The sequence below is a fragment of the Vespertiliibacter pulmonis genome (genome assembly GCF_013377275.1).
GTDB classification, from domain to species: domain Bacteria; phylum Pseudomonadota; class Gammaproteobacteria; order Enterobacterales; family Pasteurellaceae; genus Vespertiliibacter; species Vespertiliibacter pulmonis.
In genome coordinates this window covers 692,059-922,744 of sequence record NZ_CP016615.1, presented here as the reverse complement: position 1 = coordinate 922,744, position 230,686 = coordinate 692,059, and the positions used below count along the sequence as shown (strand labels likewise).

The 230,686-nt window shown below is 38.5% G+C and carries 221 protein-coding genes, 13 tRNA genes, 7 rRNA genes and 2 pseudogenes (2 of these 243 running past the window's edge); 167 read left to right on the top strand and 76 right to left on the bottom strand.

Annotated elements, in window-relative coordinates; all coding sequences use genetic code 11:
- On the top strand, window positions 1–281 hold the end of the coding sequence (gene trpS / locus A6B43_RS04590; protein WP_124211354.1) for a tryptophan--tRNA ligase. 748 nt of this gene lie to the left of the window's left edge; the window shows 281 of its 1,029 coding nt (coding positions 749–1,029); the start codon falls outside the window, past its left edge; it ends in the stop codon at window positions 279–281.
- Window positions 282–368: 87 nt separating this feature from the next.
- Here trpS and A6B43_RS04585 read toward each other — a convergent pair whose 3' ends face one another.
- Window positions 369–1,574: a ribosomal protein uL16 3-hydroxylase gene (locus A6B43_RS04585; RefSeq protein WP_124211353.1), complete on the bottom strand. Its 1,206-nt coding sequence runs from the start codon at window positions 1,572–1,574 to the stop codon at window positions 369–371.
- Between the two features lie 189 nt (window positions 1,575–1,763).
- On the opposite strand from A6B43_RS04585, the gene glyQ reads away from it, so the two are divergent.
- The 5 genes from glyQ (at window position 1,764) to xerC (ending at window position 7,671) form a co-directional block, all read left to right on the top strand.
- Complete coding sequence (glyQ, locus tag A6B43_RS04580; RefSeq protein ID WP_124211352.1) at window positions 1,764–2,672, top strand: glycine--tRNA ligase subunit alpha; 909 nt, start codon at window positions 1,764–1,766, stop codon at window positions 2,670–2,672.
- 122 nt (window positions 2,673–2,794) lie between these two features.
- On the top strand, window positions 2,795–3,046 hold the full coding sequence (locus A6B43_RS04575) for a hypothetical protein (RefSeq protein ID WP_124211351.1): 252 nt from the start codon (window positions 2,795–2,797) through the stop codon (window positions 3,044–3,046).
- Window positions 3,047–3,171: 125 nt separating this feature from the next.
- Window positions 3,172–5,244 (top strand): glycine--tRNA ligase subunit beta, encoded by a 2,073-nt coding sequence (gene glyS / locus A6B43_RS04570; protein WP_124211350.1) that lies wholly within the window; start codon window positions 3,172–3,174, stop codon window positions 5,242–5,244.
- Between the two features lie 65 nt (window positions 5,245–5,309).
- The gene (locus A6B43_RS04565; RefSeq protein ID WP_124211349.1) at window positions 5,310–6,659 is read left to right on the top strand and encodes an MFS transporter; all 1,350 of its coding nucleotides are present in this window, start codon (window positions 5,310–5,312) and stop codon (window positions 6,657–6,659) included.
- A gap of 103 nt (window positions 6,660–6,762) precedes the next feature.
- Entirely contained in the window at window positions 6,763–7,671 is a 909-nt protein-coding gene (xerC, locus tag A6B43_RS04560; protein WP_124211348.1) for a tyrosine recombinase XerC, read from the top strand.
- A 55-nt stretch (window positions 7,672–7,726) separates the two neighbouring features.
- On the opposite strand, the gene A6B43_RS08855 is transcribed toward xerC, so the two are convergent.
- Both A6B43_RS08855 and ilvC read right to left on the bottom strand, forming a co-directional pair.
- Window positions 7,727–10,318, bottom strand: coding sequence for an autotransporter outer membrane beta-barrel domain-containing protein (locus A6B43_RS08855; RefSeq protein ID WP_124211347.1), 2,592 nt, complete (start codon window positions 10,316–10,318; stop codon window positions 7,727–7,729).
- Window positions 10,319–10,452: 134 nt separating this feature from the next.
- Window positions 10,453–11,925: a ketol-acid reductoisomerase gene (ilvC, locus tag A6B43_RS04550; RefSeq protein WP_124211346.1), complete on the bottom strand. Its 1,473-nt coding sequence runs from the start codon at window positions 11,923–11,925 to the stop codon at window positions 10,453–10,455.
- A 244-nt stretch (window positions 11,926–12,169) separates the two neighbouring features.
- On the opposite strand from ilvC, the gene ppa reads away from it, so the two are divergent.
- The 4 genes from ppa (at window position 12,170) to A6B43_RS04530 (ending at window position 14,681) form a co-directional block, all read left to right on the top strand.
- Entirely contained in the window at window positions 12,170–12,697 is a 528-nt protein-coding gene (gene ppa, locus A6B43_RS04545; protein WP_124211345.1) for an inorganic diphosphatase, read from the top strand.
- A gap of 70 nt (window positions 12,698–12,767) precedes the next feature.
- Complete coding sequence (locus tag A6B43_RS04540) at window positions 12,768–13,544, top strand: M48 family metallopeptidase (protein WP_124211344.1); 777 nt, start codon at window positions 12,768–12,770, stop codon at window positions 13,542–13,544.
- 115 nt (window positions 13,545–13,659) lie between these two features.
- A complete protein-coding gene (locus tag A6B43_RS04535) occupies window positions 13,660–14,355 on the top strand; it encodes an AzlC family ABC transporter permease (protein WP_124211343.1) in 696 nt (231 codons plus the stop codon).
- Window positions 14,355–14,681 carry an AzlD domain-containing protein gene (locus A6B43_RS04530; RefSeq protein WP_124211342.1) on the top strand — a complete coding sequence of 109 codons (327 nt, stop codon included), beginning with the start codon at window positions 14,355–14,357 and terminating at the stop codon, window positions 14,679–14,681. The genes A6B43_RS04535 and A6B43_RS04530 overlap by 1 nt, the downstream gene beginning before the upstream one ends.
- Window positions 14,682–14,778: 97 nt before the next feature.
- Here A6B43_RS04530 and rpoC read toward each other — a convergent pair whose 3' ends face one another.
- The 10 genes from rpoC to A6B43_RS04480 form a co-directional block, all read right to left on the bottom strand.
- Window positions 14,779–19,059, bottom strand: coding sequence for a DNA-directed RNA polymerase subunit beta' (rpoC, locus tag A6B43_RS04525; protein WP_124211341.1), 4,281 nt, complete (start codon window positions 19,057–19,059; stop codon window positions 14,779–14,781).
- Between the two features lie 149 nt (window positions 19,060–19,208).
- Window positions 19,209–23,237: a DNA-directed RNA polymerase subunit beta gene (gene rpoB, locus A6B43_RS04520; protein ID WP_124211340.1), complete on the bottom strand. Its 4,029-nt coding sequence runs from the start codon at window positions 23,235–23,237 to the stop codon at window positions 19,209–19,211.
- A gap of 315 nt (window positions 23,238–23,552) precedes the next feature.
- Window positions 23,553–23,921, bottom strand: a complete 369-nt coding sequence (gene rplL / locus A6B43_RS04515; RefSeq protein ID WP_124211339.1) for a 50S ribosomal protein L7/L12 — start codon at window positions 23,919–23,921, stop codon at window positions 23,553–23,555.
- Between the two features lie 57 nt (window positions 23,922–23,978).
- Entirely contained in the window at window positions 23,979–24,470 is a 492-nt protein-coding gene (gene rplJ / locus A6B43_RS04510) for a 50S ribosomal protein L10 (RefSeq protein WP_124211338.1), read from the bottom strand.
- 298 nt (window positions 24,471–24,768) lie between these two features.
- Window positions 24,769–25,458, bottom strand: a complete 690-nt coding sequence (rplA, locus tag A6B43_RS04505) for a 50S ribosomal protein L1 (RefSeq protein ID WP_124211337.1) — start codon at window positions 25,456–25,458, stop codon at window positions 24,769–24,771.
- A 4-nt stretch (window positions 25,459–25,462) separates the two neighbouring features.
- On the bottom strand, window positions 25,463–25,891 hold the full coding sequence (gene rplK, locus A6B43_RS04500; RefSeq protein ID WP_124211336.1) for a 50S ribosomal protein L11: 429 nt from the start codon (window positions 25,889–25,891) through the stop codon (window positions 25,463–25,465).
- 167 nt (window positions 25,892–26,058) lie between these two features.
- A complete protein-coding gene (gene nusG, locus A6B43_RS04495; RefSeq protein ID WP_124211335.1) occupies window positions 26,059–26,637 on the bottom strand; it encodes a transcription termination/antitermination protein NusG in 579 nt (192 codons plus the stop codon).
- A 1-nt stretch (window position 26,638) separates the two neighbouring features.
- Window positions 26,639–27,061 carry a preprotein translocase subunit SecE gene (secE, locus tag A6B43_RS04490; protein WP_124211334.1) on the bottom strand — a complete coding sequence of 141 codons (423 nt, stop codon included), beginning with the start codon at window positions 27,059–27,061 and terminating at the stop codon, window positions 26,639–26,641.
- A 171-nt stretch (window positions 27,062–27,232) separates the two neighbouring features.
- Window positions 27,233–28,684, bottom strand: a complete 1,452-nt coding sequence (gene modF, locus A6B43_RS04485) for a molybdate ABC transporter ATP-binding protein ModF (protein WP_124211333.1) — start codon at window positions 28,682–28,684, stop codon at window positions 27,233–27,235.
- A 99-nt stretch (window positions 28,685–28,783) separates the two neighbouring features.
- Window positions 28,784–30,406, bottom strand: coding sequence for an ABC transporter substrate-binding protein (locus A6B43_RS04480; RefSeq protein ID WP_124211332.1), 1,623 nt, complete (start codon window positions 30,404–30,406; stop codon window positions 28,784–28,786).
- Window positions 30,407–30,484: 78 nt separating this feature from the next.
- Between A6B43_RS04480 and pcp the strand changes: the two genes are divergently transcribed.
- A complete protein-coding gene (gene pcp / locus A6B43_RS04475) occupies window positions 30,485–31,087 on the top strand; it encodes a pyroglutamyl-peptidase I (protein ID WP_124211331.1) in 603 nt (200 codons plus the stop codon).
- 2 nt (window positions 31,088–31,089) lie between these two features.
- On the opposite strand, the gene selB is transcribed toward pcp, so the two are convergent.
- A complete protein-coding gene (gene selB / locus A6B43_RS04470; RefSeq protein ID WP_124211330.1) occupies window positions 31,090–32,934 on the bottom strand; it encodes a selenocysteine-specific translation elongation factor in 1,845 nt (614 codons plus the stop codon).
- Entirely contained in the window at window positions 32,931–34,319 is a 1,389-nt protein-coding gene (selA, locus tag A6B43_RS04465) for an L-seryl-tRNA(Sec) selenium transferase (protein WP_124211329.1), read from the bottom strand. The genes selB and selA overlap by 4 nt, the downstream gene beginning before the upstream one ends.
- A 64-nt stretch (window positions 34,320–34,383) precedes the next feature.
- Here selA and A6B43_RS04460 point away from each other — a divergent pair.
- Window positions 34,384–34,478, top strand: a tRNA-Sec gene (locus A6B43_RS04460).
- Between the two features lie 65 nt (window positions 34,479–34,543).
- Here the strand turns inward: A6B43_RS04460 and glpC are convergent.
- The 3 genes from glpC to glpA are packed head-to-tail and all read right to left on the bottom strand — an operon-like array spanning window position 34,544 to window position 38,784.
- Complete coding sequence (glpC, locus tag A6B43_RS04455) at window positions 34,544–35,818, bottom strand: anaerobic glycerol-3-phosphate dehydrogenase subunit GlpC (RefSeq protein WP_124211328.1); 1,275 nt, start codon at window positions 35,816–35,818, stop codon at window positions 34,544–34,546.
- Window positions 35,811–37,103, bottom strand: coding sequence for a glycerol-3-phosphate dehydrogenase subunit GlpB (gene glpB, locus A6B43_RS04450; protein WP_124211327.1), 1,293 nt, complete (start codon window positions 37,101–37,103; stop codon window positions 35,811–35,813). Before glpB ends, glpC begins: the two co-directional genes overlap by 8 nt.
- Window positions 37,093–38,784 carry an anaerobic glycerol-3-phosphate dehydrogenase subunit A gene (gene glpA, locus A6B43_RS04445; protein ID WP_124211326.1) on the bottom strand — a complete coding sequence of 564 codons (1,692 nt, stop codon included), beginning with the start codon at window positions 38,782–38,784 and terminating at the stop codon, window positions 37,093–37,095. The genes glpB and glpA overlap by 11 nt, the downstream gene beginning before the upstream one ends.
- Window positions 38,785–39,061: 277 nt before the next feature.
- Between glpA and glpT the strand changes: the two genes are divergently transcribed.
- The 5 genes from glpT to glpK all read left to right on the top strand — a co-directional run bounded on the left by glpT (window position 39,062) and on the right by glpK (window position 45,192).
- Window positions 39,062–40,507 carry a glycerol-3-phosphate transporter gene (glpT, locus tag A6B43_RS04440; RefSeq protein ID WP_124211325.1) on the top strand — a complete coding sequence of 482 codons (1,446 nt, stop codon included), beginning with the start codon at window positions 39,062–39,064 and terminating at the stop codon, window positions 40,505–40,507.
- Window positions 40,508–40,562: 55 nt separating this feature from the next.
- Entirely contained in the window at window positions 40,563–41,474 is a 912-nt protein-coding gene (locus tag A6B43_RS04435) for a hypothetical protein (RefSeq protein ID WP_124211324.1), read from the top strand.
- 16 nt (window positions 41,475–41,490) lie between these two features.
- Window positions 41,491–42,573 carry a glycerophosphodiester phosphodiesterase gene (gene glpQ / locus A6B43_RS04430; protein ID WP_124211323.1) on the top strand — a complete coding sequence of 361 codons (1,083 nt, stop codon included), beginning with the start codon at window positions 41,491–41,493 and terminating at the stop codon, window positions 42,571–42,573.
- Between the two features lie 300 nt (window positions 42,574–42,873).
- Window positions 42,874–43,656, top strand: coding sequence for an MIP/aquaporin family protein (locus A6B43_RS04425; RefSeq protein WP_124211322.1), 783 nt, complete (start codon window positions 42,874–42,876; stop codon window positions 43,654–43,656).
- An 18-nt stretch (window positions 43,657–43,674) separates the two neighbouring features.
- Window positions 43,675–45,192, top strand: a complete 1,518-nt coding sequence (glpK, locus tag A6B43_RS04420) for a glycerol kinase GlpK (protein ID WP_124211321.1) — start codon at window positions 43,675–43,677, stop codon at window positions 45,190–45,192.
- Between the two features lie 62 nt (window positions 45,193–45,254).
- Here the strand turns inward: glpK and mioC are convergent, their stop codons facing one another.
- Window positions 45,255–45,698: an FMN-binding protein MioC gene (gene mioC, locus A6B43_RS04415; protein WP_124211320.1), complete on the bottom strand. Its 444-nt coding sequence runs from the start codon at window positions 45,696–45,698 to the stop codon at window positions 45,255–45,257.
- A gap of 117 nt (window positions 45,699–45,815) precedes the next feature.
- Between mioC and ffh the strand changes: the two genes are divergently transcribed.
- On the top strand, window positions 45,816–47,207 hold the full coding sequence (gene ffh, locus A6B43_RS04410; protein WP_124211319.1) for a signal recognition particle protein: 1,392 nt from the start codon (window positions 45,816–45,818) through the stop codon (window positions 47,205–47,207).
- Window positions 47,208–47,376: 169 nt separating this feature from the next.
- Window positions 47,377–48,420, top strand: a complete 1,044-nt coding sequence (locus A6B43_RS04405; RefSeq protein ID WP_170152435.1) for a 2,3-butanediol dehydrogenase — start codon at window positions 47,377–47,379, stop codon at window positions 48,418–48,420.
- Window positions 48,421–48,517: 97 nt separating this feature from the next.
- On the opposite strand, the gene mutS is transcribed toward A6B43_RS04405, so the two are convergent.
- Window positions 48,518–51,109, bottom strand: coding sequence for a DNA mismatch repair protein MutS (gene mutS / locus A6B43_RS04400; RefSeq protein ID WP_124211318.1), 2,592 nt, complete (start codon window positions 51,107–51,109; stop codon window positions 48,518–48,520).
- 382 nt (window positions 51,110–51,491) lie between these two features.
- Here mutS and A6B43_RS08850 point away from each other — a divergent pair.
- The 14 genes and pseudogenes from A6B43_RS08850 to A6B43_RS04335 all read left to right on the top strand — a co-directional run.
- Window positions 51,492–51,802, top strand: a pseudogene (locus tag A6B43_RS08850) (GntT/GntP/DsdX family permease); the annotation flags it as partial.
- 137 nt (window positions 51,803–51,939) lie between these two features.
- Window positions 51,940–53,133, top strand: coding sequence for an ornithine--oxo-acid transaminase (locus A6B43_RS04395; RefSeq protein ID WP_124211317.1), 1,194 nt, complete (start codon window positions 51,940–51,942; stop codon window positions 53,131–53,133).
- A 98-nt stretch (window positions 53,134–53,231) separates the two neighbouring features.
- On the top strand, window positions 53,232–54,749 hold the full coding sequence (gene nhaC, locus A6B43_RS04390) for a Na+/H+ antiporter NhaC (protein WP_124211316.1): 1,518 nt from the start codon (window positions 53,232–53,234) through the stop codon (window positions 54,747–54,749).
- 225 nt (window positions 54,750–54,974) lie between these two features.
- The gene (locus tag A6B43_RS04385; RefSeq protein WP_124211315.1) at window positions 54,975–55,520 is read left to right on the top strand and encodes a carboxymuconolactone decarboxylase family protein; all 546 of its coding nucleotides are present in this window, start codon (window positions 54,975–54,977) and stop codon (window positions 55,518–55,520) included.
- A 190-nt stretch (window positions 55,521–55,710) separates the two neighbouring features.
- Window positions 55,711–56,025: a ribosome silencing factor gene (gene rsfS, locus A6B43_RS04380; protein WP_124211314.1), complete on the top strand. Its 315-nt coding sequence runs from the start codon at window positions 55,711–55,713 to the stop codon at window positions 56,023–56,025.
- Entirely contained in the window at window positions 56,025–56,492 is a 468-nt protein-coding gene (gene rlmH, locus A6B43_RS04375; protein ID WP_124211313.1) for a 23S rRNA (pseudouridine(1915)-N(3))-methyltransferase RlmH, read from the top strand. Before rsfS ends, rlmH begins: the two co-directional genes overlap by 1 nt.
- A gap of 7 nt (window positions 56,493–56,499) precedes the next feature.
- Entirely contained in the window at window positions 56,500–58,476 is a 1,977-nt protein-coding gene (gene mrdA / locus A6B43_RS04370; protein ID WP_124211312.1) for a penicillin-binding protein 2, read from the top strand.
- The gene (rodA, locus tag A6B43_RS04365; RefSeq protein WP_124211311.1) at window positions 58,469–59,590 is read left to right on the top strand and encodes a rod shape-determining protein RodA; all 1,122 of its coding nucleotides are present in this window, start codon (window positions 58,469–58,471) and stop codon (window positions 59,588–59,590) included. The genes mrdA and rodA overlap by 8 nt, the downstream gene beginning before the upstream one ends.
- A gap of 91 nt (window positions 59,591–59,681) precedes the next feature.
- Entirely contained in the window at window positions 59,682–60,599 is a 918-nt protein-coding gene (locus tag A6B43_RS08890; protein ID WP_124211310.1) for a septal ring lytic transglycosylase RlpA family protein, read from the top strand.
- A 93-nt stretch (window positions 60,600–60,692) separates the two neighbouring features.
- A complete protein-coding gene (locus tag A6B43_RS04355; protein WP_418902981.1) occupies window positions 60,693–61,814 on the top strand; it encodes a serine hydrolase in 1,122 nt (373 codons plus the stop codon).
- A gap of 104 nt (window positions 61,815–61,918) precedes the next feature.
- Window positions 61,919–62,221: a DUF493 family protein YbeD gene (gene ybeD, locus A6B43_RS04350; RefSeq protein WP_124211308.1), complete on the top strand. Its 303-nt coding sequence runs from the start codon at window positions 61,919–61,921 to the stop codon at window positions 62,219–62,221.
- 42 nt (window positions 62,222–62,263) lie between these two features.
- Window positions 62,264–62,923, top strand: a complete 660-nt coding sequence (gene lipB / locus A6B43_RS04345; RefSeq protein ID WP_176672529.1) for a lipoyl(octanoyl) transferase LipB — start codon at window positions 62,264–62,266, stop codon at window positions 62,921–62,923.
- An 11-nt stretch (window positions 62,924–62,934) separates the two neighbouring features.
- Window positions 62,935–63,897 carry a lipoyl synthase gene (lipA, locus tag A6B43_RS04340; protein WP_124211307.1) on the top strand — a complete coding sequence of 321 codons (963 nt, stop codon included), beginning with the start codon at window positions 62,935–62,937 and terminating at the stop codon, window positions 63,895–63,897.
- Between the two features lie 160 nt (window positions 63,898–64,057).
- Window positions 64,058–64,894: a MurR/RpiR family transcriptional regulator gene (locus A6B43_RS04335; RefSeq protein WP_124211306.1), complete on the top strand. Its 837-nt coding sequence runs from the start codon at window positions 64,058–64,060 to the stop codon at window positions 64,892–64,894.
- A gap of 49 nt (window positions 64,895–64,943) precedes the next feature.
- On the opposite strand, the gene A6B43_RS04330 is transcribed toward A6B43_RS04335, so the two are convergent.
- From A6B43_RS04330 to A6B43_RS04315, 4 genes are all read right to left on the bottom strand, one after another.
- Complete coding sequence (locus tag A6B43_RS04330) at window positions 64,944–65,972, bottom strand: ABC transporter permease (protein ID WP_124211305.1); 1,029 nt, start codon at window positions 65,970–65,972, stop codon at window positions 64,944–64,946.
- A gap of 18 nt (window positions 65,973–65,990) precedes the next feature.
- Window positions 65,991–67,535, bottom strand: coding sequence for a sugar ABC transporter ATP-binding protein (locus A6B43_RS04325; protein ID WP_124211304.1), 1,545 nt, complete (start codon window positions 67,533–67,535; stop codon window positions 65,991–65,993).
- 63 nt (window positions 67,536–67,598) lie between these two features.
- Entirely contained in the window at window positions 67,599–68,537 is a 939-nt protein-coding gene (locus tag A6B43_RS04320) for a sugar ABC transporter substrate-binding protein (RefSeq protein ID WP_124211303.1), read from the bottom strand.
- A gap of 265 nt (window positions 68,538–68,802) precedes the next feature.
- Entirely contained in the window at window positions 68,803–70,314 is a 1,512-nt protein-coding gene (locus A6B43_RS04315) for a CoA-acylating methylmalonate-semialdehyde dehydrogenase (protein ID WP_124211302.1), read from the bottom strand.
- Window positions 70,315–70,511: 197 nt separating this feature from the next.
- On the opposite strand from A6B43_RS04315, the gene iolB reads away from it, so the two are divergent.
- On the top strand, window positions 70,512–71,333 hold the full coding sequence (iolB, locus tag A6B43_RS04310) for a 5-deoxy-glucuronate isomerase (protein ID WP_124211301.1): 822 nt from the start codon (window positions 70,512–70,514) through the stop codon (window positions 71,331–71,333).
- Between the two features lie 39 nt (window positions 71,334–71,372).
- Here the strand turns inward: iolB and A6B43_RS04305 are convergent, their stop codons facing one another.
- Both A6B43_RS04305 and A6B43_RS04300 read right to left on the bottom strand, forming a co-directional pair.
- A complete protein-coding gene (locus tag A6B43_RS04305) occupies window positions 71,373–72,275 on the bottom strand; it encodes an urea transporter (protein WP_124211300.1) in 903 nt (300 codons plus the stop codon).
- 57 nt (window positions 72,276–72,332) lie between these two features.
- Window positions 72,333–72,620: an IclR family transcriptional regulator C-terminal domain-containing protein gene (locus A6B43_RS04300; protein WP_257792863.1), complete on the bottom strand. Its 288-nt coding sequence runs from the start codon at window positions 72,618–72,620 to the stop codon at window positions 72,333–72,335.
- A gap of 29 nt (window positions 72,621–72,649) precedes the next feature.
- Here A6B43_RS04300 and A6B43_RS04295 point away from each other — a divergent pair, with 29 nt between their 5' ends.
- Window positions 72,650–72,937, top strand: coding sequence for a hypothetical protein (locus tag A6B43_RS04295; protein WP_124211298.1), 288 nt, complete (start codon window positions 72,650–72,652; stop codon window positions 72,935–72,937).
- Window positions 72,938–73,015: 78 nt separating this feature from the next.
- On the opposite strand, the gene A6B43_RS04290 is transcribed toward A6B43_RS04295, so the two are convergent.
- The 4 genes from A6B43_RS04290 to iolD all read right to left on the bottom strand — a co-directional run bounded on the left by A6B43_RS04290 (window position 73,016) and on the right by iolD (window position 78,151).
- Entirely contained in the window at window positions 73,016–74,149 is a 1,134-nt protein-coding gene (locus A6B43_RS04290) for a Gfo/Idh/MocA family protein (RefSeq protein WP_124211297.1), read from the bottom strand.
- A 78-nt stretch (window positions 74,150–74,227) separates the two neighbouring features.
- The gene (iolG, locus tag A6B43_RS04285) at window positions 74,228–75,238 is read right to left on the bottom strand and encodes an inositol 2-dehydrogenase (RefSeq protein ID WP_124211296.1); all 1,011 of its coding nucleotides are present in this window, start codon (window positions 75,236–75,238) and stop codon (window positions 74,228–74,230) included.
- A 1-nt stretch (window position 75,239) separates the two neighbouring features.
- Window positions 75,240–76,136, bottom strand: a complete 897-nt coding sequence (gene iolE, locus A6B43_RS04280) for a myo-inosose-2 dehydratase (protein WP_124211295.1) — start codon at window positions 76,134–76,136, stop codon at window positions 75,240–75,242.
- A gap of 80 nt (window positions 76,137–76,216) precedes the next feature.
- Complete coding sequence (gene iolD, locus A6B43_RS04275; RefSeq protein ID WP_124211294.1) at window positions 76,217–78,151, bottom strand: 3D-(3,5/4)-trihydroxycyclohexane-1,2-dione acylhydrolase (decyclizing); 1,935 nt, start codon at window positions 78,149–78,151, stop codon at window positions 76,217–76,219.
- 261 nt (window positions 78,152–78,412) lie between these two features.
- Here iolD and A6B43_RS04270 point away from each other — a divergent pair, with 261 nt between their 5' ends.
- From A6B43_RS04270 to rrf (A6B43_RS04160), 23 genes are all read left to right on the top strand, one after another.
- Entirely contained in the window at window positions 78,413–80,329 is a 1,917-nt protein-coding gene (locus tag A6B43_RS04270; RefSeq protein WP_124211293.1) for a bifunctional 5-dehydro-2-deoxygluconokinase/5-dehydro-2-deoxyphosphogluconate aldolase, read from the top strand.
- Between the two features lie 440 nt (window positions 80,330–80,769).
- On the top strand, window positions 80,770–82,662 hold the full coding sequence (mnmG, locus tag A6B43_RS04265) for a tRNA uridine-5-carboxymethylaminomethyl(34) synthesis enzyme MnmG (RefSeq protein ID WP_124211292.1): 1,893 nt from the start codon (window positions 80,770–80,772) through the stop codon (window positions 82,660–82,662).
- 1 nt (window position 82,663) lies between these two features.
- A complete protein-coding gene (gene rsmG, locus A6B43_RS04260) occupies window positions 82,664–83,275 on the top strand; it encodes a 16S rRNA (guanine(527)-N(7))-methyltransferase RsmG (RefSeq protein ID WP_124211291.1) in 612 nt (203 codons plus the stop codon).
- A gap of 335 nt (window positions 83,276–83,610) precedes the next feature.
- Window positions 83,611–83,943, top strand: a complete 333-nt coding sequence (locus A6B43_RS04255; RefSeq protein ID WP_170152434.1) for an ATP synthase subunit I — start codon at window positions 83,611–83,613, stop codon at window positions 83,941–83,943.
- Between the two features lie 34 nt (window positions 83,944–83,977).
- Entirely contained in the window at window positions 83,978–84,769 is a 792-nt protein-coding gene (gene atpB, locus A6B43_RS04250) for a F0F1 ATP synthase subunit A (RefSeq protein ID WP_124211289.1), read from the top strand.
- A gap of 133 nt (window positions 84,770–84,902) precedes the next feature.
- Window positions 84,903–85,157, top strand: a complete 255-nt coding sequence (gene atpE, locus A6B43_RS04245) for a F0F1 ATP synthase subunit C (protein ID WP_124211288.1) — start codon at window positions 84,903–84,905, stop codon at window positions 85,155–85,157.
- Window positions 85,158–85,218: 61 nt separating this feature from the next.
- Window positions 85,219–85,689, top strand: coding sequence for a F0F1 ATP synthase subunit B (gene atpF, locus A6B43_RS04240; protein WP_124211287.1), 471 nt, complete (start codon window positions 85,219–85,221; stop codon window positions 85,687–85,689).
- Window positions 85,690–85,702: 13 nt separating this feature from the next.
- Window positions 85,703–86,236 carry a F0F1 ATP synthase subunit delta gene (atpH, locus tag A6B43_RS04235; protein ID WP_124211286.1) on the top strand — a complete coding sequence of 178 codons (534 nt, stop codon included), beginning with the start codon at window positions 85,703–85,705 and terminating at the stop codon, window positions 86,234–86,236.
- Between the two features lie 12 nt (window positions 86,237–86,248).
- Complete coding sequence (atpA, locus tag A6B43_RS04230) at window positions 86,249–87,790, top strand: F0F1 ATP synthase subunit alpha (RefSeq protein ID WP_124211285.1); 1,542 nt, start codon at window positions 86,249–86,251, stop codon at window positions 87,788–87,790.
- A 22-nt stretch (window positions 87,791–87,812) separates the two neighbouring features.
- On the top strand, window positions 87,813–88,679 hold the full coding sequence (gene atpG / locus A6B43_RS04225; RefSeq protein ID WP_124211284.1) for a F0F1 ATP synthase subunit gamma: 867 nt from the start codon (window positions 87,813–87,815) through the stop codon (window positions 88,677–88,679).
- A gap of 22 nt (window positions 88,680–88,701) precedes the next feature.
- Window positions 88,702–90,075: a F0F1 ATP synthase subunit beta gene (atpD, locus tag A6B43_RS04220; RefSeq protein ID WP_124211283.1), complete on the top strand. Its 1,374-nt coding sequence runs from the start codon at window positions 88,702–88,704 to the stop codon at window positions 90,073–90,075.
- Between the two features lie 38 nt (window positions 90,076–90,113).
- Entirely contained in the window at window positions 90,114–90,533 is a 420-nt protein-coding gene (locus tag A6B43_RS04215; RefSeq protein ID WP_124211282.1) for a F0F1 ATP synthase subunit epsilon, read from the top strand.
- 122 nt (window positions 90,534–90,655) lie between these two features.
- The gene (locus A6B43_RS04210) at window positions 90,656–91,645 is read left to right on the top strand and encodes a substrate-binding domain-containing protein (RefSeq protein ID WP_124211281.1); all 990 of its coding nucleotides are present in this window, start codon (window positions 90,656–90,658) and stop codon (window positions 91,643–91,645) included.
- 156 nt (window positions 91,646–91,801) lie between these two features.
- On the top strand, window positions 91,802–92,221 hold the full coding sequence (rbsD, locus tag A6B43_RS04205; RefSeq protein WP_124211280.1) for a D-ribose pyranase: 420 nt from the start codon (window positions 91,802–91,804) through the stop codon (window positions 92,219–92,221).
- An 8-nt stretch (window positions 92,222–92,229) separates the two neighbouring features.
- A complete protein-coding gene (gene rbsA / locus A6B43_RS04200) occupies window positions 92,230–93,750 on the top strand; it encodes a ribose ABC transporter ATP-binding protein RbsA (protein WP_124211279.1) in 1,521 nt (506 codons plus the stop codon).
- A complete protein-coding gene (rbsC, locus tag A6B43_RS04195) occupies window positions 93,731–94,693 on the top strand; it encodes a ribose ABC transporter permease (RefSeq protein ID WP_418902974.1) in 963 nt (320 codons plus the stop codon). Before rbsA ends, rbsC begins: the two co-directional genes overlap by 20 nt.
- A gap of 96 nt (window positions 94,694–94,789) precedes the next feature.
- Entirely contained in the window at window positions 94,790–95,662 is an 873-nt protein-coding gene (gene rbsB, locus A6B43_RS04190; RefSeq protein ID WP_124211278.1) for a ribose ABC transporter substrate-binding protein RbsB, read from the top strand.
- A 72-nt stretch (window positions 95,663–95,734) separates the two neighbouring features.
- Window positions 95,735–96,670 (top strand): ribokinase, encoded by a 936-nt coding sequence (rbsK, locus tag A6B43_RS04185; RefSeq protein WP_124211277.1) that lies wholly within the window; start codon window positions 95,735–95,737, stop codon window positions 96,668–96,670.
- A gap of 346 nt (window positions 96,671–97,016) precedes the next feature.
- Window positions 97,017–98,557: ribosomal RNA gene (locus A6B43_RS04180) — 16S ribosomal RNA — on the top strand.
- A 70-nt stretch (window positions 98,558–98,627) separates the two neighbouring features.
- A tRNA-Ile gene (locus tag A6B43_RS04175) sits at window positions 98,628–98,704 on the top strand.
- A 32-nt stretch (window positions 98,705–98,736) separates the two neighbouring features.
- Window positions 98,737–98,812 (top strand) — tRNA-Ala (locus tag A6B43_RS04170).
- A gap of 304 nt (window positions 98,813–99,116) precedes the next feature.
- A 23S ribosomal RNA gene (locus A6B43_RS04165) occupies window positions 99,117–102,015 on the top strand.
- Between the two features lie 185 nt (window positions 102,016–102,200).
- Window positions 102,201–102,316, top strand: a 5S ribosomal RNA gene (rrf, locus tag A6B43_RS04160).
- Together the 16S, 23S and 5S rRNA genes with 2 tRNA genes alongside form the textbook arrangement of a ribosomal RNA operon.
- Window positions 102,317–102,580: 264 nt before the next feature.
- On the opposite strand, the gene A6B43_RS04155 is transcribed toward rrf (A6B43_RS04160), so the two are convergent.
- From A6B43_RS04155 to fkpA, 5 genes are read right to left on the bottom strand one after another with little or no spacing between them, the layout of a single operon-like run.
- On the bottom strand, window positions 102,581–102,847 hold the full coding sequence (locus tag A6B43_RS04155) for a DsrH/TusB family sulfur relay protein (RefSeq protein ID WP_176672528.1): 267 nt from the start codon (window positions 102,845–102,847) through the stop codon (window positions 102,581–102,583).
- An 8-nt stretch (window positions 102,848–102,855) separates the two neighbouring features.
- Complete coding sequence (gene tusC, locus A6B43_RS04150) at window positions 102,856–103,227, bottom strand: sulfurtransferase complex subunit TusC (RefSeq protein WP_124211716.1); 372 nt, start codon at window positions 103,225–103,227, stop codon at window positions 102,856–102,858.
- On the bottom strand, window positions 103,227–103,580 hold the full coding sequence (tusD, locus tag A6B43_RS04145; protein ID WP_124211715.1) for a sulfurtransferase complex subunit TusD: 354 nt from the start codon (window positions 103,578–103,580) through the stop codon (window positions 103,227–103,229). The genes tusC and tusD overlap by 1 nt, the downstream gene beginning before the upstream one ends.
- Entirely contained in the window at window positions 103,580–104,236 is a 657-nt protein-coding gene (locus A6B43_RS04140) for a helix-turn-helix transcriptional regulator (protein ID WP_124211714.1), read from the bottom strand. The genes tusD and A6B43_RS04140 overlap by 1 nt, the downstream gene beginning before the upstream one ends.
- A 58-nt stretch (window positions 104,237–104,294) precedes the next feature.
- Entirely contained in the window at window positions 104,295–105,011 is a 717-nt protein-coding gene (fkpA, locus tag A6B43_RS04135) for an FKBP-type peptidyl-prolyl cis-trans isomerase (protein WP_124211713.1), read from the bottom strand.
- Window positions 105,012–105,093: 82 nt separating this feature from the next.
- Between fkpA and A6B43_RS04130 the strand changes: the two genes are divergently transcribed.
- From A6B43_RS04130 to A6B43_RS04070, 13 genes are all read left to right on the top strand, one after another.
- A complete protein-coding gene (locus A6B43_RS04130) occupies window positions 105,094–105,318 on the top strand; it encodes a SlyX family protein (protein ID WP_124211712.1) in 225 nt (74 codons plus the stop codon).
- Between the two features lie 38 nt (window positions 105,319–105,356).
- Window positions 105,357–106,043, top strand: a complete 687-nt coding sequence (locus tag A6B43_RS04125) for a thioredoxin domain-containing protein (RefSeq protein ID WP_124211711.1) — start codon at window positions 105,357–105,359, stop codon at window positions 106,041–106,043.
- 2 nt (window positions 106,044–106,045) lie between these two features.
- Window positions 106,046–106,738: a 5'-methylthioadenosine/S-adenosylhomocysteine nucleosidase gene (gene mtnN / locus A6B43_RS04120; RefSeq protein WP_176672527.1), complete on the top strand. Its 693-nt coding sequence runs from the start codon at window positions 106,046–106,048 to the stop codon at window positions 106,736–106,738.
- Window positions 106,739–106,991: 253 nt separating this feature from the next.
- Complete coding sequence (rimO, locus tag A6B43_RS04115) at window positions 106,992–108,323, top strand: 30S ribosomal protein S12 methylthiotransferase RimO (protein WP_124211709.1); 1,332 nt, start codon at window positions 106,992–106,994, stop codon at window positions 108,321–108,323.
- A gap of 33 nt (window positions 108,324–108,356) precedes the next feature.
- Window positions 108,357–110,414 (top strand): UDP-glucose:protein N-beta-glucosyltransferase, encoded by a 2,058-nt coding sequence (locus tag A6B43_RS04110; protein ID WP_170152443.1) that lies wholly within the window; start codon window positions 108,357–108,359, stop codon window positions 110,412–110,414.
- A gap of 221 nt (window positions 110,415–110,635) precedes the next feature.
- Entirely contained in the window at window positions 110,636–110,749 is a 114-nt protein-coding gene (lptM, locus tag A6B43_RS04105; RefSeq protein WP_124211707.1) for an LPS translocon maturation chaperone LptM, read from the top strand.
- A 62-nt stretch (window positions 110,750–110,811) separates the two neighbouring features.
- Window positions 110,812–112,062 carry a diaminopimelate decarboxylase gene (gene lysA / locus A6B43_RS04100; protein ID WP_124211706.1) on the top strand — a complete coding sequence of 417 codons (1,251 nt, stop codon included), beginning with the start codon at window positions 110,812–110,814 and terminating at the stop codon, window positions 112,060–112,062.
- A gap of 310 nt (window positions 112,063–112,372) precedes the next feature.
- The gene (locus tag A6B43_RS04095) at window positions 112,373–113,203 is read left to right on the top strand and encodes a ChaN family lipoprotein (protein WP_124211705.1); all 831 of its coding nucleotides are present in this window, start codon (window positions 112,373–112,375) and stop codon (window positions 113,201–113,203) included.
- Between the two features lie 45 nt (window positions 113,204–113,248).
- Window positions 113,249–115,537, top strand: a complete 2,289-nt coding sequence (locus tag A6B43_RS04090; RefSeq protein ID WP_170152442.1) for a TonB-dependent receptor domain-containing protein — start codon at window positions 113,249–113,251, stop codon at window positions 115,535–115,537.
- Window positions 115,538–115,560: 23 nt separating this feature from the next.
- Window positions 115,561–116,868 (top strand): cell envelope integrity TolA family protein, encoded by a 1,308-nt coding sequence (locus A6B43_RS04085; RefSeq protein ID WP_124211703.1) that lies wholly within the window; start codon window positions 115,561–115,563, stop codon window positions 116,866–116,868.
- Between the two features lie 90 nt (window positions 116,869–116,958).
- A complete protein-coding gene (exbB, locus tag A6B43_RS04080; RefSeq protein ID WP_124211702.1) occupies window positions 116,959–117,750 on the top strand; it encodes a tonB-system energizer ExbB in 792 nt (263 codons plus the stop codon).
- Window positions 117,747–118,169 carry a TonB system transport protein ExbD gene (gene exbD / locus A6B43_RS04075; RefSeq protein ID WP_124211701.1) on the top strand — a complete coding sequence of 141 codons (423 nt, stop codon included), beginning with the start codon at window positions 117,747–117,749 and terminating at the stop codon, window positions 118,167–118,169. Before exbB ends, exbD begins: the two co-directional genes overlap by 4 nt.
- The gene (locus A6B43_RS04070; RefSeq protein ID WP_124211700.1) at window positions 118,166–119,059 is read left to right on the top strand and encodes an energy transducer TonB family protein; all 894 of its coding nucleotides are present in this window, start codon (window positions 118,166–118,168) and stop codon (window positions 119,057–119,059) included. The genes exbD and A6B43_RS04070 overlap by 4 nt, the downstream gene beginning before the upstream one ends.
- A 23-nt stretch (window positions 119,060–119,082) precedes the next feature.
- On the opposite strand, the gene A6B43_RS08840 is transcribed toward A6B43_RS04070, so the two are convergent.
- A complete protein-coding gene (locus tag A6B43_RS08840) occupies window positions 119,083–121,179 on the bottom strand; it encodes a tetratricopeptide repeat protein (RefSeq protein ID WP_237306942.1) in 2,097 nt (698 codons plus the stop codon).
- A gap of 179 nt (window positions 121,180–121,358) precedes the next feature.
- Between A6B43_RS08840 and tldD the strand changes: the two genes are divergently transcribed.
- Both tldD and prmA read left to right on the top strand, forming a co-directional pair.
- Window positions 121,359–122,804 carry a metalloprotease TldD gene (gene tldD, locus A6B43_RS04060; protein WP_124211698.1) on the top strand — a complete coding sequence of 482 codons (1,446 nt, stop codon included), beginning with the start codon at window positions 121,359–121,361 and terminating at the stop codon, window positions 122,802–122,804.
- Between the two features lie 63 nt (window positions 122,805–122,867).
- A complete protein-coding gene (gene prmA / locus A6B43_RS04055) occupies window positions 122,868–123,749 on the top strand; it encodes a 50S ribosomal protein L11 methyltransferase (RefSeq protein WP_124211697.1) in 882 nt (293 codons plus the stop codon).
- A gap of 74 nt (window positions 123,750–123,823) precedes the next feature.
- Here prmA and rfaD read toward each other — a convergent pair whose 3' ends face one another.
- From rfaD to def, 3 genes are all read right to left on the bottom strand, one after another.
- Window positions 123,824–124,750, bottom strand: a complete 927-nt coding sequence (gene rfaD, locus A6B43_RS04050) for an ADP-glyceromanno-heptose 6-epimerase (protein WP_124211696.1) — start codon at window positions 124,748–124,750, stop codon at window positions 123,824–123,826.
- 108 nt (window positions 124,751–124,858) lie between these two features.
- Complete coding sequence (locus A6B43_RS04045; protein WP_124211695.1) at window positions 124,859–125,521, bottom strand: glutathione S-transferase; 663 nt, start codon at window positions 125,519–125,521, stop codon at window positions 124,859–124,861.
- Window positions 125,518–126,033, bottom strand: coding sequence for a peptide deformylase (gene def, locus A6B43_RS04040; protein ID WP_124211694.1), 516 nt, complete (start codon window positions 126,031–126,033; stop codon window positions 125,518–125,520). Before def ends, A6B43_RS04045 begins: the two co-directional genes overlap by 4 nt.
- An 87-nt stretch (window positions 126,034–126,120) precedes the next feature.
- Here def and dprA point away from each other — a divergent pair, with 87 nt between their 5' ends.
- Entirely contained in the window at window positions 126,121–127,278 is a 1,158-nt protein-coding gene (gene dprA, locus A6B43_RS04035; protein WP_124211693.1) for a DNA-processing protein DprA, read from the top strand.
- Window positions 127,279–127,337: 59 nt separating this feature from the next.
- Here the strand turns inward: dprA and fumC are convergent, their stop codons facing one another.
- Complete coding sequence (gene fumC, locus A6B43_RS04030; RefSeq protein WP_124211692.1) at window positions 127,338–128,732, bottom strand: class II fumarate hydratase; 1,395 nt, start codon at window positions 128,730–128,732, stop codon at window positions 127,338–127,340.
- Between the two features lie 354 nt (window positions 128,733–129,086).
- Here fumC and apaH point away from each other — a divergent pair, with 354 nt between their 5' ends.
- From apaH to A6B43_RS04015, 3 genes are all read left to right on the top strand, one after another.
- Window positions 129,087–129,908, top strand: a complete 822-nt coding sequence (gene apaH, locus A6B43_RS04025) for a bis(5'-nucleosyl)-tetraphosphatase (symmetrical) ApaH (protein ID WP_124211691.1) — start codon at window positions 129,087–129,089, stop codon at window positions 129,906–129,908.
- 82 nt (window positions 129,909–129,990) lie between these two features.
- Window positions 129,991–130,067 (top strand) — tRNA-Val (locus A6B43_RS04020).
- 163 nt (window positions 130,068–130,230) lie between these two features.
- Window positions 130,231–131,190 (top strand): hypothetical protein, encoded by a 960-nt coding sequence (locus A6B43_RS04015; protein ID WP_124211690.1) that lies wholly within the window; start codon window positions 130,231–130,233, stop codon window positions 131,188–131,190.
- A gap of 377 nt (window positions 131,191–131,567) precedes the next feature.
- On the opposite strand, the gene A6B43_RS04010 is transcribed toward A6B43_RS04015, so the two are convergent.
- The 6 genes from A6B43_RS04010 to mutY form a co-directional block, all read right to left on the bottom strand.
- Window positions 131,568–131,942 carry a hypothetical protein gene (locus A6B43_RS04010; RefSeq protein ID WP_124211689.1) on the bottom strand — a complete coding sequence of 125 codons (375 nt, stop codon included), beginning with the start codon at window positions 131,940–131,942 and terminating at the stop codon, window positions 131,568–131,570.
- Window positions 131,943–132,369: 427 nt separating this feature from the next.
- Window positions 132,370–132,445 (bottom strand) — tRNA-Asn (locus A6B43_RS04005).
- An 18-nt stretch (window positions 132,446–132,463) separates the two neighbouring features.
- Window positions 132,464–132,539, bottom strand: a tRNA-Phe gene (locus tag A6B43_RS04000).
- A gap of 125 nt (window positions 132,540–132,664) precedes the next feature.
- On the bottom strand, window positions 132,665–133,756 hold the full coding sequence (gene mltC / locus A6B43_RS03995; RefSeq protein WP_124211718.1) for a membrane-bound lytic murein transglycosylase MltC: 1,092 nt from the start codon (window positions 133,754–133,756) through the stop codon (window positions 132,665–132,667).
- A gap of 7 nt (window positions 133,757–133,763) precedes the next feature.
- Window positions 133,764–134,039: an oxidative damage protection protein gene (locus A6B43_RS03990; protein WP_124211688.1), complete on the bottom strand. Its 276-nt coding sequence runs from the start codon at window positions 134,037–134,039 to the stop codon at window positions 133,764–133,766.
- Complete coding sequence (gene mutY / locus A6B43_RS03985; RefSeq protein WP_124211687.1) at window positions 134,017–135,153, bottom strand: A/G-specific adenine glycosylase; 1,137 nt, start codon at window positions 135,151–135,153, stop codon at window positions 134,017–134,019. The genes A6B43_RS03990 and mutY overlap by 23 nt, the downstream gene beginning before the upstream one ends.
- A gap of 102 nt (window positions 135,154–135,255) precedes the next feature.
- Here mutY and gloA2 point away from each other — a divergent pair, with 102 nt between their 5' ends.
- The 5 genes from gloA2 (at window position 135,256) to A6B43_RS03960 (ending at window position 139,291) form a co-directional block, all read left to right on the top strand.
- The gene (gene gloA2 / locus A6B43_RS03980; RefSeq protein ID WP_124211686.1) at window positions 135,256–135,645 is read left to right on the top strand and encodes an SMU1112c/YaeR family gloxylase I-like metalloprotein; all 390 of its coding nucleotides are present in this window, start codon (window positions 135,256–135,258) and stop codon (window positions 135,643–135,645) included.
- A 9-nt stretch (window positions 135,646–135,654) separates the two neighbouring features.
- Window positions 135,655–136,374, top strand: coding sequence for a DNA/RNA nuclease SfsA (gene sfsA / locus A6B43_RS03975; protein ID WP_124211685.1), 720 nt, complete (start codon window positions 135,655–135,657; stop codon window positions 136,372–136,374).
- Between the two features lie 140 nt (window positions 136,375–136,514).
- Entirely contained in the window at window positions 136,515–137,036 is a 522-nt protein-coding gene (hslV, locus tag A6B43_RS03970; RefSeq protein WP_124211684.1) for an ATP-dependent protease subunit HslV, read from the top strand.
- 83 nt (window positions 137,037–137,119) lie between these two features.
- Window positions 137,120–138,445, top strand: a complete 1,326-nt coding sequence (gene hslU / locus A6B43_RS03965; RefSeq protein ID WP_124211683.1) for an HslU--HslV peptidase ATPase subunit — start codon at window positions 137,120–137,122, stop codon at window positions 138,443–138,445.
- A 132-nt stretch (window positions 138,446–138,577) separates the two neighbouring features.
- Window positions 138,578–139,291 (top strand): DUF4198 domain-containing protein, encoded by a 714-nt coding sequence (locus tag A6B43_RS03960; protein WP_124211682.1) that lies wholly within the window; start codon window positions 138,578–138,580, stop codon window positions 139,289–139,291.
- Between the two features lie 73 nt (window positions 139,292–139,364).
- On the opposite strand, the gene dapF is transcribed toward A6B43_RS03960, so the two are convergent.
- Window positions 139,365–140,189, bottom strand: a complete 825-nt coding sequence (dapF, locus tag A6B43_RS03955; protein WP_124211681.1) for a diaminopimelate epimerase — start codon at window positions 140,187–140,189, stop codon at window positions 139,365–139,367.
- 135 nt (window positions 140,190–140,324) lie between these two features.
- On the opposite strand from dapF, the gene A6B43_RS03950 reads away from it, so the two are divergent.
- A complete protein-coding gene (locus A6B43_RS03950) occupies window positions 140,325–141,647 on the top strand; it encodes an anaerobic C4-dicarboxylate transporter (RefSeq protein ID WP_124211680.1) in 1,323 nt (440 codons plus the stop codon).
- Window positions 141,648–141,905: 258 nt separating this feature from the next.
- Here the strand turns inward: A6B43_RS03950 and A6B43_RS03945 are convergent, their stop codons facing one another.
- On the bottom strand, window positions 141,906–142,547 hold the full coding sequence (locus A6B43_RS03945) for a TfoX/Sxy family protein (RefSeq protein ID WP_124211679.1): 642 nt from the start codon (window positions 142,545–142,547) through the stop codon (window positions 141,906–141,908).
- A 478-nt stretch (window positions 142,548–143,025) separates the two neighbouring features.
- Between A6B43_RS03945 and rpsJ the strand changes: the two genes are divergently transcribed.
- From rpsJ to hfq, 36 genes are all read left to right on the top strand, one after another.
- Window positions 143,026–143,337 carry a 30S ribosomal protein S10 gene (rpsJ, locus tag A6B43_RS03940; RefSeq protein WP_009639175.1) on the top strand — a complete coding sequence of 104 codons (312 nt, stop codon included), beginning with the start codon at window positions 143,026–143,028 and terminating at the stop codon, window positions 143,335–143,337.
- 16 nt (window positions 143,338–143,353) lie between these two features.
- Window positions 143,354–143,980: a 50S ribosomal protein L3 gene (gene rplC / locus A6B43_RS03935; RefSeq protein ID WP_124211678.1), complete on the top strand. Its 627-nt coding sequence runs from the start codon at window positions 143,354–143,356 to the stop codon at window positions 143,978–143,980.
- Between the two features lie 15 nt (window positions 143,981–143,995).
- Window positions 143,996–144,598: a 50S ribosomal protein L4 gene (gene rplD, locus A6B43_RS03930; RefSeq protein WP_124211677.1), complete on the top strand. Its 603-nt coding sequence runs from the start codon at window positions 143,996–143,998 to the stop codon at window positions 144,596–144,598.
- On the top strand, window positions 144,595–144,900 hold the full coding sequence (gene rplW / locus A6B43_RS03925; protein ID WP_124211676.1) for a 50S ribosomal protein L23: 306 nt from the start codon (window positions 144,595–144,597) through the stop codon (window positions 144,898–144,900). The genes rplD and rplW overlap by 4 nt, the downstream gene beginning before the upstream one ends.
- A gap of 19 nt (window positions 144,901–144,919) precedes the next feature.
- Window positions 144,920–145,741, top strand: coding sequence for a 50S ribosomal protein L2 (rplB, locus tag A6B43_RS03920; protein ID WP_124211675.1), 822 nt, complete (start codon window positions 144,920–144,922; stop codon window positions 145,739–145,741).
- A gap of 26 nt (window positions 145,742–145,767) precedes the next feature.
- Window positions 145,768–146,043 (top strand): 30S ribosomal protein S19, encoded by a 276-nt coding sequence (gene rpsS, locus A6B43_RS03915; protein WP_077559287.1) that lies wholly within the window; start codon window positions 145,768–145,770, stop codon window positions 146,041–146,043.
- Window positions 146,044–146,053: 10 nt separating this feature from the next.
- Window positions 146,054–146,386, top strand: coding sequence for a 50S ribosomal protein L22 (rplV, locus tag A6B43_RS03910; RefSeq protein ID WP_005706427.1), 333 nt, complete (start codon window positions 146,054–146,056; stop codon window positions 146,384–146,386).
- 17 nt (window positions 146,387–146,403) lie between these two features.
- The gene (rpsC, locus tag A6B43_RS03905) at window positions 146,404–147,108 is read left to right on the top strand and encodes a 30S ribosomal protein S3 (protein ID WP_124211674.1); all 705 of its coding nucleotides are present in this window, start codon (window positions 146,404–146,406) and stop codon (window positions 147,106–147,108) included.
- A gap of 13 nt (window positions 147,109–147,121) precedes the next feature.
- Window positions 147,122–147,532: a 50S ribosomal protein L16 gene (gene rplP / locus A6B43_RS03900; RefSeq protein WP_124211673.1), complete on the top strand. Its 411-nt coding sequence runs from the start codon at window positions 147,122–147,124 to the stop codon at window positions 147,530–147,532.
- Complete coding sequence (gene rpmC, locus A6B43_RS03895) at window positions 147,532–147,723, top strand: 50S ribosomal protein L29 (RefSeq protein WP_124211672.1); 192 nt, start codon at window positions 147,532–147,534, stop codon at window positions 147,721–147,723. Before rplP ends, rpmC begins: the two co-directional genes overlap by 1 nt.
- Window positions 147,723–147,977, top strand: coding sequence for a 30S ribosomal protein S17 (gene rpsQ / locus A6B43_RS03890; protein WP_124211671.1), 255 nt, complete (start codon window positions 147,723–147,725; stop codon window positions 147,975–147,977). The genes rpmC and rpsQ overlap by 1 nt, the downstream gene beginning before the upstream one ends.
- 261 nt (window positions 147,978–148,238) lie before the next feature.
- Window positions 148,239–148,610 (top strand): 50S ribosomal protein L14, encoded by a 372-nt coding sequence (gene rplN / locus A6B43_RS03885; protein ID WP_005711998.1) that lies wholly within the window; start codon window positions 148,239–148,241, stop codon window positions 148,608–148,610.
- Between the two features lie 10 nt (window positions 148,611–148,620).
- A complete protein-coding gene (gene rplX, locus A6B43_RS03880) occupies window positions 148,621–148,932 on the top strand; it encodes a 50S ribosomal protein L24 (RefSeq protein WP_124211670.1) in 312 nt (103 codons plus the stop codon).
- 17 nt (window positions 148,933–148,949) lie between these two features.
- Entirely contained in the window at window positions 148,950–149,489 is a 540-nt protein-coding gene (gene rplE, locus A6B43_RS03875) for a 50S ribosomal protein L5 (protein ID WP_124211669.1), read from the top strand.
- An 11-nt stretch (window positions 149,490–149,500) separates the two neighbouring features.
- On the top strand, window positions 149,501–149,806 hold the full coding sequence (gene rpsN, locus A6B43_RS03870; RefSeq protein ID WP_124211668.1) for a 30S ribosomal protein S14: 306 nt from the start codon (window positions 149,501–149,503) through the stop codon (window positions 149,804–149,806).
- Window positions 149,807–149,842: 36 nt separating this feature from the next.
- Complete coding sequence (gene rpsH, locus A6B43_RS03865; RefSeq protein WP_124211667.1) at window positions 149,843–150,235, top strand: 30S ribosomal protein S8; 393 nt, start codon at window positions 149,843–149,845, stop codon at window positions 150,233–150,235.
- Window positions 150,236–150,251: 16 nt separating this feature from the next.
- Window positions 150,252–150,785 (top strand): 50S ribosomal protein L6, encoded by a 534-nt coding sequence (gene rplF, locus A6B43_RS03860; protein ID WP_124211666.1) that lies wholly within the window; start codon window positions 150,252–150,254, stop codon window positions 150,783–150,785.
- A 14-nt stretch (window positions 150,786–150,799) separates the two neighbouring features.
- Window positions 150,800–151,153, top strand: coding sequence for a 50S ribosomal protein L18 (gene rplR, locus A6B43_RS03855; protein WP_124211665.1), 354 nt, complete (start codon window positions 150,800–150,802; stop codon window positions 151,151–151,153).
- Window positions 151,154–151,167: 14 nt separating this feature from the next.
- Window positions 151,168–151,668: a 30S ribosomal protein S5 gene (gene rpsE, locus A6B43_RS03850; RefSeq protein WP_005711985.1), complete on the top strand. Its 501-nt coding sequence runs from the start codon at window positions 151,168–151,170 to the stop codon at window positions 151,666–151,668.
- Between the two features lie 6 nt (window positions 151,669–151,674).
- On the top strand, window positions 151,675–151,854 hold the full coding sequence (gene rpmD / locus A6B43_RS03845; RefSeq protein WP_124211664.1) for a 50S ribosomal protein L30: 180 nt from the start codon (window positions 151,675–151,677) through the stop codon (window positions 151,852–151,854).
- A 4-nt stretch (window positions 151,855–151,858) separates the two neighbouring features.
- A complete protein-coding gene (gene rplO / locus A6B43_RS03840) occupies window positions 151,859–152,293 on the top strand; it encodes a 50S ribosomal protein L15 (protein WP_124211663.1) in 435 nt (144 codons plus the stop codon).
- 3 nt (window positions 152,294–152,296) lie between these two features.
- Window positions 152,297–153,619, top strand: coding sequence for a preprotein translocase subunit SecY (gene secY, locus A6B43_RS03835; RefSeq protein ID WP_124211662.1), 1,323 nt, complete (start codon window positions 152,297–152,299; stop codon window positions 153,617–153,619).
- Between the two features lie 23 nt (window positions 153,620–153,642).
- A complete protein-coding gene (gene rpmJ, locus A6B43_RS03830) occupies window positions 153,643–153,756 on the top strand; it encodes a 50S ribosomal protein L36 (RefSeq protein WP_123957323.1) in 114 nt (37 codons plus the stop codon).
- A 137-nt stretch (window positions 153,757–153,893) separates the two neighbouring features.
- Window positions 153,894–154,250: a 30S ribosomal protein S13 gene (gene rpsM / locus A6B43_RS03825; protein ID WP_124211661.1), complete on the top strand. Its 357-nt coding sequence runs from the start codon at window positions 153,894–153,896 to the stop codon at window positions 154,248–154,250.
- An 18-nt stretch (window positions 154,251–154,268) separates the two neighbouring features.
- Window positions 154,269–154,658: a 30S ribosomal protein S11 gene (gene rpsK / locus A6B43_RS03820; protein WP_005705959.1), complete on the top strand. Its 390-nt coding sequence runs from the start codon at window positions 154,269–154,271 to the stop codon at window positions 154,656–154,658.
- 28 nt (window positions 154,659–154,686) lie between these two features.
- Entirely contained in the window at window positions 154,687–155,307 is a 621-nt protein-coding gene (gene rpsD, locus A6B43_RS03815) for a 30S ribosomal protein S4 (protein WP_124211660.1), read from the top strand.
- A gap of 63 nt (window positions 155,308–155,370) precedes the next feature.
- On the top strand, window positions 155,371–156,360 hold the full coding sequence (locus tag A6B43_RS03810) for a DNA-directed RNA polymerase subunit alpha (RefSeq protein WP_124211659.1): 990 nt from the start codon (window positions 155,371–155,373) through the stop codon (window positions 156,358–156,360).
- 35 nt (window positions 156,361–156,395) lie between these two features.
- Complete coding sequence (rplQ, locus tag A6B43_RS03805) at window positions 156,396–156,782, top strand: 50S ribosomal protein L17 (RefSeq protein ID WP_124211658.1); 387 nt, start codon at window positions 156,396–156,398, stop codon at window positions 156,780–156,782.
- Window positions 156,783–156,923: 141 nt separating this feature from the next.
- Window positions 156,924–158,258 carry an MFS transporter gene (locus tag A6B43_RS03800; protein ID WP_124211657.1) on the top strand — a complete coding sequence of 445 codons (1,335 nt, stop codon included), beginning with the start codon at window positions 156,924–156,926 and terminating at the stop codon, window positions 158,256–158,258.
- A gap of 127 nt (window positions 158,259–158,385) precedes the next feature.
- On the top strand, window positions 158,386–158,973 hold the full coding sequence (locus A6B43_RS03795; RefSeq protein WP_124211656.1) for an FMN-dependent NADH-azoreductase: 588 nt from the start codon (window positions 158,386–158,388) through the stop codon (window positions 158,971–158,973).
- Between the two features lie 236 nt (window positions 158,974–159,209).
- A complete protein-coding gene (gene rpsP / locus A6B43_RS03790) occupies window positions 159,210–159,458 on the top strand; it encodes a 30S ribosomal protein S16 (RefSeq protein WP_124211655.1) in 249 nt (82 codons plus the stop codon).
- 22 nt (window positions 159,459–159,480) lie between these two features.
- Window positions 159,481–160,008, top strand: coding sequence for a ribosome maturation factor RimM (gene rimM / locus A6B43_RS03785; RefSeq protein WP_124211654.1), 528 nt, complete (start codon window positions 159,481–159,483; stop codon window positions 160,006–160,008).
- 45 nt (window positions 160,009–160,053) lie between these two features.
- The gene (gene trmD, locus A6B43_RS03780; RefSeq protein WP_124211653.1) at window positions 160,054–160,806 is read left to right on the top strand and encodes a tRNA (guanosine(37)-N1)-methyltransferase TrmD; all 753 of its coding nucleotides are present in this window, start codon (window positions 160,054–160,056) and stop codon (window positions 160,804–160,806) included.
- A gap of 24 nt (window positions 160,807–160,830) precedes the next feature.
- Window positions 160,831–161,181: a 50S ribosomal protein L19 gene (gene rplS, locus A6B43_RS03775; protein ID WP_017805170.1), complete on the top strand. Its 351-nt coding sequence runs from the start codon at window positions 160,831–160,833 to the stop codon at window positions 161,179–161,181.
- Between the two features lie 129 nt (window positions 161,182–161,310).
- The gene (miaA, locus tag A6B43_RS03770; RefSeq protein WP_124211652.1) at window positions 161,311–162,252 is read left to right on the top strand and encodes a tRNA (adenosine(37)-N6)-dimethylallyltransferase MiaA; all 942 of its coding nucleotides are present in this window, start codon (window positions 161,311–161,313) and stop codon (window positions 162,250–162,252) included.
- Between the two features lie 58 nt (window positions 162,253–162,310).
- Window positions 162,311–162,583, top strand: coding sequence for an RNA chaperone Hfq (gene hfq / locus A6B43_RS03765; RefSeq protein ID WP_124211651.1), 273 nt, complete (start codon window positions 162,311–162,313; stop codon window positions 162,581–162,583).
- A gap of 277 nt (window positions 162,584–162,860) precedes the next feature.
- Here the strand turns inward: hfq and lldD are convergent, their stop codons facing one another.
- The 10 genes from lldD to truD all read right to left on the bottom strand — a co-directional run bounded on the left by lldD (window position 162,861) and on the right by truD (window position 170,821).
- Window positions 162,861–164,006 carry an FMN-dependent L-lactate dehydrogenase LldD gene (gene lldD / locus A6B43_RS03760; RefSeq protein WP_124211650.1) on the bottom strand — a complete coding sequence of 382 codons (1,146 nt, stop codon included), beginning with the start codon at window positions 164,004–164,006 and terminating at the stop codon, window positions 162,861–162,863.
- Window positions 164,007–164,189: 183 nt separating this feature from the next.
- A complete protein-coding gene (nudF, locus tag A6B43_RS03755; protein WP_124211649.1) occupies window positions 164,190–164,813 on the bottom strand; it encodes an ADP-ribose diphosphatase in 624 nt (207 codons plus the stop codon).
- 15 nt (window positions 164,814–164,828) lie between these two features.
- Window positions 164,829–165,248 (bottom strand): phosphate-starvation-inducible protein PsiE, encoded by a 420-nt coding sequence (psiE, locus tag A6B43_RS03750; protein ID WP_124211648.1) that lies wholly within the window; start codon window positions 165,246–165,248, stop codon window positions 164,829–164,831.
- Window positions 165,241–166,014, bottom strand: a complete 774-nt coding sequence (locus tag A6B43_RS03745; protein ID WP_124211647.1) for a 4'-phosphopantetheinyl transferase family protein — start codon at window positions 166,012–166,014, stop codon at window positions 165,241–165,243. The genes psiE and A6B43_RS03745 overlap by 8 nt, the downstream gene beginning before the upstream one ends.
- Window positions 166,014–166,571, bottom strand: coding sequence for a DNA-3-methyladenine glycosylase I (locus A6B43_RS03740; RefSeq protein WP_124211646.1), 558 nt, complete (start codon window positions 166,569–166,571; stop codon window positions 166,014–166,016). Before A6B43_RS03740 ends, A6B43_RS03745 begins: the two co-directional genes overlap by 1 nt.
- A 66-nt stretch (window positions 166,572–166,637) precedes the next feature.
- Window positions 166,638–167,876, bottom strand: a complete 1,239-nt coding sequence (gene nlpD, locus A6B43_RS03735) for a murein hydrolase activator NlpD (RefSeq protein ID WP_124211645.1) — start codon at window positions 167,874–167,876, stop codon at window positions 166,638–166,640.
- A 13-nt stretch (window positions 167,877–167,889) separates the two neighbouring features.
- On the bottom strand, window positions 167,890–168,387 hold the full coding sequence (locus A6B43_RS03730; RefSeq protein WP_124211644.1) for a LysM peptidoglycan-binding domain-containing protein: 498 nt from the start codon (window positions 168,385–168,387) through the stop codon (window positions 167,890–167,892).
- A 9-nt stretch (window positions 168,388–168,396) separates the two neighbouring features.
- Window positions 168,397–168,981, bottom strand: a complete 585-nt coding sequence (locus tag A6B43_RS03725) for a YqaA family protein (RefSeq protein WP_124211643.1) — start codon at window positions 168,979–168,981, stop codon at window positions 168,397–168,399.
- Window positions 168,982–169,746 carry a 5'/3'-nucleotidase SurE gene (gene surE, locus A6B43_RS03720; protein ID WP_124211642.1) on the bottom strand — a complete coding sequence of 255 codons (765 nt, stop codon included), beginning with the start codon at window positions 169,744–169,746 and terminating at the stop codon, window positions 168,982–168,984.
- 31 nt (window positions 169,747–169,777) lie between these two features.
- Entirely contained in the window at window positions 169,778–170,821 is a 1,044-nt protein-coding gene (gene truD, locus A6B43_RS03715) for a tRNA pseudouridine(13) synthase TruD (RefSeq protein WP_257792862.1), read from the bottom strand.
- Window positions 170,822–170,946: 125 nt separating this feature from the next.
- On the opposite strand from truD, the gene tpiA reads away from it, so the two are divergent.
- The 7 genes from tpiA (at window position 170,947) to A6B43_RS03680 (ending at window position 174,911) form a co-directional block, all read left to right on the top strand.
- Window positions 170,947–171,717, top strand: a complete 771-nt coding sequence (gene tpiA, locus A6B43_RS03710; protein ID WP_124211640.1) for a triose-phosphate isomerase — start codon at window positions 170,947–170,949, stop codon at window positions 171,715–171,717.
- A gap of 154 nt (window positions 171,718–171,871) precedes the next feature.
- Window positions 171,872–171,947: transfer RNA gene (locus A6B43_RS03705), tRNA-Lys, on the top strand.
- Window positions 171,948–171,969: 22 nt separating this feature from the next.
- Window positions 171,970–172,045, top strand: a tRNA-Lys gene (locus A6B43_RS03700).
- An 18-nt stretch (window positions 172,046–172,063) separates the two neighbouring features.
- A tRNA-Lys gene (locus A6B43_RS03695) sits at window positions 172,064–172,139 on the top strand.
- Window positions 172,140–172,270: 131 nt separating this feature from the next.
- Entirely contained in the window at window positions 172,271–173,305 is a 1,035-nt protein-coding gene (gene mltG, locus A6B43_RS03690) for an endolytic transglycosylase MltG (RefSeq protein ID WP_124211639.1), read from the top strand.
- Window positions 173,305–173,931, top strand: a complete 627-nt coding sequence (tmk, locus tag A6B43_RS03685) for a dTMP kinase (protein ID WP_124211638.1) — start codon at window positions 173,305–173,307, stop codon at window positions 173,929–173,931. Before mltG ends, tmk begins: the two co-directional genes overlap by 1 nt.
- Entirely contained in the window at window positions 173,928–174,911 is a 984-nt protein-coding gene (locus A6B43_RS03680; protein ID WP_237306939.1) for a DNA polymerase III subunit delta', read from the top strand. The genes tmk and A6B43_RS03680 overlap by 4 nt, the downstream gene beginning before the upstream one ends.
- Before the next feature lie 21 nt (window positions 174,912–174,932).
- On the opposite strand, the gene A6B43_RS03675 is transcribed toward A6B43_RS03680, so the two are convergent.
- A complete protein-coding gene (locus tag A6B43_RS03675; protein WP_124211637.1) occupies window positions 174,933–176,459 on the bottom strand; it encodes a YifB family Mg chelatase-like AAA ATPase in 1,527 nt (508 codons plus the stop codon).
- A gap of 155 nt (window positions 176,460–176,614) precedes the next feature.
- On the opposite strand from A6B43_RS03675, the gene A6B43_RS03670 reads away from it, so the two are divergent.
- Window positions 176,615–177,793 (top strand): FAD-dependent oxidoreductase, encoded by a 1,179-nt coding sequence (locus A6B43_RS03670; protein WP_124211636.1) that lies wholly within the window; start codon window positions 176,615–176,617, stop codon window positions 177,791–177,793.
- Between the two features lie 56 nt (window positions 177,794–177,849).
- Here A6B43_RS03670 and hutZ read toward each other — a convergent pair whose 3' ends face one another.
- The 4 genes from hutZ to asnC all read right to left on the bottom strand — a co-directional run bounded on the left by hutZ (window position 177,850) and on the right by asnC (window position 180,487).
- Complete coding sequence (hutZ, locus tag A6B43_RS03665; protein WP_124211635.1) at window positions 177,850–178,386, bottom strand: heme utilization protein HutZ; 537 nt, start codon at window positions 178,384–178,386, stop codon at window positions 177,850–177,852.
- A gap of 18 nt (window positions 178,387–178,404) precedes the next feature.
- Window positions 178,405–178,899 (bottom strand): heme utilization cystosolic carrier protein HutX, encoded by a 495-nt coding sequence (gene hutX, locus A6B43_RS03660; protein ID WP_124211634.1) that lies wholly within the window; start codon window positions 178,897–178,899, stop codon window positions 178,405–178,407.
- A gap of 190 nt (window positions 178,900–179,089) precedes the next feature.
- A complete protein-coding gene (gene udp, locus A6B43_RS03655) occupies window positions 179,090–179,854 on the bottom strand; it encodes a uridine phosphorylase (protein WP_124211633.1) in 765 nt (254 codons plus the stop codon).
- A 159-nt stretch (window positions 179,855–180,013) separates the two neighbouring features.
- Window positions 180,014–180,487 carry a transcriptional regulator AsnC gene (asnC, locus tag A6B43_RS03650; protein ID WP_124211632.1) on the bottom strand — a complete coding sequence of 158 codons (474 nt, stop codon included), beginning with the start codon at window positions 180,485–180,487 and terminating at the stop codon, window positions 180,014–180,016.
- Window positions 180,488–180,658: 171 nt separating this feature from the next.
- Here asnC and asnA point away from each other — a divergent pair, with 171 nt between their 5' ends.
- On the top strand, window positions 180,659–181,651 hold the full coding sequence (gene asnA, locus A6B43_RS03645; protein ID WP_124211631.1) for an aspartate--ammonia ligase: 993 nt from the start codon (window positions 180,659–180,661) through the stop codon (window positions 181,649–181,651).
- 92 nt (window positions 181,652–181,743) lie between these two features.
- Here the strand turns inward: asnA and A6B43_RS03640 are convergent, their stop codons facing one another.
- Window positions 181,744–182,103: a YgiW/YdeI family stress tolerance OB fold protein gene (locus A6B43_RS03640; protein WP_124211630.1), complete on the bottom strand. Its 360-nt coding sequence runs from the start codon at window positions 182,101–182,103 to the stop codon at window positions 181,744–181,746.
- 213 nt (window positions 182,104–182,316) lie between these two features.
- On the opposite strand from A6B43_RS03640, the gene rpoZ reads away from it, so the two are divergent.
- The 15 genes from rpoZ to A6B43_RS03565 all read left to right on the top strand — a co-directional run bounded on the left by rpoZ (window position 182,317) and on the right by A6B43_RS03565 (window position 195,628).
- Window positions 182,317–182,598, top strand: coding sequence for a DNA-directed RNA polymerase subunit omega (gene rpoZ / locus A6B43_RS03635; RefSeq protein WP_124211629.1), 282 nt, complete (start codon window positions 182,317–182,319; stop codon window positions 182,596–182,598).
- Window positions 182,599–182,667: 69 nt separating this feature from the next.
- Window positions 182,668–184,776 (top strand): bifunctional GTP diphosphokinase/guanosine-3',5'-bis pyrophosphate 3'-pyrophosphohydrolase, encoded by a 2,109-nt coding sequence (spoT, locus tag A6B43_RS03630; RefSeq protein ID WP_124211628.1) that lies wholly within the window; start codon window positions 182,668–182,670, stop codon window positions 184,774–184,776.
- 77 nt (window positions 184,777–184,853) lie between these two features.
- Window positions 184,854–186,935 (top strand): ATP-dependent DNA helicase RecG, encoded by a 2,082-nt coding sequence (recG, locus tag A6B43_RS03625; RefSeq protein WP_124211627.1) that lies wholly within the window; start codon window positions 184,854–184,856, stop codon window positions 186,933–186,935.
- 16 nt (window positions 186,936–186,951) lie between these two features.
- Entirely contained in the window at window positions 186,952–187,479 is a 528-nt protein-coding gene (locus tag A6B43_RS03620; RefSeq protein ID WP_124211626.1) for a chorismate--pyruvate lyase family protein, read from the top strand.
- A 29-nt stretch (window positions 187,480–187,508) separates the two neighbouring features.
- Window positions 187,509–188,336: a glutamate racemase gene (gene murI / locus A6B43_RS03615; RefSeq protein WP_124211625.1), complete on the top strand. Its 828-nt coding sequence runs from the start codon at window positions 187,509–187,511 to the stop codon at window positions 188,334–188,336.
- A 320-nt stretch (window positions 188,337–188,656) separates the two neighbouring features.
- Window positions 188,657–190,197: ribosomal RNA gene (locus A6B43_RS03610) — 16S ribosomal RNA — on the top strand.
- Between the two features lie 70 nt (window positions 190,198–190,267).
- A tRNA-Ile gene (locus A6B43_RS03605) sits at window positions 190,268–190,344 on the top strand.
- 32 nt (window positions 190,345–190,376) lie between these two features.
- Window positions 190,377–190,452: transfer RNA gene (locus A6B43_RS03600), tRNA-Ala, on the top strand.
- 304 nt (window positions 190,453–190,756) lie between these two features.
- A 23S ribosomal RNA gene (locus tag A6B43_RS03595) occupies window positions 190,757–193,654 on the top strand.
- 185 nt (window positions 193,655–193,839) lie between these two features.
- A 5S ribosomal RNA gene (gene rrf, locus A6B43_RS03590) occupies window positions 193,840–193,955 on the top strand.
- A 53-nt stretch (window positions 193,956–194,008) separates the two neighbouring features.
- A 5S ribosomal RNA gene (rrf, locus tag A6B43_RS03585) occupies window positions 194,009–194,124 on the top strand.
- Window positions 194,125–194,135: 11 nt separating this feature from the next.
- Window positions 194,136–194,212: transfer RNA gene (locus A6B43_RS03580), tRNA-Asp, on the top strand.
- Window positions 194,213–194,256: 44 nt separating this feature from the next.
- Window positions 194,257–194,332 (top strand) — tRNA-Trp (locus A6B43_RS03575).
- 93 nt (window positions 194,333–194,425) lie between these two features.
- Window positions 194,426–195,319, top strand: a complete 894-nt coding sequence (gene xerD / locus A6B43_RS03570; RefSeq protein ID WP_124211615.1) for a site-specific tyrosine recombinase XerD — start codon at window positions 194,426–194,428, stop codon at window positions 195,317–195,319.
- 3 nt (window positions 195,320–195,322) lie between these two features.
- Window positions 195,323–195,628, top strand: a complete 306-nt coding sequence (locus A6B43_RS03565) for a DUF5389 family protein (RefSeq protein WP_124211614.1) — start codon at window positions 195,323–195,325, stop codon at window positions 195,626–195,628.
- On the opposite strand, the gene tilS is transcribed toward A6B43_RS03565, so the two are convergent.
- From tilS to A6B43_RS03550, 3 genes are read right to left on the bottom strand one after another with little or no spacing between them, the layout of a single operon-like run.
- The gene (gene tilS / locus A6B43_RS03560) at window positions 195,599–196,894 is read right to left on the bottom strand and encodes a tRNA lysidine(34) synthetase TilS (RefSeq protein ID WP_124211613.1); all 1,296 of its coding nucleotides are present in this window, start codon (window positions 196,892–196,894) and stop codon (window positions 195,599–195,601) included. The genes A6B43_RS03565 and tilS overlap by 30 nt on opposite strands.
- Window position 196,895: 1 nt before the next feature.
- Complete coding sequence (gene dtd, locus A6B43_RS03555; protein WP_124211612.1) at window positions 196,896–197,330, bottom strand: D-aminoacyl-tRNA deacylase; 435 nt, start codon at window positions 197,328–197,330, stop codon at window positions 196,896–196,898.
- Window positions 197,327–198,181: a virulence factor BrkB family protein gene (locus tag A6B43_RS03550; protein WP_124211611.1), complete on the bottom strand. Its 855-nt coding sequence runs from the start codon at window positions 198,179–198,181 to the stop codon at window positions 197,327–197,329. Before A6B43_RS03550 ends, dtd begins: the two co-directional genes overlap by 4 nt.
- 225 nt (window positions 198,182–198,406) lie before the next feature.
- Between A6B43_RS03550 and tatA the strand changes: the two genes are divergently transcribed.
- The 6 genes from tatA (at window position 198,407) to mutL (ending at window position 204,264) form a co-directional block, all read left to right on the top strand.
- A complete protein-coding gene (gene tatA, locus A6B43_RS03545; protein WP_124211610.1) occupies window positions 198,407–198,631 on the top strand; it encodes a Sec-independent protein translocase subunit TatA in 225 nt (74 codons plus the stop codon).
- Window positions 198,632–198,634: 3 nt separating this feature from the next.
- Entirely contained in the window at window positions 198,635–199,180 is a 546-nt protein-coding gene (gene tatB / locus A6B43_RS03540) for a Sec-independent protein translocase protein TatB (RefSeq protein ID WP_124211609.1), read from the top strand.
- Complete coding sequence (gene tatC / locus A6B43_RS03535; protein ID WP_124211608.1) at window positions 199,170–199,919, top strand: twin-arginine translocase subunit TatC; 750 nt, start codon at window positions 199,170–199,172, stop codon at window positions 199,917–199,919. The genes tatB and tatC overlap by 11 nt, the downstream gene beginning before the upstream one ends.
- Before the next feature lie 57 nt (window positions 199,920–199,976).
- Entirely contained in the window at window positions 199,977–201,002 is a 1,026-nt protein-coding gene (hemB, locus tag A6B43_RS03530) for a porphobilinogen synthase (protein WP_124211607.1), read from the top strand.
- A 320-nt stretch (window positions 201,003–201,322) separates the two neighbouring features.
- Window positions 201,323–202,294, top strand: a complete 972-nt coding sequence (corA, locus tag A6B43_RS03525) for a magnesium/cobalt transporter CorA (RefSeq protein ID WP_124211606.1) — start codon at window positions 201,323–201,325, stop codon at window positions 202,292–202,294.
- A 110-nt stretch (window positions 202,295–202,404) separates the two neighbouring features.
- Window positions 202,405–204,264 (top strand): DNA mismatch repair endonuclease MutL, encoded by a 1,860-nt coding sequence (mutL, locus tag A6B43_RS03520; protein WP_124211605.1) that lies wholly within the window; start codon window positions 202,405–202,407, stop codon window positions 204,262–204,264.
- Here mutL and yccS read toward each other — a convergent pair.
- From yccS to A6B43_RS03500, 4 genes are all read right to left on the bottom strand, one after another.
- Window positions 204,261–206,453 (bottom strand): YccS family putative transporter, encoded by a 2,193-nt coding sequence (gene yccS, locus A6B43_RS03515; RefSeq protein WP_124211604.1) that lies wholly within the window; start codon window positions 206,451–206,453, stop codon window positions 204,261–204,263. The two genes, mutL and yccS, sit on opposite strands and share 4 nt — an antisense overlap.
- A gap of 85 nt (window positions 206,454–206,538) precedes the next feature.
- Complete coding sequence (locus A6B43_RS03510; protein ID WP_124211603.1) at window positions 206,539–206,814, bottom strand: deoxyribose-phosphate aldolase; 276 nt, start codon at window positions 206,812–206,814, stop codon at window positions 206,539–206,541.
- Between the two features lie 37 nt (window positions 206,815–206,851).
- Window positions 206,852–207,316, bottom strand: a complete 465-nt coding sequence (locus A6B43_RS03505) for an outer membrane lipoprotein (protein ID WP_124211602.1) — start codon at window positions 207,314–207,316, stop codon at window positions 206,852–206,854.
- A gap of 20 nt (window positions 207,317–207,336) precedes the next feature.
- Window positions 207,337–207,954, bottom strand: a complete 618-nt coding sequence (locus A6B43_RS03500) for a VOC family protein (RefSeq protein WP_124211601.1) — start codon at window positions 207,952–207,954, stop codon at window positions 207,337–207,339.
- A 38-nt stretch (window positions 207,955–207,992) separates the two neighbouring features.
- Here A6B43_RS03500 and argS point away from each other — a divergent pair, with 38 nt between their 5' ends.
- On the top strand, window positions 207,993–209,720 hold the full coding sequence (gene argS / locus A6B43_RS03495) for an arginine--tRNA ligase (protein WP_124211600.1): 1,728 nt from the start codon (window positions 207,993–207,995) through the stop codon (window positions 209,718–209,720).
- A 102-nt stretch (window positions 209,721–209,822) separates the two neighbouring features.
- Here the strand turns inward: argS and A6B43_RS03490 are convergent, their stop codons facing one another.
- On the bottom strand, window positions 209,823–210,764 hold the full coding sequence (locus tag A6B43_RS03490; RefSeq protein ID WP_124211599.1) for a cation diffusion facilitator family transporter: 942 nt from the start codon (window positions 210,762–210,764) through the stop codon (window positions 209,823–209,825).
- A 186-nt stretch (window positions 210,765–210,950) separates the two neighbouring features.
- Between A6B43_RS03490 and A6B43_RS03485 the strand changes: the two genes are divergently transcribed.
- The 17 genes and pseudogenes from A6B43_RS03485 (at window position 210,951) to A6B43_RS03440 (ending at window position 227,875) form a co-directional block, all read left to right on the top strand.
- Window positions 210,951–211,712, top strand: coding sequence for a DeoR/GlpR family DNA-binding transcription regulator (locus A6B43_RS03485; protein ID WP_124211598.1), 762 nt, complete (start codon window positions 210,951–210,953; stop codon window positions 211,710–211,712).
- Window positions 211,713–211,799: 87 nt separating this feature from the next.
- Window positions 211,800–213,632, top strand: a complete 1,833-nt coding sequence (gene glmS, locus A6B43_RS03480; protein ID WP_124211597.1) for a glutamine--fructose-6-phosphate transaminase (isomerizing) — start codon at window positions 211,800–211,802, stop codon at window positions 213,630–213,632.
- 137 nt (window positions 213,633–213,769) lie between these two features.
- Window positions 213,770–214,582 (top strand): TnsA endonuclease N-terminal domain-containing protein, encoded by an 813-nt coding sequence (locus A6B43_RS03475; RefSeq protein WP_124211596.1) that lies wholly within the window; start codon window positions 213,770–213,772, stop codon window positions 214,580–214,582.
- Window positions 214,569–215,441, top strand: coding sequence for a hypothetical protein (locus tag A6B43_RS08940; RefSeq protein ID WP_428843385.1), 873 nt, complete (start codon window positions 214,569–214,571; stop codon window positions 215,439–215,441). The genes A6B43_RS03475 and A6B43_RS08940 overlap by 14 nt, the downstream gene beginning before the upstream one ends.
- Window positions 215,442–215,461: 20 nt before the next feature.
- On the top strand, window positions 215,462–216,673 hold the full coding sequence (locus A6B43_RS08935) for a hypothetical protein (RefSeq protein ID WP_428843384.1): 1,212 nt from the start codon (window positions 215,462–215,464) through the stop codon (window positions 216,671–216,673).
- On the top strand, window positions 216,670–216,975 hold the full coding sequence (locus A6B43_RS08930) for a hypothetical protein (RefSeq protein ID WP_428843383.1): 306 nt from the start codon (window positions 216,670–216,672) through the stop codon (window positions 216,973–216,975). Before A6B43_RS08935 ends, A6B43_RS08930 begins: the two co-directional genes overlap by 4 nt.
- A gap of 6 nt (window positions 216,976–216,981) precedes the next feature.
- Window positions 216,982–217,200 (top strand): AAA family ATPase, encoded by a 219-nt coding sequence (locus tag A6B43_RS08925; RefSeq protein ID WP_428843382.1) that lies wholly within the window; start codon window positions 216,982–216,984, stop codon window positions 217,198–217,200.
- A 22-nt stretch (window positions 217,201–217,222) separates the two neighbouring features.
- Window positions 217,223–217,522 (top strand): ATP-binding protein, encoded by a 300-nt coding sequence (locus A6B43_RS08920; RefSeq protein ID WP_428843381.1) that lies wholly within the window; start codon window positions 217,223–217,225, stop codon window positions 217,520–217,522.
- A gap of 122 nt (window positions 217,523–217,644) precedes the next feature.
- The gene (locus A6B43_RS03460; RefSeq protein ID WP_124211595.1) at window positions 217,645–219,759 is read left to right on the top strand and encodes a RecQ family ATP-dependent DNA helicase; all 2,115 of its coding nucleotides are present in this window, start codon (window positions 217,645–217,647) and stop codon (window positions 219,757–219,759) included.
- Window positions 219,759–221,111 (top strand): DNA-processing protein DprA, encoded by a 1,353-nt coding sequence (locus A6B43_RS03455; RefSeq protein ID WP_124211594.1) that lies wholly within the window; start codon window positions 219,759–219,761, stop codon window positions 221,109–221,111. Before A6B43_RS03460 ends, A6B43_RS03455 begins: the two co-directional genes overlap by 1 nt.
- Before the next feature lie 12 nt (window positions 221,112–221,123).
- Window positions 221,124–222,635 carry a type I restriction endonuclease subunit R gene (locus tag A6B43_RS08805; protein ID WP_211329692.1) on the top strand — a complete coding sequence of 504 codons (1,512 nt, stop codon included), beginning with the start codon at window positions 221,124–221,126 and terminating at the stop codon, window positions 222,633–222,635.
- A gap of 14 nt (window positions 222,636–222,649) precedes the next feature.
- A complete protein-coding gene (locus A6B43_RS08800) occupies window positions 222,650–223,117 on the top strand; it encodes a hypothetical protein (protein WP_211329691.1) in 468 nt (155 codons plus the stop codon).
- Between the two features lie 12 nt (window positions 223,118–223,129).
- A pseudogene (locus A6B43_RS08795) lies at window positions 223,130–223,699 on the top strand (type I restriction enzyme subunit R domain-containing protein); the annotation flags it as partial.
- Window positions 223,696–224,163: a type I restriction enzyme endonuclease domain-containing protein gene (locus A6B43_RS08790; RefSeq protein WP_211329689.1), complete on the top strand. Its 468-nt coding sequence runs from the start codon at window positions 223,696–223,698 to the stop codon at window positions 224,161–224,163. The pseudogene A6B43_RS08795 and the gene A6B43_RS08790, both read left to right, overlap by 4 nt.
- Window positions 224,164–224,523: 360 nt before the next feature.
- A complete protein-coding gene (locus tag A6B43_RS08785; protein ID WP_211329688.1) occupies window positions 224,524–224,742 on the top strand; it encodes an AAA family ATPase in 219 nt (72 codons plus the stop codon).
- Between the two features lie 20 nt (window positions 224,743–224,762).
- Window positions 224,763–226,814 (top strand): AAA family ATPase, encoded by a 2,052-nt coding sequence (locus A6B43_RS03445; RefSeq protein WP_211329687.1) that lies wholly within the window; start codon window positions 224,763–224,765, stop codon window positions 226,812–226,814.
- 533 nt (window positions 226,815–227,347) lie between these two features.
- Window positions 227,348–227,875, top strand: a complete 528-nt coding sequence (locus A6B43_RS03440) for a PepSY domain-containing protein (RefSeq protein ID WP_124211593.1) — start codon at window positions 227,348–227,350, stop codon at window positions 227,873–227,875.
- A 110-nt stretch (window positions 227,876–227,985) separates the two neighbouring features.
- Here the strand turns inward: A6B43_RS03440 and ccmI are convergent, their stop codons facing one another.
- The 4 genes from ccmI to asd form a co-directional block, all read right to left on the bottom strand.
- Window positions 227,986–228,909: a c-type cytochrome biogenesis protein CcmI gene (gene ccmI, locus A6B43_RS03435; RefSeq protein WP_124211592.1), complete on the bottom strand. Its 924-nt coding sequence runs from the start codon at window positions 228,907–228,909 to the stop codon at window positions 227,986–227,988.
- Window positions 228,909–229,376: a cytochrome c-type biogenesis protein gene (locus A6B43_RS03430; protein ID WP_124211591.1), complete on the bottom strand. Its 468-nt coding sequence runs from the start codon at window positions 229,374–229,376 to the stop codon at window positions 228,909–228,911. The genes ccmI and A6B43_RS03430 overlap by 1 nt, the downstream gene beginning before the upstream one ends.
- Complete coding sequence (locus A6B43_RS03425; protein ID WP_124211624.1) at window positions 229,377–229,919, bottom strand: DsbE family thiol:disulfide interchange protein; 543 nt, start codon at window positions 229,917–229,919, stop codon at window positions 229,377–229,379.
- 85 nt (window positions 229,920–230,004) lie between these two features.
- Window positions 230,005–230,686, bottom strand: the 3' portion of a protein-coding gene (gene asd, locus A6B43_RS03420) for an archaetidylserine decarboxylase (RefSeq protein ID WP_124211590.1). 209 nt of this gene lie beyond the right edge of the window; only the last 682 of its 891 coding nucleotides appear in the window; its start codon lies off the right edge, out of view — the gene reads right to left on this strand; its stop codon occupies window positions 230,005–230,007.

The following is a 230,686-nucleotide window of genomic DNA, read 5'->3' as shown; positions in this document are numbered from 1 at the left end:
AGCCAGGTGTATCCAATTTACTCGATATTTTAGCAGCGATTACAGGCAAAACGATTGCAGAGTTAGAAGTTGAATTTGAAGGAAAAATGTACGGGCATTTAAAAACGGCCGTTGCTGAAGAAGTTTCCACAATGCTTACAGAGCTACAAGATCGTTATCATCATTTCCGCAATGACGAGGCTTTACTGGAAAAAATCTATCGTGAGGGAGCAGCAAAAGCACGAGAAAAAGCACAAGCAACATTAAAACAAGTCTATCAAGCGGTAGGATTTGTTGCTTAATTTGCAAACTATCCGTTAAAAAAGAAAGCGGTGAGATCAACAAATAATTTGCTAATCTCACCGCTTATTCACTAAGTTTTAAAAGACTTATTCACTCTCTTCCAAGACCACCCAACCACTATCTAACCAATCACAAAGGGTATCGAGTAATAATTCAAGCTGATCTTGATGTTCTACTTTAGACGCTAATTTATTCCACGAAATCGCATCACCATTGGCAATACGGATTAACAAGTTTGCCTCTGCATCAGAAAGCTCATCAATCCATTCTCCGTTTACATATACTCGTTGTGGATTTTCAGTATAGAGTATTTTGACATTCGCATCTTGCTGAATCCAACCACCAGCCTCTAACACTTCCTGCACTTCATCAGGGTAAAATTCATTTTCTTCGGTTAATTGTTCATAACGGCGTGTACTTACTGCAGTTGCAACACTATGGGTAAATAACGCATCAAATTGAGGCGAATGCTTTAACAATTCAAGCAATTCTGCTTTTAAATCTGCCACCATTTTCGGATCAAGTAATGCGTTCGGCTGTAATGTTGGCGACAGACGAAACGGAATAGAAAATTGTGAAGTCGGTAAATTTTCAGCTTGATGTTCTAATGTTTTGCAAATATTCTCAAGCAAATCAGTGGCATTCGGGAAACGTAAGCCAAAAGAAAAGGTTAAACAATCATCTTCTGCCACGCCATAATGGGAAAGGCGTGATGGCACATATAACACATCACCCGGCGCTAATACTTCATCAAAAATGATTTCGCCCATATCATCAAAAATACGGATCGGCTGGTTTGCTTTAAATTCAGTGCTTGGATCACACCATTTACCTAACTGCCAACGGCGATGCCCATAACCTTGAACTAAAAAAACATCGTATTCATCATAATGACGACCGACAGAGCCACCTGCTGGTGCATAAGACACCATAATATCATCACGTTGCCACTGTGGAATATAGCCAAAAGCTTGCCATAATGTACCAAGTTCAGGTGACCATTGTTCCAAATTCTGAACCAATACCGACCACTGTTCAGGTAAATTTTCAAAATCTTCTGGCGATAACGGACTACGTTTGAGCGACCATTTTTCACCTTCTGCTGTTTGATGCGTTTTGAGTAAACGAGAGGTTACCTCTTGCTCCTGTGCTAGCTCAATAATATCATCAGGTTCAAATAATCCCACAATTTGTGGCAATCCATTACGGATCACAAGCGGTCGTTTTTGCCAATAATTTTGCAAAAAATCTTCTGGGGTAATATTTTCAGGTAAGCAGAATGGAATATTCATAGGTCGCTCCTTTATAGCTGAATAGAACGCTAGTGTAACGTATTTTTAAAAGTAAGTGTAAAAATCTCCACACACATCGGCTCACTTAACCTGATAAAACGCAAATAAATTGCAAAAAATTCCGCCAAAACAACCGCTTGCAAGCTATAATACTATCCATTTTTGAATTGCTTTTCAGAGAACCTCACAATGAGTACAAAATTTAATGTAAAAACCTTTCAAGGTATGATTTTAGCCCTACAAGATTATTGGGCAGAACAAGGTTGCACCATTGTTCAACCTTTAGATATGGAAGTGGGTGCAGGTACTTCACACCCAATGACAGCGTTACGTGCTTTAGGCCCAGAGCCAATGGCATCGGCTTATGTTCAACCTTCACGCCGTCCAACAGACGGTCGCTACGGCGAAAATCCGAACCGTTTACAACATTACTACCAATTCCAAGTTGTGATTAAGCCTTCGCCCGATAATATTCAAGAACTTTATCTCAACAGCCTAAAAATGCTTGGCTTTGATCCAACTCAAAACGATATTCGCTTTGTGGAAGATAACTGGGAAAACCCAACGCTTGGTGCGTGGGGATTAGGCTGGGAAGTGTGGCTTAACGGAATGGAAGTTACCCAATTTACCTATTTCCAACAAGTTGGCGGCTTAGAATGTAAGCCCGTTACAGGCGAAATCACCTACGGTTTAGAACGCTTAGCAATGTATATTCAAGGTGTCGATAGCGTGTATGATCTCGTATGGTCTGATGGACCATTAGGTAAAACAACCTACGGCGATGTTTTCCACCAAAATGAAGTGGAACAATCTACCTATAACTTTGAATATGCAAATACCGACTTCCTCTTCTACTGTTTTGAACAGTACGAAAAAGAAGCTCAAGAATTATTAGCCTTAGAAAAACCACTTCCATTACCTGCTTACGAACGTATTTTAAAAGCAGCGCATAGCTTTAACTTATTAGATGCACGCAAAGCGATTTCTGTTACCGAACGCCAACGTTATATTTTACGCATTCGAGCCTTAACTAAAGGCGTTGCAGAGGCCTACTACGCAAGCCGTGAAGCATTAGGGTTTCCAGGTTGTAAAAAATAATAATGGTAATATGGGGGGTAAGATTTCTATCTTGCCTATCCTCCTCTCAATAACATAAAAGGAATTGGGTAAATGGAAGCAACAAAAAGTTAAGCCAACTAACCGCTTATAAGGAGTGAAAAATGACAAAACCAGTACTTTTCTTCGCCCAGCTTTGTCCAGATACACAGCCATTTATTGAAAAATTAAAGGCGTTAAACATTGAATATGAAGCCGTAGAAATTATGTCTTCACTGGCAAATTTAAAACGGTTCTTAGCCTTGCGAGATCACCACGCTGGATTTGAACACGCAAAACAACAGGGGTTTATCGGTATTCCTGCGTTATTATTAGAAAATGAGAAAATCATTTTAGATTTGGCAAATTTAAAGTGAAATAAGCTCAACAACTTCCAAAATAATTCTCAAAATTGTTATAGAAAATAAAAAGAAGATTAAAACCACTTAAAATCTTTTTAAAAGATATGATAAATGCTTAAGATAATGAATAAGAGAACAAAATGACTACACAAAACTTCCTCGCCGAGATCGGTACTGAAGAGTTGCCACCGAAGGCACTCAAAAAATTAGCGACTGCATTTGCAGAGAATATGGAACAAGAGCTAACACAAGCAGGGTTAGCCTTTGAGAACGTAAAATGGTTTGCCAGTCCACGCCGTTTAGCGGTAAAAGTGCTTGGATTAGCCACTTCTCAACCAAGTAAAGAAATTGAAAAACGAGGGCCTGCGGTATCACAAGCTTTTGATACAGAAGGTAAACCAACTAAAGCCGCCGAAGGCTGGGCAAGAGGTAATGGTATTACTGTTGAGCAAGCTGAACGTTTGGTTACCGATAAAGGCGAGTGGTTGGTTCATCGTGCAGTTATTGAAGGACAGCCAACTAAAAATCTGTTAAAAGATCTTGTTGCAAATGCTCTTGCAAAATTGCCTATTCCAAAACCAATGCGTTGGGCAGACAAAACTGTGCAATTTATTCGTCCTGTTCACACGGTAACAATGTTACTGGGCGATGAACTGATTGGCGGTGAAATTTTAGGTATCGAAAGTGGGCGGACTATTCGTGGGCATCGTTTCTTAGGTGAAGCTGAATTTGAAATTTCGCACGCTGATGAGTATCCACAACTTTTGGCAGAGAAAGGAATGGTGATTGCCGATTTCAACCAACGCCGTGAAATTATTCTTGCAAAATCTCAAGAGAAAGCAACCGCTTTAGGTGGTGTGGCTGATATTGAAGACGATTTATTAGATGAAGTAACCGCTTTAGTGGAATATCCAAATGTTCTCTCAGCGACCTTTGAAGATCGTTTTCTTGCTGTACCTGCGGAAGCCTTAGTGTATACAATGAAAGGCGACCAAAAATATTTCCCAATTTACGATACAAACGGCAAATTACTTCCCCATTTTATTTTTGTTTCAAATATCAATCCTGATGATCCAAGTAAAATTATTGAAGGGAATGAAAAAGTGGTTCGTCCACGCTTAACCGATGCAGAATTTTTCTTCAAAACTGACTTAAAGCAACGTTTAGAAGATCAATTACCTCGTTTAGAAACGGTATTATTTCAACAACAGCTTGGTACATTAAAAGATAAAACAGATCGTATTGAACAACTTGCTGGCGAAATTGCGCAACAAATTGGAGCCGACGTTACCAAGGCTAAACGAGCAGGTTTACTTTCAAAATGCGATCTAATGACTAATATGGTCTTTGAATTTACCGATACCCAAGGGGTTATGGGAATGCACTACGCTCGCCACGATGGTGAAGACGAAGAAGTTGCTGTTGCCTTAAATGAACAGTATATGCCTCGTTTTGCAGGTGATGATTTACCAAAATCTTTGGTTGCAAGTGCTGTGGCGCTTGCCGATAAATTTGATACTCTCACAGGAATTTTTGGTATTGGGCAACAACCTAAAGGCAGTGCAGACCCATTTGCCCTACGCCGTGCCGCACTCGGTGCACTACGGATTATTGTTGAGAAGAACTTACCGCTTGATCTCACTGAAACAGTACAAAAATCAGCTGCATTATTTGGGGACAAACTCACTAATCCAAATGTAGTAGAAGAAGTTGTTGATTTTATGCTCGGACGTTTCCGTGCTTGGTACTTAGACGAAGGTATTTCGGTAGACGTTATTCAAGCCGTTCTTGCCCGCCGACCAACTCGTCCTGCGGACTTTGACGCTCGTGTACGTGCTGTTTCTCACTTCCGCACACTAGAATCTGCTGAATCACTGGCAGCAGCGAATAAACGAGTCAGCAATATTTTAGCAAAAGCAGAAATTGCAGTAGGTGCTATCGATCTTACCGCTTGTGTTGAACCTGCGGAAAAGGCACTAGCCGAAAATGTTCTTACCCTTCAAAATGAAATTCAGCCACTTATTGCACAAGGTGACTATACGACTGTTTTGGATAGATTAGCTAGCCTCCGCCAACCTATAGATGATTTCTTTGATAATGTGATGGTTAATGCTGATGATCCAATCCTCCGTCAAAATCGCTTAGCCATATTAAATACGTTGCAAAGCTTATTTTTACATATTGCAGATATCTCCTTACTGCAACAAAATTAATTAACCGTTCGCCTTAATTTGATAAAAATTAAGGCGATTTTTTTATTATCTTTTGGAGAAAAAGTATGCTTTCATTCTTACAATCAAAAGCAGGAAAACCTGTACCTGATGCAGAAATACTTGCCACCTATAACCGTCTAAGATGGCACGCACTATTTGGTATTTTTATCGGCTACGCCGCCTATTATATTTTGCGAAATAACCTACTACTCTCATCACCAGAGTTAATTAGTGAATATGGTTTTACCAAAAAAGATATTGGTTTTATCTCAGGCACAATGTTGATTGTTTATGGTTTAAGTAAGGGGGTAATGTCTGCATTAGCGGATAAATCTAATCCAAAATATTTTATGATTTTTGGCTTAGTAATGTCGGCGCTCGTTAATTTAATGATGGGATTTAGTGCTTCTTTCTGGGCTTTTTTATTCCTTTGTATGCTTAATGGGATTTTCCAAGGAATGGGGGCTGGTCCTGCCTATGTCGTGCTAGCCAGTTGGTTTCCTCGCAAATCTCGGGGCGTAACTACCGCTATATTTAATATTTCTCACAATGTCGGCGGCGGCTTAGTAGCCCCTATTGCAGGAGCAAGCCTTGCTTGGTTAGGGACAGAACATTGGCAAGCCGCTCACTTTATCGTGCCAACTGCGATTGCTGCGATTACCGCACTTATCTTTTACATTTTTGGTGCAGGGCGAACCTACAATGAAGGCTTACCGCCAATGAACCAAATCTTAAATAATGAAAAAGAAGAATTAGTCATTACTAAAGATGAAAATGTTAATCTTTCAACGTGGCAAATCTTCTCTCAATATATTTTAAAAGATAAAAATGTTTGGTTTGTCTCTTTTATTGATGTCTTTACTTATATGATCCGCTTTGGGGTACTGACGTGGTTACCGCTCTATTTATTAGAAACCAAAGGCTTTACAAAAGGGCAGATGTCTGCGGCATTCGCTATTTTTGAATGGGCAGCCATTCCTTCAACTTTATTCGCAGGTTGGATAACCGACACCTATTTCAAAGGAAAACGTATGCCATTAGCAATGATTGCACTTGTTGGCGTTGGTATTGCCTTATTTGCCTATTGGGGCGGAACTGATCTCGTTACAGTTACTATCGGAGCAGGGATTATTGGTTGCTTGATTTATGTACCAATGTTTCTCTCATCACTCCAAACTATCGAACTAGTGCCTTCATTTGCAGCAGGTTCAGCAACAGGCTTACGAGGACTACTCAGCTATATTTTAGGCAGTTTTTCAGGTACTGCATTATTTGGCATTTTAGCTCAAAAATTTGGTTGGGACGCTGGTTTCTATCTCTTATTATTTGCGGTAGTCGGCTGTATTTTCTGCTGTTATATGACCCATCTCGGCGTATTACAACTTGAAAAGAAAAAGTTAGCCAATACGCAGTAATCACTCAATAATAGCAAACCGCACCTTAAATGTGCGGTTTTTTTCTGCCTATGCTACACTCTTAGCCTACCTTATTTCCCTATTTTGCTAAGAGCCAGCCACAATGTTAGATCACTCACCACTTTATAACGACACACAAGCCTATTGGGATTTTCTGCGTATTGAAAAGCAAGTCAGCCCTCACACTTTGAGCAACTACCAACGGCAACTACAAGCGGTCTGTACACTACTTACTCAAGCTGAAATTACTACTTGGCAACAAATTGATCCGCCTATCGTCCGTTGGGTACTCACACAAAGTCATAAACAAGGGCTAAGTGCCAAAAGTATTGGGGTTCGATTAGTGGTTCTTCGTCAATTTCTGATGTTTCTCGTTAGACGTGGACAGCTACAAAATAACCCTGCGGTAGGAATAAAAGCCCCAAAAGTAGCAAAACATTTACCTAAAAATATTGAGGCTGAACAGCTGACTCAACTGCTAAATTCTGATCGAAACGAACCGCTTGATCTGCGTGATCTTGCAATGATGGAATTAATGTACAGCTCAGGATTACGACTATCAGAGCTACAAGGGCTAGATTTAGGCAATCTTGATTTACGTTCAGGAGAAGTAAAAGTATTAGGTAAACGAAATAAAGAACGCATTGTACCCATTGGTACAAAAGCGATTGAAGCAATACAGCGTTGGCTAAATGTGAGAGAACAGTTTAATCCGCAAGATAACGCACTCTTTTTAAATAAAAAAGGTGGACGCTTAACCCACCGTTCTATCCAATTAGTGATGGCAAAATGGGGAAAACAGCAAGGGCTAACAACCCACCTACACCCCCACAAACTTCGCCACTCTTTCGCAACGCATCTACTCGAAGCAAGCCAAGATTTACGAGCCGTGCAGGATCTACTCGGGCATAGCAATCTTGCAACCACGCAAATTTATACCCATTTAGATTTCCAACATCTTGCCAAAATTTATGATTCCGCCCACCCAAGAGCCAAACGGAAAACCAAATAACAAGCGGTTACTTTATGCAAAGTTTTGACTTAATCTTACCGCTTGTTCCTTTATCCTACCACTGGTAACGGTAATTGGCTTGAATGGCAAAAGGTTGATCCACTCGTTTACCGTTACTATTTTGAACTTCAAGCCCAAAGCGGTGTTTACCTGTTACTGCATTTAATCCTAAAGCCGTAGCAATTCTACCTTTGCTTGATGCAACATCAAAGCGGTACTGGTTTACATTCGCTTTGCTATGGTTATTATGGGTTGAAATGCCGTTAAGTTCCGCATATGGTTGTAATGACCAATCACCAAGCGCCATTGTTTTCCCTACTCTTGCTCCAACACGGCTATATAGTGAAGATAAGCGTTCTTCATCATTTTTGCCTGAGATCGTACTCCATGCAATTTGAGCATTTGGTGTAATCGACCACTGGTTCGCTAGCTGATAAATTTTTCCAATCTCACTTGAAAGGGTATAGGCATTATAATGACGGCTACCTGTTGCATTTGAGATCGATTTTAGACGGCTAAACTTCGCAATATTATCTAAATACAGACCGCTTGCATTATGGTAAGTCGCATAAAGCCCAACAGATTTTCCTGTTAATTTACCCGAACCATACTCGCCGTTGAAATCGACTGTTGAACGTTCTGTACCAACAAAACCACCTAAACGGACATTATCGCTCACTAATTTATCTGCCCCAAGTTGCACACCGTGATAACGCTGTTCAAACCCTGCTGTACGGCTATTTGAGGCAGTATCTGTTGCACTAAATTTGTTGTCTGAATTGATATTTCTAATCCAAACATTACCGTTAGCCCCTTGTTTTAATTCCCCTAAGCGTTGATGAATACCCACCAGCCCTTGTTCTAGCTGTAATAACTGCGCTTGACGTAAAGACACTAACGCATTTGATTTTTCGCTTAACACCACTCGTTCATTAAGATTTGTTGATGGCTGAGCAGGTTTAATTGGTTCAACAGGTGTGATTGGTGCAACTGGTTTCGCTGATTCAACTGGTTTTGCTGGCTCAACGGGTTTTGCTGGCTCAACGGGTTTTGCTGGCTCAACGGGTTTTGCTGGCTCAACTGGTTTTGCTGGCTCAACTGGTTTTGCTGGCTCAACGGGTTTTACTGGCTCAATGGGTTTTACTGGCTCAATGGTTTTTGCTGGCTCAACGGGTTTTACTGGCTCAACGGGTTTTGCTGGCTCAACTGGTTTTACTGGCTCAACGGGTTTTACTGGCTCAACGGGTTTTACTGGCTCAACGGGTTTTACTGGCTCAGCAGGTTTTACTGGTTCTTCTTTCTTGGTTAATTCCGCTTCTCTATTTGAGAGTACCCAATCGTTACTCTCTTTATTTAAACGGTAGCGATATGCCCCCGCATCTACATAATCCTTATCTTTTAAACGGAAAGTCGCATCACCATTGCCTGCTGTTTTTACTAAGGTTACTTTACCATTAGCTGATTGTGGCTCGTTGCCTGTATCATTTACGGCTAAAGTGTAAGCACCGTCCGCTTTCCCTGTAATAAGAATCTGATCAGATTTTTGATTGGCTAAATCAGTATTTAATGCAAAATTCCCGTTGCCTGATAAATTACCGATGGTGAATGTATAAAAATCAGCCGCCTTAATTAAATTAACATTACTATTTGTTAATGCTAAATTAGATATGCTTGGCAATATATCTGATTTTTTCCCATCGTCATCCTCTACATCTTTGAACATTGAAAAAGACCATTCAGAGTTATTTAGGGTAACATTCATAGCAGAGTGATTAGAATTTACATTATCTACGACTGGAGTACCGCCTAAAATACCATTATTTGCAATAACATCTATATGTTCTTCTAAATAACCAGCGCTATCTACAAATGCGAGTACTTCTCCTTTAACAATACTATTATTTAAAGTTAATTTTAAATTATAGTTTTTAGCTAAATGCTTCCACCAACTCTCAATAATAATAGTACTAGTAATCAGCTCTGAATTATTAACCAAAATAGTATTTAGCGAACTTTCATCTTTTGATGACATTCCTGCAAATATCCTTGATGTTCGTTGAATGCCTAATGTTACATTATCTAAAGAAATGGTAGAGTTTTCTAAATTTAGAACTTCCAAACTATCTTGACCATCACCTAATAACGTCAAATCTTTAATTGATAATGTAGAATTGTTTAACCTAAATAAACTAGACCATCTATCTTGATTATTTACTTTAAAATTACCACCCGCTAAAACTGCGGTAGAATTACTCATATTTAATGCAGAAATATAACCACCAAAATTATTTATTTCTACGTTGGTATTTTTAATTTGTGCTGTGGAATTTTCTAGGTTAATACCATAAATATTACTATAACGTTCAGATCCATCACCTTGCCCAGAAAAAGAAAAATTATTATTTTCTAAAGTAATATTCTGACTATTAATAATATCAACTATTGAATTTGATTTAATTTCTGGATTTGATTTAATTTCTGGATTAGCCATATTACAATTAGTCAATATACTATTTTGTTGTCCATCAATTCTTATTGTTTCTTTATTATTACACTCTACCGCTACGGCGGAATTTGCCGCAGCCATCGCTAACGCCACCAAACTTAATTTAGGTAAATAATTATTTTTAGCTACTGATTTACGCATTTTGTTATCCTATTTCTATCAATAAATACTCTTATACTGGCAGATTGAAAAGTTTTGCCTTAATCTCACCGCTTATAAAAATAAAGCCAGCATTTCGCTGGCTTGATTTTATCCTAAAAAGGTAAATTTCTCTATTAAGAAAGGCGTTTCATATCCGTCATATAGCCCCGTAATTCTTGGCCGATTAGCTCGATTGGATGATTACGGATTGCATCATTAACATCACGCAACGTTACATTATCAATTTCTACGGTTGGCGTTGGCTCACCAATATCGCCTTTTTGTAAGGTTGGGATTAACTTTTCACGCAGAATTGGGGTTGCCACGTTTGCAAATAAATAGTTACCATATTCAGCCGTATCTGAAATAACCACATTCATCTCATATAAACGCTTACGAGCGATAGTATTCGCAATTAACGGTAACTCGTGTAGCGATTCATAATAGGCAGATTCTTCATAAATACCACTTGCAACCATTGTATCAAAGGCAAGTTCAACCCCTGCTTTTACCATTGCAACCATTAAAATGCCATTATCAAAATAGTCTTGTTCGCTGATTCGGATATCATCGCCTTTTGGTGCATTTTCAAAAGCGGTTTGACCTGTTTCTTCACGCCATTTAAGTAAATTTGCATCGCCATTTGCCCAGTCCGCCATCATTGTTGCTGAAAACTCACCACTAATGATATCGTCCATATGTTTAACAAATAAGAAAGCTAAATCGGCTTTAATTTGCTCTGCTAACTCAAACGCACGCAATTTTGCAGAATTTGAAAGACGATCCATCATCAACGTAATACCACCTTGTTTTAAGGCCTCTGTAATTGTTTCCCAACCATATTGAATCAGTTTACCTGCGTAAGCAGGATCTTTTCCTTCAGCAATAAGTTTTTCATAACAAACGATAGAACCTGCTTGCAACATTCCACACAAAATAGTTTGTTCGCCCATTAAATCTGATTTTACTTCCGCTACAAATGAAGATTCCAATACGCCTGCACGATGGCCGCCTGTTGCAGCTGCCCACGCTTTGGCAATAGCGAGCCCCTCGCCTTGTGGATCATTCTCAGGGTGAACGGCGATAAGTGTTGGCACACCAAAACCACGTTTATACTCTTCACGAACTTCTGTCCCTGGGCATTTTGGTGCAACCATTACCACCGTAATATCGGAGCGGATCTGCTCACCAACTTCAACAATATTTAAGCCGTGAGAATAGCCTAATGCTGCATCTTTTTTGATTAATGGCATAACATCTGCAACAACTTTTGAGTGCTGTTTATCTGGCGTTAAATTGATGACTAAATCAGCCGTTGGAATTAGCTCATCGTAAGTACCTACTTTAAAACCATTTTCTGTAGCACGTTGAAAAGACGCACGTTTTTCTGCAATCGCTTCAGGACGTAAGGCATAACTAATATCTAACCCTGAATCACGCATATTTAATCCTTGGTTTAGCCCCTGTGCACCGCAACCGATAATGACAATTTTCTTACCTTTTAAGAAATTTGCTTCATCGGCAAATTCAGAGCGATCCATAAAACGGCAACGCCCAAGCTGATCTAATTGCTGACGTAAATTAAGTGTATTGAAATAGTTAGCCATTGTTGTGTCCTTATCTTATGATGAAATGTTTACTTAATGTATTAGCAGTATAACGATTTTTTAACATTGCAAAAAGTGATATTTTTGCTATTTATAATTGCAATAAATGCAACAATATAAACTTAGTTTTATGGCTGATATGGCAAATTTCTAGCTAAATCTTACCGCTTGCTTTTAGTTCTATTTTGGATCAGCTATAATTGCCTCGCTTTTTACACTAATTTTTAACAAGAAGGAAACCAAAATGGGCTTAGAAAATGTACCAGCAGGTAAAGAGTTACCTGATGATATCTACGTTGTAATCGAAATTCCAGCGAACTCAGATCCAATCAAATATGAAGTGGATAAAGAAAGTGGTGCATTGTTTGTCGATCGCTTTATGGCAACTGCAATGTTTTATCCTGCAAATTATGGCTATGTAAACCATACCTTATCATCTGATGGCGATCCTGTGGACGTTTTAGTTCCAACGCCTTACCCACTACAACCGGGTTCAGTTATTCGTTGCCGCCCAGTTGGTGTATTAAAAATGACTGATGAAGCAGGTGGAGATGCTAAAGTTGTTGCAGTACCGCACACTAAATTAAGTAAAGAATACGATCACATTAAAGATGTTGGTGATTTACCTGCATTACTAAAAGCACAAATCCAACACTTCTTTGAAAGCTATAAAGCATTAGAAGCGGGTAAATGGGTAAAAGTAGAAGGCTGGGAAGGTGTTGATGCTGCCCGCCAAGAAATTTTAGACTCATTTGAACGTGCTAAAAAATAGCAGCTAATTTACTGATGAAATGCCAAAGCATACTTTGGCATTTTTTATAAGCAAGAGATAAGAAAAGATTATGAAAACGTTCCAAAAACTGATTGTTACTGCATTTTTTTCTGTCGGTCTAACCGCTTGTGTAAGTACCTCAAGTATCAACCAAGAAGCCGCTAATAGCTATATGCAACTAAAGCAAAAAGCAAATGCAGAACACGCCATTGATACTACATCACCAACAGCAAAACGAATTCAAACAGTTTTTAATCACATCAAACCTTATGCTCAGCAGGCAAATACAACGGGCATACCTTTTCAATGGGAAATCGTGGTGTTAAAAAGCAATGAGCTAAATGCTTGGGCAATGCCGGGCGGCAAAATGGCGTTTTACACAGGGTTAGTTGATAAATTAAATTTAACCGATGATGAAATTGCAGTGGTAATGGGACACGAAATGGCTCACGCACTCAAAGAACACGGTAAATCTGACCGCAATTTAAGTGCGATTACAGGCATTGTTACTCAAATCGGAAAAATTGCCTTACAGACACAAGGTATTTCAACGGATTTAGGGGGATTTGATGCGATTGATGTACTTACAGAATATGGGTTGAATAAGCCTTTTTCTCGTAGCCAAGAAACCGAAGCTGATGAAGAAGGGTTAATGCTAATGGCAAAATCTGGCTATAACCCTGAAGCCGCACCAAATGTATGGCGAAAAATGGCACAAGTAACAGGTTCTTCTGGTGGGCTATTAGAATCAATCGCCTCAACTCATCCAACTAATGCAGCTCGCCAAGAAAATTTACAACGTTTAGTGCCGAAAGCAAAAGAATTATACCTAGCAAGTAAAAGATAAGATTAAATAGACGCATATTGTGTTTATTTTATTCAATACAAGCTAAAATCTCTATACAACAAGCGGTAACTTACTCATAAATATTGCAATTTTATTACTTTTCACAGAGGAAAATATGGCGTTTAGCACCGAAAATAGCTGGCAAAATGCTGCTAAATTAACCGCCCCTATTTTTATGGGCTACCTTGCTGCTGGTATAGCTTATGGTATTCTTGCAACCAGCGCAGGAATGCCAATGTGGTTCACCATTGCGATGTCTTTTACCGTATTTTCTGGCACAGCTCAATATGCAGCTATTCCCTTTTTTATTTCAGGGACAGGGCTTGTTTCTGTTTTTCTTAGCACACTATTGATTAGCTTACGTTTTATTTTTTATACCTTAAACATACGCCAAGATCTTCCTAAAGAAAAACTTAAGCGAACTCTTAGTGTCGCCTATATGACCGATGAGAACTTTGCACTACTCAGCACACTTTCACCCAATACTCGCCGAGCATTACTCCTCAAAACAAGCCTATTAGGGGTGCTTTACTGGACACTTGCCACCATTATAGGCATTGTATTAGGAGATTCTGCCTCACAATATATTCAACATTTAGATTTTGCTCTGCCTTGTTTATTCGCTATTCTTACCTATGAACAGTATAAAACTCAGAAGCAATGGAAATCTATTTTTATCGCACTTATTGCATTTTTATTGGCACATCAAATCAGTAATCAGTATATTCTGCTCATTGCTATTTTGCTTTCAATTATTGCCGTTGCCTTTCTGCCTCAATCTTTTCATCGCCCTAAACAGGAAAATCCATAATGGAAAATATCAATCTTATTTTAATGTTGATTGCACTCACGCTCGGCACACAGCTCTGTCGTTTTATTCCGTTAATTATCCCAAACTCACTACTTACACACCCCATCTTGCAAAAATTAAACAAAATATTACCGCTTGTAATTATGTTATTACTTGTATTAACAAGCCTAAATATACCTAAAACAACGGGTGAATATACGATGCTAATTGCACAAATTATTGCGTTAATCGGCGTATTACTCAGCTATAAATGGTTCAATAATATTTTACTTAGCGTTGGTCTTGGAATTTTGAATATCAATTTATTGCTATGGCTATTAGGCTGATATACAAGCGGTAAGTTATTCATACTTTTTATCAATTAAGTTAATAAAAAGCCCCAAGCATTTTCATGCTTGGGGCTTTTTAATCGATTAGTAATGATTATTCATTATCATCAAAATCCATTCCTGCATTTAATAATGCAGCCAGATTTTGGGTTGCTTCATCTGCAATAGATGTTTGTGTTTCAGCTTCAATCTCCTCAGCCGTTGCAAAACTTGAGGCAATAAGTGAAGATTCTGCATCAATCACTTCATTTTCAATACGGCGTTTTGAACGGTTTTGGTGATAAGCAAAACCTGTACCCGCTGGAATTAAACGACCCACAATCACGTTCTCTTTCAAGCCACGTAATTCATCACGTTTGCCTGCAACTGCAGCTTCCGTTAATACTCGTGTCGTTTCTTGGAACGATGCCGCAGAAATAAATGATTCTGTTGCAAGTGAGGCTTTAGTAATACCAAGCAATTCACGTTCAAACTCTACCAACGGTTTACCTTCTTCAGCACGCTTACGATTGACAATCTTCACTCGAGCAACTTCAACTTGCTCACCTGCTAAGAATTCTGAGTCATACGCATTAGTGATCACCGCTTTACGCAGCATTTGGCGAACGATTACTTCGATGTGCTTATCGTTAATTTTTACCCCTTGTAAGCGGTAAACTTCTTGCACTTCATTCACAATATAATCAGTTACTGCGTGAACGCCACGTAAACGTAAAATATCGTGTGGTGTTTCTGCACCATCAGAAATAATGTCACCACGTTGAACCATCTCACCTTCAAATACGTTGAGCTGACGCCATTTCGGGATCATTTCTTCGTACACTTCGCCTTCGGCTGGAGTAATTAACAAGCGGCGTTTTCCTTTGGTTTCTTTACCAAACGAAACGATACCTGAGATTTCAGCCAAAATAGCTGGCTCTTTTGGTTTACGTGCTTCAAATAAATCCGCCACTCGTGGAAGACCACCCGTAATATCTTTTGTTGCAGTCGATTCTTGTGGAATACGTGCTAATGCTTCACCTGCAAAAATTTCTGCCCCATCGGCTAAGGTTACAATTGCTTTACCTGGTAAGAAGTATTGTGCTGGAGTATCAGAACCTGAAAGTAAAATTTCATTGCCTTGTGCATCAACTAATTTTAATGCTGGACGTAAATCTTTACCCGCAGTTGCACGTTCACCCACATCTTGTACTACAACAGAAGATAAACCAGTCAATTCATCCGTTTGACGAGTTACAGTTAAGCCATCAACAATATCGCTGAACTTAATGTAACCACTTACTTCCGAGATGATCGGCATTGTATGTGGATCCCAATTCGCAACAACATCACCTACGTTCACTTCTTCGCCATCACGTTTTGAAAGCACTGCACCGTAAGGTACTTTATAGTTCTCTTTAGTACGTCCAAACGCATCAACTACCGTTAATTCAGTATTACGAGACGTTAAAACAATTTTATTGTCTTTATTGGTAACAAATTTTGCATTTGCTAATTTGAGTGTACCCGTATTTTTCACTTGGATACTTGATTCTTTTGCTGCCGCAGATGCTGCACCACCGATATGGAACGTACGCATCGTTAACTGTGTACCTGGTTCACCGATTGATTGTGCTGCAATAACTCCAACCGCTTCCCCTTGGTTAATTAAATGTCCACGTGCAAGATCACGTCCATAACATTTCGCACATACGCCGAAGTCAGTATTACAGGTTACAACTGAACGAACCTTGATTACATCAACGGATTCTGCATCAATTACATCACACCATTTTTCATCAATTAGGGTGTTACGAGGAATCAAGACTTCTTCTGTACCTGGTTTAAGTACATCTTCAGCAACCACACGACCAAGAACACGATCACGTAAGGCCTCTTTAACATCACCACCTTCAATAAGCGGTGTCATTACCACGCCTTCGTGAGTACCACAATCATCTTCTACGATAACTAAATCTTGTGCAACATCAACTAAACGACGGGTTAGATAACCTGAGTTTGCTGTTTTTAATGCCGTATCTGCAAGACCTTTACGTGCACCGTGAGTTGAAATAAAGTACTGAAGAACGTTTAAGCCTTCACGGAAGTTTGCTGTAATTGGCGTTTCAATGATCGAACCATCTGGACGTGCCATCAATCCACGCATACCTGCTAGCTGACGAATCTGTGCTGCCGAACCACGAGCACCCGAATCTGCCATCATAAAGATGCTATTAAATGAGGCTTGTTTTTCTGGATTACCTTCACGGTTAATTACTTCTTCCGTTGATAAATTTTCCATCATCGCTTTAGCTACACGTTCGTTTGCTGCCGCCCAAATATCGATTACTTTATTATAACGCTCACCTGCAGTAACAAGACCTGAAGTAAATTGATCTTGGATCTCAGCCACTTCGTCTTCTGCTGCCGAAATAATGCTATATTTCTGTTCTGGGATAACCATATCATCAATACCTACTGATGCACCAGAACGAGCAGCATAAGCAAAGCCTGTATACATAATTTGGTCAGCAAACAAGACAGATTCTTTTAATCCTAAACGGCGGTAGCTTTCGTTAATTAATTTTGAGATTGCTTTTTTGCCTAACGTTTGGTTAAACAGTTGGAATGGCATTCCTTTTGGTGCAATCATCCACAAAATCGCACGACCGACTGTGGTTTCTACTAATTGTGTTTTTGACTCAAACTCACCATTTGCTAATTTTTCAAACTCCGTTATACGCACTTTCACACGTGAATGAAGTTCTACTTGTCCCGTACGATATGCTTTCTCAGCTTCACGTGGGTCAAGGAAATACATTCCTTCACCTTTACCGTTTACTTTTTCACGGGTCATATAGTAAAGACCCAACACAACGTCTTGTGATGGAACAATAATCGGATCACCATTTGCTGGTGAAAGAACGTTATTAGTAGACATCATCAATGCACGAGCTTCTAGCTGTGCTTCAAGAGTTAATGGCACGTGTACCGCCATTTGGTCTCCATCGAAGTCCGCATTGAATGCCGCACAAACAAGTGGGTGTAACTGGATTGCTTTTCCTTCAATCAATAGGGGTTCAAATGCTTGAATACCTAAACGGTGAAGTGTTGGTGCACGGTTAAGTAAAATTGGGTGCTCACGAATAACGTCAGCAAGAATATCCCAAACAATCGGCTCTTCACGCTCTACCATTTTCTTCGCCGCTTTAATAGTTGATGCAATACCACGGCTTTCTAATTTTGAGTAGATAAATGGACGGAATAATTCCAATGCCATTTTTTTCGGTAAACCACACTGATGTAAACGTAAGTATGGGCCTACAGTGATTACTGAACGGCCAGAATAGTCCACACGTTTACCAAGTAAGTTCTGACGGAAACGACCTTGTTTACCTTTGATCATATCTGCCAAAGATTTTAATGGGCGTTTGTTTGAACCTGTAATCGCACGACCACGGCGACCATTATCTAATAATGCATCGACCGACTCTTGTAACATACGTTTTTCATTACGCACGATGATATCTGGTGCAATCAAGTCTAATAAACGTTTTAAACGGTTATTACGGTTAATCACACGACGATAAAGATCGTTTAAATCAGACGTTGCAAAACGTCCACCATCAAGTGGTACTAATGGACGTAAATCTGGTGGAAGCACAGGCAATACGGTCAGTACCATCCATTCAGGTTTATTGCCTGATTGCTGGAACGCTTCAAGTAATTTCAAGCGTTTTGTGATTTTTTTGCGTTTAGTTTCTGAATTGGTTTCTTGTAATTCTTCACGCAATACTTCGCATTGATGCTCTAAATCTAAATCTTTTAGCAAGGCTTGGATCGCTTCCGCACCCATTTTCGCTTCAAATTCATCGCCCCAACGCTCTTCTGCTTCTAAATATTGTTCTTCGGTAAGTAACTGATTTTTCTCTAAATCAGTCATACCTGGCTCGATCACGACATAAGATTCAAAATAAAGCACACGCTCAATATCACGCAACGGCATATCTAAAATTAAGCCGATACGGGACGGTAATGATTTTAAGAACCAAATATGTGCCACAGGACACGCAAGCTCAATGTGTCCCATACGATCACGACGAACTTTAGTTTGCGTAACTTCTACACCACATTTTTCACAAATCACACCACGGTGTTTTAAGCGTTTATATTTTCCACATAAACATTCGTAATCTTTTACTGGGCCGAAAATACGGGCGCAGAAAAGACCGTCACGTTCAGGTTTGAATGTACGGTAGTTAATCGTTTCTGGTTTTTTAACTTCCCCAAAAGACCAAGAACGGATCTTATCTGGTGAAGCTAAACCGATTTTAATCACATCAAAATCATCGTTAGATTTAGATTGTGCTTTCAAAAACTTGACTAAGTCTTTCACTTTTTTACCCCTAGTGATGTAGGTTTTATCAATGTCGTAACGGCTTTCCATTACGATATAAATGTTGTGCAAGCGGTTATTTTGCAAAAAACTTTGTCAATCTAACCGCTTGTTTGCCCGCTTTTGGACTTTACTTACTGAAATATAGACTAAGCTTCGTCTAACTCCATATCAATACCTAATGCACGGATCTCTTTCGTAATTACATTAAAGGATTCAGGCATTCCCGGTTCCATATAGTGCGTACCATCTACGATATTTTTATACATCTTCGTACGACCATTTACATCGTCCGATTTCACTGTAAGCATTTCTTGTAAGGTATAAGCCGCACCGTATGCTTCTAACGCCCAAACTTCCATCTCACCGAAACGCTGACCACCGAACTGAGCTTTACCGCCCAATGGTTGTTGAGTAACAAGACTATAAGAACCTGTTGAACGAGCGTGCATTTTATCATCAACTAAGTGGTTCAATTTAAGCATATACATATAACCTACGGTTACTGGACGCTCAAATTTCTCACCCGTACGTCCATCATACAACGTAATCTGACCGCTTGTTGGTAAACCACCTAATTCAAGTAAGCCTTTAATTTCACTTTCGTGCGCACCATCAAATACTGGGGTTGCAAGCGGTAAGCCTTTACGTAAATTTTGCGCTAAGGTCATCACTTCTTCATCTGTGAATTTGCTTAAATCAACCACTTGCGAGCCGTGCCCTAAATCGTAGGCCTTTTGCATATATTCACGCAATTTCGCAATAGATTGTTGTTGCTTAATCATCGCATTGATTTGATCACCAATACCACGAGCAGCAAGTCCTAAATGGGTTTCAAGGATCTGACCGATATTCATACGAGAAGGTACACCCAGTGGGTTTAATACAATTTCAACTGGCTGACCATTTTCGTCATATGGCATATCTTCCACAGGGTTAATTTTAGAGATAACCCCTTTATTACCATGACGACCCGCCATTTTATCCCCTGGCTGAATTTGGCGTTTTACCGCAAGGTAAACTTTAACTACTTTTAATACACCTGGTGCTAAATCATCACCTTGGATAATTTTATTACGTTTAATTTCAAGTTTACGTTCAAATTCTTTGCGTAATTCTTCGTGCTGTTCAGCAAGCTGTTCAAGCTGATTTTGCTTAGCTTCATCTTCTAAAGTTTGCTCTAACCATTTTTCACGAGCCATTTTATCTAACGTTGCTTCAGCAATTCCGCCTTCAACTAACACATTATGTACACGAGTGAATAAACCAGCTTCTAAGATTTCAAGTTCTTCAACTAAATCTTTTTTCGCTTCACGCAACTGCATTTCTTCAATGTCTTTTGCACGTTTATCTTTCTCTACACCATCACGAGTAAAGACTTGAACGTCAATAATTGTCCCTGATGTTCCATTTGGTACACGAAGTGAAGAGTCTTTTACATCAGAAGCTTTTTCACCGAAAATTGCACGCAATAATTTTTCTTCCGGTGTTAATTGAGTTTCACCTTTAGGGGTAACTTTACCCACTAAAATATCACCACCCTTAACTTCTGCACCAATGTAAACAATACCTGATTCATCAAGTTTACTTAATGCTGATTCGCCGACATTTGGAATGTCCGCAGTAATCTCTTCAGATCCTAATTTTGTATCACGAGCTACACAAGATAATTCTTGAATATGAATGGTAGTAAAGCGATCTTCTTGTACAACACGCTCAGACACTAACATTGAGTCTTCAAAGTTATAACCGTTCCAAGGCATAAATGCGACACGGATATTTTGACCTAATGCTAATTCACCTAAATCAGTTGATGGACCATCAGCTAAGATTTCACCACGCTCTACTGGCTCACCCAATTTCACACAAGGAATTTGGTTAATACAGGTATTTTGATTTGAACGGGTATATTTAATTAAGTTATAAATATCAATACCAGCTTCGCCTGCAATGGTTTCATCTTCATTGACTTTTACAACGATACGAGAGGCATCAACATATTGAACCATACCACCACGTTTAGCCACAACGGCAACGCCCGAGTCTAATGCCACTGCTTTTTCGATACCTGTACCAACTAATGGTTTATCTGCACGTAATGTTGGAACAGCTTGACGTTGCATGTTTGCACCCATTAAAGCACGGTTCGCATCGTCATGCTCAAGGAACGGAATCAATGCTGCTGCAACAGACACAACTTGTTGTGTTGAAACGTCCATATATTGAACATCTTCAGGGCGATATAAGCCAGATTCTCCGTGTTCACCACGACAAGTTACATAAGTATCTGTAAAACGGAAGTCATCATCTAAATTTGAGTTTGCCTGTGCAATAACGTAGTTGCCTTCTTCAATTGCAGAAAGGTATTCAATTTCTTCCGTAACTTGACCATCAACCACTTTACGGTATGGTGTTTCTAAGAAACCATAATCATTAGTACGAGCATACACAGAAAGTGAGTTGATCAAACCGATATTCGGACCTTCAGGCGTTTCGATTGGACAAACACGACCATAGTGAGTTGCGTGAACATCTCGCACCTCAAAACCTGCACGCTCACGGGTTAAACCACCCGGTCCTAATGCAGAAATACGGCGTTTATGGGTAACCTCTGAAAGCGGGTTGTTTTGATCCATAAATTGCGAAAGCTGAGACGAGCCAAAAAACTCTTTCACTGCAGCTGAAATTGGTTTAGCGTTAATTAAATCTTGTGGAGAAACGCCATCTAAATCACCTAATGAAAGACGTTCACGAACAGCACGCTCAACACGTACTAAACCGATACGGAATTGGTTTTCTGCCATTTCGCCCACAGAGCGAATACGGCGGTTGCCTAAGTGATCGATGTCGTCCACTTCACCATTACCATTACGGATATCGATCAATTTCTTCATTACATCAATAATGTCGCTTTTACTTAAAATTCCCGTACCGACACCTTCTGGAATGCCTAATGAACGGTTGAATTTCATACGACCTACCGCAGAAAGATCATAGCGGTCTGTTGAGAAGAACATATTGTCAAATAAGGCTTCTGCCGCTTCTTTCGTTGGTGGTTCACCTGGACGCATCATACGGTAAATTTCAACTAATGCACTTAAACGGTCATAAGTTGGATCAACACGCAATGTTTCTGAAATATAAGCACCGTGATCTAAATCATTGGTAAACAATACTTCAATTTGGTGATAACCTGCTTGAACCAATTTTGCTAATAGCTCAAGGGAAATTTCAGTATTTGATGGGCAAATAATTTCGCCAGTATCTAAATCAATATAATCTCTTGCAGTTACTTTACCGACAATATATTCAGTTGGTACTTCAATTTGCGAAATATTATCTTTTTCTAATGCTTTGATATGGCGGGCAGTAATACGACGACCACTTTCCACATAAACTTTACCATTGGCTTCAATATCAAATGCAGCCATTTCACCACGCAAACGTTCTGGCACAAGTTCCATTAATAATTTATTATCTTTTACATCAAAGATAATTTTATCGAAGAACATATTCAGAATTTCTTCCGTTGTATAGCCTAACGCACGCAAAATAATAGTTGCGGGTAATTTACGGCGACGGTCGATACGTGCATATAAATTATCTTTCGGGTCAAATTCAAAATCTAACCAAGAACCACGATAAGGAATAATGCGTGCGTTATATAACACTTTACCTGATGCATGGGTTTTACCTTTGTCTGAATCAAAGAATACGCCCGGGCTACGGTGTAATTGTGAAACGATAACACGTTCAGTACCATTGATTACAAAAGTACCGTTATCGGTCATCAATGGGATTTCACCCATATAAACATTTTGTTCTTTAATATCTTTTACCGTGCCTGCCGCAGCTTCACGATCAAAAGTAACTAAACGTAATTTAACACGGAGAGGGGCTGCATAAGTTGTGCCACGAATTTGACATTCACGCACATCGAACGCTGGCTCACCTAGTTCATAAGAAACGTATTGTAATTCAGTCGAACCGTTGTTGCTGACAATCGGAAAAACTGAACGGAATGCCGCTTCTAAACCTTGTTGTCCTTCAGGATCTCTTTTGATAAATTTATCAAAAGAATCAAGCTGAATGGTTAATAGATAAGGTACGTTAAGAACCTGTGGACGTTTACCAAAGCTCTTACGAATACGCTTTTTCTCGGAGAATGAGTATGCCATTTTTAGATAGCCTCTGATTTTTTTATTGGTTATTGAATTCACAATCCGCCTGTAAGACTGGCTGGAAGTGGCATTTAAAATAGGGTACGAGATGTTATTTTCTAATCAGGGAACAGGGGTCAAAAATCACTACCTCACTGGCGTTTGATTAGGTCAGGATATGCAAAATACAGTCTAATCTGACCGCTTGCAAAATCAAATAATTAGATAAATTAAAACAACAGGACAAATTTATCCAAAATATTTAAGCACAAAATGGCTGATGGAAAACCACCAGCCATAACAGCTTTAAAAGGCTGACAAATTTAATCAAAATTATTTGATTTCTACTTGTGCACCAGCTTCTTCTAATTCTTTCTTAAGCGCTTCAGCTTCAGCTTTAGAGATACCCTCTTTTAATGCTGCTGGAGCAGACTCAACTAAGTCTTTCGCTTCTTTTAAGCCTAAGCCAGTTGCACCACGTACTGCTTTGATTACAGCAACTTTGTTTGCACCTGCGTTAGCAAGAATTACATCAAATTCAGTTTTCTCTTCTGCTGCTTCTGCTGGACCTGCTGCTACTGCAACTGCTGCTGCCGCTGCTGACACACCAAATTTTTCTTCCATCGCTGCGATTAATTCAACGATTTCTGATACTGATTTAGAAGCAATCGCTTCAATAAGTTGTTCGTTAGTTAAAGACATAACAATCAATTCCTAAAGTAAATAAGTTAAACGAGTTAAGAATACGGCGAATAAAAATTATGCCGCTTCTTGTAATTTGTCGCGTAATGCTGCAAGAGTGCGAACAAGTTTGCCTGCCGCAGCTTCTTTCATTGTGCCCATTAAACGTGCAATTGCTTCTTCGTAAGTTGGTAATGTTGCTAAGAAATCAACATCTTGTACTTTACCTTCAAAGGCTGCACCTTTAATTTCAAACTCTTTGTTTGTTTTTGCAAAATCTTTGAACAAACGTGCTGCAGCACCAGGGTGTTCAGTTGAGAATGCAATAAGAGTTGGACCAGTAAACGTATCAGTTAAACACTCAAATTCAGTTCCTTCAACCGCACGACGTAATAATGTATTACGCACAACACGCATTGAAACACCTGATTCACGTGCTAATTTACGTAACTCAGTCATTTTTTCTACAGTAACGCCACGAGAGTCCGCAACCACCGCAGAAAGGGCACCTTTGGCAGCTTCGTTTACTTCAGCAACAATCGCTTGTTTGTCTTGAAGATTTAATGCCATTGGTTTTAGCTCCTGATACACTCCACAAAATGCGTGGAATTTACAAAAAATCTCAAAAATGTAACCGCTTACACTACTGATAGTGCAAACAATGCTTTTGAGCCTAAGGTGTCCAGAAGCAGAAAATTCTGTCTGTTCACCATCTATGTAGGATAAAAATTAAGTGTTCACACACTCCTACAGTCTTAGACGGGGCTTGAGTTTGGCCAAGCACCATCAATAATGACCATCTATGGTCAAAATAAGTCAAAGATTATAAGGATAATCCTTGACTTTGTAAAGATTAATTTATCAACAATTAAAGTGAAGATTGATCCACTTGTACGCCTGCACCCATAGTGGTTGAAAGGCTTACTTTTTTAAGGAATACACCTTTAGCTGTTGTTGGTTTTGCTTTTGCAATAGCCGCTAACAATGCTTGAAGGTTTTCTTTTAATTGCTCTGGAGAGAAATCTGCTTTACCGATAGTTGTATGGATAATACCATTTTTATCATTACGGTAACGAACCTGTCCTGATTTTGCATTTTTAACTGCTTCAGCAACGTTAGGCGTTACAGTACCTACTTTCGGATTTGGCATTAAACCACGTGGACCAAGGATTTGACCTAATTGACCTACAACACGCATTGCATCTGGTGATGCAATAACAACGTCAAAGTCCATTTCGCCTTTTTTCACTTGTTCCGCTAAATCTTCCATACCTACTAAGTCTGCACCCGCAGCTTTTGCTGCTTCTGCATTTGCACCTTGAGTAAATACAGCAACACGAGCAGTACGACCTGTACCGTGTGGTAATACAGTTGCACCACGTACGTTTTGATCTGATTTACGAGGGTCAATTCCTAAATTTACTGCAACATCAACGCTTTCAACAAATTTTGCAGTTGCAAATTGTTTTAATACTGCGATTGCATCAGAGATTTCATAGGCTTTAGTAGAATCTACGCCAGCTTTGATTGCTTTCATTTTTTTAGTCAATTTAGCCATCGTATTAGTCCTCCACCACTAAGCCCATTGAACGTGCTGTGCCTTCAATAGATTTCATCTTAGTTTCAATCGTTGCACCAGTCATATCTGCTGATTTAGTTTCAGCGATTTGACGGATCTGTTCTTTAGTTACTTTACCTACTTTGTCTTTATTTGGTTTCGCAGAACCAGATTTAAGACCTGCCGCTTTTTTCAATAATACTGCTGCTGGTGGAGTTTTAGTAACGAAAGTGAAAGAACGGTCTGCATATACAGTGATTACAACTGGAATTGGTAAACCTTTTTCTAAGCTCTCAGTACGAGCATTGAACGCTTTACAGAATTCCATAATATTTACACCTTGTTGACCTAATGCAGGACCAACTGGTGGCGATGGGTTAGCCATACCTGCTGCAACTTGCAACTTAACGTAGGCTTGTACTTTCTTTGCCATTTTAGCTTCCTCTGAAATGGGTATTAACGCTAGTTGAACTAGCTCCCCTGTTACACAAAAATACGAGCTAGATGCACTAGCTCGTAGATAGACTGGTAATTCTACTTAAGACTAGATTGTTTTTCAAGCATTTTTATTATAACAACCTAGCTTAAATCAGAATTAAATTAACCGTTATTTTTTTCTACCTGATTAAACTCAAGCTCAACTGGCGTTGCTCGCCCAAAGATCGATACAGACACTTTCAAGCGACCTTTTTCGTAATCCACTTCTTCCACTGTACCATTGAAATCAGCGAATGGACCTTCCGTAACACGAACTTCTTCACCCGGTTGAAACTCTTTTCTATGACGAGGTTTATCTGCCGTTTCTTGTACACGGTTTAAAATACGATCTGCTTCTTTTTGCGAAATAGGTGCAGGCTTATCTGCTGTTCCACCAATAAAGCCCATTACACGAGGTACACTTTTTACCAAATGCCACGTATCATCATTCATTTCCATCTGTACTAATACATAACCAGGAAAAAATTTACGCTCTGTTTTACGACGGCGACCACCAACATTTTCAACGACTTCTTCGGTTGGTACTAATACTTCACCAAACTGCTCTTCCATATTATGTAGCTTGATATATTCACGCAATGTAATCGCTACACGTGATTCAAAACCTGAAAACGCTTGTAAAACATACCAACGCATTCTTGTAGGCTCTTTTACTTCATATTCTTGTTCAATCTCACTCATTTTAGAACCTCAAGTTTGTTAAAAATGTAATAACAGAAACAATAATTGAGTCAATTCCCCATAATGCTAACGCTACTACTACACAGATAGCCGCAACAATCAAGGTAGTTTGTGTTGTTTCTGGGCGTGTTGGCCACACAATTTTACGCAATTCTTGACGAGATGATTTAACAAAACCAATCGCTTTTTGACCTTGATTGGTAATAGCCGCAATACCAACGCCACCGACTAATAGCACAACGAGCAATAAAATACGTACGATAAATGAAAAATGGCTTGCAAAATAAGTATTACCAACAGCAGCAACTATAATTAACGCAATAGATAGCACCCATAAAATGCGATTAACGCCCTTACTTTTACCTTCTTGACCCTTCGCTTTATCCGCTACATCTGGGTGTTTTGTTTGAATTTCTTTAGACATAGACAACCTAAAATTTTTAATTAAAAAACTTATACTTTTCAAAGCGTGCAATTCTAGCATTTTCTGCTTTGCTTGCCACGATCTTTTCTCACTTTTGTGTAAATTCCTTTGTGCTTTCGCAAAACTTTAGTCAGAACTCACCGCTTGTTGAGATATTATCTGCAAAAAATTCTAGCCATTTACTCTTCGTTTAACATATTGATAACCTTGTTCTTTAGGAACGAATTCAAATAAATGCGTAATACAATCCGGCGCATCTTGGTCTTGATGTGAAACAAACAATAATTGTGTTTGACTATTTTGAACAAGCTGATCAATAAACTGCTTGACTAATTTGCGATTAATACCATCTAACCCCTGCAATGGTTCATCTAAAATTAAAATTGGTGGGTGTTTAACCATTGCTCGTGTAATAATTAATAGCCGTTGTTGTCCCCAAGAGAGAGAACGAAATGGCTTATTTGCTAATGTAGTAAAATTTAACCGAGCTAGCCATTCATCAGCTTTTAATCGCAAAGCTTCTGATACTTTTTGATATACGCCAATTGAGTCAAAAAAACCCGATAATATCACATCTCGTACACTGCAATTTACCCGATAATCCATATGTAATTGACTGCTAACATAGCCAATATGCTTTTTGATATCCCAAATTGTTTCACCTGAACCTCGTTGTTTACCAAACAAAATAACATGATTAGCAAAAGATTGTGGGTGTTCACCTGATAAAACAGCCAATAACGTTGATTTTCCTGCTCCATTAGGGCCTTTTATCCACCAATGCTCTTTAGAACTTACCGTCCACGACAATTTATCTAAAATAAGTTTATCTCCATATTGAATAGTAACCTCTTTTAGATCAAAAGGCGGAATGTTCACAGGAAGCTGTTCAGTAGGTGCTACGCTCGCTGGTAATTGTGCTACTACCGCTTGCTCTGCATAAACTAACTGCTGAAAAACCGAATCCTGCTCAATATCAGCACGCTCTCCTTGTAAAATCACACTCAAATTATCAAGTAACGCTAAATGAGTTGCACAATCTGGAATATCGTTTAACCGATTGACAATCAATACCAATGCCATTTGTGGTTGCAATTCAGCAAGTAAAGCTAACCACTCTTGTACCGATTGTTGATCTAATCCCTCAAAAGGTTCATCTAAAATCAACAAATCGGGTTCACTGACTAATAATTGGCAAAGTAGGACTTTTCGGCTTTCGCCCGTAGAAAGCTGAATAAAAGGGCGATCGAGTAATTGAGTTATCTTTAATTTATCTATATAAAAATCGCACAATGCTCTATTTTTATTATCACTTAAAATAATTTCACGGGCAGTTAGACCAAAATCATCAGGGCTAACTGCATCATTATTGCGAGCGTTGAATATTGCCTCAATAATTTTTTGCTGACTTTCAAATGAAGACAATGCAACTTTTGCAAAATTAGTCGTAAACTGACCGCTTACAAGCGGTAAGTTACCTGCTAAACTTTGTGAAAATAGTGTTTTACCACTCCCATTCCCGCCAGCTACTGCCCAAAAATCACCCATTTGAATAGCTAACTGTTCAATAGATAAAATCTGTTTTTGCCGTTGAAATTGTGCCTGTTGAAGCTGAAGTGCCATATTCTCTCTTTACCTTATATATTACTCTTACTTATTCTCTAAAAAATAACCGCTGATTATATATCAACGGTTATATTTTCTTAAAAAACAAAGATTATGCTACTCATCTACTAAATAAAAGTTTTTAATATAAAAATAATCTTGCGGATCTGTAGTTGTAAAACCTTTTACATAAGGCTTAACTAAACGTATGTTCACACTATTATAAACTGGTACAATAGGGTATTGAGACATTAACAATGATTCCGCTTTCGCATAAATTTGACTACGTTCATCACTTGTTTTTGCGTAATACGACTGATCAATTAAGGCATCAAATTCAGCGTTTGAGAATTTTGCATCATTGTAAGAACTATTTGTCAAAAAATTATTTTGGAATGCCGTTGGATTATTATACTCTCCTTGCCATCCAGACCGAGCCACTTCAAAATTCCCTTGATTTAACTCAGATAAAAAAGTTTTCCACTCTTGGTTTTTTAAAGTAGCTTGTACAATATTATTTGTGTTTAATTTCCATAATGATGTTGCTGCAATTGCCACTTTTTTATGATTTTCTGACGTATTGTACAACAACGTAAATTTCAAAGGGTGTGTTGGGTCAAAACCAGCTTCTTTCAATAAAGCGACTGCTTGCTGATTACGTTCCTCTTGCGAAAGCATCGCATATTCTGGTGTAACAATTTTTTCTCCTCCGCTAATATAATTAGGCGTATAAGTATAAGTGGGCGTTTGTCCCATTCCTAAAACTTTGTCTGTAATAACATTGCGTTGCAAGGCTAAATTTAATGCTTTCCTTACACGAATATCCGTAAAAGGAGCTTTTTGATTGTTTAAAGCGTAATAATAAGTTGAAATAACTCGTGTGCTATATAACTCATTTGGTAATTCTGCTTTCAATTTTGCGTAAAGTTCAATTGGGACAGAACTTGCAGTCATATCTAGCCCACCTGCACGATAACGAGCAACATCTGCATTAGCTGAGCTTAAGGATAATAAAGTAGCTTTGTTAATGACTGTTTCTTTATCATTCCAATAATAAGAATTACGATTCAACACTAATTTTTCATTTAATACACGCTCTGCCAAACGATAAGCCCCATTACCAACAAAATTGTTCACTTTCGTCCATTCATCACCAAATTTATCAATCGCTGCTTTATGTACTGGAACTAATGAATGTGAAACTAACATTGCAGGCAGATACGGTACTGGGGAACTTAAATTAAGCTGTAACATAAATTTATCAAGCGCTTTAACACCAAGCTCTTTTAGCATTTTCTTGCCTGCAATAATATCTGTCGCGTTTACTAATTTTAATTTTTCAAGATAGCTTGCATAAGGCGAAGCTGTTTTAGGATTTGCTAAACGTTGCCAAGCATAAACAAAATCTTCGGCAGTCAAAGGATCTCCATTCGACCAATTCGTTTCACGCAATCTGAACGTCCATTGAGTAAAATCATCATTACTTGTCCAACTTACGGCTATTCCTGGTTGAATATTACCTTTTTGATCACGCACCACTAAGCCTTCAAATAATTGGCGAATAATCACTGCTTCGGGAATCCCCTCTACTTTATGTGGGTCAAGAGAAACTGGCTCTGTGCCGTTATTAATTGTAATTTCTTGCTGGGCACGTAACTTTGTTCCCATAGGAACAATCGCAGAATAAGCAAACTGCGCAAGTAAAATACTTGTTAAAATAGTTATTAACACATTCCTCATAGTATTCTCTCCATTCATGTTATGATGCTATCAAACTAACACAAATGATAATAATATGTAACAAAAAGGTAAATAAAAATGAAAAAAGTATTAATAACAGGATTCGATCCTTTCAATAAAGAATCCATCAATCCATCATGGGAAGTAGCAAAACGCCTTGCTAAACCATCATTTATCTACGCTGTACAATTACCCTGCGTATTTGATCTTGTTCTTGAAGTCTTACAGGAAAAAATTAAGGAAATTCAACCCGATATTGTGATATGTATTGGACAAGCCGCTAGACAATCTGATATTGCGATTGAACGTGTGGCTATCAACCTTAATGATGCGACTATCCCTGACAATCAAAATAATCAACCCATTGATACTGAAATTATTCCTCACGCACCATCAGCCTATTTCTCAACACTACCTTGCAAAACTATCGTACAAGCACTTAAAGAAAATGGTATTCCCGCATCACTTTCTCTCTCTGCTGGCACCTATGTTTGTAATCATACTATGTATGGACTACTGCATTTTCTTGCAAAACATCTTCCAAATTGTCGTGGTGGATTTATTCACATTCCATTTTTGCCAGAGCAAGGGGTAAATCATCCTAATGCACCAACGATGGCATTAGAAACTGTACTTAAAGGAATTTCTATTGCAATCAATGTTGCTTTAGAAACAGAATAATACTAATAAGTATCCACATCACGCAGTAAATGTACATCACCTTTACGGCGTAAAAAACCAGAGCGGTCAAAATATTCGATCAGCTGTACGGTAAGTTTACGCCCATATTGAATTTCGTCCCTCAATTGATTAACTGAAATATCGCCTTGTTGAAGGATAATTTGTTTAATCTTTTGTGCAAATTCACTGACTTGTTCGTGTAATAGGAAACGATCTTTAACAATCGGTACAAGATAGCCTAATTTTCCTGCTTTATAGAGTAAATTTCGCATTTCATTTTCATCAATGAATAACGTCTTCGCAATATCTCGTACCCACAACGCTTGATGCGTTTTAGCAAAAAGTGGTTGAATCTCTGCCCACAACTGCATCTCTTTTCCCGAAAATGCAATGCGATGATCGGGAGAATGGATCCAGCCACGAGTTTGCATAAGTTTCCCTTGTGCAATTAGCTCATCAATTAGCGTATAAACAAGAGGAATAGGCTGCCCAAGTGTAGCAATACGGTATAAACGAGCTTTAGTTACCCCTAGTTGATCGCTATATTGTTGATGATAATCCGCTAATTTTAGTTCAATTTGTTGCTGAATATACTGTTTATACGGCAAATCAAACAACCACTGATCGACAATAAAATAGCCCTGTTCCCTTGCTAACTGCTCTAAATCGGCACGGAAGATCTGCTCGCACCACAATAAATGGGGAATATTCACCGCTTGTTTCCGTACATAACAGTCAATACGTGCTGCTTGATTGTCTGCTTGAGCAATTTCTGCCAGATAAGCTAAGCGCACTGCCTGTCTTTTATGCCGTTTAGGCGAGTTAATTTCGATTACCTTTGCCCCTGCTAAGGTTTGACTATCATCGCCATTACGGATAATTAGTTTATCACCCACTACACAGGGCAAGGGCTGATCAAAAATTAGTTCTGCAAAATAATTGCCCAAACCGGCCGCTTGTTTCACATTCAATAAATTGAGTTTACCTGTAACGTGGCTAGCGTAATGATAAATATGTACAATATTACTTTCTTTTAGCAACTGTGCAGGGGAAAGCTGTACAGAAATCCGATCGCTTAATTCAGCCTCACACTGCGTAATCCAATCCCCTCGTTGAATATCTTCTTTTTCTACATTAGCAATGTTCAAGGCAAGCCGTTGTCCTTGATAACCGAAGGTTGCAGGCTGATTTTGAGCGTGAATATTTTTTACCCGTACTTTTTTGTTATTGGTAAAATAAAATTCATCACCAAGACCGACTTTTCCTGCTATTGCAGTGCCAGTAACGACTACACCCGCTCCTTTAACAGTAAAAATACGATCAATCGTATAACGAAAAGGACGATTTGTTACTGGATCTTCAGCTAGGCTTGCCAAATAGGTTTTTAGCTCATCAATACCTTGCTTTGTCTGGGCTGAGGTTACAAAAAAGGGTGAATTCGTCAAAAAAGGATAACGTTGGCGTAACTCGGCAGAAAGTTGAACAATCCGCTCTTGCTCAACTCGATCAGCTTTAGTCAGTACCACAATGATTTGCTCGAAACTTAACAGGTGCAAAATTGCTAAATGCTCTTCTGTCTGCGGTTTAATACCTTCCTCTGCCGATACCACCAATAACGCATACTTCACGCCCCCCAAACCCGCCAACATATTCGATAAAAATTTCTGATGTCCTGGAACATCAATAAAACCAATCACCGATTCACCCAATGGCAAATAAGCGTAACCTAAATCAATCGTAAGTCCTCGTTTTTTTTCTTCGGGTAAATGAGCGGTATGCGTTCCCGTCAAAGCGTGTAATAGTGATGTTTTGCCGTGATCAACATGTCCTGCTGTAACAATAATCATAGTACCCACTCCAACATCGTAAGCAATTCTTCAAACTCTGCCACTGAACGTAAATCGAGCCACATTTTTTGTTGGTATAAACGAGCAATTATCGGCTGTGGCAATGCCTTAAATTTCTGTTCTAACGCTAACAAATCACGCTGATTTTGAGCCGAAATCGTTACTGCTACAGACTGAATTTTCTCCGTTGGTAACGCTCCACTCCCAATTTGGGCTTCGCTTGATTCAATTTGTAAAAAATAGCAAGAATCTAACCGCTTATTCAATACGTTAAATAAGCGTTCTGCTTTGATTTGTAAGGCTTCTATCGGCTGTGTAAGTAGTGATAAAGTTGGCAGATTTTGAGTAAGTTGATCAGGAAATAAATATGCCCGCAATGTGGCTTCTAACGCTGATAAAATCACTTTATCGCAACGTAACACTCGTTTTAAGGGGTGTCGTTGTAGTTGCTCGATCCACGATTTTTTACCCACAATAATACCTGCTTGCGGTCCGCCCAATAATTTATCCCCAGAAAAAGACACTAACGCCACGCCCGACTGAATTTTATGTTGTACTAACGGTTCAGCAGGCAAGCCTAGATTGGCTAAATCAATGAGTGAACCACTACCCAAATCACTCACCACGGGTATATTAAATTCATTGCCAAGTGCAACCAATTCTCTTTCACTTACGCTTGACGTAAAACCTTGAATTTGAAAATTACTGGTATGGATCTTCATTAAGAATGCTGTATTTTCAGTAATTGCGTTGCGATAATCCTGCAAATGGGTGCGATTTGTTGTCCCCACTTCCACCAATTTACAGCCTGCCTGTTGCATAATGTCAGGAATTCGGAACGCCCCACCAATTTCAATCAATTCTCCACGGGAAACAATCACTTCTTTGCCTTGCGCAAAGGTAGCAAACATCAACAATACTGCCGCCGCATTATTATTTACGATACAGGCTGCTTCTGCTCCTGTAATTTGTTGTAACAGTTCAGAAATATAAATATCACGATGACTTCTTTTTCCTGCATCAATATCAAACTCTAGGGCAACATTATGTCGCATCGCATCAGTTGCCGCCTCTATTGCTTTTTGCGCCCATAACCCACGCCCTAAATTAGTGTGTAACACCGTTCCCGTTAAGTTAAAGACTTTCTTAATCGCAACTTGTTGGTGGCTTTGCAAGCGGTCAGATAATTGATTAAAAATACTTTCTTCATTCTTGGAAAACTCGGGTAAAGCTTGATTTTTTTGGATGGATTGGCGAATTTGCTCAATCAATAAGCGAGCTTGTTCAACCACCGCAGAATGACCAAACTTCTCCACTAATTCTACCCCTTTAGGTAGTTTTAATAATTTATCCACAGCTGGAATGGTTCGAAACAGATTTTGCATAAAGTATCCTAATAGGAAATTTTGCACAATTCTAATAAATTCAGTAGAATACCGCTACTTTTTCGGAAGTGAGTCGTCTCCGGTGAGGCGGTAGGACTTCAAATCCTATTGAGGACGCCAGCGTTCTCGGGTGGGTTCAACTCCCATTCACTTCCGCCAATAAATAAAAAAGCGATCAGTTACATTTATGTTTAGTAACTGACCGCTTGTGTTTTCGGATTGTATTATTTATCTAAAGACATTGCCAATAAACTAATTGGATGTAAACAAGTGAGGTTAGTAGACATATCCACTTGCCATTTACAAGTTTCACATTCTGATACCACAAAATCAAAGCCACCGTTATTGATATGCTCAAATAATGGGTTACCTATCGCCTGTGAAACATCATAATTCTCTGCTTTAAACCCGTAAGTGCCAGCAATTCCACAGCACTGGGACGGCAACATCACTACTTCTATCCCAGGAATTTGACGTAATACGTCTAAGGTATAAGGCGCCCATCCTGCCTTATCTACGTGGCAAGCGGTATGATAAGCAACACGCAATGGCATTGTCTTCAATTTTGGTTTTCTACCTTGGCTAAATAACTGGTAAAGATATTGAGTAACAATATTAACATGGGGACGAATTTTCGCATTATCCATACCTAATACGTGATGATACTCATCTCGTAAATTCATTGTACAACTTGATGAAGTTCCCACGACATCAAGCTCTTGATCCACCACTTTTTCTAACTCTTTTAAGTTAAATTTTGCTAATTTTTTCGCTTTTTCAGGAAAACCATTCACTGCTAACGGTAAACCACAACATTTTTCTTTTTCAAGTAATGCAACGCCGATATCCATTGCATTGAAAACCTCGATCAATTCTTTGCCTAGTTGAGGATTATTATAATTAACATAACAACCGTGATAGTAAGCAATTTTCTCTTTATATTGACGCTGTTGTTCTACCTGTTTTTTTAAATACCAGCTCCGAAACGTACCAAACGCATATTTCGGCAAACTACGATGGCGACTCACTTTCAGCGTTTTTTCTAGCAGGAATTTAGTTGCTTTAAGCCCTGTTATCGTATTGATAATAGGCGCAAATGGGGTATTCATTTTACCCATAATATCGGTATTACTCAGCACCGCATCACGCATTTTTTGCATTAACGGTTTATTTTGTCGATCACGGTATTTGTTTCTTGCTCGAATAATAATATCGCCAATTTTTACATCCGAAGGGCACGCGACTTCACAACGTTTACAGTTCGTGCAATATTTTAAGGCATCATCAAATAAATCTGCACTTTTTAAACGTAAACGCTCGCCATCTGGCCCCGCTTGTTTTGGACCTGGATATAAAGGGTTTTGGCGAGAGACAGGACAAACTGCAGTACAAGCGGTACATTTAATACAACTTTCAAAAGATTCGTCAAAGTTATGATGTATCACGCCAGAGCCTGCATTCTGTTGAGCTTGTTCTATTAAGCGTTGAATGTTATTCATTTTCGCCTCCTAAAATATGATCAGCAACAGTGAGTGCGGTTACAACCGCCACTCCCGATCCACAACCAAGTTCTAGGCTATTAAAACCACCTAAGATATTGCCAATGGCGTACAAATTCTCAATGGTTTCGCCTTGTTTCTGAACTTGGCAATAGGCGTTAATTGCCACACCCGCTGCTTGATAAGGCTGAGGATCAGCAAAGCGAGCGGATGTCCACGACAAGCGGTTAGTTCGATCAAATTCTTTGCAACCGATAATATCGCTATGAAAAACTGGTTCGATAATTTGTTCAAACTCTGCAATCAGCCCGTTACTGAAATAACTGCCCGACGCCAGCACAAAATGATCAGCATAAATCGCATTCTGCTGATGTAATTGCGTATAAATTTTACTCACTTTTCCTGCATTAAATTCCGCCTTTAAGGCACGATCACCATTTAACATTAAGCCACCCAAGTTTTCAAAACGCTGACGAAGCTGTTTACGCTGACGAATACCTAGTAAGGAAGGGGGTAATGTTGGTAATTCAAAAAGCGCCAACCCTACTGCCTCTTTTAAACTATTAAAAAAACGCTGATCATCTAGCCCAAAACAAGCAGGTAGGAAAATCGCCTCTGCCCCTTGGCTTGCTTGTTTGATTTCTTTCACGAGATCATTAAATGCCAGTTTATGTTCAAGTAACTGGGCAATATTAACACTGCGAAATTCCCTAGAATTATCTCTCAAACTGTCTAATTCAGGGATATTCAAATACGCCGTTGTCAATTCACAATGGCTAAATTGAGCATTTTGTTTTAAATTTTCTGCCAGCATTTGTGGTTGAAAATCGTGATAGCCCTCAATCCCTAATACAACAATTTTTTTATGAGGAAAAGGCGAATTATCCCATACGGTCGGCACACTATTTGGCGACAACCACGTTGTTCGTAAACCACCTAAGGGGGTTACTCGCCAATGATTTTGTTCCGCTGTGCCTTCTAATCCTAAATGTAAGGAATGGGCTAATTGTTCAAATTGTTTTGCTTTTTCTAATGTTTTTTGCTTGCCAATTAAGCTATACGGGTGTTGAGGTAGTTCTTGCTGTAATATATCGAATGCTTGACTAAAATTATGCACAATCTGACCGCTTGTTAAATGTCCGAGTAAATCCATTGACCCCGAAGAAAAATCCATTGCGGCTTGCCCATTGTTGATAATTACACATTTTTTTCCTTGCTCTTGTAACTTAATTGCACAAGTCAGCCCCGCTAAACCGCCTCCAATTATTACTACATCAAAATTCATTGCTATCTGTCCCTTGCTGATCTTGTTTTTCGAGTGGCTGAACATCGTTCAGGCCGAGTAAGCTATAATAAATCCAACTGGTAAAATCGGCTTCTCGAACCGCTTCTCCCCATGCAATCGGCTCAATACCACGCCAACGCTCTTCCATAAAAGAGGCTAGTTGTGTTGTTGATTGACGAGGTGTTGCAACATTAAAACGAGCCATCAACCCAGCTGCTCGGCAAGCACAAAGTTCTGCTTGACAAGTCCCCATTCCTACTCGTGTACGACGGCGTAAATCGACTAGATTATTAACACTTAATTCATCGACAGCATAACGCACTTCGCCTGCTGTAACCGCTTCACACTCACACACAAGAGAACGATCTAAACGAGCTTCATCTAATAAACGAGTAGCTCGAGAACCGTGGCGAAATACAGCTGAATAGCGGATCGTACTCGGTAATGAAATCACTTTTTTATTAGTTTCACTACGGCTTTCACTTGAGCCAGGAAGCTCTCTTTCTGCGGTCGTACAGCGGGCAGATTTGTTCAATTTTTTGCAAACTAAATCTGTTGTCCACTCTGCCATTAAACGGTAGGTCATTAGCTTACCGCCCGAAATTGTAATGAAACCGTCTAAACCATCTCGTTCTTGGTGATCAAGCAACACAATACCACGGCTAACATTTCGTCCTGACGGATCATCGTCCGTTGCAACTAACGGACGAACCCCTGCATAAGCACGCAATACTCGAGTATAGCGTAAACTTGGTGCAAGTTTCTCCCCTTCTCGAAACAGAATATCCACTTCTTCGGGAGTAACAATCATATTATCAATTTGATCATAGGGAATTCGGCTTGATGTTGTCCCAATCACGCTGACTGTATCGCCCGGTACAAGAATATCGGCATCAGCAGGATTTCGGCAACGGTTAATAACCATTTTGTTAATCCGATGCCCCATAATCAATAATGCACCTTTTGCTGGGAACATTCGGATTTTAAGATCTGCATATTCTGCAATACCCTGTCCCCAGATTCCGCCTGCATTCACCACCACAGAAGCAAAAAATTGTCTCTCACAACGGTTTTTATGGTCAAATACCTTAACCCCAATAACCTTACCGCCTTCACGGATTAAGCCAATTACTTCACAATAGGTGAATACTCTTGCTCCGTTTTCTGTTGCATCAAGCATATTTGATGCAGTTAAACGAAAAGGGTCAATAGAACCATCTGGCACAACGACTGCACCAATTAAGGCCGGATTAACAGAAACTTCCATTACTTGAGCTAATTTCGGGTCGATTGCTACCGCTTCTATACCAGAGCTAGTACAAGCATCAATAAATGTTTTTTGATACGCAATATCATCTTCAGGCAAGGTAATAAATAACCCTTCCGTTTCTTCAATACAATGACGAGCTACTTTACGTAAAATTTTATTTTCAGTAATGCACTCTTCTGCTGACTCTCGGTCTTTTACGGCATATCTAGCTCCGCTATGCAATAAGCCGTGATTTCTCCCTGTTGTACCTGTCGCTATATCACGCCGTTCAAGTAAAATACAATCAATACCACGCAATGCACAATCTCGAGCAATACCAGCTCCTGTTGCACCACCACCAATAATAATCACTTCTGCTGCTTGTGGTGAAACATCAGCAACATTTTTATACATTTGAGGTGATATATTCATCTCAAGCCCCCACAATCAATTAAAAAATAGGCAAAACAACCATAAACGAAAGTATTCTATCTTTAAATGGTCACTAACGACAATAAATTGTTTAAAAAAGAACTTTAAACTGTGATCTCTTTCACAATTAGTTCATTAAATTTATACTGTTTTTGTGAACTTGTTCACATAATTAAACATTATCACTTTTCTATTTTTAGAAAAAATTTATTATGCTCGTTCCTGTTGAATTTATAACAATGAACGTTTTTATTAACTTATTATTTTGGAGTTTCTTATGTTTGGTCCATTTAAACCTGCTCCGCATATTGCAGAGCTTCCTGCGGACAAAATAGATCCAACCTATAAGCGCTTGCGTTGGCAAGTCTTTATCGGTATCTTTTTCGGTTATGCCGCATTTTATTTTGTTCGTTCTAATTTCGATTTAGCCCAAAAAGGCTTAATTGAGGCTGGCTTATATAATAAAGCACAACTCGGCGGTATTGGTGCTTGGTTTGGCTTAGCCTACGGTTTATCAAAATTTTTAATGGGATCAGTTTCTGACCGCTCTAACCCAAAAATGTTTTTACCATTTGGGCTTTTCCTTTCAGGAATGACAATGACATTGATGGGGTTGGCTCCTTGGGCGACATCCGGTATCGCCATTATGTCTTTCCTAATTTTCTTAAATGGTTGGTTCCAAGGGATGGGGTGGCCTCCATGTGGTCGAACAATGGTTCACTGGTGGTCTAAATCAGAGCGTGGTTCGATTGTATCAGTATGGAACGTTGCTCATAACGTAGGCGGTGCAGTACCACCGTTACTCTTCACATTAGCAGGTTATATCTATTTCACTCAATATGGTGTAGCTGCAACACAACAAGATATTTGGCAACAAACATTATATTATCCAGGTATTTTAGCAATGTTCTGTGCTATTCCTGTTTATCTCATTATGAAAGATACCCCACAATCTTGTGGGTTACCAGCAATTGAGAAATGGCGGAATGATTATCCTGAAGACTATAACGAAAAAACGTATGAAAATAATCTTTCAGCTAAAGAGATTTTTGTCACTTACGTTTTAAAGAATAAACTACTTTGGTACATTGCATTAGCAAATGTATTTGTTTATTTAATTCGTTACGGTATCTCAAAATGGTCTCCAGTATATCTAGGCGAAGTTAAGCATTTCAATATTAAAGGAACCGCTTCAGCATATTTTATTTATGAATTTGCTGCAATTCCAGGTACGTTATTCTGTGGTTGGGTATCAGATAAAGTATTTAAAGGAAAACGAGGTTTAACTGGCTGTATCTTTATGATTGCTGTAACAGTTGCTGTTGTAGCTTATTGGTTAAATCCAGCAACACCAGAGAATGAATTAGCGCAATATGCAAATTTACCTTGGTATGACAACCCGCATCAATTAATGGATTTTATTATGATGACGGTAATTGGCTTCCTCATCTATGGTCCTGTAATGTTAATTGGTTTACATGCACTTGAGCTTGCACCGAAAAAAGCAGCAGGTACAGCAGCAGGCTTTACTGGTTTATTTGGTTATATTGGTGGATCAGTTGCAGCCTCAGCCGTTGTTGGTTGGGCAGCTGAAAATTATGGCTGGGACGGTGGTTTCTATGTAATGATCGCAGGTGGTGTTCTTGCGGTATTATTACTATTATTAACAACCATTGAAGAAGCAAAACATAAAGCAAAAATTGGCGATACTTACGGTCAATAATTAATCGAAAAGGGGAGAATAACAATTATTCTTCCCTTTTTTAAGGAACAATACTATGAATTTAAAAAAGTTTGTATTATTAGGAATAGGGCTAATCTCAAGTTCACTCTACGCATCAAATTCAAATTGTGACGTATCAGTAAAAAATTTATTGCCAAATTTTGAGTATAAATTAAATAAAATAATAGAAGTCCAAGGACGCCAAGGTGTTACTACTGATGGCCAGTTTTTATATGTGTCAGGAAGCAAAACACTATCAAAATATGATCTAAATGGAAAATTAATCCTAGAGAATATCCAACCATTTATTGGATATAAAAAAGAAGCAAACCATATCGGAGATATTGATATTTTCAATAATGAACTTTACGTTTCTTCAGAATGGTTCGAAGATGGTGTAGGTAAAAATATTCAAATTGCAATTCACGACCCAAATACTCTAGTTTTAAAACGTTCAATTGATTTTGAACCTCTTTCTGGGCAAGTAGAAGTTTCAGGAATTACAGTAGATACTGTAAATAATAGTGTATGGATGTCATCTTGGGTCGGAGAAGAAAGTGGACGCTATTTATACGAATATGATCTCAATTCAGGTAAATATAAACGTAAAATACACTTACAACCCGTTCCTCAATGGATTCAAGGAATTTATGCTTATCAAGGTAAACTTTACATTACTGCTGATGATGGTACTGCAGATGAACAAGAAGCAGATCACCTCTATAGAGTAGAAATATCTGATAAAAATAACCAAGGTAAAGTCATCTTAGAAAAAACATTTGATGATTTCAAAGATTATGGAGAAATTGAAGGGTTAGTAATTAATTCAGAAACCCAGCAAATGATCGTTCATGCTAATAGAGGCAAGCAAATTGTACTTGGTATGCCAAAAGGATTTTATCCTGGATATGATAGAGAAATTAGTGAGCTCTATTTTTATGATATAAGACCGAAATGTAATAAGTAGATAGAGGTAATATAATATGAAACTTAAATCATTATTATTTACTATTATTGCTACGACAGTATTTGTAGGATGTCAAAAGTCAGAAGCTCATATTGAAACAACAAAAATTATAATTGCCCATCGTGGCGCAAGTGGTTATTTACCTGAACATACCTTAGAATCAAAGGCCTTAGCTTTTGCACAACAAGCAGATTATTTAGAACAAGATTTAGCAATGACTAAAGATAATCGTTTAGTGGTAATTCACGATCACTTCTTAGATGGTTTAACGGATGTGGCGAAGAAATTTCCACATCGTGCACGTAAAGATGGTCGCTTTTATGTAATGGACTTCACCTTGAAAGAGATCCAATCTCTTGAAATGACTGAAAATTTTAAAGTCGAAAATGGCAAACAAGTGCAAGTTTATCCAAACCGTTTTCCAATGTGGAAATCCCATTTTAAAATCCATACATTTGAAGATGAGCTTGAATTTATTCAAGGCTTAGAAAAATCTACGGGCAGAAAAGTGGGAATTTACCCAGAAATTAAAGCACCGTGGCTACACCACCAAGCAGGTAAAGATATCGCTTTAGAAACATTAAAAGTCTTGAAAAAATATGGCTATGATAGTAAAGATGATCGAGTTTACCTCCAAACGTTCGATTTCAACGAACTCAAACGTATTAAAACTGAATTAATGCCAAAAATGGGAATGAATATTAAGTTAATCCAGCTTATTTCTTATAATACAGATTGGTACGAGACAGAAGAAAAAAATAGATCTGGTCAACGGAATAAGTCCAATTACGATTGGATGTTTAAACCTGGTGCGATGGCTGAGGTTGCTAAATATGCTGATGGTGTCGGCCCAGGTTGGTATCTGCTAGTGGATAAAGAAAAATCAAAAGTTGGGCATATTGTTTATACGCCATTGGTTAAAGAACTTGCACAATATAAAATGGAACTACACCCTTATACCGTGCGTAAAGACGCATTAGAGCCGTTTTTTACGAATGTAGATGAAATGTATGATGCTTTACTCAATAAATCAGGGGCAACAGGCATCTTTACTGACTTCCCAGACACGGGTGTTGAGTTTTTGAAGAAACATAAATAAGCATTAACCCTCTTATAATACTAAAGCGAACAACAACTGCACTGTTCGCTTTTTTATTTTGTCACTTACAAGCGGTATGATTCTTGCTATTTTTTCTTTTTACTAAAATGTTCAATTAATGTTCCTTTCTTTTCATATTATGACAAAAATCAAAACATTACATTTATTTAACTAAATTATGTGTATTAGATCACAAATTTGATACTTTTTATTTGCGTAAGAGCCCTATTGGCTGTATTTTTGCCAAAAATGTTCGTTTTCAACCAATTTAATTTTTTTATTTATAAATGGGAGAACCCTATGGAAAAATCACTTAAAGCTGCCTGTATAGGCGAATTCATTGGTACGGGGCTTATTATCTTTTTTGGTGTAGGCTGTGTGGCCGCAGCACAAGTTGCTGGAGCATCCTTTGGTCTATGGGAAATCTCAATTATGTGGGGACTTGCTGTTGCTATTGCTGTTTACGCTTCAGCAGGATTATCAGGAGCACATTTAAATCCAGCCGTTACTATTGCTCTTTGGAAGTTTGCTTGCTTTGATGGGAAAAAAGTCCTGCCTTATATCATCTCGCAAGTGCTAGGAGCATTTTCAGCAGCCGCTCTAGTGTATTTCTTATACCGAGATCTCTTTATTGCTACAGAAACAGCACAAAATATTGTGCGAGGTGAAAATGTTGGGCTTGCTAGTGTATTTTCTACCTACCCTAATGCTCATATCGGTTTTGCACAGGCATTTATTATTGAAATAGTGATTACTACTATTCTAATGTGCCTTATTATGGCATTAACTGACGATGGTAATGGTGTACCTCGTGGTGCAATGGCACCATTATTAATTGGTCTTGTTGTTGCAATTATTGGCGGTGCAATGGGGCCATTAACAGGGTTTGCAATGAATCCTGCTCGTGATTTTGGACCAAAAATATTTACATTCTTAGCCGGCTGGGGTGAAATTGCATTTACTGGCGGATTAACTATTCCTTATTTCATTGTGCCTATTTTCGCTCCTATTATAGGTGCATTACTTGGTGGCTTCCTTTATACACGTGTTATCGGTAAAAATTTACCGTGCAACATTAGATAATTTTAATTGGAGATGATTATGACAAAAAAATACATTCTCGCCTTAGATCAAGGTACAACAAGTTCTCGTGCAGTTCTACTTGATAAAAATGCTAATATTGTTGAAGTAGCTCAACGTGAATTTACCCAGATCTATCCCCAAGCAGGCTGGGTTGAACACAACCCGATGGAAATTTGGGCAAGCCAAAGCTCAACTCTAAACGAAGTTGTCGCAAAAGCTGGCGTTACTGCTGATGAAATTGCAGCTATCGGTATTACTAACCAACGTGAAACAACCGTTGTATGGGAAAAAGAAACTGGAAAACCGATTTATAATGCAATCGTATGGCAATGTCGCCGTACCGCTGATTTTTGTGAAAAACTAAAAGCTGACGGACACGAAGAATATATTCGTAAAACGACTGGATTAGTAGTCGATCCTTACTTCTCTGGCACAAAAGTAAAATGGATTTTAGATAATGTTGAAGGTGCTCGTGAACGAGCAAAAAAAGGCGAGCTATTATTCGGAACAATTGATACTTGGCTCGTATGGAAACTAACTCAAGGGCGTACACACGTTACCGATTACACGAATGCCTCAAGAACAATGCTATTTAATATCCATACTAAGCAGTGGGATAATAAAATGCTAGAGTTGTTGGATATTCCAAAAGAAATGTTACCCGAAGTGCGTAATTCCTCTGAAATTTATGGGCAAACCAATATCGGTGGTATGGGCGGCGTACGTATTCCTGTTGCAGGTATGGCAGGCGATCAACAAGCGGCACTTTATGGTCATCTTTGCGTTGAAGCAGGTATGGCAAAAAATACCTACGGTACAGGCTGTTTTATGTTAATGAATACGGGCGAGACTGCTGTTGAATCACAAAATGGTTTGCTTACAACAATTGCGTGTAATGCTAAAGGCGAACCTTGCTATGCTCTTGAAGGTTCAATTTTTATGGGGGGAGCATCAATTCAATGGCTACGAGATGAATTAAAAATTATTCACGATGCTCGAGACTCTGAATATTTTGCAACAAAAATAGACAGCACCAATGGCGTTTATGTCGTTCCTGCTTTCACAGGACTAGGTGCGCCTTATTGGGATCCTTACGCAAGAGGGACTATTTTGGGACTTTCTCGAGGCTCTAACCGCAATCATATTGTTCGAGCAACCCTTGAATCTATTGCTTATCAAACCCGTGATGTACTTGATGCAATGCAATCAGACAGTGGCAAAAAATTAGAAATTTTGCGTGTTGATGGCGGTGCAGTTGCTAACAATTTCCTTATGCAATTCCAAGCAGATATTCTCAATGCACAAGTAGAACGCCCTATTGTACGTGAAGTAACGGCTCTCGGTGCAGCTTACCTTGCTGGACTTGCCACAGGGTTCTGGGGTAGTTTAGAAGAATTGCGAGATAAGGCAAAAGTTGAGCGTACATTCTCACCCGATAATGACGAAGAAAAACGTACTCGCCGTTACAAAGGCTGGAAACGTGCAGTAAAACGTGCGTTAGAATGGGAAAAAGAAGATCAACAAGAAACATTCTAACAAAATGTCATCAGTAAAAAGGACGCAAACTGTGTCCTTTTTATACCAGCCTAAATACTCAATTAAAGTTTTTCAATAAAGTTTGGTAGCCAGTTTTCAGCTGTACTATCGTGATCGAAATTATTTGCTACATCAATACGCAAAGATTCACAAACTTGCGTTGCGCCTAATGCAGAAAGTTGTGTTTCAATAATATTTACAGCATTGCAAAACGTATCGTAATCCGAACTTCCCAAACCAATTACGGCAAATTTCATTGTGCTCAAATCTGGTTGCTCGTTCGCTAACTGTTCAAAAAGCGGTTGGATATTTTCGGGTAGCTCCCCTGCACCGTGGGTTGAACTAACGACTAATAAATTCGGCTGATGCGCAATATCACTCAACACCGCATTATTAAATAATTCCACCTTAAACCCTTGTTGGTTCAAGACATCATTGAGATTATCGGCAACATATTCCGCACCACCTAAAGTACTTCCCGTGATAATACAAACTGTTTTTTGCATAATTTTGCTCTCGCTAGGTAAATTTACCAAATTTTAGCGGATTTTTTGTATAATGCTCAACACTTTCCGATACAAGCGGTCGGATCACCACAGAATTTTGCAAATAGAGAAAAGATTATGTTTGAGAACCTATCCGATAGACTATCGAAAACCCTAAAAAATATTACTGGTAAAGGGCGTTTAACTGAAGATAACATCAAAGAAACTTTGCGTGAAGTGCGTATGGCGCTCCTTGAGGCAGATGTTGCGTTACCTGTTGTACGAGAATTTATCAATAAAGTTAAAGAACGAGCAATTGGTGAAGAAGTTAATAAAAGTCTAACACCAGGTCAAGAGTTTCTCAAAATCGTTCAAACTGAGCTTGAAAAAGCAATGGGAGAAGCCAATGAAGAGCTAAACCTCGCAGCACAACCTCCCGCAGTTATTTTAATGGCAGGTTTACAGGGGGCAGGTAAAACGACCTCTGTAGGTAAATTAGCCAAATTTCTTAAAGAAAGACATAAGAAAAAAGTGTTGGTTGTTTCAGCCGATGTTTACCGCCCAGCAGCAATCAAACAACTTCAAACCCTCGCAGAATCACTCAATGTAGAATTTTTCCCGACAGAAACGACCCAAAAACCTGTTGATATTGCAGAAAATGCATTGAAATACGCCAAACTCAACTTTTTTGATGTGCTGATTGTCGATACCGCAGGGCGTTTACACATTGACGGCGAAATGATGGAAGAAATTCAGCACATTCACGCTGTATTAAACCCAATCGAAACATTATTTACGGTTGATGCGATGACAGGACAAGATGCCGCCAATACCGCAAAAGCCTTTAATGAAGCCTTACCACTCACAGGGGTTATTTTAACTAAAGTTGATGGTGATGCACGAGGTGGTGCTGCACTTTCTATCCGACAAATCACAGGGAAACCAATTAAATTTTTAGGTGTCGGTGAAAAAACTGATGCGCTTGAACCTTTCCACCCCGATCGTGTTGCCTCTCGTATTTTAGGAATGGGCGATGTCCTCTCCCTAATTGAAGACCTCCAACGCTCTGTTGATCAAGAAAAAGCCGAAAAAATTGCCGCTAAATTCAAAAAAGGCGATGAATTTACCTTAGACGATTTCCGTGATCAACTGGTTGAAATGAAAAAAATGGGCGGAATGATGTCAATGTTAGACAAATTACCTGGCGCAAAAAATTTACCCGATCACGTCAAAAATCAAGTTGATGATAAAATGTTCGTAAAAATGGAAGCAATTATCAACTCAATGACCCTAAAAGAACGGGCCCACCCAGATATTATTAAAGGATCTCGCCGCCGTCGCATCGCTTTAGGCTCAGGCACACAAGTGCAAGATGTCAATAAATTACTCAAACAATTTGATGAAATGCAACGTATGATGAAAAAAATGCGGAAAGGCGGAATGGCAAAAATGATGCGTGGAATGAAAGGAATGATGGGCGGTGGATTAGGCGGGCTTGGCAATCTAGGCGGAATGTTCGGGAGAAAATAAATAAGTGCCTCAATTTCCTAAATAACACTTTAATTAAAATAATACAGTTTATATAAGCTTGATCAATACCAAATTTTTATAAAAAATATTGAGAAATAATTACTATTATTGAAGCAATACCTATATTATTTCTACAGAAATTTAGTTTTATTCAGAAAAGGAGCTTACTATGAGCCAGATGAAAGCAGTGCGTTGGCACGGACAAAAAGATATTCGTGTTGAAATGGTAGCAATTCCAGAAGTGAAACCTCATCAGGTAAAGATCGCCGTAAAATTTACAGGTATTTGCGGAAGTGATTTACATGAATACCTCGGTGGTCCAATTTTTATTCCTACAGAAAAAGAACACCCCTATTCTAAACAAAAAGCCCCTATTATTATGGGACACGAATTTGCAGGTGAAGTGGTTGAAATTGGTGCTGATGTAAGTAGTATTAAAGTCGGCGATAAAGTAACCGTTGAACCTATTTTAGCTAAAAATGGGCTATTAGGAATGTACAATCTTGACCCTAATTTAGGTTTCGTTGGATTAAGTGGTGATGGTGGATTTGCCGAATATTGTGTTGTCGATGCTGAATTAGTACATAAATTACCTGAAGGTATTGATTGCGAACAAGGTGCATTAACTGAACCAGCCGCTGTTGCCCTTTATGCTGTACGTAAAAGTAAATTGAAAGCGGGTGATACAGCGACAGTATTTGGTTGTGGCCCAATAGGATTATTAGTAATTGAAGCATTAAGAGCTGCTGGTGCAAGCATCATCTTTGCTGTGGAACTTTCTCCCGAACGTCAAGAAAAAGCACAATCCCTTGGTGCTATTGTTGTAGATCCAACTAAAGTTAATACCGTTGAATTTATTAAAGCCCAAACTAATGGAGGAACAACAGTTTCTTTCGAGGTTACCGGCGTTCCTCCAGTATTAAAGCAAGCTATAGAAGTTATTGAGAACGATGGTGAGTGTATTATTGTCAGTATTTGGGAAAGTGATGCGTCTATTACTCCAAATGAAATCGTTATCAAAGAAAAAACAGTCAAAGGTATTATTGCTTACCGTGATGTATTCCCTGCGGTGCTTGAATTAATGCAAAAGGGCTATTTCTCGAAAGATAAATTAGTAACGAAGAAAATTCATATTGATGATATTGTTAATGAGGGCTTTGAAGCATTAGTTAAAGAAAAAAATCAGGTAAAAATCTTGGTTTCACCTAAATAAAAAAGGAAAATAGAGAACTACAATCTAAGCTCAAAAAGCTAAACTAAACTATTAAAGGGCTGTTTCTGATCTTTTATCATACTCAGTCCTTTTATTTTTATACCAACTGTTTCAAGTGGTACAATGCTTCTAATGCCTGCTTTGGTGTAAGCTCATCAGGGTTTATCTCCGCCAATACCCTTTCAACCTCAGAGCTAACAAGCGGTGAGATTTCCATATCATTTTGCAGTGGATCGTTAAATAGCAAATCGCCCTGTGGGTTCATATTTAATGAAGTAGCCTGTTTTGAAACTTGCTCAAGTTGTGTTAATTTTTGCTTCGCCAGTTGAATAACTTGCTTTGGCACGCCTGCCAATGAGGCAACTGCCAATCCATAGCTTTTACTCGCAGCTCCTTCTTGCACACTATGCATAAATGCAATCGTATCGTGATGCTCAATCGCATCTAAATGCACATTTGCTACGCCCTTTAATTGGCTCGGTAAACTCGTTAGCTCAAAATAATGGGTAGCAAACAACGTCAGTGATTGCGTTTTTCTCGCCAACCATTCAGCACACGCCCACGCAAGGGCTAATCCATCGTAGGTTGATGTTCCTCGTCCAATTTCATCGACTAGTACCAAACTATTTTCCGTTGATTGATGTAAAATATTTGCCATTTCTGTCATTTCAACCATAAAGGTTGAACGCCCAGAAGCCAAATCATCAGATGCCCCAATCCGAGTAAAAATTCGGTCAATCGGTCCAATTTCGGCTAGTTCCGCAGGCACAAAGCTCCCGATATATGCCATCAGCGTAATCAATGCAATCTGTCGCATATAGGTACTTTTCCCGCCCATATTGGGGCCTGTTACAATCAATAAATGGCGTTGTGCATTCAGATAAACAGGATTAGCAATAAACGGTGTTTTTAATACTTGCTCAACCACAGGGTGTCGCCCATTTTTAATCGTAATGCTTCGATTAGCCGTAAACGTAGGCATGGTATAATTAAGATTTTCTGCTCGCTCTGCCAAATTGGTTAAAACATCAAGTTCAGATAACACCATACTTGCCAACTGCAATTCACCCAGTTGTGGCAAAATTAGCTCAAATAATTCCTCATAAAGTTGCTTTTCTAACGCAAGAGAAGCACCTTTTGCTTTCAGAACTTTATCTTCATAGGTTTTTAATTCAGGAATGATATAACGTTCTGCATTTTTTAACGTTTGACGGCGAACATAATGGATCGGTGCTTTATGGGCTTGCCCTTGACTAATCTGAATATAATAGCCGTGTACTGCATTAAAACCGATTTTTAAGGTATCAATGCCCGTTTTTTCTCGCTCTTGAATTTCAAGATCATCTAAAAATTTGGTAGCCCCTTCGGCTAAACTTCGCCACTCATCAAGTTCTGTATTGTAATTAGGGGCAATCACGCCACCATCTCGAATTAACTGGGGCGGGGTTTCAATAATCGCTCGTTCCAATAAATCGTGAAGCGCAGAAAAATCACTTAATTGGCTTAACATTGTGTCTAAACAAGCGGTCAGATTTACCGAAAGTTTGGTAATTTGGGGAATTTGTGCCAACGCTGTCCGTAAGCGGGTAAAATCACGAGGGCGAGCGGTGCGTAACGCTATCCGTGCTAAAATTCGCTCCATATCCCCAAGCTGTTGAAGTAATGGTTGAAGCGGTTCGATCCGATCATTTTTTTGCAATGCTAAAATTGTCTGCTGACGGTTCGTTAATTTTTCTATATCACGAATAGGCTGATGAATCCAACGTTTCAACAAACGGCTTCCCATTGGCGTAACGCATTTATCTAATACCGACGCTAACGTATTTTCTATCCCACCGCCAAGATTAGTCGTTAGCTCTAAATTACGCCGAGTTGCCTCATCAAGCAAAATTGTGTCGCTATTTTGAGTAAGATGAATAGCATTGATATGTGGTAAATCTGTGCGTTGCGTTTCCTGTGCATAATGCAATAAACACCCCGCAGCACAGAGGGCAACAATCGCTTTTTCAACACCAAACCCTGTTAAATCACGAGTACCAAATTGGCGATTTAACAGCTGAATAGCCGTTACTAACTCAAATTCCCATATTGGGCGACGACGTAGCCCTTTATATCCTTGCAACAGATCCATTTCAGAAAATGTTTCAGGATATAAAATTTCAGCAGGTCTAATCCGCTGTAATTCTGCAGATAAAGCCATTTTACTCGGCAATTCTGCAATCAAAAATCGCCCAGAGGCCATATCTAACGTGGCCAATGCAAACTGATCTTTCTCTTGATAAACACAAGCTACTAAATTATCTTGACGCTCAGGCAACAACGCTTCATCACTCACTGTTCCTGGCGTTACAATCCGCACTACCTTACGTTCTACAGGCCCTTTACTGGTGGCAGGATCGCCAACTTGCTCACAAATAGCAACCGATTCCCCCAGTGCCACAAGTTTAGCCAAATACCCCTCCACCGCATGATACGGCACACCCGCCATAGGAATAGGTTCGCCTGCCGACTGACCTCGCTTCGTCAAAGAAATATCTAACAATCTCGCCGCTTTTTTCGCATCATCATAAAACAGTTCGTAAAAATCGCCCATTCGATAAAATAGTAAAATATCAGGATTTTGAGCTTTAAGTTGCAAATATTGCACCATCATTGGCGTATGATTTTGAGTATTCTCTATATTTTTCATCAAGTTATATAATCTTAATCAGTTATTTTTAGTGATTTTTCCCCAAAAGAGAGCAACACTACTTAAGTATGAAATAGAGATTATTATACTTTAACTTTGCTACAAACAGAGTAAGTATTAGCAACAATAGGATTGTTGAGCGGTGTTTTCGGCAGCGTCATACTGAGTATTTGTCAAGTTTGGCAAAATAAAATTCGGAACTGACCGCTTGTTTTAATTATCTCATAACGGCCAATTCCGTTATTTTTCTGTTACCTCCCCCTAAAACTTTCTTCAAGAGTAAACCAATATTCATCCGTACTTTTCTCAGATTTCAATACAGTTATACACATTAATAACCTATTAGAGCAAACTCTATAAACAGACCTTTCCAAACCTAACATATCTCAGTACGATGTCTATTAATGAGATAGCTGTTCAGAACCTATCTAGTTCTACTCGGGTATTAACCATTCTTCTATTACCTATTTTCTTAATTTTATTCGATGCGGGTTTAAACACTCTAGCTGTTACCAATGTGATCGATAGTTCGCAACTTTAGGCAAAAAGTCTACGTTTAATCGGAAAAACATCTGTGGCATTGCCCATTACTCTACTCGTTGCAATTGCACTATTGATAGATAATCGTAGCTATGAGCAATTTGCTCAGTTGTGATAGTAACTAAGGCTGATGGAATGTTTGGTGACATATTATAGGCAAGCGGTCGTTTGCGGGTTATTTTTATTAAAATGAGAAGCAGATCATAATTTTTACAATTTATTAACAAATAATGATTAAATACTGCTACACTTCTGTTGAATAAATGATATTTATATCTATGGAGTAAAATATGAGCGTATCTTCTCAACAACTGATTAAACAAACTGAACAATATGGAGCAAGAAATTATTTACCTTTGCCAATTGTTATTAGTAAAGCAAAAGGTATCTGGGTCGAAGATCCTGAAGGAAATCGTTATCTGGATATGCTGAGTGCTTATTCTGCGGTAAATCAAGGCCACTGCCATCCAAAAATTGTTCAAGCACTCAAAAATCAAGCTGATCGAGTTACGCTCACCTCTCGGGCATTCCATAATGACCAGCTCGGACCTTGGTATGAAAAAATTTGCAAATTAGCAAATAAATCTATGGCATTACCAATGAATACTGGGGCAGAAGCGGTTGAAACTGCATTTAAAGCCGCACGCCGTTGGGGATATGACGTAAAAGGCATTGCAAAAGATCGAGCGGAAATCATCGCTTGTGTAGGTAACTTCCACGGTCGTACGATGACAGCTGTATCACTTTCTTCCGATGAAGATTATCAACGAGGATTTGGTCCATTGTTAAGTGGCATTAAACTCGTACCTTATGGCGATTTAGACGCTCTCAAAAATGCTATCACCCCCAATACCGCTGCTTTCCTCGTTGAGCCAATTCAAGGCGAAGCAGGTATTTTAATTCCTCCTCCAAATTTCTTAAAACAAGCCTACGAAATCTGTAAACAAAATAATGTGCTATTTATTGCCGATGAAATTCAAGCAGGACTTGGACGTACGGGGAAACTCTTTGCATGCGAATGGGAAGGCTTTGAACCCGATATGTATATTCTAGGCAAAGCACTAGGCGGAGGTGTATTTCCAATCTCCTGTGTACTTGCAAATGAAGATATTCTTGGGGTATTTAACCCTGGCTCTCACGGTTCAACCTTTGGTGGTAACCCGCTTGCATGTGCAGTTTCTTTAGCGGCATTAGACGTTTTAGTTGAAGAAAATCTTGCTGAACGTTCCCGTGAATTAGGTGAGTATTTCCTAAATGAATTGAAAAAAATTCAGCATCCAAGTATCAAAGAAGTACGAGGCAGAGGACTATTTATTGGCTTAGAACTGAATGAGCCCGCTCGCCCTTACTGTGAAGCCTTAAAAGAACAGGGCTTGCTCTGCAAAGAAACCCACGATACGGTTATCCGATTTGCACCACCATTGGTAATAGAAAAAGCCGATTTAGACTGGGCATTAGAACGTATTCGAGCAGTTCTTAGCTAAATTCTAGCTTGTTTATTAGGGCGAGATCATTCGCCCTATTACAACAATCTTGTTTGCAAAATTCTAATAAATCTAGCCGCTTACAAGTCGAGGAATATATGCCAAACACACCTAAAGACAAAAACGGGAAAAAAGAACTTCCCCAATCAAACAAATCTTGTTGCTATAACGCCAATAATGTAGATTCATCTGAAAATACATCAACCTCTCAAGAAGATAATATTCGAATTCCTTTCTTTTGGGCATTTCTACCCATTCTCGTCATGGTTTCCGTTATGGCTGTTGCTATCATTAAATTTGAAGCTTCGCCACATGTCCCATTACTTATTGGAGCCGTCACAGCCAGCGTGATTGCACTCTGCTATGGCTATAGTTGGGATACTATTGAAAAAGGGATTTACCACGGGATCAAAATGGCATTACCCGCGATAGTAATCATCATAATGATTGGTTTAACTATCGGTGCTTGGCTCGGCGGTGGCATTGTCGCTACAATGATCTACTATGGGTTAGAACTTATTTCGCCTTCTCTCTTTTTAATGACCATTTGTATTATCTGCGCTATCGTAACTCTCGCTATCGGCAGTTCTTGGTCAACAATGGGAACAATCGGTGTTGCTGCAATGGGAATTGGGTTAAGCGTTGGTATCCCTGCCCCAATGGTTGCAGGAGCAGTCGTTTCAGGCGCTTATTTCGGTGATAAAATGTCTCCCCTATCAGATACAACCAACCTCGCAGCAGGGATTACCGATACGCCTTTATTCGACCATATTCGTCATATGTTCATTACTACAATTCCTGCATTTCTTATCGCACTCGGTGTTTACTACTATCTCGGATTAGCATTTGTACCTGAAAATTTAGACACTGCCAAAATCACTGAAGTAATGGAAGCGATGCAACAAAACTTTGTTATTTCGCCTTGGCTTCTCCTGGTTCCCGTGATAGTTGTTGTACTTGTTGCAAAACGTGTTCCTGCTCTGCCTGCATTAGCTGCTGGTATTTTAATGGGCTGGCTCTGCCACGTTTTTGTTCAAGGTGGTGAAGTAAGTGTTGCAGTTAAAACATTACACGATGGTTTTAAAATTGCCAGTGGTCAAGAGATGATCGATACACTGTTTAATCGAGGTGGAATTGAATCAATGATGTACACAATCTCTCTCACCATTGTAGCAATGACTTTTGGAGGCATTGCAGAGCAAACGGGAATGTTACGTTCAGTGGTTGAAACTATTCTAAACTTTGCTAAAACTGCTTCAAGCTTAATTACAGCAACTATTTTATCTGCAATCTTAACGAATTTAACAACGTCAGAACAATATATTTCTATTTTACTACCCGGTAGAATGTACGTTCGAGCCTACCAAATGAAAGGGCTAAGCTCTAAAAATCTCTCTCGAGCATTAGAAGATGGCGGTACAGTTACTTCGGTGCTAGTGCCTTGGAATACTTGCGGCGTATACGCCTTTTCAATGTTACAAGTCAGTGCTTTTGAATATGCGCCTTATGCGGTAATGAATTATATGATTCCAATTATTGCGATCATATTAGCAATGCTCAATATTCGGATTGAATATTTACCAAAAAATAAAAATATTGAAAATATAGCCTCTTAGGGCTTGACAGGTTTGCTACACTCATTGGAGTCATGTTGAAAAATACTTTAGCAAAATATGTTTGTTAGGCTTTACTCAATTTGACAGCCCCATTAAGTCTAGTTTTCTACTCTTCGTTTGAGGCTAGACTTAATTTCTATATCCAAACTCAAAGGCGACTATATCTTTGTAAATACTAAAATAAATGCAAATTTAACCGCTATAACATTTTATAAGGAACACAAAATGACTCGACTAACAATTCAAACTATCGACAGTGCCGTAGAAGCTTCTGCTGAAATGATGAAAGCAGTAAAAACTGCAAACGGTTTTTTACCTAATTTAGTTGGTGTACTGGCTAACGCCCCTACTGCATTAGAAACCTACCGAACTGTTGGTACTATTAATGGACGCGGCAGCTTAACACCAATTGAACGTGAAGTAGTCCAAATTACCACAGCTGTAACGAATGGCTGTGAATTTTGTATTGCTGGACATAGCGCTATTTCAACAAAAATGGTGAAAATGCCTGCAGATATTTTACAATCAGTTCGCCAAGGAACGACTATTTCAGATCCAAAACTAGAAGCATTAGCACAATTCACTCGTTTAGTGATGGCAGCAAAAGGAAACATTACAGATGCACAATTAGATGCATTTTTCCAAGCTGGCTTTACACAACAAAATGTGCTTGATGTATTAGTTGGAATTAGTGTAGCGACCTTAACTAACTATGCAAATAATTTAGCAAAAACCCCGATTAATCCTGAATTACAAGCATTTGCGCCATAAACTTTAATTGTAATAATCTATCGTAAAATGCCGAAAATATTCTGTTTTCGGCATCACCTTTATCTAATATTTCCCTTCCTTTTCAAGAAATTGAATTTTTCCTTTTATTCCTATTTCCCATCATCTTCTTTCTGTAGAGAACTATTTCTATGCTATAATCTCCGCCTTTTTTAATGAATAACGAATAAAAATGGAACAAAATTTAACAACTTTTCTAACTGAAACCCTAGAAGGGCTAAAAGCACAAGATATTCAAGCAATTGATGTAAGAGGCAAATCAAGTATTACTGACACAATGATTCTCTGTACGGGAACATCTACCCGCCACGTGGCAGCAACGGCAGATAATTTAATTGAAGAAAGTAAAAAAGCAGGTTTTGATGTCTTTGCTCAAGAGGGAAAAAATGTAGCAGATTGGGTTGTAATCGACTTTGGGCAAGCAATCGTCCATATTCTACAACGAGAAAGCCGCGAAATATATCAACTCGAAAAGCTCTGGGCATAATGAAAATACAGCTTATTGCCGTTGGAACAAAAATGCCCGATTGGGTGACAAAAGGTTTTGAAGAATATCAACGCCGTTTCCCAAAAGACATGCCCTTTGAACTGATTGAAATCCCTGCAGGGAAACGGGGTAAAAATGCAGATATTAAACGCATTTTAGAGCTTGAAGGTAAAGCTATGCTTACTGCTGCAGGTAAAGGAAGAATTGTTACCCTTGATATACCAGGTAAACCTTGGACAACTGAACAACTTGCACAACAATTAGAAAATTGGAAAAATGACGGGCGTGATGTGTGCTTACTCATTGGCGGACCCGAAGGACTCTCGCCAGAATGTAAAGCATTGGCAGAACAGAGTTGGTCATTATCACCTTTAACCTTACCACACCCACTGGTACGAGTTGTTGTAGCAGAAAGTTTATACCGCGCGTGGTCGCTTACCACGAATCACCCTTATCACCGAGAGTAGTTGTTAAATGTTTTGGAAAAAACGGACACACACAACACAAGATGATCGTATCCGTAGCGGACAAGCTGAAACAAACTTGTTTGTTCGCCGTGCATTAATTGCCTTTCTTGGCGTGCTAGGACTAACAGCAATCTTATTGACTAATCTTTATCACCTCCAAATTAGAGATTATGAATCTTACCAGACTCGCTCTAATGGTAATCGCATAAAATTGTTACCCATTCCCCCTGCCCGTGGGCTAGTTTATGATCGTAACGGCAAAGTATTAGCAGAAAACATCACATTTTTTGGCTTATATATCGTACCAGAAAAAGTAGATAACCTTGAAGAAACGTTACAAACACTTAAAGAATTAGTAGGCTTAACCGAGCAAGACATCGAAAATTTCCGTAAAGAAAAATTACGTTCTTCACGCTATACACCTATTTTATTAAAGTCTGATCTTAACGAAGAACAGATCGCTCGTTTTTCCGTCAATCAATACCGTTTTCCAAGTCTTGATGTACAACCTTATTTCAAACGAACTTATCCCTATGGTGAAGTGTTAACTCACATTCTTGGTTACGTTGCTAAAATAAACGATAAAGATAAAAAACGCCTGCAAGAATCTGGAAAATACGGTAACTACGCAGGCTCACACGATATTGGCAAACTTGGTATAGAAAAATTCTATGAAGAACAGCTACACGGTAGTACAGGCTTTGAAGAAGTTGAAATTAATAACCGAGGAAAAGTAATCCGTAAATTACGAGATCAACAAGCCGTTGCGGGAGGTAGCATTCGCTTAACTGTAGATATTGAACTACAACGCTATGTAACCTCGCTACTAGGCAATCAAAAAGGCGCTGTAGTTGTTCTCGATCCAAAAGATAACAGCATTATGGCAATGGCTACCAACCCAAGCTATGACAACAATCTCTTTGTCGATGGTATTTCAGGAAAAGACTACAAGCGGTTACTTGAAGATGAAGATCGCCCGCTGTATAGCAGAGCAACACAAGGAACATATCCTCCAGCTTCAACCATCAAACCATTTATGGCAGTTGCAGGGCTAACAGAAGGTAAAATTACGCCAACATCTTCAGTCTTTGACCCTGGTTATTGGGTATTACCTAGTACCACACAACGTTTCCGAGATTGGAAAAAAACAGGGCACGGTAGAACAGATGTTAATAAAGCCATCACAGAATCATCTGATACCTTCTTTTATCAGCTCGCCTATGATATGGGAATTGATAAAATGTCTTATTGGATGAAGCGTTTTGGTTTCGGTGTAAAAACAGGTATAGATATTGCCGAAGAATCTTTAGGGATTATGCCAAATCGTGAATGGAAACAAAAACGCTACAAAAAGCCATGGATTCCTGGCGATACGATTTCAGTCGGTATTGGGCAAGGTTATTGGATCGCAACGCCTTTACAGCTAGCCAAAGCCACTTCCGTTCTGATTAATAACGGCAAAGTGAATACCCCCCATTTAATGATGGAAGTTATGTCGGGTGAGAATCACCCTTACCAAGATCCACTTTTATATGATGATATTAAAGACGTTCCCCCTCGTTTTTGGCACATTGCAAAACAAGGTATGTACAATGTCATCAATGCATCAAACGGTACAGGAAGAAAAGCCTTTGCTGGAGCCCCTTACCGTGCTGCTGGTAAAACAGGGACAGCACAGGTATTTAGCTTGAAGGGTAAAAATTATAATAAAAATGCGATTACAAAAAAACTGCACGACCACGCTTGGTTTACAGGCTTTGCACCTTATGATAACCCAAAAGTAGTTGTATCTGTGATTTTAGAAAATGCTGGAGGTGGCTCAACAGCCGCCGCCCCTGTCGCACGCAAAGTAATGGATTATGTCTTGCGTAATCGACCTACAACACCAGAACTAACAGATAAAAAAGAAGAAAATAGCCCTATTTTGCAAAAAAATTCACCCAACTCACCGCTTGTAACTGATGAAGAGGAATTGAATGAGTAAGTCATTTTTAAATCGATTTTGGAAAATTTTCGCCCTTGATTGGCTACTCATCATCGGGCTACTTGCTATTACAGGATATGGTCTAATTGTACTTTACAGTGCAAGCGGAGCAAATGAACGAATGTTTTTTAATCGCATTATCCAAGTTATACTTGGGCTCAGCTTGATGATCATTATTGCAATGTTTCCACCTCGCTTTTATGAAAAAATTTCCCCTTATTTATACGTTGTTTGTATCGCTTTATTATTGCTCGTTGATGTTGCAGGGGAAATCAGCAAAGGAGCACAACGTTGGCTCAACCTTGGTTTTATTCGTTTTCAACCTTCTGAAATCGCTAAACTATCGGTGCCATTAATGGTCGCAACCTATTTAGGTAACCGTGCCTTGCCACCTAATTTTAAAGATACCTTTATCGCTTTAGCCCTAATTATTATCCCTACATTATTAGTCGCAATACAGCCAGATTTAGGCACTGCAATCCTAGTTTGTGCAGCGGGGGTTTTTGTCCTATTTTTAGCAGGGCTGAGTTGGAAACTTATCGGAGCAGGTATTGTACTCTTAGCAGGATTTCTCCCTATAATGTGGTTTTATCTTATGCACGATTACCAAAAAACACGGGTAATGACGCTACTTGACCCCGAAAAGGATCCTCTCGGGGCTGGCTATCACATTATTCAATCAAAAATTGCAATTGGCTCAGGTGGGTTAGAAGGAAAAGGCTGGATGGAAGGTACACAATCACAGCTCGAATTTTTACCAGAACCTCATACAGATTTCATTTTTGCGGTTTTAGGCGAAGAGCACGGTTTGATTGGTGTACTTATTCTGCTGGCAATTTATCTCTTTATTATTGCTCGAGGGCTAATCATCGGAGCAAAATCCACATCAAGCTTTGGACGTATTTTATCTGGCGGAACAGCCTTGCTCTTTTTCGTCTATGTTTTTGTGAATATCGGTATGGTGAGTGGTATTTTACCCGTAGTTGGCGTACCATTACCGCTATTTAGCTATGGAGGCACGTCCTATGTTACACTAATGGCAGCATTTGGATTAGTGATGTCTGCTTATGTTCACCGAGAACGGGCTGACAAAAGCAACCCCTATAATACCTAAACTCTGCAAACAAGCGGTAACATTTCAGCAAATGTTTGTATTTTGATTATTATATTACTTTCTTTCATATTGAAGAAAGTAGAGGAAAATTATGCAATTAAGCAAAATCATATCATTGTTATTAGGCATACTTATTGCAAGTACGTCTGTTAATACTTTTTCTGCCGAAAAGCAAAATCCATCTAAGCCATCACATACTCAGCGGAAAGCTATTACCAGCACGGCTAAAAAAGCGCAGAATAAAGGGCAAAAGAAAACACAAATCTCTACAATAACAAAGCAAAAAAAATCAACTATTGTAGTTTCATCGGCGACAAAAAAATCTGTCAGCCATAAAAAAGCTCAAGTTCATAATAATAAAGAGCGCAAAAAAACTAATGTAAAAAAAATTACAAACAAAGTGCCATCTCTACAAAAAACGAAAACAACGGCTAAAAAAAATACAACACGGCACAACATAAATATTATTCATAATACAAAAAAACAGTATGGGGTAAACGGTGCAAAGCTGACCCACGTTAAAGTAATAAATAAAACTTACCGCTATCGAGAAAAAAATAAAACTCATACCAGCATTGATAAAGAAAAATCTCGACTATTTAGCCAAACAGGAATAGCAAGTTATTACGGCGGAATGTTTCACGGACGTAAAACAGCAAGCGGCGAGATTTTCAATAAAAATGCTTATACAGCTGCCCATAAAACATTAGCACTCGGCTCTTATGTGTTGGTTACCAACCTCCGTAATGGACGTAAGGTTATTGTTCGAATTAATGACCGTGGACCATTTAGCCATAATCGTATTATTGATCTCTCTGTACAAGCAGCAAAAGAAATTGGAATGCACCATACAGGTATTGCAAAAGTTAAAATAGAAGCAATGCAAGTAGATCGCCAAGGTTATATTTCAGGTAAAGGGGCAGAATCCCTTTATAAATTAGCGAAAAACTCAGGACTATTACTAAAAGTGAAAGGTTCTGGCAAAAATTTCGCCATTAAAGCAGAATAAATTACTTCAATTGAATTAAATCAAACGGAAACTTTTATGTTAAAAAATAGATTACTTCGCTCAACCGCATTATGTTCATTAGCTTTTTCTTCAATGAGCTATGCCAACGGTGAAACCGATTATGGCATTGTAACCCCAACCATCAATGCACAAACTTATGTGTTGATGGATTATAACTCTGGTGCAGTGTTAGCGAGTTTAAACCCTGATCAACGTCAATACCCTGCTAGTTTAACAAAAATGATGACAAGCTATGTCGTGGGTAGTGCCATTAAAAATGGGAAAATTAAAAATGATGACCTCGTTACCATTACAGAAAACTCTTGGGGGCAAAAATTCCCTGGCTCATCAAAAATGTTTTTAAATTTAAATCAACAGGTGCCAGTTAGCCAACTTAATCGAGGTATTATCGTTGTTTCAGGCAACGACGCCTGTGTCGCAATGGCTGAACACCTTTCTGGCTCACAAGCAGCCTTTATTGAAACAATGAATAAATATGTGCAACAGTTTGGTCTGAAGAACACCCATTTTGCCACTGTTCACGGTTTAGATGATCCGAATCAGTACTCCTCTGCACGTGATATGGCAATCATCGGACAGCATATTATTCGTGATCTACCCGAAGAATACCGTATTTATGCAGAAAAAGAGTTCACATTCAATAAAATCAAACAAGCTAACCGTAATGGTTTATTGTGGGATAAAACAATGAATGTAGATGGTATGAAAACAGGCCATACCGATAAAGCAGGTTATAATTTAGTAGCTTCGGCATACGATAGTAATACTCGCTTAATTTCTGTGGTTATGGGTGTTTCTACAATTAAAGGACGTGAAATTGAAAGCAAAAAATTGCTCCAATGGGGATTTACGAATTTTGAAACCGTCAAACCTTTAGCCGCTGGGCAAACTGTATCTGAACAAAGCGTTTACTACGGTGATTTAAATAAAATCCAACTAGGTACATTAAGTGATAAATTCATTACCGTACCAAAAGGAAAAACAGGGGAATTAAAAGCTCGTTATGTCCTTGAGAAAAAAACGCTAGAAGCTCCTCTCGTAAAAGGGCAAGTAGTTGGTAAAATTATTTATCAATTAAATGATAAAGATATTGCCAATATTGATTTACAAGTTATGCAAGACGTTGCAGAAGCTGGTTTTATTGGTAAAACATGGGATTGGCTTGTATTAACTGTTAAAAGCCTTTTTAACTAATGCCCAAATATTCGCTAAAACTTGTAATTAACAAATTTATCCCCATCTAGTAAAAATTGAGAATCTTAATTTAAATATTCTCGTCAAAAGTAAAGGGAAGCAAAATGACTGAACAAAAAACTGTAAACTTAACCGATATTGCACAAGATAAGAAATTAAGGGATCTTCTTGAGTTTCCTTGCTCATTCACCTTTAAAGTAGTCGGTGAAAAACGTGATGGCTTAATTGAAGACGTGATCAAAGAAGTTCAAAAAGTAGTCGCAGGCGATTACGATCCGAGTATAAAAGAGAGTGGCAAAGGAACTTATCATTCCATATCAATCACGATTGAAGCAGATAATATCGATCAAATTGAAACGCTTTATACCGATCTCGCCAAAATTGAAGGCGTGAGAATGGTTCTCTAATTATCAAAAGGGGCAATTTTGCCCCTAATCTAACCGCTTGCAATGATGAATCCAATCTATATTCGCCAACTTGGTATCCAAGATTACCAAGACATTTGGCATAAAATGCAAGAATTTACCGATAATCGTACAGCTGAAACGCCTGACGAAATTTGGTTAGTTCAACACCCTTCCGTCTTTACCCAAGGCTCCGCAGGGAAACCCGAACACCTACTAAATCCAACCCATATTCCTGTGGTGCAATCTGACCGTGGTGGGCAAATTACTTATCACGGACTGGGCCAACAAATAATGTATGTTTTAATTGATATTAAACGGCATAAAGCACAAGGAAATGATCTCAATGTTCGCCAATTGGTTACCGCTCTAGAACAAACCGTCGTCAAAACATTAGCTGATTATGGCATCAAATCTTACCCAAAGCCAGATGCTCCCGGTGTTTATGTTGATCAGCGGAAAATCTGCTCATTAGGGCTACGAATCCGTAAAGGTTGCTCTTTCCACGGGCTTGCTCTTAATATCAATATGGATTTAACCCCATTTCACCATATTAATCCTTGTGGCTACGCGGGGTTAGAAATGTGCCAACTTGCTGATTTTATATCTAGTGAACAAGCTAACTGTGATTTAGTTTCTCCTAAATTGGTAAATTACTTTACACAAATTCTAGGTTACAATAGCCAACAAATTATTAATCAATAGGATAATTACAAATGGGTACACCATTTAAAATGGAGCGTGGCGTTAAATATCGTGATGCCGCCAAAACCTCTATTATTCCCGTCAAAAATATTGACCCAAACCAAGAACTACTCAAAAAACCTGAATGGATGAAAATCAAACTTCCAGCCAGCTCAGAACGTATTCAAAATATCAAAAATGGAATGCGTCGCCACGGGCTGCATTCAGTCTGTGAAGAAGCCTCTTGTCCAAATTTACACGAATGTTTTAACCACGGTACTGCAACCTTTATGATTATGGGTGCAATCTGTACTCGCCGCTGCCCATTCTGTGATGTTGCACACGGCAAGCCATTGCCTCTCGATCAAGATGAACCACGCAAATTAGCTGAAACTATTCAAGATATGAAACTAAAATATGTGGTCATTACCTCTGTTGATCGTGATGATCTACCTGATCGTGGTGCAGGTCATTTCACTGCTTGCGTGAGAGAAATCCGTGCTTTAAACCCGGGCATCAAAATTGAAATACTTGTTCCCGATTTTCGTGGACGTATTGAACAAGCAATTGAAATTCTCAAAGAGAACCCACCTGATGTGTTCAACCACAATCTAGAGAATGTACCTCGTTTGTACCGTGAAATCCGCCCTGGAGCAGATTACAATTGGTCATTAAAGCTATTGCAAGAATTTAAAAGAGCTTTTCCTGACATTCCAACAAAATCAGGCATTATGGTTGGGCTTGGTGAAACAAACGATGAAATTTTAGAAGTGATGCGAGATTTACGCTCTCACGGCGTCACAATGCTAACCCTAGGGCAGTATTTGCAACCAAGCCGCCATCACTTACCCGTAGCACGTTATGTTCACCCAACAGAGTTTGATATGTTCCGTGAAGAAGCCAATCAAATGGGCTTTGAACATGCCGCTTGCGGACCATTTGTCCGTTCCTCTTATCACGCCGATCTCCAAGCAAGCGGTAAGATCGTCAAATAACTTTGCAATTAGATATAAAGGTCTTTTAGCCTTTATATCTAATCTTTCCTTATATGTTTTATTAAAGTATAAATGTGTTATTTTGTAAAAATAACACAATATCTCACAGCTTATCGCTATAATAAATCATTTAATTTTAGCCTGTGGAATACCTATTACAATGAATGAACCAACTCAATTAACTCATCTACAAGAAGAAATTCGGCTTCGATACGACACACTTAGCAAACGCCTAAAACAAGTTGCAGAATATGTACTCGATAATAGTAATAGTGTTGTATTTGATACAGTTTCAACAATTGCAGAACGAGCTAATGTTCCGCCATCTACCCTAATTCGTTTTGCCAACGCCTTTGGGTTTAAAGGCTTTAATGAGTTAAAACAGCTATTTCGTCAAAATCTGATGGAAGAACGGGTAAACTATACTGAGCGAGCACAACTATTTCAGCAAATGAATTCAACATTAAATGAAGATACCAACATATCTACACAAATTCTTAGATTATTTGTACACGGAAATAGCCAAACATTACAACAGCTTTCTAATCAGATAACCGAAGAGCAACTAGATACTGCAACAAAATTATTAAATAATGCAAATCGTATTTTTATTGTCGGCCTAAAACGCTCTTTTAGTATTGCTAGCTATCTGAACTATGCATTACATCACTTAGATTATGATGCAATTCTCATTGATGGTTTAGGCGGTATGTTTGATGAACAGCTAAATAGGGTAAAGGAAGGGGATTTAGTCATTGCTATTAGCTTTTCACCTTATGCCAATGAAACGCTTAATGTCATTAATGCTACAGCTAAAATTGGTGTGAAACATATTGCAATTACAGATAGCCAGCTTAGTCCACTACTTGCATTTAGCGATGTATCATTTATTGTAAAAGAAGCTCAAATTAATGGATTTAGATCACAATGCTCTACGATGACGCTAGTTCAAACTTTAGTTGTTTCACTAGCAATGAAAAAAGTAGCTCACAATTAATAAAAATAAGGCTGATTGAATTAATCAGCCTATATATACCAATTTATAATTAAATTGCTCCTCGACGGCTTTTCGCATAAGTATCAAAAGACACCGCCAAAATGATGATAACACCCATAATAATTTGTTGATAATAGGCAGATACATCCATTAGCACTAATCCATTAATCAAGACTCCCATGATAATTGAACCAAAAATTGTGCCCGTTATACGACCATATCCCCCCATTAAAGACGTTCCACCAATAACAACCGAAGCTATCACTCTCAATTCAAAAGCAACACCAGCAACCGATTCTGCACTACCAAGCCTTGCACTGAGAATAAATCCAGCTAATCCTGCTAAAGCTCCCATAACAACATACACACTCACTAAAGTACGATTAATATTAACTCCAGCTAAACGAGCCGCCTCTGGATTGCCTCCCACTGAGTAAACATAGCGTCCCCAACGAGTTTTATGTAAAGCAAAATAACCAATAATTGCAACAATACAGAAAATAATTACAGGTACAGGAATACCCAATAATATTCCACGTCCCCACCAACGATAACTTTCATCAAATCCAGCAATAGGAGAGCCATTATTAATAACAAGAGTCAGCCCACGCCATATAGTCATTCCCCCTAGCGTTACGATAAAAGGAGGTAATTTTAATTTAGTTACCCCTAAACCATTTAACCACCCAATAAGAGTACCTAGCACTAAACATATAATCAGGCCTATAATACCACTCATTCCACCCCAAGCACCCGCTTCGACAGTAACCGTATTACTTCCTTTTATAATATAAGCTGCAAACATTGCACAAACTGCAAGAATTGATCCTACTGAAAGATCAATACCAGCAGTTAAAATTACAAATGTCATTCCTACTGCCATAATACCGAAAATCGAAACTTCAGTGAGAATATTGAAAATATTACGTTGTGATAAAAATGCACTATTTTGTGATTGAAAAAAAACGACAAGTAGAATTAGAAATATAAGCACACCAAATCGCTCGAAAAATGCAATAAAATCTATTTGCCCTTTCTCATCAACAATACCTAAATTTCTTAGAAACATTGAAGACATAACATACTCCTGTTTTAGTTAATGGACAGCGGTATGCTGAATACCTACTGCCATCATTGACATTAATTTCTCTTCGGTTGCCTCATCACCATGCAACTCTCCTGTTACTTTACCTTCTGATAAGGTAATAATACGGTCTGAAATCGCCATAATTTCTGGTAAATCAGATGAGATGACCAATACTGCGACACCTTTTTTTGCCATATCAAATAGTACTTGGTGTACTTCAGATTTTGCGCCTACATCAATCCCTCGAGTAGGCTCATCCACAATAAGAACTTTAGGATTAAGTGCCATACAACGAGCAAGAATAACTTTTTGTTGGTTTCCACCTGATAACTTACGTGCTTCTAATTCACTACTTGCCATTTTTATTCGCAATGCTTTTTGATAAACATCAATTAGATTATTCTCTTTATTCTCATCAACAAGCCACCTAAACTTTAACAAATTACGTAATGTAGGCAACGTCATATTGGTACGAATAGACAGACCTAATACAAGCCCTTCTTTTTTACGATCTTCTGGAACAAGTGCAACACCTTTTTCAAGAGCATCAAGCGGTGAGATAGCATGATATGGCTTGCTATTTAAACTAATTTCATCTGCAGTATATTTTTCTACCCCGAATAGGCAACGTGCAATTTCTGTTCGGCCTGCTCCCACCAATCCTGCAATGCCTAGAACCTCTCCTTCGTGAAGGTTGAAAGAAATACCATGTAATGCAATACCATGCGGATCAAGTGCAGGTTTTTCTCTATGAAGGTTTTTAACAGAAAGCACTATAGGACGGTGAGTATGGTGTGTGTCTTGTGGAGGACGGCGAGTAAAAGCAACTGAACGCCCCACCATCATTTTAATAATATTATCAACCGTTGTTTCAGAAACATTACCTTCTCCAGAATAACGCCCATCTTGAAAAACTGTGAAACGATCACAAAGCGCAAAAACTTCATTTAAACGGTGTGTAACATAGATAACACTAATACCTCGTTTTTTAAGATCTCGAACAATCTGATGAAGGGTTTCTACTTCTTTATCACTCAACGCTGCAGAAGGTTCGTCCATAATAATTAACTTTGCATTTAACGTCATTGCTCGGGCAATTTCAACCATCTGCTGCTGTGCAACACTTAATCTAGAAACTTGTGTATCTGGGGAAATATTTAAACCTAAATTATCCAATACAATTTTGGCTTCTTCATTTACCGCCTTTTCATTAACAAATAACCCTTTTCTTGGCTCCCTTCCAAGAAAAAAGTTCTCTGCAACAGTCATATTAGGTAATAAATTAAACTCCTGATAAATAGTTACAATCCCCTTAAACTGGCGATCAAATGGTGTATCATTAACACTTAGTTTCTCATCATTAAAAAAAATATCGCCACTCGTTTGAGGCTGGGCTCCTGATAAAGATTTTAGCAATGTGGACTTACCTGCCCCATTCTCACCTAATAATGCGTGAACTTCACCTTTACCTACTGTAAGTTTCACACCATTAAGAGCCATTATTCCTGAAAAACTTTTCGTTAGATCTCTTACTACTAATAAAGGTTCGGTCATATACCCCCCTAACGTTAAAAATAGCTTTTCAAATAATGAAACTTGAAAAGCTAGAAATCCAAATTACTCACTTACCTCAGAAAAACGTTCTGCTTCTTGAAGATTCTCTTTTGAAATTACCTTAGGAGCATAATCAGCACCAGACACTTCTTTTTTATCACGAATATTGCCAACCACTTGCTCTAACGCAGAACTAACTGCATAGCCAGGACGTTGATCTGCCGTTAAAAATAGCCACCCATCTTTAATACGAGCAAGCGCTTCTGGCACAGCATCAAAGCCAGTTACCAAAATATCACCAGCTTTATAACCTTGGCTTTTCAACGCTTCAACCGCACCTAGTGCCATATCATCATTAGCTGCAATAATCACATCTGGCTTAGTTTTTAATGTTGGGAGTACGCTTTCAATAATACGCAATCCTTCAGAACGTAACCAATTTCCTGTCTGATCAACAATAATTTGATACTTCTCCCCACCAACAGTTAATTCGTCACGAATACCCTTTGTTCGTTCAATATTAGACGTTGAACCAGGCTGTCCAGTTAACAAAATAATTTTTGCTCCATTTGGATATTTTGTTTTGATTGCTTTAGCAATTTCTTGCCCACCTGTATAGTTGTTTGCACCAAAATGTGGAACAGGCTTGCTACTTTGAACTTTGCGATCTAACGTTGCAGCAGGAATATTCTCACTAATAATTTCTTCCACTGCTGCCGAAATAGCATTAACATCATTAGGCGAAATAACAACACCTTTAGCACCACGTGTAATTGCATTTTCTAAATCAGATGCTTGCTTAGTTGATGAACTTTGTCCGTCTAACACTTGTAACTTTATATCTAGTTTCTGACTCGTTTCAATCGCTACTTTTTGTAGCTGAACTTCAAACGGGCTCGATAAATTTGGTAAACTAAATACAACAAGCTCATCTTTAGCAAAAGTATTTGTTGCTAACGCTAGCGTTAATGTACTTAATGCTAATTTAAAATGCATTTTCATCACATAGTCCTCTTATTATAAGTAAACGTAACTTGGTATTTCATACCGCACAAATCATTAGAATTTTATTTTTATAAAAAACAAAAATGAAATAAAAAAACCAAAAACATGCTATCAGCATTTCATTACTATATCTATGGATTTGTGTCAAATTTGTTAAATAGATCACGTTTTTTAGTGTATAAAAATAAAAAAGCAGCTCGCCTTACCTAAAATTTTTACAAAACCCTAAGTCAAACTCACCGCTTTCTAAATAATATTATAATTAAAGCGTTGGCATACTAAATGAAACGTGGCTTCTTATACTGCTATCAGGCCAACGAGTTGTTATTGTTTTCATTTTTGTATAAAAACGTACGCCATCTGTGCCATATACATTTAATGGACCAAAAATCGATGCCTTCCAACCACCAAAACAATGAAATGCCATTGGTACAGGAATAGGAATATTCACCCCAACCATACCTGTTTGTACATCTTGTGTAAATTGCCGTGCCACATCACCATTACTCGTAAAAATAGTACTTCCATTACCATAATGATGCCCATTTATAATAGACATTGCCTCTGCATAATCTTTTGCTCTAACAACACATAGCACTGGACCAAAAATTTCTTCCTGATAGATAGTCATCTGAGGTGTAACCCTATCAAACAAGGTTCCACCAATAAAATAACCATTTTCATAGCCTTCTACTGTATAATTTCTTCCATCAACACACAAAGTTGCACCTTGCTCAATACCTTGAGTAATATAGCTTTCAATTTTAGCTTTATGCTCTTTAGAAATAACAGGCCCCATATCATTTTCAGGTTGATCACTAGCTAAAATTCCTGCTCCTATTTTTAATGCTTTGATCTTAGGAATCAGTTCCTCAATAATTTTATCTGCCATTTGATCACCAACAATAACAGCAACAGAAAGAGCCATACAACGTTCTCCTGCGGCACCAAAAGCGGCACTTAATAGTGAATTCGCTGTATTTTGAATATTTGCATCGGGCATAATTAAAGCATGATTTTTTGCCCCACCAAGTGCCTGCACTCGCTTGCCATTTGCTGATCCTTTTTCATAAATATATTGTGCAATTGCTGTTGATCCCACAAAACTCACCGCTTGAATACGTGGATCTGTCAGTAAAATATCCACAGCTTCCTTATCACCTTGAATAACATTAAATACCCCATCAGGTAATCCTGCTTCTTTTAACAACTCAGCCAAACGGATAGACACAGAAGGGTCTTTTTCTGATGGTTTTAATACAAATGTATTTCCACAAGCCAAAGCCACAGGAAACATCCACATCGGTACCATTGCAGGGAAATTAAAAGGTGTAATCCCCGCAACAACACCTAATGGCTGTTGGATAGAATGAATATCAATACCTCGTCCAGCATTGGAAGAAAATTCCCCTTTTTGTAAATGTGGAATTCCGGTTGCAAATTCAACTACTTCTAATCCTCTAGTAAGTTCACCAACAGCATCTGAATAGACCTTACCATGTTCAATACTAATTAAACGTGCTAATTCATCAAAATGTTCTTCAAGTAATGTCTTAAATTTAAATAAAATTCTTGCTCTACGTAATGGTGAAATTTTCGACCATACAGGAAAGGCTTGTGTAGCAGCTGAAATAGCCTCATCAACCTCTCCAGCCGTACTTAATTTAACTTGTTTAATTACTTGTCCAGTTGCAGGATTAAAAACTGAAGTAATACGTTGGCTTTCGCTCTCGACTATAACTCCATTAATAAAATTTTTAACAAATTCACTCATTATCTTGTTCCTCACTAAGATCTAAAAAGAAATAATAAAATAACGGTACCCCAAATTATGAAACAATTCAATCAAATTAATAAAAAATAAAAAAAATATTTTATTTTTGTGATCTATGTATAATCTTTGAGTTTTATAAGTATGAAATCAGATAAAAATTTTTTATGATAGATTAGTTTCTATATTATGAGGTTTATATGAGCTATCTTCTTTCTAAAAAACAAACAGGAAAAATAAAAATTCAAGACATCACACCAGAAAATGCAAATTGGGAATACGTTGGTTTTTCCGTTTATCAGTTAACAGATCAACAGGAAATAGAACTAGATAGCGGAGATAATGAACTCTGTCTAGTATGGGTTTCTGGTAAAGGAACAGCTCAGGTAGAGCAATATACATTTAAAGATATTGGAAACAGGCAAAGTCCATTTGAACGCATTCCGCCTTATGCTCTCTATATTCCACATCATAAACATATCAAAATTATTGCAAACGGGTCTCTAGAACTTGCTGTGTGTAAAGCCCCAAGCTCTTCTGATAAATTCCCTGTTCACTTAATTACCCCACAAGAAATTGGTGTAGAACAACGGGGAGTTGGAAATAATCAACGATTAGTACACAATATTTTACCTGAGACTGAACCAGCAGAACGCCTACTAGTCGTTGAAGTATTTACTAATGAAGGAAATACCAGTTCCTACCCAAGCCATAAACATGATCAAAAAAATGATCCAAATGAAACCTATTTAGAAGAAACCTACTATCATCGATTTAACCCTGAACAAGGATTTGCATTACAAAGAGTTTATACTGATGATCGTAGCCTTGATGAATGTATGGCAGTATATGATAAAGATGTAGTCAAAGTACCAAAAGGATATCACCCCGTAGCAACCATCGCTGGTTATGATAACTACTATCTAAATGTAATGGCAGGGCCTATTCGCCAATGGAAATTTAGCTGGGAAGCTGATCATCAATGGGTCAATTCGGAAATATATGCCAACAACAAGCGGTAAGATCTAAAAAATAATTGCTTATGTAGCAACTTATCACATTCATTTTCGATTGTAATCATATAATTGGTTCAACCCCAAAACGATCCATGTGGTCAAGACAAATGGGAAAGTAAAAGCTGGTAGTTGCCATAGGTTTAATATGTCGGTAAGGATAATTTGTAGCCAAATACACAACAAGCTAGCAAAAGGAATTAATTTCCAAAAACGAGCTGAAGGTAAAAATACTGCCAAAGCAAGCCCCACAAGAACGGGGTTGAAACCAAATAACCCTTGATGAAAAAATTGAATATCTACCCCAAGTAGATACCAAATAACACAGCAAAATAGCGTACAACAAAGGGTCTTAAAAAATAGATGTCGTCCAGCAAAGAGTATTCCTAACATAATTAGTCCACCACTTACACGGCTTTCTCCGAAAAAAACTTGATGGAAAGGCAGTGTAAGTGCGTAAATTAACTCTTGGGTAAAATCTTGAGGGTGAAATACGATTTCTGTGGCTTCAATATGCCAATGAAAGTGGTGGATAATTAGAATCCATCCCCACGAAATAGCCACAAACGGAAAAGTAAAAATGGGAATTTTCCGTTTTTCAAACCACGGGGCAAGAAGATATTGAAAATACGTTGTCATTCCCGCTGATAAAATACTCCCCCCCCACCAAAATGGCATATCTAAAAATACGGCAATCGCTAAAGCTGAAAGAGCTGCATTATAACCATTAAGTCCTTTTACCGTTTTTTCACTCTCTTGAAAATGGAATAGCCCGATAAGTGTTCCAATACAAGCGCCTAAAAGTAATGCTAACAAGGCTTTTAATGAAAAAAATCCTATGGCAATCAAAAAAAGAATGCCGATGAACGGGCTTTCAATCAGCATAATTTGTGAAATACTATTTAAAATAGCAGAGGCAAAAAAGTAATTATTAAGTAATTTAAATTTCATTCTTTATTATTCTAAGTCATTATAAACAAAGCGAAATAATAGCATAGCTCAACGTATTTAAAACGATTGATTACTATCCCAGCCTAATTCTTTGGAAATAGCTTGAGCAGTACGTTGAATCTCAGTAAGCACCATTTTTAAATTTAGCTGTGCCAATTTATAGGTTGAAACAGAAATAGAAATGGCATATTCCACGCGATTATTCAAATTAAAAATCGGGCAAGCTACACAAACTACACCAAGTTCATTTTCTTCACGATCCATTGCAAAACCTTCTACTCTGATCTCTGCTAACTCATTTTTCATTAATTCAATATCTGTAATTGTATTCTTGTTATACGAGATCGCTTCCCTGTTGCTGAAGGATAAACAAAATGTTACTTATTGTGATATTTTCACTTGCCACCGAATATTTTGCTTCAATGCTCACCTTAAATACCATATTAGAAAGTAAATCTAAAATTAGACAAGTAGAAGAAACTGGCTGTTCAGGTGCTACATTGATGGCAATGAAAGGGCTCAACGAATCAAATAGCTCAATGGATATGCTAAATACATCAATGCAATATTTTTACCCCAACGCCGAAAATTTTAATGCCTATCAACAAAAATACCAACGTTACCAAAAGCTAGTCATAGCCCTAAAAACCTTAAACGATTAAACTAACAAGCGGTGGTTTATGGGTAAAATTTACCATCAAACGACCGCTTGAATTATTTATATAAATACAGTTATATTTTTAAATTTCACTAATTTCAACCCAGCGCTTTTGTTCTGCTGATATTGCAATGGCTTCAAGAACTTTAGAAACTTTGTACCCTTCTTCAAAATCAGGCCACATTTTATCGTTAGCAGCAATACCATTCACAAGATCTCGGATTTCAACCGCTTTTTGGTCATTAAATCCGATACCATGCCCTGCACTAATACAAAATTGTGCATAGTCGGGATGTTCAGGTCCAACTAGAATGGTTTTAAACCCTTGACGAGAAGTTTCATCGCTGTGTAAATAGAGTTTTAGTTCCGCCATTCTTTCTTGAGTATAGGTGAGAGTACCTTTTGTACCTGTAACAACATAAGTTAAACCCATTTTTCTACCGCAGGCAATTCGAGAACTTTCAATCGTTCCCATAACACCATTAGCAAAACGAACAAGGGCAGCGGCTTGATCTTCATTTTCAACAGAAATCATGTCACTTAAATTATTGGGATTTGGACGCTTTTTAATAACCGTTTGCATATCCCCAACAACGCTTACAATTTCTTCTCCAACTAAATAATGAGCCATATTAACAATATGTGCAGCTAGATCACCCAATGTGCCTAAACCCGCTTTATCTTTGTAACAATGCCAATCTATGGGAGAATTTGAGTCAGCGAGATAATCTTCATTATGGGTACCGTAGAAATGGATAATATCGCCAATTTCACCATTTTGAATAATTTCTCTCGCTAATTGAGATGTTGGGTTTTTTACATAGTTAAAACCAACTAACGTTTTAACCCCTGCTTTTTTAGCTGCTTCGACCATTTCTTTAGCATCTTGTGCCGTTAATGCTAATGGTTTTTCAGAATAGACATGCTTTCCATGAGCAATAGCTGCAAGCGCAATCTCTTTATGTAGAAAATTAGGCGTACAAATATCAACCACATCAACATTAGGATCTGCTACTAATTTTTTCCAGTTATCCGTTGCTCTTGCAAATCCAAATTCTTGTGCTTTTTGTTCGGCAAGATCTTGGTTGATCTCTGCAAGGTATTCTAATTGTAATTCTCCTTTTAAAGGAAAAACCGTGGGTGCTTGAGCATAAGCAATCGCATGACAACGTCCAATATATCCTGTTCCAACTAAGCCAATTCTTACTTTTTTCATACTAAATCTACCTATTTATTGAAAAAATAAGCGGTGAAATTCTGCAAATATTTTGCTAATTTCACCGCTTTATATTAATTATTCAATTTCACTCAGTTTAACTGGACGCCCTTCATCAAGAGATTTCTTAGCCGCAATTGCAATCCGTACAGGCTGTAAACCATCATTTCCAGTAACTAATGTAGGCTCATTATTTATGATAGCATTCACAAAACTTGCTATTTCATCGGCAAAAGATTGCATATATCTTTCCAAGAAAAAATATTTTGGTTTTTCTGTAATAACGCCATTTTCACAAGAATATACTGCTGTAGAATCTGTATCATTACGAGTTTGAATCGCTCCTTTTGAACCAAACACTTCTGCACGTTGATCGTACCCATAAACCGCTTTACGACTATTATCTATTACACCAATTGCATTATTCGCTAATTTTAAGGTAATAACTGCCGTGTCAATATCACCCACATGGCCAATTTCTGGATTAATCAACACGCCGCCAACCGCATAGACTTCGACAACTTCACTCCCTGATAAATAACGGACCATATCAAAATCATGGATTGTCATATCAAAAAACATTCCACCTGATACTTTTACATATTCAATTGGTGGGGCATCAGGATCACGAGAAGTTACTCTAATTAGGTGAGGTTCTCCAATATCTCCATTAACTACACGATGTTTAATTGCTTTAAAATTATGATCAAAACGGCGATTAAATCCAACTTGGAATTTAACACCTGCTTCTTTTACTTCTGCCAATACTTCTTTTATCCGATTAATATCCGCATCAACGGGCTTTTCACAAAAAATATGTTTGTTAGCTCGAGCAGCTTCAATAGATATTGGTGCATGCGTATTCGTAGAAGAGCAAACTAATACGGCATCGATTTCTGGATCATTCAATATATTATGATAATCATCATAAACATTTTTTATCCCCATTTCAGTAGCCCATTTATTAAGCTCCTCTGTAACCTTAATATCTGAAATCGCTTTAACTTCCGCTCCCTTCACATACTTTGAAATACTTTCTGCATGTACTCTGCCAATACGTCCAGCCCCTATAATTCCTAATTTCAACATACTAAACTCCTGCAATTTCACGAATATATTGACGACCTTTTAATGCATATTCAAATGGATTAGCAACCGCAGGATCTTGCTCTGCTTCTACAACCATCCAACCTTTATAATTATTTTTTTCTAAAATATCAAAAATAGGTTTAAAATCGATCACACCATCACCTGGGACAGTAAACGTTCCTTTTTTAACGCCTTCTAAAAAACTCAAATTATTTTCTTTAACTTCAGCAACAATTTCATCTCTCACATCTTTTAGATGAACATGAATAATACGATCAATATATTTATTGAGAACATCAAGCATTGCTTGCTGACTTCCTTCAGAATAATAAATATGTCCAGAATCGAATAAAAGATAGACATCATCATTGACTTCTGCCATATAGCGATCTATTTCGGAAGGTGTTTGGATACCTGTTCCCATATGATGATGTAAACATACTTTCATTCCTTTTTCTGCAGCTAATTTTGCTAGTTCATTGTAACCTTCAGCAAGCCGCTTCCAATCTTCATCACTAAATACCGGTTTATCATTAAATACGGATTTAGGCGTTCCTTGGATACTCTGGCTTTGTTCAGAACAACCTATGACTTTTGCACCCATCGCATTTAGAAAATCACGGTGTTTAATGAATGCAGCAATTGTTTCTTCTTTCTTACCCTCTACAAAAAACGTACTAAACCAAGCATTACAAATTTGAATACCTCTAATATCTAGCTTATGTTTTAGCTCAGAAATATCACGTGGATATTTATTTCCTACTTCACAACCTGTGTAACCTGCTAAAGCCATTTCACTAATACATTGCTCAAATGTATTTTCTGCACCTAGCTCTGGTAAATCATCGTTCGTCCAACCAATCGGCGCTATACCAAGTTGAATATTTTCCGCTCTCATTATAAAACTCCCATAGAAAAGTAATTTGTGCCAACAATCAAGGAAATATGCAAATTATTTACATATCACACCGCTTGTTATTAATATTTTCTAGCTAACGCTAAATTCTGTTTCGAACGCTGAGATGCTTGTTGAATACTCTCTTTATTTGATACTTCAGCAATACCAACATGCCACCAACATTCGTAGCCATGAGCCATCGTTTTTGGTAATACTTTAATATCAATTAAGGTAGATACTGACTGCCGTTTTGCATCAGCTAGCGCATCTAATAATTCTTTTTCATTAGTCACTTTATAAGTTTTACAGCCATAAGAAGCCGCATTCATTGCAAAATCAATAGGAATGAGTTGTCCATTTAACTGGTTAGATACTAAATCACGGAAACGAAATTCAGTACCAAAACTATCCATTCCATTACCGAGTTGTAAATTATTGATACAGCCATTCGCCATATTATCAAACAAAACTACATTGATTTTTTTACCTTCCTGAATAGAAGTAACTAACTCAGAGTGGGCCATTAAATAAGATCCATCACCAACCAGAGCATAAACTTCACGTTCTGGTTGAGCTATTTTTACTCCAACCGCTGCACTTACTTCATATCCCATACAAGAATAACCATACTCTAAATGATAGCTATCTTCCGCTTTGCAACACCACGTTCGTTGTAAATCACCTGGTAAACTCCCAGCTGCCGCCACAATAATGGCATCATCTTCAATAGCATTATTTATAATTCCAAGCACTTGAGTCTGTGTTAAACACGACTTCGTTAATTCAATAAATTCTCGATGTACTTTTTTATAATCAAGGCTATCTTTAATTTCTGGTACAAATTCATTATCAAATTTTATTTCATGTAAGCGTAATAGCTCTTCATCTAACATTCTCTTAGCTGTATAAACCGAATCTTCCCATTGAGTTTGGTAAGCAATAGGTATAACATTCATCAATATTTCTAATGTTTGTTTAGCATCTGCAACTACCTGAATACCATCTAATTTATACGCATCAAAACGAGCAATATTGATATTCAAAAAATCGACATCTGGCGATTGAAATAGCCATTTAGATGACGTGGTAAAATCTGTATAACGTGTTCCAACACCAATGACTAAATCAGCTTCTTTTGCAAGCATATTTGCAGCTAAACAACCTGTTTCACCAATTCCACCTACATTTAAAGGATGATTTGAAATAATTGCACTTTTCCCAGCTTGAGTTTCCGCAATGGGAATACCAAATTTTTCAGCAAAAGATTGTAATAATTTACCAGCCTGTGAATAACGAACACCTCCACCACATATAATGAGTGGCTTTTTCTTAGATAAAATCAATTTTACCGCATCATCAACCATTTGCTGAGTTGGTAACATTCTCTCTAAACGATGGACTCTTTTTTGAAAGAAGCTGACTGGAAAATCAAAACTCTCTGTTTGAACATCTTGCGGTAAGGCTAAAACTACAGCACCTGTTTCAGCAGGATCTGTTAGAACTCGCATTGCATTTATACACGCTGACATTAACTGCTCTGGTCGTTGAATACGATCCCAATATTTACACACTGGACGAAAAGCATCATTAGTGCTAATACTCAAATCATAGGATTGTTCTATTTGCTGTAAAACAGGATCTGGCTGACGGCTTGCAAAAACATCGCCAGGTAGTAGTAGTAATGGTATTCTATTCGCCGTTGCTGTTGCAGCTGCAGTTACCATATTTGCAGCACCAGGCCCTACCGATGAAGTACAAGCAATAATTTGTTGTCGCTTATTCTGCTTTGCAAAACCAATAGCTAAATGAGCCATTCCCTGTTCATTACGGCCTTGATATAAGGTTAAATCCCCCATATCCTGTTCTAATGCCTGACCAATTCCTAATACATTTCCATGGCCAAAAATGGCAGCAATACCTTTTATAAATTTAATTTCTTTCCCATCAACATTAATATATTGATTATCTAAAAATTTAACTAGTGCTTGAGCAACTGTTAATTGTATTGTTTGCATACGATGTTCCTTTATTAAAAGTAACGTATTAAATATTTTATTACTTAAAAAATGAAAAAATAATTTCATTTATCATACCAAATGATTCCTAATCAAAATGTGATCACATTCTCATTTTTATATTTTATTCTATCTAGCTATCTGAAGTTTGAATCTGATCACAAAAATAATATATCTACCTGTTTAAGTTTGAATTAAAAATTTCATTTTGATATATTATAGAAAATATTTTTTATATCAATATATTATAAAGGAGTTGATATGGTTATGGTCGCTCATCAAGAACGTCCCTTAGATTTAATTTGTTTAGGACGCATTGCTGTTGATTTATATGGTCAACAAATTGGTTCACGCTTAGAAGAAATGACTAGTTTTGCTAAATACCTAGGAGGTTCATCAGGTAATGTTGCATATGGTACAGCTATTCAAGGTCTACGATCTTCAATGCTTGCCCGTGTCGGTGATGAACATATGGGACGTTTCTTACGAGAAGAACTACAAAGCGTTGGCGTGGATACTAGTCACTTGATCACAGATAAAGATCGCTTAACTGGGTTAGTCATCCTTGGAATTAAAGATAAAGAAACCTTTCCACTTATCTTTTACCGTGAAAATTGTGCAGATATGGCGATAACAAAAGAAGACTTTAGCGAAAACTATATTGCTTCTAGCCGAGCACTAGCTATTACTGGTACACATCTTTCACATCCTAAAACTCGTGAAGCAGTTTTAACTGCTCTGAAATATGCTAAAAACAATGATGTAAAATGTGCTTTAGATATTGACTATCGCCCTGTTCTTTGGGGACTAACCTCTCTAGGAGACGGAGAAACTCGTTATATTGATTCTGCGGAAGTTACTTCATCACTACAAAACGTTTTACATCATTTTGATGTTATTGTTGGTACAGAAGAAGAATTTCATATTGCAGGAGGATCAACAAATACTCTTGAGGCATTAAAGACTGTTAGACGTTTTACAAATGCAGTGTTAGTTTGTAAGCGAGGCGCATTAGGTTGCTCTGTATTTGAAGGAGTATTACCAGATGATCTTAATGGTGGGTTAAACATCTATGGTGTAAAGGTTGAAGTGCTAAACGTACTAGGAGCAGGTGATGCTTTTATGTCTGGTTTAATGAGAGGCTACCTAAATAATGAAGGCTGGGAACAATCTTGTCGTTACGCAAATGCTTGTGGAGCATTAGTCGTTTCTCGCCATGGCTGTGCACCTGCTATGCCAACAAAAAAAGAATTAGATGACTACCTAACACGAGCTAATACTATTTTACGCCCAGATATAGATGAAAATCTAAACCATTTACACAGAACTACGACACGCAAAAAACAGTGGGATAACCTCTGTATCTTTGCCTTCGATCACCGTAAACAACTTATTGATATTGCAAATAAAGTAGGGGCAGATATTAATCGTATTCATACATTGAAACGATTATTATTACAAGCATTAGAACGAACTGCTGAAAATACAAATTTAATCAATGGAAATGCAGGCTTACTTGCAGATACTACTTTTGGACAGGATACTCTCAATGCTATTACAGGTAAAAATTACTGGATTGCTCGTCCTATAGAAGAGCCATCTTCTCGACCATTAGAGCTAGAATATGGTGATCTAGGGAGTCAATTAATTAACTTTCCCCAGAATCACATCATAAAATGTTTGGTATTCTACCATCCACAAGATCAACAAGAACTAAAAGTTCGGCAAGATAGAAAATTGACTGAGATCTATCAAGCATGCTGTAGAACTGGCCATGAGTTATTATTAGAAGTCATTTTACCTCCTAAAATGGAACATAATGAAAATTATTATACTGAGATAGTTGAACATCTTTATAAATTAGGTATTAAGCCTGATTGGTGGAAACTTCCTGCTGTATCTTCAAAAATCTGGCAAGATCTTACCGTTTGTATTGAACAATACGATCCTCATTGTCATGGCATATTAATCTTAGGACTAGATGCACCATTAGACCAATTTAAAACTATTTTCAGTAATGCTAAACCTTATCGTAAAATAAAAGGATTCGCAGTAGGGAGATCTATTTTTGGTAATCCTTCTGAACAATGGCTTGCAAATAAAATTAACGATGAACAATTAATTGAACAAGTTTCGTTTAATTATCAAACACTTATTGATTATTGGAAACAGCGGTAAGCATTTATATTCCATTTATGAATGGAGTTAATATTTTATATTAGCTCCATTTTTTATGAGTTTCACCCTTGTGGATAACTTTGCATTATAAATGTGATCAACTTGGGATCTTAGTATGTATCTTTTTATAGTTTTATTCCTTTGTGGATAACTGTGATAGTTATCCATAGTTTAGATCGTTAATCATCTCTCTTTATATTCAAGTTTTAATTATGATAACCTATTGATTTTTAATACATATTAAATATTATCCACAAAACTATTACTATATAATAATCATCATAATAATAGATCTCTATATAAAGATCTTATTAATATTAAGAGAGCCTTTTTAGATCATTAGATCCTGCTCAAAGATCTGAAAATGCTTTGTTCATGCTTTACTTTTTCAGGTAGAATAGATCCACTTAACTTATCTTTGTAATATTTTAGGCAATAAAATGATTTATTCAGAAAACTATGATGTGATTGTTGTAGGTGGCGGGCATGCAGGAACGGAAGCTGCTTTAGCTCCAGCACGAATGGGATTAAAAACTCTACTTTTAACCCATAATATTGATACTTTAGGACAAATGTCTTGTAATCCTGCAATTGGTGGTATTGGAAAAGGTCATTTAGTTAAAGAAATCGATGCGATGGGAGGCTTAATGGCATTAGCTACCGATCAAGCAGGAATTCAATTTAGAACGCTAAACAGTAGTAAAGGACCTGCAGTTCGTGCAACACGTGCACAAGCTGACCGTGTTCTTTACCGTCAAGCTGTACGAGTAGCATTAGAAAATCAAGAAAATTTAGATTTATTTCAACAAGAAGTCATAGATATTTTAATTGAAAGTGGAAAAGTAACTGGTGTTGTAACAAAAATGGGGCTTATTTTTAGGGCTCATTCTGTAGTACTAACTGCAGGAACATTCTTAGCGGGCAAGATCCATATTGGATTAGATCATTATACAGGTGGTCGAGCGGGAGATCCGGCATCAGTGTTGCTTGCAGAGAGATTAAGAGATCTTAATTTACGAGTTGATCGTTTAAAAACAGGAACACCACCTCGTTTAGATGCTAGAACAATAGATTTTTCACAATTAGCAGAACAACATGGTGATGAAATATTGCCAGTATTTTCATTTATGGGATCGGTAGATTTGCATCCTCGTCAAATACCTTGCTACATCACCCATACAAACGAGAAAACACATGATCTTATTCGAAATAGTTTAGATCGTAGCCCAATGTATACGGGAATTATTGAAGGAGTGGGACCACGTTATTGTCCTTCTATCGAAGATAAAGTAATGCGTTTTAGTGATCGTAATAGCCATCAAATTTACTTAGAGCCAGAAGGTTTAACCAGTAATGAAATATACCCAAATGGAATTTCAACTAGTTTACCTTTTGATGTTCAAATGGGGATTGTTCATTCAATGAAAGGTTTAGAAAATTGTCGTATTATTAAACCAGGCTATGCGATTGAATATGATTATTTTGATCCGAGAGATTTAAAACCAACACTTGAAACAAAAGCAATTAGTGGACTTTATTTTGCTGGGCAAATTAATGGTACAACGGGTTATGAGGAAGCTGCAGCTCAAGGGTTATTAGCGGGTATTAACGCAGGTTTACAAGTACAAAACAAAGAACCGTGGTTTCCGACTCGGGATCAGGCTTATACGGGAGTATTAGTTGATGATCTCTGTACGCTGGGTACAAAAGAACCCTACCGTGTCTTTACTTCCCGTGCAGAATATCGGTTATTACTAAGGGAAGATAATGCGGATATTCGTTTAACGCCTACAGCTCATAAATTAGGTTTAATCAGTGAAGAACGCTGGGTTCGTTTTAATCAGAAAATGGAAAATATTGAGAAAGAGCGTGAGCGTTTAAAACAGATTTGGATTCATTTACAAAGTCCTCATTTAGCTGAAATTAATGCTTTATTAAGCAGTCCTTTGACAAGAGAAGCGAATGGCGAAGATCTTATTCGCCGACCAGAAGTTACTTATGACAAATTGACAGCTGTTGAACTTTTTGCTCCAGCAATTGATGATAAGCAAGCTTCAGAACAAGTTGAAATTGCGATCAAATATCAAGGTTATATTGATCATCAATATCAAGAGATTGAACGGCATAAACGTCATGAAAATACGCTAATTCCTGATGAATTTGACTATGATAAAGTTGAAAGTTTATCTAATGAAGTTAGGGCTAAATTATTGCAACATCGTCCTGTTTCAATTGGACAAGCTTCTCGAATTTCTGGAATTACGCCAGCGGCAATTTCAATTTTATTAGTAAATTTGAAAAAACAGGGAATGTTAAAACGAGGCGAATTGTAAAATGTTAGAAAAATTAGACCGCTTGCTGAGTCAAACTAATTTAGAGTTTTCTGCATTACAAAAACAACAGCTTGTTAATTTTGTGGAGTTGCTCAATAAATGGAATAAAGCCTACAATTTAACATCTGTCCGTGATCCAAATGAAATGTTAGTTAAGCATATTATGGATAGCCTTGTGGTAAATCCTTACTTACAAGGCGAAATATTTATTGATGTAGGTACTGGACCTGGGTTACCAGGTATTCCCCTTGCTATTGCAAATCCAGATAAAAAGTTTGTATTACTTGATAGCTTAGGTAAGCGGATTACCTTTATTAAAAATGCAATTCACCAGTTGGGGTTAAAGAATGTTGAACCCGTATTGAGCAGAGTTGAAAATTTTAACGAATATCAATTTGATGGTGTATTAAGCCGAGCCTTTGCTTCTTTAAAAGATATGGTGAATTGGTGTAACCATTTACCGAATTCAAATGGTCGATTCTATGCATTGAAAGGTCAATATCATATGGATGAATTAGAGGAAATTACCCAGCCTATTCAGTCAGTAGAGGTTGTTAGATTGGAAGTTCCTGAGTTAGTAGGCGAACGTCATTTAATTGTTTTGCAGAAATAGCCAATTTTTCTTTTAAACATTGTAAAATTTATACTAAAACAGCCGCTTGATTACCTGTTAGGTTAAATCACATTTTTAGCAAAAAATACCATAAGTTGAAAAAATAGGAAAAAAATCATAAAAATGTGAATGAGTTAACGTTCTTTCTTTATTTTATAGGTTGGAATTAAAGTGCGAGTAACGTATAATTCTTAGGATTTATATACAAATCGTGTATTTTAAGGAATTTTAGCAAACGTTTAACTAAAATTTAACGGGAAATTTAACGGAAACCACGAGAAAGTTAAAATATGTCAGCAGTGTTAAGGCGAGCAAAAAGCTTTTATTGTAAAGCGATGATAGTAGAATTCGTTATTTGCTTGAGTTTAACATTAGTGATCGCATTATGTAGCTCTTTTCATCAAGCATATTCTTTCTTTTTAGGTTCTCTTATTGCGTTTTTTCCACAAATTATTTTTATTTATTACGTTCTTTTTCGTAAAAATACCCAAAAAGTTACCGCTTTATACCGTGGAGAAGGGCTTAAATGGTTGATAACGATTGTATTAATGGTTTTTGTATTAAAGACAGCAATATCATTAAATATGATGATTTTTTTTGCAGGCTATTTTTTAGGCTTGTTTTGTAATGGGATTTTTCCTATTTTTCTGAATAGGCAGACTCAATAATTTTTTAATTATTTTTAATTTAAAGGGATAAATTATGGCTGGTCAAACAACGGCTGACTATATAGGTCACCATTTAACATTCTTAAAAACAGGTGATGGATTTTGGAATGTACATATCGATACCCTATTATTTTCTGTACTTGCTGGGGGAATTTTCCTATTTTTATTCTACCGAGTTGCAAAAAAAGCTACCACAGGTGTACCAAGCAAACTTCAATGCTTAGTTGAAATCCTAATTGAATGGGTTGATGGTATGGTGAAAGATAACTTTAATGGTCCTCGTCAAGTTATTGCCCCATTAGCATTAACGGTTTTTTGTTGGGTATTCTTAATGAATACAATTGACTTAATTCCCGTAGATTTTCCCCCGCAGGTCGCAGAATTATTTGGTATACATAATTTACGAGCAGTACCTACAGCAGATATTAATGCAACCTTAGGTATGGCTATATGTGTTTTTGCATTAATTCTGTTCTACACGATTAAATCTAAAGGTGTTACGGGATTTATCAAAGAATATACCCTACATCCATTTAATCATTGGGCGTTTATTCCAGTAAACTTTTTGCTAGAAATGGTAACTTTAATTGCAAAACCTATTTCGTTAGCGTTCCGTTTATTTGGGAATATGTATGCGGGTGAGTTAATCTTTATCTTAATTGCTGTAATGTATATGGCTGATAACTTCTTATTACAGGCATTAGGTTTACCGCTCCATTTAATTTGGGCAATATTCCATATTTTGGTGATAACGTTGCAAGCATTTATTTTTATGATGCTAACTATTGTGTATTTAAGTATTGCTTATAATAAAGCAGAGCATTAATCGGGTGTGTAAGCGGTTATTTATTTGATTAATTTTGCAATAAATAACTGATTATGAAGTCCGAACATATAATTTAACTTTTTATTAACCCTAGCCATTTGGCTTTTTTCCTTCACATTTTATGGAGAACATTATGGAATCAGTAATTTCAGCAACAATTATTGGCGCATCAATTCTACTTGCTTTTGCCGCACTTGGTACTGCAATTGGTTTCGGACTTTTAGGTGGCAAATACCTAGAGTCTTCAGCTCGCCAACCAGAGTTAGCGAATAGCTTACAAACTAAAATGTTTATTGTTGCAGGTCTTCTTGATGCGATTGCAATGATTGCAGTAGGTTTATCTTTACTTTTTATCTTCGCAAACCCGTTCCTTGATTTATTGAAATAAGTCGGATTTGTTTAACCCTAGTTATTTTTAGGTAACTTAGCTGACTTTTGAGGAGGGCGTTGTGAACTTAAATGCAACACTAATTGGCCAACTAATCGCATTCGCACTTTTTGTGTGGTTTTGTATGAAGTATGTTTGGCCACCGCTAATTAAAGCGATCGAAACTCGTCAAGCAAATATCGCTAATGCATTAGCAAATGCCGAGAAAGCAAGACAAGAACAGGCTGACACGAAAATTTTAGTGGAGCAAGAATTAGCTAAAGCTCGTGAAGAAGCACAACAGATCATTGATTTAGCAACGAAACGTCGTAATGAAATTTTAGAGTCTGTTCAGGCAGATGCTGAGGTAGAAAAAACGAAAATTATTGAACAAGGCTATGCTGAAATTGAAAGTGAGCGTAAACGTGTTCAAGAAGAATTGCGTCAGAAAGTGGCTACATTAGCCATTGCTGGTGCAGAAAAAATTGTGGGTCGTTCTATTGATGCCGCAGCGAACAATGACATTATTGATAAATTAGTGGCAGAATTATAATTAAGAGGGGCCTATGTCAGAACTAACTACAATAGCTCGCCCCTATGCTAAAGCGGCGTTTGATTTTGCTTTAGAACAAGGTCAATTAGATAAATGGCAAGAGATGTTATCTTTCTCTGCGTTAGTGGCTCAAAATGATGAAGTTCGGAGTTTAATTAACTCATCATTTGCAACCCCAAAAATTGCAGATACTTTTATTGCTATTTGTGCAGAACAACTTGATCAATATGGGCAAAATTTCATTCGTGTAATGGCTGAAAATAAACGTTTAATGGCGTTACCTGTAATTTATCAGGCATTTATTGATTTACGCACTAGTTATGAAGCAATAAAGGAGATTTTTGTAACTTCTGCTGCTCCGCTAACTAATGCACAAGAATTAAAAATTGCAGAAGCTATGAAAGCTAAATTACACAGTGAAGTTCGTGTTATTACTAATGTTGATCCAACATTATTAGCAGGTGCTGTTATTCGTTATGATGATACAGTTATTGATGGTAGTAGCAAAGGGCAATTAAACCGTTTGAGCCGAGAGTTGTGCTTGTAAGAGGAATATAAAATGCAACTAAATTCAACAGAAATTAGTGAATTGATAAAAAAACGTATTGCGCAGTTCAATGTGGTTAATGAAGCACAAAGTACGGGAACAATTGTTTCAGTAAGTGATGGTGTAATTCGTATCCATGGTTTATCTGATGTAATGCAAGGTGAAATGATCGCATTACCTGGTAATCGTTATGCAATTGCACTTAATTTAGAGCGAGACTCTGTAGGTGCTGTTGTAATGGGACCTTACGCTGATTTAGCGGAAGGCATGGAAGTAAAATGTACAGGACGTATATTAGAAGTACCAGTTGGACGTGGTTTATTAGGCCGTGTTGTAAATACTTTGGGACAACCAATTGATGGTAAAGGAGAGATTGAAAATGATGGTTTCTCGCCAATTGAAGTAATTGCCCCTGGTGTTATTGACCGTAAATCCGTTGATCAACCTGTTCAAACAGGCTATAAAGCAGTCGATTCAATGGTACCAATTGGTCGTGGTCAGCGTGAGTTAATTATCGGAGACCGCCAAACAGGTAAAACCGCATTAGCGATTGATGCAATTATCAATCAGCGTGATTCCGGTATTAAATGTATCTATGTAGCTATCGGACAAAAAGCATCAACTATTTCTAATGTTGTTCGTAAGTTAGAAGAACACGGAGCATTAAAAAATACAATTGTTGTTGTTGCATCTGCTTCTGAATCAGCAGCATTACAGTATCTTGCACCTTACTCAGGTTGTGCGATGGGTGAATATTTCCGTGATCGTGGTGAAGATGCGTTAATTGTTTACGATGATTTATCAAAACAAGCGGTCGCTTATCGCCAAGTTTCACTTCTTTTACGTCGTCCACCAGGTCGGGAAGCTTACCCAGGTGATGTATTCTATCTACATTCTCGTTTACTTGAACGTGCATCTAGAGTTAATGAAGCCTATGTAGAACGTTTTACAAATGGCGAAGTAAAAGGAAAAACAGGATCACTGACTGCATTACCTATTATTGAAACGCAGGCAGGCGATGTTTCAGCATTTGTTCCAACAAACGTAATTTCAATTACAGATGGTCAGATTTTCTTAGAATCAAATCTATTTAACTCAGGCATTCGACCAGCGGTAAACCCAGGTATTTCGGTGTCTCGAGTAGGTGGTTCTGCACAAACTAAGTTAGTTAAAAAATTAGCGGGTGGTATTCGTACTGCATTGGCTCAATATCGTGAATTAGCAGCATTTGCTCAATTTGCCTCAGATCTTGATGAAGCTACACGCAAGCAATTATCTCATGGACAAAAAGTAACTGAGTTATTGAAGCAGAAGCAATTTTCACCAATGTCAGTTGCTCAATTAGGGCTATCATTAGCAGCAGCAGAATTTGGCTATTTAGATGATGTGGACGTCGAACGTGTGGGTTCATTTGAAGCAAATCTTTTAGATTATGCAGCAAATAATTATGCAGATTTTATGCAAGAACTTTCTCAATCAGGCAACTATAATGATGATATCAAAGCAAAATTGATCGAAATTTTGGATAGCTTCAAAAAAAATAGTGCTTGGTAATCTACTTTAGCGGAGAAATAATATGGCAGGTGCTAAAGAGATAAGAACTAAAATTGCGAGTATTCGTAATACGCAAAAAATTACTAAAGCGATGGAAATGGTAGCGACATCGAAAATGCGTAAAACGCAAGACAGAATGTCAATGTCTCGCCCATATTCTGAGTCTATTCGTAGAGTAATTAGCCATATTGCCAAAGGTAACATTGAATATAAACACCCATTTTTAACGCCAAGAGCAGTAAAAAGGGTCGGCTATCTTATCATATCAACCGATCGTGGATTATGTGGTGGGTTAAACATCAATTTATTTAAAACAGTATTAAATGAATTGAAAAAAAATAAAGATCAAGGTGTCGATATTCGTGTTGGATTAGTTGGCAGTAAAGCAATTTCATTTTTCCAATCACTTGGGGTGGAAATTAGATCACAAGTATCAGGCTTAGGTGATACGCCTGTAATGGAAGATTTAGTTGGTGTTGTAAACGGAATGATTAATGATTACCGTAATGGCGAAATTGATGAAGTGTATGTTGTATATAATACGTTTATAAATACAATGTCGCAAAAACCAACAATGCAAAAATTGCTTCCATTACCTGCACTTGATGACGATCATTTAGCATCTAAAGGCTCGTGGGATTATATCTACGAACCAAGCCCAAAAGTATTGTTAGATAGTTTATTGGTTCGTTATCTAGAATCTCAAGTATATCAAGCGATTGCAGAGAATCTTGCATCTGAACAAGCGGCTCGAATGGTAGCAATGAAGGCAGCCACAGATAATGCAGGTAATTTGATTGATGAATTGCAATTAGTGTATAACAAAGCACGTCAAGCAAGTATTACAAATGAATTAAATGAAATTGTTGCAGGTGCAGCAGCAATTTAATCAAAAAAATAGAGGAACGGTAATGGCAACGGGAAAAATTGTACAGGTCATCGGTGCGGTAATCGATGTAGAGTTTCCACAAGATGCAGTACCCAAAGTTTATGATGCATTAAAAATTGAAACAGGTTTAACTCTTGAAGTTCAACAGCAATTAGGCGGCGGAATCGTACGTTGTATTGCTCTTGGTACGTCAGATGGTTTAAAACGTGGTTTAAAAGTTGAAAATACTCACAAAGCGATTGAAGTGCCTGTTGGGGTAAAAACGCTTGGACGTATTATGAATGTATTGGGTGAGCCTATTGATGAAGCAGGCCCTATTGGCGAAGAAGAACGTTGGGCTATTCATCGCCCTGCTCCAAGCTATGAAGAACAATCAAATAGTAGTGAACTGTTAGAAACAGGAATCAAAGTTATCGACTTAATTGCTCCATTTGCAAAAGGAGGTAAAGTTGGATTATTTGGTGGTGCGGGCGTAGGTAAAACTGTAAATATGATGGAGCTAATCCGTAATATTGCGATTGAACATTCAGGATATTCTGTATTTGCAGGGGTTGGTGAACGTACTCGTGAAGGTAATGATTTCTACCACGAAATGAAAGATTCTAATGTTCTTGATAAAGTATCATTAGTTTATGGTCAGATGAATGAACCGCCAGGTAACCGTTTACGTGTTGCATTAACTGGCTTAACTATGGCTGAAAAATTCCGTGATGAAGGTCGTGATGTATTATTCTTTGTAGATAATATCTATCGTTATACTTTGGCAGGAACAGAAGTATCTGCTTTATTAGGTCGTATGCCATCAGCAGTAGGTTATCAGCCAACATTAGCAGAAGAAATGGGAGTATTACAAGAGCGTATTACTTCAACTAAAAAAGGTTCTATTACTTCAGTACAAGCAGTTTATGTCCCCGCAGATGACTTAACAGACCCATCACCAGCGACAACATTTGCTCACTTGGATTCAACGGTAGTACTAAGTCGTCAAATCGCTTCTTTAGGTATTTATCCTGCGATTGACCCATTAGATTCAACATCTCGTCAGTTAGATCCTCTCATCGTGGGTCAAGAACATTATGATGTTGCACGAGGCGTACAAGGCACACTTCAACGCTATAAGGAGTTGAAAGACATCATTGCGATTTTAGGTATGGATGAGCTTTCTGAAGATGATAAATTGCTTGTTGCTCGTGCTCGTAAAATTGAACGCTTCTTATCACAACCATTCCACGTGGCAGAAGTCTTTAATGGTGTACCAGGTAAATTTGTGACATTAAAAGAAACAATTCGTGGCTTTAAAGGTATTTTGGCAGGAGAATATGATCATATTCCAGAACAAGCGTTCTATATGGCAGGTTCAATTGACGAAGTAATTGAAAGAGCGAACAAGATGTAATTGTTCCCTAAGCTGAATTAGGTAAAAAGGAGAACAAAATGGCATCTCAATTTGAATTAGTCATTGTGAGTGCAGAGCGTCAAATTTTCTGCGGGCAAGTTGTTAGTATTCGAGTTTCAGGTATTGATGGTGAATTGGGGGTATATGCAGGGCATACCCCTCTATTAACCGCAATTAAACCCGGAATGGTTAAATTTGTTTTTGCTGATGGTAAAGAAGAATTTATCTATGTATCTGGTGGTTTCCTTGAAGTTCAGCCGACAACAGTAACCGTGTTGGCTGATACCGCAATTCGAGGAGAAGAACTTGATGAGCAACGTATTTTAGCGGCTAAGCGCAGAGTTGAAGAAACGCTAAGTAAAACAAATGATGCAGATTTAACCGCAAAATTAGCAAGAGAAATTGCTAAACTGCGGGTTTATGAACTCACAAAAACAAAATTAGCAAATAGACGTTAATTTAAAATAACGCTTTAGCTGAAACTAAAGCGTTTTTTATTTAGTTAGGTAATTAGCCAAGCGGTTATTTACCACTAAATTTTTGTCAAAAATCTTTAGGAACTAATATATTAAGGAGCGGTATGGCAACAATGAAAGATATTGCTCGGCTTGCTGGTGTATCGCTCTCGACAGTTTCTCATGTTGTAAACCGATCTCGTTTTGTGAGCCCTGAAATTACGGAACGGGTACAAAATATCATTACAGAGCTTAATTATAAACCTTCTCTTGTTGCTCGCAGTCTAAAAATAAAAGAAACCAATACATTTGGAATGTTAGTAACAGCAAGTAATAATCCTTTCTTTTCAGAAGTTGTTCGCCAGGTTGAGTGTTATTGTGAACGGCATCATTATCATCTTATCGTGGTTAATACAGATAATAATTCCCAGAGTTTAAAAAAGCATCTTGATCGCTTATTAGCAAAGCAAGTCGATGGATTGCTGCTAATGTGTTCTGAGCCTCAAAGTGTGGATATGAAAATAATGGCAAATATTCATTTACCAATGGTAGTGATTGACTGGTGGCAACAACCAGTGAATGCAGATATTATTCATGAAAATTCAGAACTTGGTGGTTATCTTGCAACAAAAGCTTTGATTGACGCTGGTTATACAAAAATTGCGGTTATTACGGGTGAATTATCTAAATCTCTGTCAGTGAATAGGCTAAAGGGATACAAGCGGGCATTTATAGAAAAAAATTTACCAATCTGTGAAGATTGGATTGTGGAAAGCCATTTTTGTTATGAAGGTGGGGTTCAGGCTACTTCTAAACTACTTTCATTGCCGAACCGTCCCCAAGCAATTTTCGCAATGAGTGATAGTATTGCGATTGGTGCCTATCACGCCATTTGGCAGGCAAAGTTAGCAATTCCACAAGATATTGCAATCATTGGCTATGATAATATTGAATTAGCTCAATTTCTTTCACCTCCTCTTTCTACTATTCATCAACCTAAAGCTCGTTTAGCTAAAAATGCTGTAGAGCAACTTCTTGCTCGAATTAATGATCCAAATAAGCCGTTTAAGACTACTCAACTTACCCCAGAGCTTATAGTGAGACAATCGTTTTAAATAAGTACGGCATATAATGAAATATCGCAGTTAAAGTATTTTTTGACTCACTTCACATTTTTAAGTAAATCCGATTGTTTTTGAATGAGATTTTTCTTACTCTTCTGTTATCGAAACGTTTCGATAAGCATTTATTTTAACGTTAAGGGAATATAAATGAAGAAAACTACCCTCTTAAATGCACCGCTTTCCCATTTAATTGCCACAATGGGGCATACGGATAGCATTACAATATGCGATGCGGGTTTACCTATTCCAACTTCACAAAAGTGTATAGATTTAGCTTTAACACAAGGTGTTCCTGATTTTTTATCCACATTGCAAGCGGTAATTTCTGAGTTATTTGTGGAAAAAGTGATCTTAGCTGAAGAGATTAAGTTAAATAATCCCCAACTTAAACAAAAAATTATTGCAATAATTGAACAACTAAGAATAGAACAAAATAAAGAGATTACTTTGGAATATATATCGCACGAGCAATTTAAACAGCGTTCAGCTCAAGGAAAAGGCGTGGTAAGAACAGGCGAATGTTCGCCTTATGCTAATGTCATTTTGTATTCAGGTGTGCCATTTTAGGTGATGTGATGAATGCTCTACTAAAAATTAACGGGATAGATAAGTCTTTTCCGGGAGTACAAGCTTTAAAAAATGCCTGTTTGAATGTTTACGTAGGTAAAGTAATGGCATTGATGGGTGAAAATGGTGCGGGTAAATCCACGTTAATGAAAATTCTGACGGGAATTTATCAGTACGATGCGGGTTCGATCGAATATTTAGGTCAACCAGTGAAATTTACTAACCCAAAAGCCTCTCAGGAGGCTGGGCTGAGTATTATTCATCAAGAGCTAAATATTTTAGGTAATTTATCTATTGCTGAAAATATTTTTCTCGGGCGTGAGTTTACTCATAAATGGGGAGGAATTGACTGGCGCAAAATGTTTGAAGAATCTGACCGCTTATTACAACAGCTTGGCGTTCCTTATTCCAGTAAAACAATGGCGAGTGAGCTGTCGATCGGTGAATTGCAAATGATTGAAATTGCAAAGGCGCTGAGTTTTAAATCAAAAGTGATTGTGATGGACGAACCGACAGATGCTTTAACGGAAACTGAAACCTCATCATTATTTGCTGTTATTCGAGGGCTGAAGGAAAAGGGCTGTGGCGTTGTTTATATTTCTCATCGTATTAAAGAAATTTTTGAAATTTGTGATGATGTGACGGTATTGCGTGATGGGCAATTTATTGGTGAGAAAGCAGTAAGTGAACTTTCTGAAGAAAGTTTGATTGAAATGATGGTTGGGCGAAAATTAGAAGAGCAATATCCGTATATAAATGTGCCACAAGGTAATATTCGTTTGCAGGTTGAGAATTTATCCGGTAGTAGTATCCATCAAACTTCTTTTGAATTGCGTAGTAGTGAAATTTTAGGAATATCAGGGTTAATGGGTGCTGGACGAACAGAGCTGATGAAACTTATTTATGGGGCATTACCGAAAACAGCAGGGAGAATTTATCTAAATGGTAAATTAATTGAAAATCGTACCGCTCAAGAAGGATTACATAACGGCATTGTTTATATTTCGGAAGATCGAAAAAATGATGGGTTAATTTTAGGTATGTCAGTCAAAGAGAATATGTCGCTGACGGCATTACAATTCCTTTCAAAATTTGGGCTAGTTAATGCTGAATTAGAGAAAACGGCAGTTGATGATTTTATTTTGATGTTTAATATCAAAACACCGCATCGGGACAAATTGATTGGGGAGCTTTCTGGTGGTAATCAGCAAAAAGTTGCTATTGCAAAAGGTTTGATGACACATCCTAAGGTATTGATTTTAGATGAACCTACTCGTGGTGTTGATGTTGGTGCGAAAAAAGAAATTTATCAGCTAATCAATCAATTTAAGGCAGAGGGATTAAGCATTATTATGGTGTCAAGCGATATGCCAGAAATTTTGGGAATGTCCGATCGTATTTTAGTTATGCGAGAAGGAAAAATTAGTGGTGAGTTATCACGTCAAGATGCGACACAAGAAAAGATTTTATCCCTAGCGATTGGTAAAGATACATTTGATAAGAGAATAAATGATGAAAGAACAGCGTAAATTAACACAATTTTTAATTGAACAGCGTTCCTTAGTTGCGCTGTTTATATTGATCGTAGTAGTTTCTTTTCTAAACCCACATTTTTTTAGTTTGGATAATTTGCTTAATATTCTTCGGCAAACCTCTGTTAATGCCATTATTGCGATTGGCATGACCTTTGTTATTTTGATTGCAGGTATTGATCTTTCTGTTGGATCAGTGCTTGCATTGACAGGAGCCGTCGCTGCAACATTGGTTAGTTTGGATTTTCCACTTTGGATCGTTATGCCAACAGTCTTAATATTTGGTGGAATTATCGGGCTAATTAATGGGATATTAGTTGCTTTTGGTAAAGTTCAGGCATTTATGGCAACACTTATCACAATGTTGTTATTGCGTGGTGTAACGATGATTTATATGGGGGGGCGCCCTATTAGTACTGGAGTTTCTGATAGTTCGGATATTTTCTCGGAAATTGGTACTGGTGTATGTTTCGGTATTCCTTTTCCTGTTTGGTTAATGTTCGTTTTATTTGCTTGTGCTTGGTTATTACTTACCCAAACTCGTATAGGGCGTTATATTTATGCTTTAGGTGGAAATGAGGCTGCAACAGCATTATCTGGTATCAATGTGAATAAAGTAAAACTGTTTGTCTTTACGTTAAGCGGTATGTTAGCAGCGTTAGCAGGTATGATTGTTACAGCCCGATTAGGCTCTGCTCAGCCAACAGCAGGAACAGGTTACGAATTAGATGCAATTGCTGCGGTTGTTGTCGGTGGTACATCTTTAATGGGTGGAAAGGGACGAATTATAGGCACATTGATCGGGGCCTTAATTATTGGTTTTTTGAGTAATGCACTTAATTTGTTAGATATAGATTCTTATTATCAGCTTGTTGCAAAGGCTCTAGTCATTCTTACTGCGGTGGTTTTAGATAATTTTATCGGGCGTAATAAAACCTAACAAGCGGTTAGATTCTCACTTAATTTTGCAATTTACTTATATTTATAGTGAGCGTTGTTTAACTCACTGTTTTTAAACTCTAAACAGGAGATTTCTATGAAAAAATTGACTTCTTTAGCCCTTACCTTAGGTTTGGTTTTCAGTACTTCTGCAATGGCACAAGAAACTATTGCACTTGCTATTTCAACATTAGATAACCCTTTTTTTGTTACGCTAAAAGAAGGGGCAGAGAAAAAAGCTCAGGAATTAGGCTATAACTTAATTGTACTAGATTCCCAGAATGATCCAGCCAAAGAGCTTGCAAATGTAGAAGATGTTACAGTTCGTGGCGCGAAAGTATTGCTAATCAATCCAACAGATTCCGAGGCTGTTGGAAATGCAGTTGCCATTGCTAATAAAAAGCATATCCCTGTTATTACTCTAGATCGAGGAGCAAATAAAGGCGATGTTGTCAGTCATATTGCTTCAGATAATGTATCTGGCGGAAAAATGGCGGGAGATTTCATTGCAGAGAAAGTGGGTAAGCAAGCAAAAGTAATCCAATTAGAAGGTATTGCAGGTACATCAGCAGCCCGTGAGCGAGGAGAAGGTTTTAAACAAGCAGTATCAGCGCATCAACTCGATGTATTAGCTAGCCAACCAGCTGATTTTGATCGTACAAAAGGTTTAAATGTAATGGAAAACTTATTGGCGAGTCACGGCTCAGCTAAAGCTGTGTTTGCACAAAACGATGAAATGGCATTAGGTGCATTAAGAGCAATTAAAGCGACAGGGAAAGAGATTATTGTCGTTGGGTTTGACGGTACAGATGATGCGGTGAAAGCGGTGCAAAATGGTAAGTTAGCGGCAACAATTGCCCAACAACCTGAAAAAATTGGTGAACTAGGGGTAGAAACGGCAGCTAAAGTGCTCAAAGGCGAAAAAGTAGAAAGTAAAATTCCAGTACCATTAAAAGTAATTACAAAATAGATTAGAGAGAGCTTCTTTTGAATTGGTTTCAAGTTAAAAGAAGCTCTTTTCAGAATAGGTTAAATGAACTAGATGAAGAATAAACTTTGTGTATTAGGTAGCATTAATGTTGATCATATTGTGCGAGTACCTTATTTCCCAAATGCGGGAGAAACTTTGTTAGGTTATGATTATCAGAGAGCTTATGGCGGGAAAGGAGCAAATCAAGCAGTGGCTGCTGCCCGGTTAGGAGCAAATGTGCAATTTATTGGGGCTGTGGGTGATGATCTGATTGGGCAAGAAATGAAGCGTGCTTTTACCGAAGAAGGAATAGATACTTCAGCGATTACAACGCTTTCAAACCAGAATACAGGATTAGCAATGATTCAAGTTTCTGATAAAGGCGAAAATAGCATTGTTGTTTCTTCTGGAGCAAATAGCTGTGTTTCAGCGGAGTTAATTGAACAGTTGAAATCAGCGATTGAACAATCTTCAATCTTATTAGTTCAATTAGAAATACCTCAGCAAGCGGTTGAATACGCAATAAATTTTGCAAAATCAGTTGATACCAAAGTCGTATTAAATCCAGCCCCTGCGACAAAGTTATCGTCTAGTTTGCTTGCACAAATTGATATGATCACGCCCAATGAAACAGAAACAGAAATCTTAACGGGGATAAAAGTTTATGATGATCAGACCGCTTTCCAAGCTGCACAATATTTTCACCAATTTGGAATACGGCAAGTATTGATTACATTAGGTTCAAATGGTGTTTACGTCAGCGATAGAAATAGTAATAAACAAGGAGAAATTGTTCAAGGTTTTAGGGTTAAAGCAGTAGATACAACAGCGGCTGGTGATACATTTAATGCGGGTATTGTTACAGGTTTGCTAGAGGGGAAAACATTAGAGGAATCTATTATTTTTGCTCATGCAGCTGCTGCGTTATCGGTAACTCGAATAGGCGCTCAAGCTTCCATTCCGACGAGAGAAGAAGTCGATTGTTTTTTAGCTGAACAAAAAAACTAGCGATAAATAAAAGATAAAAAAATAAACATTAATAGATTGCGTTTTCATCTGGTTGATTTATTTTTCATCTTTTGATGTAATTTTCAAATATTTTTGCAAAAAGTACTTGCGTGCGTTTTAGAAATACCTATAATACGCACCACACAACGACGCGCTGTTGTGAATTAATAAGATTGATTTGATAGTGCGTCGTTGTTTTGTTCTTTAATAATGTATCAGACAATTTGTGTGGGCACTTGTTGATGTTAATTTGTAGTTATAAGTATATAAAGACAAGACTTAATGAGTGCTAACTTGAAAATTCATAAAGAAGTAATAGAGTCAGTATTGATTGAGCGAAAAGATTAAATTGAAGAGTTTGATCATGGCTCAGATTGAACGCTGGCGGCAGGCTTAACACATGCAAGTCGAACGGTAACGGGTAAGTACTTGTACTTATGCTGACGAGTGGCGGACGGGTGAGTAATGCTTGGGAATCTGGCTTATGGAGGGGGATAACTACGGGAAACTGTAGCTAATACCGCGTATAATCGAGAGATGAAAGGGTGGGACCTTCGGGCCACCTGCCATGAGATGAGCCCAAGTGGGATTAGGTAGTAGGTGAGGTAAGGGCTCACCTAGCCGACGATCTCTAGCTGGTCTGAGAGGATGACCAGCCACACTGGAACTGAGACACGGTCCAGACTCCTACGGGAGGCAGCAGTGGGGAATATTGCACAATGGGGGGAACCCTGATGCAGCCATGCCGCGTGAATGAAGAAGGCCTTCGGGTTGTAAAGTTCTTTCGGTGATGAGGAAAGCTTGGGTGTTAATAGCACTTGGGTATGACGTTAGTTACAGAAGAAGCACCGGCTAACTCCGTGCCAGCAGCCGCGGTAATACGGAGGGTGCGAGCGTTAATCGGAATGACTGGGCGTAAAGGGCACGCAGGCGGTGACTTAAGTGAGATGTGAAAGCCCTGGGCTTAACCTAGGAATAGCATTTCATACTGGGTCGCTAGAGTATTTTAGGGAGGGGTAGAATTCCACGTGTAGCGGTGAAATGCGTAGAGATGTGGAGGAATACCGAAGGCGAAGGCAGCCCCTTGGGAATATACTGACGCTCATGTGCGAAAGCGTGGGGAGCAAACAGGATTAGATACCCTGGTAGTCCACGCTGTAAACGATGTCGATTTGGGGATTGGGCTTTGAGTTTGGTCCCCGAAGCTAACGCGATAAATCGACCGCCTGGGGAGTACGGCCGCAAGGCTAAAACTCAAATGAATTGACGGGGGCCCGCACAAGCGGTGGAGCATGTGGTTTAATTCGATGCAACGCGAAGAACCTTACCTACTCTTGACATCCAGAGAATCCTGTAGAGATACGGGAGTGCCTTCGGGAGCTCTGAGACAGGTGCTGCATGGCTGTCGTCAGCTCGTGTTGTGAAATGTTGGGTTAAGTCCCGCAACGAGCGCAACCCTTATCCTTTGTTGCCAGCGGGTTATGCCGGGAACTCAAAGGAGACTGCCAGTGATAAACTGGAGGAAGGTGGGGATGACGTCAAGTCATCATGGCCCTTACGAGTAGGGCTACACACGTGCTACAATGGCGTATACAGAGGGAAGCAAGATGGCGACATGGAGCGAATCTCACAAAGTACGTCTAAGTTCGGATTGGAGTCTGCAACTCGACTCCATGAAGTCGGAATCGCTAGTAATCGCAAATCAGAATGTTGCGGTGAATACGTTCCCGGGCCTTGTACACACCGCCCGTCACACCATGGGAGTGGGTTGTACCAGAAGTAGATAGCTTAACCTTCGGGAGGGCGTTTACCACGGTATGATTCATGACTGGGGTGAAGTCGTAACAAGGTAACCGTAGGGGAACCTGCGGTTGGATCACCTCCTTACCAACGACGAATTGCGTTAATAAGCGCTCACACAAATTGTCTGATAAGAGAATAATTAAGGTCATCCGTTGGGTCTGTAGCTCAGGTGGTTAGAGCGCACCCCTGATAAGGGTGAGGTCGGTGGTTCAAGTCCACTCAGACCCACCACTCGTAAGTGAGTGACAAACGGAAGATGGAATGGGGATATAGCTCAGCTGGGAGAGCGCCTGCCTTGCACGCAGGAGGTCAGCGGTTCGATCCCGCTTATCTCCACCAATTCATCATACTTAAGGTTATGTTGCTTATATACGTTTATATAAGAGATGATAAATAACATGAATTTAAGTATGATGATTAATTAACTTTAATTGTTATATCTGTTCTTTAAAAATTTAGAAACAAGCTGAAAATTGAGATTTTTTCAAGCGGTGTTGAGTAATCTACTTAATATATTATTAAGAGTTTTCTCATCACGCCAAAAAGTCTGAGTAAAGAAAAGCCTTGTGTGAACAAAAGCACACAAGCAAATAACCAGTTGTTTACCGATATCAACACAAATCCAAAATATTTGAGGTTGTATGGTTAAGTGACTAAGCGTACACGGTGGATGCCTAGGCAATCAGAGGCGAAGAAGGACGTGCTAATCTGCGAAAAGCTTGGATGAGTCGATAAGAGGCGTTTAATCCAAGATATCCGAATGGGGAAACCCAGTAGATGAAGAATCTACTATCCTTAGCTGAATACATAGGCTAAGGAAGCAAACCGGGAGAACTGAAACATCTAAGTACCCCGAGGAAAAGAAATCAACCGAGATTCTGTCAGTAGCGGCGAGCGAACGCGGAAGAGCCAGTAAGTTTTAGCAATAAATTAAGAGGAATCGTCTGGGAAGTCGAGCCATAGCGGGTGATAGCCCCGTACTTAAATAGTTTTTTGTGGAACTAAGCTTACAATAAGTAGGGCGGGACACGTGATATCCTGTTTGAAGATGGGGGGACCATCCTCCAAGGCTAAATACTCCTGATTGACCGATAGTGAACCAGTACCGTGAGGGAAAGGCGAAAAGAACCCCAGTGAGGGGAGTGAAATAGAACCTGAAACCGTGTACGTACAAGCAGTGGGAGCGGAGCAATCTGTGACTGCGTACCATTTTGTATAATGGGTCAGCGACTTATATTTTGTAGCAAGGTTAACCGAATAGGGGAGCCGTAGGGAAACCGAGTCTTAACTGGGCGATGTAGTTGCAAGGTATAGACCCGAAACCCGGTGATCTAGCCATGGGCAGGTTGAAGGTTGGGTAACACTAACTGGAGGACCGAACCGACTAATGTTGAAAAATTAGCGGATGACTTGTGGCTGGGGGTGAAAGGCCAATCAAACCGGGAGATAGCTGGTTCTCCCCGAAATCTATTTAGGTAGAGCCTTATGTGAATACCTTCGGGGGTAGAGCACTGTTTCGGCTAGGGGGCCATCCCGGCTTACCAACCCGATGCAAACTGCGAATACCGAAGAGTAATGCATAGGAGACACACGGCGGGTGCTAACGTTCGTCGTGAAGAGGGAAACAACCCAGACCGCCAGCTAAGGTCCCAAAGTACTAGTTAAGTGGGAAACGAAGTGGGAAGGCTTAGACAGCTAGGATGTTGGCTTAGAAGCAGCCACCATTTAAAGAAAGCGTAATAGCTCACTAGTCGAGTCGGCCTGCGCGGAAGATGTAACGGGGCTAAAACTAGTCACCGAAGCTGCGGCATCAGACGAAAGTCTGTTGGGTAGGGGAGCGTTGTGTAAGCGGATGAAGGTGAATCGAGAGGTTTGCTGGACGTATCACAAGTGCGAATGCTGACATAAGTAACGATAAAACGAGTGAAAAACTCGTTCGCCGGAAGACCAAGGGTTCCTGTCCAACGTTAATCGGGGCAGGGTGAGTCGGCCCCTAAGGCGAGGCTGAAAAGCGTAGTCGATGGGAAACGGGTTAATATTCCCGTACTTGGATAAACTGCGATGTGGGGACGGAGAAGGTTAGGTTAGCAGACTGTTGGATGTCTGTTTAAGGCGGTAGGTGGAGAGATTAGGCAAATCCGGTCTCTCTTAACACTGAGAACTGATGACGAGTGTCTACGGACACGAAGTAACTGATACCACGCTTCCAGGAAAAGCCACTAAGCTTCAGGTTTATCTAAACCGTACTGAAAACCGACACAGGTGGTCAGGTAGAGAATACTCAGGCGCTTGAGAGAACTCGGGTGAAGGAACTAGGCAAAATAGCACCGTAACTTCGGGAGAAGGTGCGCTTATGGTAATTGTAGTCCCTTGCGGACGAAGGTGAAGTAAGTCGAAGATACCAGCTGGCTGCAACTGTTTATTAAAAACACAGCACTCTGCAAACACGAAAGTGGACGTATAGGGTGTGATGCCTGCCCGGTGCTGGAAGGTTAATTGATGGTGTTATCGAAAGAGAAGCTCCTGATCGAAGCCCCAGTAAACGGCGGCCGTAACTATAACGGTCCTAAGGTAGCGAAATTCCTTGTCGGGTAAGTTCCGACCTGCACGAATGGCATAATGATGGCCAGGCTGTCTCCACCCGAGACTCAGTGAAATTGAAATCGCCGTGAAGATGCGGTGTACCCGCGGCTAGACGGAAAGACCCCGTGAACCTTTACTATAGCTTGACACTGAACATTGAATTTTGATGTGTAGGATAGGTGGGAGCCTTTGAAGCAGTGACGCTAGTCATTGTGGAGGCGTCCTTGAAATACCACCCTTTAACGTTTGATGTTCTAACGAAGATTACGAAACGTGGTCTCGGACAGTGTCTGGTGGGTAGTTTGACTGGGGCGGTCTCCTCCCAAAGAGTAACGGAGGAGCACGAAGGTTTGCTAATGACGGTCGGACATCGTCAGGTTAGTGCAATGGTAGAAGCAAGCTTAACTGCGAGACAGACAAGTCGAGCAGGTGCGAAAGCAGGTCATAGTGATCCGGTGGTTCTGAATGGAAGGGCCATCGCTCAACGGATAAAAGGTACTCCGGGGATAACAGGCTGATACCGCCCAAGAGTTCATATCGACGGCGGTGTTTGGCACCTCGATGTCGGCTCATCACATCCTGGGGCTGAAGTAGGTCCCAAGGGTATGGCTGTTCGCCATTTAAAGTGGTACGCGAGCTGGGTTTAGAACGTCGTGAGACAGTTCGGTCCCTATCTGCCGTGGGCGTTGGAGAATTGATTGGGGCTGCTCCTAGTACGAGAGGACCGGAGTGGACGCATCACTGGTGTTCCAGTTGTCTCGCCAGAGGCATTGCTGGGTAGCTAAATGCGGAAGAGATAAGTGCTGAAAGCATATAAGCACGAAACTTGCCAAGAGATGAGTTCTCCCAGTCTATAAGACTGTAAGGGTTGTTGGAGACTACGACGTAGATAGGTGGGGTGTGTAAGTGTAGTGATACATTGAGCTAACCCATACTAATTGCCCGAGAGGCTTAACCATACAACCTCAAGTGTTTTGGAGTTGATGTAGGGTAAAGATTGGTTATAGAAGATAACGAAAGATGAATGAAGAAAGGTTCAGACAGCTTGTTTTTAGAGAAATAAAGAAGAGACTATGCGTTACATCGAGTAATAGTAGAATAAGTAACGTGATAGAAAAAAGAATAGATAGATGGAAAGAATTTTCCTGATGGCCAGAGTGCTGTGGTCCCACCTGACTCCATACCGAACTCAGAAGTGAAACGCAGTAATGCCGATGGTAGTGTGGGGATTCCCCATGTGAGAGTAGGGCACCATCAGGGTTTTATAGATAACCCCAAGGTTGAGAGACCTTGGGGTTTTTGCTATGGGGAAATAATTAAAGTAATAATAGGCGTGTTTTATAAGCAATATCAAAACAAAAAGTCTGAAGAAAAAGAACAGACTTTTACAAAACAAATCAACTTGCTTTAATAAATAACCTCTTCACAAATAAAGTAATAATTATGAATTGCCCGCTGAATTGAAGGGATAAAATTCTTAAATCCTATCGCATTTATGTTACGACTAACACTAATTTATCTAGATTATAGGGCAACTTGGGGAAAGAATTTTTCACTGATTGAGATAAACTCAGATAACGTGATTGTTTTAAACGGAACAGTTAATCCTCTTGCTTTTATATCGTTTTCAAGTACAAAAACATTAGAAATATTGGCAAAAAGATTGGGGAATTTAACCGCTTGTAGCACACCGTTTTGCCATAGGACTAACGCATCATTATCGGTAATTTGATGAAGTAATTGAGTGAGTTCATTAGGGGCATAATTGGCTTGTGAAAGGGTGTAGAGCATATATTTCCTTAGAACGTGAGAATTTTTTCTGCTTGCTGAAGAATATCAAAAATATGTTGTTGTGGTACAAATTGTAGATTGTTTAATAACCATTTAGCATTGGATAAATTTCTCGTTTTGATGCTATCTTGGCAGATAAAGCAGTGATTTAGTTCATATAATTCAATGAGCTTGAATGTAGAAATATGATCTTTTTGTAAAATATTTTCAGGAAGCTGATTTGCTAAAAGATTGAATATCCCATCATTTAAAAAACAAATAGCGAGTTGTTCTTCATTACAAAAAGCACTGGCAGCTAATAATACATCAAGCCCTTCTCGGCTTGTTGCTGTACCAAAAGGTGGCTGTGTAAAGAGAATGGCAAGTTTATATTTTTTCATTAGAGTGTGAGTAAGCGGTCGGCTGTTAATAATGCTTGGCTAAATTCGCCAAGTCCCGCAAGGGTAAATCCATTTGCTAGACTATCTGGCACAATGCCACGTCGTTGGGCTGCACTTATACATAAATGTAGAGATAAGCGGTGAGTTTTGGCTAATTTTTGCCATTTTTCCATTAAATTGACTTCATCATTAGCTGGTTCGACAAAGCGGTTACCGTTATTGACTCCATTTTGAAAAAAGAATATTTGGCTAATATGATGCCCAGCTAAGAGTATTTCTTCGGTCAGTTGATAGGCTAAAAATGCACTTTGCGTGCCGTAAACATTTCCTTTTACTGCAATAACATAATGCATTATTCACTGTCCTGTTTGATTTGTCGAATATAAAAATAGATGGTATGACGAGAAATATCTAAACGTTTTGCCACTTGGTTAATAGTATCCTTAATATCAAAAATTCCTTTTTCAAACAGGCTAGTTACAATATGGCGATTTTTGTTATTATTTGCAATGTTACGGTCGTTTTGAATTTCATCAATGGTGCTATCAATCGTTTGAAGTACAAGTTCTTCAACGGAGCTTGCGAAATTAACTTGATGATCGGTTTCTTGTGGTGCGATAAAATGCGATAGAAACTGCGACATAGGGACATCAAGATTGATATTGATGCAGATTAGCCCGATTGTTTTTTGTTTAGGATTACGAATTGCAATAGTAACAGATTTCATTAATCCCCCACCTTTTGCTCGAGTAAAGTAGGGTTTTGATACACTATTATTTTGCATATGGTGCAACGACTTTAGTGCTCGATCGGTAATGGGTGAACCAATTTTGCGATTAGTATTGTGTCCGTTTACAATGTAAATTGCGGAGTGTTCTAAGGATTCTAATGAGTGTAAAACAATTTCGCAATGTTTGCCAATTAAAGCGGCAATACCATCTGCAACGGCAAAATAGGATGCAAGTATAGCGTGATCTTCTTCAGAAAAGCGATTTAATTTAGAACTCATATTATTATAGTGATATTAGTTAGGATCAGGGTACAAATATGTACCCTGATGCGTTAGATTACTTAGTTGGTTTGAAATCTAAAAGCTCAATTTCAAAAATAAGTGTAGAATTTGCAGGGATTTTTCCTGCTGGTCGATCACCGTAAGCTAATTTTGGTGGAACGACGAGTTCCATTTTTCCACCTTTTTTGAGCATTGGGATTGCTTCTACCCAGCCTGGGATCAGTTGGTTTAACTGAAATTCAATAGGCTCTTTGCGTTCATATGAGCTATCAAATACCGTACCGTTAGTTAAAGTTCCTTTATAATTTACTTTAACGGTATCCGTTGCTTTTGGTGATTCTCCTTCACCTGCTTTTTCAATGCGATATAAGAGACCAGAGTCTGTTTTTTTCACACCAGATTTTTTCTCATATTCTGTACGGAATTTATCGCCTGCTTCGGCATTGATTTTTGATTTTTCTGCTTGGATTTTATTTTCTTGGGTCATTAAATATTTATCTAATGCTTCAAGCTGTTTTTTGAGATCTTCTTCGGTTAATTTACCTGTTTTTTTCAAGGTGTCTTGCACGCCAGCTAAAATACGGTCTTGATTATAGTTAAAAATTTCTTTTTGTGATTTCATCACATCTTCGATATTTTTTCCCATTAATACGCCCACAGCGTAAGATGATTCATCAACAAATTTTGTATCAGCTTCTTGTGCAAATACGGCTTGCGAAGTGAAAATGGTACTCGCAATAAGAGCAAGGGCAGAAAGTTTTACTTTTAACATAGATTTTCCTTGATAAAGTGTACAAAAATAAAGGTGGATAGGGTAAAGTGTATTCTTTTTTAATACAACTACTTTTCGTAATATGCCAACAAATATTGAGAATATACTCACACATTTAACGGAACTAGAAACCAAAATTACTTTCCAAGAGCAAACGATTGAAGAATTAAATCAAGCCTTGGTTGATCAACAATTTGTGTTGGACAAAATTCAACAGCAAGTCCGTCATCTTGCAGAAAAATTGCAAGGCGCACAAGGTAGCAATATTGCTAGCCTAGTAGAAGAAACACCACCACCGCATTATTAGGCAATGGGTTAGTATTTTTGTTCAATTTGAGTTACATAATGAAATTATCTTTTTTATCTGCATTCATTTTCGGACTAGTATTCGCTGTATCTTCTGTTCAAGCGGAAGACAAGCGGGTAGATCCGCAAAAGACTTTGCAAAACGAACCGCTGTTTAAAGATGGCAAAGGTTACTATTCTTACAAACAAGCCTTAAATATCCCTTTACCTAAGGGGAAGGTACTTATTCAGTATTTTTATAAATATGGTTGCCCAATTTGTTTAAATGCCGATGATTATTTAAAACAATATGCTGAACGGCATAAAGATACCGTTGTGTTACAGCGAAGTCCTGCTTTTGATAAAGGGGAATTATTTACCGCACAAATGAATGCAGCATTTAATGTATATGGAAAACCGGAGCTTGCGGATAAGTATTTATTTGATAGTGCAAATCGTAATAAAGGAAAGCGTTTAGTAGAAAATGATGATGAAATTAAACGTTGGCTTACCCAAAATTCCATTGATATTAGCCAATTTCATCAGGTTTTTATGTCAGGAAAGGTAAAGCAACAAATTGAAAAGGATAAGGCATTATATTTTACTTATTCACCACCTGTAGTTCCGATTGCAGTATTAAATGGCAAATATATACTTATTCAAAATACGTTATACGATGATGATTATACGAATACTGTATTAGATTTTTTAGTGAATAAATTACAACAAGAACAGGAGAGCAAATAATAATGAGAATTGGCATTATTGGTGCAATGGCACAGGAAGTTGAAATTTTGCGTAGTTATATGCAAGAGCCTAAAGTAACAGAAATAGCAGGTTGTACTATTTATGAAGGGCGTATTAACAATACGGAAGTAGCATTATTGCAATCAGGGATTGGTAAAGTTGCCGCTGCTGTGGGTACAACGTTGTTATTGCAATTAGCTAAGCCTAATATTGTGATAAATACTGGATCAGCAGGCGGTTTAGATGCCAGCTTAGAAGTGGGGGATATTGTGATTTCCACAGAAGTTCGACATCATGATGTTGATGTAACTGCATTTGGCTACGAAAAAGGGCAGTTGCCTGCTAATCCCCCTGCATTCTTACCCGATGAACAGTTAGTTGAAGTTGCGTTAAAAGAGAGCCAAAAAATGGGCTTAAATGCAGTCTCTGGGCTAATTTGCAGTGGCGATCTGTTTGTAAATGGGGCAGAAATGATAGGTAAGATCCGTTCAGATTTTCCTAATGTTGTTGCTGTGGAAATGGAAGCCGCAGCGATTGCTCAAGTATGCCACGCTTTTGGTGTTCCATTTGTTGTTATTCGAGCAATTTCAGATGTGGCAGATAAAGTTTCCCACCTTTCTTTTGATGAGTTTTTACCTTTAGCAGCAGAAAAATCATCAACAGTCGTATTGACGGTGCTAAATTGTTTGGATTAGGTATATAACAAGCGGTCTGTTTCCGCTATTTTTTGTGATAGCTTATTTACGGCAGAAAATTAAAATGAGATATAAAACCGCTTTCGAGCGGTTTTCTTTTTTCAAGAGTTTGTAAAAGTAAGTAGAATTATTGGGCTTTTTATCGCTTTCTATTTGCAAATTTTGTACAATCCCCATTCTTTTAACCTATTGAATTTGAATAGGTTGTTTTTTTCAATTTGATTACTTTATTATTTTTATTTGAGATTTTTTTATGAGTACCGCACCAAATATCGGTTTTATTAGCCTTGGTTGTCCTAAAAATTTAGTGGATTCTGAGCGTATTTTAACGGAATTACGTTCCGATGGTTATAATATTATTCCAAGCTATGAAGGTGCAGATTTAGTTATTGTCAATACGTGTGGATTTATTGATAGTGCAGTGCAAGAGTCATTGGAATCCATTGGTGAAGCGTTAGAAGCAAATGGTAAAGTGATTGTAACGGGTTGTTTGGGGGCTCGTGAGAATCAAATTCGTGAAGTTCACCCAAAAGTGCTTGAAATTACAGGGCCACATAGCTATGAAGCGGTAATGAAACACGTGCATAAATATGTGCCAAAGCCTGAATATAGTCCTTATGTGAGTTTAGTACCGAAACAAGGGATAAAATTAACCCCTAAGCATTATGCGTATTTAAAAATTTCAGAAGGTTGCGATCATCGTTGCACGTTCTGCATTATTCCGTCTATGCGTGGTGATTTAGATAGTCGTTCTCTTGTCCAAATTCTTGATGAAGCAAAACGTTTGGTTGATTCAGGCGTTAAAGAAATTTTGGTGGTATCGCAAGATACTTCCGCTTATGGTTTAGATAAGAAAAAAGAGAACGCTGCGAAAACAGTATTTTGGAATGGAATGCCGATCAAAAATGATCTGATGACATTATGTGAGAAGCTAGGATCGCTTGGTGCGTGGGTTCGTTTACATTATGTTTATCCATATCCACATGTGGATAACCTTATTCCATTGATGGCAGAAGGAAAGATTTTGCCGTATTTAGATATTCCTTTGCAACACGCTAGCCCTAAAATTCTCAAGGCAATGAAACGTCCAGGCTCTATCGAACGTACTTTAGAGCGGATCAAAAAATGGCGAGAGATTTGCCCTGATTTAACACTTCGTTCTACTTTTATTGTTGGATTTCCAGGTGAAACAGAAGAAGATTTCCAAATGCTATTGGATTTTTTGCAAGAAGCACAATTAGATCGAGTGGGTTGCTTTAAATTTAGCCCAGTAGATGGTGCAGTTGCGACAGAAATGCAAGATCAAGTACCAGAAGATGTGAAAGAAGAGCGTTTTCATCGTTTTATGCAGTTGCAACAAAAAATTTCTGCTGACCGCTTACAACAAAAAGTGGGGAGAACATTGGCGGTAATTGTCGATGAAATTGATGATCAAGGCATTATTGGGCGTTCAATGGCGGATGCTCCAGAAATTGATGGAATGGTCTATATTGATAATCCAGCAGGTAAAGCCATTGATGTTGGGCAAATTATTTCAGTAACCATAACCCACGCAGATGAGTATGATCTGTGGGGAATTTGTTAGTTTTTATTTTAGTATATTCAAGGGACAAAAATTATGTCAGATCAACAACCGAGTGTTATTCGCTTTGAACAGGCAGTAAAAGCGAAGGATTATGAATTATCTTGTACTGAGTTGTTAAATATTTTAAATAAATTAGACTCTAATTTTGGTGGTATAGGTGGAATTGAATGTGATTTTCCATCAGCCTTAGCTAATTTAGATCAAGATAAAGTTGTGCATTTTTGTACTCGTGTTGCCGTGGCTGTTACAGATCTCTTTAAAGATCCTGGCTTATCGCTTTCTATGGAAGGTGCAAAGCGTTTCTTAATTTTACAACGTTGGTTAGCCTTAGTTTTTGCGAGTTCACCATTTGTGAATGCAGATCATATTCTTAAAACTTATAACCGCAATCCTGAGGCAAGTGGTCAAGAAATACATTTAGAAGCAACAGAATCTGCGCTTATGAAATTTTGTGTGTTGTATTTCCCTGAATCAAATATCCCCCTTAATTTAGATGCGATATGGGAACTTTCTCCTGATATTTGTGCTTCTCTTTGTTTTGCTTTACAGTCGCCTCGTTTCATTGGTACGCAAGCAGCATTTTCAAAACGTGCAGCTATTTTACAATGGTTCCCTGAAAAATTAGCCACATTTTCGAATTTGAATACCTTACCGAGTAATATTTCTCACGATGTGTATATGCATTGTAGTTATGATACTGCGGAAAATAAGCATTTGGTCAAGAAAAGTTTAAACAAAGTAGTACGTAATCACTTATTGGAACTAGGTTGGGAAGATTGTGATGTTCGCAAAATTGGCTATAAAAATGGTAAACCTGTTATGGTTGTGTTACTTGAACACTTCCACTCATCTCATTCTATTTACCGTACGCATTCAACCTCAATGATAGCGGCTCGTGAACACTTTTACCTTGTGGGCTTTGGTAGTGATGCCGTTGATGAAGCAGGAAGAGCTGTCTTTGATGAATTCCATTTATTAAATGAGAATACAATTTTTGAGAAATTGCTCCAGCTTAAAGCATTTTGTGAGCAAGCTCATCCAGCCGTACTTTATATGCCAAGTATTGGTATGGATTTAACGCCAATTTTTGTAAGTAATACACGTTTAGCACCTATTCAAGCCATTGCTCTAGGGCATCCTGCAACGACACATTCTGATTTTATTGAATATGTGATTGTAGAAGATGATTATGTTGGATCAGAATCGTGTTTTAGTGAGAAATTATTACGTCTACCAAAAGATGCGTTACCTTATGTACCATCGGCATTAGCACCAACATCTGTAGACTATCGTTTCCGTGAGAATCCTGAAGTTGTGCATATTGGTGTTGCTTCAACAACGATGAAGTTAAATCCGTATTTCTTAGAAGCATGTAAAGCAATCCGTGATCGTGCGAATGTGAAAGTCCATTTCCATTTTGCCTTAGGCCAATCAGGTGGGGTAACTCACCCTTATGTTGAACGTTTTATTAAGAGTTATTTGGGTGATTCAGCGACGGCACATCCTCATTCTCCTTATGAAAATTACCTCCGCATTTTATATAACTGCGATATGATGGTGAATCCGTTCCCATTTGGTAACACGAATGGCATTATTGATATGGTAACTTTAGGTTTAGTTGGTGTATGTAAAACAGGCCCAGAAGTTCATGAACATATCGATGAAGGCTTGTTTAAACGTCTTGGCTTACCAGAGTGGTTGATTGCTCATACTGCTGATGAATATGTTGAGAGAGCAGTGCGTCTTGCAGAAAACCACGAAGAACGTTTAGCACTTCGCCATCATATTATTGAGAATAATGGTTTACAGGCATTATTTACGGGTAATCCAAAACCGATGGGGCAAATCTTATTGGCGAAATTGGTGGAATGGGCAGACAATAACAACGTTGTATTAACATTAGAGAATAATACAACGCCAGTGGTTGAACCCAAAGTAGCTAAAGAGTATAAACCTAAAAAAGAAGTTAAGGTGGTTGTGAAAAAAGCAGAAGATAAAAATGCGAAAAAATCACCAGCAAAGCCTAAAGCAAAGGAGAAGAAAGTTTCTCCGTTAAAAGAAGTTGCTAGAAAACTTAAAAAGACAAATTAAAAGTAAATAAAAAAACCGCCGAATTAGGCGGTTTTTTTATTCGGCATAAGCAGTAGGACAAGTAGAAATAATGTTGAAATTTAATCGATTATTAATGTTTGTCGGAAGGCATAACATGTGTCGCAAAATAGTAAACAACCGTATTTTTAGTATAGAGTGTTTTTTAGCATAGATTGTTGCGAGGTTCTTCGTTACAATCATAAAAAATTTGGAGAATTGATATGAAAAAATTAGTTTTAATTGCGTTACTATCTAGCCTATTTTTAACCGCTTGTGGAGTTAAAGGCCCGCTTTATTTCCCAGAAAATACGCCACAATCACAAAATACTCAGTAGATCTAGCCGCTTGTAAGCGGTGGGATTACCTTCTAAATTTACATTTTTTATTTGCAAATACAATGGATTATTTTAATTATAAAAATCAACAACTTTTCGCAGAAGATATCGCTGTTGCCAATATTATTCAGCAATATGGTACACCTGCCTATATCTATTCCCGAGCAACCCTCGAACGCCATTGGCACGCTTTTAACAAGGCTTTCGGCTTACATCCTCATTTAGTCTGTTTTGCTGTCAAATCTAATTCTAATATAGCTTTGTTAAATGTAATGGCTCGGCTAGGATCAGGCTTCGATATTGTTTCTCAAGGGGAGCTGGAGCGAGTTATCGTAGCAGGTGGCGATCCTGCTAAAATCGTTTTTTCAGGGGTAGCAAAATCGCATCAAGAAATTGCTAGGGCATTGGAAGTCGGTATTCGGTGTTTTAATGTAGAGTCGTTATCTGAATTAAAACGTATTAACCAAATCGCTGGTGAAATGGAAAAAATTGCACCAATTTCTTTGAGAGTAAATCCTGATGTTGATGCGCATACTCACCCTTATATTTCCACAGGGTTAAAAGAGAATAAATTTGGCGTGAGTGTTAACCACGCTCGTGAGGTTTATCGATTCGCTCAAACATTATCCAATGTAAAAATAGTGGGAATGGATTGTCATATTGGTTCACAACTTACGGAGTTACAGCCATTTTTAGACGCAACTGACCGCTTGTTGGTGCTAATAGAACAGCTTCAGCAAGACGGTATTATGTTACATCATCTTGATCTCGGTGGTGGTTTAGGCGTTCCATATAACGATGAAACTCCTCCTCAACCAGTGGAATATATCTCTGCGTTATTAGCGAAATTACAGGCTTATCCACAGTTAGAAATTATTATTGAACCAGGGCGAGCGATCACTGCCAATGCAGGTATTCTAGTAACTAAAGTGGAATATTTAAAACAGAATGAAGATCGCCTATTTGCGATTGTCGATACAGGTATGAATGATATGATTCGTCCAGCGTTATATCAAGCCTATATGCAGATTATTGAAGTTGATCGCACGTTGAACCGAGAAAAAGCCATTTACGATGTTGTTGGTCCAATTTGTGAAACGTCCGATTTTTTAGGTAAACAACGGGAATTGGCGATTGCCGAAGGGGATTTAATTGCCGTGCGTTCGGCTGGTGCTTATGGGGCAACGATGTCTTCAACCTATAATTCCCGTCCACAAGCGGTTGAAATACTGGTTGATGGTGATAATGCTTATTTAATTAAACAACGCGCATCGTTTGCAGACTTATGGCGATTGGAAAGCCTAATTCCGTGATTATAGTTAATTGAGCAATTTACTTAGCTTCTTCTAACAAATTAGTGAAAATAAGAGGTGTGTGAGCCGTTATTGCCCAAGAAGGTTTAAAATCCTAGTTATTTTGATTATTCAACCCACAAAAGAGTAAATTTTTTTGTGGATTTTCTTTATTGTTTTTCACGTTCTTTTTAATCACAGCCTATAACTGTCGGCTTAATAATCAATTCTAATTATTGATTGAGATATTTACTGCCCTTTAAACTTTCTGTATTTACATTTGTCTAAATAAGATCAATAATAGGAATGATTTTCATTTATTGGTTTTAAGATGTTGTTTTCTTCTTTAAAATGGGTCAAAAAAATTGCGTTAGGGGCAGTATTAGCAGGGCTAATGGCGTGTCAATCCTTAGATGTTTCTCAAAAACGTATTTTTCACCCACAAACTAACCGCTATCTTACTCTCTCTGAGTTTGTGCAGGAAGTTCAAAATACGCCGATGATTTTACTCGGTGAAAAGCACGATAATTCTATTCATCATCAGGCAGAAATCGCCTTATTCCAACAACTTTATCAAACGGGCAAGTTGCACAGTGTCGCATTAGAAATGCTACCAAGTTCTCAACAGGCGGACATTGATCACGCCTTAGGATTACTTCGTCAAACCCCAAATGTAAGTAATTCAACGGTAAAACAAATATTACCGTGGACAGAAAAATGGGACTGGTCACAATATGGTGATTTAATCACGGCACTGAGTAATAGCAAAGTACAAGTGCTTGGCGGAAATTTAGACCGTAGCGAAATTGAAACATTATTTCGTGGAGCATATCCGCTAAATGGTAACCGTTCTACTCAGCCAGCGATTAAGCAACGTATTGCTAAGGCGATTGCCCAAAATCATAAAATTGATCCCAATGATCAAACCATTCAAACAATGGTAACTATTCAACAATTCAAAGATCGCCGAATGGCAGAAGCATTAATTAAAGGTAATAAATCAACTCTACTGATTGCAGGTAATTTTCACGTTAATAAAGCAGTGGGGATCCCTGTTCATTTGGCTGATTTAGGAAAACATCAGTTTGTCGTTATCAGTTTGGCGAAGCAACTTGATGATATAAATGCAAAGGAAAGTGATTATATTTGGCTATTGCCTTAAGTGTTATCTAATTTTTAAATGAAATACAGTAATAATGAGGAAAAGATGCAGTTAAATCGAGTAACAAAAGGGATTTTATTTGCTTGTGCGTGTATGACAAGCGGTCAGTTATTGGCAGAAAATAGTAATAGTGAATCAGTCACAGATGAGTTGCAGTTTGATACTTTGGTCATTTCAGCTCAAAAAGTAACGCCAAAGCAACAAATGTTTGGTACTGTTGGAGCGGTGAGCTCGGTTGGTGAAGAAAAGCAGATGCGAAGTTTAGATAGTGTCATTCGAGCTTTGCCAGGGACATTTACCAATATTAACCCAACGCAAGGAACGGTTTCAGTCAATATTCGTGGATTAAGTGGTTTTGGTCGTGTAAATAGTATGATTGATGGTGTTCCGCAGACCTTTTACGGAACATCATCAAATTCGTCCAGTCGTTACCATCAAGAAGAGGGTGGATATGGGCCTAGTAGCTCTTTTGGAGCGATGATTGATCCTAATTTCTTAGCGAGAATTGATATTAAACGAGGCGGATCAAATCACGGTGCAGACGGCATAAATGCGTTAAGTGGTAGTGCAAATATGCGTACTATTGGGGTTGATGATGTGGTTATGGAGGGCAATCGTGTAGGCGTGCTTTCAAAATTATCTTACGGCTCAAATGGTATTGGCCCAAATGGAATGTTGGCACTTGGTGGAAAATATTCTCTTGCTGAGCATAACACTCTAGGAGCATTTTTTGCGTATAGTGGGAGTAAAAGTAAAGCTAATTATAAACGTGGAGATGGTAGTTATTCAGGAGAAAATGATTATGTTCGCCGCTTAGATCAAAAGCCTGAATCGTGGTTAAGTAAAATTGAATGGAATACGGAAGCGCAAAAATTGCTCTTAACAGGGCGAGGTTATCGTAACAATGTTGGCGGACGTGATACTAAAAATAAAAGCTATGCGTTGGATTATGAATATAACCCGACATCTGATCTAGTAAATTTGAAATTATTAGCATCAACGAACCGAAGCGATCAGATCTATCACGATGATGCCAATATTTGGTTGCTCACTAAAGCAAAAACCAGAAACCAAGCAGATTATATTGATCTCAATAATAGCTCTATATTCCATTTTGGTGAAGCCGATCTCTCTTTAAATTATGGGGTTAATTTATTAAAAAATAAATACGTTAAAAATGCCACAGGGATTGATCAGGATAATGAAGTGTATACGCCATTTGCTCCGAAAGGTAAACAGTCGTTACGCAGTGGTTATATTACATCTGATTTAAACTACAAAGACTTTGGCGTAAAAGCAGGGTTGATTTATACGGATTCAGTAACACGGGGTTATAAACCGCCTTGTGATGTTTCTAATATCAATAATACAATCATTCCGTCTAACTGCACACCTGTTGGCGCTGCACATATGAAGTTGACAGCAAAGGCATTAATGCCATCTATTACTTTCTCTTATAAAGTGAGTGATTGGTTTGAACCTTTTGTGAGTTATAGCCGTTCAATGCGAGTGCCAAATATTCAAGAAATTTTCTTTAGTAATGAGGGCGCTGGTTCAATGAATCCATTCTTAAAACCAGAATATGCTCGCACTGTTGAAGTAGGTTTTAATACTAAAAAAGAAAATGTATGGGTAAATGATGATTTCTTAGGTATTAAATTAGTCGGCTATCAACGCCAAATGAAAGATGAAATTTATAGCGATTCATTCTATATGGATCCAAATATTGGTTTAACAAATAAATTAACAGATGATGTTTTACCTTCTTTCCATGCACAAATGTATCGTAATGCTCTAGACAAATTAAACCATCGAGGCGTTGAATTAGACTTCAATTACGATGCGGGTTTTGTATTTGCGAATTTAGCCTACTCTTATCAAAAATCACAATTACCACCTGATGTTACTGCAACGGTTAGTACAGGTTTTGGTACTACAAGTGTAACAGAAATGCCGAAGCATACAGCGACATTAACGCTTGGTGGTCGTTTATTAGATAAAAAGCTGGAGCTTGGTTCTACCTTTAAATATACGGGCAGATCAAAACGTTATTTACCTAGTGGGCTACAAGTAGAAGACTCTGATTTATTACAAGAGCTGCCGAAAATGCCTATCATCATAGATTTTTACACAACATACCAACTTAATAAAAACGTGTTGTTAAAAATGTCGGTTCAAAATCTGATGAACCGTAATTATGTCGATGCACTTAACTCATTAAATTCAACATCTTCCCAATTAACTGGGGTTGATTCTAATGATAATTATGTTTATTCATTTAGTAATGCGGCACGTGGACGGACATATTTAGTTGGTGCAGAGATTCGTTTTTAATTTTTTAACTTAAAGGAAATATTATGAAAGTAACACAATATCGTTTTGTTCCAACCTTAATGGCAAGTGTATTAGCTGTTGCTCTTGTTGGTTGTTCTTCAAGTGGCTCATCTTATTCACCAGATCACGTTGCAGATAAAGCTAAACAAGAAGAGCAAAAAGCAAAAGAAAAAATTGCTCATGAGCGTGCAGAGGCAGAAAAAGTTAAAGCAGAAGCGGATAAACAAGTGAAAGAGCAGGCAGAAAAAGCTCATTTAGAAGCTGAAAAGGCAAAACAAGAAGCAGAAAAAGCTCGTGTAGAGGCTGAGAAAACTAAGGCAGAAACAGATAAGAGGGCAAAAGAGTTAGAAGAAAATGTGCGTTTAGAAGCGGACAAAGCAAAAGAAGATGCAGAAAAAGCACGTTTGGAAGCTGAGCAAAAAGTTAAAGAGCAAAAATTAGCTTGGCGTCATTATGAGGTAATTAGTTCAAATGATGGTGGTTATAAATATGAACCTACTAAATTGGCTGGAAAAGAAGGCGTTTATTACTCTTCAGGCCCTATTGTATTATCAAAAGGCGGTAAAGCAGTAAAATTAGATAACTCAGAGTTGCAATATGATAGAGATTTCTTAAAAAATGGTGAGCTTGATTCGAACAAGGTTCAACATCTTGAGATTACAGATACTGATGGCACAGTATTAGGTAAGTTCCAATTTGTAAATCAAGATTATTCAAGTTATGCAACTTTTGTATCAGCTAAACCATCTAATCAGTATGGTAGTATTGATAAAATTGAACCTCTTGCGTTTTATACAGCAAAATTATCAACAGAATCTCAGCTAGCACAGCAAAAAGGTACTTTTGACTACAATGGTAAAGCAATTGGTTATCAAGGGGGGGTAAAAGGTGGAACACCAACACAAGAAGCTGTTGCTGATGTTCATTTTGAAGTTAATTTTGATACGAAAAAAATTAAAGGGGAAATGACAAACCGTTTTGACGGACTGACTAAAAATGCGTTTGGTTTAACTAAAGGTTGGGATAAAAATGATGATCCTATTTATTATCCAGAGCACAATGACCCTACTCGCTCACTGATTTTGAAAGAAACTGATATTAAAGTAGAAAATGGTGTTGTTGGCTTCGGTCATAACGGTGTCGTTGATAGCAATGCTGGGATTATAGCTGGTGGTAAATTACGTGATGTAACTGACTACGGCGGTGTATTTGCAGGCCCAAATCTTGAAAATATTGTTGGTCAGATTGGTGGCGGTGAAGAGCGTATTATGTTCGGTGCAACAAAAGCTGATGCCCCGAAAACAGAAGCTTCTAAAGGCGAACAGAAGTAGTTTTTAATGTTTAAACAAGCGGTTAGATTTCTTAGAAATAAGCAAATTTCAATGAGAATCTTACCGCTTGTTATTTTATAAGGATACAAAATGTCTTTTTTTACTCGACAGGTTATATTTGTTGTTTTAGCTATTTTTAGTCTTAATCTTTATGCAGAAGTGCCTGAAAGTGTTTCTGGTGGGGTTGTTGAATCGTTACAAGAGATGACAATTCAAGCAATGTATCAAAATGCTCACCCTGTGGTGAAAGGGGTGTTAGTTATATTATTGCTTTGTTCGGTTATTACTTGGACAATTTTCGTCTTTAAAATTGTGCAGTTTCGCCGTGGAATTCATCAATTAAATAAAGAACAAAAACAATTACAGCAACAATCATCTTTAGCTGAATTGAATAATTCTTCTTCTGTTTTTGCTAAAAATAGTATTACGCTCAGTCTATTTAGCGAAGTGCGTGATGAGATGGAACGCTCACAACAGCAATGTGATGAGGCGTTTACTGATCGAGTTGATTACCGTTTAGAGCGTCAAATTCAACATTGGGTATATCGTATTCGCTATGGCATTGGTGTATTAGCTACAATTGGCTCGGTTGCCCCTTTTATTGGCTTATTTGGAACGGTGTGGGGCATAATGAATAGCTTTATCGGCATTGTAAATGCGAAAAGCACCAATTTGGCGGTGGTTGCCCCAGGAATTGCAGAGGCTTTATTTGCAACGGCATTAGGATTGGTAGCGGCAATTCCAGCGGTAATGATGTATAACTATTTTACCCGTTATGTGAGCTATTATGGCACGTTAGTTGGTAATTTAGTTGCAATGTTACGACTAATGGTTAAACGAGATATTTCACTTAATCGATTATCTACTAAGGGGGAAAAATGACGAATTTACCGTCCGAGCAGGATCAAGAGCTAAGTGAAATCAACGTTACCCCGTTTATTGATGTGATGTTAGTTTTGCTGATTATTTTTATGGTTACCGTGCCATTAACCACCGTAACCGTTCCCCTTGATCTGCCAGTTGCTCAGGAACAGCCAACACCACCAACGGATAAACCGCTTATTCTTTCTCTGAATAAAGAGAAACAACTTTTTTTAGGTGATGAATCGATAGCAGAAGAAAACTTAGTCGAATTATTGAATGTAAAAACGGAACGTAATTTAGAGACCGTCATCTTTTTCCAAGCGGATAAAGAGGTTAATTATGAAAGTTTACTGCAAGTGATTAGCCGTTTACGTCAAGGGGGCTATTTGAAAATTGGTTTAGTCGGTTTGGAAGACGGTAATCAGGCGGAAAAATGATTGTTAGCCCACCTTCTTTTGAACAGCCAAAATGGCTAGTTGCTTTTGTTGTAGTATTAGTTGCTCATATATCATTGGTATGGGCATTAGCCAATAAAGCTACACAAGTGGAACAACCCCTAACGCTTTCTGCGGTGATGGTCGAATTTGCTGAATTACCCCAATCGGCGACAAAAATTGAACCAGTTACGATTGGGCCACCGCAAGAAATAGCGGTGAATAGTACGGCAGCAGCTAGTGAGCCGCAGCCACCTACGCCTGAAGAGCCACCTAAAATTGTTGTGGAAGAATCGCCTAAGGTTGAAAAAGCCGAAATCGTAGTAAAAAAACAGACGAAAACGAAGGAAAAACCGAAAGAAAAAGTAAAGGTTGAGCCGAAACAAAATCCACAAAAAGTGGTGAAAAAATTGCCTGAAAAGCCTTCAAAAAAACAGATACCTAACCAAGAAAGCGTAATGAAAGAGAGTACCAGTAATGTTAATTCTCGTGCGTCTTCACAAACGGCATCAGCACCGCCGAAAGGTGATGAAAGTAAAAATGCCGCACCGAGTAACAGCATCTCTGAAGATCGCAATTTAACGCAAAATTGGAAAGCGAAAGTGATGGCACATTTAAGCCGTAACCAACGTTATCCACAATTTGCAATGGATAACGGTCTTGGCGGAACGGCTTTTACCGCTATTACTATTGATGGACAAGGCAATGTGCTAAATGTAACACTCAAGAAAAGCACAGGTGTTTCTGTGTTAGATGATGAAACGCTCGCCCTTGTCAAACGGTCTTCGCCTTTGCCAATACCGCCTCCACATTTGCGTGAACGGGCAAGCCTCGTTTTGCCAATCCCAATTCGTTTTGACCCTCAAGAGTTTAAAAAAGCGCATAGCCGTTAGAATTAGCGGCTAGTTTTATGAGTTTACTGGAAGTTGATAGGTAATGATGAGTGAACAACGCTAATTTCTGGTAAATGCTGTTTCATTTTATGACGGAAAACTTCCACTTTGCGTTTTTCATCTGTCCTTTCGTAGTTGGTACCGAGAATAACTTCATCAACCATTTGGCGAATATCGGTATATTCTACATAAATAGATTGTGTTTTCTCACAAATTTTTATTTCATCAGAGCCAATTTCTGCCATTTTTAACAAGCGAAATTCTTCTTCATCTCGAAAAGCAAAATCTTTAAAAAGATAGCGAATATATTCTAAATCTGCTTCTTGTTCTGGAGTAAATTTGTCTATACTTTTTATTTTTTCTTTTAAATTATTAAGAGCTTTTTTCAGTTCTTTTTCTCTTTTTTTATGCCATTTAGAATTATTTCCTACTTGGTGTAAACAGAATGCAAAATTTGTATTATTAAATTTTGTGCATTTCCGTTCATCAATATAACTATCCATATAGGTAAGATAAGCAACTTGATAAAGAGGAAGTTTGGGATAATTTTTAGATATAGTATCAGATATACTTTCTGTTTGTAATTCAGTATCTCTTTCGGAAAAAGAAAAACTCTGGCGAATATCGGGCTGTTTTAACCAATTTCTTTTTTTATTAAATATTAAACAGCACCCTGAAGCTTCTATTTGATTTTCCTTACCATATAAGCGGAATTGGTTAAGATCATTGATACGGCTAGAAAAACAGCTAAAAAATGCATTTCTTTTTGGAAATTGTGTAATGTTTTCTAAGGAAATATCAGGCTTATCAAGAAATTCTAATAATGATTTACCTTCTGAAGGATCATTCATATATGTTGCACTATTCATTCGCATTGGGCTAAGAATATATTCCTGAGAACTTTCTTTATTTTTTTCGCTATCTTGTTTATTTTCTGCTTTGTTTAGTCCAAATAAAAGTTCTGCAACATAAGGCGTTGTGTAGTGAGCTAATGGGATATTTTTTAATTCAACAGGCTCAATAGATAATACTGTTAAGATAGTAATAATTTGCTTTTTTAATTGATTAGATTGTAGGTGTGTGGAGAGTTGCTTGCTAATCTTCTCTTTTTTATATTTAAAATAACTGTCAAACTTTTTTGATTTATTAGAGAATTCAAAGTGGCAATAATCTAGAAATTCTTGAGCGTTTATTTGTGCTTGAGCATTCTTTTCAGCTGAGAGCCCTTCAGCTAGTTGTAACCAATTAGTATAGTGTTCAATTGCTTTATTAAATAGTGAATTATCCTCATTTTCTGGGTTTTTTATTGTTTGGCTTAAATAGCAATGCCCAAGACAGGTTTGAGCAGTAATTTGTTCTTGAATGTTATTTTCAGTGGTGAGGCTTTTGGCTAGTTCTAGCTGATGTTCATGGTGTGTGATTGCTTGTTGAAAGAGTGGCTTAGCTTCATTTAACGGGCTTTTTATGGCTTGTGCCAGATAGCAACGTCCGAGCCAGACTTGAGCATAGATTTGCTGTTGAATGTTATTTTCAGTGGTGAGGCTTTTGGCTAGTTCTAGCTGATGTTTATGATGTTCAATTGCTTGTTGAAAGAGTGGTTTAGCTTCATTTAATGAGCTTTTTATGGCTTGTTCCATATAGCAACGCCCGAGCCAATATTGAGCATTGATTTGCTGTTGAATGTTATTTTCAGTAGTAAGTTCTTTGGCTAGTTTTAGCTGATGTTCGTGGTGTGTGATTGCTTGTTGAAAGAGTGGTTTAGCTTCATTTTCTGGGTTTTTTATGGCTTGTTTGAAATAGCAATATCCGAGGGCTTGTTGAGCATTGATTTGCTCTTGGGCTTTATTTTCAGTGGTAAGGCTTTCGGCTAGTTGTAGCCAATTATTATAGTGTTCAATCGCTAGTTCAAAGAGTGGTTTAGCTTCATTTAATGGGCTTTTTATGGCCTGTTCAAAATAGCAGCGTCCGAGCCAATGTTGAATATTAAGTTGTAATTGAATATCGGTATTTGTATCGGTAATACTTTCTAAAGCTTGTGTTAATTTGGAAATAGCTTGGTCATATTCGGCTTGTTTAAGTAATTTAATACCTTTATTAAGAAGTTGTGATGCGGTCATCATATTTCCTTTATTTTAGTTATTTTTTGTTAAATTTTAACCAAAATTTTGTTGGCTTTAAAATGGTTTTTGTAAGAAAGCGGTTTGATTAGGTAAGCATTTTGCAAATTTCTCACGAAATCTGACCGCTTGCGGTGCTTTTTTGTTAAAATCGTACGAATTTTTTTCGAGTGAGAAATCTGATGTTAAATGCTGTTTCTAAAAGTCTGCTCGCACCGAGTGGGCTTGAATTATCTAATCTAGCCAGCGTGCTAGATATTTTTTCGGATCGTCAAATTGATTATGGCGACCTCTATTTTCAGTTAAGCCAAGATGAAAGCTGGTCGTTGGAAGACGGTATTATCAAAGAAGGCGGTTTTTATATTGATCGGGGCGTGGGCGTGCGTGCGGTCTCGGGGGAGAAAACGGGTTTCGCTTATGCCGATCAAATTTCGCTAAATCAGTTGCAACAGTGTGCAATGGCGGCTCGTTCGATTAGCCAAACAAGCGGTCGGTTATTGGTAAATAATTTCACCAATGTAACCGCTTGTCGCCGTTATCCTGCAATCAATCCTCTTGAGAGCCTAAGCCGTGAGCAAAAAGTGGAGTTGCTACATTTGGTGGATCGGGTAGCTCGGACGGAAGACCCCCGTGTTATTCAGGTTAATGCAAATTTATCTGCCGTGTATGAAGAGATGTTGGTTGCTGCGACCGATGGCACGTTGGCGGCAGATATTCGACCGCTTGTTCGGTTGTCTGTGTCTGTATTGGTTGAGCAAAACGGTAAACGAGAGCGAGGCGGTGCGGGTGCTGGCGGGCGTTTCGGGCTGAATTGGTTCTTTGACTTACACTCTACGGGGGATAGCCGAGCTGTATTTTTAGCCAAAGAAGCAGTACGACAAGCGGTGGTTAATTTAGGTGCAGTAGTAGCCCCTGCTGGCGCAATGCCTATGGTGTTAGGGGCGGGGTGGCCCGGTATTTTACTACACGAAGCCGTTGGGCACGGGCTAGAGGGTGATTTTAACCGTAAAGAGTCTTCATTATTTACAGGCAGAATTGGTGAATTAGTAGCCTCACCGTTGTGTACTATTGTTGATGACGGTACGGTAGAAAATATGCGAGGCTCAATTACGGTTGATGATGAAGGTGTACCATCGCAACGTAATGTATTGATTGAAAACGGAATTTTGAAAGGTTATATGCAGGATAAAATGAACGCTCGGTTAATGGGCGTTGCGCCAACGGGTAATGGTCGTCGTGAATCTTATGCACATTTACCAATGCCTCGTATGACAAATACTTATATGACGGAAGGTAATCACGAGTTTGATGAGATGATCGATTCTATCGACTTTGGGCTTTATGCTCCGCATTTTAGTGGCGGGCAAGTGGATATTACGTCAGGTAAATTTGTATTTTCAACGGCAGAAGCCTACTTGATTGAGAAAGGTAAAATCACCAAACCTGTAACTGGTGCAACCTTAATTGGTAGTGGAATTGAGGCAATGCAACAGGTGTCAATGGTCGGTAAAAAAATGGAGCTTGATCTTGGTATTGGTACTTGTGGAAAAGAAGGGCAAAGCGTCCCCGTTGGTGTCGGACAACCTTGTATTAAACTAGATAAAATCACCGTAGGCGGCAGAGGGTAGTTTATTTGAGTTTATGTAAAGTGTAATAAACCAAAATTATAGAGAGTAAAAAAGGAAAATAAGATGGCATGGGTACAAATTCGTTTAAACAGTACAGATCAAAAAGCAGAAGCAATTAGCGATTTTTTAGAAGAGATTGGGGCAGTATCAGTAACCTTTATGGACAGTCAAGATACCCCGATTTTTGAGCCGTTGCCGGGGGAAACTCGTCTATGGGGAAATACCGATGTGGTTGCGTTGTTTGATGCTGAAACCGATATGCAACAGATTGTGTTATTGTTACAACAAAGCGGTGTGATCGAGCCAAATTTTGCGTATAAAATCGAGCAGATTGAAGATAAAGATTGGGAACGGGAGTGGATGGATAATTTTCACCCGATGCAGTTTGGTAAACGGTTGTGGATCTGTCCGAGCTGGCGAGATGTGCCAGATCCTAATGCAGTAAATGTGATGCTTGACCCAGGGCTTGCTTTTGGCACAGGCACTCACCCGACAACAGCACTCTGTTTACAATGGTTAGATAGTTTGGATCTGCAAGGAAAAACGGTGATCGATTTTGGCTGTGGATCAGGGATTTTGGCGATTGCGGCATTAAAACTTGGGGCAAAATCAGCGATTGGGATTGATATTGATCCCCAAGCGATTTTAGCAAGTAAAAATAATGCTGAAGCCAATGGTGTATTAGATCGATTACAATTATTTTTAGCGAAAGATCAGCCGAAAGATCTACAAGCCGATGTGGTGGTGGCTAATATTTTGGCAGGTCCACTGAAAGAGCTTGCTCCTCAAATTATTACGTTGGTAAAATCGCAAGGGGATCTTGGGTTATCAGGTATTCTATCAACACAAGCACAGTCGGTGTGTGAAGCCTATCAAGAGGCATTTGCCCTAGATCCTGTGGCAGAAAAAGAAGAGTGGTGTCGGATTACGGGTATTAAGAAATAATCAATTTTAGCTATGCTAGCTTATAAGCGGTTGGTTGAGTGCAAATTTTTGCATTAAACTAACCGCTTGTTTTTTTATCTATTTAACCATTCCATATAGGCTTTTGTGCCTTCAGCCACAGTTTTAAAAGGCTTGTCGTAGCCTGCTTTGCGTAGGTTGGTTAAATCCGCTTGGGTAAAGGTTTGGTAGCGAGATTTTAGATGATCTGGGAATGGAATGGTTTCAATTTCCCCTTTTTGGTGGAAATCGATCACTGCTTTAGCAACGGCTTGGAAAGATTCCGCATTACCTGAGCCTAAATTATAAATACCTGAAATGCCATTTTGCCACGCCCAAATGTTTACTTGTGCAACATCATCAATATAGACAAAATCACGCAAGAAATTTTCACTACCTGCAAATAATTTTGGATTTTCGCCGTTGAGAATTTGAGTGTTTAGGTGGAATGCTACACTTGCCATTGAGCCTTTGTGTTGCTCTCTTGGACCGTAAACATTGAAATATTTGAAGCCACAAATCGGTGAATCTGCCTGTGGAATTATTTTGCGCACATATTCATCAAATAGGAATTTTGAATAGCCATAAACATTTAGAGGGCTTTCAAAACGGCGTTCTTCAATAAAATTATCGGAACGTCCGCCATAGGTGGCAGCACTTGAGGCGTATAAAAATGGAATTTGGCGATCTAGGCAGTAATGCAATAACTCTTTAGAGTATTCGTAGTTATTGTGCATAATAAATTTGCCGTCCCATTCCGTTGTAGCAGAGCAAGCCCCTTCGTGGAATACCGCATCAATTTTACCGAAATCATCGCCAGCAATAATTGAGGCAATAAAATCATCTTTATCACAATAGTCTGCAATATCTAAATCTACTAAGTTGATAAATTTTTCGCCTTTTTTGAGATTGTCTACTACTAAAATATCAGTACGACCTTGTTCGTTTAGGGCTTTGACAATATTGCTACCAATAAAGCCAGCACCGCCTGTTACGATTATCATTGTTTATTCCTTTTTAAAGTAAAAATTAAAAATTATTATCAGCGTCTTTGATCCGCTGTGTAAGTGATTTAGTTAGCCACTTGAGTAAACAAGCGGTGAGATTCTTGATTAAATTGTTAATTTACCGATCTTCTGTTCTGCTTGTTGATACGCTGGGTCTTGCTGTATCTGTTTCACAAAACGTTGGATATTCGGATAGTCTTTCATTCCTCGTAACACAAGGGCTTGAAGCGGAAAGCTCATCATAATATCTGCCCCAGTAAGTTGTTCACCTAAGAACCATGTTTTGCCAGACAGGCTTTGCTCAATGTGATCTAAATGTAATTTTAATTGAGGGGTAAGAAAGGTATGACGAACGCCTTCGGTAATTTTGCGAACAATCGGTTTGATAAAGAAAGGTACTTTTTGTTGATCAATCCGATTAAATACTAAAGACATCACCAATAATGGCATGATAGAGCCTTCTGCATAATGTAGCCAGTAAAGGTAGTTTGGATATTCAGCGTTATCCACAGCAGGTTTGAAAGAAAATTGATCACCGTAGCGTTGTAGTAAGTATTCTACAATTGCACCGCTTTCTCCTAAGGTAAGATCACCATCAACAATTAAGGGTGATTTTCCAAGGGGGTGAATTTGACGCAAGCGGTCAGGTGCGAGAAAAGTTTGTGAATCTCGCTCAATGACATCTATTTTATAATCTAAATGAAGTAATTCAAGTAACCACGCAATGCGGTAAGCTCGAGATTGTTTTAATGCGTAGAGTGTAATCATGATTTTGCCCGTGCAAGTTGTTTTTTGAGTTTTTGCATTTTATCTCTAATACGTTGGCGTTTCAGTTGTGAAATATGATCAACAAAAAGAACGCCATTGAGGTGGTCGATTTCGTGTTGAATACAAATGGATAATAATCCATCAGCGTTTAACGTAAATTCATTGCCATTACGGTCAAGGGCTTTAACAGTTAAAGTTTCTTTACGTGGTACTAAGGCTCTACAACCAGGGATAGATAAACAGCCTTCTTCAATTCCTGTTTCACCTGCACTTTCGATAATTTCAGGGTTAATAAGGACAATTTGGTTCGCTTTATCCCCTTCAATATCTATTGTAATCACACGTTTTAATACGTTCACTTGGGGAGCGGCTAAACCAATTCCTTCGTGTTCATACATTGTTTCAAACATATTATCAATAAATTGACGAAGTTCATCATCAACGTGAGTGATAGGTTCACACACTTTCGCTAAATTTTCATCGGGGTAAATTAAAACATCTAATACAGCCATTTTTGTGATCTCTGTCGAAAAGTAGAAAAATTTTTGTAGGTTATTTTAGACGTTTTATTAGGATTAGGGAAACAGTAGGGGAGAAAAATGATATATACCAATGAATTATTACGATTATTACAAGTACCTCAGCTTGGTGCACAACGTATTGGCAGATTGTTGAATGAAGTTGATTTTAGTGAGTTTTGTCAGTACGACAAAACACAATTACGCCAAATTGGTTGGAATGATAAGCAGATCCAACGTTGGTTTAAACCAGATTGGACGTGGATTGAAAATGCAGAAAAATGGCATAATCCGACCGCTTGTCAGTTTATTTTAACGTTATTTGATGAATATTATCCTTTCTTGCTTCGTCAGATTAGTACCGCCCCGCCGATTCTTTTTGTACAAGGTAATATTGAAAGTTTATCGTACCCTCAAATTGCGATAGTTGGTAGCCGAGATTATTCCCCTTATGGGGAATATTGGGCAAATTATTTTGCAACGGAGCTTGTGCGTAATGGATTAGCGGTTACCAGTGGCTTAGCCATTGGTATTGATGGATTTTGTCATCAAAAAGCAGTAGAGCTAAAGGGGACGACCGTTGCAGTCTTAGGCAGTGGGCTAAATCGAGTTTATCCTACTCGTCATAAAAAATTAGCCGAGAGAATTATTAAAAATAATGGGGCGCTAGTCTCTGAATTTTTTCCTGATCAACCTCCTTTGGCGGAAAATTTCCCTCGCCGTAATCGCATTATTAGTGGGTTATCCCTTGGCACATTGGTGGTTGAAGCGACGATCAATAGTGGTTCATTGATTACCGCTCGCTATGCTTTGGAGCAGGGGAGGGAAGTATTTGCATTGCCGAATGCGGTACAAAATCCGTATAGCCAAGGGTGTCATAAATTGATTAAACAGGGAGCGCTATTAGTTGAATCTATTGAAGATATTTTAGAGGCAATTTCGTTTCAGTGGCAACCACCTCAAAGAGCAGAACAACAGACTTTTCTATTTTCAGTCAAAAAGGGAGAAAACATTGGCAAGCAATCGGTTGGATTTGGGCAAAAAAATGCAAAAAATGAGGTAAATCTTACCGCTTGTCAGCAACGGTTAATTGAAAAAATTGGATTTGATCCGATCAGTGTTGATGATTTGGCAGAAGCTACAGAAATAGCGGTTGAAAATATTTTAGCTGAGTTATTAGCGTTAGAATTATTAGGAGCGGTTAAGCAAGTTAGTGGAGGGTATGTTAGGAGTTTATGAATGCCTAAATAGTAAGGGTGAATTATAATTCACCCTTATTTTTATGGTAATAATTGGTATTATTTCAAACTACCGACCATATCTTCTGGGCGAACCCACTGATCAAATTGTTCTGCAGTTACTAAACCAAGATTAATTGCTTCTTCTTTTAATGTTGTGCCATTTTTATGAGCGGTTTTCGCAATTTTAGCGGCATTTTCATAACCGATATGGGTATTTAACGCCGTTACTAGCATCAATGATTGTTCAAGCTGTTGCTTAATACGTGGATAGTTTGGCTCAATTCCTACCGCACAATGTTCATCAAAAGAGATGCAGGCATCACCTAATAATTGAGCAGATTGTAAGAAGTTGTATGCCATTACAGGCTTGAATACGTTTAGCTGGAAATGCCCTTGTGTGCCAGCAAATGAAATGGTTGTGTCGTTGCCTAATACTTGTGCACAAACCATTGTCATTGCTTCACATTGGGTTGGGTTTACTTTTCCCGGCATAATAGATGAGCCTGGTTCGTTTTCTGGGATCAGAATTTCACCAATGCCAGAACGTGGGCCTGAGGCTAATAAACGGACATCATTAGCGATCTTATAGAGAGATACTGCTAACTGTTTTAATGCACCGTGAGTTTCCACAATTGCATCGTGAGTAGCTAATGCTTCAAATTTATTTTGTGCTGTAATAAAAGGCAACCCTGTGAATTTAGCAATGTAATCCGCAACTTTCACGTCATAACCTTTTGGTGTGTTTAGACCTGTACCAACGGCAGTTCCACCTAAAGCAAGCTCTGCCAAGTGAGGCAGTGTATTTTCTAATGCTTTAATCCCAAAGGCGAGTTGAGCAGCATAGGCTGAGAACTCTTGACCCAGCGTGAGTGGGGTAGCGTCCATTAAATGTGTACGACCAATTTTGACGACATCAGCAAAAGCAGTTGCTTTATCAGCTAACGTTTTTTGTAAACGTCTAACACTAGGTAGAGTATGCTCTACAACTTTTTTATATGCTGCAATGTGCATTGCGGTTGGGTAAGTATCGTTAGAAGATTGAGATTTATTGACATCATCGTTAGGGTGAATAACAGATTTTTCACCAAGAACACCGCCATTTAGCACGTGAGCTCGGTTAGAAATAACCTCATTCACATTCATATTAGATTGTGTGCCAGAGCCGGTTTGCCAAATAACTAATGGAAATTCGTCAGCTAATTTATTTGCTAAAATTTCATCACAGGCTTGAGCGATTAAATCACGTTTTTCTAAAGAGAGAACCCCTAAATCATAATTGGCGTAAGCGGCAGCTTTTTTTAGATAACCAAAGGCTTCAATAATTTCTACTGGCATTGAGCCTTCTGGTCCAATTTTAAAGTTGTTGCGAGAGCGTTCCGTTTGTGCAGCCCAATAACGATCAGCGGGTACTTGTACTTCGCCCATGGTATCTTTTTCAATACGGAATTCCATAATTTCTCCTAGAAAGTGATAAATAAATAACCTAAAGATAGTATCATCGGCTAAGAGAGAAAGGAATGTTAATCGCTGTGTCCTAAAGACTTTTTGTTAATTTTGTGAGGTTGATCATAGTTTTACAAGTGGTTAGATAATTATGATACAAGAGCATAATTTATATGCTTATTTTTAATTACTAAGAGATCTTATTCAAAATCTTATAGAAAATACGCTATTTCCTAAATAGTTACTCATTGACTGAAAAGAATAGAGAAAATAAGATAAAATAAATTCTCTTTATATTGAACTTAATATAAGTTTTGTATACTACAAAAGATTGTTAATCTAACCGCATACAGGGCATAAAATATGGCAACTTATATCGTTGGTGATTTACACGGTTGTTTTTCAGAGCTCCAATGCTTACTTGAAAAAGCACAATTTAATCCGCAAAGCGATGAAATTTTTTTCACGGGGGATTTAATTGCTCGCGGGGCAGATTCCCTTGCCTGCTTACGTTTTGTGAAAAATTTAGGTAAGAGTGGGCAAACGGTATTGGGTAATCATGATTTACATTTTTTATCCACTGCGCTCGGTATTAAAAAGGTTAAACCCAAAGATAATGTTGATGCTATTCTCACCGCTCCTGATCGAGATGAATTGATTGATTGGTTACGCTGTCAGCCGTTGTTAATTCAGCACCCAGTTCATAAATTCGTTATTGCTCATGCAGGAATTAGTCCTATGTGGGATTTGGATACTGCTAAAAAATGTGCAAAAGAAGTAGAGTTAGTTCTTCAATCTGATAATTATGTTGAATTGCTTGAGCAAATGTATAGCAATGAACCAGATTTCTGGTTGCCTAAATTGTGGGGGATTGAGCGTTTACGCTATACAATAAATGCTTTTACTCGAATGCGTTTTTGTTATCCTGACAAGCGGTTAGATTTTGATTGTAAATTGCCACCCAATGAAGCTTCCAATATGCTGAGGCCTTGGTTTGAATTAGAAAACCCTAATCTTGTAGGTCAAGATATTCTGTTTGGGCATTGGGCAAGTTTAATTGGCTATCCCACACCGCCTAATATTTATGCCTTAGATACAGGGTGTGTTTGGGGTAATTATTTGACGATGATCCGCTGGGAAGACAAAATGATTTTCACACAATCAGCATTAAATTGTAAAAATTAGGTGTAAAAATCATCAACTATTTATTAAACTATGGGAAATTCTTGAATAGTCTATGGTTTTTTATTAGAATATTAAAAATATTGCGACTATAGCTCAGTTGGTTAGAGCACCACCTTGACATGGTGGGGGTCACTGGTTCGAGTCCAGCTAGTCGCACCAATTCCTAATCCCAGTTCTTACGGACTGGGATTTTTTCATCTCATTTTAGTTCTTCTGCTTTTTATAGATTACTTTTGTAAAAAAATCACTAATATAGCCGCTTGTTGTTCAACTTTTATCAGTTTTGTCGTAGTATTTAATCAATAAGATGGAAGAGGACATTATGATATTGAATAAATTCCCTATTTCTTTGCTAGCGATATTCTGCTCAGCACCTTTATGGGCAACGCAGATAGGAAATCCTACTGCGGTGGATAGACATCACACTAATGTACAAAACTTATTGTATAACTGGTCTAATACATTGGACGATTGGTTTGGAACTCCAGATCTGAGTAATCCTGCAAGTGCTAATTTACGGATTATGCTAGACAACCAGTGGAATCGGTATGATGGTTATTCAATTAAGCCTCGAATCCGAGCCAAAATTAGATTGCCTGCGTTGAAAAAGCATTTTAGTGTGGTGCTTGGAGATGAGGATATTGATAATCAAGCTCAGGATAAGCATCAAACTAGCCCTAATTACCGTGAACCGATGGGTAAAAATAAACATTATGACCGTCGTCAGGTGCGGAATACAAATCATTCTTTGGCATTGCGTTGGTCTGATGACATAAAAAAATGGGGGATAAATACAGATATTGATCTTGGTATTCGTTCTGGGGCGGATATTTTCTTGCGGGTGAAAGCAGATAAAACTTGGCAACATACCGAAAAATTTTCAACACGTCTTGAGCAAATCTATCGTTACGGTATAAATAGCAAACACTATTTACGAACAAATTTAGAGAATAAATTTAACGAAACGGAATATAGTTTTATCAATAATCATACTTATTTGGAATATACTCACGATATTGATGAGGATACTCGTTGGGGAAATAGTATTTATCGCCAACATAATTTTGTAGGGCTAAAGCAGCTTAATTATGGATTATTTTTTGGGGGAGAGTTTGATAGTAAAAAATTTGAGCTAACTCATTATGGCCCATTTATTAACTGGCGTCAGCCAATTTTGCGTGAATGGTTATTTATTCAACCTGAAATATGGTTCTATAACAGTAAAAAATTACATAGAAAGCATCATGTTGGAACATTCTTACGCTTAGAAGCAGTTTTTTAATTTTGACTTTACTAATATATCTCCTGAACCCAGTTTTTAAAATCACAAAATTGGGTTAAAACTTACTATGGCTGAATTGCTGGTGAGAACCTTGACTAGGATAGAACGAGCTTAATTATAGATACCAAAATCATTATGAATTTAGCAGGCTAAAAATAGTAATAAGAAGAATTTCAGTATTTTTTTGTGAAAATAATCTATTAAGTTTAGGAAGGAAATAGATTAGAAGTTTTGTTAGTATATTCTATAGAGATGAGTTAAAGAAATTTATCAAAATACTAAATTTAAGATTTATTATCCCTTTCAACTTCTCTATTTTTGCGATTCCTGAAAATGAACCTCATCGGGCTTTTCTTTAAATGGTTCCATAATTTCTCCTAATATTTTATAGAAACACAGATATAATTGTTATTTATTTTTACTAGCTGAACATTTTTTTGCTCTTTATTTGCAAATTCAGCTAGGCTAGAGGGGCTAAAGTTAAAAGGGTATACATCATATTCCTTCTCCTTATGATTTATAAAATATGAGTAAACTAATGTCTCTTTCATATTTTGTACAATTCTAGGCACATATTTTCTAAATTCTTCTATAGAAAGTGCTTTTCTAGAATAGGTAACCGTATTATTCCCACACCCAGAAAGATCATAGTCAATATAACTAAATATATTCTCTTCATTTTTTCTTAAATCAAAACTTTTATCTTTTGTTTTTATAAGATAAATCTCTGAACTAATGAGATTTTCTAACATTTCCTCTTTCCGATAAGGATTTTTTATATCATACAGATTGATACAAGCAGTAATTAGAAAAATGCAAAATAATAGGCTGAATTTTTTCATAGAAAAGGACAAAACCTTAAAAGCAGATAAAAATTAATTTATGTATTAAGCTAACATAATTCAGGAAAAGGGCTCTATTGTTTTCGTCATAATTCCTTCCTAAATTTTTTGTAAATTTATCAGTAAATTGAGGTAATAGCAGAGAGTAAAGATATTTGATACTCTTTACTGAACTGCATTTGGTTGAAAAAAGTAATAAAAAATTTTTTTAGATAAGGGTGATTTTTTCGTTTAGATACTCTCTTAACAGAAAATTAAGTGATTAAGTATCGACTATAAATTAGGTGAAATTGTGTTTCTTTAGATAAGATTTATTGATCAACTTTAGAATTAAAGTTGGCTCCTCCTGCTGGACTTGAACCAGCGACATATGGATTAACAGTCCACCGTTCTACCGACTGAACTAAGGAGGAGCAGAAATTACGACTTAATGGTGCCTCGAGGCGGAATCGAACCACCGACACGGGGATTTTCAATCCCCTGCTCTACCGACTGAGCTATCGAGGCATCTCGTCGTTTGCGGGGTGCATTATGCTAATTTCTGCTGATCTCGTCAAACATTTTTTTTAAAAAATTTAAAAATTTTGTTTGAGTGTCCAATTTCTGCCCAAAATGAATTAAAAATCAACTGGTTATCTAACGTTACGGTATTTTTGTTGGGCTTTATTTACTTTAAGTAAGTAATTTCTGGCTTGTGCAGAAGGGTGTGCCGTTGTCAAAATACGGAAAATAACATCAGGAGATAAATTATTTATTCTTTCTATCGCTTCCCATTTATCGCTGTCAAAAACACGTAATACAGAACCTGCACCACTGTTGTAAGCGGAAATCATTGCGTAGCGTTTAGCGGTTGGGTTGGTGATACCCTCCAGATATTCATCTCGTAAAATAGTTAAATAATGTGTGCCAGCATCAATATTTTGGCTTGGATTATAAAGATATTCACGATTTGGCTGTCCGCCATAGCCTTTACGGGCAAAAATATCACGCCCTGCTGTACGAGGGACGATTTGCATTAAACCAATAGCATTAGCGTAGCTCACTGCGTAGGGGTTAAATGCGGATTCTACTTCCATAATACCTAAAATAAGGCTTGGATCGATACCATATTGACGAGAAGCTTGGCGAACCATTGGCAGATAACGTCTTGCGCGCACTTCAATGTGGTTAGCAATCATTGGAATATTGACATAAGTAACGGTTTGCCCGTTCTTCAAGCGGCGAGTTTTGGTTTTATTTTGTAAAAGATAGGTAGCGAAATCATTTGCAACGGCAATGTTGATCACTTCTCGTCCGAATTGATCGACAACTTGCCCTGTCAAAAATGGGCTATTACTAATCGGCGTATCGCCAGAAGCAAATAGATCAATTCCGGTAGCGTCTGTTCCCATTAGTAATGTATGAATAATTGCATTACGCAAACGATTTTGATCGCTTAATGTCTCAATCGTAATTTGCCCGTCTTCAAAACTGATATGGCTACGAGTATAGTATTTATCCGTATATTTTACGTAGTCTTTGCGGCTAGCAACAAGTAGTTCATTAACACCCCAAATTTGATCGATATTGCGAGAAAATTGCCCAGCTAAGATATCTAACCCATTGGTATCTTTAGTATAGTTAATACGGCTTTTCCCTTTTTTTGTTTTTGTTGGGCTACTGCCACAGGAAGCCAAAAAAGGAATAATTGCCAGTAACGACAAATATTTGGTTGAAGCGGTTATTTTCATTTTATTTATCCACCACAGGTACATAGCCATCAATGTGAATATCTTTTCCTTCAAATAGGAAATTGACCATTTCAGTTTCAAGTTGTTTACGATGTTCAGGGTTCATCATATTGAGTTTTTTCTCGTTTAACAGCATTGTCTGTTTTTTAATCCATTCTGCCCACGCTTGTTTGCTGATTGAATCAAAGATACGTTTCCCTAACTCTCCAGGGTAAAGTTGAAAATCCAAGCCTTCGGCTTCTTGTTTTAAATATTCACAAAAGACTATTCGTGCCATTATGCGTTCCTTTTTCAATGAGAGATAATTCGTCTAAAATACGTTTAACGGGTGTTGCCAAACCGATTACGTTAGGTTGATGTAAATCATACCAATATTCTGTTTTAGATGATACTGACGGCAGATAATTTCCCTGATTTTCTGCGATTGTATCTGTTGGAATTTCGACTAAAATCGGGGAAATATCCAAATGAAAATGGCTAAATGTATGGCGAAAAGCAATTAACGGGGAAATTTTGCAAATATTTGTAGGAATTGACCGCTTGAGCTGATCAATATCTTCAAATTGTGGAAAGGCAAACAGACCGCCCCAAATCCCTACGCTATCTCGTTTTTCAAGCAATACACTTGAACCTCGTTTTAAGACCAAGAAATAGGTATTTCGTTCGGGCAATATTTTTTTTGGTTTTTTTGCTGGAATATCCGCCCACGCTTGCAAGCGGTTGGTTTCACATTGTGGTTCTAATGGGCAGATTGTGCATTTCGGTTTGGAACGTACGCAAACCATTGCTCCTAAATCCATCATTGCTTGATTAAAATCGGTAACTTGTTGCGTTGGTGTAACACAAGCGGTTAGATCCCACAATTTATTTTCAACAGCTTTTTCTCCAGCCCAGCCTTGCACGGCAAAATAGCGAGAAAGTACCCGTTTGACGTTTCCATCTAAAATGGGGTAGGGGGCATCTAACACTGATGAAAGAATAGCACCTGCGGTACTTCTACCAATACCTGGCAATGCAAGAACATCATCAAAGTTTGTCGGAAATTGACTATCGAATTTATCCCGTACAATTTGTGCAGTTTTGTGTAAATTTCTTGCACGAGCGTAGTAGCCTAGTCCTGTCCATAAGTGTAAAACTTCATCAATAGACGTATTTGCCAACGCTTCAATACTTGGAAATTTTTGCATAAATTGTTCAAAATAGGGGATAACCGTTGCGACTTGAGTTTGTTGCAACATTACTTCTGAAAGCCACACACCATATAAGCTTTTATTTTGTTGCCACGGTAGGTGTTTACGCCCATAGCGAGCAAACCACGTTAGGACTTGGCTTGCAAACGGATCGTTTACATTTGCTTGGGCGAGGGGAAATTGAGTTTTGCTTTTCGCCATATACTTATTAGACTAGGTAAAATGGCAACATACTACTGCAAGCGGTTCGTTTTACCAAAAATTTTGCAGGTTAAAATAACAAAAAGAAAGGCGGATATTACAATGTCTCTCATTAAAGGCGTTCATCATATTGCAATTATTGTGTCTGATTACTCAAAATCAAAACAGTTTTATACTCAAATTTTAGGAGCAGAGATGATCCAAGAAATCTATCGGGCAGAACGCCATAGCTATAAATTAGATCTTCGTTTAGCTGATGGCATACAGCTTGAATTATTTAGTTTTCCTGAACCTCCGTCTCGCTTGAGTAACCCTGAAAGTTGTGGATTACGCCATTTAGCGTTCGCCGTAGAGAACCTTGAGCAAGCGGTAAAATGGCTGGTTACTAATGGGGTTGATTGTGATCCTATCCGAGTTGATCAAAATACGGGCAAGCGTTTTACATTTTTCCGAGATCCCGATAATCTTCCCCTTGAATTTTACGAAATATAGGACGTTATAATGCAATTTCCTTCACTTTCTTGTGGCATTTTAATTCAAAGGTACAAACGGTTTTTAGCTGATATTCAATTGCCTTCAGGTGAGCAGATTACAATTCATTGCCCAAATACGGGCGCAATGACAGGTTGTGCTAGCCCAGGTGATCGTGTGTGGTTTTCGACATCGGATAATCTAAAACGAAAATATGCCCATACTTGGGAATTAACTGAAACACAGCAGGGCGATTTTATTTGTGTTAATACGCAACGAGCAAACCAGCTTGTGGCAGAAGCTCTTAGTAATCAATGGATTACAGAGCTTTCAACATACACTAAAATTTTACCCGAGCAGAAGTATGGTACAGAAAATAGTCGTATTGATTTTCTGCTAAAACGAGATGGTTTGGCTGAAGCTGATTGTTTTATGGAGGTAAAATCTACAACATTACTGACAGATAATCACATTGGAATGTTTCCTGATGCAAAAACCGAACGAGGACAAAAACATTTAAGAGAGCTGACTCAGATCGTTCAAAATGGCCAACAAGCGGTCATTTTCTTCGCAATTTTGCATATGGGCATTGAACATTTTGAGGTTGCTAAACAGATTGATCCGAAATATGCCGAATTATTTGAACGGGCGATAAAGCGTGGTGTCGTAACACTTGCGTATAAAGCAAATATGATGTTTGACGCTAATCATCACCCTATTGGGTTAGAACTTCGGCAAAAAATAGCGTAATGTTTGCTTATAGATGAGAACAGAAAATTGTCGCTTAAGCGAGAGAGGGCAAAACTTGGGGTAAATCTGACCGCTTGCCCTTGAACTTTATCAGTTTGCCCTCAAATATCACACGTTTATCAAAAGAGGAAGGAATTAAAATGACAACAATCGTATGTGTCCGCCGTAATGGCAAAGTTGCTATTGGCGGTGATGGGCAAGCTACTCTTGGAAATTGCATTGAGAAAGGCACGGTGCGTAAAGTTCGCCGTATGTATAAAGACCGTGTAGTGACTGGCTTTGCTGGCTCAACCGCTGATGCGTTTATTTTGCGTGATCTTTTTGAAAAAAAATTAGAATTACATCAAGGACATTTAGTCAAATCTGCCGTGGAGTTAGCGAAAGAATGGCGTTCTGATCGAGCTTTACGCCGTTTAGAAGCGATGATGATTGTTGCTAATGAGAGCGAATTTTTATTGATTTCAGGTTCTGGCGATATTATTGAGCCTGAGCAAGATGTATTAGCAATCGGCTCAGGCGGAAACTACGCTAAAGCCGCATCACTTGCCCTGCTTCGTACAGATAATCAGCTTTCAGCAAAAGAGATTGTGGCAGAAGCATTAAAAGTTGCTGGTGATATTGATATTTATAGTAACCATAATCATATTATTGAAGAAGTGTAATACAAGAAATCCCATTTATTACCCAGTGAAAATGTTGGATATATACCGCTAATTAAACAAGGCAGTTGAAAAGGAAAAGAATTATGTCAATGACTCCAAGAGAAATTGTATCAGAGCTTGATGCACATATTATCGGACAAAATGATGCTAAACGTGCAGTGGCAATCGCCTTGCGTAATCGCTGGCGTCGTATGCAATTACCCGAAGAACTACGCCAAGAAGTTTCTCCTAAAAATATTTTAATGATTGGACCAACGGGCGTTGGGAAAACTGAAATTGCTCGCCGTTTGGCAAAATTAGCCAATGCGCCTTTTATTAAAGTGGAAGCGACAAAATTTACTGAGGTGGGTTATGTCGGTAAAGAAGTGGATTCTATTATTCGAGATCTTACTGAAGTTGCGGTTAAATTAGTGCGTGAACAAGCGGTCGAAAAGAACCGTTTTATTGCAGAAGAAGCGGCCGAAGATCGTATTTTAGATATTTTACTACCTCGAGCTAAAGATCAATGGGGTAATGAAGAAAGTGCGGATAATACTCGTGCAACTCGCCAAGTTTTTCGTAAAAAGTTACGAGAAGGTCAGCTAAATGACAAAGAGATTGAAGTTGATATTGCAAGCCCAATGAGCGTGGAAATTATGACCCCACCAGGTATGGAGGAGATGACATCGCAATTACAATCACTGTTTGAAGGGATTTCTCCGAATAAAACTAAAAAACGCAGAATGAAAATTAAAGAGGCGTTTAAGTTATTGATTGAAGAAGAAGCCGCAAAATTAGTAAACCAAGAAGAATTAAAACAGAAAGCGATTGAAGCTGTTGAACAACACGGAATCGTCTTTATTGATGAAATCGACAAAATTGCCAAAAGTGGTGAAAGAAGTGGGGGCGATGTGTCCCGTGAAGGTGTTCAACGTGACTTACTGCCAATTATTGAGGGTAGTTCCGTAAGTACTAAACACGGTATTGTGAAAACCGATCATATCTTATTTATCTGTTCAGGTGCATTCCAAGTTGCACGCCCATCGGATTTATTACCGGAATTACAAGGACGCTTACCGATTCGAGTAGAATTAAAATCGCTCACGAAAAATGATTTTGAACGTATTCTAACAGAGCCAAACGCTTCATTAACCTTACAATATCGTGAATTGATGAAAACTGAAGGAGTAGAGATAGAATTTACCGAAGATGGCATTAGTGCGATTGCAGAATCCGCTTTCCGAGTAAATGAAAAAGCCGAAAATATTGGCGCAAGACGTTTACATACTGTGCTAGAGCGTTTAATGGACGATATTTCATTTAATGCAAGCGAGCGTTCAGGACAAAAAATTGTTATTGATAAAACCTATGTTGGTGATGCTCTGAATGATGTTGTTGAAAATGAAGATTTAAGCCGATTTATTCTTTAATTGAAAGTGAATGTGCCCCAAGAAAATTGGGGCTTTTTTTATGTCTTATAAAATACCCATAAAATTATTATTGCTTTTTGTTTGAGGTTAATTACAATGGTACTTAATTACCTTAAAAAATAAGAGGATTTTATGTTTAAGAAAACAGCGATTGCACTACTGGCTGCATTATTTTCAGGTTCAATTTTCGCTCACGGAGCTTGGATTGCTCAACAACAGGATAAATATGTTGTGGTTTATGGACATGGTGCAGAAAATAATGCTTATAAAGCTGAGCAAGTTAAACGAATTGAAGGCTATAAAAAAGGCGAAAAAACGATTTTAGTGCGTAAAGATCACGATGATTTCGTCAGTTTTGATTTAGCGGGTTCAGAACTTGTTGGTGTTGAATTCTATAATGGTTTTTGGACGAAATTTAAAGATGGTAAATGGGAGCAAAAACCACGTAATGAAGCTAAAGGTGATATTGAATTAGGCACAGAATCGGCTAAATATGCGGTGAGTTTGTTCGATCATCACGCTAAAATTAAGCCATTAGGTTATCCATTAGAAATTGTGCCAGAGCAAAATCCACTTGAGATGAGTGAAGGCGATAGCGTAACTGTTAAAGTACTTTTCAATGGTAAACCTTTAGCCGATGCAAAAGTAACAAATGATTATGTTAATTTAGGTGAAGATGGCTACAAAAAAACAGATAAAGACGGTAAAGTTACGTTGACTATTCGTAATGATGGGTTGAATGTATTTGAAGTTGGGCATCGTGTCGATCACCCAAATAAAGACAAAGCAGATAAACTTAGCTTAAGTGCGACTTTCTCATTTGTGCTACATGAACATAAACATTAGTCGTAAATAATAAAATACAAGCGGTTAGTTTTGCTTATTTTTTGCAAATTAAACCGCTTGTATTGCTTTTACGTTAAATTCGAATAAATCCATCGTAAATATGTACGGCATCACCTGTCATATAGAGTGGATTACCTATTCCTTGCCATTCAATTTGTAATGTTCCTCCAGGAAGATCAACCCGAACTTTGCTATCTAATAGCCCTTGCATAATACCAACAGCAACAGCACCACAGGCACCACTGCCACAGGCCTGGGTTTCTCCAGCACCTCGTTCAAAAACTCGTAATTTAATATAATTGCGATTGACCACTTGCATAAAGCCAATATTTGCCCGTTCTGGAAAGCGTTCATGTTGTTCTAATAATGCCCCGAGTTCATTCACATTTGCTTGTTCAATATTATCAACTTGTAGTACACAATGGGGATTTCCCATCGAAACAACTCCGCAGAGTACTGTTTGTAGATCTGTTCGTAAGATGTAATTTTTTTCAAATTTATTGGCGGTAAAAGGAATTTGCGCAGGTTCCCAAATAGGTTCACCCATATTCACTTGAATTTGATTGTTCTCTTTTAAGCTCAAAATCATTTTCCCTTTGGTCGTACTCACAGAAATATTTTGCTTGTTAGTTAAGCCTTTTAGAGTCACAAAATGAGCAAAACATCTTGCTCCATTGCCACATTGGGAAACCTCACTTCCATCAGCATTAAAAATACGGTAATGGAAATCCAATTCAGGATCATAGGGTGGTTCAACAATCAGTAGCTGATCGAATCCAACCCCTCTATGACGGTCGGCAAGTTTGCGGATAATGTCTTCCGTTAAATAAACATTCTGAGTAACCCCATCAATGACCATAAAATCATTGCCTAAACCGTGCATTTTTGAAAATTGCATATCCTTTCCCTGTAATTAAAAAATTTTATTGATCAAGCGCATAGTGATAATATTTTTTTATGCTATATTCCTGCCCTTTAATCTACCCTATATGCAAATATAGGGATTTTTGCCTTAAATTACAATGGAGCAATTATGTCTGCAATGTTTATTACCCAATTTGCTATTGTATTACTCTGTATTTTGATCGGTGCTAGAATTGGCGGTATCGGCTTAGGAGTAATGGGAGGCGTTGGTTTATCGATTTTATCTTTCGGCTTTGGCTTAAAACCTGCTGGACTGCCTATTGATGTAATGTTAATGATTATGGCAGTTGTTTCTGCAGCAGCCGCAATGCAAGCGGCAGGCGGTTTGGACTATATGATCAAAATTGCCACCAATATTCTCCGTCGTCACCCAAAATATATTACCTTTATCGCCCCAGCGGTAACCTGGACATTTACCGTTCTTGCTGGAACGGGTCACGTTGCTTATTCGGTATTACCTGTAATCGCAGAAGTGAGCCGTCATAGTGGTATTCGTCCTGAGCGCCCACTTTCAATGGCTGTTATCGCTTCACAATTTGCGATTGTCGCAAGTCCAATTGCTGCAGCTGTTACATCAGTGGTTGCTTTCCTTGAGCCACAAGGGATTACCATGGGTGATGTGCTGATTGTTACAATTCCTGCAACAATTTTCGGGTTATTTTTTGCGTGTTTAATTGTCAATAAAATGGGGAAAGAGCTAAAAGATGATCCTCGTTATCAACAATTACTACAAGATCCAGAATATGTAAAACATAACCAATCTTTTGTTTCTACAGATGAAATCCAAGTCAGTCCAACAGCTAAAAAATCAGTTGGTATCTTTTTGTTTGGTGCATTACTTGTAGTCTTAATGGGGACAGTGCCTTCACTTCGCCCAGTTTTTGATGGTAAACCAATGGGAATGGCACATACGATTGAAATTGTTATGCTTTCAGTCGGGGCACTTATTATTCTAACTTGTAAACCAAATGGTAACGCAATTACACAAGGCACAGTATTCCACGCAGGTATGCGTGCGGTGATTGCTATTTTCGGTATTGCGTGGTTGGGTGATACATTGATGCAATCGCATATGGTAGAAGTAAAAGAGATGGTGAAAGGCTTAGTGGAAACCGCACCGTGGGCATTTGCATTAGCACTTTTCGTGCTTTCTGTATTAGTAAATAGTCAAGGAGCGACAGTTGCAACGCTCTTCCCCGTAGCCATTGCACTTGGTATTCCTGCCCCTATTTTGATTGGTGTATTTGTTGCTGTTAATGGCTACTTCTTTATCCCAAATTATGGTCCGATTATTGCTTCTATTGATTTTGATAGCACAGGGACAACGCGTATTGGTAAATTTATTTTCAACCATAGTTTTATGCTCCCAGGCTTAATCAGTATGGCATTTTGTCTTGGTTTTGGTTTATTATTTGCTCATTTTTTTCTTTAAACTAAATATAGTTTACTCACAAGCGGTGAGATAAGAAAAATCTTAGTTTAAATTTTAGCAAAGTCCTTATATTATTTTTTTAAGTATGAGGACTTTTTATTTTGGTAAAAGGGCGATCAATTTAAAAAAACAGTGATTGATAGTTTTGTTAAGAAATTATTTATAAATAAGCAGTATAGGAAAAAGTAGCAGAATCACCACAAATAGTTCTGTGAAACTGCTACTAACGTAAGAAAATAGTATAAATCACCGCTTGGTCTATGTTTTTACAGAAAAACGGCGGCGGAATCCTGCTAAATATAGAGCATCATCAACTTCGTTAAGTAAGTTCTGCTGTATAGTTGGTGATAATGTATAGATAAATTTATGGTGAATTGCCCCGTAAAGTTTGAATAGTGTCATATGATTGGCTTCTTCGCCAATTCTTATGAGATCAACAAAAGTATCGATCTCACCTTTAGCAATAAGTTCTTCAATTGAATAAATATGGATTTTTCTTAATTTTCTTTCTAATTGATAATTCATATTAGGAAGTGAGCGGATTTGTTTCTTTTTATAAGAATAGGAAGCGTGTTTATTTTGTTGGATATAAGCGAGACTATTGGTAAACCAGAAAGCGTAGTGGGTGAGATGAGATAAAAGGGAGTCTGGTAAAAGATAATATTTATGTGAGGCTGCGATATTTGGGTCGACAAGGGATTCAACTCCTTGTTGCATTAATGCATAGGGGATATCGTGAGGAGATAGTTTGAGATAAAATTTTTTATTTTTATATAAGGCAAACATCAATTCATTTTTCTGAATACCGTAGTAAGAAAAATAAGTAATGACATTTGTTTCACCAATAATTGGGCGTAGTAGCTCTCTAATCTGTAGTGTTTCTTTTTCGAGATGGTTCATATGTATTCTCCGTTTTTTATGATTAATAATAAATTACAGTGAGAAAACAGTTCTCTTTTGAATAATTACTTGCAATTTGTTGCTTTGCAATCGTTTGCAATTGATTTTTTTGTGAGCTTTGTCGAGAAATTAGAAAATAATATAGAAATAGTTTGTTTTTTATACTTGTATTGGCTTAATAAGAATGCAAATAAATTATTAAAGATATTCTATATTGGAGGTGATTTTGAAATTTACTAGAGAAAATATAAATTTTTGCTTGAGCGTTGGCAGTAAATTGTATATAATCCTACCACTTTATGTTTAATAACTAAAGTCGCTTGGTGTAATCATTTATCAAGTGGTATTGCCAATATGGCAATACGTAAATGTTCCCGATTGGGGAACTATAACAAGGTATGACTGTGCCCCCTTTATTTAATTGTAGAGTGGTGGTTCGGTTTTTTTATTAGCTAAATTTTAATGGAGCTCTGGTCTAATGCAGAACCAAAGAATCCGTATCCGCTTAAAAGCGTTTGATCATCGTTTGATTGATCAGTCTACAGCGGAGATCGTAGAAACAGCTAAACGTACAGGTGCACAAGTTCGTGGACCAATTCCTTTACCTACCCGTAAAGAACGTTTTACTATATTGATTTCTCCACACGTAAATAAAGATGCGCGTGATCAATATGAAATTCGTACTCATAAACGTTTAGTTGATATTGTTGAGCCAACAGAAAAAACTGTTGATGCATTAATGCGTTTAGATTTGGCTGCCGGCGTTGACGTGCAGATCAGCCTAGGTTAATTAAGAGGTTATTACAATGATTGGTTTAGTCGGTCGTAAAGTTGGTATGACTCGCATCTTCAATGAAGATGGTGTGTCAGTTCCAGTTACCGTAATCGAAATCGAAGCCAACCGTGTGACTCAAGTTAAAACTCTTGAAAACGATGGCTATACTGCAGTTCAAGTTACTACGGGTGCTAAAAAAGCAAGTCGTGTAACTAAGCCTGAAGCAGGTCATTTCGTTAAAGCAGGTGTTGAAGCTGGTCGCGGTTTATGGGAATTTCGTACTGAGGGTGAAGAATTCACTTTAGGTCAGGAAATTAACGTAGACATCTTCGCAGATGTTAAAAAAGTCGATGTTACTGGTACGTCTAAAGGTAAAGGTTTTGCTGGCGGTGTTAAACGTTGGAATTTCCGTACTCAAGATGCTACTCATGGTAACTCTTTATCACATCGTGTTCTTGGTTCTATTGGTCAAAACCAAACTCCAGGTCGCGTGTTTAAAGGTAAAAAAATGGCTGGACACTTAGGTGCAGAACGTGTAACCGTTCAATCGCTTGAAGTTGTTCGTGTAGATGCTGAACGTAAGTTATTATTAGTTAAAGGGTCTGTACCTGGTGCAACTAATAGTAATGTTATCGTTAAACCAGCAGTTAAAGCATAAGTCTAGGAGATAGAGATGGAATTACAAGTTGTAGGTGCAAATGCACTAGCAGTTTCTGAAACTACCTTCGGACGTGAGTTTAATGAAGCGTTAATCCACCAAGTAGTTGTTGCATATGCAGCAGGTGCTCGTCAGGGTACACGTGCACAAAAAACTCGTGCTGAAGTGTCTGGTTCAGGTAAAAAACCTTGGCGTCAAAAAGGTACGGGTCGTGCTCGTGCTGGTGATATTAAATCACCAATTTGGCGTTCTGGTGGTGTTACTTTTGCAGCAAAACCACAAGATCATAGCCAAAAAGTGAACAAAAAAATGTATCGTGGTGCGATCAAAAGCATTCTTTCTGAACTTGTTCGTCAAGATCGTTTAGTTGTCGTTGATAAATTTGAAATTGAAGCGCCAAAAACAAAAGTTTTAGTGCAAAAATTAAAAGATATGGCGTTGACTGACGCACTTATTATCACTGCAAGCTTAGATGAAAACCTATTTTTAGCTGCACGTAATCTTTATAAAGTAGATGTGCGTGATGTGCAAGGTATTGATCCAGTAAGTTTAATTGCTTTTGATAAAGTTGTTATGACTGTCGATGCAGTGAAACAAATTGAGGAGATGTTAGCATGATTCAACAAGAACGTTTGCTAAAAGTGCTAAAAGCACCTCATATCTCTGAGAAAGCAACAAATAACGCAGAAAAAGCAAATACAATCGTTTTCAAAGTCGCTTTAGATTCAAATAAAGCAGAAATTACTAAAGCGGTTGAACAACTTTTCGAAGTTAAAGTTGATTCTGTTCGTACTGTGGTTGTTAAAGGTAAAACTAAACGTCATGGTGCTAAATCAGGTCGTCGTAGCGACTGGAAAAAGGCTTATGTTACTCTTCAAGAAGGTCAATCACTTGACTTCGTTGAAGGCGCAACAGAGTAATTTGGAGGACTAGAAAACTATGGCTATCGTTAAATGTAAGCCGACCTCCGCTGGTCGTCGTCATGTAGTTAAAATTGTTAATGCAGAATTACATAAGGGTAAACCTTATGCGCCATTACTAGATACTAAAACTAGAACTGGTGGTCGTAACAATTTAGGTCGTATTACCACCCGTCATATCGGTGGTGGTCATAAACAGCACTATCGTTTAATTGATTTTAAACGTAATAAATTAGATATTCCTGCTGTTGTTGAGCGTTTAGAATACGATCCAAACCGTTCTGCTAACATTGCATTAGTACTTTATAAAGATGGTGAGCGTCGCTATATCTTAGCACCAAAAGGTTTATCTGCTGGTGATAAAATTCAAGCGGGTGCTACTGCACCAATTAAAGTAGGTAACTCATTACCAATGCGTAATATCCCTGTTGGTTCTACTATTCACAATGTTGAATTAAAACCAGGCAAAGGTGGTCAAATCGCACGTTCTGCTGGTGCCTATGTACAAATTATTGCCCGTGAAGGTAATTATGTTACATTGCGTCTTCGTTCAGGCGAAATGCGTAAAGTTTTAGCTGAGTGTTCTGCAACTATTGGTGAAGTAGGTAACTCAGAACATATGCTTCGTGTTCTTGGTAAAGCAGGTGCAAATCGTTGGAGAGGTATTCGTCCAACTGTTCGTGGTACTGCAATGAACCCAGTAGATCACCCTCATGGTGGTGGTGAAGGTCGTAACTTCGGTAAACACCCTGTTACACCTTGGGGCGTTCAAACCAAAGGTAAGAAAACTCGTCACAACAAACGTACTGATAAATTTATCGTACGTCGTCGTGGAAAATAATTTTTTAATAATTTAAGAGGTAAGCCATGCCACGTTCTCTCAAGAAGGGTCCTTTCCTTGACCTACACTTGTTGAAGAAGGTAGAGAAGGCGGTGGAAAGCGGGGATAAAAAACCAATCAAAACTTGGTCCCGTCGTTCAATGATCATTCCATCAATGATTGGATTGACCATCGCAGTCCATAATGGTCGTCAGCATGTTCCTGTTTATGTTTCTGATGAAATGATCGGACATAAATTAGGTGAATTTGCACCGACTCGTACATACCGCGGTCATGCCGCAGATAAGAAAGCTAAGAGATAAGAGGTAAAAGATGGAAACTATTGCAAAACATCGTTACGCTCGTACTTCTGCACAAAAAGCTCGCTTAGTTGCTGATTTAATCCGTGGTAAGAAAGTTTCTGCAGCATTAGAAATCTTAACTTTTACTAACAAAAAAGCAGCTGCTTTAGTTAAAAAAGTTTTAGAATCAGCGATTGCAAATGCTGAACATAATGATGGTGCAGATGTAGATGATCTTAAAGTTGCGAAGATTTTTGTTGATGAAGGTCCAAGCATGAAACGTGTAATGCCACGTGCTAAAGGTCGTGCAGATCGTATTTTAAAACGTACAAGCCACATTACTGTGGTTGTATCTGATCGTTAATCAGTAGGAGAATAACAATGGGTCAAAAAGTACATCCAAATGGTATTCGCCTTGGTATTGTTAAACCTTGGAACTCTACTTGGTTCGCGAATACAAAAGATTTCGCTGATAATTTAGAAGGCGATTTCAAAGTACGTCAATTTTTAAATAAAGAGTTAGCAAATGCTTCTGTATCACGCATCACTATTGAGCGTCCTGCAAAAAGTATTCGTGTAACTATTCATACAGCTCGCCCTGGTATCGTTATCGGTAAAAAAGGCGAAGATGTTGAAAAATTAAGAAACGTTGTTTCTAAAATTGCTGGTGTACCAGCTCAAATCAACATTGCTGAAGTGAAAAAACCAGAACTTGATGCTAAATTAGTTGCAGATAGTATCGCTTCTCAACTTGAGCGTCGTGTAATGTTCCGTCGTGCAATGAAACGTGCGGTACAAAATGCTATGCGTTTAGGTGCTAAGGGTATCAAAGTTGAAGTAAGCGGTCGTTTAGGTGGTGCAGAAATCGCACGTTCAGAATGGTATCGTGAAGGTCGCGTACCTTTACATACTCTTCGTGCTGACATCGATTATAACACGGCAGAAGCTCACACAACATACGGTGTAATCGGTGTTAAAGTGTGGATCTTCAAAGGTGAAATTCTTGGTGGTATGGCTGCAGTGATTGAATCTGAGAAAGAACCAGCGGCACAGCCTAAAAAGCCTGCTCGCAAAGGTCGTAAATAAGGAGAATCACTGAATGTTACAACCAAAACGTACAAAATTCCGTAAAGTTCACAAAGGTCGTAACCGCGGTATTGCTGGCGGTACAGAAGTGAGCTTCGGTTCATTCGGTTTGAAAGCAATTGGTCGTGGTCGTTTAACCGCACGTCAAATTGAAGCCGCTCGTCGTGCAATGACTCGTGCAGTTAAACGTCAAGGTAAAATCTGGATCCGTGTGTTCCCAGATAAACCGATTACAGAAAAACCATTAGAAGTCCGTATGGGTAAAGGTAAAGGTAACGTTGAGTACTGGGTAGCCTTAATCCAACCGGGTAAAGTTCTCTATGAAATGGATGGTGTTTCAGAAGAAATCGCACGCCACGCTTTTGCGTTAGCGGCAGCGAAACTTCCGTTTAAAACCACATTTGTAACTAAGACGGTGATGTAATGAAAGCTCAAGAACTACGTAACAAAAATGTTGAAGAGCTGAATGCTGAGTTAGTAAACCTTTTAGGTGAGCAATTCAAATTGCGTATGCAAGCAGCCACCGGTCAGCTTCAACAAACCCATCAGTTAAAACAAGTGCGTCGTAGTATCGCACAATTAAAAACTGTATTAACCGAAAAGGCGGGTGAGTAATGACTGATAAAATTCGTACAATTCAAGGTAAAGTAGTTAGCGATAAAATGGAAAAATCATTTGTAATTGCTATTGAACGTACAGTTAAACATCCAATTTATGGTAAGTTTATCCGTCGTACTACTAAGCTTCATGTACACGATGAAAATAACGAAGCTAAATTAGGCGATGTAGTAGAAGTTAGAGAGTGTCGTCCACTTTCTAAAACTAAATCACACACTTTAGTGCGTGTTGTTGAAAAAGCAGTAATCTAATTTAGATTATAGATTAAATAAAAGCCAACATCTTTATGTTTGTTGGCTTTTTTATTGATATAGTGTTTACTGGAGCTGTTTTTAGATAATCATTGTCTTTATCAAGCGGTTAATTATCAGAAAAATTTGTAATATTGTATTTTGTTTAAAATATAGTTGAATAAGAGGGTAGGCTTGAGGTATACTGCTTACCTTACTTATACTATATTTTAAGTAAGTTCGTCCCGAAAGGGTGGTTTTTTATTTTAACGGAGCACTAATATGATCCAAGAACAGACTATGCTGGACGTTGCTGATAACTCAGGGGCTCGTAGCGTAATGTGTATCAAGGTTCTAGGTGGATCGCACCGTCGTTACGCTGCAATTGGCGACATCATTAAAGTTACTGTGAAAGAAGCAATTCCTCGTGGTAAAGTAAAAAAAGGTGATGTGTTAAAAGCAGTTGTTGTGCGCACCAAGAAGGGTGTTCGTCGCCCAGATGGCGCGGTTATTCGTTTCGATGGCAATGCTTGTGTAATTTTAAATAATAATACAGAGCAACCAATCGGTACTCGTATTTTTGGACCAGTGACTCGTGAGCTTCGTTCTGAGAAGTTTATGAAGATCATTTCTTTAGCTCCAGAAGTACTGTAAGGAGAATGTAATGGCTGCAAAAATCCGTCAAAACGATGAAGTAATCGTACTTACCGGTAAAGATAAAGGTAAGCGTGGTAAGGTAACTAAAGTGTTACCAAATGGTAAAGTTTTTGTTGAAGGTATCAATATTGTAACTAAACACGAAAAACCAGTTCCAGCTTTAGGTAAAGCGGGTGGTTTAGTGAAAAAAGAAGCGCCAATTCAAGCTTCTAATGTTGCGATTTTCAATCCTGAAACTAATAAAGCTGACCGTGTAGGATTTAGATTCGAAGAAGGTAAAAAAGTACGTTTCTTCAAATCTAACGAGAAAACAATTTAATTAACTGGAGTAATGCGATGGCGAAACTGCATGATTACTACAGAGATACAGTAGTTAATGAATTGAAAACTAAATTCAACTACTCATCTGTCATGCAAGTCCCACGAATCGAAAAGATAACCCTAAATATGGGTGTGGGTGAAGCATTGACCGATAAAAAGTTATTAGATAACGCAGTAGCGGATCTAACAGCAATTAGCGGTCAGAAACCTTTAATTACAAAAGCACGCAAATCTGTTGCAGGCTTTAAAATCCGTCAGGGATATCCAATCGGATGCAAAGTAACACTACGTGGTGAACGTATGTGGGAATTCTTTGAAAGATTGATTACTATCGCTGTTCCACGTACTCGTGACTTCCGTGGTTTAAATGCGAAGTCTTTCGATGGTCGTGGTAATTACAGTATGGGTGTTCGTGAACAAATCATTTTCCCAGAAATCGACTATGATAAAGTTGATCGTGTTCGTGGTTTAGATATCACAATCACTACTTCTGCGAAAACTGATGAAGAAGGTCAAGCTTTATTAGCGGCTTTCAATTTCCCATTCCGTAAATAAGGTAGGTTATCGTGGCAAAACAATCAATGATTGCACGTGATGTAAAACGTGTAAAATTAGCTGATAAATTTTATGCTAAGCGTGAAGAATTAAAACGTATTATTGCGGATGTAAATTCTTCAGATGAAGCTCGTTGGGATGCTGTATTAAAATTACAAACTCTTCCACGTGACTCAAGTCCTAGCCGTCAGCGTAACCGTTGTCGTCAAACTGGTCGTCCACATGGTGTACTTCGTAAGTTTGGTTTAAGCCGTATTAAAGTTCGTGAAGCTGCCATGCGTGGTGAGATTCCGGGCCTTAAAAAAGCAAGCTGGTAATAGCCTTATTTAATTTGGAATCATGGGAGTAAATACATGAGTATGCAAGATCCAATCGCAGATATGCTGACCCGTATTCGTAACGGTCAAGCTGCGAATAAAGTTGCAATCAGTATGCCTTCATCTAAGTTAAAAGTTGCTATTGCAAATGTTTTAGCTGAAGAAGGTTATGTTGAGAGCTTTAAAATTGTTGAAGGTTCAAAACCTGAGTTGGAAATTACGTTAAAGTATTTCCAAAATAAACCAGTTGTAGAAAGTATTCAACGCGTGAGCCGTCCAGGTCTTCGTATTTACAAACGTAAAGGCGAATTACCAAAAGTAATGGGTGGTTTAGGTATTGCGGTTATTTCTACATCTAAAGGTGTTATGACCGACCGAGCAGCGCGTCAAGCGGGCTTAGGTGGTGAAATCATCTGTTACGTAGCATAATAGAGGGGTAGGAAGAATGTCTCGTGTTGCAAAGGCACCTGTTAATGTTCCTGCCGGTGTTGAGGTAAAACTTAACGGTCAGCTATTAACAGTAAAAGGTAAAAACGGCGAGTTATCTCGTGAAATTCATAATGCAGTTGAAGTAAATTACGAGGCTAACGCATTAACTTTCGCACCTAAAGCAGGTGTGGTAAATGCAGATGCACAAGCAGGTACTGCTCGTGCACTTGTTAATGCTATGGTTATTGGTGTTACTGAAGGCTTTACTAAGAAATTGCAATTAGTTGGTGTTGGTTATAGAGCACAAATGAAAGGTAACGTAGTTGCTTTAAGTTTAGGGTTCTCACATCCAATTGAACATGCGTTGCCAACTGGCGTAACTGGTGAATGTCCATCTCAAACAGAAATTGTTCTAAAGAGTGCAGACAAACAGTTAATTGGCCAAGTAGCAGCAGATATTCGTGCATATCGCCGTCCAGAGCCTTATAAAGGTAAAGGTGTACGTTACTCTGATGAAGTAGTACGTACAAAAGAAGCGAAGAAAAAGTAAAGTAAGGTAACACTATGGATAAGAAAGTAGCTCGTATCCGTCGTGCAAGCCGTGCACGTCATTTAATGAGAGAGCAAGGTGCAACCCGTTTGGTTGTGCATCGCACACCTCGTCATATTTATGCGCAGGTTATTGCACCTAATGGCTCAGAAGTACTAGTAGCAGCTTCAACTGTTGAAAAAGTAATTAAAGAGCAAGTTAAATATACTGGTAATAAAGACGCCGCTGCAGTAGTTGGAAAATTAGTTGCAGAACGTGCTTTAGAAAAAGGTATTAAAGTGGTTGCATTTGATCGTTCAGGTTTTAAATACCATGGTCGAGTGCAAGTATTAGCAGATGCTGCTCGTGAAGCTGGTCTTCAGTTCTAATAGAGGAATTTTAGATGTCAAACATCGAAAAACAAGCTGGTGAACTGCAGGAAAAGCTAATCGCGGTTAACCGTGTATCTAAAACCGTAAAAGGTGGTCGTATTATGAGTTTTACTGCTTTAACAGTAGTAGGCGATGGTAACGGTCGTGTTGGTTTTGGTTACGGTAAAGCTCGTGAGGTTCCAGCAGCTATCCAAAAAGCGATGGAAAAAGCTCGTCGCAATATGGTTAATGTAGCTTTAAATGAAGGTACATTACAACACCCAGTTAAAGGTTCACATACTGGATCACGTGTATTTATGCAACCAGCAAGTGAGGGTACAGGTATCATCGCAGGTGGTGCAATGCGTGCAGTATTAGAAGTAGCAGGTGTTCATAACGTACTTTCAAAAGCATATGGTTCGACTAACCCAATTAATGTTGTTCGTGCGACTATTGATGCACTTGCAAATATGAAATCACCAGAAATGGTTGCTGCGAAGCGCGGTAAAACTGTTGAAGAAATTTTGGGGTAATTGGATATGGCAAAAACTATTAAAGTGACTCAAACCCGTAGCTCGATTGCTCGCTTACCAAAGCATAAAGCAACATTAAAAGGCTTAGGTTTACGTCATATTCGACATACAGTAGAATTGATTGATACTCCATCAGTACGTGGTATGATTAATCAAGTTTCTTATATGGTTAAGGTTGAGGAGTAATAGAATGCGTTTAAATTCTCTATCCCCAGCTGAAGGTGCTAAACACAGCGGAAAACGTCTTGGTCGTGGTATTGGTTCTGGTTTAGGTAAAACAAGTGGACGTGGTCATAAAGGTCAAAAATCTCGTACTGGTGGTGGAGTTCGCCGCGGGTTCGAAGGTGGTCAGATGCCTTTATATCGCCGTTTACCAAAATTTGGTTTTACTTCATTAAAGGCTTTACACGTAGCCGAAGTTCGTTTAAATGACTTAGCAAAAGTAGATGGTAACTTAGTTACTTTGGATACACTTAAAGCTGCAAATGTGATTACTAAAGATATTTTATCTGCAAAAGTAATTTTTTCAGGTAAGATTGAAAAAGCAGTTACTATTAAAGGATTACGTGTAACTAAAGGTGCAAAAGTTGCTATTGAAGCTGCTGGTGGTACTATCGAGGAATAATAAATGGCTAAACAACCAGGATATCAAGGTAATACTCAAAAAGGAACTGGTGAGTTAAAATCTAGATTACTGTTCGTATTGGGAGCATTAATCGTCTTTCGTATCGGTTCTTTTATTCCTGTTCCTGGTATTGATGCTTCTGTATTATCCGAGTTAGTTCGACAACAGCAAGGTACCATCATTGACATGTTTAACATGTTCTCTGGTGGTGCCTTAAGTAGAGCATCGATTTTTGCTTTAGGCATTATGCCTTATATTTCTGCGTCTATTATTATTCAGTTATTAACTGCAATTCATCCTGCTTTAATGGAATTAAAAAAAGAAGGTGAAGCAGGCAGACGTAAAATTAGCAAATATACTCGATGGGCTACGCTGTTATTAGCAACCATTCAGTCTGTTGGTATTTCTTTCGCTCTCCCGAATATGATTAATGGATTAGTTCCTAATCCTACTGTTCTATTCTATATTACATCTGTTATTAGTTTAGTAACTGGTACAATGTTTCTAATGTGGTTAGGTGAACAAATCACTGAGCGTGGCATTGGTAATGGCATTTCATTAATTATCTTTGCAGGTATTGTCGCTGGTCTTCCATCAGCGATTGGGCGAACAATTGAACAAGCTCGTTTGGGAGAGATCTCAATACTTGTTCTATTGCTAATAGCTGTAATTGCATTTGCAGTAACATATTTTGTTGTCTTTGTAGAACGTGGTCAAAGAAGAATTGTTGTAAATTATGCTAGCCGTCAGCAAGGAAAGATGATGGCACCAGCAAGATCATCTCATTTACCATTAAAAGTAAATATGGCAGGCGTTATTCCTGCAATATTTGCATCAAGCATCATTTTATTTCCTACGAGTATTACTCAGTGGTTTGGACAAAGTGAAGGTTTTGAATGGCTATTTGATTTATCTCAGTTATTACAGCCAGGGCAACCACTGTATATTGTACTTTTTACAATAGCTGTTATTTTCTTTGCATTCTTTTATACTGGTATGCAGTATAATCCACGTGATACAGCGGATAATTTAAAGAAATCAGGTGCGTTTGTACCAGGTTATCGACCAGGCGAACAAACATCGCGTTATATTGATAAAGTAATGACACGTTTAACCTTAATTGGTGCGTTATATATTACCTTTGTTTGTTTGGTTCCATATATCATTACATCATTATGGAAGGTTTCTTTTCAATTAGGTGGAACTTCATTATTGATTGTTGTGGTAGTTATTATGGATTTCATCGCACAGGTCCAAAGTCATTTAATGTCTTTACAATATGATTCTGTGTTGAAGAAAGCCAATTTGAAAGGCTTAGGGCAATAGTCCTAATCAAAAAAGGATAAGCAATGAAAGTTCGTGCTTCAGTTAAGAAATTATGTCGTAACTGTAAAATTGTTAAACGTGAAGGTGTTGTTCGAGTAATTTGTAGCGATGCTAAACATAAACAACGTCAAGGTTAATTGACATTCTTTCTTGCAAAGAACCAGCTGAGTAGTTATACTACTCAGCTCATTTTGTCCTGATATACTGTTTGAGTATCCTGAAACGGGCTTTTCAAGATCAGTATATCAATCAATTAAGTTAATAGGAGTGCATAGTGGCCCGTATTGCAGGCATTAACATTCCTGATCAAAAACACACCGTAATCGCACTTACTGCAATTTATGGCATTGGTAAAACTCGTGCAAAAGCTATTTGTGTTGCAACGGGTATTGCTGAAGATGTGAAGATCAGAGAATTGTCTGAAGAGCAGATTGAAAAACTGCGTGAAGAAGTTGGTAAATTTACTGTCGAAGGTGATTTACGTCGTGAAGTAACTTTGAGCATCAAACGTCTTTTAGACTTAGGTTGCTATCGTGGTTTACGTCATCGTCGTAGTTTACCTGTACGTGGTCAACGTACTAAGACTAATGCGCGTACTCGTAAGGGTCCACGCAAACCGATCAAAAAATAATCGGAGTAGATAAATAAAATGGCTAAAACACCAGTTCGTGCGCGTAAGCGTGTAAAAAAACAGATCGCAGATGGCGTAGCTCATATCCACGCATCTTTCAATAACACAATCGTAACCATTACTGACCGTCAAGGTAATGCTTTAGCTTGGGCTACTGCAGGTGGTTCAGGTTTCCGTGGTTCTCGTAAATCAACTCCTTTCGCAGCTCAAGTCGCAGCAGAACGTTGTGCTGAGATGGTGAAAGAGTTTGGTTTAAAGAATTTAGAGGTTATGGTTAAGGGACCGGGTCCAGGTCGTGAATCTACAATCCGTGCACTAAATGCAGCGGGTTTCCGTATCACGAATATTACTGATGTGACTCCGATTCCTCATAACGGTTGTCGTCCACCGAAAAAACGTCGCGTATAATTGACGTTAGAATAATTGGAGAAAGAAAATGGCAAGATATTTGGGTCCAAAGCTCAAGCTAAGCCGTCGTGAAGGTACCGATTTATTCCTTAAATCAGGTGTTCGAGCGATCGAGTCAAAATGTAAAATTGATACAGCACCTGGTCAACATGGTGCTCGCAAACCTCGCTTATCTGACTATGGTAGTCAGCTTCGTGAGAAACAAAAAGTTCGCCGTATGTATGGTATTTTGGAACGTCAATTCCGTAATTACTATAAAGAAGCTAACCGCTTAAAAGGCAATACCGGTGAGAACTTATTAGTATTGTTAGAAGGTCGTTTAGATAACGTTGTTTATCGTATGGGTTTTGCTGCAACACGTGCAGAAGCTCGTCAGCTTGTTAGTCATAAATCTATTGTGGTAAATGGTCAAGTTGTAAACATTCCTTCTTATCAAGTTTCTGTTGATGATGTTATTGCAGTACGTGAGAAATCTAAAAAACAAGCACGTATTAAGGCATCATTAGAATTAGCAACTCAACGTGAAAAACCAACTTGGTTAGATGTTGACGTAACTAAAATGGAAGGCGTATTTAAACGTACTCCAGAGCGTTCTGATCTATCAGCAGATATTAATGAACATCTGATCGTTGAGCTATACTCTAAATAATAATTAAAGCGTTATTTTATTTATTGTTTAGTTTCATTAGTTCAAAAGCAAAGAGAGGATAAGATGCAGGGTTCTGTGACAGAATTTTTAAAGCCACATTTAGTGAATATTGAGCAAATTAGCTCAACTCACGCCAAAGTGACCTTAGAGCCGTTAGAGCGTGGTTTCGGCCATACATTAGGTAACGCACTTCGTCGCATTTTACTTTCGTCTATGCCTGGTTGTGCAGTTACAGAAGTAGAAATTGATGGTGTATTACATGAATACAGCAGCAAAGAAGGCGTACAAGAAGACATTCTTGAAGTATTGTTAAACCTTAAAGGTCTAGCGGTGAAAGTACAAAATAAAGATGATATTATTTTGACGCTCACTAAATCTGGAATTGGCCCTGTAACTGCAGCCGACATTACACATGATGGCGATGTTGAAATTGTAAATCCTAACCATGTTATTTGCCACTTAACGGATAAAAATGCATCTATTACGATGCGTATTCGTATTCAACGTGGTCGTGGTTATGTACCTGCTTCTGCTCGTGTACATTTACAAGATGATGATCGTCCAATTGGTCGCTTATTGGTAGATGCACGTTTTAGCCCAGTAGATCGCATTGCTTATAATGTTGAAGCTGCTCGTGTTGAACAACGTACAGACTTAGATAAGTTGGTTATTGAGATGGAAACCAATGGAACATTAGATCCAGAGGAAGCAATCCGTCGAGCTGCAACGATTTTAGCTGAACAGTTAGCTGCATTCGTTGATTTGCGTGATGTTCGTCAGCCAGAAGTAAAAGAAGAAAAACCGGAATTTGATCCAATTCTTCTACGTCCAGTAGACGATTTAGAGCTGACAGTTCGTTCTGCTAACTGTTTGAAAGCAGAGACAATTCACTATATCGGTGATTTAGTACAACGTACTGAAGTTGAGTTATTAAAAACACCAAATCTTGGTAAGAAATCACTTACAGAGATTAAAGATGTTCTCGCTTCTCGTGGCTTATCACTGGGTATGCGCCTTGAGAATTGGCCTCCAGCAAGTATTGCTGAAGATTAATTCTAGGTATAGATTTTCTAAGAAGGAATAAGGTTATGCGCCATCGTAAGAGTGGACGTCAATTAAACCGTAACAGCAGCCATCGTCAAGCGATGTTCCGTAATATGGCTAGCGCTTTAATTAGTCACGAAATTATTAAAACGACTTTACCTAAAGCGAAAGAGTTACGCCGTGTAGTTGAGCCGTTAATTACTTTAGCAAAAGTTGATAGCGTTGCAAATCGCCGTTTAGCTTTTGCTCGTACACGTAACATTGAAACAGTTGCTAAATTGTTTAATGAATTAGGCCCACGTTTTGTAAATCGTGCGGGTGGTTATACTCGTATTTTAAAATGTGGTTTCCGTGCAGGCGACAACGCTCCAATGGCATACATTGAGTTAGTTGAACGTCCAGATGTTGCAGTAGAAGCAGCAGCGGAATAATTATCTAAAATGAAAAAGCCCAACATTCTTATAATGTTGGGCTTTTTTTATATTTGTAATATTGTAAATTGTATGCGTTACCTATCACCTATAATGATACGTTAATTTGTCTTATATAATCCCTATTACTAAGGATCAACAATGAGTTCAGCTACTTCTAATATGAATCAACTAATCTCTGACGAAGTACGTCAGAAATACCGTAAATTTCAATTGCACTCTCTTATTGGTGTTTTTATTGGCTATATGTGTTATTACATTGTGCGTAATAATTTTGTTCTTTCTACTCCGTATTTGATGGAAAAATTAGAGCTGTCAAAAACTCAAATTGGAATGCTTACTTCTGCTATGCTAATTACTTATGGCTGTAGTAAAGGATTTATGAGCGTACTTGCAGATAAAGCAAACCCTCGTTATTTTATGGCATTGGGGTTATTTCTTTGCATTTTAGTAAATATTTGTATGGGTTTTTCTACCAGTTTTTATCTATTCGTTGCTTTAGTGATTTTACTTGGCGTTTTTCAAGGAATGGGCGTTGGGCCGTCAATTATTACTGTTGGGCATTGGTATTCAAGAGGACAAAGAGGGCGGGCAAGTACGACGTGGAATGTATCTCATAATTTAGGTGGTGGTTTAGTTGCACCAATTGTTGGTACAAGTTTAGCGTATTTCGGTAATCAGAATTGGGAACTTTCAACTTATATTGTTCCTGCATTAATTGCCTTAATGGGCGTATTTTTAGTGTTATATTTTACTAAACGCCGTCCTGTCGAAGAAGGATTACCAACTGTTGAGGAAATGTATCACGAAGAAACAGTTAATACTAAGATAAAAGCTCACTTAACTAAAAAACCAGAAGATATGACAGCTTTGCAAATTTTTTATCAATTTGTATTTAAAAATCCCAATTCGTGGTTTTTAGTGGGCATTGATATTTTCACTTATATGGTTCGCTTTGGAATGTTAACGTGGATTCCGCTTTACCTTTTAAAAGAAAAGGGGCTAACGAAAACGGATATGGGTGCAGCATTTATGTTTTTTGAATGGGCTGCGATTCCATCAACATTAGTTGCTGGCTGGCTAATTGATAAGTTTTTCCGTGGGCGTATTATGTATTTACCAATGATATGTATGGCTGTGGTATTTTTCTGCGTCTTTGGCTATATGAGCTCAGATTCTATTTTTGCTATTATTTTCTTTTCTGCAATTGTTGGTTGTTTAGTTTATATTCCACAGGCAATGGTTGCTGTTCAAGCGATGGAGGTAATTCCAAGTTTTGCTCTTGGATCTGCCGTAGGATTACGTGGTTTTATGAGTTATATTGTGGGCTCTACTTTAGGTACAACGTTATTTGGTTTTGTTGTAGATCATTTTGGCTGGAATAGTGGGTTTTATACTATTATGTGTGGTGCAATACTCTGTTCTATTTTTTGTTTACTTTCTCATCTTGGGTTGAAAAATATTGAGCGTATGTAATTAACTTTATTTGGATTTTAAAGAGGATTATTTAGTTAGGATAAATTCTCTTTTTATTTATCTATACTTTATCTAAAGCGAATTAAGTCATAGAATAAATACATATTACTTCTCTTATAGGATTTAAATGAAAAACGTATTAGTATTAAAATCAAGTATTTTAGGCTGCGATTCGCAATCTAACGCACTAAGCGATTATTTAGTTAACAAGTTAGCTGGAAATGTGAATATTCGTGATTTAGTTGAACAGCCATTACCTTATTTTACAGGTGATGCGGCAATTGCAACTCGAGGCCAACCACACACTGATGAACAGAAGGCTCTATTAGCATTATCTGATGAGTTAGTTGTAGAATTGAAAAATAGTGATGTAATTGTTATTAATGCACCAATGTATAATTTTAGTGTACCGGCACAATTAAAGAGCTATTTTGATTTTATTGCTCGTTCAGGCATTACTTTCCAATATTCATCACAAGGCCCTGAAGGGCTAATCAAAGATAAAAAAGCAGTTGTTATTCTTAGCACAGGCGGGTTACATAAAGAAACTGAACATGATTTAGTTAAAGCCTATGTACAAACCTTTTTAGCTTTTATTGGCATTACTGATGTGGATTTTGTTTATGCAGAAGGATTAGGAATGGGTAAACAAGCGGTCATTTTAGCTCAAGAGTCTGCTAAAGCAGAATTAGATCGTATTGCTTTAGCTCTCTAATCAGTCTAATAAGCGGTTAGTTTGAGTAAAATTTTGTTATTTGCAGATTTCTATCAGAACTAGCCGTTTGTATGTCTTTCAACGATTATCAAGGGGGCTTTCTTCCCTTGTTTTTTCACAAAAAATCGGTATAATTTGACCGCTTGTTTTCTCTTTTTTCTTGGAATGAGAGCAAGTTTCGTACCCTCACCTCGAACGAGGGTTTCTTTTTACTATCAAAAATTTAGAGGAAGGTTATGGTAACCATTCGTTTATCTCGTGGCGGAGCTAAAAAACGCCCATTTTATCAAATCGTGGTTGCGGACAGTCGTTCACCACGTGATGGTCGCTTTATTGAGCGTATCGGTTTCTTCAATCCAATTGCAGCAGGTCAAGCAGAGCGTTTACGCTTAGATGTGGCTAAAGTTGATGAGTGGATTGCTAAAGGTGCTTCACTTTCAGATCGTGTTGCAACATTAGTTAAAGAAGCTCGTAAAGCAGCTTAATTTTTATTTTATGTAGGTGAATATGAGCGAACAAAAAATTGAAGTTGTCGGAAAATTGGGTTCAACCTATGGAATCCGTGGCTGGTTGCGTCTTTATTCATCAACAGAACAATCAGAAAGTATTTTTGATTATCAGCCGTGGTTTTTAAAAATTAAAGATCAATGGCAACAAATTGAACTAGAAAGCTGGCGTTATCACAGTAATGATTTACTTGTAAAATTAACTGGCGTTGATGACCGTGAAGCCGCACAACTGTTGGCAAATGTAGAAATCGGTGTCGATTTAAACTGTTTTCCAGAGTTAGTTGATGGGGATTATTATTGGCACGACTTAATGGGTTGCCAAGTAGTAAATCTCGATGGTTATGTAATGGGCGTTGTTACCGAGTTAATGGAAACAGGTTCAAATGATGTGTTAGTGGTACGAGCGAGTAGTAAAGATGCTTTCGGTAAACAGGAACGGCTTATTCCGTTCTTATATGAACAAGTAGTTAAAAGAGTAGATCTCGCCACCAAAACTATTGAGGTGGATTGGGACGCTGGTTTCTAACCTCAGGTATGCAGTTCGCTTTTAAGATGTAACATTCGAGGAATTATGTGGATTGGAATTATCTCGTTGTTTCCCGAAATGTTTAAAGCAATCACTGAATACGGGGTAACAGGCAGAGCCGTTAAACAAAATTTATTACAAGTTGAGTGTTGGAATCCGAGAGATTTCACCCTTGATAAACATAAAACGGTCGATGATCGCCCTTACGGCGGTGGGCCGGGAATGTTAATGATGGTGCAACCGTTGCGAGATGCAATTCACGCAGCTAAAGCAACCGCTTGTAGTGAGGGGAGTGAGGTTAAAGTAATTTATCTTTCGCCACAGGGACGTAAACTTGATCAAACTGGCGTACAAGAGTTGGCTGAAAATCAGAAAATGATTTTAGTCTGCGGTCGGTATGAAGGTATTGATGAGCGCTTAATTCAAGCAGAAGTGGACGAAGAGTGGTCGATTGGGGATTATGTACTTACTGGGGGGGAATTACCCGCAATGACATTAATTGATGCTGTTGCTCGTTTTATTCCAGGAGTGTTAGGCAAACAGGCCTCTGCATTAGAAGATTCTTTTGCTGAAGGACTATTAGATTGTCCACATTATACCCGTCCTGAAATGTTAGATGGAATGTCTGTACCTGACGTGCTGATGTCGGGACACCACGAACAAATTCGGAAATGGCGATTAGAACAATCCCTGAAACGAACGTGGGAACGACGCCCTGAGCTATTGGATAGCCTAGCTCTGACTGACGAACAACGGGTGTTGTTGAGAAAAATTAAACAGCAACACAAAATCAGTTAATTCTAGGATTTAGAAGGTTTAAAAATGAGTAACATCATCAAACAAATCGAACAAGAACAGTTAAAACAGAACGTACCTAGCTTCCGTCCAGGTGATACATTAGAAGTTAAAGTATGGGTAGTAGAAGGTAGTAAAAGACGTTTGCAAGCGTTCGAAGGCGTGGTTATTGCAATTCGTAACCGTGGCTTGCATTCAGCATTTACCTTACGTAAAATCTCTAACGGCGTAGGCGTTGAGCGTGTATTCCAAACTCACTCACCAGTGATTGACAGCATTGCTGTTAAACGTAAAGGTGCGGTACGTAAAGCGAAACTTTACTACTTACGTGAGCGTTCAGGTAAATCTGCACGTATCAAAGAGCGTCTTGGCGACTAATCGCAAGGTTGCAATTTGCACAGAGGCTTGGGGAAACCCAAGCCTTTTGTTTTATAAGCGGTAAGATTTGATGAATATTTTGCAATATTTCGTTACAATCTAGCCGCTTTATTTTATTGAGTAAAAACAATGCATAAACCACCTGCGATTTTTTTAATGGGGCCTACTGCCTCGGGTAAAACAGATTTAGCGATAAAACTATGCCAAACGCTACCAGTAGAAGTTATTAGTGTCGATTCTGCCTTGATTTATAAAGGAATGGATATTGGCACAGCAAAACCAAACCAAGCAGAATTAGCGCTTGCTCCTCACCGTTTGATTGATATTATCGATCCTGTGGAAAGCTATTCTGTGGCAAATTTTCGTGAAGATGCTTTGCGAGAAATGGCAGACATTACTGCAAAAGGGAAAATACCCCTGCTAGTCGGTGGCACAATGTTGTATTATAAAGGCTTGTTAGAAGGGCTTTCGCCTTTACCATCAGCGGTGCCTGAAGTACGGTTAGAAATTGAGGAAAAAGCAAAGAAATTGGGTTGGCAGGCATTACATCAAGAGTTGGAAGCTGTTGATCCTATTTCAGCAGCAAGGATTAATCCTAATGATAGCCAGCGGATTAACCGTGCATTAGAAGTTTTTTACGTATCTGGAAAAACAATGACGGAACTGACCGCTTTGCAAGGCGAGAGTATTCCTTATGATATTATGCAGTTTGCGATTGCTCCAGAAGATCGAGCCGTACTACATCAACGGATTGAACAACGTTTTCATAAAATGGTCGAGCTTGGTTTTGAACAAGAAGTTAAGCGGTTAGTTGAGCGTGGAGATTTACACCCTGATTTACCGTCCATTCGTTGTGTGGGCTATCGCCAAATGTGGGAATATTTGGCTGGGGAGATTAGTTTAGATGAAGCTATTTTTAAGGGCATTTGTGCAACTCGCCAGCTTGCTAAACGCCAAATTACTTGGTTAAGAGGTTGGACAAGTGAGATCCACTGGCTAGATAGCTTAGATCCTGAAGGGGCTTATGTAAAAATGATTGAAAAATTGAACCAATATCACCCTAATTTATGATAATATTCTATCGTCTTTGGCAAATAAGTAGATAAAAATAACTAGAAGGAATCCAAAAATGGCAAAAGGTCAATCTTTACAAGATCCATACTTAAATGCACTGCGTCGTGAGCGTATCCCTGTTTCCATTTATTTAGTAAATGGTATTAAATTACAAGGGCAAATTGAATCATTCGATCAGTTCGTTATTTTGCTAAAAAATACCGTAAGCCAAATGGTGTATAAACACGCCATTTCAACAATTGTGCCTGCTCGTTCTATTAACCACAATAATACAGCCCATCAATCTGCACCACTTGCAGCTACAGATGTTATAGAAAAAGCAGAGTAATTTTCTATCTGTATGAATAAACTAACGTAGTTGATCTACGTTAGTTTTAAGTCTCAGTTTGCCGTATTAAAATAAATATGTTAATAGGGCAAATCTTTTTATTTTCTTTGTTTCTTCTTATTAGATATTTAATTGTGCAGTTTTAATGCTTTTTAAAGAGAATTAAACTTACATTAGAATCAAGTATAAATAGTAGAAGGGTTTGTGAAGGGAATATATAAATTATTAGAAATAAAAAAACGGTGAGAAAATAGCTCACCGTTTTTTTATTTTTCGGCTAGATTTTAGCTAAATTAACCAATGCATCACGGGTAATATCACTGATTTTCTGGTTACTTGTTAATGTCATTGCCACTCGCATTTCTTTGTTGAAAATATCAAGTAGGTTTTCGACGCCTGCTTGACCTGAAGTACTTAACGCATAAATATAAGCTCGTCCAAGCATACACGCATCGGCACCAAGGGCAATCATTCGTACGACATCTAAACCATTGCGTATTCCAGAATCGGCAAGAATTTTAATATCCCCTTTTACCGCATCAGCAATAGCTGGTAAAGCCTTAGCACTTGATAATACGCCGTCTAATTGGCGGCCGCCGTGGTTAGAGACAATGATCCCATCAGCACCGAAACTTACTGCATCTTTAGCATCTTGCGGATCAAGAATACCTTTAATCACCATCGGGCCGTCCCAAAATTCACGGATCCACTCTAAATCTTTCCACGAAATAGACGGATCAAAATTTTCAGTTAGCCAGCCGATGTAGTCATCCAAGCCAACATCTTTACCAAGGTATTTGGATACATTACCTAATGTATGTGGTTTACCTTTAATTCCAACGTCCCACGCCCAAAATGGGTGGGTTGCACCTTGAATAATACGGCGAATTTCTTTATATGGACCACTCATTCCAGAATGCATATCACGGTAGCGAGCCCCGGGAGTTGGCATATCAACGGTAAATACTAAGGTAGAACAGCCTGCTGCTTTGGCTCGTTCTAATGCATTTTTCATAAAGCCTCGATCACGCAAGACATAAAGTTGGAACCACATTGGGCGTTTGATTGCAGGGGTAACTTCTTCAATCGGGCAGATAGAAACCGTAGACAATGTAAATGGAATACCTTTATTATCCGCTGCTTTGGCGGCTTGTACTTCACCACGGCGTGCGTACATTCCTAATGCACCAACAGGGGCAAGTGCTAATGGCATTGATAGCTTTTCGCCGAATAATTCAATTTCGGTATTTAGCTCGGACATATCTTTTAAAACACGTTGTCTAAGGGCGATATTGGCTAAATCGCTAACATTACGGGCCAGCGTCTGCTCGGCATAAGAGCCACCATCGGCATAATGAAACATAAAAGGGGGAACTCGGCGGCGTGCTGCTTTTCGATAATCATTGCCAGATGAAATAATCATAGTCGATAACCTCTTGTAATGTGTATATGTACGTAAAGTTTAAGTTTTACGGTGTGGATTTTATATGGTTAAAATGAGAATTATTTTCAATTAAGTCTAGCAAAATAGGGAAAACTTGTCTATTTTTATTGGAAAAGGAGAAGCGTTCCCCAGATGTTAGCGGGGAACTTACAAGCGGTGAGTTTAGTCAGAAATTGCTACATAGTTGTGGTAATTAAGTTGTAGCCATTGTAAGCCGATTACGGCAATGACATTATCAATTTTACCTTGCTCTACCCATTGATAGGCTTGTGTGCGGTTGACAACGTGTACGAAAATATCTTCATTTTCTTCAGCTAAACCATAAATTCCACCAACTTTGGTACTATCAACTAATCCTAAAAATAGATGTAATCGCTCAACCATTCCACCGGGACTATCCCATATACTTAAGATATGTTCTAAATGTCTAAGCGTAATACCTGCTTCCTCTTGGCTTTCTCGAATAGCGACTTCTTCAGGGGATTCATCCGTATCGATCATTCCAGCAATTAGTTCGAGTTGCCAAGGTGATTGAGATGTACTCGGATCATAAGCCCCAATACGAACTTGCTCAATTAACACAACATTATCTTGCCATGGATCGTAAGCAATAACGGCAGATGCTGCCCCTTTAATCAATAATTCTCGTACAACTTCACCGCTCATTTCACCTGAAAAAAGTTTATGGCGGAAAGCTATTTTTTTAAGTTGAAAATGCCCTTGATAAACGGTTTCTTCTCGTAGAATTTCGAGGTCTTGGTGGGAAAATTGGGGAATGTTATTCATTGTTTGTTCTCTTATTTAGCTTTTACGCAGTCTGTTACTATGTACGACATAAAGTGCCAGTATCATAATTAAAATTGAAAGAGCGAATAGTAGGGTATGAACAGCATTGGAATGATCAACAATAATGAGCCGAACCATTGCAGTAATACCGATATATAAAAAATAGCGGAGTGGAAAGTGGTAGTTGTATTTGAAATACTGCACGATCAAGGCAAGAAATTCAAAATAGAGAAAGAAAATCACTATTTTTTCTACAATTTGAAATTTTTCACTCGTGCCGAGTAATAATTCTGCCAGTGAATAGGCTTCCGAAAAGAGAGCGTACGATAACAGAATGCCTGCGACTAATAATGAAAAGTTTAAGAGCCATTGAAAAGTTTCAGAAATTATTTTGGCAAATTTAGAATGTTGTCCTTCAAGGTTTAATTTAGGCATATTGATTGACCTGATAATGGATAAAAGGTGATGAAATTATAGGATTGAATTTACCCTTTTTCCATTGAAAAAGGGAAGGTAATGATAACATAGACAGTGGTTGTTCAAAAAAATAAGCCAAATAAAAAGGCAGTTGAAAATGAAAGCAGAGCTGACCTTTTGGGGCGTGGATAGAAGTGATGTGCTGTTTTTCTAATTGATGATAAACTTCTGATAGCTTAATAATGCCTATCCCTTGTGATTTCAAAATGGCTTCTCGTAAGCACCAACTTAGGTAGAAACGGTCTGGTAAAGTCGCCAGTTGTGGTAGAACGGAAAAATCTTCAATTTCACTGATTTCCTGTGCGGTCGCATAGTAACGTAATAAATTGGTATATTGCCGAGTTTTTTGTGGGTGTTCTATATCAATGCCAACTCGTTTTTGCCCCTTCTCAGAAAAGGAAAAAATTACGGCAACCCAATCGCCAGAGTGACTAATATTAAAATCAACACGTTGATCACTAATATAAGGGCGACCACTTTCTGTGCGTTGTATTTGAGTAAACAGATGGGGATCAAGGCCGTATTTTTGAGCGAGCTGATGTAGCAGAAAATAAGCCATTTTACGGCTTTTTTGCTTACGGATTAAGCGCTCAGAACGTAATGCAAGCGGTGAGATTGGCGGAAAAAATTGCAAAAATTCAGTGGGGATTGGCTCATCATTATGAGCAAATACAATCTCAAAGATAGCTGATTGCCCTGAATGGGAGGCTATTGGTATATCCATTATCGTTTTGTTTTACAGAAACAGTGATTGAGGTGATCATCAACTAACCCCATAGATTGCATAAAGGCATAGCAAGTTGTTGGACCAACAAATGTAAATCCTCGTTTTTTCAAAGCTTTAGAGAGCAAGGTCGAGGTGGGCGTTGAGGCTGGAATAGTATCAGCAGTTGGAGCATCGTTAATTTGGGGCTGATGATTAACAAATGCCCAAATAAATTGGCTAAATTCTTCACCATTAGCTTGCATTTTAAGATAAGCTTTGGCGTTGCTAATAATGGCGGCTAATTTAGCACGGTGGCGAATTAGCTCTGGGTTTTGTACGAGTTGATCAAGATCGTGATCACCCATTTCAGCAATTTTTACAGGATCAAATTGGTAAAATGCACGGCGATATGCTTCTCGTTTTTTGAGCACAGTAATCCATGAAAGCCCTGCTTGTTGTCCTTCTAGGCAAATCTTTTCAAACAGTACTTGACTATCAAATTGAGGCTTACCCCATTCATTGTCGTGATAGTCTATATAAATTTGGCTATCACCAGCCCAATTACAACGAGTCATTAGTAAATTCCTTATAGAAACTGACCACCGATAAGCGGTCAGTTTAGCTATTTTTTTGCAAATAGATTAACGTCTTGGTAAATAACGGGCAGGATCGACTGATTTCCCTTGATAACGGATCTCAAAATGCAATTTATTGCTGTTCGTCCCTGTACTACCTAATGTAGCAATGGTTTCACCGGCTTTAACAGTATCTTGTTCATCAACTTTCATACTATCATTATGTGCATAGGCACTGAGGAAATCATCGTTATGTTTAATGATGATTAAGTTACCATAGCCTTGTAGTGAATTACCTGCGTAAACAACTTTACCTGCTGCGGCTGCTTTTACTGGTTGACCTTTGTTACCTGCGATATCTAGCCCTTTATTTCCCCCTTCTGCGGAAGAAAATCCTGTAATTACTCGCCCTTGAGTAGGCCATTGCCATTTTACTGAAGAGAGTGCTGGGGCTTGATTATAACTTGTTGATCGTACTGAGCTTGGTGTACCAGTGGTTGCAGTAATTTTGCTAACTGCTGGAGCAGTACCCGTGGTCGCTGTGATAACAGGACGAGGGGTGATTGGTGCTTCTGCCCCTGTTTTAGCTTTAATTGGACCTGTTACTGTACCATCTGAGCCATAAGCTGTGCCGTTGGCTGCTTGGGTATAAGTTACTTCAGGTTCAACTGGTTTGATCGGTTGAGGTGCTGGAGCTGTTGTTACTACCTGTTGTTGCTCTTTTTGCTTTTCTTCTTTACCGAGTTTAATTTGTTGCCCCACATTGAGTTGATAAGGTTCGCTCATATTATTGAGTTTAGCGATTTCTTTAACATCTTTCCCTGCAATATAGGCAATTAAAAACATTGTGTCGCCTTTACGTACCGTATAGGTATCACCATTGTAGAACCCTTTATCGATTTGGCTATAAATCGGGGCATTTTTTTCATCACGGGGGATGGTAAAATCTTGCGGTACAGGTTTTTTCGGTTTTACCGTAGGTTTTAGTGTTGGCTTAGGAGCGACCGCTACGGGTTTTGTAGCCACAGGCTGCGGAGAGGGCTGGTAAGCAGGTTGATAGCTTGGTTGTGGTGCATAAGTCGGCTGAGAATAGCTTGGCGTAGGCAATGTGGCTATTGGTGGCTCAGCTTGCCAACCGCTATTATTGATCGTTTCAATAGGGCGAGTTGATCCTTGATAAACACCAACTTGGCTGTTTTGTGCCATTTCGCTACCTTGAGCATTTACAATAGGCGCAGGTGGATTTGAGCTACACGCACTCAAAATGATTGCTGCAAGCGGTAATAAAAGAAATGATTTTTGCATTGGCAACCTCAAATTATTTTAAACGAAGTACCTGACCCATTTTTAATTGGTAGGGTGGAACTAAATGATTTAGACGAGCAATATCTGATACAGATGTACCTGACAGATAAGCGATTAAGAAGACAGTATCTTGTTTGCCGACAGTATAGGACGTATCGGTATAGCACCCTTTTTGAATTTGAGCATAAATTGGGCTGTTTGCGCCATCGCGAATAACTTGGCAGTTACCTACGGTCTCACTTTGTTTCATTCCACTTTGTACTGCTTGCGGCATTCCATAGTTTGGCTGAGCACCTTGCCCGAGTGGTTGTGGGATATTTTGAACCGCTTGTGGTGCTTGATAGCTTGGTTGTGCCATTGTGCTTGGCATAGGAGCTTGTTGTATTTCAGGATTTTGCCAATCAGGTGTACCAACACTGGTAATTTCTGCGGCTGTTGTATCTGATGAACCCGAATTACAGCCTGCTAATCCGAAAGCAAGCAATGAAAGCATTAAAAGAGATTTTTTCATCATCGTTCCTTATTTGAATAATTGATAAATAGTATAGGAAATAACGGCTAGTACGACAGTTCCCCACCCGATAAATTCAATAGATTGGCGGACTTTATCCGCATATTTTTCACCACCCCAAGCAGATAATTTTGCGACAAGAAAAAAGCGAGCAAAGCGAGAAATTGCCGAAGTGAGGATAAAAGGGAAAAACGCCATTTGCAGTACGCCTGCGCCAATTGTAAATAGTTTGTAGGGAATAGGCGAAAATCCAGCTAAAAAAACGATAGCAATGCCCCAAGTTTCAAACCACGTCATTATTTGTTCAAAAGCCTGTTGCATTCCCCAATCATAAATCACTCCTTTTACCCAATCAAAAGCAAAATAACCAATGGCATAACCAATCATTCCACCAATAACAGAGGCAAGAGTGGTAAAAATTGCATAACGAGTAGCATTTGTGGGTTTACTTACTGCCATTGGAATTAACATTACATCAGGCGGAATAGGAAAAAAAATGGCTTCAATAAAACTAACAAAGCATAGCCAGCCTATGGCAAATTTATGTTTTGACCACGCTATTGTTTTATCGTAGATTTTACCAAATAATTTCATTTACAGTAATCCTGCTAATGCTTGAATGGAATGATGGGCAGTCATATCGGCTTGAACTGGCGTGATAGAAACGTAGCCATTAGCGATAGCATAGAAATCCGTTCCTTCACTTTCATCAATAGGCTTACCTGTTGCACCAATCCAGTAAATATCAGCTCCTCTTGGGTCTTGCTGTTGAATAATTTGTGCGGCAGGAGAGCGATCACCCAAGCGAGTTGCCATTATTCCCTTTAATTGTTCATAAGGAAGATTAGGTACATTCACATTAAAGACTAAATTGGTCTGAATTTCTTTGTGCTGTACACGGGGAATGAGATCCAAGACGACTTGGGCTGCCGTTTCAAAATGACATTCGCCTTGTAGGTAGTTCGTCTCTTTTTTACCAACGAGTGAAACAGCAATAGAGGGGAGGGGTAAATGGCGACCTTCCAATGCTGCTGCAACGGTGCCTGAATAGATCACATCATCACCTAAATTTGCCCCGTGGTTAATTCCTGAGATGACTAAATCAAACGGTGTATCTAATAAACCATTTAAAGCGAGGTGAACACAATCGGCAGGAGTGCCTGCAATGATTGTATAATCGCCATTATCAAAACGGTGAACTCGTAGTGGATCAACTAAGGTCAAACAGCTTGAAGCTGCACTGCGATTACGATCAGGGGCAACTATAGTTACTTGGTGTCCTGCTTGGCGTAATACTGTTGCTAAGGTTTGGATACCTTGGGCATAGATGCCATCATCATTGCTTAATAAAATATTCATTTCAGATTATTTCCTTGATTTTATTTACTTTTTATAGGTTTTCTGGTGCGGTTTGCATCAATTCTCTAACTAACGCAGTGGCATAGCTACCTGCTGGTAGGAAAAATGTTAAACGTAGCCCCTCTTCTTCAAATTGCCATTGGAAATGTTGTGGAATACAAAACATTGCACGGCGTGTGGCTTCTAGCCGTTCTTGACGCATCAGCTGGAGAAGAAGCGTCTGTTCAGCAACAATTTTTTGTTCAAGCTCACAAGCGGGCTGTTCCAATGAATTTTCACCAATTAAGGCCGCCGTTAGCAAAATATCTTGTTCAACTAACCGCTTGTTTAGACTACTGAGTTCATCACGTTGTGCAACAAACCAGCTTTTCGTTCCCGCAAGTTGTAAAATATCCTGTTCTAAAATTTGGTTGAATAGTCCAGATTGAATACGATCAGAGACAATCAAATTAAAAATTTCACTGCGTGCAGCAGAGAGATAAAAACTGCGTTTTTTGCGATCTTTTACTTTGATCTCACCGTTTGCCCAGCGTTGGGCTTGGGTTAGATTATGCCCATCTCGTCCAAAGCGTTGTTCCGTAAAATAGTTGGGAAATCCGACCGCTTGTAACTGGGTTAAACGTGTTTGTAGATCGTCTGTAGGTTTGAGATCTCTCAAGAGTATTTCAAAATGGTTGCCATCTAAGCTACCTACTCTAATTTTACGATTATGGCGGGTAACGTCCAAAATTTCTACACCTTCTAATTGAAATTGGCTGAAATCGGGTGTTTCTTTGCCAGGCAAATGTAGGGAAAACCACTGTGTAGTTACTGCGTGGCGATCTTTTAGCCCCGCATAGCTCATATTTTTTGCTGAAATACCTGCAAAATCGGCTAGTTTTTCTCCTACAAATAAGCTATTTGCATTCGTTTTACGGATTTTTACTGCAACAAATTCCCCTTCACCTGTAAGAGGGTAGCCAAGCTCTTCTGTTACAATAAAATCGGCAAACTCTGCTTTTAATTTGCCTGTTTGTTGTGGTTCACCGAATAGGTAGTGGAGCGTATTCATTGTTGTCCTATTTACTTGAAATATGAGCGCTAGTTTATCAGTAATTTAGTGATCTGAAGTTGAATTTGTACCGAAAAAACACAAATTTTTTGAAAATTTGGTATAGTTGTCAAAATGAATTTTATTTTAAATCTGACTAGGAGAACAAAATGGCACGTCGTCCTTTAGTGATGGGTAACTGGAAATTAAATGGCAGTAAAGCCTTCACAAAAGCATTAATTGAAGACTTAAAACGTGAACTTGCTGAGGTAACAGGTTGTGATGTTGCAATTGCACCGCCTGCAATGTACCTTGCTGAAGCAGAATTAGCATTAGGTGATAGCACTATTATCGCTTTAGGGGCACAAAATGTAGATGTTAATCTCAGTGGTGCATTTACAGGGGAAACGTCAGCAGAAATGTTAAAAGATTTTGGTGCGAAGTACATCATTATCGGTCATTCGGAACGCCGTACTTACCATAAAGAGAGCGATGAATTTATTGCGAAAAAATTTGCGGTATTAAAAGAAGCAGGTTTAGTTCCAGTATTATGTATCGGTGAAACGGAAGCTGAGAATGAAGCAGGGCAAACAGAAGCGGTTTGTGCTCGTCAATTAGATGCAGTATTAACAACATTGGGTGCTGATGCTTTTAATGGAGCAGTAATTGCTTATGAACCTGTTTGGGCAATTGGCACAGGGAAGTCTGCAACTCCAGCACAAGCACAAGCTGTTCACGCTTTCATTCGTGGGCATATTGCTAAACATTCTCAAGCAGTAGCGGATCAAGTTATTATTCAATATGGCGGTTCAGTTAATGATGCAAATGCAGCAGAATTATTTACTCAACCTGATATTGATGGTGCCTTAGTGGGTGGGGCATCACTTAAAGCTCCTGCATTCGCAGTGATTGTGAAAGCAGCAGAAAAAGCGAAGGCATAATAGATAAGCGGTGAGTTGTTAGCAAAATTTTGTTAGCAACTCACCGCTATTTCAGTTAAATCGCTTGTAAACTATGCAAATGATATAAAATTTTAAAAAAAAGGTTGATCTCAAACGTAAAATCCGTAAAATCCGCTTCCGTTACGTAATTTAAGGGTCGTTAGCTCAGTCGGTAGAGCAGCGGACTTTTAATCCGTTGGTCGAAGGTTCGAATCCTTCACGACCCACCATTAAATCAGCGTATATTCTAAAGGGTCGTTAGCTCAGTCGGTAGAGCAGCGGACTTTTAATCCGTTGGTCGAAGGTTCGAATCCTTCACGACCCACCACTTTAGAATTTCCCTTTTGGGTCGTTAGCTCAGTCGGTAGAGCAGCGGACTTTTAATCCGTTGGTCGAAGGTTCGAATCCTTCACGACCCACCATTCATTATTTTTCTTAGAATATCTACACGAAATTGCAAAATATTTAAATTTTTTCATCGCTTATAATGGCTTTTTTGCTGTTGGTATAGTAATGTTTGCCCGCCTTTTTTCAAAATAATAATATCTTTACAATGTTTAAAAAATTACTAGTAATTATTCTATTTTTGTCTGCTATTGCTTTCGGTGGTGGATTTTTTGTTTATCATTATTTCAATCAATTAGTAGAAAAACCGATTCAAATAAAACCTGAACAGCTCTTTATCATTGAAAAAGGCAGTTCAAGCCAAAAATTATCAGAACAGCTTGTAGGACAAGGTATTATTACTCAATCTGATGGGAAGCTTTTACCCTATTTAATCCGTTTTTATCCTGAATTTAGTAAATTTAAAGCAGGGGTATACGCCTTAAATGGCAATAAAACATTAGGTGAATTACTCTCACATTTTAATAGCGGTAAAGAAGTACAGCTTAGCGTACAATTTATTGAGGGTAAAACAGTAAAAACGTGGAGAGCTCAGTTAGAGAATGCAAAATTTTTAACTCAAACGTTAGCAGATAAATCAGAAGCAGAAATAGCTCAATTACTGGGCTTACAACAAACTAAATTGGAAGGTTGGCTTGCACCGGATACCTATAATTATGTACCTTATTCAACGGATTTAGATTTACTCAAACGAGCGGTGCGTAAACAGCAAAAAGAGCTTGAGCAAGCGTGGCAAAATCGTGCTGAAAACTTACCGCTTGCAAGTCCGTATGAAATGTTGATTTTGGCCTCTATTGTAGAAAAAGAGACTGCTGTTGCCAGTGAGCGCCCTAAAGTAGCGTCAGTATTTATCAACCGCTTGCGAGATAAATGGAAATTACAAACTGATCCTACCGTTATTTATGGAATGGGCGATCGCTACAAAGGCAATATCAGTAAAAAAGATCTTCTTGAAGCGACACCTTATAATACTTATGTAATAGACGGTTTACCGCCAACCCCAATTGCTATGCCGAGTAAAGCCTCTTTACAAGCCGTTGCTCAGCCTGACAACACCCCTTATTTTTATTTTGTGGCAGATGGGACTGGAGGGCATACTTTTAGCCGAACGAACGAAGAACATAATCGAGCGGTGCGGACGTGGATTCAAATTGAAAAGAATAGAAAAAGTGAGAAAAAGTAATGGGCGGAAAATTTATTGTAGTTGAAGGATTAGAAGGTGCAGGAAAAAGTAATGCACAGCGAGTAGTTGTTCGTACTTTGCGTGAACACGGCATTGAGTGTATTACGACACGAGAGCCGGGCGGAACGCCTATTGCAGAAGCGCTGAGAGATTTGTGGAAACAAGGAATTGGCACAGAACATACTACGGATAAGGCCGAAGTGTTGATGATTTTTGCAGCTCGTACACAGTTGGTGGAAACGGTAATTAAACCCACTTTAGCAAGTGGTAAATGGGTAGTCGGTGATCGTCATAATATGTCTAGCCAAGCTTATCAAGGGGCTGGGCGTAATTTGCAGGAGTTAGTGGATCAAATTGGCTCAGTGATTTTAGATGGGTTTGAACCTGATTTCACCATTTACCTCGATCTTGACCCAGCAGTTGGCTTGGCTCGTGCAAAAGGGCGAGGGGCATTAGATCGTATTGAACAACAACATATTGATTTCTTCCACCGCACTCGTAAGCGTTACCTTGAACTAACAACGAAGAACTCTAAGGCGGTAATTATTGATGCAGAACGCTCAATTAAAAGAGTGTCCGTTGATATTCAGCAAGCGGTTGAAAATTTTCTAAAAATAGCAAAATGATGAACTTATACCCTTGGCATATTGAAACTTATCAAAAAATCACGGAATCCTTTCTAAATGGGCGTGGGCATCACGCTTTGCTATTTAAAACAGACAGCGGATTAGGCACAGAACAGCTTATTTTGCAGTTAGTTCAATGGCTATTTTGCCAAAATCCTAACTATAATCAGCCCTGTCGACAGTGTAAAAGTTGTTTACTTTGGGAAAGTGGCAATCACCCTGATTTTCATCAGTTGGAATCCCTTGAGGGGAGAGCGATTGGGGTTGAGCAAGTGCGTGAAATAACCACGAAATTGCAACAGTTTTCCCAACAAGGGGGTAATTCTGTTGTCTATATCGCCCAAGCAGAAAAACTTACGGAGTCAGCGGCAAATGCGTTACTAAAAACGCTGGAAGAGCCACCTGAAAATACCTATTTCTTGTTACAAGCGCCTTTACAAACGGCAATGTTAGCAACAATTCAGAGCCGTTGCCAAACGTGGGTTATCCATTCAGCAGAATTTGAGCAAGGGATTCAGTGGCTACATTCACAGCTTCCAAATCTTGATATAAATAATATAGAGACGGCTTTGCGGATTTGTCATAATCGTCCATTGATTAGTAAAAAACTTCTTGAAACTAACCGCTTGCCAAGCAGACGAGCTTTCTTACAAACTTTTTGGCGGTTTTACAAAAGCCGTGATGTTTGGCTATTGCTTACTGCCTTTGATAAAGAAAAAGAACCTGCATTGGAACAGCTTGAATGGTTAGATTCGTTTTTTAGTGATGCATTGAAAGCTAAAATGGAGATCACAACAGGTTGGGTGAACCCTGATTTGCAAGCAGGTATTTTTCCTTTTAGTGAGGGGTTATCTACTACTGCATTGCTCAATGGTCATCATATTATTCAGCAAACAGCACAGGATTTGCGAGAAGTCAATGCGGTGAATCAACAGCTAATGTTGGCAGACTGTGTAACAAAATTGGTAGATCTTTTTTAAGTATTATTGTTCAAGCAGAGATTACCCCTGTAACCGTTGTAATAGTCGATCCATTGCTCGATAGCCTAGGGCTTCAGCTAAATGAGATTGTTGAATATTTGTTTCATTGGCTAAATCTGCAATGGTACGAGAAACTTTAAGAATGCGATGATAGGCTCGCACAGAAAGCCCGAGTGTGAGTAACGCATTTTCCAGAAATTGAGCATCATTACTTGATAAATGACAGTGTTGCTCAATTTCTCTAGTCGTTAAATGTGCATTGATTTTACCTTGCCGTTCCCACTGCAAATTTCTTGCTTGAAGTACCCGCTTGCGTACTTGCGCTGTGGTTTCACCTCGTTGATCTGTATTATTTTGTAATGTACCTTTTGGTAGTAGTGGTACTTCGATAGAGAGATCAAAGCGATCGAGAAAAGGACCTGATAAGCGGTTAAGATACCGCATAACTTGTTGGGGTGATGCCCGGTTATGTGTACCTTGATAATGACCTGTGGGGCTAGGATTCATTGCGGCTACAAGTTGAAAGCGAGCAGGGAATTTTACCTTCGCATTCGCCCGAGAGATGATGATTTCGCCTGATTCAAGAGGCTGGCGCAAAGCATCAAGTACTTTACGTTCAAATTCCGGTAGTTCATCTAAAAAAAGAATTCCGTTCGTGGCTAAACTGATTTCTCCAGGTTTAGGAATTGATCCGCCACCGACTAAAGCGACCATTGATGCACTGTGATGAGGTGCTCTAAAGGGGCGTTGTTTCCAATTTTGAATATTCAATTCATTATGTACCAAGCTTGTGATTGATGCAGTTTCAATAGCTTCGGCATCACTAATTTCAGGTAATAAATCAGCTAAACGGGTAGCAAGCATTGTTTTACCCGTGCCAGGAGGCCCTAGAAAAAGCAAATTATGTTGCCCGGCAGCGGCAATAGTTAAGGCTCGTTTGGCGTGTTGTTGTCCGATAATATCTGTTAAATCTCGAGAAAGTGGTAAAGGTGGCAATTCTTTATTATCGGTAGGCTGTTGAGCGATGGGAAGTGAGTCCCGTGCATTTAAAAAATTGACTACTTGTAATAGGGACGTTGCCCAGTAAGTTTGAGTACTAGAAACCAGTGCCGCTTCATTGCGGTTTTGCTGTGGAATAATTAACTGCCGTTTATCTTTCTCGGCAGAAATAATCGCAGGGATTACACCGTGAATATGCCGAATTTTCCCTGTTAGGGATAATTCTCCTAAAAATTCAAATTGGCGGAGCTTATCAGAGTCAATCTGCCCTGAAGCCGCTAGAATGCCGATAGCAATAGGTAGATCAAATCGTCCCCCTTCTTTGGGTAAATCAGCAGGAGCAAGATTGATAGTAATTCGTCTTGCAGGGTAATCAAAATTGGCATTAAGTAAAGCACTACGAACCCGATCTTGGGCTTCTTTCACACTTTTTTCAGGTAAGCCAACCAAAAAAAGCCCAGGACTTCCCACACTGATGTGAACTTCAATGGTTACTAATGGGGCATCAACACCAATAGACGCTCGGCTATAAATAATGGCTAAGGACATAATTTTTTCTCTTTTTATGGCTAGCCTAACGGAATTTATAAAAAGTGCAGTAACGAAAAATTATTTTTTCGATCTTTGTCGTAAAATTTTACAAAAATCAATGCAGAATTAACCGCTTGTAGTAAACTCATCAAAATTTTTTGTGGAGAAAGAGAATGAGTCGGCAAGATGTTATTGTAGTTGGCGGTGGAATGGTTGGAGCTGCAGCTGCTCTTGGTTTAGCTAAAATAGGATTAAAGGTTGCACTATTAGAAAAGAAACCACTACCAACATTTATTCCTGATTCTGACTATGATATTCGAATTTCTGCGATTAGCTCGTTTTCTGTTCGCTTGCTCGAGAAGTTAGGTGCGTGGCAAGCGATTGAATCGATGCGAGTATGGGCATATAGCGGGTTAGAAACTTGGGAAGTTGAGGGATTAGGCACGGCATTTAATGCCACAGAATTAGGATTAGATAAACTGGGCTTTATGGTTGAAAATAATGTTATTCAGCTTGGTTTATGGCAGACATTACAACATTATGAAAATTGTACGCAAGCGGTCGGATTTACTCAATTTTCTGCAAATTATCAAGATAGGCTTTGGACAGTTAAACTTGATGAACAACAACAGTTTTCAGCGCCTATTTTGCTTGCCTGTGATGGTGCAAATTCGTTGGTACGCCAGTGGTCTGGTATTGGTGTAACCAGTTGGCAGTATCGGCAGCACTGTTTATTGGCGGTAGTGAAAACAGATCCAGCGAATGCTGAACAACAACGTGTAACTTGGCAACAGTTTTTCCCAAGTGGGCCTCGTGCATTTTTACCCCTAGCTGAAAATAATGGCTGTGTAGTTTGGTATGATTCACCTGAGCGTATTAAACAGTTAAAACAGTTACCTGCAGATAAATTAGCGAATGAAATTCATCAGGCTTTCCCTGAACGTTTAGGGCGGGTTAAAGTAGTATCGCAGGGGAGTTTTCCGCTCACTCGACAACACGCACAAAGCTACGTTCGCCAAGGTATTGTATTAGTAGGAGATGCTGCTCATACGATTAACCCATTGGCTGGGCAAGGTGTTAATTTGGGCTTTAAAGATGTATCTGCCTTACTTGATATCATTGAACAAGCGGTTGAAAATGGAGAAGATTTTGCTACTGAAATTGTATTGAAACGTTATGAGAAACGGCGTAAAGCAGATAATTTATTGATGCAGACATCGATGGATATTTTTTATAAGGCATTTAAAACAGACTTATTGCCTGTAAAAGTGATACGAAATGTTGCCTTAGTTGTTGCTGAACGAGCTACCCTTTTGAAGAAAAGGGCGCTGAAATATGCGTTAGGGCTGTAAATTATATTTATAAAGAAAAAAGGGCGTAAAATACGCCCTAATTTAGAAGAAAAGTATTATTTTTCTTCTTTATGCCCTTCTTGCATATGACCCTCATCAAGATGAACGAAGCTAACTAATTCATCTGGAGTAACTTGGAATGCTTTACCGAAGCCTTTTACAAATAAGCCTTGTTCAGGTTTAAAACAGAAGAGCTTGAAATCTTCAAGTTTAGCTAAATTCCCTACGATTTCACCGTGGCGTTCTTCTAATGCTTTTACACCATTTTCCCATTCTTCACTGTGACGTTCAGCGATACGAGCCGTAGCATCAAAAGTTAAACGGCGGCGTGCGTAAATTTCACGGCTTTTACTTTCATCTTCAAGTAACATCAACGAAACTTTAGGCACTTCTTGTAAATTGCGTGCGTGGCGAGCAATTGTTGAGATAAGTACTTGATATTCACCGTTATTGATAACAAAAGGGGCATAACTTACATTTGGGTTTCCTTCTTTATCCAATGTAGCTAATACAATTGTTTTGCATAGTTGTTTGAATTCTTGAATTTCAGGGCCTAAACGGTTTTGTAGTACTTCTTGACGATCACTAGACATAGTATTTCTCCTTTTTAACTATTTGAATGCATTGAAATGAGCAACTTGTTCAGGGAACAGTTGGCGATGTTCATCTCGCCCTAAATATACTTTGAACACAGTTTTACCATTTGGCGCAATGAAAGCGATGTTATAGCTTTCTTTACCACGGAATGGCAAACTAACGAAAGCAATTTTTGCAATGTTATCGATTTTTAAATGCCCGTGTAATGTGCCTTCTTCATCTTTCATATTTAGGTTGTAATAACCTCGTGCGATCATTCCACTTGGGAAACGATCTTTAATTTCAAAAATGCTACCTTCTTTTTCAATAATGGTCGTGAAGATACCCCATTGGCTGATAGTCGTTAGGACTTCTTCTAAACGGTCAGCAGAGAAAATGCGAACAAATTGTTCAGGTAATGCACATAATACTTCCCCTTCAGGTAGATTTAATTTATCTGCAATTTCAAGGGTGATGATGTTTGGGTTTTCAGCCAAAAGGGCCGCGACTTGTTGTTGAGTAGATGACATAGTAATCTCTTATTTTTATTGATAGTTATTCTCAATTATATGGGATATAAAAAGTAAATAAAAGTAAAAAATTATCTTATTTAAGGTAATGAAACGAGAAAGGATAGAGCTAAATAATTTGCTTATTTAGCTCATAAATATTTTTTTAATCAAGTATAAGTGGTAGGTAATATCTTTTACTTCCGTGTAATTAAGGAGTAAGTGCTAATTTACCAGCGGCTTCAACAACGACATCAATGGCTTTATTTTCAGTGCCTTTGATTGTTTGTTCATTTGGGATTTCTTGTTGTGTACGATTAACAATTACGCCAGAAACCATACCCGCTTTTAAGCCAAGTGCTGCACACATTGTGAATAAGGTTGCAGATTCCATTTCAAAATTCATTACATTGAGATCTTGCCACTGTTTTAATGAGCCTTGGAAATGACGGTATACTTTGCCTGAATAAGTATCGTAACGTTCTTGACCTGGGTAGAAAGTATCAGATGAGGCGGTAATACCGACAAATGGTGTTACACCTTGATTAAGTGAAGCTGTATAGAGCGCATTAGTTACTTCAAAATTTGCGACTGCTGGATATTCAAGTGGGGCGAAATGTTGGCTTGCTCCATCTAAACGTACGGCTCCAGTGGTGACTAATACATCACCAACATTGATATGTGGTTGAATAGCACCAGTTGTACCAATACGTAAGAAAGTACGAATGCCTAATTGTGCGAGTTCTTCAACACAAATAGAAACAGAAGGCCCACCGATACCCGTTGAACAAACGACAATTGGTTGACCATTTACATAGCCTAGCCAAGAAGTAAACTCCCGGGTTGCGGCAAGAAATTCAGGATTGTCCATTTTTGCTGCAATACGTTCACTACGAGCGGGATCGCCGGGAACAATAGCAACTTTTGCCCCTTTTAACATTGCTTTAGTTAAGCCTAAATGAAATACTTCTGACATATAGATTGCTCCTGTTTTAGGTTGCAGATGTTGCAACGGATTAAATCAAATAAACGAGATCATTTTAACAAGCAAGCGATCAGATCTACTAAGATTTTTGCAAATTAGGATCTGAAAATGTGAATAAGATCAAAGGTAACCGTTTGCTTATTGATACAATTAAGGTTTAATATCCCTTAAAATAGGATTTTGCATTGAAATAAAGGTTTCAGTTGATTGAATTTCATCAATGAGCTGAATTTTGGTTGCTAGTACATTGTGAAGCTCTTCAATCGTATGGGTCATTACCTTGATGAAAATGGAGTAGTTTCCTGTTGTGTAGTAGGCTTCTACCACTTGATCAAACTGCTGTAATTTAGCAATAACGGTATCGTAATCTTTAGCACTTTTTAGAATAATGCCAATAAAACAACACACATCATAACCTAGTTTACGTTCATTGATCCGAATTTTTGTACCTTCAATGATGCCTGATTGACGCATTTTTTCCACTCGAACGTGAATTGTACCAGGGCTTACACCAAAATTTTTTGCCATTTCAGCATAAGGTGTTCGAGCATCTTGTGTTAAAGCTCGTAAAATGTGTTGATCAAGTTGGTCAATTTGTAGAGACGATGAAGTATTTTTGTGCATTTTATATCCTAAATTTTAACTTGATTAGATTTTATCTAAAATATTACGATAATTATTATATATTATTTATCAATAATTTAATTTCATTAGATTTGTATTGTATTTTTTAAGATTTATATTAAATTATATTCATCTTTTTTATTGAATTATATATTTTATTTAGGAAAAATTATGCAAAAATCGTTCATTTTACAGCAGCAAGAAATTAGTTTTGTGAAAAATACTTTTACCCAAAACTTAATTGAGCAACTTGAAATTATTGAAGTTCAAGGCCCTATTTTAAGTGAAATTGGCAATGGGATGCAGGATAACTTATCAGGTATTGAAAAAGCTGTACAGGTTCACGTTAAGCAAATTCCAAATGCTGTTTATGAAGTGGTGCATTCTCTTGCTAAATGGAAACGTCATACGCTTGCTCGTTTTCAATTTGGTGAAGGTGAAGGCTTATTTGTACATATGAAAGCATTACGCCCTGATGAAGATTCTCTTGATCCAACACATTCAGTATATGTTGATCAGTGGGACTGGGAAAAAGTAATCCCAGCAGGTCGCCGTAATTTTGAATATTTAAAAGAGACGGTACGTTCAATTTATAAAGCAATCCGTTTAACAGAATTAGCGGTAGAAGCTCGTTTTGATATTCCTTCTATTTTACCGAAAGAGATTACCTTTATTCATAGTGAAGAATTAGTGCAACGCTATCCAAATATGTCGGGGAAAGAGCGTGAAAATGCAATTTGTAAAGAATATGGTGCAGTATTTTTAATTGGTATCGGTGGTAAATTGTCAGACGGTAAAGCTCATGACGGACGTGCGCCAGACTATGATGACTGGACAACGGAATCTGAAAATGGTTATAAAGGGTTAAATGGTGATATTTTAGTATGGAATGATCAGCTTGGTACAGCGTTTGAATTATCATCAATGGGTATCCGTGTTGATGAGACAGCATTACGTTTACAAGTTTCACTCACGGGCGATGAAGATCGTTTAACAATGGATTGGCATCAAGATTTATTATCAGGTCGTTTACCTCTTTCAATTGGTGGCGGTATAGGGCAATCACGTTTAGCGATGTTCTTATTACGTAAAAAACATATTGGTGAAGTGCAATCAAGCGTTTGGCCAAAAGAGATGTTAGCACAGTATGAAAATATTCTTTAATAACTTTCTTTGAGTTTATTGAGATAAACAAGCGGTAAGATTTCACATTTTTTTGCGAGATGGTTTTGTGAGATCTTACCGTTTTTTGAGTATTATTTTTTGATCACTTGATACACTTCGATTTCTATTTTTGAGCGATCTTTATCTATCTTTCCACGGATTTCAATCGTATCTTGTGGAGTAATTGTTTGCCCATTCCACGCTTTTTTATCTACTTCAATTTGAATTGTGCCTGAATTATCTTTGAAGAGGTATTCATCGTCATCAATTTGTTTAATAATTGAACCGACTAATGTTACAGGGGTATTATCTTTGGCATTAAGGGCAGAATTTACATCTTTGATAGCCATATTTTGAGATATTACATTTTGTGGCTGGCTTTGGAAACCGCCATTTGCGAAACTGATTGTGGATAATGTTAGTACTGAGGTAAATAAAATAAACTTTTTCATAAATTGTTCCTGTTCTATTGAGATGAAAATAAATAGCTTAAATATTAAGTATTGGTTGTTGTTATAGACCCTCAATTGTGTTGAAAAATCCTTAATATACAAAGATTTTATTTATTTACATTGCCATTAGGCTATTCATTTGTAAATAGACTAAATATTCTGTATAATTCTTCCCCTTTTATGATTAAAAAATTTGCACATTTGGAGTAAAAAATGGCTCGAGTAACGGTTCAAGACGCAGTAGATAAAATAGGCAATCGCTTTGATTTGATTTTAACGGCAGCTCGCCGAGCTAGACAATTACAGCTTCACACCAGTGAGCCTTTAGTTGCAGAAGATAATGATAAACCAACAGTAGTTGCTTTGCGTGAAATAGAAGAAGGTTTAATTAACAACCAAATTATGGATCAGCAGGAAAATATTGAAATGCTTCGTAAAGAAGTTGCTGAAAAAGAGGCTATTTCGTTTTTAGCTGACGTTCAAGCAAATTCATAAATTTGATGGGCAATTCAAGTCAGTTTGAATTGCCCATTTTTGTATCTAAAATTTATGTTAGGGGGAAGTATGCAATATTTTAACAGCCTTGATACCATTATTCAGACGTATTTACCCGTTGAGCAGATTGAGCTAATTAAGCAGGCCTACTTGCTGGCAAAAGATGGGCATGAAGGGCAGTACCGTTCAAGTGGCGAGCCATATATTACTCATCCTGTGGCAGTGGCGTGTATTATTGCTGAAATGAGGCTAGATCATGAAGCGGTAATGGCGGCGTTATTACATGATGTGATTGAAGATACCCCTTATAGTCAAGAGCAGTTGCAAGAGAGATTTGGTCAGAGTGTAGCGGAGATTGTTGAGGGGGTATCGAAATTAGATAAACTTAAATTTCGCACACGTCAGGAAGCACAAATCGAAAATTTTCGCAAAATGGTGCTTGCAATGACCAAAGATATCCGAGTGGTGTTGATTAAATTAGCCGACCGCACGCATAATATGCAAACACTAGGCTCACTTCGCCCTGATAAACGTAAACGTATTGCGAAAGAAACGTTAGAAATTTATGTGCCAATTGCTCACCGTTTGGGAATGGAATCCCTTAAGAATGAATTGGAAGAGCTTTGTTTTGAAGCGATGTATCCACATCGCTATTTAGTAGTTAAAAAAGCAACAGAGCTGGCACGTAATACTTCACAAAATCTGATTGTTCAAATTTCAGGAGAAATTGCAACTCGTTTAGATGAAGTCGGTATCAGGGCAAAAGTATACGGCAAAGAGCGCTCCCTCTATTATCTTTACCAGCGTTTACGAGAGAAACAACGTTTTAACTCTATTTTAGATATTTATTCATTCCGTGTGGTCGTGAATGACTTAGATACTTGTTATCGTGTACTTGGCCAGTTACACGCTTTATTTAAACCTCGCCCTTTTCAGGTTAAAGATTATATTGCGGTACCTAAAACGAATGGCTATCAATCTTTGCATACCTCAATGATCGGACCAAAAGGTGCTCCCGTTGATGTGCTAATTCGTACCGAAGCAATGGATCAAGCTGCTCGTCTTGGTGTAGTGGCTTATTGGGGATATAAAGATAGAGCTGCAACGAATGTTCAAATTCGGACGCAACAGTGGATGCAAAGTATTCTAGAAATGCAACAAAGTGCAGGGAACTCATCAGAGTTTATTGAGAATGTAAAATCGGATCTCTTCTCGAGCGATATTTATGTGTTTACTCCGAAAGGGAGGATTATTCAACTACCAGCTAATGCAACAGCGGTAGATTTTGCCTATGAAGTACATACCAGTATTGGCGACCGTTGTATTGGTGCAATTGTTGATCGTAATCCTTACTCGCTTTCTAAGCCTTTACAATCAGGGCAGACTATTGAAATTCAAACGGCAAAATCGGATAGACCTAATGCCTTATGGCTCAATTTTGTTGTAACAAGTAAAGCTCGTAGTGCAATTCGTAATAAATTAAAACGCCAGGAACGAACAGAAGCAATTGAGCTAGGTAAGCGTCAATTATTACTTGCATTGCAAATACAAGATTTTGCTCATATCGACCCGCTTGTAAAGCAAAATATATTAGATGAATTAAAATTAGCCACCTTTGATGATTTGCTGGCAGAGATTGGTTTAGGCAAACAGATAAGCGGTGTAATAGCTCAACGCTTATTGGGTAAACCTCTTGAAATCGATACAGACGGCGATCCAAGCAATAATCAGCCTCTTGAAATTTTAGGTGTAGACAGTAGTTTAATTAACTTGGCAAAATGTTGCTTGCCAATACCAGGCGATGAAATTATTGCCCACATTAGTGCAGGTAAAGGTTTGAATATTCATAATATCTATTGTCATCACGTTAAAGATCATTTAAGTGATAGACGGGATTATATGGCGGTTACTTGGGAAATTGCTAAGGATAAAGGTATTGAATTTCAAACAGAAATTTGTATAGATATGTTGGATAAACAAGGGGTGCTAGCAGATATTACTTCAACCTTGGCAATACTCGATCGTAATATTTTGAGCATTCAGAGTGAACAGCATTCTGGTGGTTTACCACAAGTAAAAATTAGAATAAATGTGAGCGATAAAGCCCAGTTAGAGGATATTTTATTGAAGCTCTCAAAAATTGTTGGCGTTGTGCAAGCGGTACGATCTAACGGATAATTTGCCAAATAGAGGGTGTCATTGACACCCTTTGTCCTTTTATATAATCAAGCGGTCTTTTTTAAAATAATTTACTAATGAATCAACAACTTTTAGATGGTGTGCCACTGACAGCGTTATCTGGCGTAGGTGCAGTGATTGCAGAGAAATTAAGTCGAATTGGCATTAATAATGTGCAAGATCTTTTATTTCATTTACCGATCCGCTATGAAGATCGCACACGTATTACCCCAATAATTGATCTTCGTCCTGATACTTACGCAACAATCGAGGGGATCGTACAACTTACTGAAGTACAGTATGGCAAACGCCCTATCCTAAGCACAACATTATCTGATGGTACGAGCAAAATTACCCTAAAATTTTTTAATTTTAATGCGGGAATGAAAAACAGCCTAGTGGCAGGTACTCGAGTAAAAGCCTTTGGGGAAGTAAAACGAGGGCGTTATATGGCAGAAATTCATCATCCTGAATATCAAATTATTCGTGGTAATGAACCACTTGTTTTAGCAGAAACATTAACGCCTATTTATTCCACCACAGAAGGTTTGAAACAAGCCTCATTGCGTAAACTTACTGATCAGGCGTTAGCAATATTAGAGCGTGTGAAAGTAGTTGAATTATTACCTGATGAATTTAACCCCCATCGTTATAGCTTAAAAGAGGCGTTACAGTTACTACACCGTCCGCCCCCAACAATTTCCGCAGATCAGTTAGATAAAGGGGAGCACCCAGCTCAAAAACGGTTGATTTTTGAAGAATTGCTCGCACACAATTTAGCTATGCAACAGATAAGAGTGGGGGTACAGCAACATTTCTCTCAGCCTCTATTGTATCAAACGGATATTAAACGGCAGTTTTTGGCAAGTTTACCCTTTAAACCAACGAATGCTCAAGTGAGGGTAACGGAAGATATTGAACAGGATCTTGCTAAATCTTATCCAATGATGCGATTAGTACAAGGCGATGTCGGCTCTGGAAAAACGTTGGTTGCAGCGTTAGCCAGTTTATTGGCGATTGATAATGGCAAACAAGTTGCACTAATGGCACCAACAGAAATTTTGGCAGAACAGCACGCCACCAATTTTGCTAATTGGCTTGCTCCTTTTGGAGTTGAAGTCGGTTGGCTGGCGGGTAAAGTGAAAGGTAAAGCTCGTACCGCTCAGTTAGAAGCAATTAAAAAGGGTGATGTTCAGATGATTATTGGTACACACGCCCTTTTTCAAGAGCAAGTAGAATTTGCCGATCTTGCCTTAGTAATTATTGATGAACAGCACCGTTTTGGTGTACATCAACGGCTAACATTGCGAGAAAAAGGGGTTGCAGGCAATATTTATCCACACCAGCTAATTATGACCGCAACACCAATTCCGAGAACATTGGCAATGACGGTCTATGCGGATTTAGATACCTCGATTATTGATGAGCTTCCCTCAGGTCGAACGCCGATTACAACGGTTGTTATTTCAGATGATCGTCGTGATGAAATTGTTCGCCGGGTTTACCAAGCCTGTAAAAATGAACAACGTCAAGCCTATTGGGTTTGTACCTTAATTGATGAATCAGAAGTGCTGGAAGCACAAGCTGCAGTGGCGGTGGCAGAAGATTTACAACGAGCCTTGCCTGACTTACGCATTGGTTTAGTTCACGGGCGAATGAAACCGCAGGAAAAACAAGCTGTTATGGCAGAATTCAAGGCGGGAAATTTAGATCTATTGGTAGCAACAACGGTTATTGAAGTTGGGGTTGATGTACCCAATGCAAGTTTAATGATTATTGAAAATTCAGAACGGTTAGGGCTAGCACAACTTCACCAATTGCGTGGACGAGTAGGACGGGGTGCAACGGCATCTCATTGTGTCTTAATGTATAAAGCACCGTTAGGAAAAATATCTCAAAAGAGGCTAGGTGTATTACGGGATAGCCAAGATGGTTTTATCATTGCGGAAAAAGATCTTGAAATTCGAGGACCGGGCGAAGTGCTTGGCACAAAGCAGACAGGCATTGCAGAATTCAAAATTGCGAATTTAATGCGGGATAGAAAAATGTTACCGCTTGTTCAGCGATACGCCAAACAGCTGAGCGTACAATCCCCAGAAATTGCACAACAGTTGATTGCTCGTTGGCTTGAGCAAAAAACGATATACAGTAATGCATAACAAGCGGTGAGATTAAATGAATAATTTACCTTTTTCTGCATACCGTGAGATTTTTTGTCGAACGAAATGGCACACAGATCTACATTTGTTACCGCAATCGGTGAGAGAATGGGTTGGCTACACAGGTTCTTTAACACAAAAATTACAAGGAATTTGTCAATCGCTGACCGTTGAGCTAACGGAACAAAAATGGCAAGCGGTAAGTTCTTTGCCACAGTTTGCAAAAAATTCATCACAACAGACCGCTTGGTTACGGGAAGTGGTATTGAAATCTGATGGTATTCCCAGTATTTTCGCTCAAACGATCTTAGCAGAAACTACGGTACAGAATGTGGCACAAGAGATTTTAACACTAGGAGAAAAGCCCATAGGTTTATGGCTATTCCCACAAAACCCTAAAAGGCTTAATTTAGAATGGGCATTTGATGAGGGGGCTGGGCTTTACGCTCGTCGTTCCTATTTCACATTGAAGGATTACCCATTTGCAATTTATGAACTTTTTTTGCCACAATTTTCATTTGAATCCTTACATAGAACAGAGTAGCATTTCTAAAATTTCTTTCTGGGTGTTTTATGCAACCAACAATTCTTCTTTATGATTCAGGAATCGGTGGGCTAACTATTTACGATGCAATTCGAGAAAGTTTGCCTAATGCTCATTATTTATATTGCTTCGATAATGCTTATTTCCCCTATTCTGAGAAATCTGATGCGCTATTAATTTCTCAAGCTAAGAAAATAGTGCAAAAAATTGCGGAAATCTATCCGCTTGATATGGTGATTGTAGCTTGTAATACCGCAAGTACTGTTGTTTTACCTGCATTAAGAGAGCAATTTTCTTTTCCGATTGTAGGCACTGTTCCTGCAATAAAACTTGCTGCTGAAATTTCTCAAACCAAAACTATTGGCTTATTGGCGACAAAAGGCACGGTAATGCGTCCTTATGTGGATGAACTTATTGAAAAATATGCTCGTGATTGTGTCGTAGAGAAAATTGGTAGTACAGATTTAGTAGAAATTGTAGAAGAAAAACAGCAAACGGGAAAAGTTGATATGAATCGGCTACAGCGTATTATTTTACCGTGGCAAAATCATCCGACACTTGATACGGTTATTTTAGGCTGTACTCATTTCCCTCTAGTAAAAAATGAATTACAACAATTATTACCAAATATATCATTTATGATTGACCCAGGTAATGGTATTGCTAAAAGAGTAATCTCGTTATTAAATTTAACAGAAAAAAAACAGCAAGAAGGTAATGAAAGCAATCATATTTTGCCTAATTATGCATTTTATACAGGAGTGTTAAGTAATTTTTCTGCACGGGAAAATATGATGAAACAGTGGGGATTTGAAAAATTAATCCAGTTAGAGTTACAAAATATAGAGACAAATTAACCGCTTGTTGTTAAGAATCAATCAATTTGATTTATTTTTCATCTTTTGATGTAATTTTCAAATATTTTTGCAAAAAGTACTTGCGTGCGTTTTAGAAATACCTATAATACGCACCACACAACGACGCGCTGTTGTGAATTAATAAGATTGATTTGATAGTGCGTCGTTGTTTTGTTCTTTAATAATGTATCAGACAATTTGTGTGGGCACTTGTTGATGTTAATTTGTAGTTATAAGTATATAAAGACAAGACTTAATGAGTGCTAACTTGAAAATTCATAAAGAAGTAATAGAGTCAGTATTGATTGAGCGAAAAGATTAAATTGAAGAGTTTGATCATGGCTCAGATTGAACGCTGGCGGCAGGCTTAACACATGCAAGTCGAACGGTAACGGGTAAGTACTTGTACTTATGCTGACGAGTGGCGGACGGGTGAGTAATGCTTGGGAATCTGGCTTATGGAGGGGGATAACTACGGGAAACTGTAGCTAATACCGCGTATAATCGAGAGATGAAAGGGTGGGACCTTCGGGCCACCTGCCATGAGATGAGCCCAAGTGGGATTAGGTAGTAGGTGAGGTAAGGGCTCACCTAGCCGACGATCTCTAGCTGGTCTGAGAGGATGACCAGCCACACTGGAACTGAGACACGGTCCAGACTCCTACGGGAGGCAGCAGTGGGGAATATTGCACAATGGGGGGAACCCTGATGCAGCCATGCCGCGTGAATGAAGAAGGCCTTCGGGTTGTAAAGTTCTTTCGGTGATGAGGAAAGCTTGGGTGTTAATAGCACTTGGGTATGACGTTAGTTACAGAAGAAGCACCGGCTAACTCCGTGCCAGCAGCCGCGGTAATACGGAGGGTGCGAGCGTTAATCGGAATGACTGGGCGTAAAGGGCACGCAGGCGGTGACTTAAGTGAGATGTGAAAGCCCTGGGCTTAACCTAGGAATAGCATTTCATACTGGGTCGCTAGAGTATTTTAGGGAGGGGTAGAATTCCACGTGTAGCGGTGAAATGCGTAGAGATGTGGAGGAATACCGAAGGCGAAGGCAGCCCCTTGGGAATATACTGACGCTCATGTGCGAAAGCGTGGGGAGCAAACAGGATTAGATACCCTGGTAGTCCACGCTGTAAACGATGTCGATTTGGGGATTGGGCTTTGAGTTTGGTCCCCGAAGCTAACGCGATAAATCGACCGCCTGGGGAGTACGGCCGCAAGGCTAAAACTCAAATGAATTGACGGGGGCCCGCACAAGCGGTGGAGCATGTGGTTTAATTCGATGCAACGCGAAGAACCTTACCTACTCTTGACATCCAGAGAATCCTGTAGAGATACGGGAGTGCCTTCGGGAGCTCTGAGACAGGTGCTGCATGGCTGTCGTCAGCTCGTGTTGTGAAATGTTGGGTTAAGTCCCGCAACGAGCGCAACCCTTATCCTTTGTTGCCAGCGGGTTATGCCGGGAACTCAAAGGAGACTGCCAGTGATAAACTGGAGGAAGGTGGGGATGACGTCAAGTCATCATGGCCCTTACGAGTAGGGCTACACACGTGCTACAATGGCGTATACAGAGGGAAGCAAGATGGCGACATGGAGCGAATCTCACAAAGTACGTCTAAGTTCGGATTGGAGTCTGCAACTCGACTCCATGAAGTCGGAATCGCTAGTAATCGCAAATCAGAATGTTGCGGTGAATACGTTCCCGGGCCTTGTACACACCGCCCGTCACACCATGGGAGTGGGTTGTACCAGAAGTAGATAGCTTAACCTTCGGGAGGGCGTTTACCACGGTATGATTCATGACTGGGGTGAAGTCGTAACAAGGTAACCGTAGGGGAACCTGCGGTTGGATCACCTCCTTACCAACGACGAATTGCGTTAATAAGCGCTCACACAAATTGTCTGATAAGAGAATAATTAAGGTCATCCGTTGGGTCTGTAGCTCAGGTGGTTAGAGCGCACCCCTGATAAGGGTGAGGTCGGTGGTTCAAGTCCACTCAGACCCACCACTCGTAAGTGAGTGACAAACGGAAGATGGAATGGGGATATAGCTCAGCTGGGAGAGCGCCTGCCTTGCACGCAGGAGGTCAGCGGTTCGATCCCGCTTATCTCCACCAATTCATCATACTTAAGGTTATGTTGCTTATATACGTTTATATAAGAGATGATAAATAACATGAATTTAAGTATGATGATTAATTAACTTTAATTGTTATATCTGTTCTTTAAAAATTTAGAAACAAGCTGAAAATTGAGATTTTTTCAAGCGGTGTTGAGTAATCTACTTAATATATTATTAAGAGTTTTCTCATCACGCCAAAAAGTCTGAGTAAAGAAAAGCCTTGTGTGAACAAAAGCACACAAGCAAATAACCAGTTGTTTACCGATATCAACACAAATCCAAAATATTTGAGGTTGTATGGTTAAGTGACTAAGCGTACACGGTGGATGCCTAGGCAATCAGAGGCGAAGAAGGACGTGCTAATCTGCGAAAAGCTTGGATGAGTCGATAAGAGGCGTTTAATCCAAGATATCCGAATGGGGAAACCCAGTAGATGAAGAATCTACTATCCTTAGCTGAATACATAGGCTAAGGAAGCAAACCGGGAGAACTGAAACATCTAAGTACCCCGAGGAAAAGAAATCAACCGAGATTCTGTCAGTAGCGGCGAGCGAACGCGGAAGAGCCAGTAAGTTTTAGCAATAAATTAAGAGGAATCGTCTGGGAAGTCGAGCCATAGCGGGTGATAGCCCCGTACTTAAATAGTTTTTTGTGGAACTAAGCTTACAATAAGTAGGGCGGGACACGTGATATCCTGTTTGAAGATGGGGGGACCATCCTCCAAGGCTAAATACTCCTGATTGACCGATAGTGAACCAGTACCGTGAGGGAAAGGCGAAAAGAACCCCAGTGAGGGGAGTGAAATAGAACCTGAAACCGTGTACGTACAAGCAGTGGGAGCGGAGCAATCTGTGACTGCGTACCTTTTGTATAATGGGTCAGCGACTTATATTTTGTAGCAAGGTTAACCGAATAGGGGAGCCGTAGGGAAACCGAGTCTTAACTGGGCGATGTAGTTGCAAGGTATAGACCCGAAACCCGGTGATCTAGCCATGGGCAGGTTGAAGGTTGGGTAACACTAACTGGAGGACCGAACCGACTAATGTTGAAAAATTAGCGGATGACTTGTGGCTGGGGGTGAAAGGCCAATCAAACCGGGAGATAGCTGGTTCTCCCCGAAATCTATTTAGGTAGAGCCTTATGTGAATACCTTCGGGGGTAGAGCACTGTTTCGGCTAGGGGGCCATCCCGGCTTACCAACCCGATGCAAACTGCGAATACCGAAGAGTAATGCATAGGAGACACACGGCGGGTGCTAACGTTCGTCGTGAAGAGGGAAACAACCCAGACCGCCAGCTAAGGTCCCAAAGTACTAGTTAAGTGGGAAACGAAGTGGGAAGGCTTAGACAGCTAGGATGTTGGCTTAGAAGCAGCCACCATTTAAAGAAAGCGTAATAGCTCACTAGTCGAGTCGGCCTGCGCGGAAGATGTAACGGGGCTAAAACTAGTCACCGAAGCTGCGGCATCAGACGAAAGTCTGTTGGGTAGGGGAGCGTTGTGTAAGCGGATGAAGGTGAATCGAGAGGTTTGCTGGACGTATCACAAGTGCGAATGCTGACATAAGTAACGATAAAACGAGTGAAAAACTCGTTCGCCGGAAGACCAAGGGTTCCTGTCCAACGTTAATCGGGGCAGGGTGAGTCGGCCCCTAAGGCGAGGCTGAAAAGCGTAGTCGATGGGAAACGGGTTAATATTCCCGTACTTGGATAAACTGCGATGTGGGGACGGAGAAGGTTAGGTTAGCAGACTGTTGGATGTCTGTTTAAGGCGGTAGGTGGAGAGATTAGGCAAATCCGGTCTCTCTTAACACTGAGAACTGATGACGAGTGTCTACGGACACGAAGTAACTGATACCACGCTTCCAGGAAAAGCCACTAAGCTTCAGGTTTATCTAAACCGTACTGAAAACCGACACAGGTGGTCAGGTAGAGAATACTCAGGCGCTTGAGAGAACTCGGGTGAAGGAACTAGGCAAAATAGCACCGTAACTTCGGGAGAAGGTGCGCTTATGGTAATTGTAGTCCCTTGCGGACGAAGGTGAAGTAAGTCGAAGATACCAGCTGGCTGCAACTGTTTATTAAAAACACAGCACTCTGCAAACACGAAAGTGGACGTATAGGGTGTGATGCCTGCCCGGTGCTGGAAGGTTAATTGATGGTGTTATCGAAAGAGAAGCTCCTGATCGAAGCCCCAGTAAACGGCGGCCGTAACTATAACGGTCCTAAGGTAGCGAAATTCCTTGTCGGGTAAGTTCCGACCTGCACGAATGGCATAATGATGGCCAGGCTGTCTCCACCCGAGACTCAGTGAAATTGAAATCGCCGTGAAGATGCGGTGTACCCGCGGCTAGACGGAAAGACCCCGTGAACCTTTACTATAGCTTGACACTGAACATTGAATTTTGATGTGTAGGATAGGTGGGAGCCTTTGAAGCAGTGACGCTAGTCATTGTGGAGGCGTCCTTGAAATACCACCCTTTAACGTTTGATGTTCTAACGAAGATTACGAAACGTGGTCTCGGACAGTGTCTGGTGGGTAGTTTGACTGGGGCGGTCTCCTCCCAAAGAGTAACGGAGGAGCACGAAGGTTTGCTAATGACGGTCGGACATCGTCAGGTTAGTGCAATGGTAGAAGCAAGCTTAACTGCGAGACAGACAAGTCGAGCAGGTGCGAAAGCAGGTCATAGTGATCCGGTGGTTCTGAATGGAAGGGCCATCGCTCAACGGATAAAAGGTACTCCGGGGATAACAGGCTGATACCGCCCAAGAGTTCATATCGACGGCGGTGTTTGGCACCTCGATGTCGGCTCATCACATCCTGGGGCTGAAGTAGGTCCCAAGGGTATGGCTGTTCGCCATTTAAAGTGGTACGCGAGCTGGGTTTAGAACGTCGTGAGACAGTTCGGTCCCTATCTGCCGTGGGCGTTGGAGAATTGATTGGGGCTGCTCCTAGTACGAGAGGACCGGAGTGGACGCATCACTGGTGTTCCAGTTGTCTCGCCAGAGGCATTGCTGGGTAGCTAAATGCGGAAGAGATAAGTGCTGAAAGCATATAAGCACGAAACTTGCCAAGAGATGAGTTCTCCCAGTCTATAAGACTGTAAGGGTTGTTGGAGACTACGACGTAGATAGGTGGGGTGTGTAAGTGTAGTGATACATTGAGCTAACCCATACTAATTGCCCGAGAGGCTTAACCATACAACCTCAAGTGTTTTGGAGTTGATGTAGGGTAAAGATTGGTTATAGAAGATAACGAAAGATGAATGAAGAAAGGTTCAGACAGCTTGTTTTTAGAGAAATAAAGAAGAGACTATGCGTTACATCGAGTAATAGTAGAATAAGTAACGTGATAGAAAAAAGAATAGATAGATGGAAAGAATTTTCCTGATGGCCAGAGTGCTGTGGTCCCACCTGACTCCATACCGAACTCAGAAGTGAAACGCAGTAATGCCGATGGTAGTGTGGGGATTCCCCATGTGAGAGTAGGGCACCATCAGGGTTTTATTAACTTAGTTCATTTTTAATAGTGAGCTAACTTAATAAAAGAATTTGATTAACAGCAAGAGTGCAGTAGTACCACCTGACTCCATACCGAACTCAGAAGTGAAATGCTGTTACGCCGATGGTAGTGTGGGGATTCCCCATGTGAGAGTAGGGCACTGTTAATCGCCAAATTTGCGGAGCGGTAGTTCAGCTGGTTAGAATACCTGCCTGTCACGCAGGGGGTCGCGGGTTCGAGTCCCGTCCGTTCCGCCACTTATTTTAGCGATTTGATGTATAAATCTAATCGCTTTCTCTTTAGGGGCGTAGTTCAATTGGTAGAGCACCGGTCTCCAAAACCGGGTGTTGGGAGTTCGAGCCTCTCCGCCCCTGCCATATTTTAAAATTTATAAACTATAAATTTCTTTTCTAGTTATCTCATTATTATGTAAAACTAATTACATATTTTTCTAAAATCTAACCGCTTGTATGGCACAATTAAACCCTATTATTGAACAATTTCTTGATAATCTTTGGCAAGAATATCATTTGTCTGAGAATACAATAGCTTCTTATCGACTTGACTTAATGGCATTTACTCAATGGTTATCAATACCAGATGGTTTTTTACGGGTAGATTATGTGGATTTGCAAACTTTTCTTGGAGAGCGTTTAGAGCAAGGATATAAATCATCAAGCTCTGCTCGTATGTTAAGCTGTTTACGAAAATTCTTCCGTTTTTTGTATTTAGAAAATTATCGGAAAGATGATCCGAGTGAAATGTTAAAATCCCCACGTAAATCAGTTTATTTGCCTAAATCTTTAAGTGAAGATCAAGTAATTGATTTATTAAATGCACCTAATACAGCTGATCCTCTTGAATTGCGTGATAAAGCAATGCTTGAATTACTTTACGCAACGGGATTACGGGTTACGGAGCTAATTTCTCTTACCATAGATAATTTGAGTCTATCGCAAGGTCTAGTACGGATTATTGGTAAGGGTGATAAAGAGAGAATTGTGCCATTAGGAGAAGAAGCGAGTTACTGGATTCAAGAATTTTTCCAATATGGGCGTAAGGCATTAGTGGGTAATGCCCAATTAAATATTGTTTTTCCTAGTCGTTTAGGACAGCAAATGACTCGTCAGACTTTCTGGCATCGTATTAAACACTATGCTTTATTGGCTGGCATTGAAAGTGATAAACTTTCACCACACGTTTTACGCCACGCTTTTGCTACTCATTTGGTTAATAATGGGGCAGATTTGCGTGTTGTACAAATGTTATTGGGACATAGCGATTTATCGACGACCCAAATTTATACACATGTAGCGAAAGCACGTTTAAAATCATTACATCAACAGTTTCATCCTAGGGGATAACGTATGCAAAGTAAGAGTTTACAAGGTTTTTCAGCATTTAGTTGGATGTTAGCACTCTTTTGTTTACCTAGTGCTTTATGGCCTTTGAGTTTATTTATTTCAGCAAAATTAACCGAAAATCTCAATTTAACGTCAGCCCAAATTAATTTCTTTTCTATTTTATGTTGGATTTATCCAGCAATATTGTTGTTAATTTCAGGTCTATTATATAAATTGCATCGTACTCATTCTAAATTTGCTAATTTCTTGTTAGCGTTAAGTTTTATTGGATTTTATAGTTTACTTACTTATTTTGTGAAAAGCATTTAGTACCATTACAAATTGATCCTTATAGAAAATAACAGGCGTGCGTGGTCTTTTCCAGACTGGCACGCTATTTTTTTGCCAAATTTTCTTCATTTCTTCTCGATGTAGCTTTTTGTAGTAATTTACTTTACCCGTAGGCTGTAATTTAAGCGTGATAAGTTTGTCTTTTAGTTCAATAGGTAGCATAAAGCGGTAAGATTGAGAAGATATTGTGTAAATTAGTTCAGTAAATTCTCGTTTAATATTTCCTAGATTGTGGGGTAAAGAAATTGTTTCCTTGATATTAAGATTGATTTCAATGCGTTCTATTATTTTGGGAAATTTTTCGGTAATAAATAGATGCTGTTGATAACGCCGAATAACTTTATTATTGAGTATGATTTCGGGGTTTTTATCAAGATTTGATTTAAGCATCGTGTTCACTATTTCTTCAAGCTGTATTTGGCTTGGCATTAGTTGCTGGTTTTTTTCAAGCCATAATCGAATAAGCTGCCGTTGTTTTAGGTGAGAAAATGTATTGAACCCTGTAATATTTAGGCGTTGTATGTTGGTTGGATCGATCCGTTGCTGAAGTTCTTCATTAAGCAATTCGGTGATAAGTTGTTGTTGATCGGCACAATGTTGGCTAGTACGAGCCACCATTTGATTAAAATGATTCCAGCGCTGATTCAGCGTAGGGAGAACTTGTTGGCGTAGAAAATTGCGATCAAAGTCAATATTTTGGTTACTTTCATCTTCAATCCAACATAAATTTGTTTGATAAGCATAGGCTAAAATTTCAGCCTTACTTGAGGAAAGCAAGGGACGAAAAATAGTAAAATTTTGCCATAAACTGACCGCTTGCATTGCTGAAATACCTTTAACTCCTGAACCTCGTTTTAGAGCGAGAAAAAAAGTTTCAACTTGATCATCTAAATGATGAGCTGTTGTGAAAATTTCATTCGGTTGAATGATTGTTTGAATAGCATTATAACGAGCAGTGCGAGCGTTTGCTTCTAGCCCTTGTTTACCTTCAACGGTAACATAGCGTATTGTTAGGGGGATATGTAGTTTAGCACATTGTGATTGGCAAAAAGCTACCCAGTCGTTAGCATTCGGGCTTAATCCGTGGTGAATATGTACAGCCCGTAAATTAAGTGGTATTTCTTGCCGGAGTTTAGCAAAGAGTGTAAGTAAAACAATAGAATCTACCCCGCCACTTAATCCAATTAAAAAATCAGTCTGCGTTGGAAAATGTAAATGTAGTTGTTGGCGAAAATAACTGAGCATTTTATACCTGAAGCCAAAAGGTGACGGGGCCATCATTTTGTAAGCTGACTTGCATATCCGCAGCAAATTTCCCTGTTTGAGTGGTGATTTTTTGTGATGATTGCTCGGTAAAATAGTCATATAGCGTTTTAGCGATAGCTGGATCAGCATTTCGTGAAAAACTCGGGCGAAGCCCTTTTTTCGTGTCTGCGGCTAATGTAAATTGTGATACAACTAGTAAACTTCCGTTTATTTGCTGAACGTTGAGATTCATTTTATTATTATCATCAGAAAATAAGCGGTAAGAGAGAATTTTATGTAGTAATTGATCGGCTTTGGATTGGTTATCTCCTTGTTCAATACCCAATAGCACTAATAAACCTGTGTTTATACTGCCAATAATTTGGTTATTGACTTCAACTTTCGCCCATTTTACCCGTTGAATCAGTGCGATCATGATTGTTTCTCCATAGATTGTAAAGGATTGGCAAGTTTACCTGCTTTAATCATCTCGAGATCTTTTAAGACAGAAGCAATTTGCCCGCCGAGTAAAACAACTTCCCAACTGAGATGAATCCATACGATCATAATTGGAATAGTTGCTAATACACCATAAATAGCTTGATAGGATGGAAAATGAGTGATGTACCAAATAAAAATTTCTTTTCCTAAAGTGAAAAATAACCCTGCAATTAAACCACCAATCGCAGCGTGCAGAAAGCGAACCTTTGTATTTGGAACAACAGTATAAACTAAGCTAAACATTATCCAAATCAAGAAAAATGGCATAAGTTTGAGAATATGATGGCTGAATGAAAAAATGCCATCAGGGCTAAAGAGTTCAAGGGAGAAAAGGTAAGAGCTAATCGCAATACTTGCCCCTGCAAGAATTGGACCAAAAATAAGCACGCCTAAATAAATAATAAATGAAAGGACAAAAGACCGTTTTTTCGTATTATGCCAAATATCGTTAAGGGCATTATCTATACTTGAGATAAGCATTACGGCAACAACAACTAAGCCTAAAATACTAATAATGCCCATATTTTTGGAGTTTTCAACGAACAGATCAAGATATTGTTGCACCATCTCACCCGCATTGGGTGCAAAATTATCATAAACAAACTCTTTTAGTAGAGAAGTTGCTTCCGTGAACATTGGTAGTAAGGTAAAAATAGAAAAAACTACCATAATAAGTGGCACAATGGCTAATAAGGTGCTGTAAGTGAGATAGCCCGAATAGATGCTAATTTTATTTTGCTGAAAGCGGAAAAAAAATAATCTGAGAGAGAAAGGTATTTTATTCATTTTAGATATACGAAATAGTTAAGCTTATAAAGTGTAAACTTGAATATTTTTTGAGTATTGATAACTAACAAGTGTATCATAAAAGCATTGGTTCATTCTATGAATGAAGTATAATTAATATACAACTCTAGGTTCTGATCAATTTCTTGTAAAATTATGATGGTATCATTGCTGAAAAATCGTATAATCGGGAAAATTCTATTCACTTTTTATAAGAGGTACACAATGGGTGGTATTAGTATTTGGCAATTAGCGATTATTGCAGTGATTATTTTGCTTTTATTTGGTACAAAAAAATTACGCAATTTAGGTGCAGATTTGGGTGAATCGGTTAAAGGCTTTAAAAAAGCGATGAGCGATGAAAAAGCGAAAGATGCAGATTTTGATAAAGTTGAACAAAAAACTGCTGAACAAACTGAACAGAAAGCAAAAGAGAAAGAGCAGGCGTAACCCGTGTTTGATATAGGTTTTTCTGAACTAGTTTTAATTTTTATTGTGGGCTTAGTTGTGCTTGGCCCTAAACGATTACCGATTGCAATTCGTACGGTAATGGGGTGGGTTCGTACTATTCGAGGTTTGGCGGCGAATGTTCAAAATGAGCTAGCTCAAGAGTTAAAGCTACAAGAGTTACAGGAAAGTATTAAGAAAGCCGAAACGCTTAATCTTAATCGTCTATCACCTGAATTAGAAAAAACCGTGGCAGATCTCAAGCAGGCCGCAGAAAAGCTAAAAAATGGGTTAGATTCTACAAAAAATGAGATAACCCAATTAGCCAATCAACCAGCAGAAGAAATACAGGTTTCAGATGCTGAAGTACAAAAAAATGAGCTGAATTCACCGCTTGTTGAGCCTAATGTAGTTGTTGAGAAGGGGGAGTCTGAGCTTGCACCCGACGAAATGACTGCATTAGCTGAAGTTGATGAAGAAAAATTGAGCGTTTATTATCCTCCAGATGATGAACCTGTTACACAAGAAAAGGGCAATTCAAATGTCAGTTGATGAGTCACAGCCTTTAATTAGCCATTTAGTTGAACTACGAAACCGTTTATTAAAAGCGGTAATGTGTGTTTTAATTGTGTTTGCGTTGTTAGTTTACTGGGCGAATGATATTTATAGCTTACTTGCTAGCCCACTTACCGAGCGTTTACCACAAGGGGCAACAATGATTGCAACAAATGTTGCAACACCATTTTTTACTCCAATTAAATTAACTATTATTACGGCTGTATTTCTTTCTGTTCCTTATATTTTGTATCAACTTTGGGCATTTGTTGCCCCAGCACTTTATAAGCAAGAGAAACGGTTAGTTTATCCTTTACTTATTTCAAGTACGGTATTGTTTTATACAGGGGTTGCATTTGCTTATTATGTGGTTTTCCCTCTGATTTTTGGATTCTTAACGAGTACTGCACCTGAAGGTGTAACAATGGCAACGGATATCAGTAGTTATTTGGATTTCGTTTTAACAATTTTCCTTGCGTTTGGTATCTGTTTTGAAGTACCTGTTGCTATTATTTTGCTCTGTTGGGCTGGGGTTACATCACCGGATGACTTACGAGAAAAACGCCCATACATTATTGTGGCGGCATTTGTGATTGGTATGTTGCTTACACCACCTGATATCTTTTCGCAAACCTTATTAGCAATTCCAATGATTCTACTTTTTGAAGTTGGTTTAATTGTCGCACGTTTTTATGTGCCGAAAGATGAACCACAGCAAGAAAATAATCAGCTTTAATATTAAGACCCGCAACAAGCGGGTCGATTTCTTTATTATTTTGTAAAAGGAGATAATATGACACAATTTCTTCCCGCAAATTTTCCCGCTAATAGAATGCGTCGTTTGCGTAAGCACGAATTTAGTCGCCGTTTGAGTGCTGAAAATCGTATCAATGTAGAAGATTTAATTTACCCTGTCTTTGTGATAGAGGGGGAAAATCAGCGAGTGAGCGTGCCGTCAATGCCTGGCGTAGAACGTTTAACTATCGATCAACTTTTAGTCGAAGCAGAATTACTTGTAAAATATGGCGTACCTGCCATTGCACTTTTTCCTGTTGTTAGTGAAGAAAAAAAATCACTTATGGCAGAAGAGGCTTACAATCCAAATGGATTAGCACAGCGTGCAGTACGAGCGTTAAAACAGGCATTTGGTGAGAAACTGGGTGTGATTACTGATGTTGCCCTTGATCCATTTACCACTCACGGACAAGACGGTATCATTGATGATGATGGATATGTGTTGAACGAAGTAACAACGGAGATTCTCGTTAAGCAAGCACTTTCTCACGCACAAGCAGGAGTGGATATTGTTGCACCAAGCGATATGATGGACGGGCGTATTGGTGCAATTCGTCAAGCCTTAGAGAAAAATGGTTTTATCCATACACAAATTATGGCATATTCCGCTAAATATGCTTCAAATTATTATGGTCCATTCCGTGATGCAGTGGGCTCATCAGGTAATCTAAAAGGCGGGAATAAAAAAACTTATCAGCTTGACCCTGCAAATGCAAATGAAGGTTTGCACGAAGTGGCATTAGATATCCAAGAGGGAGCAGATATGGTAATGGTAAAACCTGGAATGCCGTATTTAGACCTTGTTTATAGAGTAAAAGAAACATTTGGCGTACCAACATTTGCTTATCAAGTATCGGGTGAGTATGCAATGCATATGGCTGCCATTCAAAATGGTTGGCTCAAAGAGCGAGAGTGCATTATGGAATCTTTACTTTGTTTTAAACGAGCAGGAGCAGATGGCATTTTAACCTATTTTGCGAAGCAAGTTGCCCAATGGCTTTATTTAGAGGGTAAAGAGAAATAACTCTGAAAGTGAGTTAGACGGCTATTGTGAGTAGAAGGCAAGCGGTAATAATTTTTGAATTAGTAGCAAAAAATAGGGCTTATCAAACCGCTTGCCTTTTAGAAATGCCTTGACGATTTGGCGTAAAATCTGTACTATTCGACCGCTTTTTTATCTTGAGGACACAGCATTTTGGACAGTTACAGTCGATACTTATCAGATTTTTAGCCCCCCTCGTCCAAATTCTTTACCGGCGAGAGTCGGTATTTTCCTGTCAGTATCTTAATTTTTGTTCATTTTTGTTCATCGCCTCATCTCTGTTGTAACCCGAGGAGTATGAAATGATCCGAGCTTTTTCGTTACAAAACGACCGCTTAGTCAATGTAGATGAAACAATTCAAAACCAATTTAATGACGCCATTTGGATAGATTTAGTTGATCCGTCCGATGAAGAACGTAGTGTACTTGAAATTCGCCTTGATCAAACTCTTGCGGAAGAACACGAATTAGAGGATCTTGAAGCGTCAGCCCGATTTTTTGAAGATGAAGATGGCTTGCATCTCCATTCTTTTTTCTATTGTTTAGATGATGATAATTATGCAGATATTGCTACCGTTGGCTTTACGATTCGTGATGGGCGCTTATTTACTTTGCGAGATCGGGATTTACCGGCTTTCCGCCTTTATCGAATGCGTTCACGCCGTGAAAAGTTAATCGATGGTAATGCCTATGAACTACTTCTTGACCTGTTTGAAACGAAAATTGAGCAGTTAGCTGATGTCATTGAAAATATCTATGCAGATTTAGAAAAACTGAGTCGAATAATTTTAAAAGAGCATAGACAAGAAGGAGAAAAAAAGGGCGATAATGGTTTTGATGATGCTTTAGCAGAGCTAACAGAGCTTGAAGATGCAAGTTCAAAAGTTCGTTTGTGTCTAATGGATACTCAACGAGCATTGAGTTTTTTACTGCGGAAAACCCGTTTACCGAATAATCAGCTTGAACAAGCTCGAGATATTTTACGAGATATTGAATCACTGCACCCACATAATGAATCACTATTCCAAAAAGTAAATTTCTTAATGCAAGCGGCGATGGGTTTTATCAACATTGAGCAGAACCGCATTATGAAATTTTTCTCGGTCGTCTCCGTGATGTTCTTACCTGCAACACTTGTCGCTTCAACTTACGGTATGAATTTTGAAGTGATGCCAGAACTGAAATGGCAATATGGCTACCCAATGGCGATTGGCTTAATGATTGTCGCTGCATCTGCTCCTTATCTTTATTTCAAACGTAAAGGGTGGTTGTAGATTTCTGAATAAAAATGAGGGGAGTTTAGACAGAAATTGCCTGAACTCACCGCTTGCTATGCTAAAGTTCCTTACTTTAGACATTTTCTAATCGTTTAATTGAGCCTCTTATGACAACTTACAAACCTTTAATCCAAATTCTACCGCCTCAGTTAGCCAATCAGATTGCTGCAGGGGAGGTTGTTGAACGTCCTGCTTCGGTGGTCAAAGAGTTAGTTGAAAATAGTTTAGATGCGGGAGCGACCCTTATTCAGATAGATATTGAACAGGGTGGTTCGCAGTTAATTCGTATCAGAGATAATGGTTGTGGTATTGGCAAGCAGGATCTGGTTTTAGCCCTTTCTCGCCACGCAACCAGCAAAATTGCAACGTTAGAAGATCTCGAAATGATTTTAAGCCTTGGCTTCCGAGGTGAGGCGTTGGCAAGTATTAGTTCAGTTTCACGTCTTACCTTAACGTCTCGCCCTGAATATCAAATGGAGGCGTGGCAAGCCTATGCGCAAGGCCGAGATATGGCGGTCGAAATTCGTCCAGCTTCACACCCTATTGGTACAACCATTGAAGTCGCTAACTTATTTTTTAATACCCCAGCTCGCCGTAAATTTTTACGAACGAATAAAACGGAATTTGCTCATATTGATGAAATTTTACGCCGTATTGCATTAGCAAAACCTAATGTTACTTTTATTTTAAATCATAATGATAAGAAAATTCGCCATTATAAAGCGGTTGCTGATCAAAGTATTGAACAGCAACAAAAACGGGTAATGGCAATCTGCGGTGAAGAATTTATTCGGTCGGCGGTTCATTTAGATTGGCAACACGATGATTTACATTTATATGGTTGGATTGGCTCGCCTACCGTTGCTCGGTTGCAAAATGACCTCAGTTACAGCTATGTGAATGGTCGGGTAATGCGAGATAAAACGATCAATCACGCAATTCGTCAAGCCTTTGGGGATAGTTTGCCAAAGGATCATTACCCTGCGTTTGTATTGTTTTTAGATATGGATCCAAGCTATGTTGATGTAAATGTACACCCAGCCAAGCACGAGGTTCGTTTTCATCAAGGGCGATTAGTTCACGATTTTATTTATCAAGGTGTATTAAATGCGTTAAACCGTACGCAACAGGCTCTTGCTTTAGAAATACCAGCAATGGCAAGTAATATTGGTGAGCCATTGCCGAATTATTTAGCCCATAATGTTGTAGATACTAATCTACCAGCATCGGGGCGGAATGTTTTTGCGAGTAATTATCAGTCATCTGGCCATTCTCCACGTCCGTTTTCAAAGGAAAAAAGCACGTATTCAAGCCAATCATCTGTCAGTAAAAGTGAGCAGAAATTATATGGACAATTACTTTCATCGGTTAATCCAGTGGATACAAACAAGCGGTTAGATCACACTGAAATTTTACCAAAACCTGTTATGCCGATGCTTACTTCTTCAGTTGAAATAACCAAAGGCGATTTTTGTCCGGCATTGGCGATTGTAGAGAAGCAGGCCGTGCTATTAAAAGAGAATGAGCAATTTTCGCTGGTAAATATTGAGAAATTAGCTCGTTTGCGGTTAGCATTACAACTACAACAAGGCGAGAGCCAACGGTTATTGATCCCTTTATCAATCAGCATTGAGAATGAAAATTCACGCTGGCAGGTTATTGAATCAGAGCTTTCAACACTTGGCTTTGTTATTCAAACTAAAATGTGGCAGGGTAAAACTCGGCTTACGGTTGAGCAAGTCCCGAGCTGTTTGCGGGAACAGAATTTACAGCAATTATTGCTAAATTTACTGCAAACACAAGCGGTGGGTTGTGTACAATTTTTTGCAGAAAATGCAGTGTTGCCAACCGCTTGTAGTTTGGCGGATGTCGTGGTGCTGTTAGCAGAAATTGAACAACAACCAAGCAGTAAAATTGCTTTGGAGCAGTTAAAACGAACCGTGGATTTTAGTGCTTATCTGGATTAGTTTTTTTGGGGCACTTGCAATGTGTTCTCTGTGTCGATAAGCCCATAAAATTGGGGAAGTAATTGTACGATCAAATGCAGTTGCTGTAATAATACGAGGCTCTTTTCATCAATTGACAGTTGGTGTTCCATTTCAATTTGGCGTAGTTGTTGATCTGTATTATCAATTTCGGCTAATAATATTTCCCTTTGATCACCTTTATCTTTTGCTATTTTTTCTAATAATTGCACAACCTGTTTTGCTTGTTTAAAGAAAATACCCGAAAAATCAATCTGTTGATTTAGAAGATGACTTTCCGATCGATAAGTACCTAACGCTGAAATATAGCTGATTAGCGTATAACTTAGCCCGAGAAGGCTCGGGGCATTGCCGAGGGCTTTCTGGTATTTTTTCGGTTCAGCTAACATATTTGCTACCGTTGTGCTTAAATTTGCTACCGCATTTTGTGCAGAACGGCGAGCGACCCGATAAGAAAATTGATGGCGGTAACCGAATTGTAATTGAGCAATGATCTGTTTTAAATAATCAGCATTACTCGCTAATGTTTCCGTAAGGCTTTGGCGTAAATTGATATATTTCCAATCGGGCCATAAATAGGAAACGGCAAGCCACGCAATACCTGCTCCAATAAGAGTGTCAATAATGCGAGGGAGCATTGCTCCATCAGGATCTAGCCCAACAATATCAAAACTTATCAAAACTTGTAGGGTAATGAAGAAAGTAGAAAAACTATAATTATTGGTGCGAAATAGAAAAAATAAGCTACTAGAGGCGACTAATAATCCAAGTTGAGCTTCTAGTGTTGGCGAGATATAGCGTAATGATAGCCCAACAATCACACCAAGAATAGTGCCAATTACGCGTTGTATTAGGCGTTTTTTTGTGGCGGAATAGTTTGGCTGGCAAACGAGAATCGCTGTGAGTAATATCCAGTACCCTTGCGTAATTTGAAATAATTCAGCGAATAAACTGCAAATAAATACTACAATAGAGAGCCGTATTGCGTGGCGGAACAGCTGTGATCCAAAGTGGCATTGGCTACGTACGGCGTGAATAATATTACGAAATGTTGAGGCATTTTCCGCAATTAAATGGACGGTTTTTGGTAAATTTTGAGGGGGTTCATTGGGGCTATTATTGGCAAGCTGAACTAGCTGCCCTTCAATATAGCGTAGGTTTTCAGCAATAGAGTGAAGTTTGCTGAAATATTTTATCCCTTTTTCTTGATAGAATGTGAGAGATTGATTTAATCCCATTAATACTCTTGTCCGCTGGATAGGGTATTGATAAGGCTCATTATGGCGTAGGCTATGCGCAATTTGCTGGCAAGCGGTGGCTTGAAGCTCTAATAAGCGGTGAAAACGGAAAACTAAATCTGTATTTTGCAATGATTGAAATAATTCGAGATAGTGTGAGGTATAGCTTGAGCTGGCTTGTTCCCAGATGTCTTGCCCTGTGAAGTAAAATCGTAACATTCTTTGGGTAAAGCGGTTTCGATGTTGATTATTTAAACGATAAAATAGGGATATTCGTGCTTTATCAAATGCATTAAGTACCTCAATATTCGCTTGAGCGAGTGCAAATTGTTTTTCTGGTAGAGAATCTGGGTCATCTGGATCGAAAAAGCTGGCCTTAATTTGCAAATAATGCCCAAGGGAAGAAAAATATTGTGCAACATTCTCTTGCATTGTCCGATTTGGAAAGAGCAGATAAACCAGTACGGCACAAATGCCATAAAGCAACGTTCCGCAAACGATCAGTAATGGATTACTATACCAGACGGAATTTTCCGTATAGGTGAGCGTGATGTAAACAGCAACTAAGAGCGTACTAAATGCAATAGTGCTGTAACGTGGTCCAATCGCACCGAGCATTATGACAATAAATGTGATTGTTGTAATTAGTGGAATAAATAGCCAATTAAAACTAAGAGCAAGTTGGGCGCTGAGGGCTGATATGCCAAAGGCAATAAGGGAGAAGAGAAGATTTTTAAGGCGGCCAGTTAAACGGTTGTCTAGGTCCGACAACCCACCTGCAATAATGCCTAATACTAACGGCATTGTATGTTCTGAAATATGTAGTTGCCAAACAGTAATAGCTGCAATATTGGTAGCGAGAAATATCGGTAAAATGCCTAAAATATTTGCATTTAACCATTCAAATGAAAGTTTTTTTAATAGATTGTGCATTACAAGCGGTGAGATTTTAGTAAATTTTATCTGAGAGAAATATTAGGTATAAAAAACCCCGAAAGTTCGGGGCTTTAAATTTAGATTATTTGAATTCGTAGCGACGAATTGTTTTTAAATCAGAATCTTGGTTTTGTTGTGCATCATCAACAACAATACGAGCGCCTACTGCTGCGTGTGCATCATATTGACGGGTCATTGTAACAACTTCGCCATCATCTTTTGCAATTGTTAATTCGACAGTATTATCGTCTAATGTTTTACTGCTAAGAATGGTTGCATTCCCTTTCGTTGAATAAACATCAGCCGTACATGCAGCTAATGCCGCACTCATTAATAAAACAAGAGAAAGTTTTTTCATTGAATTTTCCTTAAGATATAAATAAATTTAACGTGATTTAAAGGAGAGAAACGTTAAGGTCTGCATTAGAACCTACGATTCTGACACGTTTACCTGGTACGAAACCATCTTCTTTTTTCTGCACAACAACGATTTCTTTACCGTCGTCTTTGCGAATAACCATTTCTAATGAAGAAACTTGATTTGCTTTTTCTTCCACTTTGCTGCCTAATACTGCTCCCGCAATAGCGCCTACCGCACTAGCAATAGCTTGACCTCGTCCACCACCAATGGTTGATGCAGCAATACCGCCAATTACACCACCACCGAGGCCGCCTAAAGGACCTTGATCACCTGCTTGAATTTTCACTTCACGCACAGAAACAACTGTACCATAGCTAATTGCTCGAGCTTCTTTAGCTTGATCACCACGATAAACATTACCGCTGTAAATATCGCTATTGGCACAGCCAGTTAAAATTAAGCTTGCTAATAGTGATGCAGCTAAACCGAATTTCTTCATATTTTACTCCATAAAAAGGATCAGATAATAATTTCCGACAAAATTATAGCATTTATATCATAAGGGTGTAGTTTTAGACAACAATAATTCTGATTTGTTGTACCTTTTAATGAAATAGCAATAGTTGGATTTGGTAGCCGTTCATTTTCTACTAAAGGTTGGCTAATTTTTACATTAAGTTGTGGATTTTGTTCAAACTGAAATTGATCATTAAGGCGAGAGACCCACTGTTCAACAGATTCATTGGCTAAAAAAGGTACGACAATTTCAATATGCTCCCAGCCTTCTTGTGGATAAATTTTATTTTTCGGATATGGTAGCTCAATGATCGATACAGATTGCCCATAAAATTCGAGCGGTTGATGGAGCTTAAATAGTGAAATTGGGCGACCATTTACTTCGCTTTGTTTAAGTAAGTTCGCATTCATTGATAAGAACATATGCCATTGCTGTGCAGTTTCAAGGTTATTCATTCTTACAGCAAGATGATCAATTTCAAATTGAGTTAAATTTAGTTGAGCTATATCGGCGATTTCTTGAATTTTTTGCTCGAATTGAGATAAATTGCCAAAACAAGCGGTAAGATTTGCTAAAAAATTTGCAAATTGCGAGTTTTCAGTGGGGTTTTTTAGTATCATTGCACACATTTTTTGAAATTATAAGAAATAGGTACATTGTGAATATTCAATACATTCTATCGGAAAAAATTAAACAGGCAATGATTGTTGCTGGGGCAGATCACGACGTTGAACCTCTAGTTCGTCAATCAGGTAAAGTGCAGTTTGGCGATTATCAAGCTAACGGCATTATGGGTGCAGCAAAAAAACTGGGCATTAACCCTCGTGAATTTGCACAAAAAGTAGTTGAAAATGTGGACTTAACAGGGATTGCTGAAAAACTAGAAATTGCAGGGCCAGGGTTTATTAACATTTTCTTAGCACCAAGTTGGCTAGCTGAAAATACGAAAATGGCGTTAGCAGATGAAAAACTGGGTATTGAACGTAATCAATCACAAACTGTGGTAGTGGATTATTCCTCACCGAATGTGGCGAAAGAGATGCACGTCGGGCATTTGCGTTCAACCATTATTGGTGATGGCGTGGTGCGAGCATTAGAATTTCTTGGCAATAAGGTTATTCGAGCGAACCACGTTGGCGATTGGGGTACGCAATTTGGTATGTTAATTGCTTATCTTGAAAAAATGGAAAATGAAAATGCGAACGAAATGGATCTCAGTGATTTGGAAGCCTTTTATCGTTCAGCAAAAGAGCATTATGATAGTGATCCAGTTTTTGCGGAGAAGGCTCGAAACTATGTGGTAAAACTACAAAGTGGTGATGAATATTGCCGTATGATGTGGAAAAAATTGGTGGATATCACAATGCACCAAAATCAGCAAAATTATAAACGTTTAAATGTCACATTGACTGAAAATGATGTAATGGGCGAGAGCCTTTATAATCCAATGTTACCTGCGATTGTGGCAGATTTAAAAGCCAAAGGGTTAGCCGTTGAAGATGAAGGAGCATTGGTTGTTTTCTTAGACGAGTTTAAAAATAAAGATGGCAATCCAATGGGGGTTATTGTTCAGAAAAAAGATGGCGGTTTTCTTTATACGACAACGGATATTGCAGCAGCCAAATACCGTTACGAAACTTTAAAGGCAGACCGTGCATTAGTCTTTTCTGATACCCGCCAGAGCCAACATATGCAACAGGCGTGGCTGATTACCCGTAAGGCGGGCTATGTGCCTGAAAGTTTTAGCCTTGAGCATCATAATTTTGGAATGATGCTAGGTAAAGACGGTAAACCATTTAAAACCCGTACTGGTGGGACGGTGAAATTAGCCGATCTGTTAGATGAAGCAACAGAACGAGCAGCAAAATTGATTGCAGAAAAAAATCCTGATCTGACCGCTAGCGAGCGTCAAGCGGTGGTAGAAGCCGTTGCGATTGGTGCGGTGAAATATTCAGATTTGTCTAAAAACCGTACGACTGATTATGTGTTTGATTGGGATAATATGTTGAGTTTTGAAGGTAATACCGCCCCATATATGCAGTATGCTTATACGCGTATCAGTTCAATTTTTAGTCGTTCAGGTATTAATCCAACTACATTGACGGGGGAAATTTTCCTAACGGAAGATAAAGAGCGTGCGTTAGCATTAAAACTATTGCAATTTGAAGAAGCAGTAACAACGGTTGCGAAAGAAGGAACGCCACACGTTCTGTGTCAATATCTCTATGAATTAGCGGGTATTTTCTCAAGTTTTTATGAGGCTTGTCCAATCTTAAATGCAGAAGAAAATATTAAAAATAGCCGTTTACAGTTAGCCAGTTTAACCGCTAAAACCTTGAAACAAGGGTTGGATCTGCTGGGAATTAAAACTGTAGAAAAAATGTAATTGTTACGATAAAACGAACAGAAGTTAAAAGGAAGGCGATTGCCTTCCTTTTTTATTTCGTATTTCTTTTGCCAAAAGCGGTGAGATTATTCATCTTTTCTTTTATGGGATTTGATGTTCGTGGTGTGGGTTAATTTCTGGGTTTTCGATCTGAATAGTAACGTGTTCGATATGGTGTTCCATTTTTAATCGTGTAGAGATATTACGAATAATTTCATAGTCATTTACTTCATCGTATTTATCTAAAATAACGTGAAAAGAGAGGCTATATGAGCCTTCAGATAACGCCCATAGATGAAATTCGTGAATTTCTTTGACGCATTCTACGGAGAGAATCGTTTGATGAATTGCTTCTGCGTTTAATTCATTTGGTACGGCTTCCATTAAAATAAGAAAGGCAGCTTTGCAGATTTTATAGCCCCCTAAACCGATAATAATACTGACAATGAGGCTTACAATTGCGTCAATTGCAATGATCCCTGTGTATTGAATTAAAACGCCTGCAATGATAATGCCGATGGAATTAAATAGATCTCCAAGAAAATGCCATAAGGCACTTTTAATGTTTAAATTATTTTCGGCTTTTAGACTACGCATTAAAATGATGGTGAGTACAATGTTGATCACAAGTCCAATTGAAGCAATAACCATCATCATTACAAAATCAATATCTACTGGGTTGAGTAACCGTAAGATCCCTTCATATAAAATGCCTAAGGCAATAATAATCAGAGCAAGTCCATTTAAAAAAGCAGAAATAATTTCAAAGCGAACATAGCCGTAGGTAAATTTTTGGTTTGGTGCTTTGCTAGCGTAATAGACTGCAATCATACTTAGCCCGAGAGCAAGAACATCTGAAAACATATGGAATGAGTCAGAAATAAGGGCAAGTGAGCCGCTGAAAATACCGCCGATTAACTCAATGAAAGCAAATATAATCGTCAGAGAGAGTGAGATCCAAAGGGTTTTTTTTGACTGAAATTGGGTTTTATTATGGGGTGAATGGTGATAATTAAAATCAACATTATGGTGGTGAGTGTGCATTTTTTACCTTATAAATAATCATCAAGTATTGAAGTATAGTAATGAAAGACGGCTTGTTGCAAGCGGTTAGTTCCGATTTTTATTTGTAATAGTAGTATGAGATATATAAAACTTTTTAGGGTTTTTCTTTATTATAATTTGTACTATAATAGGTTAAGTTTCGAATCGAAAGATAAATGAAAGAAAATGTCTAAACGAAATACTCAACAACGCCGACAGATGATTGCATCAATGGTGCAAGAGCAAGGCGAAGTCAGTGTAGATTATTTGGCAACCTTGTTTACAACTTCAGAAGTAACTATTCGCAAAGATCTTAGTGCTTTAGAAGAAAGCGGTTTTTTGCTTCGCCGTTATGGCGGTGCAATGCGTTTGCCTAGTGAGCTGATTGAGGAAGAAGTAGAGAATCTTTCACAACAAAAATTAGCGATTGCACAAGAAGCTGTTCGGCAGATCAGAGAACATAATCGGATTATTATTGATAGTGGAAGTACCACGGGGGCATTGGTAAAAATGCTCAATCAAACGGGATTAGTTGTGATGACTAATTCCCTGTTACTTGCAAATGAATTGACGACGTTAGAATGCGAGCCGACCGTATTGATGACTGGCGGAACGTGGGATACTCGTTCTGAATCTTTTCAAGGAAAAGTCGCCGAGCAAGTATTACGTTCGTATGATTTTGATCAGTTATTTATTGGGGCAGATGGATTGGATCTTGCTCGAGGTACAACCACGTTTAATGAATTAGTCGGGCTAAGTCAGGTGATGGCAGAAGTTTCTCGTGAAGTGGTTGTACTGATAGAATCCCAAAAAATCGGGCGGAAAATGCCGAATATGGAGCTAGCGTGGCAACAAATTGATAAATTGATTACTGATAGCCAGCTTTCTTCAATGCAAAAAGCACAAATTGAACAGCACGGTGTTGAAGTGATTATTGCAAAAAATTAGTCGTATTTAACCGCTTGTTTTCCTCCAGTTTTACATTGGTGTACAAGCGGTCGTTTTTCTCAAACTTTTACAAATTAAGGAAAAATTATGTGTGGAATTGTTGGTGCAGTCGCACAGCGTGATGTCGCAGAAATTTTAGTCGATGGATTACACCGCTTGGAGTATCGTGGATACGATTCAGCAGGAGTTGCTGTCGTCAATGATGCTCATCAGATGCAAATTGTTCGCCGTGTAGGCAAAGTGAAGGCATTAGATGAGGCTATTGAAAACCACCCAATTTCAGGTGGTACAGGGATTGCTCATACTCGCTGGGCAACACACGGTGAACCGTCAGAAAGAAATGCACACCCTCACTGTTCTGGAAAAATTGCCGTAGTACATAATGGGATCATTGAAAACTATGAAGAACTGCGTGAAGTATTAAAAAATCGTGGTTATCAATTTCAATCACAAACCGATACAGAAGTAATTGCTCATTTAGTTGAATGGGAACTTCGTCATTCAGCCTCATTGTTAGAAGCAGTACAAAAAGCGGTAGTTCAGTTGCGTGGGGCTTATGGTACGGTTGTAATGAATGAAGATCAGTCAGAGCATCTTATTGTCGCTCGTTCGGGTAGCCCATTAGTGATTGGTTTAGGCGTTGGTGAGAATTTCTTGGCATCAGATCCTTTGGCATTACTGAGCGTAACCCACCGCTTTATCTATTTAGAAGAAGGCGATGTGGCAGAAATTACTCGCCGTACCGTGGATATTTATGATCACTCAGGAGCGAAAGTTGAGCGTGAAGTACACGAAGGAAATTTCGAGCAAGATGCCGCAGATAAAGGGCAATATCGCCACTATATGCAAAAAGAGATCTTTGAACAGCCAGTTGCTATTCGTAATACGTTAGAAGGGCGTATTGCTAATGATAAAGTTGTTCTTGAGGCTATTGGCGAAAATGCAGCTGAAATTCTACAAAAAGTAGAGCATATCCAAATTGTTGCTTGTGGCACGTCTTATAATGCTGGAATGGTTGCACGCTATTGGTTTGAAGCTATTGCTGGGGTAAGTTGTGATGTCGAAATTGCGTCTGAATTCCGTTATCGCAAATTTGTTACTCGTCCAAATAGCTTATTGATTACACTTTCACAATCAGGTGAAACTGCGGATACGTTGGCGGCATTGCGTTTAGCGAAAGAATCAGGCTTTATGTCAGCAATGACAATTTGTAATGTTGCTAGTTCATCGTTAGTGCGTGAATCTGATTTTGCTTTTATGACGAAAGCTGGGGTGGAAATTGGTGTAGCATCAACGAAAGCCTTTACTACACAGCTTACCTGTTTGCTCTTATTAACCACAGCCATTGGACGTTTAAAAAGTAATCTCACCGAAGCACAAGAGCAGCATATTGTACAAGCTTTGCAACGTTTACCCGCACAAATCGAAAGTGCGTTAGTATTTGATAAAGAGATTGAAAAATTATCAGAAGATTTTGCAGATAAACATCATACTCTATTCTTAGGACGAGGTGAGTTTTACCCAATCGCAATGGAATCTGCATTAAAATTAAAAGAAATTTCTTATATTCACGCAGAGGCCTATGCAGCTGGTGAGTTAAAACACGGACCATTGGCGTTAATTGATAGTGATATGCCAGTTATTGTTGTGGCTCCTGAAAATGATTTACTTGAGAAAGTAAAATCAAATATTGAGGAAGTGCGAGCAAGAGGCGGACAGCTTTATGTATTTGCCGATCACGATGCAGGTTTTAATAATGCAGATGGCTTTAAAACCGTTGTATTACCGAAAGTTGATGTTGTAACTGCACCAATTTTCTATACGGTACCATTACAGCTACTTTCTTACCACGTTGCGTTAATTAAAGGCACAGATGTGGATCAACCACGAAATCTTGCTAAAGCGGTAACGGTGGAATAATAATTATCGGCACGTTAATCAAATTGTGGGCGGACAATTAAGTTTTAAATAAGACAAAATATTTCTAAACTATACAAAATAGTTGTAAACCAAGATCAATCCAGTTATGCTGTAAAAAAGTATACTGGATTTTTATTATGGCTAAAACAAAGTCTTCATTCTCTGATGTACAAATTGCCCGTCGTATTAAAGATGGGCGGGGTCAGGGGCATGGCAAGAATTATAGTCCATGGTTAACAGTACAAGAAGTCCCTTCCTTGGGCCGTTCTCACCGTGTTTATTCTCATAAAACTGAACGAGTTCATCATTTACTCTCTGATTTAGAACTTGCTGTTTTTCTCAGCCTTGAGTGGGAGAATAGCGTGTTGGATATACGGGAACAGTTTCCTTTGCTACTTAGTGACACCAAACAAATTGCATTAGATAATGGAATTAAACATCCTGCTATTCGTGGTGTGGACCAGGTTATGTCTACTGATTTTTTGGTAGATAGTAAAGATAAACAGTTTGCTATTCAAGTTAAGCCTGCTATTGCTCTACAAGATGAACGTACTTTAGAAAAATTAGAGCTAGAGCGCCGTTATTGGCAGCAGAAGCAAATTCCTTGGTTCATTTTTACTGATAAAGAAATAGATTCTGTTGTAAAAGAAAATATTGAGTGGCTTTATTCAGCTAAAACTGAAATAGTTTCTGCAGAACTTTTAGCACAACTCCCAACATTGGCTTCTATCTTGCAAGACAATGGGGATAAAAATATTATCACTGCCTGCAAACAGGTAGATATTGCTTATGGTTTAGAACTCGGTAAAACATTGAGTGAAATTAGGACATTAACTGCAAATGGGTTTATTAAAATCAATATTTATAAGCCTTTTAGATCAAATAATTGTATGGACCTATGGATTGGCCAAGTAGTCAATACGGAGGAGTTATTATATGTGGCAAATTAATGAAGTTGTGCTATTTGACAATAATCCATATCGCATTTTAGCAATAAAAAATGGCCAAATTATTTGGATACAAATAAATGTAGGGAAAGGTGTTCCAGAAACCAGCACCGAGCTATTACTAATGCAGTATTTAGATGCGGGGCGCTTAATCAGAACTGATGATCCTTATGTATATCTGGACTTAGAAGAGCCTGCAGTAGATTCTATAAGTTTCCAGAAGCGTGATGAGGATTATCGAAAAATTCTTCCTGTTATTAATAGTAAGGATTGTTTTGATCCTAGAGTCAGAAGTGAGCTTATTGAACATGTAGTTCAAGAATATAAGATTACTAAAACCACAGTTTATAAATTGTTGCGCCGTTATTGGCAGAGAGGTCAAACTCCTAACGCATTAATTCCTGACTACAAAAATAGTGGTGCTCCAGGTGAAAGTCGTTCAACGACAGGAACAATAAAAATTGGCCGAGCTAGAAAATATGGAGAGGGTGAAGGAATAAAGGTCACACCAGAAATTGAACGTCTTTTTAGATTGACCATAGAAAAACACCTAATAAATCAAAAAGGTACAAAAACTACAGTTGCCTATAGACGATTTGTAGACTTGTTTGCTCAGTATTTTCCTCGAGTTGCTCAAGAGAATTACCCAACTCTACGACAGTTTCGTTATTTTTATGATCGAGAATATCCTAAAGTTCAGCGTTTAAAATCTAGGGTCAAAACAGGAGTATATAGAAAAGATGTAAGACCATTGAGTAGTACAGCAACCTCTCAGGCTCTAGGCCCAGGTAGTCGTTATGAAATTGATGCTACTATTGCTGATATTTATCTAGTGGACCATATGATCGTCAAAAAATTATAGGAAGACCGACACTTTATATTGTGATTGATGTATTTAGTCGGATGATCACTGGTTTTTATATTGGTTTTGAATCTCCATCTTATGTAATAGCGATGCAAGCGTTTGTAAATGCTTGCTCTGATAAAACGACCATTTGTGCCCAGCATGATATTGAGATTGGTAGATCAGATTGGCCGTGCGTAGGTTTGCCGGATGTATTACTTGCAGATCGTGGTGAGTTAATGAGTCATCAGGTCGAAGCATTGGTATCAAGTTTTAATGTACGTGTGGAAAGTGCTCCACCTAGACGTGGTGATGCTAAAGGAATTGTGGAAAGCACATTTAGGACGCTTCAAGCCGAATTTAAGTCCTTTGCGCCTGGGATTGTGGAGGGTAGCAGGATTAAAAGTCACGGTGAGATAGACTACAGGCTAGAAGTATCTTTATCAGTATTTGAATTTACACAAATTATTTTGCGCACGATTCTATTTAGAAATAATCATTTGGTGATGGATAAATATGATCGAGATTCCGATTTTCCTACAGATCTACCGTCTATTCCTATTCAGCTATGGCAATGGGGGATGCAGAATCGCACTGGTAGTTTGAGGGTTTTGGAACAAGAGCAGTTACGAGTAGCATTACTACCCCGTCGAAAGGTTTCTATTTCTTCATTTGGCATTAATTTATGGGGGTTGTATTACTCTGGATCAGAGATTTTACGTGAGGGGTGGTTGCAGCGGAGTGTTGAGATAGTTAGACCTCAAAACTTAGAAGCAGCTTATGATCCAGTGCTAGTTGATACGATTTATCTATTTCCGAAAGCTGGCAGCCGTGTTTTTTGGCGCTGTAATCTAACAGAACGCAGTCGGCAATTTGAAGGCCTCTCTTTTTGGGAGGTTTGGGACATACAAGCACAGGAAAAACACAATAAAGCTAATGCTAAGCAGGATGAATTAGCTAAACGCAGGGAGCTTGAACTATTTATTCAGCAGACTATTCAACAAGCGAACAAGCTAACACCTAATATTACTGAGACAAAATCAAAACGTCTTCAGCAGATTAAAGCTAATAAGAAAGAGGCTGTGACCTTAGAGCGGAAAAAACGTGCAGAATGTTTGAAACCTAATTCAACAGGTAAAGAGGCTAAGATAATCCCTTTCAATTCATCGGAAATAGATGAGGAGGATTACAGTCTACCAACCTATATACCTGAGTTATTTCAGGATCCTCCAGAGGAAGATGAAGAATGAATGCTACCCAAATTCAGGCAGTTTATCGTGAGACAGGTGTAGAGGCTTATCGTGGTAATCCTTTTATTGAGGCTTTGCCACCATTGCAAGAGTCTGTGAATAGTGCAGAATCTCTGAAATCCTTTTTACAGATTACCTCATTAGATCTACAAAAATCTCGTGTCATCAGAGCACATACTATTTGTCGTATCCCTGATGAATATTTTCAGCCATTAGGAACACACATGCTGTTGAGTGAACGTATTTCGGTCATGATTCGTGGTGGATATGTTGGTAGGAATCCTAAAACAGGAGATTTATAAAAGCACTTGCAAAATGGCTATGAGCGTGTTCAAAAAGGGGAGTTAGATACATTTCGCTTTGAAGAGGCCCGATCCACAGCCCAAAGTTTATTATTAATTGGTTGTTCAGGTAGTGGTAAAACTACCTCGTTGCACCGTATTTTAGCTACATATCCGCAAGTGATTTATCATCCTGAGCTAAATGTAGAACAAGTGGTATATTTGAAAATAGAATTGCTCTCATAATGGCTCATTAAAAGAAATTTGTTTGAATTTTTTCAGGGCATTAGATCGAGCACTAGGTTCTAATTATGAGCGTCGTTATGGGTTAAAGCGTCATGGCATAGAAACCATGTTGGCATTAATGTCTCAAATAGCGAATGCACATGCTCTAGGATTGTTGGTCATTGATGAAATTCAGCATTTAAGCCGTTCTCGATCAGGTGGCTCTCAAGAAATGTTAAATTTTTTCGTGACCATGGTAAATATCATTGGTGTACCTGTTATGTTGATTGGTACGCCCAAAGCACGAGAGATTTATTGCTTGAACAGTTTTCTAAACAAATAAATATGATCATAGGCCAACTTGAAGCTTTGGCTAAATACAATAAATCTTTGATCAAGGCCCGTGATCTACTGTTACCTAAACTTATGAGTGGTGAGTTAGATATATAAATATAAGGAATGAAGATGAATCGAGATGAGGCTCAACAATTATTAAAAACTGCTTTAGCTAATCCTGTTGTTGAATTTCGTGATGGCCAATGGGAGGCCATTGATGCATTGGTGAATCATCGCCAGAAATTGTTAGTAGTGCAACGCACTGGTTGGGGGAAAAGCTCTGTTTATTTTATCAGTACTAGAATTTTTCGTGATCGAGGAATGGGGCCAACCATTATTGTTTCTCCACTATTAGCATTGATGCGCAATCAGATTGAGTCGGCTGCCCGTTTGGGTATTATCGCGGAGACTATGAATTCAACCAATACTGATGATTGGCAGTTGGTCACGCAACGGATTCTAAATAATCAGGTTGACTGCTTGCTGATTTCCCCAGAACGATTAGCCAATGATCAATTTATAGAAACTGTTTTACAGCCTATTGCAGACCATATTGCTTTGATGGTGATTGATGAAGCGCACTGTATTTCTGACTGGGGACATGATTTCCGCCCGGACTACAGACGTATTGTTAATATTCTTCGCCAGTTACCTGCTAATACGCCAGTTCTGGGTACAACAGCAACTGCTAATAATCGCGTAGTTGAAGACATTCAAACTCAGTTGGGTGATATCCAAATTCAGCGAGGACCATTGATAAGGGAAAGCCTTGCATTACAAACTATGGTATTACCTGACCAGGCTTCACGTCTAGCATGGTTAGCACAGGTGATACCCACATTGCATGGTACGGGTATTATTTACGTATTGACTCAACGTGATGCTGAAATGGTTTCAAAATGGTTGATGCAGAATAACATATCTGCGCGGGCCTATTACAGTGGTGTAACACATCCTAATTTTGTTAATTCTGAAGGAAAAGAAGATACACATCTTTATCGACAATATTTAGAAAATGAACTGATAGAGAATAATATTAAGGTATTAGTAGCAACCACGGCACTTGGAATGGGATACGATAAGCCTGATTTAAGTTTTGTGATTCATTATCAAGCTCCAGGTTCTATCGTAGCCTATTATCAACAGGTTGGGCGTGCAGGGCGTGGAATCGATAATGCAATTGGCATTCTGATGTCGGGGATAGAAGACCAAAATATTCACGAATTTTTTAGAGATTCAGCTTTTCCATCAGAGGTACAGGTGAATGAAATTTTGCAAGTTTTGGAAAATAGTGATGGTTTGACGCTTCGAGGTATTGAGGAAAAAACAAATTTGCGTAATGGCCAGATTGACAAGGTACTTAAATTACTGAGCGTTGAAAACCCCTCACCTGTGATTAAGAATAGTAGTCGTTGGTTTAGAACAGCTGTGCACTATCAAATGGATCGTGCTCGGATTGCCCATTTAACTGGGCAACGTATTCAGGAATGGCAAGAGGTTCAGGCGTATCTTAATGATGCGGGTTGTAAAATGACATTTTTACGCAACGCATTGGATGATTATGACCCTACACCTTGCGGGAAATGTGCATCTTGTTTAGGGCTGCCTATTATTAATGTGATGACAGATCCTGTGCTTGCACATCATGCAGCTACCTTCATAAAACACGCAGAAATGGTGATCGTTCCAAAAGCTCAGGTGGCAGCTAATGCATTTATGGAGTACGGCTTTAGAGGAAGCTTACCTGTGCAGCTTCGAGCTCAGGAAGGTCGTGTTTTATCCCGCTGGGGAGATTCAGGGTGGGGGAGGCTGGTTGCTGATAATAAACATGTAGGCTATTTCTGTGATGAACTAGTTGATGCTATGGCTGAAATGATTCAGCAACGTTGGCAGCCAAATCCTGCGCCTCGTTGGGTATGTTGCGTTCCGTCCCGTAATCATCCTAATTTAGTGCCTAACTTTGCTCATCGTTTGGCAGTAAAATTAGGAATTCCATTTGTGGATGCTGTCAGTAAAGTTAAAGATAATCAGCCTCAAAAAGGGCAGCAGAATAGATTTCATCAATGTCAAAATCTTGATGGTGTCTTTCACGTTACTCGGGTGTATTCTGGTGAGCCAGTTTTATTAGTAGATGACATCGTTGATTCTGGTTGGACATTGACAGTCATTGCAGCACTCTTACAAAAAGCAGGTAGCGGCGTCGTTTACCCCGCTGCACTTGCTTCTTCTTCGGTAAAAGATTAATGAATATATCTAACTTATTATCCCCTACGGCTCAGGCGACTTTATTGTTGACTTGTTACTTTTCAAAAGCTAGTACTGAAAGCATTAAGCCGCTTACTAATACTGAATGGGGCCGTTTTGCAGTATGGTTGAAAGATAAATCTATCACCCCAGCTGATTTACTGATTGCAGAGCCTAAAGCCTTGTTACAAGGTTGGTACGATAAACGAATTAGTGCAGAAAGAATCATTGAACTGTTAAACCGTGGTCATAGTCTTGCGCTTGCCATGGAAAAGTGGCATCGTGCTGGTCTTTGGATAGTGACTCGCTCTGATCCGGAATATCCAAGATACTTAAAGCAGAGGTTGAAAATAGATTCCCCACCAGTATTGTTTGGCTGCGGTAACAAAACATTATTAAATGCCGGAGGGCTAGCAGTGATCGGTTCGCGTAATGCTAGTGGATCTGACTTGGCTTTTACTAATCAAGTGGGAGCTAAAGCAGCATCAGAAGGGATTGCTATTATTTCTGGTGGTGCTCGTGGTGTTGATGAAGCTGCAATGCTGGGAGCTGCAAAGCAAGGTGGTGTGGTAATTGGTGTAATGGCGGATAGCTTACTAAAAGCTTCGACTAGCAGTAAATGGCGTAAAGGCTTGATGGGGGGCAATGTAGTGTTAGTCTCACCTTTCTATCCTGAAGCTGGGTTTAATGCCGGCCATGCAATGGCAAGAAACAAATATATCTATTGCCTAGCTGATAGTTCTTTAGTAATTCATTCGGGTAAGAAAGGTGGAACACTCAATGGTGCAGAAGAAAATTTAAAAAAATCTTGGGTACCACTGTGGGTTAAACAAACTACCGATAAAGATGCAGCTAATAGCGCTTTGGTAACCAAAGGTGGCCGTTGGCTAGAGGTAAATATTGGAGCCTTTAAGATTTCAGATCTGATGTGTGCATCAGCAACTCGCTCGAATCATGTGAAGGGGGCAATGGAGGATCTTTTTTCTATCCCCATGCAGCCAGAGTTATTTGCTGAGGAGGATTCTAATTCTTGTTCAAAAACTAAGGCTAAAGAAGAAATTATCCAGCTAGAGGGCGAAGTTACAGAAAATGAAAAACAGGAAGAGACAATAATTAATTCAGATCAGCTTTCAAATAATGATATCAAACAACGAAATACAATAGATTTTTATCAGTTATTTATCTCTGAGCTTGAATATTTAGCTAGTGAGCCAGTGGCTATTGATGTATTGATTGAAAAGACACAGTTGCATAAATCTCAGGTAACAGAGTGGTTGAAACGCGCTGAAGAAGCTGGAGGGGTGAAAAAAATTAACCGTCCAGTACGTTACCAAGTAATAAATAATAAGTAGAAGGATCTAATTATGGCCATGACAGAAGAATCCTTAGTACAGGAAGTTACTGCAGATTACCTATTGAATCAGTTGAAGTGGGATAAATCTGTTTTGGGCATGTATGAAAAACTAGGTAGAGAAGGTGACTTAGGGCGAACTTCAGAACGAGAGATTGTGTTGACTCGCTATTTAGGCAAAAAATTGATTGAGTTAAATCCTGGATTACCAGATGTCGCATATCAAGAGGCGTTGCGAGTGGTTTGTGAAAATCCATCATCTACTAACATTGTTGCTGTGAATAAGGAGAAGTATTGTCTTCATAAAAATGGTGTGGAGGTGAGCTTTAATAACGAAAAAGGTGAGCGAGTAAAGAAGAGACTTCGCCTATTTGATTTTGATAATTATGAAAATAATCACTTTTTATTGGTACGAGAGTTTTGGATTAAAGGTGATATTTATCGTCGCAGGGCAGATCTTATAGGTTTTGTGAATGGCATCCCTCTATTATTTATGGAAGTGAAAAATGTTCATAAGGACATTCGTGCTGCCTACGAACAGAATCTTGCTGACTATAAAGATACTGTGCCGCACCTTTTTTACCATAATGCTTTCATTATTGTGGGCAATGGAATTGATGCTAAGATTGGTTCGGTTTCTAGTAAATTTGAACATTTCAATGATTGGAAACGTTTGAATGAAAGTGAGCCTGGTGTAGTAGATATGGAAACCTTATTGAAGGGTACCTGCTCCAAAATCAATCTTATGAATATTTTTGAAAACTTCACTTTGTTTGACCAAAGCTCTGGTCGTTTGGTTAAAATTATTGCCCGTAATCACCAATATCTTGGTGTTTGCCGTGCTATTGATGCGGTAATTAATCGTGGAGAGAAGATGGGGAGGCTAGGGGTTTTTTGGCATACTCAAGGCTCTGGCAAGTCCTATTCTATTGTGTTTTTTGCTCAGATGGTGCGTAGAAAGCTAGGTGGAAATTATACCTTTGTGGTTCTGACCGACCGAAGTGACCTTGATACACAAATTTATAAAACCTTCGCAGGCTGCGGTTTGGTAGATAATGATAAAGATCCCTGGCGTGCGGATAGTGGTAAAGACCTGAAAGCACTAATTAGCCAGCAAAAGGCATTTGTGTTTACTTTGATTCAAAAGTTTAACGAAAAAGTAGATCCTAAAGATCCTTACTCTGAGCGTGATGATATTATTGTTATGACTGATGAGGCACACCGCACACAATATGGGATCTTGTCATTAAATATGCGTAATGCATTGCCTAATGCTAATTTTATCGGTTTTACCGGTACGCCCTTATTTAAAGATGATGAGATTACTAAGAAGGTCTTTGGTGATTACATTTCGACTTATGATTTTCAGAGAGCTGTTGAAGATAAAGCAACAGTACCTTTGTACTATGATGCCCGTGGTGAAGAGTTGGTATTCATCGATGAGGATGGTAATGAGCATACGGTTGCAGACCCTAAAGGCATTAATGAGCGCATAGCGGAAAAATTGGATGAATTGAAGATGTAGATGTCCAGCAGAGATTGGAGAGAGAACTAAAGCGTGATTATCACATCATTACAGCAACGAGTAGGCTAGATCATATTGCCCGTGATTTTGTGGCACACTATTCTAATGCATGGGAAACGGGTAAAGCTATGTTTGTATGCCTTGACAAAATTACTTGCGTGCGTATGTACAAATTGATAGAACTTTACTGGCAACAAGATATAAAAGTTAAAGAAAAAGAGCTTATGTTGGCAATTGATGAACAGGACTTAGCTTGGCGAGAGCGTCAACTAACATGGATGAAAGAATCTCGGATGGCTGTTGTAGTCAGTGAGGAACAAGGAGAAATTGCTAAGTTCGAAAAATGGGGGCTAGATATTAAACCTCATAGACAGTTGCTCAAGGAAGGGTTTGAACTTGCTGATGGTTCTCGGTTGAATATGGAAGATGCGTTTAAATCTAGTGAACATCCATTTAGAGTAGCTGTAGTGTGTGCTATGTAGTTAACTGGATTTGATGTACCAACATTGTCTACTCTTTATTTAGATAAGCCATTGAAGGCCCATACCTTGATGCAGGCTATTGCTAGAGCAAACCGAATATCAGAAGGAAAGAATAATGGGCTGGTTGTGGACTACTGTGGCATATTAAAAAATCTACGTAAAGCCTTAGCAACTTTTGCCGGAGCTGGTGATGAGGGGCACGGTGGCGGTGAAGGTGAGAGTATGCCTGCAAAGCCTAAGGTAGAATTACTAGAGGATCTAAATGAATCTATTGGTTTTGTTGTTGAGTTTTTACGCAAGCATGATTGTGAGTTAAGCCAGATTATTACAGAAATAGGCTTTGCCAAGAATGCAGTGATCGCTCAGGCCAAAGAAATTATTAATCAAAATGATGAAACGAGGAAACGTTTTGAGATAATGACCCGAGAAGTATTTAATAAGTTTAAAGCCTGTATTAATGCGGTAGGTATTAATGATTATCGTGATTTACGTGATGCAATTAACATCCTCTATAAAAGTTTGCAGGCGGATAAAGAGAAAGCTGATATTTCAGGTATAAAGCTGATATTTCAGGTATTATGAAAGATCTGTATGAGATAGTTGATGCTAGTATTGATACTACAACATATAAGACTAAAGAGCCAAAACTAGATGATGGTCGAATCTATGATATTAGCCAGATTGATTTCGAACGGCTTCGTCAAGAGTTCGCTCGATCGGAACGAAAGAATACAACGGTACAATCGCTTAAAACAGTGGTTGAGAAGAGATTAGTCCGGCTTATGATGCAAAACCCATTACGTATCGATTATCAAGAGCACTACGAAAAGTTGGTTAAGGAATATAATCAAGAAAAGGATCGTATAGTTATTGAGAAGACTTTTGAAGCCTTATTAAAATTGAATGAAGCTCTCTCCCATGAAGAGAAACGTTCAATCAGGGAAGGCCTAGATGAGGAGTCTTTAGTATTATTTGATCTCCTTAGTAAGTCTGATTTGCAGCCAAAAGATATTTCTAGGATAAAAAAATTGCCATTATATTATTAGAAAAGCTTAAGACAGAGCGGTTAAAAATTGCGAACTGGCAATAAAAAGAATCAACGTGCGATGCTGTTAAGCAACAGATATTTGACTTTCTTTATGATGAAAGAACAGGATTACCCATTGAGAAATATGAAGAGGATGAAATTTCAGATATTACTGAGCGGGTATTTCTTCATATATATAGGGCATATCCTGAATTACCTTCGCCCATGTATGGATAACGAGTTATAAGCTCTTTAATATCGAGATACTAATTATTAATACGGTGTTTATATGAATAATAGTTTTAAAGCTGTCATATTTGAGATTCATGCATAAAGGTACTTTATGTTGAGATGATGGCAGAGAGGAGATTTGTTTACGATGATAAAGAATATTCCGTATATTAAGAAGCTTGGTGTATTTGATGATTTCAATTGGGATTCCGAAGTAAGAAATAATGGTGGTTCCGTTCAAAACTTTGTTGATATTAATATTATCTATGGTCGTAACTATTCTGGGAAGACTACTCTATCCCGCATTATCCGTGCTCTAGAGACTGGTTATTTATCAGATAAATATGGGGGCCTTCATTTGAACTGAAATTTACTGATAAATCAGTCGTGACACTGGCATCCTTATCCAGCAATAGCAAGAATATTCGTGTCTTCAACGAAGACTTTATTAGAGATAACCTTCGATTTATCACCAATCCAGATGACAGTATTGAACCACTTGCTATTTTAGGTGATGACAATAATAAGATTGAACAAGAGATTAAAATTCTTGAAGTGGAGTTGGGCTCTAATGTTGAAGGTCAGGAAACTGGTCTGTTTGCAGATAAAAAACAGGCCGCTGATGAATATCATGATGCTTTAGGATCCTATAATCAGTTAAAGGATAATCTAGAAAAGCAATTGAGTGATAAAGCGACTAATAGAGATATTGGTATTAAATATAAGCCTGAACGTTTTGGTGACCAAAATTATACCATTACCAAATTAAAGACCGATATCACAACTGTTAGTAGCCCTGATTTTCAGCAGTTAACATCAGAGCAAGTGAGCGAGCACGAAAAGCTGATTGATGAAAGGGTTTTGCTTGCAATACCTAAATTTTATTCACCTCAGCTAAGTTTTTTGAGCTTGGCACAACAAGTTGAAACGCTAATAACCAAGCCCATCAGTGAGTCTGACAAAATTCAGGAATTAGTAAAAGATGCAGTGCTTAACCGTTGGGTTAATGAAGGTCGTACTAATCATCGAAATAAGCATGAAAAGTGCGCATTTTGCGACAATGAAATTTCGGCTGAACGATGGGCTGAGCTTGATAAGCACTTTGATGTAGAATCTGAGCTATTAGAAAAGTCAATTGATGCGTTACTTGCTAAGATAGAAACCGAGAATCAAAGAGTTCATGACGCACTTACCATTGATCAATCTGTTTTTTATTCCAAGTTTCACTCACAACTAACCGCCTTGGATTTAAGGTTAAAAGCAGCAATCAAAGACTATCAATTTGCTTTAGGTAATTTAGCCAAGCAGCTGAGGGCGCGAAAAGGTGATATTTTAAACGTTAAAGACTATGAGAGCCCCGCTGATGGTACAGCGAATCTAATGCAAATTTGGCAGGAGTATAGTGACCTTTGCGCCCAATCAGAGTTATTTAGCAGCTCATTAGCTGGCGAACAAACCAAGGCCAAAGCCAACTTGCGATTGAAAGAGGTCGCTGAGTATTTGCTTACGATTGATTACCAAACACAACTCAATTCAATTGAAGCCTTACAGCAAAAAAGAGACGAGGCTCAACAAGCACAAGTTATGGCTAAGAAACGTGAACTGAATGATGAAGAAAAAGGGGCTAAAAAGGTAAATGAATATCTAAATAATTTTTTCGGGCATCAATTTTTGACACTGGAGGCTAAAAAGGGTGAGGGGCCAACGCAAGATGTAAAACGTATTCGGTTTGAAGTGCTCCGTGACGGTAAGAAAGCTTATCACCTTAGTGAAGGTGAATGCAGCTTGCTGGCATTTTGCTACTTTTTGGCCAAGTTGGATGATATCGCAACCAAAGACTCAAAACCCATTATTTGGATTGATGATCCCATCTCCTCGCTCGATGGCAACCATATTTTCTTTATTTATAGCCTATTAAATGCGGAAGTGGTCGAGAAGGGTAAGTTTGCACAACTGTTTGTATCAACACACAACCTTGATTTCTTGAAATATCTAAAGAGGCTGGAAGGTAATTATTTTACTCCCGAAGGCGGCAAGGTGAAAAAATATCAGAAAGCTTACTTTATTGTGGCTAGACAAGATAAAAAATCTTCCTTACAGGCCATGCCTTCGAACTTAAAAGATTATGTGACCGAGTTTAACTACCTATTCCATCAGATCTGTAAATGTGCCTCTCTTGATACTATCGATGATACCAACTATGTGACCTTTTATAATTTTGCAAACAATGCGAGGAAGTTTTTCGAGATTTTTCTCTATTATAGATATCCTGATCAAGGTATGACGCTAAAAACCCTAAGTGCATTTTTGGGTGAAGATAGTATTCCTGCTGTCTTAATTGACAGGATTAACAATGAGTATTCTCACCTCTCAGGAGTATTTGAGAGGGGGCATCCCCTATGGAAGTGCCAGAGATGCAAATTGCCGCCAAACAAATAATTGAGCGACTCAAACAAGATAATGAACAGTTTTCTTCATTAATGAGAAGTGTTGAGGAGACGGTTTAGGAGGGGAAGGTTGAGCTAGAGACTGAGAAAAAATGGCTTGGTTTCAATTTTAATCCTATGCAGAGTAGAAATTATGACTACTCTATTTTTAAATAGAGAAAGCAGATGATAGTTTAAAACTATTTTGTTACTTTATAAACTATATACTAACTTGTGATGCCTTTACTAGTTTATATATATTTTGTCACTTATTTGGAATTGCCCTAGAAAAAATACATGTTTCATTCATTTTAGTTCACAATTATTTTGTCCGCCCACAAAATTTGGTGATTAGCGTGCCGATTCTTTATGCGGCTATTGTTCTATATTTCACTGTATTTCCTTTCTTTTACTTCCCTTTCCTAATGGTCTGACTTTTAAAAATGATAGTTATTCGTCTGATAAATTTCGTATAATAGGCAATCTTAAATTGATAAGAATGATACGCATTACTTATTTTTTAATATTTTGTGAGAGGACGTAGAAATGGAAAATCAGATCAATACTGTTGTACGCAAGGTTCATCGTTATTTAGGTTTTTTTCTTTTAGTGATTATGGCAATGTATTCAATTAGTGGAATGATATTGATTTATCGGGATATTAATTTGTTTAAATATCCTGTTCATATAGAAAAAGCATTGTCTGTGGAGCAAGCTGAAGCGATTGATTTAGGTAAAACAGATCTAGGAAAGGCGTTAAAAATTAAAGAATTTAAGATTTTAAAAACTGAGGGAGATTTGGTTTATTTTGAGCAAGGAACTTATAACAAAGCTTCTCGTATGGCTAATTATACGTTGTTGTCCTACCCAAAATGGCTACAAACATTAGTTGATCTACATAAAGGTAATTCAACTTATCGTTATGCGTGGTTGAGAACATTATTCGGTTTCTGTTTACTATTTTTTGCATTAAGTGCGTTTTTAATGTTCCCACTAAGATCGAAATTATTTACACAAGGTCGTTGGATAATTGCCGCTGGTACAGCGCTTGCATTGGTGATTTTACTCTTTTAGAGAAGGTTTAATAAACATAAATAAAAAGGCTGATATTAATCAGCCCTTTTATTTTTAATGTAAAAAATTGTGTTTATCTCACCGCTATTAAAATAGCTTAAAGCGATTTCTTATGGTTGTTTCGGTAAAGGGGAAGGTTGCACTGGTGGACTACTGTGTTGAGCTTTCATCAGTGATAAAGCCGATTGAATACTACGTTCAATAACTGTTCTGCTTGAGTCATTCTCGGGTAATAGTTTGAGCATCATTTCCCACGTTTTGGCTGCCATTTCAAATTCGCCCTTTTCAAATTGTGAAAAAGCGAGTAATCGTAATGCCCCGAGATTGCTTGGATCTTGGTTGATTATTGTAAAGATAATTTTTTCACCAGCCATTTTGTCTTTAGGATCATTAGATGACATAAGCATTTCGGCATATTTTTGTTTATATAGTAGGTTATTAGGTTTGATTTCAGTGGCTTTAGCATAACTTTCTAGTGCCATTGAGAAATTTTCTGTCGCCATTCCGATTTGTCCTAGTAAGAACCACGCACTATCATCTTGTGGGCGAGATTGTAATTCTACACGTAATGCAATAGCGAATTGATTGATTTCTTCGGAAGAAAGTGGTTCATTCTCTTCATTCTTAAGCCGCTCGTAGAAATAGTCTAATTTTTTATGATTATTTTCTACCATTGTGCCAACAAACCAAGATCCAACGTTTAGATAAACGGCTGTACTTACTGTACCAAGGGTAAGGAGTAAACCAATAAACCAAATTTTACCGAGAGAATTTTTGTGAGAAAGGGAGAGTTCGTTATCCGTTGGAATATCTTCCAAAAGGCTTTGTTGTAGTTCTAATTTTGTCTGTTCTGGATCGTCAATTATCCCCTCATTCGCCTCTCGTTCAACTTCTTGCAAGCGGTTGAAATAGAAAGCTTTATTTAATTTATCTCGTTTTTGGTTGTTAATATGCAGATTTTTTTTCAGTAGAGGATAGAATGCTATACAGCTAATTATTAGAGTGATGAAAGCTAAAATTATCCAAAATTTCATTATTTGTCCTTATTGCCTTGCTCGTTCAAAATTTGTTGAAGGCGAGTATGATCGAGATTATTTATTGTTTTTGGTGAGGAATTTTTAGCTTGAGTAGCTAATTTTCGGCGGCTAGCCATAATTAAAATCCCTATACTGATAAGCAACAATGGCATTAACCAAAGAAAAATGGTTGCTGGCGTAATTGGCGGATCATAAGTAACAAAATTACCATATCGTTCAACCATATAGTGAATGACTTCTTCTTTATTTTTTCCTTGTTTCAATAGTTCTAAACTTTTATAACGCATATCTTCGGCAATTGTTGCGTTAGAGTCGGCAATATTGTTGTTTTGGCACTGGGGACAGCGTAATTCTTGAATTAATGCTCGATAGTCTGCCTCTTGCTGAGGGCTATCGAATTGCTGTGGTTCAATGGTTGCTATACTTAGCGTTGGAAGTAGTAGAAGTAAAAGCCATTTTTTCATTTATTTTAATTTCTCATAAATCGGTTTTAAAATAGTTTGCCAGACATTTTCATTTACATCACCTGCATAGCGGTAGTGAATAATACCATTGCCATCAATAATAAAAGTTTCAGGTGCACCATAAACGCCTAGATCTAGCCCAAGAGAACCTCTTCGGTCAAAAATAACATTGATATAAGGGTTTTTGTTGTTTGATAAGAATTTTAAGGCCTTTTCTTGCTCATCTTTATAATTAACACCAATAATCTCTACTCCTTGTTTTGCAAGCTCAGTAAGGTAATAGTGCTCTGCTATACAGGTTGGGCACCAAGTCGCCCATACGTTGAGTAAACGAGGTTTTCCTGCTTTTACTAAACTATCATCTACTGTTTTTTGTGGGTCAAGTAGTGAAGGTAACTGAAAAGATGGTATAGCCTTACCAATTAAGGCAGACTCAAGAGCCTTTGGATCATCACCTTGTGCATTATTTTTTAGCTGAATAAGAAATGCGATAAGAAGTCCAAAAAAAATAATCAGGGGTAAATAAATCAGTTTAGTTTTCATAAGTAAAGGTAAGCGGTTAATTGGTCGCAAAATTTTGCATTGATTATAAAGAAAAATACGAGCTATCAAAACAGCTCGTATCCAATTATTTGATCTTGGCTAAACATTCACCCATTCGAGTTGGTTCGTTAGGGGTCAGTTGTGGATCAAACGTAATCGTATTTGCTGGAAATAGATTTATAACAGTCGAACCTAAACGGAATGCTCCCATTTCTTGCCCTTTTTTCAGATGCACAGCAGTTTCCCCTTCGGTGAGATATTCATAAATTTTTACTTCTTTACTACGAGGCAGATTTATTACTCCAGCCCATACGGTGCTAATACTTGCAGTGATAGTTGCACCGACTAAGATTTGAACCATTGGACCAAATTCTGTATTGAATTCACAAATAACCCGTTCATTTCGGGCAAATAGGTTTGGAACGTGTTCAGCTAAAAATGGATTAACTGAAAATAGCTCACCAGGTACATAGATCATTTTGCGTAAAGTCCCATCGCATGGCATATGTACACGATGATAATCACGAGGTGAAAGGTAAGTGGTGATAAAATCACCATTTTTAAATTTTTCTGCAAGTTTAGTATCGTTGGCTAATAGTGTTTCCAGGCTGAAATAATGTCCTTTAGCTTGTAGTAATTGAGCTTGTGCAATCGTACCTAGCTCACTTACTCGCCCATCTGCGGGTAAACAGAGTATTTTAGCCTCTGTATTGATTGGACGAGCATCTGCTTTTAATGGGCGGATAAAAAATTCGTTAAATGTAGCA

Coding starts and splice junctions, on each gene's coding strand:
- A6B43_RS04585 (WP_124211353.1), bottom strand. CDS start 1,574: ATGAATATTCCATTCTGCTTACCTGAAAATATTACCCCAGAAGATTTT.
- glyQ (WP_124211352.1), top strand. CDS start 1,764: ATGAGTACAAAATTTAATGTAAAAACCTTTCAAGGTATGATTTTAGCC.
- A6B43_RS04575 (WP_124211351.1), top strand. CDS start 2,795: ATGACAAAACCAGTACTTTTCTTCGCCCAGCTTTGTCCAGATACACAG.
- glyS (WP_124211350.1), top strand. CDS start 3,172: ATGACTACACAAAACTTCCTCGCCGAGATCGGTACTGAAGAGTTGCCA.
- A6B43_RS04565 (WP_124211349.1), top strand. CDS start 5,310: ATGCTTTCATTCTTACAATCAAAAGCAGGAAAACCTGTACCTGATGCA.
- xerC (WP_124211348.1), top strand. CDS start 6,763: ATGTTAGATCACTCACCACTTTATAACGACACACAAGCCTATTGGGAT.
- A6B43_RS08855 (WP_124211347.1), bottom strand. CDS start 10,318: ATGCGTAAATCAGTAGCTAAAAATAATTATTTACCTAAATTAAGTTTG.
- ilvC (WP_124211346.1), bottom strand. CDS start 11,925: ATGGCTAACTATTTCAATACACTTAATTTACGTCAGCAATTAGATCAG.
- ppa (WP_124211345.1), top strand. CDS start 12,170: ATGGGCTTAGAAAATGTACCAGCAGGTAAAGAGTTACCTGATGATATC.
- A6B43_RS04540 (WP_124211344.1), top strand. CDS start 12,768: ATGAAAACGTTCCAAAAACTGATTGTTACTGCATTTTTTTCTGTCGGT.
- A6B43_RS04535 (WP_124211343.1), top strand. CDS start 13,660: ATGGCGTTTAGCACCGAAAATAGCTGGCAAAATGCTGCTAAATTAACC.
- A6B43_RS04530 (WP_124211342.1), top strand. CDS start 14,355: ATGGAAAATATCAATCTTATTTTAATGTTGATTGCACTCACGCTCGGC.
- rpoB (WP_124211340.1), bottom strand. CDS start 23,237: ATGGCATACTCATTCTCCGAGAAAAAGCGTATTCGTAAGAGCTTTGGT.
- rplL (WP_124211339.1), bottom strand. CDS start 23,921: ATGTCTTTAACTAACGAACAACTTATTGAAGCGATTGCTTCTAAATCA.
- rplJ (WP_124211338.1), bottom strand. CDS start 24,470: ATGGCATTAAATCTTCAAGACAAACAAGCGATTGTTGCTGAAGTAAAC.
- rplA (WP_124211337.1), bottom strand. CDS start 25,458: ATGGCTAAATTGACTAAAAAAATGAAAGCAATCAAAGCTGGCGTAGAT.
- rplK (WP_124211336.1), bottom strand. CDS start 25,891: ATGGCAAAGAAAGTACAAGCCTACGTTAAGTTGCAAGTTGCAGCAGGT.
- nusG (WP_124211335.1), bottom strand. CDS start 26,637: ATGAGTGAGATTGAACAAGAATATGAAGTAAAAGAGCCTACAAGAATG.
- secE (WP_124211334.1), bottom strand. CDS start 27,061: ATGTCTAAAGAAATTCAAACAAAACACCCAGATGTAGCGGATAAAGCG.
- modF (WP_124211333.1), bottom strand. CDS start 28,684: ATGGCACTTCAGCTTCAACAGGCACAATTTCAACGGCAAAAACAGATT.
- A6B43_RS04480 (WP_124211332.1), bottom strand. CDS start 30,406: ATGAGGAATGTGTTAATAACTATTTTAACAAGTATTTTACTTGCGCAG.
- pcp (WP_124211331.1), top strand. CDS start 30,485: ATGAAAAAAGTATTAATAACAGGATTCGATCCTTTCAATAAAGAATCC.
- selB (WP_124211330.1), bottom strand. CDS start 32,934: ATGATTATTGTTACAGCAGGACATGTTGATCACGGCAAAACATCACTA.
- selA (WP_124211329.1), bottom strand. CDS start 34,319: ATGCAAAATCTGTTTCGAACCATTCCAGCTGTGGATAAATTATTAAAA.
- glpC (WP_124211328.1), bottom strand. CDS start 35,818: ATGAATAACATTCAACGCTTAATAGAACAAGCTCAACAGAATGCAGGC.
- glpB (WP_124211327.1), bottom strand. CDS start 37,103: ATGAATTTTGATGTAGTAATAATTGGAGGCGGTTTAGCGGGGCTGACT.
- glpA (WP_124211326.1), bottom strand. CDS start 38,784: ATGAATATATCACCTCAAATGTATAAAAATGTTGCTGATGTTTCACCA.
- glpT (WP_124211325.1), top strand. CDS start 39,062: ATGTTTGGTCCATTTAAACCTGCTCCGCATATTGCAGAGCTTCCTGCG.
- A6B43_RS04435 (WP_124211324.1), top strand. CDS start 40,563: ATGAATTTAAAAAAGTTTGTATTATTAGGAATAGGGCTAATCTCAAGT.
- glpQ (WP_124211323.1), top strand. CDS start 41,491: ATGAAACTTAAATCATTATTATTTACTATTATTGCTACGACAGTATTT.
- A6B43_RS04425 (WP_124211322.1), top strand. CDS start 42,874: ATGGAAAAATCACTTAAAGCTGCCTGTATAGGCGAATTCATTGGTACG.
- glpK (WP_124211321.1), top strand. CDS start 43,675: ATGACAAAAAAATACATTCTCGCCTTAGATCAAGGTACAACAAGTTCT.
- mioC (WP_124211320.1), bottom strand. CDS start 45,698: ATGCAAAAAACAGTTTGTATTATCACGGGAAGTACTTTAGGTGGTGCG.
- ffh (WP_124211319.1), top strand. CDS start 45,816: ATGTTTGAGAACCTATCCGATAGACTATCGAAAACCCTAAAAAATATT.
- A6B43_RS04405 (WP_170152435.1), top strand. CDS start 47,377: ATGAGCCAGATGAAAGCAGTGCGTTGGCACGGACAAAAAGATATTCGT.
- mutS (WP_124211318.1), bottom strand. CDS start 51,109: ATGAAAAATATAGAGAATACTCAAAATCATACGCCAATGATGGTGCAA.
- A6B43_RS04395 (WP_124211317.1), top strand. CDS start 51,940: ATGAGCGTATCTTCTCAACAACTGATTAAACAAACTGAACAATATGGA.
- nhaC (WP_124211316.1), top strand. CDS start 53,232: ATGCCAAACACACCTAAAGACAAAAACGGGAAAAAAGAACTTCCCCAA.
- A6B43_RS04385 (WP_124211315.1), top strand. CDS start 54,975: ATGACTCGACTAACAATTCAAACTATCGACAGTGCCGTAGAAGCTTCT.
- rsfS (WP_124211314.1), top strand. CDS start 55,711: ATGGAACAAAATTTAACAACTTTTCTAACTGAAACCCTAGAAGGGCTA.
- rlmH (WP_124211313.1), top strand. CDS start 56,025: ATGAAAATACAGCTTATTGCCGTTGGAACAAAAATGCCCGATTGGGTG.
- mrdA (WP_124211312.1), top strand. CDS start 56,500: ATGTTTTGGAAAAAACGGACACACACAACACAAGATGATCGTATCCGT.
- rodA (WP_124211311.1), top strand. CDS start 58,469: ATGAGTAAGTCATTTTTAAATCGATTTTGGAAAATTTTCGCCCTTGAT.
- A6B43_RS08890 (WP_124211310.1), top strand. CDS start 59,682: ATGCAATTAAGCAAAATCATATCATTGTTATTAGGCATACTTATTGCA.
- A6B43_RS04355 (WP_418902981.1), top strand. CDS start 60,693: ATGAGCTATGCCAACGGTGAAACCGATTATGGCATTGTAACCCCAACC.
- ybeD (WP_124211308.1), top strand. CDS start 61,919: ATGACTGAACAAAAAACTGTAAACTTAACCGATATTGCACAAGATAAG.
- lipB (WP_176672529.1), top strand. CDS start 62,264: ATGATGAATCCAATCTATATTCGCCAACTTGGTATCCAAGATTACCAA.
- lipA (WP_124211307.1), top strand. CDS start 62,935: ATGGGTACACCATTTAAAATGGAGCGTGGCGTTAAATATCGTGATGCC.
- A6B43_RS04335 (WP_124211306.1), top strand. CDS start 64,058: ATGAATGAACCAACTCAATTAACTCATCTACAAGAAGAAATTCGGCTT.
- A6B43_RS04330 (WP_124211305.1), bottom strand. CDS start 65,972: ATGTCTTCAATGTTTCTAAGAAATTTAGGTATTGTTGATGAGAAAGGG.
- A6B43_RS04325 (WP_124211304.1), bottom strand. CDS start 67,535: ATGACCGAACCTTTATTAGTAGTAAGAGATCTAACGAAAAGTTTTTCA.
- A6B43_RS04320 (WP_124211303.1), bottom strand. CDS start 68,537: ATGAAAATGCATTTTAAATTAGCATTAAGTACATTAACGCTAGCGTTA.
- A6B43_RS04315 (WP_124211302.1), bottom strand. CDS start 70,314: ATGAGTGAATTTGTTAAAAATTTTATTAATGGAGTTATAGTCGAGAGC.
- iolB (WP_124211301.1), top strand. CDS start 70,512: ATGAGCTATCTTCTTTCTAAAAAACAAACAGGAAAAATAAAAATTCAA.
- A6B43_RS04305 (WP_124211300.1), bottom strand. CDS start 72,275: ATGAAATTTAAATTACTTAATAATTACTTTTTTGCCTCTGCTATTTTA.
- A6B43_RS04295 (WP_124211298.1), top strand. CDS start 72,650: ATGTTACTTATTGTGATATTTTCACTTGCCACCGAATATTTTGCTTCA.
- A6B43_RS04290 (WP_124211297.1), bottom strand. CDS start 74,149: ATGAAAAAAGTAAGAATTGGCTTAGTTGGAACAGGATATATTGGACGT.
- iolG (WP_124211296.1), bottom strand. CDS start 75,238: ATGTTGAAATTAGGAATTATAGGGGCTGGACGTATTGGCAGAGTACAT.
- iolE (WP_124211295.1), bottom strand. CDS start 76,136: ATGAGAGCGGAAAATATTCAACTTGGTATAGCGCCGATTGGTTGGACG.
- iolD (WP_124211294.1), bottom strand. CDS start 78,151: ATGCAAACAATACAATTAACAGTTGCTCAAGCACTAGTTAAATTTTTA.
- A6B43_RS04270 (WP_124211293.1), top strand. CDS start 78,413: ATGGTTATGGTCGCTCATCAAGAACGTCCCTTAGATTTAATTTGTTTA.
- mnmG (WP_124211292.1), top strand. CDS start 80,770: ATGATTTATTCAGAAAACTATGATGTGATTGTTGTAGGTGGCGGGCAT.
- rsmG (WP_124211291.1), top strand. CDS start 82,664: ATGTTAGAAAAATTAGACCGCTTGCTGAGTCAAACTAATTTAGAGTTT.
- A6B43_RS04255 (WP_170152434.1), top strand. CDS start 83,611: ATGATAGTAGAATTCGTTATTTGCTTGAGTTTAACATTAGTGATCGCA.
- atpB (WP_124211289.1), top strand. CDS start 83,978: ATGGCTGGTCAAACAACGGCTGACTATATAGGTCACCATTTAACATTC.
- atpE (WP_124211288.1), top strand. CDS start 84,903: ATGGAATCAGTAATTTCAGCAACAATTATTGGCGCATCAATTCTACTT.
- atpH (WP_124211286.1), top strand. CDS start 85,703: ATGTCAGAACTAACTACAATAGCTCGCCCCTATGCTAAAGCGGCGTTT.
- atpA (WP_124211285.1), top strand. CDS start 86,249: ATGCAACTAAATTCAACAGAAATTAGTGAATTGATAAAAAAACGTATT.
- atpG (WP_124211284.1), top strand. CDS start 87,813: ATGGCAGGTGCTAAAGAGATAAGAACTAAAATTGCGAGTATTCGTAAT.
- atpD (WP_124211283.1), top strand. CDS start 88,702: ATGGCAACGGGAAAAATTGTACAGGTCATCGGTGCGGTAATCGATGTA.
- A6B43_RS04215 (WP_124211282.1), top strand. CDS start 90,114: ATGGCATCTCAATTTGAATTAGTCATTGTGAGTGCAGAGCGTCAAATT.
- A6B43_RS04210 (WP_124211281.1), top strand. CDS start 90,656: ATGGCAACAATGAAAGATATTGCTCGGCTTGCTGGTGTATCGCTCTCG.
- rbsD (WP_124211280.1), top strand. CDS start 91,802: ATGAAGAAAACTACCCTCTTAAATGCACCGCTTTCCCATTTAATTGCC.
- rbsA (WP_124211279.1), top strand. CDS start 92,230: ATGAATGCTCTACTAAAAATTAACGGGATAGATAAGTCTTTTCCGGGA.
- rbsC (WP_418902974.1), top strand. CDS start 93,731: ATGATGAAAGAACAGCGTAAATTAACACAATTTTTAATTGAACAGCGT.
- rbsB (WP_124211278.1), top strand. CDS start 94,790: ATGAAAAAATTGACTTCTTTAGCCCTTACCTTAGGTTTGGTTTTCAGT.
- rbsK (WP_124211277.1), top strand. CDS start 95,735: ATGAAGAATAAACTTTGTGTATTAGGTAGCATTAATGTTGATCATATT.
- A6B43_RS04155 (WP_176672528.1), bottom strand. CDS start 102,847: ATGCTCTACACCCTTTCACAAGCCAATTATGCCCCTAATGAACTCACT.
- tusC (WP_124211716.1), bottom strand. CDS start 103,227: ATGAAAAAATATAAACTTGCCATTCTCTTTACACAGCCACCTTTTGGT.
- tusD (WP_124211715.1), bottom strand. CDS start 103,580: ATGCATTATGTTATTGCAGTAAAAGGAAATGTTTACGGCACGCAAAGT.
- A6B43_RS04140 (WP_124211714.1), bottom strand. CDS start 104,236: ATGAGTTCTAAATTAAATCGCTTTTCTGAAGAAGATCACGCTATACTT.
- fkpA (WP_124211713.1), bottom strand. CDS start 105,011: ATGTTAAAAGTAAAACTTTCTGCCCTTGCTCTTATTGCGAGTACCATT.
- A6B43_RS04130 (WP_124211712.1), top strand. CDS start 105,094: ATGCCAACAAATATTGAGAATATACTCACACATTTAACGGAACTAGAA.
- A6B43_RS04125 (WP_124211711.1), top strand. CDS start 105,357: ATGAAATTATCTTTTTTATCTGCATTCATTTTCGGACTAGTATTCGCT.
- mtnN (WP_176672527.1), top strand. CDS start 106,046: ATGAGAATTGGCATTATTGGTGCAATGGCACAGGAAGTTGAAATTTTG.
- rimO (WP_124211709.1), top strand. CDS start 106,992: ATGAGTACCGCACCAAATATCGGTTTTATTAGCCTTGGTTGTCCTAAA.
- A6B43_RS04110 (WP_170152443.1), top strand. CDS start 108,357: ATGTCAGATCAACAACCGAGTGTTATTCGCTTTGAACAGGCAGTAAAA.
- lptM (WP_124211707.1), top strand. CDS start 110,636: ATGAAAAAATTAGTTTTAATTGCGTTACTATCTAGCCTATTTTTAACC.
- lysA (WP_124211706.1), top strand. CDS start 110,812: ATGGATTATTTTAATTATAAAAATCAACAACTTTTCGCAGAAGATATC.
- A6B43_RS04095 (WP_124211705.1), top strand. CDS start 112,373: ATGTTGTTTTCTTCTTTAAAATGGGTCAAAAAAATTGCGTTAGGGGCA.
- A6B43_RS04090 (WP_170152442.1), top strand. CDS start 113,249: ATGCAGTTAAATCGAGTAACAAAAGGGATTTTATTTGCTTGTGCGTGT.
- A6B43_RS04085 (WP_124211703.1), top strand. CDS start 115,561: ATGAAAGTAACACAATATCGTTTTGTTCCAACCTTAATGGCAAGTGTA.
- exbB (WP_124211702.1), top strand. CDS start 116,959: ATGTCTTTTTTTACTCGACAGGTTATATTTGTTGTTTTAGCTATTTTT.
- exbD (WP_124211701.1), top strand. CDS start 117,747: ATGACGAATTTACCGTCCGAGCAGGATCAAGAGCTAAGTGAAATCAAC.
- A6B43_RS04070 (WP_124211700.1), top strand. CDS start 118,166: ATGATTGTTAGCCCACCTTCTTTTGAACAGCCAAAATGGCTAGTTGCT.
- A6B43_RS08840 (WP_237306942.1), bottom strand. CDS start 121,179: ATGATGACCGCATCACAACTTCTTAATAAAGGTATTAAATTACTTAAA.
- tldD (WP_124211698.1), top strand. CDS start 121,359: ATGTTAAATGCTGTTTCTAAAAGTCTGCTCGCACCGAGTGGGCTTGAA.
- prmA (WP_124211697.1), top strand. CDS start 122,868: ATGGCATGGGTACAAATTCGTTTAAACAGTACAGATCAAAAAGCAGAA.
- rfaD (WP_124211696.1), bottom strand. CDS start 124,750: ATGATAATCGTAACAGGCGGTGCTGGCTTTATTGGTAGCAATATTGTC.
- A6B43_RS04045 (WP_124211695.1), bottom strand. CDS start 125,521: ATGATTACACTCTACGCATTAAAACAATCTCGAGCTTACCGCATTGCG.
- def (WP_124211694.1), bottom strand. CDS start 126,033: ATGGCTGTATTAGATGTTTTAATTTACCCCGATGAAAATTTAGCGAAA.
- dprA (WP_124211693.1), top strand. CDS start 126,121: ATGATATATACCAATGAATTATTACGATTATTACAAGTACCTCAGCTT.
- fumC (WP_124211692.1), bottom strand. CDS start 128,732: ATGGAATTCCGTATTGAAAAAGATACCATGGGCGAAGTACAAGTACCC.
- apaH (WP_124211691.1), top strand. CDS start 129,087: ATGGCAACTTATATCGTTGGTGATTTACACGGTTGTTTTTCAGAGCTC.
- A6B43_RS04015 (WP_124211690.1), top strand. CDS start 130,231: ATGATATTGAATAAATTCCCTATTTCTTTGCTAGCGATATTCTGCTCA.
- A6B43_RS04010 (WP_124211689.1), bottom strand. CDS start 131,942: ATGTTAGAAAATCTCATTAGTTCAGAGATTTATCTTATAAAAACAAAA.
- A6B43_RS03990 (WP_124211688.1), bottom strand. CDS start 134,039: ATGGCACGAATAGTCTTTTGTGAATATTTAAAACAAGAAGCCGAAGGC.
- mutY (WP_124211687.1), bottom strand. CDS start 135,153: ATGGCGAAAAGCAAAACTCAATTTCCCCTCGCCCAAGCAAATGTAAAC.
- gloA2 (WP_124211686.1), top strand. CDS start 135,256: ATGTCTCTCATTAAAGGCGTTCATCATATTGCAATTATTGTGTCTGAT.
- sfsA (WP_124211685.1), top strand. CDS start 135,655: ATGCAATTTCCTTCACTTTCTTGTGGCATTTTAATTCAAAGGTACAAA.
- hslV (WP_124211684.1), top strand. CDS start 136,515: ATGACAACAATCGTATGTGTCCGCCGTAATGGCAAAGTTGCTATTGGC.
- hslU (WP_124211683.1), top strand. CDS start 137,120: ATGTCAATGACTCCAAGAGAAATTGTATCAGAGCTTGATGCACATATT.
- A6B43_RS03960 (WP_124211682.1), top strand. CDS start 138,578: ATGTTTAAGAAAACAGCGATTGCACTACTGGCTGCATTATTTTCAGGT.
- dapF (WP_124211681.1), bottom strand. CDS start 140,189: ATGCAATTTTCAAAAATGCACGGTTTAGGCAATGATTTTATGGTCATT.
- A6B43_RS03950 (WP_124211680.1), top strand. CDS start 140,325: ATGTCTGCAATGTTTATTACCCAATTTGCTATTGTATTACTCTGTATT.
- A6B43_RS03945 (WP_124211679.1), bottom strand. CDS start 142,547: ATGAACCATCTCGAAAAAGAAACACTACAGATTAGAGAGCTACTACGC.
- rpsJ (WP_009639175.1), top strand. CDS start 143,026: ATGCAGAACCAAAGAATCCGTATCCGCTTAAAAGCGTTTGATCATCGT.
- rplC (WP_124211678.1), top strand. CDS start 143,354: ATGATTGGTTTAGTCGGTCGTAAAGTTGGTATGACTCGCATCTTCAAT.
- rplD (WP_124211677.1), top strand. CDS start 143,996: ATGGAATTACAAGTTGTAGGTGCAAATGCACTAGCAGTTTCTGAAACT.
- rplW (WP_124211676.1), top strand. CDS start 144,595: ATGATTCAACAAGAACGTTTGCTAAAAGTGCTAAAAGCACCTCATATC.
- rplB (WP_124211675.1), top strand. CDS start 144,920: ATGGCTATCGTTAAATGTAAGCCGACCTCCGCTGGTCGTCGTCATGTA.
- rpsS (WP_077559287.1), top strand. CDS start 145,768: ATGCCACGTTCTCTCAAGAAGGGTCCTTTCCTTGACCTACACTTGTTG.
- rplV (WP_005706427.1), top strand. CDS start 146,054: ATGGAAACTATTGCAAAACATCGTTACGCTCGTACTTCTGCACAAAAA.
- rpsC (WP_124211674.1), top strand. CDS start 146,404: ATGGGTCAAAAAGTACATCCAAATGGTATTCGCCTTGGTATTGTTAAA.
- rplP (WP_124211673.1), top strand. CDS start 147,122: ATGTTACAACCAAAACGTACAAAATTCCGTAAAGTTCACAAAGGTCGT.
- rpmC (WP_124211672.1), top strand. CDS start 147,532: ATGAAAGCTCAAGAACTACGTAACAAAAATGTTGAAGAGCTGAATGCT.
- rpsQ (WP_124211671.1), top strand. CDS start 147,723: ATGACTGATAAAATTCGTACAATTCAAGGTAAAGTAGTTAGCGATAAA.
- rplN (WP_005711998.1), top strand. CDS start 148,239: ATGATCCAAGAACAGACTATGCTGGACGTTGCTGATAACTCAGGGGCT.
- rplX (WP_124211670.1), top strand. CDS start 148,621: ATGGCTGCAAAAATCCGTCAAAACGATGAAGTAATCGTACTTACCGGT.
- rplE (WP_124211669.1), top strand. CDS start 148,950: ATGGCGAAACTGCATGATTACTACAGAGATACAGTAGTTAATGAATTG.
- rpsH (WP_124211667.1), top strand. CDS start 149,843: ATGAGTATGCAAGATCCAATCGCAGATATGCTGACCCGTATTCGTAAC.
- rplF (WP_124211666.1), top strand. CDS start 150,252: ATGTCTCGTGTTGCAAAGGCACCTGTTAATGTTCCTGCCGGTGTTGAG.
- rplR (WP_124211665.1), top strand. CDS start 150,800: ATGGATAAGAAAGTAGCTCGTATCCGTCGTGCAAGCCGTGCACGTCAT.
- rpsE (WP_005711985.1), top strand. CDS start 151,168: ATGTCAAACATCGAAAAACAAGCTGGTGAACTGCAGGAAAAGCTAATC.
- rpmD (WP_124211664.1), top strand. CDS start 151,675: ATGGCAAAAACTATTAAAGTGACTCAAACCCGTAGCTCGATTGCTCGC.
- rplO (WP_124211663.1), top strand. CDS start 151,859: ATGCGTTTAAATTCTCTATCCCCAGCTGAAGGTGCTAAACACAGCGGA.
- secY (WP_124211662.1), top strand. CDS start 152,297: ATGGCTAAACAACCAGGATATCAAGGTAATACTCAAAAAGGAACTGGT.
- rpmJ (WP_123957323.1), top strand. CDS start 153,643: ATGAAAGTTCGTGCTTCAGTTAAGAAATTATGTCGTAACTGTAAAATT.
- rpsK (WP_005705959.1), top strand. CDS start 154,269: ATGGCTAAAACACCAGTTCGTGCGCGTAAGCGTGTAAAAAAACAGATC.
- rpsD (WP_124211660.1), top strand. CDS start 154,687: ATGGCAAGATATTTGGGTCCAAAGCTCAAGCTAAGCCGTCGTGAAGGT.
- A6B43_RS03810 (WP_124211659.1), top strand. CDS start 155,371: ATGCAGGGTTCTGTGACAGAATTTTTAAAGCCACATTTAGTGAATATT.
- rplQ (WP_124211658.1), top strand. CDS start 156,396: ATGCGCCATCGTAAGAGTGGACGTCAATTAAACCGTAACAGCAGCCAT.
- A6B43_RS03800 (WP_124211657.1), top strand. CDS start 156,924: ATGAGTTCAGCTACTTCTAATATGAATCAACTAATCTCTGACGAAGTA.
- A6B43_RS03795 (WP_124211656.1), top strand. CDS start 158,386: ATGAAAAACGTATTAGTATTAAAATCAAGTATTTTAGGCTGCGATTCG.
- rpsP (WP_124211655.1), top strand. CDS start 159,210: ATGGTAACCATTCGTTTATCTCGTGGCGGAGCTAAAAAACGCCCATTT.
- rimM (WP_124211654.1), top strand. CDS start 159,481: ATGAGCGAACAAAAAATTGAAGTTGTCGGAAAATTGGGTTCAACCTAT.
- trmD (WP_124211653.1), top strand. CDS start 160,054: ATGTGGATTGGAATTATCTCGTTGTTTCCCGAAATGTTTAAAGCAATC.
- rplS (WP_017805170.1), top strand. CDS start 160,831: ATGAGTAACATCATCAAACAAATCGAACAAGAACAGTTAAAACAGAAC.
- miaA (WP_124211652.1), top strand. CDS start 161,311: ATGCATAAACCACCTGCGATTTTTTTAATGGGGCCTACTGCCTCGGGT.
- hfq (WP_124211651.1), top strand. CDS start 162,311: ATGGCAAAAGGTCAATCTTTACAAGATCCATACTTAAATGCACTGCGT.
- lldD (WP_124211650.1), bottom strand. CDS start 164,006: ATGATTATTTCATCTGGCAATGATTATCGAAAAGCAGCACGCCGCCGA.
- nudF (WP_124211649.1), bottom strand. CDS start 164,813: ATGAATAACATTCCCCAATTTTCCCACCAAGACCTCGAAATTCTACGA.
- psiE (WP_124211648.1), bottom strand. CDS start 165,248: ATGCCTAAATTAAACCTTGAAGGACAACATTCTAAATTTGCCAAAATA.
- A6B43_RS03745 (WP_124211647.1), bottom strand. CDS start 166,014: ATGGATATACCAATAGCCTCCCATTCAGGGCAATCAGCTATCTTTGAG.
- A6B43_RS03740 (WP_124211646.1), bottom strand. CDS start 166,571: ATGACTCGTTGTAATTGGGCTGGTGATAGCCAAATTTATATAGACTAT.
- nlpD (WP_124211645.1), bottom strand. CDS start 167,876: ATGCAAAAATCATTTCTTTTATTACCGCTTGCAGCAATCATTTTGAGT.
- A6B43_RS03730 (WP_124211644.1), bottom strand. CDS start 168,387: ATGAAAAAATCTCTTTTAATGCTTTCATTGCTTGCTTTCGGATTAGCA.
- A6B43_RS03725 (WP_124211643.1), bottom strand. CDS start 168,981: ATGAAATTATTTGGTAAAATCTACGATAAAACAATAGCGTGGTCAAAA.
- surE (WP_124211642.1), bottom strand. CDS start 169,746: ATGAATATTTTATTAAGCAATGATGATGGCATCTATGCCCAAGGTATC.
- tpiA (WP_124211640.1), top strand. CDS start 170,947: ATGGCACGTCGTCCTTTAGTGATGGGTAACTGGAAATTAAATGGCAGT.
- mltG (WP_124211639.1), top strand. CDS start 172,271: ATGTTTAAAAAATTACTAGTAATTATTCTATTTTTGTCTGCTATTGCT.
- tmk (WP_124211638.1), top strand. CDS start 173,305: ATGGGCGGAAAATTTATTGTAGTTGAAGGATTAGAAGGTGCAGGAAAA.
- A6B43_RS03680 (WP_237306939.1), top strand. CDS start 173,928: ATGATGAACTTATACCCTTGGCATATTGAAACTTATCAAAAAATCACG.
- A6B43_RS03675 (WP_124211637.1), bottom strand. CDS start 176,459: ATGTCCTTAGCCATTATTTATAGCCGAGCGTCTATTGGTGTTGATGCC.
- A6B43_RS03670 (WP_124211636.1), top strand. CDS start 176,615: ATGAGTCGGCAAGATGTTATTGTAGTTGGCGGTGGAATGGTTGGAGCT.
- hutZ (WP_124211635.1), bottom strand. CDS start 178,386: ATGTCTAGTGATCGTCAAGAAGTACTACAAAACCGTTTAGGCCCTGAA.
- hutX (WP_124211634.1), bottom strand. CDS start 178,899: ATGTCATCTACTCAACAACAAGTCGCGGCCCTTTTGGCTGAAAACCCA.
- udp (WP_124211633.1), bottom strand. CDS start 179,854: ATGTCAGAAGTATTTCATTTAGGCTTAACTAAAGCAATGTTAAAAGGG.
- asnC (WP_124211632.1), bottom strand. CDS start 180,487: ATGCACAAAAATACTTCATCGTCTCTACAAATTGACCAACTTGATCAA.
- asnA (WP_124211631.1), top strand. CDS start 180,659: ATGCAAAAATCGTTCATTTTACAGCAGCAAGAAATTAGTTTTGTGAAA.
- A6B43_RS03640 (WP_124211630.1), bottom strand. CDS start 182,103: ATGAAAAAGTTTATTTTATTTACCTCAGTACTAACATTATCCACAATC.
- rpoZ (WP_124211629.1), top strand. CDS start 182,317: ATGGCTCGAGTAACGGTTCAAGACGCAGTAGATAAAATAGGCAATCGC.
- spoT (WP_124211628.1), top strand. CDS start 182,668: ATGCAATATTTTAACAGCCTTGATACCATTATTCAGACGTATTTACCC.
- recG (WP_124211627.1), top strand. CDS start 184,854: ATGAATCAACAACTTTTAGATGGTGTGCCACTGACAGCGTTATCTGGC.
- A6B43_RS03620 (WP_124211626.1), top strand. CDS start 186,952: ATGAATAATTTACCTTTTTCTGCATACCGTGAGATTTTTTGTCGAACG.
- murI (WP_124211625.1), top strand. CDS start 187,509: ATGCAACCAACAATTCTTCTTTATGATTCAGGAATCGGTGGGCTAACT.
- xerD (WP_124211615.1), top strand. CDS start 194,426: ATGGCACAATTAAACCCTATTATTGAACAATTTCTTGATAATCTTTGG.
- A6B43_RS03565 (WP_124211614.1), top strand. CDS start 195,323: ATGCAAAGTAAGAGTTTACAAGGTTTTTCAGCATTTAGTTGGATGTTA.
- tilS (WP_124211613.1), bottom strand. CDS start 196,894: ATGCTCAGTTATTTTCGCCAACAACTACATTTACATTTTCCAACGCAG.
- dtd (WP_124211612.1), bottom strand. CDS start 197,330: ATGATCGCACTGATTCAACGGGTAAAATGGGCGAAAGTTGAAGTCAAT.
- A6B43_RS03550 (WP_124211611.1), bottom strand. CDS start 198,181: ATGAATAAAATACCTTTCTCTCTCAGATTATTTTTTTTCCGCTTTCAG.
- tatA (WP_124211610.1), top strand. CDS start 198,407: ATGGGTGGTATTAGTATTTGGCAATTAGCGATTATTGCAGTGATTATT.
- tatC (WP_124211608.1), top strand. CDS start 199,170: ATGTCAGTTGATGAGTCACAGCCTTTAATTAGCCATTTAGTTGAACTA.
- hemB (WP_124211607.1), top strand. CDS start 199,977: ATGACACAATTTCTTCCCGCAAATTTTCCCGCTAATAGAATGCGTCGT.
- corA (WP_124211606.1), top strand. CDS start 201,323: ATGATCCGAGCTTTTTCGTTACAAAACGACCGCTTAGTCAATGTAGAT.
- mutL (WP_124211605.1), top strand. CDS start 202,405: ATGACAACTTACAAACCTTTAATCCAAATTCTACCGCCTCAGTTAGCC.
- yccS (WP_124211604.1), bottom strand. CDS start 206,453: ATGCACAATCTATTAAAAAAACTTTCATTTGAATGGTTAAATGCAAAT.
- A6B43_RS03510 (WP_124211603.1), bottom strand. CDS start 206,814: ATGAAAAAACTTTCTCTTGTTTTATTAATGAGTGCGGCATTAGCTGCA.
- A6B43_RS03505 (WP_124211602.1), bottom strand. CDS start 207,316: ATGAAGAAATTCGGTTTAGCTGCATCACTATTAGCAAGCTTAATTTTA.
- A6B43_RS03500 (WP_124211601.1), bottom strand. CDS start 207,954: ATGATACTAAAAAACCCCACTGAAAACTCGCAATTTGCAAATTTTTTA.
- A6B43_RS03490 (WP_124211599.1), bottom strand. CDS start 210,764: ATGCACACTCACCACCATAATGTTGATTTTAATTATCACCATTCACCC.
- A6B43_RS03485 (WP_124211598.1), top strand. CDS start 210,951: ATGTCTAAACGAAATACTCAACAACGCCGACAGATGATTGCATCAATG.
- glmS (WP_124211597.1), top strand. CDS start 211,800: ATGTGTGGAATTGTTGGTGCAGTCGCACAGCGTGATGTCGCAGAAATT.
- A6B43_RS03475 (WP_124211596.1), top strand. CDS start 213,770: ATGGCTAAAACAAAGTCTTCATTCTCTGATGTACAAATTGCCCGTCGT.
- A6B43_RS08940 (WP_428843385.1), top strand. CDS start 214,569: ATGTGGCAAATTAATGAAGTTGTGCTATTTGACAATAATCCATATCGC.
- A6B43_RS08930 (WP_428843383.1), top strand. CDS start 216,670: ATGAATGCTACCCAAATTCAGGCAGTTTATCGTGAGACAGGTGTAGAG.
- A6B43_RS03460 (WP_124211595.1), top strand. CDS start 217,645: ATGAATCGAGATGAGGCTCAACAATTATTAAAAACTGCTTTAGCTAAT.
- A6B43_RS03455 (WP_124211594.1), top strand. CDS start 219,759: ATGAATATATCTAACTTATTATCCCCTACGGCTCAGGCGACTTTATTG.
- A6B43_RS08805 (WP_211329692.1), top strand. CDS start 221,124: ATGGCCATGACAGAAGAATCCTTAGTACAGGAAGTTACTGCAGATTAC.
- A6B43_RS08790 (WP_211329689.1), top strand. CDS start 223,696: ATGAAAGATCTGTATGAGATAGTTGATGCTAGTATTGATACTACAACA.
- A6B43_RS08785 (WP_211329688.1), top strand. CDS start 224,524: ATGATAAAGAATATTCCGTATATTAAGAAGCTTGGTGTATTTGATGAT.
- A6B43_RS03440 (WP_124211593.1), top strand. CDS start 227,348: ATGGAAAATCAGATCAATACTGTTGTACGCAAGGTTCATCGTTATTTA.
- ccmI (WP_124211592.1), bottom strand. CDS start 228,909: ATGAAATTTTGGATAATTTTAGCTTTCATCACTCTAATAATTAGCTGT.
- A6B43_RS03430 (WP_124211591.1), bottom strand. CDS start 229,376: ATGAAAAAATGGCTTTTACTTCTACTACTTCCAACGCTAAGTATAGCA.
- A6B43_RS03425 (WP_124211624.1), bottom strand. CDS start 229,919: ATGAAAACTAAACTGATTTATTTACCCCTGATTATTTTTTTTGGACTT.